Source organism: Erwinia pyrifoliae DSM 12163 (assembly GCF_000026985.1).
Taxonomy (GTDB): domain Bacteria; phylum Pseudomonadota; class Gammaproteobacteria; order Enterobacterales; family Enterobacteriaceae; genus Erwinia; species Erwinia pyrifoliae.
In genome coordinates this window covers 3,404,667-3,635,352 of sequence record NC_017390.1, presented here as the reverse complement: position 1 = coordinate 3,635,352, position 230,686 = coordinate 3,404,667, and the positions used below count along the sequence as shown (strand labels likewise).

At 54.2% G+C, this 230,686-nt stretch carries 172 protein-coding genes and 22 pseudogenes (2 of these 194 only partly in view); 104 read left to right on the top strand and 90 right to left on the bottom strand.

All coding sequences use genetic code 11. The features are described from left to right. The 3 genes from lexA to EPYR_RS16485 form a co-directional block, all read left to right on the top strand. On the top strand, positions 1-420 hold the 3' portion of the coding sequence (lexA, locus tag EPYR_RS16495; RefSeq protein WP_014539614.1) for a transcriptional repressor LexA. Its footprint begins 189 nt before the window's first position; 420 of the gene's 609 nt are visible here — the last part of the coding sequence; its start codon lies off the left edge, out of view; it ends in the stop codon at positions 418-420. Positions 421-602: 182 nt separating this feature from the next. Continuing rightward, positions 603-1,925, top strand: coding sequence for an MATE family efflux transporter DinF (gene dinF / locus EPYR_RS16490; RefSeq protein WP_015899083.1), 1,323 nt, complete (start codon positions 603-605; stop codon positions 1,923-1,925). 214 nt (positions 1,926-2,139) lie between these two features. Beyond that, positions 2,140-2,349: a CsbD family protein gene (locus EPYR_RS16485; RefSeq protein ID WP_015899082.1), complete on the top strand. Its 210-nt coding sequence runs from the start codon at positions 2,140-2,142 to the stop codon at positions 2,347-2,349. A gap of 75 nt (positions 2,350-2,424) precedes the next feature. Here EPYR_RS16485 and zur read toward each other — a convergent pair whose 3' ends face one another. Then, positions 2,425-2,934, bottom strand: a complete 510-nt coding sequence (gene zur / locus EPYR_RS16480) for a zinc uptake transcriptional repressor Zur (RefSeq protein WP_014539611.1) — start codon at positions 2,932-2,934, stop codon at positions 2,425-2,427. A gap of 474 nt (positions 2,935-3,408) precedes the next feature. Here zur and EPYR_RS16475 point away from each other — a divergent pair, with 474 nt between their 5' ends. The 3 genes from EPYR_RS16475 to pspG all read left to right on the top strand — a co-directional run bounded on the left by EPYR_RS16475 (position 3,409) and on the right by pspG (position 6,143). Continuing rightward, positions 3,409-4,641 carry a conjugal transfer protein TraF gene (locus EPYR_RS16475; RefSeq protein WP_014539609.1) on the top strand — a complete coding sequence of 411 codons (1,233 nt, stop codon included), beginning with the start codon at positions 3,409-3,411 and terminating at the stop codon, positions 4,639-4,641. 117 nt (positions 4,642-4,758) lie between these two features. Continuing rightward, a complete protein-coding gene (gene dusA, locus EPYR_RS16470; RefSeq protein ID WP_015899081.1) occupies positions 4,759-5,754 on the top strand; it encodes a tRNA dihydrouridine(20/20a) synthase DusA in 996 nt (331 codons plus the stop codon). A 155-nt stretch (positions 5,755-5,909) separates the two neighbouring features. Beyond that, on the top strand, positions 5,910-6,143 hold the full coding sequence (pspG, locus tag EPYR_RS16465; protein WP_015899080.1) for an envelope stress response protein PspG: 234 nt from the start codon (positions 5,910-5,912) through the stop codon (positions 6,141-6,143). Between the two features lie 226 nt (positions 6,144-6,369). On the opposite strand, the gene EPYR_RS16460 is transcribed toward pspG, so the two are convergent. After that, the gene (locus EPYR_RS16460; RefSeq protein ID WP_014539605.1) at positions 6,370-7,350 is read right to left on the bottom strand and encodes a quinone oxidoreductase; all 981 of its coding nucleotides are present in this window, start codon (positions 7,348-7,350) and stop codon (positions 6,370-6,372) included. A 100-nt stretch (positions 7,351-7,450) separates the two neighbouring features. Here EPYR_RS16460 and dnaB point away from each other — a divergent pair, with 100 nt between their 5' ends. The 5 genes and pseudogenes from dnaB to EPYR_RS16440 all read left to right on the top strand — a co-directional run bounded on the left by dnaB (position 7,451) and on the right by EPYR_RS16440 (position 11,525). Beyond that, positions 7,451-8,866 (top strand): replicative DNA helicase, encoded by a 1,416-nt coding sequence (dnaB, locus tag EPYR_RS16455; protein WP_014539604.1) that lies wholly within the window; start codon positions 7,451-7,453, stop codon positions 8,864-8,866. A 158-nt stretch (positions 8,867-9,024) separates the two neighbouring features. After that, positions 9,025-9,222 (top strand): annotated as a pseudogene (locus EPYR_RS21435) (Lrp/AsnC family transcriptional regulator); the annotation flags it as partial. Between the two features lie 96 nt (positions 9,223-9,318). Then, a pseudogene (locus EPYR_RS19725) lies at positions 9,319-9,719 on the top strand (YitT family protein); the annotation flags it as partial. 78 nt (positions 9,720-9,797) lie between these two features. Next, positions 9,798-10,991, top strand: a complete 1,194-nt coding sequence (locus tag EPYR_RS16445) for an amino acid aminotransferase (RefSeq protein WP_015899079.1) — start codon at positions 9,798-9,800, stop codon at positions 10,989-10,991. Positions 10,992-11,105: 114 nt separating this feature from the next. Further along, positions 11,106-11,525 carry a secondary thiamine-phosphate synthase enzyme YjbQ gene (locus tag EPYR_RS16440; RefSeq protein WP_015899078.1) on the top strand — a complete coding sequence of 140 codons (420 nt, stop codon included), beginning with the start codon at positions 11,106-11,108 and terminating at the stop codon, positions 11,523-11,525. A 437-nt stretch (positions 11,526-11,962) separates the two neighbouring features. Here EPYR_RS16440 and EPYR_RS16435 read toward each other — a convergent pair whose 3' ends face one another. Next, positions 11,963-16,066, bottom strand: coding sequence for an inverse autotransporter beta domain-containing protein (locus tag EPYR_RS16435; RefSeq protein WP_014539600.1), 4,104 nt, complete (start codon positions 16,064-16,066; stop codon positions 11,963-11,965). Positions 16,067-17,333: 1,267 nt separating this feature from the next. Here EPYR_RS16435 and EPYR_RS16430 point away from each other — a divergent pair. Together EPYR_RS16430 and EPYR_RS21235 are read left to right on the top strand one after the other, a co-directional pair. Then, a pseudogene (locus EPYR_RS16430) lies at positions 17,334-17,749 on the top strand (secondary thiamine-phosphate synthase enzyme YjbQ). A gap of 2 nt (positions 17,750-17,751) precedes the next feature. Next, positions 17,752-18,066: pseudogene (locus EPYR_RS21235) on the top strand (MmcQ/YjbR family DNA-binding protein); the annotation flags it as partial. A 197-nt stretch (positions 18,067-18,263) separates the two neighbouring features. Here EPYR_RS21235 and EPYR_RS16420 read toward each other — a convergent pair. Next, positions 18,264-22,076, bottom strand: coding sequence for an inverse autotransporter beta domain-containing protein (locus EPYR_RS16420; protein WP_014539598.1), 3,813 nt, complete (start codon positions 22,074-22,076; stop codon positions 18,264-18,266). Positions 22,077-23,457: 1,381 nt separating this feature from the next. On the opposite strand from EPYR_RS16420, the gene EPYR_RS16415 reads away from it, so the two are divergent. After that, on the top strand, positions 23,458-23,883 hold the full coding sequence (locus EPYR_RS16415) for an MmcQ/YjbR family DNA-binding protein (protein ID WP_231844236.1): 426 nt from the start codon (positions 23,458-23,460) through the stop codon (positions 23,881-23,883). Positions 23,884-23,970: 87 nt separating this feature from the next. Here the strand turns inward: EPYR_RS16415 and EPYR_RS16410 are convergent, their stop codons facing one another. Next, on the bottom strand, positions 23,971-27,765 hold the full coding sequence (locus tag EPYR_RS16410) for an inverse autotransporter beta domain-containing protein (protein ID WP_014539594.1): 3,795 nt from the start codon (positions 27,763-27,765) through the stop codon (positions 23,971-23,973). Positions 27,766-29,033: 1,268 nt separating this feature from the next. Here EPYR_RS16410 and EPYR_RS16405 point away from each other — a divergent pair. Both EPYR_RS16405 and EPYR_RS21590 read left to right on the top strand, forming a co-directional pair. Beyond that, positions 29,034-29,449: pseudogene (locus EPYR_RS16405) on the top strand (secondary thiamine-phosphate synthase enzyme YjbQ). Between the two features lie 100 nt (positions 29,450-29,549). After that, on the top strand, positions 29,550-29,897 hold the full coding sequence (locus tag EPYR_RS21590) for an MmcQ/YjbR family DNA-binding protein (RefSeq protein ID WP_014539590.1): 348 nt from the start codon (positions 29,550-29,552) through the stop codon (positions 29,895-29,897). 65 nt (positions 29,898-29,962) lie between these two features. Here EPYR_RS21590 and EPYR_RS16395 read toward each other — a convergent pair whose 3' ends face one another. The 3 genes from EPYR_RS16395 to uvrA all read right to left on the bottom strand — a co-directional run bounded on the left by EPYR_RS16395 (position 29,963) and on the right by uvrA (position 39,908). Continuing rightward, positions 29,963-34,084, bottom strand: coding sequence for an inverse autotransporter beta domain-containing protein (locus tag EPYR_RS16395; RefSeq protein WP_014539589.1), 4,122 nt, complete (start codon positions 34,082-34,084; stop codon positions 29,963-29,965). Between the two features lie 1,659 nt (positions 34,085-35,743). Continuing rightward, on the bottom strand, positions 35,744-36,796 hold the full coding sequence (locus EPYR_RS16390; RefSeq protein ID WP_014539587.1) for an NAD(P)-dependent alcohol dehydrogenase: 1,053 nt from the start codon (positions 36,794-36,796) through the stop codon (positions 35,744-35,746). 283 nt (positions 36,797-37,079) lie between these two features. Continuing rightward, positions 37,080-39,908, bottom strand: a complete 2,829-nt coding sequence (gene uvrA, locus EPYR_RS16385) for an excinuclease ABC subunit UvrA (RefSeq protein ID WP_014539585.1) — start codon at positions 39,906-39,908, stop codon at positions 37,080-37,082. A gap of 252 nt (positions 39,909-40,160) precedes the next feature. Between uvrA and ssb1 the strand changes: the two genes are divergently transcribed. From ssb1 to EPYR_RS16355, 7 genes and pseudogenes are all read left to right on the top strand, one after another. Further along, positions 40,161-40,712 carry a single-stranded DNA-binding protein SSB1 gene (ssb1, locus tag EPYR_RS16380; RefSeq protein ID WP_014539584.1) on the top strand — a complete coding sequence of 184 codons (552 nt, stop codon included), beginning with the start codon at positions 40,161-40,163 and terminating at the stop codon, positions 40,710-40,712. A 439-nt stretch (positions 40,713-41,151) separates the two neighbouring features. Next, positions 41,152-41,304: pseudogene (locus EPYR_RS20065) on the top strand (site-specific tyrosine recombinase XerC); the annotation flags it as partial. 52 nt (positions 41,305-41,356) lie between these two features. Continuing rightward, positions 41,357-41,620 (top strand): type II toxin-antitoxin system ParD family antitoxin, encoded by a 264-nt coding sequence (locus EPYR_RS16375; protein WP_014539582.1) that lies wholly within the window; start codon positions 41,357-41,359, stop codon positions 41,618-41,620. Beyond that, entirely contained in the window at positions 41,617-41,910 is a 294-nt protein-coding gene (locus EPYR_RS16370; protein ID WP_014539581.1) for a type II toxin-antitoxin system RelE/ParE family toxin, read from the top strand. The genes EPYR_RS16375 and EPYR_RS16370 overlap by 4 nt, the downstream gene beginning before the upstream one ends. A gap of 962 nt (positions 41,911-42,872) precedes the next feature. Further along, entirely contained in the window at positions 42,873-44,558 is a 1,686-nt protein-coding gene (locus tag EPYR_RS16365) for a ShlB/FhaC/HecB family hemolysin secretion/activation protein (protein WP_014539579.1), read from the top strand. A 67-nt stretch (positions 44,559-44,625) separates the two neighbouring features. Beyond that, on the top strand, positions 44,626-49,884 hold the full coding sequence (locus EPYR_RS16360; protein WP_014539578.1) for a two-partner secretion domain-containing protein: 5,259 nt from the start codon (positions 44,626-44,628) through the stop codon (positions 49,882-49,884). A 393-nt stretch (positions 49,885-50,277) separates the two neighbouring features. Continuing rightward, on the top strand, positions 50,278-50,727 hold the full coding sequence (locus EPYR_RS16355; protein ID WP_015899061.1) for a DUF3828 domain-containing protein: 450 nt from the start codon (positions 50,278-50,280) through the stop codon (positions 50,725-50,727). A gap of 798 nt (positions 50,728-51,525) precedes the next feature. On the opposite strand, the gene EPYR_RS16350 is transcribed toward EPYR_RS16355, so the two are convergent. The 3 genes from EPYR_RS16350 to soxS all read right to left on the bottom strand — a co-directional run bounded on the left by EPYR_RS16350 (position 51,526) and on the right by soxS (position 53,218). Continuing rightward, the gene (locus tag EPYR_RS16350) at positions 51,526-51,918 is read right to left on the bottom strand and encodes a transposase (protein ID WP_014542534.1); all 393 of its coding nucleotides are present in this window, start codon (positions 51,916-51,918) and stop codon (positions 51,526-51,528) included. A 628-nt stretch (positions 51,919-52,546) separates the two neighbouring features. After that, positions 52,547-52,765, bottom strand: a complete 219-nt coding sequence (locus tag EPYR_RS21585; RefSeq protein ID WP_148217844.1) for a YjcB family protein — start codon at positions 52,763-52,765, stop codon at positions 52,547-52,549. Positions 52,766-52,822: 57 nt separating this feature from the next. Next, positions 52,823-53,218: a superoxide response transcriptional regulator SoxS gene (soxS, locus tag EPYR_RS16345; protein WP_014539574.1), complete on the bottom strand. Its 396-nt coding sequence runs from the start codon at positions 53,216-53,218 to the stop codon at positions 52,823-52,825. Positions 53,219-53,320: 102 nt separating this feature from the next. On the opposite strand from soxS, the gene soxR reads away from it, so the two are divergent. The 4 genes from soxR to EPYR_RS16320 all read left to right on the top strand — a co-directional run bounded on the left by soxR (position 53,321) and on the right by EPYR_RS16320 (position 58,135). Then, on the top strand, positions 53,321-53,788 hold the full coding sequence (gene soxR, locus EPYR_RS16340) for a redox-sensitive transcriptional activator SoxR (protein WP_014539573.1): 468 nt from the start codon (positions 53,321-53,323) through the stop codon (positions 53,786-53,788). A gap of 43 nt (positions 53,789-53,831) precedes the next feature. Continuing rightward, the gene (locus EPYR_RS16335) at positions 53,832-54,494 is read left to right on the top strand and encodes a glutathione S-transferase (RefSeq protein WP_015899060.1); all 663 of its coding nucleotides are present in this window, start codon (positions 53,832-53,834) and stop codon (positions 54,492-54,494) included. Positions 54,495-54,961: 467 nt separating this feature from the next. After that, positions 54,962-56,311: an NCS2 family permease gene (locus tag EPYR_RS16330; protein WP_014539569.1), complete on the top strand. Its 1,350-nt coding sequence runs from the start codon at positions 54,962-54,964 to the stop codon at positions 56,309-56,311. A gap of 174 nt (positions 56,312-56,485) precedes the next feature. Further along, entirely contained in the window at positions 56,486-58,135 is a 1,650-nt protein-coding gene (locus EPYR_RS16320) for a Na+/H+ antiporter (protein WP_014539568.1), read from the top strand. Positions 58,136-58,184: 49 nt separating this feature from the next. Here the strand turns inward: EPYR_RS16320 and EPYR_RS16315 are convergent, their stop codons facing one another. Continuing rightward, positions 58,185-59,087 (bottom strand): LysR family transcriptional regulator, encoded by a 903-nt coding sequence (locus tag EPYR_RS16315; protein ID WP_015899059.1) that lies wholly within the window; start codon positions 59,085-59,087, stop codon positions 58,185-58,187. A 108-nt stretch (positions 59,088-59,195) separates the two neighbouring features. Here EPYR_RS16315 and EPYR_RS19685 point away from each other — a divergent pair. Next, positions 59,196-59,653 (top strand): annotated as a pseudogene (locus EPYR_RS19685) (LrgB family protein); the annotation flags it as partial. 2 nt (positions 59,654-59,655) lie between these two features. On the opposite strand, the pseudogene EPYR_RS16300 reads toward EPYR_RS19685, so the two are convergent. The 3 genes and pseudogenes from EPYR_RS16300 to acs form a co-directional block, all read right to left on the bottom strand. Next, a pseudogene (locus EPYR_RS16300) lies at positions 59,656-61,303 on the bottom strand (cation acetate symporter). Then, positions 61,300-61,611, bottom strand: a complete 312-nt coding sequence (locus tag EPYR_RS16295) for a DUF485 domain-containing protein (RefSeq protein WP_014542525.1) — start codon at positions 61,609-61,611, stop codon at positions 61,300-61,302. The pseudogene EPYR_RS16300 and the gene EPYR_RS16295 overlap by 4 nt, the downstream one beginning before the upstream one ends. Positions 61,612-61,773: 162 nt before the next feature. Then, entirely contained in the window at positions 61,774-63,729 is a 1,956-nt protein-coding gene (gene acs / locus EPYR_RS16290) for an acetate--CoA ligase (RefSeq protein WP_014539560.1), read from the bottom strand. A 506-nt stretch (positions 63,730-64,235) separates the two neighbouring features. On the opposite strand from acs, the gene gltP reads away from it, so the two are divergent. The 4 genes from gltP (at position 64,236) to EPYR_RS20835 (ending at position 73,321) form a co-directional block, all read left to right on the top strand. After that, entirely contained in the window at positions 64,236-65,537 is a 1,302-nt protein-coding gene (gene gltP / locus EPYR_RS16285) for a glutamate/aspartate:proton symporter GltP (protein ID WP_014539558.1), read from the top strand. Between the two features lie 345 nt (positions 65,538-65,882). Then, positions 65,883-67,427 (top strand): methyl-accepting chemotaxis protein, encoded by a 1,545-nt coding sequence (locus EPYR_RS16280; RefSeq protein ID WP_014539557.1) that lies wholly within the window; start codon positions 65,883-65,885, stop codon positions 67,425-67,427. Between the two features lie 728 nt (positions 67,428-68,155). Beyond that, entirely contained in the window at positions 68,156-73,030 is a 4,875-nt protein-coding gene (locus EPYR_RS16275) for a hypothetical protein (RefSeq protein ID WP_014539556.1), read from the top strand. Positions 73,031-73,171: 141 nt separating this feature from the next. Further along, complete coding sequence (locus EPYR_RS20835) at positions 73,172-73,321, top strand: hypothetical protein (protein ID WP_014539555.1); 150 nt, start codon at positions 73,172-73,174, stop codon at positions 73,319-73,321. A 187-nt stretch (positions 73,322-73,508) separates the two neighbouring features. Here the strand turns inward: EPYR_RS20835 and EPYR_RS16270 are convergent, their stop codons facing one another. The 3 genes from EPYR_RS16270 to sbmA all read right to left on the bottom strand — a co-directional run bounded on the left by EPYR_RS16270 (position 73,509) and on the right by sbmA (position 75,673). After that, positions 73,509-74,048, bottom strand: a complete 540-nt coding sequence (locus tag EPYR_RS16270) for a hypothetical protein (protein ID WP_015899057.1) — start codon at positions 74,046-74,048, stop codon at positions 73,509-73,511. 22 nt (positions 74,049-74,070) lie between these two features. Further along, positions 74,071-74,301 (bottom strand): hypothetical protein, encoded by a 231-nt coding sequence (locus EPYR_RS19680; RefSeq protein WP_015899056.1) that lies wholly within the window; start codon positions 74,299-74,301, stop codon positions 74,071-74,073. A gap of 145 nt (positions 74,302-74,446) precedes the next feature. Then, positions 74,447-75,673 carry a peptide antibiotic transporter SbmA gene (sbmA, locus tag EPYR_RS16260; protein ID WP_014539552.1) on the bottom strand — a complete coding sequence of 409 codons (1,227 nt, stop codon included), beginning with the start codon at positions 75,671-75,673 and terminating at the stop codon, positions 74,447-74,449. A gap of 443 nt (positions 75,674-76,116) precedes the next feature. On the opposite strand from sbmA, the gene EPYR_RS16255 reads away from it, so the two are divergent. The 8 genes and pseudogenes from EPYR_RS16255 to EPYR_RS16215 all read left to right on the top strand — a co-directional run bounded on the left by EPYR_RS16255 (position 76,117) and on the right by EPYR_RS16215 (position 85,482). Beyond that, a complete protein-coding gene (locus EPYR_RS16255; protein WP_014539551.1) occupies positions 76,117-78,576 on the top strand; it encodes a sensor domain-containing protein in 2,460 nt (819 codons plus the stop codon). A 255-nt stretch (positions 78,577-78,831) separates the two neighbouring features. Beyond that, positions 78,832-79,569 (top strand): gluconate 2-dehydrogenase subunit 3 family protein, encoded by a 738-nt coding sequence (locus tag EPYR_RS16250; RefSeq protein WP_014539550.1) that lies wholly within the window; start codon positions 78,832-78,834, stop codon positions 79,567-79,569. 2 nt (positions 79,570-79,571) lie between these two features. After that, positions 79,572-81,356 carry a GMC family oxidoreductase gene (locus EPYR_RS16245; RefSeq protein ID WP_014539549.1) on the top strand — a complete coding sequence of 595 codons (1,785 nt, stop codon included), beginning with the start codon at positions 79,572-79,574 and terminating at the stop codon, positions 81,354-81,356. 10 nt (positions 81,357-81,366) lie between these two features. Next, positions 81,367-82,683, top strand: coding sequence for a c-type cytochrome (locus EPYR_RS16240; protein WP_014539548.1), 1,317 nt, complete (start codon positions 81,367-81,369; stop codon positions 82,681-82,683). 250 nt (positions 82,684-82,933) lie between these two features. Further along, a pseudogene (locus EPYR_RS16230) lies at positions 82,934-83,728 on the top strand (YPO3983 family protein). A 45-nt stretch (positions 83,729-83,773) separates the two neighbouring features. After that, the gene (locus EPYR_RS21225; protein ID WP_011078074.1) at positions 83,774-84,073 is read left to right on the top strand and encodes a transposase; all 300 of its coding nucleotides are present in this window, start codon (positions 83,774-83,776) and stop codon (positions 84,071-84,073) included. 3 nt (positions 84,074-84,076) lie between these two features. Continuing rightward, positions 84,077-84,925, top strand: coding sequence for an IS3 family transposase (locus tag EPYR_RS21220; protein WP_331387094.1), 849 nt, complete (start codon positions 84,077-84,079; stop codon positions 84,923-84,925). Between the two features lie 92 nt (positions 84,926-85,017). Next, complete coding sequence (locus tag EPYR_RS16215; protein WP_014539545.1) at positions 85,018-85,482, top strand: DUF943 family protein; 465 nt, start codon at positions 85,018-85,020, stop codon at positions 85,480-85,482. A gap of 122 nt (positions 85,483-85,604) precedes the next feature. On the opposite strand, the gene EPYR_RS16210 is transcribed toward EPYR_RS16215, so the two are convergent. Next, positions 85,605-86,513, bottom strand: a complete 909-nt coding sequence (locus EPYR_RS16210) for a LysR family transcriptional regulator (protein WP_014539544.1) — start codon at positions 86,511-86,513, stop codon at positions 85,605-85,607. 96 nt (positions 86,514-86,609) lie between these two features. Between EPYR_RS16210 and EPYR_RS16205 the strand changes: the two genes are divergently transcribed. Next, on the top strand, positions 86,610-87,680 hold the full coding sequence (locus EPYR_RS16205) for an SDR family oxidoreductase (protein WP_014539543.1): 1,071 nt from the start codon (positions 86,610-86,612) through the stop codon (positions 87,678-87,680). A 133-nt stretch (positions 87,681-87,813) separates the two neighbouring features. Then, positions 87,814-88,593: an L-threonylcarbamoyladenylate synthase gene (locus tag EPYR_RS16200; protein WP_014539542.1), complete on the top strand. Its 780-nt coding sequence runs from the start codon at positions 87,814-87,816 to the stop codon at positions 88,591-88,593. Positions 88,594-88,670: 77 nt separating this feature from the next. Here the strand turns inward: EPYR_RS16200 and EPYR_RS16195 are convergent, their stop codons facing one another. Beyond that, positions 88,671-89,579: a LysR family transcriptional regulator gene (locus tag EPYR_RS16195; protein WP_014539541.1), complete on the bottom strand. Its 909-nt coding sequence runs from the start codon at positions 89,577-89,579 to the stop codon at positions 88,671-88,673. A 619-nt stretch (positions 89,580-90,198) separates the two neighbouring features. Next, positions 90,199-90,825 (bottom strand): LysE family translocator, encoded by a 627-nt coding sequence (locus tag EPYR_RS16190; RefSeq protein ID WP_014539540.1) that lies wholly within the window; start codon positions 90,823-90,825, stop codon positions 90,199-90,201. Positions 90,826-91,463: 638 nt separating this feature from the next. Between EPYR_RS16190 and EPYR_RS16185 the strand changes: the two genes are divergently transcribed. The 3 genes from EPYR_RS16185 to hchA all read left to right on the top strand — a co-directional run bounded on the left by EPYR_RS16185 (position 91,464) and on the right by hchA (position 96,120). Then, entirely contained in the window at positions 91,464-93,098 is a 1,635-nt protein-coding gene (locus EPYR_RS16185) for an alpha,alpha-trehalase (RefSeq protein ID WP_259818144.1), read from the top strand. A 533-nt stretch (positions 93,099-93,631) separates the two neighbouring features. Continuing rightward, complete coding sequence (gene hglS, locus EPYR_RS16180) at positions 93,632-94,972, top strand: 2-oxoadipate dioxygenase/decarboxylase HglS (protein ID WP_015899052.1); 1,341 nt, start codon at positions 93,632-93,634, stop codon at positions 94,970-94,972. Between the two features lie 299 nt (positions 94,973-95,271). Beyond that, positions 95,272-96,120 (top strand): glyoxalase III HchA, encoded by an 849-nt coding sequence (hchA, locus tag EPYR_RS16175; RefSeq protein ID WP_015899051.1) that lies wholly within the window; start codon positions 95,272-95,274, stop codon positions 96,118-96,120. 61 nt (positions 96,121-96,181) lie between these two features. Here the strand turns inward: hchA and EPYR_RS16170 are convergent, their stop codons facing one another. Both EPYR_RS16170 and EPYR_RS16165 read right to left on the bottom strand, forming a co-directional pair. Then, entirely contained in the window at positions 96,182-96,970 is a 789-nt protein-coding gene (locus EPYR_RS16170; protein ID WP_014539536.1) for a glucose 1-dehydrogenase, read from the bottom strand. 360 nt (positions 96,971-97,330) lie between these two features. Beyond that, complete coding sequence (locus EPYR_RS16165; protein WP_014539535.1) at positions 97,331-97,711, bottom strand: DUF4354 family protein; 381 nt, start codon at positions 97,709-97,711, stop codon at positions 97,331-97,333. Between the two features lie 371 nt (positions 97,712-98,082). Between EPYR_RS16165 and EPYR_RS16160 the strand changes: the two genes are divergently transcribed. Further along, positions 98,083-100,200 (top strand): TonB-dependent siderophore receptor, encoded by a 2,118-nt coding sequence (locus EPYR_RS16160; protein ID WP_015899049.1) that lies wholly within the window; start codon positions 98,083-98,085, stop codon positions 100,198-100,200. A gap of 74 nt (positions 100,201-100,274) precedes the next feature. Here EPYR_RS16160 and EPYR_RS16155 read toward each other — a convergent pair whose 3' ends face one another. The 3 genes from EPYR_RS16155 to EPYR_RS16145 are packed head-to-tail and all read right to left on the bottom strand — an operon-like array spanning position 100,275 to position 105,487. Beyond that, positions 100,275-102,629, bottom strand: a complete 2,355-nt coding sequence (locus EPYR_RS16155) for a GNAT family N-acetyltransferase (protein WP_012669441.1) — start codon at positions 102,627-102,629, stop codon at positions 100,275-100,277. Between the two features lies 1 nt (position 102,630). Beyond that, positions 102,631-103,923 (bottom strand): lysine N(6)-hydroxylase/L-ornithine N(5)-oxygenase family protein, encoded by a 1,293-nt coding sequence (locus tag EPYR_RS16150; protein WP_012669440.1) that lies wholly within the window; start codon positions 103,921-103,923, stop codon positions 102,631-102,633. A 10-nt stretch (positions 103,924-103,933) separates the two neighbouring features. Further along, positions 103,934-105,487: a pyridoxal phosphate-dependent decarboxylase family protein gene (locus EPYR_RS16145; protein ID WP_012669439.1), complete on the bottom strand. Its 1,554-nt coding sequence runs from the start codon at positions 105,485-105,487 to the stop codon at positions 103,934-103,936. A 1,010-nt stretch (positions 105,488-106,497) separates the two neighbouring features. Here EPYR_RS16145 and EPYR_RS16140 point away from each other — a divergent pair. From EPYR_RS16140 to EPYR_RS16120, 5 genes are all read left to right on the top strand, one after another. Next, positions 106,498-108,180 (top strand): TULIP family P47-like protein, encoded by a 1,683-nt coding sequence (locus tag EPYR_RS16140; RefSeq protein WP_226060681.1) that lies wholly within the window; start codon positions 106,498-106,500, stop codon positions 108,178-108,180. A gap of 10 nt (positions 108,181-108,190) precedes the next feature. After that, entirely contained in the window at positions 108,191-109,471 is a 1,281-nt protein-coding gene (locus EPYR_RS16135) for a TULIP family P47-like protein (protein WP_012669436.1), read from the top strand. Further along, positions 109,435-109,926: a hypothetical protein gene (locus EPYR_RS16130; protein WP_014539530.1), complete on the top strand. Its 492-nt coding sequence runs from the start codon at positions 109,435-109,437 to the stop codon at positions 109,924-109,926. Before EPYR_RS16135 ends, EPYR_RS16130 begins: the two co-directional genes overlap by 37 nt. 227 nt (positions 109,927-110,153) lie before the next feature. Next, entirely contained in the window at positions 110,154-111,254 is a 1,101-nt protein-coding gene (locus EPYR_RS16125; RefSeq protein ID WP_012669434.1) for a hypothetical protein, read from the top strand. A 71-nt stretch (positions 111,255-111,325) separates the two neighbouring features. After that, a complete protein-coding gene (locus tag EPYR_RS16120; protein ID WP_012669433.1) occupies positions 111,326-116,290 on the top strand; it encodes an RHS repeat domain-containing protein in 4,965 nt (1,654 codons plus the stop codon). On the opposite strand, the pseudogene EPYR_RS21215 reads toward EPYR_RS16120, so the two are convergent. Next, a pseudogene (locus EPYR_RS21215) lies at positions 116,281-116,427 on the bottom strand (type IV toxin-antitoxin system YeeU family antitoxin); the annotation flags it as partial. The gene EPYR_RS16120 and the pseudogene EPYR_RS21215 overlap by 10 nt on opposite strands. Positions 116,428-117,387: 960 nt before the next feature. On the opposite strand from EPYR_RS21215, the gene EPYR_RS18680 reads away from it, so the two are divergent. Genes EPYR_RS18680 through pilV form a run of 11 tightly spaced genes read left to right on the top strand, consistent with a single transcriptional unit; the run spans position 117,388 to position 127,448 of the window. Then, on the top strand, positions 117,388-117,780 hold the full coding sequence (locus EPYR_RS18680) for a TcpQ domain-containing protein (RefSeq protein WP_012669430.1): 393 nt from the start codon (positions 117,388-117,390) through the stop codon (positions 117,778-117,780). Position 117,781: 1 nt separating this feature from the next. Further along, entirely contained in the window at positions 117,782-118,210 is a 429-nt protein-coding gene (pilM, locus tag EPYR_RS16110; protein ID WP_012669429.1) for a type IV pilus biogenesis protein PilM, read from the top strand. A 6-nt stretch (positions 118,211-118,216) separates the two neighbouring features. Next, positions 118,217-119,863 carry a PilN family type IVB pilus formation outer membrane protein gene (gene pilN, locus EPYR_RS16105; protein ID WP_012669428.1) on the top strand — a complete coding sequence of 549 codons (1,647 nt, stop codon included), beginning with the start codon at positions 118,217-118,219 and terminating at the stop codon, positions 119,861-119,863. Positions 119,864-119,867: 4 nt separating this feature from the next. Beyond that, a complete protein-coding gene (pilO2, locus tag EPYR_RS16100) occupies positions 119,868-121,148 on the top strand; it encodes a type 4b pilus protein PilO2 (RefSeq protein WP_012669427.1) in 1,281 nt (426 codons plus the stop codon). Continuing rightward, positions 121,138-121,662 (top strand): type IV pilus biogenesis protein PilP, encoded by a 525-nt coding sequence (pilP, locus tag EPYR_RS16095; RefSeq protein WP_012669426.1) that lies wholly within the window; start codon positions 121,138-121,140, stop codon positions 121,660-121,662. Before pilO2 ends, pilP begins: the two co-directional genes overlap by 11 nt. A gap of 15 nt (positions 121,663-121,677) precedes the next feature. Continuing rightward, positions 121,678-123,156 (top strand): GspE/PulE family protein, encoded by a 1,479-nt coding sequence (locus tag EPYR_RS16090; protein WP_012669425.1) that lies wholly within the window; start codon positions 121,678-121,680, stop codon positions 123,154-123,156. Next, positions 123,153-124,265: a type II secretion system F family protein gene (locus tag EPYR_RS16085; protein WP_014539528.1), complete on the top strand. Its 1,113-nt coding sequence runs from the start codon at positions 123,153-123,155 to the stop codon at positions 124,263-124,265. The genes EPYR_RS16090 and EPYR_RS16085 overlap by 4 nt, the downstream gene beginning before the upstream one ends. 24 nt (positions 124,266-124,289) lie before the next feature. After that, a complete protein-coding gene (locus tag EPYR_RS16080) occupies positions 124,290-124,883 on the top strand; it encodes a type 4 pilus major pilin (RefSeq protein ID WP_012669423.1) in 594 nt (197 codons plus the stop codon). Between the two features lie 30 nt (positions 124,884-124,913). Beyond that, positions 124,914-125,387, top strand: coding sequence for a lytic transglycosylase domain-containing protein (locus EPYR_RS16075; RefSeq protein WP_226060679.1), 474 nt, complete (start codon positions 124,914-124,916; stop codon positions 125,385-125,387). Beyond that, entirely contained in the window at positions 125,384-126,046 is a 663-nt protein-coding gene (locus EPYR_RS16070; protein ID WP_012669421.1) for an A24 family peptidase, read from the top strand. Before EPYR_RS16075 ends, EPYR_RS16070 begins: the two co-directional genes overlap by 4 nt. Continuing rightward, positions 126,021-127,448 carry a shufflon system plasmid conjugative transfer pilus tip adhesin PilV gene (gene pilV, locus EPYR_RS16065; protein ID WP_014539527.1) on the top strand — a complete coding sequence of 476 codons (1,428 nt, stop codon included), beginning with the start codon at positions 126,021-126,023 and terminating at the stop codon, positions 127,446-127,448. Before EPYR_RS16070 ends, pilV begins: the two co-directional genes overlap by 26 nt. A 53-nt stretch (positions 127,449-127,501) precedes the next feature. On the opposite strand, the gene EPYR_RS16060 is transcribed toward pilV, so the two are convergent. Further along, positions 127,502-128,797 carry an alginate lyase family protein gene (locus tag EPYR_RS16060; protein ID WP_226060678.1) on the bottom strand — a complete coding sequence of 432 codons (1,296 nt, stop codon included), beginning with the start codon at positions 128,795-128,797 and terminating at the stop codon, positions 127,502-127,504. Positions 128,798-129,288: 491 nt separating this feature from the next. On the opposite strand from EPYR_RS16060, the pseudogene EPYR_RS16055 reads away from it, so the two are divergent. Beyond that, positions 129,289-129,872, top strand: a pseudogene (locus EPYR_RS16055) (transposase); the annotation flags it as partial. Positions 129,873-130,068: 196 nt separating this feature from the next. Then, positions 130,069-131,277, top strand: coding sequence for an IS256 family transposase (locus EPYR_RS16050; RefSeq protein WP_014539525.1), 1,209 nt, complete (start codon positions 130,069-130,071; stop codon positions 131,275-131,277). Between the two features lie 35 nt (positions 131,278-131,312). Here the strand turns inward: EPYR_RS16050 and EPYR_RS16045 are convergent. Further along, positions 131,313-131,645, bottom strand: a pseudogene (locus EPYR_RS16045) (hypothetical protein); the annotation flags it as partial. A 171-nt stretch (positions 131,646-131,816) separates the two neighbouring features. Between EPYR_RS16045 and EPYR_RS20050 the strand changes: the two are divergent. Next, positions 131,817-132,552: pseudogene (locus EPYR_RS20050) on the top strand (transposase); the annotation flags it as partial. 39 nt (positions 132,553-132,591) lie between these two features. Here EPYR_RS20050 and EPYR_RS21210 read toward each other — a convergent pair. Both EPYR_RS21210 and EPYR_RS21205 read right to left on the bottom strand, forming a co-directional pair. After that, on the bottom strand, positions 132,592-133,257 hold the full coding sequence (locus EPYR_RS21210) for an IS3 family transposase (protein ID WP_014538726.1): 666 nt from the start codon (positions 133,255-133,257) through the stop codon (positions 132,592-132,594). A 186-nt stretch (positions 133,258-133,443) separates the two neighbouring features. Continuing rightward, positions 133,444-133,743, bottom strand: a complete 300-nt coding sequence (locus EPYR_RS21205; RefSeq protein ID WP_011078074.1) for a transposase — start codon at positions 133,741-133,743, stop codon at positions 133,444-133,446. A gap of 57 nt (positions 133,744-133,800) precedes the next feature. Between EPYR_RS21205 and EPYR_RS16020 the strand changes: the two are divergent. The 3 genes and pseudogenes from EPYR_RS16020 to EPYR_RS16010 all read left to right on the top strand — a co-directional run. Further along, positions 133,801-134,160 (top strand): annotated as a pseudogene (locus tag EPYR_RS16020) (integrase core domain-containing protein); the annotation flags it as partial. A 324-nt stretch (positions 134,161-134,484) separates the two neighbouring features. Further along, positions 134,485-134,697 carry a hypothetical protein gene (locus EPYR_RS16015; protein ID WP_226060677.1) on the top strand — a complete coding sequence of 71 codons (213 nt, stop codon included), beginning with the start codon at positions 134,485-134,487 and terminating at the stop codon, positions 134,695-134,697. Positions 134,698-134,815: 118 nt separating this feature from the next. Further along, positions 134,816-136,025, top strand: a pseudogene (locus EPYR_RS16010) (IS256 family transposase). Positions 136,026-136,842: 817 nt separating this feature from the next. On the opposite strand, the pseudogene EPYR_RS16005 reads toward EPYR_RS16010, so the two are convergent. From EPYR_RS16005 to EPYR_RS15995, 3 genes and pseudogenes are all read right to left on the bottom strand, one after another. Beyond that, positions 136,843-138,052: pseudogene (locus tag EPYR_RS16005) on the bottom strand (IS256 family transposase). Between the two features lie 56 nt (positions 138,053-138,108). Further along, positions 138,109-139,272, bottom strand: coding sequence for an IS256 family transposase (locus EPYR_RS16000; protein ID WP_014539523.1), 1,164 nt, complete (start codon positions 139,270-139,272; stop codon positions 138,109-138,111). A gap of 56 nt (positions 139,273-139,328) precedes the next feature. After that, a complete protein-coding gene (locus EPYR_RS15995; RefSeq protein WP_012669405.1) occupies positions 139,329-139,859 on the bottom strand; it encodes a hypothetical protein in 531 nt (176 codons plus the stop codon). Positions 139,860-140,328: 469 nt separating this feature from the next. Here EPYR_RS15995 and EPYR_RS15990 point away from each other — a divergent pair, with 469 nt between their 5' ends. The 12 genes and pseudogenes from EPYR_RS15990 to EPYR_RS15935 all read left to right on the top strand — a co-directional run bounded on the left by EPYR_RS15990 (position 140,329) and on the right by EPYR_RS15935 (position 149,222). Next, positions 140,329-140,793, top strand: coding sequence for an STM2901 family protein (locus EPYR_RS15990; RefSeq protein WP_012669404.1), 465 nt, complete (start codon positions 140,329-140,331; stop codon positions 140,791-140,793). Then, positions 140,787-141,092 (top strand): DUF1493 family protein, encoded by a 306-nt coding sequence (locus tag EPYR_RS15985; protein WP_012669403.1) that lies wholly within the window; start codon positions 140,787-140,789, stop codon positions 141,090-141,092. Before EPYR_RS15990 ends, EPYR_RS15985 begins: the two co-directional genes overlap by 7 nt. Before the next feature lie 141 nt (positions 141,093-141,233). Then, positions 141,234-141,554, top strand: a complete 321-nt coding sequence (locus tag EPYR_RS15980; RefSeq protein ID WP_004168501.1) for an integrative conjugative element protein, RAQPRD family — start codon at positions 141,234-141,236, stop codon at positions 141,552-141,554. Continuing rightward, positions 141,545-141,790 (top strand): TIGR03758 family integrating conjugative element protein, encoded by a 246-nt coding sequence (locus tag EPYR_RS15975; RefSeq protein ID WP_004168502.1) that lies wholly within the window; start codon positions 141,545-141,547, stop codon positions 141,788-141,790. Before EPYR_RS15980 ends, EPYR_RS15975 begins: the two co-directional genes overlap by 10 nt. Before the next feature lie 12 nt (positions 141,791-141,802). Next, entirely contained in the window at positions 141,803-142,162 is a 360-nt protein-coding gene (locus tag EPYR_RS15970; RefSeq protein ID WP_012669266.1) for a TIGR03745 family integrating conjugative element membrane protein, read from the top strand. A 9-nt stretch (positions 142,163-142,171) separates the two neighbouring features. Next, positions 142,172-142,546: a TIGR03750 family conjugal transfer protein gene (locus EPYR_RS15965; protein ID WP_012669265.1), complete on the top strand. Its 375-nt coding sequence runs from the start codon at positions 142,172-142,174 to the stop codon at positions 142,544-142,546. Next, complete coding sequence (locus EPYR_RS15960) at positions 142,543-143,202, top strand: PFL_4703 family integrating conjugative element protein (protein WP_012669264.1); 660 nt, start codon at positions 142,543-142,545, stop codon at positions 143,200-143,202. The genes EPYR_RS15965 and EPYR_RS15960 overlap by 4 nt, the downstream gene beginning before the upstream one ends. After that, on the top strand, positions 143,199-144,062 hold the full coding sequence (locus tag EPYR_RS15955) for a TIGR03749 family integrating conjugative element protein (protein WP_012669263.1): 864 nt from the start codon (positions 143,199-143,201) through the stop codon (positions 144,060-144,062). Before EPYR_RS15960 ends, EPYR_RS15955 begins: the two co-directional genes overlap by 4 nt. Then, positions 144,062-145,579: a TIGR03752 family integrating conjugative element protein gene (locus EPYR_RS15950; RefSeq protein ID WP_014539520.1), complete on the top strand. Its 1,518-nt coding sequence runs from the start codon at positions 144,062-144,064 to the stop codon at positions 145,577-145,579. Before EPYR_RS15955 ends, EPYR_RS15950 begins: the two co-directional genes overlap by 1 nt. A 35-nt stretch (positions 145,580-145,614) precedes the next feature. Beyond that, positions 145,615-146,013 (top strand): TIGR03751 family conjugal transfer lipoprotein, encoded by a 399-nt coding sequence (locus EPYR_RS15945; protein ID WP_041474206.1) that lies wholly within the window; start codon positions 145,615-145,617, stop codon positions 146,011-146,013. Further along, complete coding sequence (locus tag EPYR_RS15940) at positions 146,013-148,814, top strand: conjugative transfer ATPase (RefSeq protein WP_014539448.1); 2,802 nt, start codon at positions 146,013-146,015, stop codon at positions 148,812-148,814. The genes EPYR_RS15945 and EPYR_RS15940 overlap by 1 nt, the downstream gene beginning before the upstream one ends. Positions 148,815-148,825: 11 nt before the next feature. Further along, positions 148,826-149,222, top strand: a pseudogene (locus tag EPYR_RS15935) (hypothetical protein). A 273-nt stretch (positions 149,223-149,495) separates the two neighbouring features. Here EPYR_RS15935 and EPYR_RS15930 read toward each other — a convergent pair. The 5 genes and pseudogenes from EPYR_RS15930 to EPYR_RS15910 all read right to left on the bottom strand — a co-directional run bounded on the left by EPYR_RS15930 (position 149,496) and on the right by EPYR_RS15910 (position 157,311). Continuing rightward, entirely contained in the window at positions 149,496-150,746 is a 1,251-nt protein-coding gene (locus tag EPYR_RS15930; RefSeq protein WP_231839702.1) for an adenylate/guanylate cyclase domain-containing protein, read from the bottom strand. A 226-nt stretch (positions 150,747-150,972) separates the two neighbouring features. Then, positions 150,973-152,013, bottom strand: coding sequence for an IS630 family transposase (locus EPYR_RS15925; RefSeq protein ID WP_012666458.1), 1,041 nt, complete (start codon positions 152,011-152,013; stop codon positions 150,973-150,975). A 99-nt stretch (positions 152,014-152,112) separates the two neighbouring features. Beyond that, positions 152,113-152,394 (bottom strand): annotated as a pseudogene (locus EPYR_RS21580) (RHS repeat-associated core domain-containing protein); the annotation flags it as partial. A gap of 783 nt (positions 152,395-153,177) precedes the next feature. Beyond that, complete coding sequence (gene xerC / locus EPYR_RS15915) at positions 153,178-154,233, bottom strand: site-specific tyrosine recombinase XerC (RefSeq protein WP_014539516.1); 1,056 nt, start codon at positions 154,231-154,233, stop codon at positions 153,178-153,180. 315 nt (positions 154,234-154,548) lie between these two features. After that, the gene (locus EPYR_RS15910) at positions 154,549-157,311 is read right to left on the bottom strand and encodes a CHC2 zinc finger domain-containing protein (protein ID WP_014539515.1); all 2,763 of its coding nucleotides are present in this window, start codon (positions 157,309-157,311) and stop codon (positions 154,549-154,551) included. Positions 157,312-157,425: 114 nt separating this feature from the next. On the opposite strand from EPYR_RS15910, the gene EPYR_RS15905 reads away from it, so the two are divergent. Beyond that, positions 157,426-157,818, top strand: coding sequence for a helix-turn-helix domain-containing protein (locus EPYR_RS15905; RefSeq protein WP_012669391.1), 393 nt, complete (start codon positions 157,426-157,428; stop codon positions 157,816-157,818). Positions 157,819-157,899: 81 nt separating this feature from the next. Further along, positions 157,900-158,229: a SymE family type I addiction module toxin gene (locus EPYR_RS15900; protein WP_012669390.1), complete on the top strand. Its 330-nt coding sequence runs from the start codon at positions 157,900-157,902 to the stop codon at positions 158,227-158,229. A gap of 88 nt (positions 158,230-158,317) precedes the next feature. On the opposite strand, the gene EPYR_RS15895 is transcribed toward EPYR_RS15900, so the two are convergent. From EPYR_RS15895 to EPYR_RS15875, 6 genes are all read right to left on the bottom strand, one after another. Next, complete coding sequence (locus EPYR_RS15895) at positions 158,318-158,809, bottom strand: SMI1/KNR4 family protein (protein ID WP_231844229.1); 492 nt, start codon at positions 158,807-158,809, stop codon at positions 158,318-158,320. A gap of 11 nt (positions 158,810-158,820) precedes the next feature. Continuing rightward, positions 158,821-159,267: a hypothetical protein gene (locus EPYR_RS20045; protein ID WP_012669388.1), complete on the bottom strand. Its 447-nt coding sequence runs from the start codon at positions 159,265-159,267 to the stop codon at positions 158,821-158,823. 874 nt (positions 159,268-160,141) lie between these two features. Next, positions 160,142-160,426: a type II toxin-antitoxin system RelE family toxin gene (locus EPYR_RS15890; RefSeq protein WP_012669379.1), complete on the bottom strand. Its 285-nt coding sequence runs from the start codon at positions 160,424-160,426 to the stop codon at positions 160,142-160,144. Then, a complete protein-coding gene (locus EPYR_RS15885; protein WP_012669378.1) occupies positions 160,416-160,658 on the bottom strand; it encodes a type II toxin-antitoxin system RelB/DinJ family antitoxin in 243 nt (80 codons plus the stop codon). The genes EPYR_RS15890 and EPYR_RS15885 overlap by 11 nt, the downstream gene beginning before the upstream one ends. A gap of 260 nt (positions 160,659-160,918) precedes the next feature. Next, positions 160,919-161,974, bottom strand: coding sequence for a site-specific tyrosine recombinase XerC (xerC, locus tag EPYR_RS15880; RefSeq protein WP_014539513.1), 1,056 nt, complete (start codon positions 161,972-161,974; stop codon positions 160,919-160,921). A gap of 315 nt (positions 161,975-162,289) precedes the next feature. Beyond that, positions 162,290-165,076 (bottom strand): CHC2 zinc finger domain-containing protein, encoded by a 2,787-nt coding sequence (locus tag EPYR_RS15875; RefSeq protein ID WP_014539512.1) that lies wholly within the window; start codon positions 165,074-165,076, stop codon positions 162,290-162,292. A 114-nt stretch (positions 165,077-165,190) separates the two neighbouring features. Between EPYR_RS15875 and EPYR_RS15870 the strand changes: the two genes are divergently transcribed. Both EPYR_RS15870 and EPYR_RS15865 read left to right on the top strand, forming a co-directional pair. Beyond that, positions 165,191-165,583 carry a helix-turn-helix domain-containing protein gene (locus EPYR_RS15870; protein WP_012669391.1) on the top strand — a complete coding sequence of 131 codons (393 nt, stop codon included), beginning with the start codon at positions 165,191-165,193 and terminating at the stop codon, positions 165,581-165,583. Between the two features lie 81 nt (positions 165,584-165,664). Beyond that, entirely contained in the window at positions 165,665-165,994 is a 330-nt protein-coding gene (locus EPYR_RS15865) for a SymE family type I addiction module toxin (protein WP_012669390.1), read from the top strand. An 88-nt stretch (positions 165,995-166,082) separates the two neighbouring features. Here the strand turns inward: EPYR_RS15865 and EPYR_RS15860 are convergent, their stop codons facing one another. Together EPYR_RS15860 and EPYR_RS19635 are read right to left on the bottom strand one after the other, a co-directional pair. After that, the gene (locus EPYR_RS15860) at positions 166,083-166,574 is read right to left on the bottom strand and encodes an SMI1/KNR4 family protein (protein WP_231844229.1); all 492 of its coding nucleotides are present in this window, start codon (positions 166,572-166,574) and stop codon (positions 166,083-166,085) included. A gap of 11 nt (positions 166,575-166,585) precedes the next feature. Continuing rightward, positions 166,586-167,032, bottom strand: a complete 447-nt coding sequence (locus EPYR_RS19635) for a hypothetical protein (protein ID WP_012669388.1) — start codon at positions 167,030-167,032, stop codon at positions 166,586-166,588. A 381-nt stretch (positions 167,033-167,413) separates the two neighbouring features. Here EPYR_RS19635 and EPYR_RS21195 point away from each other — a divergent pair, with 381 nt between their 5' ends. After that, complete coding sequence (locus tag EPYR_RS21195) at positions 167,414-167,590, top strand: hypothetical protein (RefSeq protein WP_157861020.1); 177 nt, start codon at positions 167,414-167,416, stop codon at positions 167,588-167,590. 592 nt (positions 167,591-168,182) lie between these two features. On the opposite strand, the gene xerC (EPYR_RS15850) is transcribed toward EPYR_RS21195, so the two are convergent. Together xerC (EPYR_RS15850) and EPYR_RS15845 are read right to left on the bottom strand one after the other, a co-directional pair. Further along, on the bottom strand, positions 168,183-169,238 hold the full coding sequence (xerC, locus tag EPYR_RS15850; protein WP_014539508.1) for a site-specific tyrosine recombinase XerC: 1,056 nt from the start codon (positions 169,236-169,238) through the stop codon (positions 168,183-168,185). Between the two features lie 104 nt (positions 169,239-169,342). Beyond that, positions 169,343-172,123: a CHC2 zinc finger domain-containing protein gene (locus tag EPYR_RS15845; RefSeq protein WP_041474187.1), complete on the bottom strand. Its 2,781-nt coding sequence runs from the start codon at positions 172,121-172,123 to the stop codon at positions 169,343-169,345. Between the two features lie 151 nt (positions 172,124-172,274). Here EPYR_RS15845 and EPYR_RS15840 point away from each other — a divergent pair, with 151 nt between their 5' ends. Next, positions 172,275-172,649, top strand: a complete 375-nt coding sequence (locus EPYR_RS15840; RefSeq protein ID WP_012669384.1) for a helix-turn-helix domain-containing protein — start codon at positions 172,275-172,277, stop codon at positions 172,647-172,649. A gap of 78 nt (positions 172,650-172,727) precedes the next feature. Beyond that, positions 172,728-173,030 (top strand): SymE family type I addiction module toxin, encoded by a 303-nt coding sequence (locus EPYR_RS15835; protein WP_014539505.1) that lies wholly within the window; start codon positions 172,728-172,730, stop codon positions 173,028-173,030. A gap of 47 nt (positions 173,031-173,077) precedes the next feature. Here the strand turns inward: EPYR_RS15835 and EPYR_RS15830 are convergent, their stop codons facing one another. Together EPYR_RS15830 and EPYR_RS20030 are read right to left on the bottom strand one after the other, a co-directional pair. After that, positions 173,078-173,290 carry a hypothetical protein gene (locus EPYR_RS15830; protein WP_012669382.1) on the bottom strand — a complete coding sequence of 71 codons (213 nt, stop codon included), beginning with the start codon at positions 173,288-173,290 and terminating at the stop codon, positions 173,078-173,080. Positions 173,291-173,304: 14 nt separating this feature from the next. Beyond that, positions 173,305-173,643: pseudogene (locus EPYR_RS20030) on the bottom strand (RHS repeat-associated core domain-containing protein); the annotation flags it as partial. 342 nt (positions 173,644-173,985) lie between these two features. On the opposite strand from EPYR_RS20030, the gene EPYR_RS20670 reads away from it, so the two are divergent. Beyond that, entirely contained in the window at positions 173,986-174,162 is a 177-nt protein-coding gene (locus EPYR_RS20670; RefSeq protein WP_157861020.1) for a hypothetical protein, read from the top strand. Positions 174,163-174,663: 501 nt separating this feature from the next. Here the strand turns inward: EPYR_RS20670 and EPYR_RS15820 are convergent. From EPYR_RS15820 to EPYR_RS15805, 4 genes are all read right to left on the bottom strand, one after another. Then, positions 174,664-174,948, bottom strand: a complete 285-nt coding sequence (locus EPYR_RS15820) for a type II toxin-antitoxin system RelE family toxin (protein WP_012669379.1) — start codon at positions 174,946-174,948, stop codon at positions 174,664-174,666. Beyond that, a complete protein-coding gene (locus tag EPYR_RS15815; RefSeq protein ID WP_012669378.1) occupies positions 174,938-175,180 on the bottom strand; it encodes a type II toxin-antitoxin system RelB/DinJ family antitoxin in 243 nt (80 codons plus the stop codon). Before EPYR_RS15815 ends, EPYR_RS15820 begins: the two co-directional genes overlap by 11 nt. A 260-nt stretch (positions 175,181-175,440) precedes the next feature. Next, positions 175,441-176,496 (bottom strand): site-specific tyrosine recombinase XerC, encoded by a 1,056-nt coding sequence (gene xerC, locus EPYR_RS15810; RefSeq protein WP_014539503.1) that lies wholly within the window; start codon positions 176,494-176,496, stop codon positions 175,441-175,443. A 214-nt stretch (positions 176,497-176,710) separates the two neighbouring features. Further along, the gene (locus EPYR_RS15805; RefSeq protein ID WP_041474186.1) at positions 176,711-179,404 is read right to left on the bottom strand and encodes a CHC2 zinc finger domain-containing protein; all 2,694 of its coding nucleotides are present in this window, start codon (positions 179,402-179,404) and stop codon (positions 176,711-176,713) included. Between the two features lie 112 nt (positions 179,405-179,516). Here EPYR_RS15805 and EPYR_RS15800 point away from each other — a divergent pair, with 112 nt between their 5' ends. Both EPYR_RS15800 and EPYR_RS15795 read left to right on the top strand, forming a co-directional pair. Further along, a complete protein-coding gene (locus tag EPYR_RS15800; protein WP_012669375.1) occupies positions 179,517-179,918 on the top strand; it encodes a helix-turn-helix domain-containing protein in 402 nt (133 codons plus the stop codon). A gap of 78 nt (positions 179,919-179,996) precedes the next feature. Continuing rightward, positions 179,997-180,299: a SymE family type I addiction module toxin gene (locus EPYR_RS15795; RefSeq protein WP_014539501.1), complete on the top strand. Its 303-nt coding sequence runs from the start codon at positions 179,997-179,999 to the stop codon at positions 180,297-180,299. A gap of 60 nt (positions 180,300-180,359) precedes the next feature. Here EPYR_RS15795 and EPYR_RS15790 read toward each other — a convergent pair whose 3' ends face one another. From EPYR_RS15790 to EPYR_RS15775, 5 genes and pseudogenes are all read right to left on the bottom strand, one after another. Beyond that, a complete protein-coding gene (locus tag EPYR_RS15790) occupies positions 180,360-180,812 on the bottom strand; it encodes an SMI1/KNR4 family protein (RefSeq protein WP_012669373.1) in 453 nt (150 codons plus the stop codon). A 4-nt stretch (positions 180,813-180,816) separates the two neighbouring features. Continuing rightward, positions 180,817-181,293 (bottom strand): annotated as a pseudogene (locus EPYR_RS15785) (HNH endonuclease); the annotation flags it as partial. Between the two features lie 161 nt (positions 181,294-181,454). Then, entirely contained in the window at positions 181,455-181,856 is a 402-nt protein-coding gene (locus tag EPYR_RS20895) for a hypothetical protein (protein ID WP_197525171.1), read from the bottom strand. A gap of 246 nt (positions 181,857-182,102) precedes the next feature. Then, positions 182,103-183,173: a site-specific tyrosine recombinase XerC gene (gene xerC, locus EPYR_RS15780; protein WP_012667450.1), complete on the bottom strand. Its 1,071-nt coding sequence runs from the start codon at positions 183,171-183,173 to the stop codon at positions 182,103-182,105. 171 nt (positions 183,174-183,344) lie between these two features. Next, positions 183,345-186,029 carry a CHC2 zinc finger domain-containing protein gene (locus tag EPYR_RS15775; RefSeq protein ID WP_014539498.1) on the bottom strand — a complete coding sequence of 895 codons (2,685 nt, stop codon included), beginning with the start codon at positions 186,027-186,029 and terminating at the stop codon, positions 183,345-183,347. Positions 186,030-186,127: 98 nt separating this feature from the next. On the opposite strand from EPYR_RS15775, the gene EPYR_RS15770 reads away from it, so the two are divergent. Next, a complete protein-coding gene (locus EPYR_RS15770; protein WP_012667452.1) occupies positions 186,128-186,526 on the top strand; it encodes a helix-turn-helix domain-containing protein in 399 nt (132 codons plus the stop codon). A 74-nt stretch (positions 186,527-186,600) separates the two neighbouring features. Then, entirely contained in the window at positions 186,601-186,903 is a 303-nt protein-coding gene (locus EPYR_RS15765) for a SymE family type I addiction module toxin (protein WP_012667453.1), read from the top strand. Positions 186,904-186,967: 64 nt separating this feature from the next. On the opposite strand, the gene EPYR_RS15760 is transcribed toward EPYR_RS15765, so the two are convergent. The 5 genes and pseudogenes from EPYR_RS15760 to EPYR_RS15745 form a co-directional block, all read right to left on the bottom strand. After that, entirely contained in the window at positions 186,968-187,237 is a 270-nt protein-coding gene (locus EPYR_RS15760; RefSeq protein WP_012667454.1) for a hypothetical protein, read from the bottom strand. Between the two features lie 14 nt (positions 187,238-187,251). Then, a pseudogene (locus EPYR_RS18670) lies at positions 187,252-187,755 on the bottom strand (RHS repeat-associated core domain-containing protein); the annotation flags it as partial. 161 nt (positions 187,756-187,916) lie between these two features. After that, a complete protein-coding gene (locus EPYR_RS20890; RefSeq protein WP_197525171.1) occupies positions 187,917-188,318 on the bottom strand; it encodes a hypothetical protein in 402 nt (133 codons plus the stop codon). A 246-nt stretch (positions 188,319-188,564) separates the two neighbouring features. Then, positions 188,565-189,635, bottom strand: a complete 1,071-nt coding sequence (xerC, locus tag EPYR_RS15750) for a site-specific tyrosine recombinase XerC (RefSeq protein WP_012667450.1) — start codon at positions 189,633-189,635, stop codon at positions 188,565-188,567. Positions 189,636-189,806: 171 nt separating this feature from the next. Further along, on the bottom strand, positions 189,807-192,491 hold the full coding sequence (locus tag EPYR_RS15745; RefSeq protein ID WP_014539498.1) for a CHC2 zinc finger domain-containing protein: 2,685 nt from the start codon (positions 192,489-192,491) through the stop codon (positions 189,807-189,809). A gap of 98 nt (positions 192,492-192,589) precedes the next feature. Here EPYR_RS15745 and EPYR_RS15740 point away from each other — a divergent pair, with 98 nt between their 5' ends. Further along, positions 192,590-192,988 (top strand): helix-turn-helix domain-containing protein, encoded by a 399-nt coding sequence (locus EPYR_RS15740; RefSeq protein WP_012667452.1) that lies wholly within the window; start codon positions 192,590-192,592, stop codon positions 192,986-192,988. Positions 192,989-193,062: 74 nt separating this feature from the next. Continuing rightward, positions 193,063-193,365, top strand: coding sequence for a SymE family type I addiction module toxin (locus EPYR_RS15735; protein ID WP_012667453.1), 303 nt, complete (start codon positions 193,063-193,065; stop codon positions 193,363-193,365). A gap of 64 nt (positions 193,366-193,429) precedes the next feature. Here EPYR_RS15735 and EPYR_RS15730 read toward each other — a convergent pair whose 3' ends face one another. The 5 genes and pseudogenes from EPYR_RS15730 to metC form a co-directional block, all read right to left on the bottom strand. Beyond that, positions 193,430-193,699 (bottom strand): hypothetical protein, encoded by a 270-nt coding sequence (locus EPYR_RS15730; protein WP_012667454.1) that lies wholly within the window; start codon positions 193,697-193,699, stop codon positions 193,430-193,432. Between the two features lie 412 nt (positions 193,700-194,111). Next, positions 194,112-198,000 (bottom strand): annotated as a pseudogene (locus EPYR_RS15725) (RHS repeat-associated core domain-containing protein); the annotation flags it as partial. 12 nt (positions 198,001-198,012) lie between these two features. Then, positions 198,013-198,462 (bottom strand): DcrB-related protein, encoded by a 450-nt coding sequence (locus EPYR_RS15720; protein ID WP_012669369.1) that lies wholly within the window; start codon positions 198,460-198,462, stop codon positions 198,013-198,015. Between the two features lie 136 nt (positions 198,463-198,598). Further along, on the bottom strand, positions 198,599-199,255 hold the full coding sequence (locus EPYR_RS15715) for a DedA family protein (protein WP_012669368.1): 657 nt from the start codon (positions 199,253-199,255) through the stop codon (positions 198,599-198,601). Positions 199,256-199,405: 150 nt separating this feature from the next. Next, the gene (gene metC / locus EPYR_RS15710) at positions 199,406-200,599 is read right to left on the bottom strand and encodes a cystathionine beta-lyase (protein ID WP_012669367.1); all 1,194 of its coding nucleotides are present in this window, start codon (positions 200,597-200,599) and stop codon (positions 199,406-199,408) included. 244 nt (positions 200,600-200,843) lie between these two features. Here metC and exbB point away from each other — a divergent pair, with 244 nt between their 5' ends. Together exbB and exbD are read left to right on the top strand one after the other, a co-directional pair. After that, positions 200,844-201,578 (top strand): tol-pal system-associated acyl-CoA thioesterase, encoded by a 735-nt coding sequence (gene exbB / locus EPYR_RS15705; RefSeq protein ID WP_012669366.1) that lies wholly within the window; start codon positions 200,844-200,846, stop codon positions 201,576-201,578. 5 nt (positions 201,579-201,583) lie between these two features. Further along, positions 201,584-202,006: a TonB system transport protein ExbD gene (gene exbD / locus EPYR_RS15700; protein WP_012669365.1), complete on the top strand. Its 423-nt coding sequence runs from the start codon at positions 201,584-201,586 to the stop codon at positions 202,004-202,006. A gap of 55 nt (positions 202,007-202,061) precedes the next feature. Here exbD and tcuC read toward each other — a convergent pair whose 3' ends face one another. From tcuC to EPYR_RS15665, 7 genes are all read right to left on the bottom strand, one after another. Further along, complete coding sequence (gene tcuC, locus EPYR_RS15695; protein WP_012669364.1) at positions 202,062-203,381, bottom strand: MFS transporter; 1,320 nt, start codon at positions 203,379-203,381, stop codon at positions 202,062-202,064. 450 nt (positions 203,382-203,831) lie between these two features. Continuing rightward, positions 203,832-204,725: an SDR family oxidoreductase gene (locus tag EPYR_RS15690; RefSeq protein WP_012669363.1), complete on the bottom strand. Its 894-nt coding sequence runs from the start codon at positions 204,723-204,725 to the stop codon at positions 203,832-203,834. A 247-nt stretch (positions 204,726-204,972) separates the two neighbouring features. Continuing rightward, positions 204,973-205,953: a Csu type fimbrial protein gene (locus tag EPYR_RS15685; RefSeq protein WP_012669362.1), complete on the bottom strand. Its 981-nt coding sequence runs from the start codon at positions 205,951-205,953 to the stop codon at positions 204,973-204,975. Next, the gene (locus EPYR_RS15680; RefSeq protein WP_012669361.1) at positions 205,950-208,370 is read right to left on the bottom strand and encodes a fimbria/pilus outer membrane usher protein; all 2,421 of its coding nucleotides are present in this window, start codon (positions 208,368-208,370) and stop codon (positions 205,950-205,952) included. The genes EPYR_RS15685 and EPYR_RS15680 overlap by 4 nt, the downstream gene beginning before the upstream one ends. Before the next feature lie 3 nt (positions 208,371-208,373). Continuing rightward, complete coding sequence (locus EPYR_RS15675; protein ID WP_012669360.1) at positions 208,374-209,093, bottom strand: fimbrial biogenesis chaperone; 720 nt, start codon at positions 209,091-209,093, stop codon at positions 208,374-208,376. A 25-nt stretch (positions 209,094-209,118) separates the two neighbouring features. Continuing rightward, the gene (locus EPYR_RS15670; RefSeq protein WP_012669359.1) at positions 209,119-209,646 is read right to left on the bottom strand and encodes a Csu type fimbrial protein; all 528 of its coding nucleotides are present in this window, start codon (positions 209,644-209,646) and stop codon (positions 209,119-209,121) included. A 21-nt stretch (positions 209,647-209,667) separates the two neighbouring features. Beyond that, the gene (locus tag EPYR_RS15665; RefSeq protein WP_012669358.1) at positions 209,668-210,234 is read right to left on the bottom strand and encodes a spore coat protein U domain-containing protein; all 567 of its coding nucleotides are present in this window, start codon (positions 210,232-210,234) and stop codon (positions 209,668-209,670) included. Positions 210,235-210,741: 507 nt separating this feature from the next. Between EPYR_RS15665 and EPYR_RS15660 the strand changes: the two genes are divergently transcribed. Continuing rightward, positions 210,742-212,154, top strand: a complete 1,413-nt coding sequence (locus tag EPYR_RS15660) for an aminotransferase-like domain-containing protein (protein WP_012669357.1) — start codon at positions 210,742-210,744, stop codon at positions 212,152-212,154. 30 nt (positions 212,155-212,184) lie between these two features. Here EPYR_RS15660 and EPYR_RS15655 read toward each other — a convergent pair whose 3' ends face one another. After that, positions 212,185-212,667 (bottom strand): YlaC family protein, encoded by a 483-nt coding sequence (locus tag EPYR_RS15655; protein WP_012669356.1) that lies wholly within the window; start codon positions 212,665-212,667, stop codon positions 212,185-212,187. A gap of 196 nt (positions 212,668-212,863) precedes the next feature. Between EPYR_RS15655 and EPYR_RS15650 the strand changes: the two genes are divergently transcribed. After that, entirely contained in the window at positions 212,864-213,856 is a 993-nt protein-coding gene (locus tag EPYR_RS15650; RefSeq protein ID WP_012669355.1) for a lysozyme inhibitor LprI family protein, read from the top strand. A gap of 7 nt (positions 213,857-213,863) precedes the next feature. Here the strand turns inward: EPYR_RS15650 and EPYR_RS15645 are convergent, their stop codons facing one another. Together EPYR_RS15645 and EPYR_RS15640 are read right to left on the bottom strand one after the other, a co-directional pair. Beyond that, entirely contained in the window at positions 213,864-214,322 is a 459-nt protein-coding gene (locus tag EPYR_RS15645) for a hypothetical protein (RefSeq protein ID WP_014539490.1), read from the bottom strand. After that, complete coding sequence (locus EPYR_RS15640; RefSeq protein WP_014539489.1) at positions 214,297-215,196, bottom strand: transcriptional regulator; 900 nt, start codon at positions 215,194-215,196, stop codon at positions 214,297-214,299. Before EPYR_RS15640 ends, EPYR_RS15645 begins: the two co-directional genes overlap by 26 nt. 745 nt (positions 215,197-215,941) lie before the next feature. Here EPYR_RS15640 and EPYR_RS15635 point away from each other — a divergent pair. Beyond that, entirely contained in the window at positions 215,942-217,072 is a 1,131-nt protein-coding gene (locus EPYR_RS15635) for an ABC transporter substrate-binding protein (RefSeq protein ID WP_012669352.1), read from the top strand. Between the two features lie 74 nt (positions 217,073-217,146). On the opposite strand, the gene ftnA is transcribed toward EPYR_RS15635, so the two are convergent. After that, entirely contained in the window at positions 217,147-217,662 is a 516-nt protein-coding gene (ftnA, locus tag EPYR_RS15630; protein WP_012669351.1) for a non-heme ferritin, read from the bottom strand. Positions 217,663-218,903: 1,241 nt separating this feature from the next. Between ftnA and EPYR_RS21190 the strand changes: the two genes are divergently transcribed. The 4 genes from EPYR_RS21190 (at position 218,904) to ggt (ending at position 222,328) form a co-directional block, all read left to right on the top strand. Further along, a complete protein-coding gene (locus tag EPYR_RS21190; protein ID WP_311202354.1) occupies positions 218,904-219,074 on the top strand; it encodes a DUF5993 family protein in 171 nt (56 codons plus the stop codon). An 8-nt stretch (positions 219,075-219,082) separates the two neighbouring features. Next, complete coding sequence (locus EPYR_RS15620) at positions 219,083-219,634, top strand: disulfide bond formation protein B (RefSeq protein ID WP_012669349.1); 552 nt, start codon at positions 219,083-219,085, stop codon at positions 219,632-219,634. An 83-nt stretch (positions 219,635-219,717) separates the two neighbouring features. Then, entirely contained in the window at positions 219,718-220,494 is a 777-nt protein-coding gene (locus EPYR_RS15615) for a phytochelatin synthase family protein (protein WP_041474048.1), read from the top strand. A gap of 70 nt (positions 220,495-220,564) precedes the next feature. Then, positions 220,565-222,328 carry a gamma-glutamyltransferase gene (gene ggt, locus EPYR_RS15610; protein ID WP_012669347.1) on the top strand — a complete coding sequence of 588 codons (1,764 nt, stop codon included), beginning with the start codon at positions 220,565-220,567 and terminating at the stop codon, positions 222,326-222,328. A gap of 183 nt (positions 222,329-222,511) precedes the next feature. Here the strand turns inward: ggt and EPYR_RS15605 are convergent, their stop codons facing one another. The 4 genes from EPYR_RS15605 to EPYR_RS15590 form a co-directional block, all read right to left on the bottom strand. Continuing rightward, positions 222,512-223,945, bottom strand: coding sequence for a 6-phospho-beta-glucosidase (locus EPYR_RS15605; RefSeq protein WP_012669346.1), 1,434 nt, complete (start codon positions 223,943-223,945; stop codon positions 222,512-222,514). Between the two features lie 200 nt (positions 223,946-224,145). After that, positions 224,146-224,502 (bottom strand): PTS lactose/cellobiose transporter subunit IIA, encoded by a 357-nt coding sequence (locus tag EPYR_RS15600; protein ID WP_012669345.1) that lies wholly within the window; start codon positions 224,500-224,502, stop codon positions 224,146-224,148. Positions 224,503-224,504: 2 nt separating this feature from the next. Continuing rightward, positions 224,505-225,824: a PTS cellobiose transporter subunit IIC gene (locus EPYR_RS15595; protein ID WP_012669344.1), complete on the bottom strand. Its 1,320-nt coding sequence runs from the start codon at positions 225,822-225,824 to the stop codon at positions 224,505-224,507. Next, positions 225,821-226,144, bottom strand: a complete 324-nt coding sequence (locus EPYR_RS15590; RefSeq protein WP_012669343.1) for a PTS sugar transporter subunit IIB — start codon at positions 226,142-226,144, stop codon at positions 225,821-225,823. The genes EPYR_RS15595 and EPYR_RS15590 overlap by 4 nt, the downstream gene beginning before the upstream one ends. A 343-nt stretch (positions 226,145-226,487) precedes the next feature. Here EPYR_RS15590 and EPYR_RS15585 point away from each other — a divergent pair, with 343 nt between their 5' ends. After that, entirely contained in the window at positions 226,488-227,513 is a 1,026-nt protein-coding gene (locus EPYR_RS15585) for a LacI family DNA-binding transcriptional regulator (protein WP_041474047.1), read from the top strand. Between the two features lie 326 nt (positions 227,514-227,839). On the opposite strand, the gene EPYR_RS15580 is transcribed toward EPYR_RS15585, so the two are convergent. The 5 genes from EPYR_RS15580 to mdtJ all read right to left on the bottom strand — a co-directional run. Continuing rightward, positions 227,840-228,172, bottom strand: a complete 333-nt coding sequence (locus EPYR_RS15580) for a hypothetical protein (protein ID WP_012669341.1) — start codon at positions 228,170-228,172, stop codon at positions 227,840-227,842. A gap of 109 nt (positions 228,173-228,281) precedes the next feature. After that, positions 228,282-228,752 carry an Lrp/AsnC family transcriptional regulator gene (locus EPYR_RS15575; RefSeq protein WP_012669340.1) on the bottom strand — a complete coding sequence of 157 codons (471 nt, stop codon included), beginning with the start codon at positions 228,750-228,752 and terminating at the stop codon, positions 228,282-228,284. A gap of 460 nt (positions 228,753-229,212) precedes the next feature. Then, a complete protein-coding gene (gene yddG, locus EPYR_RS15570; RefSeq protein WP_012669339.1) occupies positions 229,213-230,109 on the bottom strand; it encodes an aromatic amino acid DMT transporter YddG in 897 nt (298 codons plus the stop codon). A 104-nt stretch (positions 230,110-230,213) separates the two neighbouring features. Then, entirely contained in the window at positions 230,214-230,543 is a 330-nt protein-coding gene (gene mdtI / locus EPYR_RS15565) for a multidrug/spermidine efflux SMR transporter subunit MdtI (protein ID WP_012669338.1), read from the bottom strand. Next, positions 230,530-230,686: the end of a multidrug/spermidine efflux SMR transporter subunit MdtJ gene (mdtJ, locus tag EPYR_RS15560; protein WP_012669337.1), read on the bottom strand. 188 nt of this gene lie beyond the right edge of the window; the window shows 157 of its 345 coding nt (coding positions 189-345); the start codon falls outside the window, past its right edge — the gene reads right to left on this strand; its stop codon occupies positions 230,530-230,532. The genes mdtI and mdtJ overlap by 14 nt, the downstream gene beginning before the upstream one ends.

Here is a 230,686-nt window from a genome sequence, read left to right as displayed (position 1 = left end):
CGCGGTATCCGCCTGATGATGGAAGAAGAGGTCGGGCTTCCATTGATTGGCCGGGTAGCAGCCGGTGAGCCGCTGCTGGCAGAACAGCATATCGAAGGGCACTATCAGGTTGACCCGGGCTTGTTTAAACCAGGTGCCGATTTCCTGCTGCGTGTTAGCGGTATGTCAATGAAAAATATCGGTATTATGGATGGTGATCTGCTGGCGGTGCATAAAACGGAAGATGTGCGCAATGGTCAGGTTGTTGTGGCACGCATCGATGATGAAGTTACCGTTAAGCGGCTGAAAAAAAATGGAAATATGGTGGAGCTACTGCCAGAAAATCCGGCGTTCCAGCCGATTGTGGTCGACCTGCGTCAGCAAACGCTGACCATTGAAGGGCTGGCAGTTGGCGTCATCCGCAACGGAAACTGGCTTTAAACGTCGTCCTTTACCGAATATTGCGCGCTGTACCCACGGCGCGTAGCTCCCCGAAGCAGCCATTTTACTCAAGATAATGCGAGTTGCAGCAGGGCGATTAGCCAACGCGCCCGCCAGCATAAGCGATGCGGGGAGAAGAGGGCGGCTAACGTACCACCTGCTGCCGGCACACAAAGGTGTTAATGCGTTTATTATCTCCTGCTGACAAACATCTCTGGCGGCTGGCGCTGCCCATGATCCTCTCCAATATCACCGTCCCGCTGCTGGGGCTGGTAGATACCGCTGTCATTGGCCATCTTGACAGCGCTGCTTATCTCGGCGGCGTGGCGATTGGCACCACGGTGACCAGCTTCCTGTTTATGCTGCTGCTTTTTTTACGCATGAGTACCACCGGGCTTACGGCGCAGGCGTTTGGGGCTAACGACAAACTCGCGCTGGGCAGGGCGTTAATGCAGCCACTTCTGCTGGCTCTGCTGGCGGGAGGGCTGTTTATCGCCCTGAAAACGCCGCTTATCCATCTGGCACTGAAACTGACCGGCGGCAGCCAGCAGGTCCTGCATCAGGCGGCACTATTTATGCAGGTGCGCTGGCTCAGCGCACCTGCCACACTGGTAAACCTGGTGCTGCTTGGCTGGCTGCTGGGCGTGCAATATGCTCGTGCGCCGGTGATCCTGATGGTCGTTGGCAACCTGGTGAATATCCTGCTGGTCCTGTGGTTTGTGGTTGGCCTTAAATGTGGCGTGCAGGGAGCGGGCGCAGCTACGGCCATTGCCGAGTATATCAGTCTGATCGTCGGGCTGCTGCTGGTCAGGCGGGTAATGGTGCTGCGCGGGCTGTCGCTGCGTCTGATGCTTAAGGCATGGCGTGGGGATCTGACGCGCCTGCTGCGACTGAATCGCGATATTATGCTGCGTTCGTTATTGCTGCAAATCTGCTTTGCCACCCTGACTCTCCTTGGCGCACGCTTAGGGAATGACGTGGTGGCGGTCAATGCGGTGCTGCTGATGTTCCTTACCTTCACCGCTTATGCCCTTGATGGCTTTGCCTATGCGGTCGAGGCCTGCTCCGGGGAAGCTTTCGGGGCTGGTGATAGTAAGCAGTTACTCACCGTATGGCGCTCTGCCTGTCGGCAGGCGCTGCTGGTAGCGCTGGCTTTCTCGCTAATCTATGCCATGTGCGGATCGCAGATTGTAGTCCTGCTGACGTCACTGGAACCGCTGCGCCAGTTGGCGGATCGCTACCTGTGGTGGCAGGTACTGATACCGTTAGCAGGCGTTGGCTGTTATTTGCTGGACGGCATGTTTATCGGTGCTACACGCGCCAGAGAAATGCGTAATGGTATGGCGGTCGCCGCGCTGGGTTTTGCCCTGACGCTGCTTAGCATGCCGTGGTTGGGCAATCATGGCCTGTGGCTGGCCGTAACCGTATTTCTGCTGCTGCGTGGTATTACGCTGTGGGTGATATGGCGGAGGCACTGGCGTAACGGCAGCTGGTTTGTTCGTTGACAAAATTTATTACTCAGCCTGGGTGCCTTATATCATTCTGATTTAGAACTATTTTTTATATTATTCCGACCGATAACCAGCGGGTTGACTTCCGCAGTGCTATTTCTCTACTACCATTGTCTCTGTGTCAGGTTCTTTACCAGATATTAATCTGGTTATAAGCCGAACTATGAAGCTAAATAGCTGTTTTAACCCAAGGTAGAGGATGCATATTATGAATAAACACGAAGCCGGCGGTAACTGGAAACAGTTTAAAGGTAAAGTTAAAGAGCAGTGGGGTAAGCTGACCGATGATGATCTGACGGTTGTTGAAGGCAAACGCGATCAGCTGGTCGGTAAGATTCAGGAACGCTATGGCTATCAGAAAGAACAGGCCGAGAAAGAGTTAAGCGACTGGGAAACTCGTCACGATCATCGCTGGTAATTAGCGGGCAAAGCTTCTGGCCTGGCACAAGGACAGTGCCACCCAATTCAGGCCAACACAGCTACTAATACGCGTTTACCGCCCGCGTTTCTTACTTTGCACGCTGTGGTCGTGATGGCAGGCATCCTGATGAGTACAGGCCTCTATTTCTCCGCACTGCCGACAAAAACCATGCGCTTCAATCACGCTGTGTCCAAGGGCAAAACCTGACGTCAGAGCCAGCGATTTCAATATATCCTCCACGCCATCTGCCCGCTGCTCCGTAACCAGACCGCAACGATCGCATATCAGCATCGCCGAGGTGTGTGAAGGCTGCTCGAAATGGTGACAGACCACGTAGCTATTAGTCGATTCAACACGATGAATGAAGCCTTGCTCCAGCAGAAAGTCCAGTGCGCGATAGATGGTTGGAGGTTTTGCCTGTGGCTCAGAAGCACGCAATAAATCCAGTAAATCGTAAGCGCTAATCGCTCCGTTATGCTTACTCATCAGGCGCAAAACTTCGAGACGTTGTGGCGTCAGCCGCACGCCGCGTTGTTGACAGAAGATTTCTGCCTGCGTCAGAATTTTTTCAACACTGGTCATGTTTGTTGTTTCTCATCATGCGTGAATCAGAATGTTATTTTATCACGTCTGGTACAAAACGCCGAGTTTGCCACCGTTAAGGCCATTTTTAGTTGCCTCTTAAGTAATTATTCTGAAGATTATATTTCGACGGGTTTTTTAATTTAACATTATGAAAATATTGACTTTTAATGCTAATTCCCTACTGTTTTTAGCATTTTAAATCATCTGAAACGATAAAATATATTTACATCACTTAACTATCTTGATTATCCTTTGAGCAGAGGCTGAAAATAATCGATACTAAAACCCGTACCTGAAGCGTAACGGTAAGCTTTATAGCAGATCTATAAAGAGACAATAAACTAATCAGCCCCCTTATCTTCACTGAATTCACAGCAATGAAATGCAGACTCTACGTCCATTATAAAGGGATAAGAGCACTGCGCACTTTTTAGCATTCGCATTTTCATTTCTAGGTCGAGTTAAGGGAAAATGACAAATAAATTCAGAGTATTATCCACGTTTCAACCCTCTGTAGCATTGCCTGCACTCTTATTAGCCCCGTTGGGTGCGCTGGCTGCCGGTAATTATTTTGATGCCCGCAACGATGCAATGGGTGGAACTGGCGTAGCTTCTTCCACCTATGGATCGGCGGTTCTGGCTAACCCCGCGTTGATCGTCAAAGCTCAGCCACAGGACACAGTCAGTATTATTCTGCCGGCGGCCGGTGCGCAGCTCAGCGATAAAGACAAACTGGTTGATAAGGTCGATGACCTTTCGGATACCGTCGAACGCTACAAGGCCATGCTGGATAACATCACTTTTGAAGATATTCCCCGCCTGCGCGCAGCCAGCGGCGATTTGGCTAACCGACTGCGCGACATCCGTGGTGAAAATGCCTGGGGTCAGGCCGGTGCGGCTCTCGCCGTCACGATCCCTGACGACACGCTACCCTTTGCCTTCGTCACTAAAGCTTACGGCACCGCCTATGGCACCAGTAATGTCACCCAACATGATATCGACTTGTTACAAGGGATCGCAGACGCGACGTTATTCCCGTCTTTTGATGACCAGCTGACCTCCACCGCCCTGGGTCGTGCGGCAATTGTCTACGATGTTGGTGTTGCCGTGGCGCATGAGTTCGATATTGGCGGCCATCCGTTTTCATTAGGTGTTACGCCGAAGCTACAAAAAACCACCTTGTACAACTACAGCGCTTCGGTTTATAGCTTTAAAAAATCAGATCTCACCGACGGCAAATATAAAAACACCGATACCGGTTTTAACCTTGACGTGGGTGCAGCGACCGATTTGGGTGATAACTGGACGCTGGGCCTGAGCGGACAGAACCTGATTTCGCGCGATATCGACACTAAAGAAGTGAACGGCTATCAGGACACTTATCAGATCCGCCCGCTGGTGACTTCTGGCGTATCCTTCCACACCGAGCGTCTGACTACCGCGCTTGATGTTGATATCACTCCTACCAAGCGCTTCAAAATCCAGCAGGACAGCCAGTACGCGAGCATCGGTGCCGAATATCGTCTGCTGGACTGGCTGCAATTGCGCGGCGGCTACCGTGCCGATATGAAGTCAAATGACACTAACGTGTTTACCGGCGGTGTCGGGATATCACCTTATAATAAGGTGCATCTTGACCTCGCCGGGATGGTGGGTAAAGACAACACTTGGGGTGCAGTCGCGCAGCTGAACTTTACTTTCTAATCACTGCCGTTGCAGGGTGGAGGCGATCCCCACCCTGCGCTATATCCGCGCTTCACGCCGTGTTATCATTGAGCACAATATCGTCACACCTTTTCTGATACAGAGTTAGCGCTTTTGATGACCGAAAAATTACCTGCCCACCGCTTCTCCATCGCACCGATGCTCGACTGGACCGACCGCCACTGCCGTTACTTTCATCGTCAGTTGACGCAGCAAACGCTGTTGTATAGCGAAATGGTGACCACCGGGGCCATTATTCATGGCAAAGGCGACTATCTGGCATTCAGTAGCGAAGAGCATCCCGTCGCTCTCCAGCTGGGTGGCAGCGATCCTGCTGCGCTGGCGCATTGTGCCAAACTGGCTGAACAGCGCGGCTATCAGGAAATTAACCTCAACGTTGGCTGCCCGTCAGACCGTGTCCAGAACGGCCGGTTTGGTGCCTGCCTGATGGGGGAAGCACAGCTGGTTGCGGACGGCATTAAAGCGATGCGCGACGTGGTGTCAGTACCGGTAACGGTGAAAACCCGTATTGGCATTGATGACCAGGACAGCTACGAGTTTCTCTGCGACTTTATCCACACGGTATCAGAGCAGGGCGGCTGTGAGGTGTTTATTATCCACGCCCGCAAAGCCTGGCTTTCCGGCCTCAGCCCGAAAGAGAACCGTGAGATCCCCCCCCTTGACTACCCGCGCGTTTATCAGCTCAAGCGCGACTTCCCGCATCTGACTTTGTCGATTAATGGCGGCGTGAAGTCCCTGGCGGAGGCGAAAATCCATTTACAGTATCTGGACGGCGTGATGATGGGGCGTGAAGCTTATCAAAACCCGGGTCTGCTGGCGCAGGTCGACCGCGAACTGTTTGGCTGTACATCGCCTGCTGCCGATCCGATAGCGGTAGTGCGTTCGATGTACCCTTATATTGAACGCGAGCTGGCTAACGGCACTTATTTAGGCCACGTCACCCGGCATATGCTCGGCCTGTTCCAGGGGATCCCCGGCGCGCGTCAGTGGCGTCGATATCTGAGCGAAAATGCCCATAAGGCGGGTGCAGGTATCGAAGTTGTCGAGAAAGCGCTGTCGATGGTGGCAGAAAAGGTTCCCGCCGAAAGTTGAATCGTCAAAAATTAACCACTTAATGATGAAATTCACCAGAGTTGTTGCGTCCCTGGTGAACTCCTTCCTTGTTTTTCAATAAGTTAATTTTCCGTATTGCTGGCACGTTTCTTGTAATAATCCTTGCAGAGTCCTTTATTTTGGAGCGTAAGATCATGTTCGAGATCCTGTTTGTCGTTGGTTTCTTTACGGCGCTGTTACTGACCGGCATCTCGCTGCTGGGCATTATGGCGGCGTTGCTGGTTGCAACCCTGGTGACGTTTATCGGCGGGCTGTTTGCAATAGTTGTAAAATTGTTGCCCTGGCTGGTGCTGGCGGTGGTGGCTGTCTGGCTCTATCGCGCTTTTGTTAAACCGCGCGTTCGCGATAAAGAGGGGTTATTCCCGTAATATCAATGGGTTGTCGCTACTTTTCGTCGGCATTATGCCGGCTGGATCACATCATGGAAAATTGCCTGATGCCATTGCGCAATGAAACATACTTTTTACTTATGATTTCTGGCAGGATATTTTCGCTAAAGCAAAACGACTTTATCGCCGCTGACCCTACAACTCGTGCGAACAATAAAAAGAAAGGCAACAGGGTCTCCTTCGGGAGGCCCTGACTATTTGTGGCTTACGGGATCAGCAGGCTGGAACCCAGGGTGCCGCGACCTTCCAGAACCTGATGCGCCCGTTGCGCATCCGCCAGCGCAAATTGCTGTTCAGCAGGGACTTCTACCTTTATTGCTCCGCTGGCTATCAATGAGAACAGCTCATTGCTGGCATGCGTGAGCGCTTCGCGATGGGTGATATAGCCGTTCAACGACGGGCGGGTAACGTACAGCGACCCTTTTTGATTAAGTATGCCGAGATTGATGCCGGTCACCGGGCCGGATGAGTTGCCGAAGCTGACCATCAACCCGCGCCGTTGCAGGCAATTGAGCGAGGCTTCCCAGGTGTCTTTTCCCACCGAGTCATACACCACGCGCAGCTTTTTGCCTCGGGTCAGCGCACTGACGCGTCCGGCAATGTTTTCTTCGCGGTAGTTGATGGTAGCCCAGGCTCCGGCATTTTCAGCCAGCCGGGCTTTCTCTGCCGAGCCAACCGTGCCAATCAGATGCGCGCCGAGCGCCTTTGCCCACTGGCAGGCAATCAGGCCGACGCCACCGGCCGCCGCATGAAACAGGAACACCTCATCCGGCTTCACCACATAGGTTTGACGCAACAGATAGTGCACCGTCAGCCCCTTAAGGAATGAGGCCGCCGCCTGCTCGAATGAAATGGCATCCGGCAGCAATGCCAGCTTATCCACCGGCACGTTGTGCACCTCGCTGTAAGCCCCGAGCGGCGACTGGGCGTACACCACGCGGTCACCGGGTTTCACTGCGCTAACGCCCGCGCCGACGCGCATCACTACGCCGGCCGCCTCTGTTCCCAATCCGGCAGGCAACGTCGTCGGGTACAGCCCGCTGCGCACGTAGGTATCGATGTAGTTGATGCCAATCGCTTTATTCCCGACCTGCACTTCACCGGGGGCCGGATCGACGGGATCGAAACTCACCAGCTGCATCACTTCGGGCGCGCCGTGCTGACTGATTTGTATACGTTTTGCCACCTTCACTCCTCGGATTAGCCGTAATGAGAAGGAGGACGCCAGCCCTGCAAACAGGTATACTTGCGCGTCCCCCCCACAAGATTTTTGGTATCACATCACTATGGCAGGAAATAAACCCACCAACAAATCCTACGAAAACCGCGAGCCGCGTGACCGTCAGATGGAAGGTCTCAAGCTGCCACCGCATTCGCTGGAAGCAGAACAGTCGGTGTTGGGCGGTTTAATGCTGGATAACGAACGCTGGGATAACGTCTCGGAGCGCGTAGTGGCGAAGGACTTCTTCAGCCGCCCGCACCGGATGATCTTTGCGGAAATGCAGCGCCTGCTGGAACAGAGTAAGCCGATCGACCTGATCACCCTGTCCGAATCGATGGAAACCAAAGGCGAACTGAGCATGGTTGGCGGTTTCGCCTACCTGGCCGAGTTATCAAAAAATACGCCAAGCGCGGCTAACATCGGCGCTTATGCGGATATCGTGCGTGAACGTGCGGTCGTGCGTGAGATGATCGCCGTAGCAAACGAGATCGCCGATGCCGGCTACGATCCGCAGGGGCGCAGCAGCGAAGATCTGCTCGATCTTGCTGAATCGCGCGTATTCCAGATTGCTGAAAACCGCGCTAATAAAGATGAAGGGCCGAAAAGCGTCGATCAGATCCTCGAAGCCACTATCGCGCGTATCGAATCGCTGTATCAGACGCCGCACGACGGCGTTACCGGGGTGGATACCGGCTATGGGGATTTGAATAAGAAAACCGCTGGTCTGCAGCGTTCGGATCTGATTATCGTCGCCGCCCGCCCGTCGATGGGGAAAACCACCTTCGCCATGAACCTGTGCGAAAACGCGGCGATGTTGCAGCAAAAACCGGTGCTAATTTTCAGCCTTGAGATGCCCGGCGAGCAGCTGATGATGCGTATGCTGGCATCGCTGTCACGCGTTGACCAGACCCGCATCCGTACCGGCCAGCTTGACGATGAGGACTGGGCGCGTATCTCCAGCACCATGGGTATTCTGCTGGAGAAGAAGAACATGTTTATCGATGACTCTTCCGGCCTGACGCCGACCGATGTGCGTTCGCGCGCGCGCCGCATTTTCCGTGAACACGGTGGGCTGAGCCTGATAATGATCGACTACCTGCAGCTGATGCGCGTTCCTGCTCTGTCTGATAACCGTACGCTGGAAATCGCCGAGATCTCGCGCTCGCTGAAAGCGCTGGCCAAAGAGCTACAGGTGCCGGTGGTGGCGCTGTCGCAGCTTAACCGCTCGCTGGAACAACGTGCCGATAAGCGCCCGGTCAACTCCGACCTGCGTGAGTCCGGCTCCATCGAGCAGGATGCTGACCTAATCATGTTTATCTATCGTGATGAGGTTTACCACGAGAACAGCGATTTGAAAGGCGTGGCGGAGATCATCCTCGGTAAGCAGCGTAACGGCCCAATCGGCACCGTGCGCCTGACTTTCAACGGCCAGCATTCGCGCTTTGATAATTACGCCGGGCCACAGTACGACGACGAATAAATCCGTTTGCGCGGGTCTGCCAACTTGACAAGGCTGGCCTCAACATGATGCTTAACCCCTGTTGGCAAGCCATGCCTTGCCAAAAAATGTTGGATAACCTGAAAAAAAATGCGTTTATCTGTCTGCGTTGAATACACTCCAGCAGGCGTGGATTAACGATCACGCAGATTGATGACTTCGACCTTAAATTACTGAACTTAATGGAAGTTAACGGTCGCCTGACCAATCAGGAACTGAGCGATATCGTCGGGCTTTCGGCCTCGCAGCGTTCGCGCCGCCGTGTTCATCTGGAACAGGCTGGCCTGATCCCCGGTTATCATGCCCGACTGTCGCCGGACATCAGAGCGTTGCGTATGTAAAAACCTCGGTAGTACTTAGCCGCCTGAAAGAGAATGGGCTGGTGTCCGCCAGTGAAGCGCTTCTGTGCTAAACGGGTGCAGGACACGCGCCGCATTCCGTTTTACTGGCTGGCGCTCAGGCGTACGGGCGTGGCCTTCACGCTGAAAACCTTCTCTGCCGTAGCCCTGGTGTCGTTTTTCAGCCAACGGCACCCGTTATTTATTCATTTTTCCGAGCTGGATCCCTTTTACGCGACACTTTTTGGAAATGTGGTGATGGGCATAGGGTTTATAGTGCTATTCCGTCATAAGGCCAGTCTGGGTGGAATCAATATTCTGGCGTTATGGCTACCGGATCGTTACGGTATTGCGCCGGTAAACTACAAATGGCGGTGGACACCTGTGTGGTGCTGGCCTCGCTTTTCGTTGTTTCGCGCGAGATGCTCGCAGCGTCGATTTCCGGTGCTGTGGTGCTGAACCTGATCATCGCCATGAACCATCGACCTGGCCGCTACTTCACTGGCGGACTGATTAAATCGCGATGCCGTCCCGGCCTCGTCTGTATGACTGATTATTTAATGGAGATCTGCACCGTGTTTCAAAACGTTGATGCCTATGCTGGCGATCCTATCCTCTCCCTGATGGAGACTTTTAAGCAGGACAGCCGTGCGCATAAGGTGAACCTGAGCATTGGACTGTATTACGATCGGCATGGTGTGATCCCACAAATGCAGGCGGTGGCCGCTGCGGAAGCTCTGATCAACGCGCAGCCGCCGGGCGCCTCGCTCTACCTGCCGATGGAAGGCTTGCCGTCTTACCGCAGTGCGGTAGCCCCGCTGCTGTTTGGTGCAGAGCATCCACAGCTGAAAGCCGGGCATATCACCACCATTCAGACGCTGGGCGGCTCCGGAGCGCTGAAAGTGGGCGCGGACTTCCTTAAATGCTACTTTCCACATTCCCAGGTGTGGGTAAGCGACCCGACCTGGGAAAACCATGTTGCGATCTTTACCGGTGCCGGTTTCACCGTGAACACCTATCCGTGGTATGACGCGCAGACCCAGGGCGTAAAATGTAATGCGCTGCTGGAAAAACTGAACGGCCTGCCGCCACAAAGCATCGTGCTGCTGCATCCGTGTTGCCACAACCCGACCGGGGCCGATCTGACCAACGCGCAGTGGGATGAAGTCACGGCGGTGCTGAAAGCCCGTGAGCTGATCCCCTTTCTCGACATCGCCTACCAGGGCTTTGGTGCCGGCATGGAAGAAGATGCTTACGCCATCCGGGCGATCACCTCGGCGGGTCTGCCTGCTCTGGTCAGTAATTCATTCTCTAAAATTTTCTCTCTGTACGGTGAGCGTGTCGGCGGGCTGTCTGTGGTTTGTCACGATGGCGACGAAGCCGCACGCGTGCTCGGCCAGCTGAAAGCGACCGTGCGCCGTAACTACTCCAGCCCGCCGAACTTTGGCGCACAGGTGGTGTCCTGTGTGCTGAATAACCCCGAACTGAAAGCGAGCTGGCTGGCCGAAGTGGAGGGAATGCGTAGGCGTATTCTGGAAATGCGTCATGTGCTGGTGGATGTACTTAGCCAGGCCGTGCCCGGTACGAACTTCGATTACCTGTTGAAGCAGCGCGGTATGTTCAGCTACACCGGCCTTAGCCCGGTACAGGTGGAGCGTCTGCGCGATGAATTCGCTGTCTACCTAATCGCCAGCGGCCGTGTGTGCATGGCCGGTCTTAACCGCAGCAACGTCTTCCAGGTGGCGGAAGCTTTCGCTGCCGTTATGTAATTGTCTCTGGCCGGGTGACCCGGCCAGCAGAGCTGCTCTTTTTTNTCTTTTCAGGTTTACCTTTTCGCCACTTACTGCACACTTAATGACACGATTAAGTTCAGGAGCGGCACAATGTGGTACCAGCAAACCCTCACCCTCGTCGCAAAACCGCGAGGCTTTCATCTGGTGACCGACGAAATCGTTGGTGAATTGCGGCGCCTGGCAGACGTCCAGACAGGACTGTTACACCTGCTGCTGCAACATACTTCTGCCTCATTAACGCTGAACGAAAACTGTGACCCGACGGTGCGCAGCGATATGGAGCAACATTTCCTGCGTGCGATACCGGAAAACGCACCGTATCAGCACGATCATGAAGGTGCGGATGATATGCCCGCGCATATCAAATCTTCACTGTTGGGCACGTCGCTGATGCTACCCGTCAGCCGTGGCCGCCTGGTGCTCGGTACCTGGCAGGGCATCTGGCTGGGTGAGCATCGTATCCACGGCGGTGGCAGGCGCATTATTGCCACGTTGCAGGGGGATGATTAATCATAGAGGCATCTGAACGACTGGACTGTTGCGCAAGTCAACCGGGCGCGCAGCAGAGTGAACGCTGTGACCGCAATGCCACGCAGTTTAAGGTACATGATGTGATGTCTGCAATGCGGTATGAGGTATGAGGTAAACGGATGCGCGACCGACATAGCGGGGTGCGGTCAAGAGCACATTTAAATCCGTCGGCAGGGACACCGTGCTTCTGGATGGCTCGCTGAAGGATCCACGGAATTGACTATCTTGGCCTTTGCACCTATACAGCGCTAAACGAACACGGTCGTCGGGATTGAAGCGGGAGGACCGTTTTACCGGCCCTCCCGTGTTATGCTTCTTCGTTCATCGCTGGTGCGCTTCGCAGCGAAAGTTGCCGTTATAAAGCACTCATCCTGGAGGTGTCATGCTGTAAACATGGGCCATTATTGCACCACGGATTATGAACCCTTCCCGCCGATGACATAAGGTTTTTCCATACTGTCAACCCTGGTTACGTCTATTCCAGTTTTCTTACCATTCCAAAAATAATGTTGGTTTGCGGCGTATTCAAAGTTTCTACCGTAATAGTTAACCGTTGCTTCTATATCATAGGAACCATTGTCTGCTCTCCAGCAATCACTGACAATTTCTAAATCACCAAATTGATCGCGGGTGTCTGAATAAGCGGTAAATTTATTCGGCAATTTACCCGGTGTGCCCTTACCTGTGAGGTACACCCTCCCTGTAACCTTCATCGGTGATATTAAAGTATGACCACCAAAATTTATCTCAGCGCGATTAATATGGGCCTTAATCCAGTGTCGATTTCCTCCTATCAATGGGCACGAAGTTCCCCCTTTACTGCTAAGAACAGAAGTCACTTTGAAACTATTCCAGATTTCAATGGGTTCCAGATTTTTTACGCTTATTTCCGCTGATTTTTTTGTGGCAGTGAGAGTGCCATATCCATGTGCCTCCAGCTCTATATGCAGTTTTGTATCCCAGAAGTCAGTTTTAGGCTCGAATGTCGTATTCATCTTTTCTATAAAGGAATCAATTCTTTTCTGCGCAAGCGTGTTTCCGTTATTGTCTTTGAGATAAACCATGACGTATTCCGCTTTACTGAATTCATTTGAAACATCTATCTCCCAATTTACAAAAATCCGGTCATCGGTAAACACAGGCGTCCAAACCCCCTTATCTGCCGCAGAAGCTGCTTTGCTTATATAACTAATCTTACCAATACTAACGGAGGGTTTACTGTAAATCCGCNCCTCGTAATCGCCGGAACTGGCGTGGTAATAGTCATTGGCAGCAACGCTGAGCGTTAGCCGGGCTTTACCTTTGGCTTTGTGCTGCAGGCTTCCCGTACTGGATATGTNCAGTACTTTTNCATCGTCAGACTTCCATCTGATGGGGGCATCTGAGGGAATGGGTTTTTCGGGCAACTGCAGTGTGAAGGGGGCTTCATCCGTTGTCTTTATTACAGCCTCTTTAAAGCTGAGGTCGACTGTTCCCTTTTCCAGCCGGTAGGNCACTTCAACAGAGGCGGCTTTAAACTGGTCTGTTTCCGGTGTACTTACCGTCAGGCGGGTGCTGCCAGGTTTTACGGCCTGCAATACTCCGTTATCTGCCACCGTCACCACCCCGGTGTTTTTGCTGACATAGGTCGCNTTCAGGCTGCCATCTGCGTCGATATTNCCGAAAGTTGGCGTAATGTTCCAGTCATTACCGTCAGCCCAGCTGGCTGTAACGGCGTTACCGTCCCGAACTTCCAGCTGTGGATCTGCCCTGTCAATCTTCAGCAGATAACTGGCCTGGCCCGGAATGAAGTGCTCATTCGCAGAGGTTTTGACCGTGATGGTAGTTTGACCCGACTTCAGTAAAGTCACCTTACCCACTTTATTCACCGTTGCCACGCTCTCATCCGTACTGGACCACTTCTGTTCAACGTCACCGGGTAGGCCTTTTACAGCCTGCGAGTNGCTGAAGTTTTTAGTCCAGGTCACATTTTGCCGGGCGTGTTCAAAGCTCAGTTTCGGATCCAGGGTTCCGCCCGTTATGGTCAGCGTTTTGCTCTGGCTGAATGGNTTACCGTTGACCTTCACTGACAGCCTGGCTTCACCGCCCTGGCTGGCAGTGACCGTCATGCGATAGTGGCCTGGCTTATCCGGGATTTCCTCGCCGTTACTGATTTTGACCGTGCCGTTGTCGCTCTGTCCACGTACAGTATTATCAGACAGCAGATTGCCGTATTTATCACGCAGNACCAGCGCCAGCGTTGCCGGGTCTTTTCCGGCAGCGATAACTGACGGTGACAGGGTGAGTTCAGAAAGCCTTTCATCAGGAACACCAGCGCTAAACACGACGTCCGGCGCGNTATACTGGCCCGATGGTATGGTCAGGCTGACCTTTGCCGTACCGGNCTGCGTACGTGTCAGGGTCACAACGGCTGTGCCGGTTTCGTCGCTCCTGGTCGTCTGTTCGTTTAAGGTGCTGCCATCATTGGCGCGCCAGTGAACCGGGATACCGGCCCCCTGCGGGTTGCCCTGCTTATCCGTCAACACGGCAGCATAGGTGACTGTGTCCCCCACGACGGCAGAAGCCGGCGTAACGCGAATGGGCTCTTTAACCACGATCGAATCAGCGTTGTCCAGCACTACGCTGACTGGTGCAAAACGAACGTTTCGCGCTGAAGGGATGATAGTGAAGGATTCCGGCAGTGTGCCGGCCGTCAGGGTGGCGATATATTCCCCGGCTGCGCGGCGGCTGAATGCCGTCATCGTTGTGGCGCCAGCGGCACGAATTTTTGATTCCTGCTGTACGCTGATTTCGCTTTCCGCAATATCAACCGGTTTGCCATCGCGATCGTTGATGCTGAGGACCAGCTGCTGCTGCGTTTTCCCGTCGGCCACGAGCGTTATTTTTGCCGGAATGACCGGGCTCATGCTGGCGTCAATGGCCGACTGTGCCACCGTCACCTGCGTGTCGGCTCTGGCAGAAACGTTCCCTTTTTTGTCCACCGCCACGCCGCTGACTGTCCAGGTATTAACGGCCTGCGCGCCGGGCTGATATTCCGGCAGTATCACGCTCCAGTTGCCCGCATCTTCGCGTACCAGTTGCCCCCCGCAAGCCAGCAGTGAAGATGCCGACCAGTCGATGCGTTCCAGACCGTACTGACTGTTGACCGATACGCCCAGTGACTTCTTTTCGCCGGCATAGCCGGTCACCCGATCGACCGTATGCAGCCGTACTGTCTCTTTTTTGCGATATTGCAGCAGAATATGATTATTTCGCTCCACCAGGTCGTAACGGCTTCCTGCCAGGCTGCGCATTGTGGCGACCGCCTGCGGGTTTATCTGCTGCTGCCACGGCAGGCCCAGCCGATAGCTGAAGTCGGCGCTTATTCGCTTATCATTTTTTCCTGACGCCCCCTGACGATGCTCTGCGCCAAGCATCAGCAGCGGGAACGGGGTGAAATTCACGCCCGCCGTGATGGCGCGTGGGTTCTGCTGCAGGTTTTCCTTGCCAAACAGAGCCACCCCTTTGCCGTAATACTGCTCGTAAGTGAGCTTACCACCGAGCTGCGGCAGCGATGGCAACCAGGCCTGTGCACGAATGTCCCAGCCGTTGGCCGGGCGCTCCTGATATTCTTTCATATTCGGCGAATCCCGCCAGTCGCTGAGGCGCAGGTAACCGTTGGCAGACAGCTTCAGGAAATCACGCCAGTACTCCACGCCTATCCCGGTGCGGCTGTGCTCGTGTGACAGGTCATAGTCACCGAAGATATTACCACCCAGCATGTAAGAGGGCGCGAAGTAACGCAGCCCGAACCCGAGGTTAGCCTGGGTGCGGTCATCGGTACGGTGCAGGCTGCCCTGAGTGAAGAGAAGTTCGTCATTTTGTTCGTAAAAAGGGATAAGCAGGTCAACCTGAGAGTTTTTCAGNGAAAAGTGTTCATCCGCCTCCAGCTGAACGCGCGCCGTACCGAACTGGTTCAGCCACTGCTGCACCTGCCCGCTGGCCACGGCGCTGATTTGACCGCGAGCCATGGATAAAGCTGCGTCTCCGTCCGGACTGTTTGACAGAAGGGTTCCCGCCCGGGAGGCCATATCGGCCATTTTCATGGCGCCTTCGTCGTCCTTCAGGGGCGNCGTGGCGGCTTGTTCATCCCCGGTTTTGGCAGGAGAATCCGGTTTCCCATCCGGCATCACTGCAGGTACATCCAGTTCATCACCGGGCTGCAGGTTATCAAAACCGTGCGCGAAGGTGCGCAGCACGTTGAGCTTGCGCAGTGCTTTCNGGGTTATACGGAATTTTTTTGCTACCGACGCGGAGGTTTCACCCGGAGACAGNACGTATATTCGTGTCTTGACGGGGTGCTCCTTCGCCGTTTTGTCAATATGGCGGTCAAGGCCGGCTCCTGCCGTTGCTGGCGTAAAAGCCATCGCCAGCGGAAAAGCAGACTGCACGGCAATATTTGCCCAGGCAAACAGCTTAATGCGTAAGGGGACGGGCTGCTGGTGTTTTATTTTCACAAACGGACTCCATAAAAAGGCCACCGTCAGGTGACAAGTAAATGCTGACAGGCTCAGTTAGATATTCAGGTAACCGTTTATCACTCGGGAATGTGAGGGCGTTCAGCTGGTGTGCGCTAAAACCCCNTGGTCCTGTTTATTTTTCAGGCCGAAACGGTTGTTGTTTTTGTTGACCAAAGCGATGGGTAAGCCAGACGTTCATCTTCGAATAAAAAGCTTCAGGACGTCTTTAATAGTCTTGTCCCGGTGCAGGGTGATCTCCTGGATANGGCTGTATGCAGAAGTGATACAGGGGCTTCCCGGCCTCCCGGACAGGCGAAAAGGAATAAATTGTCGGCCGGGTAAATTCACGCCAGCGGTGTTATCCGGGCGATAAAAGGAAGTTAACATTGATATCAGTGCATGAATAAAAGCAGCGGCAGATAACGAGGCGTCTTGCCATTTTATCTGAGAGAGCACGAATGAGTGTGGCAGGGATATTATTTCCTTCCGGGGCATTTGTTGTGAAAAAGAGGTCATCCCCGACCCCGAAAAAAGCGTTTCCGTTCATCGCATAACTCCATTTCCTGGCAATGCTGTTGTTTTTATTTAATGGATTTTATGGCGAAGGGTTATGTTTTCACGGCAGCAAAAAAGTAAATTCGCCATTGGCGCTGGCTGGGGTTTACCCGCGTTAAATACATGTTTAACCCGTCAGTCAATATTGCAGGCAGGCGGCCTGAGTACTCACCAGCGCAATTGTACATAAAATATAAACCTGGTCAAAAACGATCAAAACCCCCTTATTAATAGTTTTAGCAAATCAATATAGCGTCTACTGATCGAGATAAACGTGCATGTTTTTCGTGAGTTATAAAAAAACTCCTTGTGATTCATGGTTAAGTTGCGATTCACCCGGGATGCATGCCTCTGTTAAATTTCAACACTCCCTCAAACGGAAAAACAAATTATGAAGTAATTTGTTACAATTAACAGGCGTGGTGAATTAAAGGAATCGATAAAACCACAGCCATTCTTTATCATGGGTTTAATTTTAGTTAGCGACTTTAATATATTTTTTTTAGTGAACGTAAGTCAGGAGCTTTATTATTTTTTTAATTTTGTCGACTGGTAAGGGTAAATCGGCACGTTCGAGGTATAATTCGGATATTGTTGATAATTAAGTTTTCAACGTCCTGCTATGTTGANTTACATCTCCGCTATCTGGCTTCTGCTCTTTTTATCTTTTCAGGTTTACCTTTTCGCCACTTACTGCACACTTAATGACACGATTAAGTTCAGGAGCGGCACAATGTGGTACCAGCAAACCCTCACCCCGGCGAAAAATCGCGTGGCTTGCATCTGGTGACCGACGAAATCGTTGGTGAACTGCGGCGCCTGGCCGACGTCCAGACCGGACTGTTACACCTGCTGTTGCAACATCCTTCTGCCTCACTGACGCTGAATGAAAACTGTGACGCAACGGTACGCAGCGATATGGAGCAACATTTTCTGCGTGCGGTAGCGGAAAACGCAGTGTATCAGCACGCTGATGAAGGCGCGGATGATATGCCCGCGCATATCAAGTTATCGCTGCCGGGCGCCTCGCTAATGCTGCCAGTCAGCCGTGGACGACTGGTGCCGGGTACCTGGCAGGGTATCTTGCTTGGTGAGCACCGCCCCAGGGCTGCCAGGCNCATTATTGCCACGTTGCAGGGGGATGATTAATCATGGAGGTATCTGAATGACGGACCTGTTGCGCAAGTCAACCGGGCGCGCAGCAGAGCGAACGCCGCGAATGGAACGCGATTCAGTTCAGGGTAANGGAGGTGCCGTTTGCGATGTTTTACGAGGAGGGCGGACGCCCGGNAGCAGACTTAAAAAGCAGCCCGGCGCTGGCTGACAGGATCCGTGACCAGCATAGCGACGTGCAGGCGAGCACGCTTTTGGATCCGCCGCACCGGAACACCGTGCTGCCGGATGGCTCGCTGAAGGATTCGCAAATTTACTGTCTGGTGGATGCGTCTTTGCAGCAGGTGCTGCGCGAAGCGAACGCGGCCGTCAAGACGAAAGCGGGGAGCCATTTTACCGGCCCCCCGTGTTGTGCATCTTCGTTCCTTACTGGTGCGCTTCGTGGTCANCGCCGCCGTTATAAAGCGGTGCGCCNGGCCTTATAAACGGTTTACTGCCAGCAGATGGCTTCCCATATTTGGCATCAGCAGAAANCATCCTCCTTAAGCAATTATTTCGAAGTATCAACAAAAGTATCAACAAAATTCTTCTCTGAGTATATGCCGTTCCCAAGCCAGAAATGAGAGCCAGCAGCCTGATATACAAAATCTTGACCGTGATAGCGAACGTACGCTTTCATAGAAAAGTGGCCCTTGTGAGAAACCCTGCACTTCGGGCCAATTTCTCTTTCGCCGAATTGAATAGATAAGTCTGAAACGATATCGTCGTGGGTTTCAGGAAAATAACCAAAGCGCTCCTCACTATTTTGTAATCCGTCCGTCCCCCCTCTAAAGTCCATCGGTGATATTAATACCTTACCGCCAAAATCTACCTTGCCCCCTTCAACAACGGCATAAAACCCCGTGCTCTCACTTGGCATACTGGAGCACGTATTTAGCGGGGTATGATCAGCTGAATAAATTTGAACACGAGATTTCACGTCGAATTTTTCCCAGATTTCGTGTGGCTTCAGATTTCGCACGTTTATTTCAGGTGACTTGGCGCTATAAATCAGCCCACCATATCCATGTGCCGCCAGCTCTACACGCAGTTTATTACCCCAGAACGAGGCTTTTGGCTCGAATTCGATCGTTGAACGGCCTGAAGGGGAATCCACACGTTCCTGTGCAAGCGTATTTCCCTTACTGTCTTTCAGATAANCCATGACGTATTCCGCTTTACTGAATTCATCTGAAGTGTCTGTATCCCAACTAATATGAAGCCCGTCGTCAGTAAATACTGGCGTCCAGTCACCTTTAATCGCCGGCAAACCTTTACTGAAATAACTGATCGAACCCTTATCAATGTAGGGTTGACTGTAAATCCACACCTCGTAATCGCCGGAACTGGCGTGGTAATAGTCATTGGCAGCAACGCTGAGCGTTAGCCGGGCTTTACCTTTGGCTTTGTGCTGCAGGCTTCCCGTACTGGATATGTTCAGTACTTTTACATCAGAAGAATCCCAGGTAATAGAGGCATCTGACGGAACCGTCTTTTCGGGCAACTGCAGTGTGAAGGGGGCTTCATCCGTTGTCTTNATGGCAGCCTCTTTAAAGCTGAGGTCGACCGTTCCTTTATCCAGTTGGTAGGCGATTTCAACAGAGGCGGCTTTAAACTGGTCTGTCTTCGGTGTACTTACCGTCAGGCGGGTGCTGCCNGGTTTTACGGCCTGCAATACTCCGTTATCTGCCACCGTCACCACCCCGGTGTTTTTGCTGACATAGGTCGCNTTCAGNCTGCCATCTGCGTCGATATTGCCGAAAGTTGGCGTAATNTTCCAGTCATTACCGTCGCCCCAGCTGGCTGTAACGGCGTTACCGTCCCGAACTTCCAGCTGTGGATCTGCCCTGTCAATCTTCAGCAGATAACTGGCCTGGCCCGGAATGAAGTGCTCATTCGCAGAGGTTTTGACCGTGATGGTAGTTTGACCCGACTTCAGTAAAGTCACCTTACCCACTTTATTCACCGTTGCCACGCTCTCATCCGTACTGGACCACTTCTGTTCAACGTCACCGGGTAGGCCTTTTACAGCCTGCGAGTNGCTGAAGTTTTTAGTCCAGGTCACATTTTGCTGTGCATTCGCAAAGCTCAGTTCCGGATCCCGGGTTCCGTCCGTAGCGCTAAACACGACGTCCGGCGCGGTATACTGGCCCGATGGTATGGTCAGGCTGACCTTTGCCGTACCGGNCTGCGTACGTGTCAGGGTCACAACGGCTGTGCCGGTTTCGTCGCTCCTGGTCGTCTGTTCGTTTAAGGTGCTGCCATCATTGGCGCGCCAGTGAACCGGGATACCGGCCCCCTGCGGGTTGCCCTGCTTATCCGTCAACACGGCAGCATAGGTGACTGTGTCCCCCACGACGGCAGAAGCCGGCGTAACGCGAATGGGCTCTTTAACCACGATCGAATCAGCGTTGTCCAGCACTACGCTGACTGGTGCAAAACGAACGTTTCGCGCTGAAGGGATGATAGTGAAGGATTCCGGCAGTGTGCCGGCCGTCAGGGTGGCGATATATTCCCCGGCTGCGCGGCGGCTGAATGCCGTCATCGTTGTGGCGCCAGCGGCACGAATTTTTGATTCCTGCTGTACGCTGATTTCGCTTTCCGCAATATCAACCGGTTTGCCATCGCGATCGTTGATGCTGAGGACCAGCTGCTGCTGCGTTTTCCCGTCGGCCACGAGCGTTATTTTTGCCGGAATGACCGGGCTCATGCTGGCGTCAATGGCCGACTGTGCCACCGTCACCTGCGTGTCGGCTCTGGCAGAAACGTTCCCTTTTTTGTCCACCGCCACGCCGCTGACTGTCCAGGTATTAACGGCCTGCGCGCCGGGCTGATATTCCGGCAGTATCACGCTCCAGTTGCCCGCATCTTCGCGTACCAGTTGCCCCCCGCAAGCCAGCAGTGAAGATGCCGACCAGTCGATGCGTTCCAGACCGTACTGACTGTTGACCGATACGCCCAGTGACTTCTTTTCGCCGGCATAGCCGGTCACCCGATCGACCGTATGCAGCCGTACTGTCTCTTTTTTGCGATATTGCAGCAGAATATGATTATTTCGCTCCACCAGGTCGTAACGGCTTCCTGCCAGGCTGCGCATTGTGGCGACCGCCTGCGGGTTTATCTGCTGCTGCCACGGCAGGCCCAGCCGATAGCTGAAGTCGGCGCTTATTCGCTTATCATTTTTTCCTGACGCCCCCTGACGATGCTCTGCGCCAAGCATCAGCAGCGGGAACGGGGTGAAATTCACGCCCGCCGTGATGGCGCGTGGGTTCTGCTGCAGGTTTTCCTTGCCAAACAGAGCCACCCCTTTGCCGTAATACTGCTCGTAAGTGAGCTTACCACCGAGCTGCGGCAGCGATGGCAACCAGGCCTGTGCACGAATGTCCCAGCCGTTGGCCGGGCGCTCCTGATATTCTTTCATATTCGGCGAATCCCGCCAGTCGCTGAGGCGCAGGTAACCGTTGGCAGACAGCTTCAGGAAATCACGCCAGTACTCCACGCCTATCCCGGTGCGGCTGTGCTCGTGTGACAGGTCATAGTCACCGAAGATATTACCACCCAGCATGTAAGAGGGCGCGAAGTAACGCAGCCCGAACCCGAGGTTAGCCTGGGTGCGGTCATCGGTACGGTGCAGGCTGCCCTGAGTGAAGAGAAGTTCGTCATTTTGTTCGTAAAAAGGGATAAGCAGGTCAACCTGAGAGTTTTTCAGCGAAAANTGTTCATCCGCCTCCAGCTGAACGCGCGCCGTACCGAACTGGTTCAGCCACTGCTGCACCTGCCCGCTGGCCACGGCGCTGATTTGACCGCGAGCCATGGATAAAGCTGCGTCTCCGTCCGGACTGTTTGACAGAAGGGTTCCCGCCCGGGAGGCCATATCGGCCATTTTCATGGCGCCTTCGTCGTCCTTCAGGGGCGNCGTGGCGGCTTGTTCATCCCCGGTTTTGGCAGGAGAATCCGGTTTCCCATCCGGCATCACTGCAGGTACATCCAGTTCATCACCGGGCTGCAGGTTATCAAAACCGTGCGCGAAGGTGCGCAGCACGTTGAGCTTGCGCAGTGCTTTCNGGGTTATACGGAATTTTTTTGCTACCGACGCGGAGGTTTCACCCGGAGACAGNACGTATATTCGTGTCTTGACGGGGTGCTCCTTCGCCGTTTTGTCAATATGGCGGTCAGTGTCGGCTCCTGCCGTTGCTGGCGTAAAAGCCATCGCCAGCGGAAAAGCAGACTGCACGGCAATATTTGCCCAGGCAAACAGCTTAATGCGTAAGGGGACGGGCTGCTGGTGTTTTATTTTCACAAACGGACTCCATAAAAAGGCCACCGTCAGGTGACAAGTAAATGCTGACAGGCTCAGTTAGATATTCAGGTAACCGTTTATCACTCGGGAATGTGAGGGCGTTCAGCTGGTGTGCGCTAAAACCCCCTGGTCCTGTTTATTTTTCAGGCCGAAACGGTTGTTGTTTTTGTTGACCAAAGCGATGGGTAAGCCAGACGTTCATCTTCGAATAAAAAGCTTCAGGACGTCTTTAATAGTCTTGTCCCGGTGCAGGGTGATCTCCTGGATANGGCTGTATGCAGAAGTGATACAGGGGCTTCCCGGCCTCCCGGACAGGCGAAAAGGAATAAATTGTCGGCCGGGTAAATTCACGCCAGCGGTGTTATCCGGGCGATAAAAGGAAGTTAACATTGATATCAGTGCATGAATAAANGCAGCGGCAGATAACGAGGCGTCTTGCCATTTTATCTGAGAGAGCACGAATGAGTGTGGCAGGGATATTATTNCCTTCCGGGGCATTTGTTGTGAAAAAGAGGTCATNCCCGACCCCGAAAAAAGCGTATCCGTTCATCACATAACTCCATTTGCTGGCAGTGCTGTTATTTTTATTTAATGGATGGTATGGCGAGGGGTTATATTTTCACGGCAGCAAAAAAATAAATTCGCCATTGGNGCTGGCTGGGGTTTACCCGCGTTAAATACATGTTTAACCCGTCAGTCAATATTGCAGGCAGGCGGCCTGAGTACTCACCAGCGCAATTGTACATAAAATATAAACCTGGTCAAAAACGATCAAAACCCCCTTATTAATAGTTTTAGCAAATCAATATAGCGTCTACTGATCGAGATAAACGTGCATGTTTTTCGTGAGTTATAAAAAAACTCCTTGTGATTCATAGCTAAATTGTGATCGTCCTGGGGTGCATGCCTCTGTTAAATTTCAACACTCCCTCAAACGGNAAAACAAATTATGAAGTAATTTGTTACAATTAACAGGCGTGGTGAATTAAAGGAATCGATAAAACCACAGCCATTCTTTATCATGGGTTTAATTTTAGTTAGCGACTTTAATATATTTTTTTTAGTGAACGTAAGTCAGGAGCTTTATTATTTTTTTAATTTTGTCGACTGGTAAGGGTAAATCGGCACGTTCGAGGTATAATTCGGATATTGTTGATAATTAAGTTTTCAACGTCCTGCTATGTTGANTTACATCTCCGCTATCTGGCTTCTGCTCTTTTTTCTCTTTTCAGGTTTACCTTTTCGCCACTTACTGCACACTTAATGACACGATTAAGTTCAGGAGCGGCACAATGTGGNACCGCTGCCAGTCAGCCGTGGACGACTGGTGCCGGGTACCTGGCTTGGTGAGCACCGCTCCCAGGGCTGCCAGGCGCATTACTTCCACGTTGCAGGGGGATGATTAATCACGGAGGTATCTGAACGACTGACCTGTTGCGCAAGTCAACCGGGCGCGCAGCAGAGCGAACGCCGCGAATGGAACGCGATTCAGTTCAGGGTAAAGGAGGTGCCGTTTGCGATGTTTTACGAGGAGGGCGGACGCCCGGNAGCAGACTTAAAAAGCAGCCCGGCGCTGGCTGACAGGATCCGTGACCAGCATAGCGACGTGCAGGCGAGCACGCTTTTGGATCCGCCGCACCGGAACACCGTGCTGCCGGATGGCTCGCTGAAGGATTCGCAAATTTACTGTCTGGTGGATGCGTCTTTGCAGCAGGTGCTGCGCGAAGCGAACGCGGCCGTCAAGACGAAAGCGGGGAGCCATTTTAGGCCCCCCGTGTTGTGCATCTTCGTTCCTTACTGGTGCGCTTCGTGGTCAACGCCGCCGTTATAAAGCGGTGCGCCNGGCCTTATAAACGGTTTACTGCCAGCAGATGGCTTCCCATATTTGGCATCAGCAGAAACCATCCTCCNTAAGCAATTATTTCAAAGTATCAGTATAAATATTGTTTATTGCCCCGCCGTTCCCAAACCAGGTATGAGGGCGATCAGACCAATATTCAAAAGTTTTACCGTTATAATTAACATACGCTCCTATAAAAAAGGTGCCGGCGTGATTGGTACCGCAATTCGGGCCAATTTCTCTTTTGCCGAATTGAATAGATAAGTTTGAAACGATATTGCTCTGGGTAATCGAAAATGGACCAATGAAATCCTGATTAACGGATTCTCCCTTCGACATCCCGATAAAGTCCATCGGTGATATTAATTCCTTACCGCCAAAATCTACCTCGCCCCCGTCAACAACGGAATAAACCCCCATATCTGTGAGGCCCGTGCACTTCTCATGCGGGACGCTATTAGCTGAATAGATTTTAACATGAGATTTTACATCGAATTTTTTCCAGATTTCGTGTGGCTTCAGATTTCTCACGTCTATTACAGCTGACTTTCCGCTATCAATCAGCCCACCATATCCATGTGCCTCCAGCTCTATATGCAGTTTATTACCCCAGAACGAGGTTTCTGGCTCGAATCTGGTCACTACTTTGCCTGAATGGGAATCCACACGTTTCTTTGCAAACGTTTTTCCCTTACTGTCTTTCAGATAAACCATGACGNATTCCGCTTTACTGAATTCATCTGAACTGTCTGTATTCCAATTCACAACAAGATCGTCGTCAGTAAATACCGGCGTCCAGTTACCTTTAATCGCCGGCGAACCTTTACTGAAGTAACTGATCTCACCAATACTAACGGAGGGTTTACTGTAAATCCGCACCTCGTAATCGCCGGAACTGGCGTGGTAATAGTCATTGGCAGCAACGCTGAGCGTTAGCCGGGCTTTACCTTTGGCTTTGTGCTGCAGGCTTCCCGTACTGGATATGTTCAGTACTTTTACATCAGAAGAATCCCAGGTAATAGAGGCATCTGACGGAACCGTCTTTTCGGGCAACTGCAGTGTGAAGGGGGCTTCATCCGTTGTCTTTATTACAGCCTCTTTAAAGCTGAGGTCGACTGTTCCCTTTTCCAGCCGGTAGGGCACTTCAACAGAGGCGGCTTTAAACTGGTCTGTCTTCGGTGTACTTACCGTCAGGCGGGTGCTGCCAGGTTTTACGGCCTGCAATACTCCGTTATCTGCCACCGTCACCACCCCGGTGTTTTTGCTGACATAGGTCGCTTTCAGNCTGCCATCTGCGTCGATATTGCCGAAAGTTGGCGTAATGTTCCAGTCATTACCGTCAGCCCAGCTGGCTGTAACGGCGTTACCGTCCCGAACTTCCAGCTGTGGATCTGCCCTGTCAATCTTCAGCAGATAACTGGCCTGGCCCGGAATGAAGTGCTCATTCGCAGAGGTTTTGACCGTGATGGTAGTTTGACCCGACTTCAGTAAAGTCACCTTACCCACTTTATTCACCGTTGCCACGCTCTCATCCGTACTGGACCACTTCTGTTCAACGTCACCGGGTAGGCCTTTTACAGCCTGCGAGTNGCTGAAGTTTTTAGTCCAGGTCACATTTTGCTGTGCATTCGCAAAGCTCAGTTCCGGATCCCGGGTTCCGTCCGTAGCGCTAAACACGACGTCCGGCGCGGTATACTGGCCCGATGGTATGGTCAGGCTGACCTTTGCCGTACCGGNCTGCGTACGTGTCAGGGTCACAACGGCTGTGCCGGTTTCGTCGCTCCTGGTCGTCTGTTCGTTTAAGGTGCTGCCATCATTGGCGCGCCAGTGAACCGGGATACCGGCCCCCTGCGGGTTGCCCTGCTTATCCGTCAACACGGCAGCATAGGTGACTGTGTCCCCCACGACGGCAGAAGCCGGCGTAACGCGAATGGGCTCTTTAACCACGATCGAATCAGCGTTGTCCAGCACTACGCTGACTGGTGCAAAACGAACGTTTCGCGCTGAAGGGATGATAGTGAAGGATTCCGGCAGTGTGCCGGCCGTCAGGGTGGCGATATATTCCCCGGCTGCGCGGCGGCTGAATGCCGTCATCGTTGTGGCGCCAGCGGCACGAATTTTTGATTCCTGCTGTACGCTGATTTCGCTTTCCGCAATATCAACCGGTTTGCCATCGCGATCGTTGATGCTGAGGACCAGCTGCTGCTGCGTTTTCCCGTCGGCCACGAGCGTTATTTTTGCCGGAATGACCGGGCTCATGCTGGCGTCAATGGCCGACTGTGCCACCGTCACCTGCGTGTCGGCTCTGGCAGAAACGTTCCCTTTTTTGTCCACCGCCACGCCGCTGACTGTCCAGGTATTAACGGCCTGCGCGCCGGGCTGATATTCCGGCAGTATCACGCTCCAGTTGCCCGCATCTTCGCGTACCAGTTGCCCCCCGCAAGCCAGCAGTGAAGATGCCGACCAGTCGATGCGTTCCAGACCGTACTGACTGTTGACCGATACGCCCAGTGACTTCTTTTCGCCGGCATAGCCGGTCACCCGATCGACCGTATGCAGCCGTACTGTCTCTTTTTTGCGATATTGCAGCAGAATATGATTATTTCGCTCCACCAGGTCGTAACGGCTTCCTGCCAGGCTGCGCATTGTGGCGACCGCCTGCGGGTTTATCTGCTGCTGCCACGGCAGGCCCAGCCGATAGCTGAAGTCGGCGCTTATTCGCTTATCATTTTTTCCTGACGCCCCCTGACGATGCTCTGCGCCAAGCATCAGCAGCGGGAACGGGGTGAAATTCACGCCCGCCGTGATGGCGCGTGGGTTCTGCTGCAGGTTTTCCTTGCCAAACAGAGCCACCCCTTTGCCGTAATACTGCTCGTAAGTGAGCTTACCACCGAGCTGCGGCAGCGATGGCAACCAGGCCTGTGCACGAATGTCCCAGCCGTTGGCCGGGCGCTCCTGATATTCTTTCATATTCGGCGAATCCCGCCAGTCGCTGAGGCGCAGGTAACCGTTGGCAGACAGCTTCAGGAAATCACGCCAGTACTCCACGCCTATCCCGGTGCGGCTGTGCTCGTGTGACAGGTCATAGTCACCGAAGATATTACCACCCAGCATGTAAGAGGGCGCGAAGTAACGCAGCCCGAACCCGAGGTTAGCCTGGGTGCGGTCATCGGTACGGTGCAGGCTGCCCTGAGTGAAGAGAAGTTCGTCATTTTGTTCGTAAAAAGGGATAAGCAGGTCAACCTGAGAGTTTTTCAGNGAAAAGTGTTCATCCGCCTCCAGCTGAACGCGCGCCGTACCGAACTGGTTCAGCCACTGCTGCACCTGCCCGCTGGCCACGGCGCTGATTTGACCGCGAGCCATGGATAAAGCTGCGTCTCCGTCCGGACTGTTTGACAGAAGGGTTCCCGCCCGGGAGGCCATATCGGCCATTTTCATGGCGCCTTCGTCGTCCTTCAGGGGCGNCGTGGCGGCTTGTTCATCCCCGGTTTTGGCAGGAGAATCCGGTTTCCCATCCGGCATCANTGCAGGTACATCCAGTTCATCACCGGGCTGCAGGTTATCAAAACCGTGCGCGAAGGTGCGCAGCACGTTGAGCTTGCGCAGTGCTTTCNGGGTTATACGGAATTTTTTTGCTACCGACGCGGAGGTTTCACCCGGAGACAGNACGTATATTCGTGTCTTGACGGGGTGCTCCTTCGCCGTTTTGTCAATATGGCGGTCAGTGTCGGCTCCTGCCGTTGCTGGCGTAAAAGCCATCGCCAGCGGAAAAGCAGACTGCACGGCAATATTTGCCCAGGCAAACAGCTTAATGCGTAAGGGGACGGGCTGCTGGTGTTTTATTTTCACAAACGGACTCCATAAAAAGGCCACCGTCAGGTGACAAGTAAATGCTGACAGGCTCAGTTAGATATTCAGGTAACCGTTTATCACTCGGGAATGTGAGGGCGTTCAGCTGGTGTGCGCTAAAACCCCCTGGTCCTGTTTATTTTTCAGGCCGAAACGGTTGTTGTTTTTGTTGACCAAAGCGATGGGTAAGCCAGACGTTCATCTTCGAATAAAAAGCTTCAGGACGTCTTTAATAGTCTTGTCCCGGTGCAGGGTGATCTCCTGGATATGGCTGTATGCAGAAGTGATACAGGGGCTTCCCGGCCTCCCGGACAGGCGAAAAGGAATAAATTGTCGGCCGGGTAAGTTAACGCCAGCGGTGTTATCCGGGCGATAAAAGGAAGTTAACATTGATATCAGTGCATGAATAAAAGCAGCGGCAGATAACGAGGCGTCTTGCCATTTTATCTGAGAGAGCACGAATGAGTGTGGCAGGGATATTATTTCCTTCCGGGGCATTTGTTGTGAAAAAGAGGTCATCCCCGACCCCGAAAAAAGCGTTTCCGTTCATCGCATAACTCCATTTCCTGGCAATGCTGTTGTTTTTATTTAATGGATTTTATGGCGAAGGGTTATGTTTTCACGGCAGCAAAAAAGTAAATTCGCCATTGGCGCTGGCTGGGGTTTACCCGCGTTAAATACATGTTTAACCCGTCAGTCAATATTGCAGGCAGGCGGCCTGAGTACTCACCAGCGCAATTGTACATAAAATATAAACCTGGTCAAAAACGATCAAAACCCCCTTATTAATAGTTTTAGCAAATCAATATAGCGTCTACTGATCGAGATAAACGTGCATGTTTTTCGTGAGTTATAAAAAAACTCCTTGTGATTCATAGCTAAATTGTGATCGTCCTGGGGTGCATGCCTCTGTTAAATTTCAACACTCCCTCAAACGGNAAAACAAATTATGAAGTAATTTGTTACAATTAACAGGCGTGGTGAATTAAAGGAATCGATAAAACCACAGCCATTCTTTATCATGGGTTTAATTTTAGTTAGCGACTTTAATATATTTTTTTTAGTGAACGTAAGTCAGGAGCTTTATTATTTTTTTAATTTTGTCGACTGGTAAGGGTAAATCGGCACGTTCGAGGTATAATTCGGATATTGTTGATAATTAAGTTTTCAACGTCCTGCTATGTTGANTTACATCTCCGCTATCTGGCTTCTGCTCTTTTTTCTCTTTTCAGGTTTACCTTTTCGCCACTTACTGCACACTTAATGACACGATTAAGTTCAGGAGCGGCACAATGTGGTACCAGCAAACCCTCACCCCGGCGAAAAATCGCGTGGCTTGCATCTGGTGACCGACGAAATCGTTGGTGAACTGCGGCGCCTGGCCGACGTCCAGACCGGACTGTTACACCTGCTGTTGCAACATCCTTCTGCCTCACTGACGCTGAATGAAAACTGTGACGCAACGGTACGCAGCGATATGGAGCAACATTTTCTGCGTGCGGTAGCGGAAAACGCAGTGTATCAGCACGCTGATGAAGGCGCGGATGATATGCCCGCGCATATCAAGTTATCGCTGCCGGGCGCCTCGCTAATGCTGCCAGTCAGCCGTGGACGACTGGTGCCGGGTACCTGGCAGGGTATCTTGCTTGGTGAGCACCGCCCCAGGGCTGCCAGGCNCATTATTGCCACGTTGCAGGGGGATGATTAATCATGGAGGTATCTGAACGACTGGCCTGTTGCGCAAGTCACCGGGCGCGCAGCAGAGCGAACNCCGCGAATGGAACGCGATTCAGTTCAGGGTAAAGGAGGTGCCGTTTGCGATGTTTTACGAGGAGGGCGGACGCCCGGNAGCAGACTTAAAAAGCAGCCCGGCGCTGGCTGACAGGATCCGTGACCAGCATAGCGACGTGCAGGCGAGCACGCTTTTGGATCCGCCGCACCGGAACACCGTGCTGCCGGATGGCTCGCTGAAGGATTCGCAAATTTACTGTCTGGTGGATGCGTCTTTGCAGCAGNTGCTGCGCGAAGCGAACGCGGCCGTCAAGACGAAAGCGGGGAGCCATTTTACCGGCCCCCCGTGTTGTGCATCTTCGTTCCTTACTGGTGCGCTTCGTGGTCANCGCCGCCGTTATAAAGCGGTGCGCCNGGCCTTATAAACGGTTTACTGCCAGCAGATGGCTTCCCATATTTGGCATCAGCAGAAACCATCCTCCGTAAGCAATTATTTCAAAGTATCCACAAAAGTATCAGTAAAAGTAATGTCTGGTGGTACGAACATCCCAATCCAGGTATGAGAGTCATCAGGCCGATATTCAAAATTGTGGTCGTGATAGAGAACGTGCGCTCTCAAAGAATTGAAGCCGCTGTCACTCATCTTGCAATCCGGGCCAATTTCTACTTCGCCGAATTGAGTAGACAAGTCTGAAAAGATACGGTAGTAGGTTTTCGGAAAAAAACTATAGTGCTGCTTATCATTTTGTTTTCCGGTCGTCTGCAAACTAAATCTCATCGGTGATATTAATTGCTTACCGCCAAAATCTACCTTGCCCCCTTTAACAACGGCATAAACCCCCGTCCTCGTACCCGTACCTGGCATACTGAAGCTGGAGCACATATTTTTCGGGGTGTGATCAGCTGAATAAATTTGAAAACCAGATTCCACTTCGAATTTTTTCCAGATATCGTGTGGCTTCAGATTTCTCACGTCTATTGCAGCTGACTTGTCGCTATTAATCAGCTCACCATATCCATGTGCCGCCACCTCTATATGCAGTTTATTACCCCAGAACGAGGCTTCTGGCTCGAATTCGATCGTTGAACGGTCTGAAGGGGAATCCACACGCTTCTCTTTAAACGTTTTTCCCTTACTGTCTTTCAGATAAACCATGACGTATTCCGCTTTACTGAATTCATCCGAACTGCCTGTATCCAAACTCACATAAAGCTCGTCGTCAGTAAATACCGGAGTCCAGTCACCTTTATTCGCCAACGAACTTTTACTGATATAACTGACCTTACCAATACTAACGGAGGGTTTACTGTAAATCCGCACCTCGTAATCGCCGGAACTGGCGTGGTAATAGTCATTGGCAGCAACGCTGAGCGTTAGCCGGGCTTTACCTTTGGCTTTGTGCTGCAGGCTTCCCGTACTGGATATGTCCAGTACTTTTNCATCGTCAGACTTCCATCTGATGGGGGCATCTGAGGGAATGGGTTTTTCGGGCAACTGCAGTGTGAAGGGGGCTTCATCCGTTGTCTTTATTACAGCCTCTTTAAAGCTGAGGTCGACTGTTCCCTTTTCCAGCCGGTAGGNCACTTCAACAGAGGCGGCTTTAAACTGGTCTGTTTCCGGTGTACTTACCGTCAGGCGGGTGCTGCCAGGTTTTACGGCCTGCANTACTCCGTTATCTGCCACCGTCACCACCCCGGTGTTTTTNCTGACATAGGCCGCTTTCAGCCTGCCATCTGCGTCGATATTGCCGAAAGTTGGCGTAATGTTCCAGTCATTACCGTCAGCCCAGCTGGCTGTAACGGCGTTACCGTCCCGAACTTCCAGCTGTGGATCTGCCCTGTCAATCTTCAGCAGATAACTGGCCTGGCCCGGAATGAAGTGCTCATTCACTGAGGTTTTGACCGTGATGGTAGTTTGACCCGACTTCAGTAAAGTCACCTTACCCACTTTATTCACCGTTGCCACGCTCTCATCCGTACTGGACCACTTCTGTTCAACGNCACCGGGTAGGCCTTTTACAGCCTGCGAGTNGCTGAAGTTTTTAGTCCAGGTCACATTTTGCCGGGCGTGTTCAAAGCTCAGTTTCGGATCCAGGGTTCCGCCCGTTATGGTCAGCGTTTTGCTCTGGCTGAATGGNTTACCGTTGACCTTCACTGACAGCCTGGCTTCACCGCCCTGGCTGGCAGTGACCGTCATGCGATAGTGGCCTGGCTTATCCGGGATTTCCTCGCCGTTACTGATTTTGACCGTGCCGTTGTCGCTCTGTCCATGTACCGTATGGCCGGACAGCAGATTGCCGTATTTATCACGCAGNACCAGCGCCAGCGTTGCCGGGTCTTTTCCGGCAGCGATAACTGNCGGTGACAGGGTGAGTTCAGAANGCCTTTCATCAGGAACACCAGCGCTAAACACGACGTCCGGCGCGGTATACTNGCCCGATGGTATGGTCAGGCTGACCTTTGCCGTACCGGNCTGCGTACGTGTCAGGGTCACAACGGCTGTGCCGGTTTCGTCGCTCCTGGTCGTCTGTTCGTTTAAGGTGCTGCCATCATTGGCGCGCCAGTGAACCGGGATACCGGCNCCCTGCGGGTTGCCCTGCTTATCCGTCAACACGGCAGCATAGGTGACTGTGTCCCCCACGACGGCAGAAGCCGGCGTAACGCGAATGGGCTCTTTAACCACGATCGAATCAGCGTTGTCCAGCAGCTCTACGCTGACTGGTGCAAAACGAACGTTTCGCGCTGAAGGGATGATAGTGAAGGATTCCNGCAGTGTGCCGGCCGTCAGGGTGGCGATATATTCCCCGGCTGCGCGGCGGCTGAATGCCGTCATCGTTGTGGCGCCAGCGGCACGAATTTTTGATTCCTGCTGTACGCTGATTTCGCTTTCCGCAATATCAACCGGTTTGCCATCGCGATCGTTGATGCTGAGGACCAGCTGCTGCTGCGTTTTCCCGTCGGCCCGGAGCGTTATTTTTGCCGGANTGACCGGGCTCATGCTGGCGTCAATGGCCGACTGTGCCACCGTCACCTGCGTGTCGGCTCTGGCAGAAACGTTCCCTTTTTTGTCCACCGCCACGCCGCTGACTGTCCAGGTATTAACGGCCTGCGCGCCGGGCTGATATTCCGGCAGTATCACGCTCCAGTTGCCCGCATCTTCGCGTACCAGTTGCCCCCCGCAAGCCAGCAGTGANGATGCCGACCAGTCGATGCGTTCCAGACCGTACTGACTGTTGACCGATACGCCCAGTGACTTCTTTTCGCCGGCATAGCCGGTCACCCGATCGACCGTATGCAGCCGTACTGTCTCTTTTTTGCGATATTGCAGCAGAATATGATTATTTCGCTCCACCAGGTCGTAACGGCTTCCTGCCAGGCTGCGCATTGTGGCGACCGCCTGCGGGTTTATCTGCTGCTGCCACGGCAGGCCCAGCCGATAGCTGAAGTCGGCGCTTATTCGCTTATCATTTTTTCCTGACGCCCCCTGACGATGCTCTGCGCCAAGCATCAGCAGCGGGAACGGGGTGAAATTCACGCCCGCCGTGATGGCGCGTGGGTTCTGCTGCAGGTTTTCCTTGCCAAACAGAGCCACCCCTTTGCCGTAATACTGCTCGTAAGTGAGCTTACCACCGAGCTGCGGCAGCGATGGCAACCAGGCCTGTGCACGAATGTCCCAGCCGTTGGCCGGGCGCTCCTGATATTCTTTCATATTCGGCGAATCCCGCCAGTCGCTGAGGCGCAGGTAACCGTTGGCAGACAGCTTCAGGAAATCACGCCAGTACTCCACGCCTATCCCGGTGCGGCTGTGCTCGTGTGACAGGTCATAGTCACCGAAGATATTACCACCCAGCATGTAAGAGGGCGCGAAGTAACGCAGCCCGAACCCGAGGTTAGCCTGGGTGCGGTCATCGGTACGGTGCAGGCTGCCCTGAGTGAAGAGAAGTTCGTCATTTTGTTCGTAAAAAGGGATAAGCAGGTCAACCTGAGAGTTTTTCAGNGAAAAGTGTTCATCCGCCTCCAGCTGAACGCGCGCCGTACCGAACTGGTTCAGCCACTGCTGCACCTGCCCGCTGGCCACGGCGCTGATTTGACCGCGAGCCATGGATAAAGCTGCGTCTCCGTCCGGACTGTTTGACAGAAGGGTTCCCGCCCGGGAGGCCATATCGGCCATTTTCATGGCGCCTTCGTCGTCCTTCAGGGGCGNCGTGGCGGCTTGTTCATCCCCGGTTTTGGCAGGAGAATCCGGTTTCCCATCCGGCATCACTGCAGGTACATCCAGTTCATCACCGGGCTGCAGGTTATCAAAACCGTGCGCGAAGGTGCGCAGCACGTTGAGCTTGCGCAGTGCTTTCNGGGTTATACGGAATTTTTTTGCTACCGACGCGGAGGTTTCACCCGGAGACAGNACGTATATTCGTGTCTTGACGGGGTGCTCCTTCGCCGTTTTGTCAATATGGCGGTCAGTGTCGGCTCCTGCCGTTGCTGGCGTAAAAGCCATCGCCAGCGGAAAAGCAGACTGCACGGCAATATTTGCCCAGGCAAACAGCTTAATGCGTAAGGGGACGGGCTGCTGGTGTTTTATTTTCACAAACGGACTCCATAAAAAGGCCACCGTCAGGTGACAAGTAAATGCTGACAGGCTCAGTTAGATATTCAGGTAACCGTTTATCACTCGGGAATGTGAGGGCGTTCAGCTGGTGTGCGCTAAAACCCCNTGGTCCTGTTTATTTTTCAGGCCGAAACGGTTGTTGTTTTTGTTGACCAAAGCGATGGGTAAGCCAGACGTTCATCTTCGAATAAAAAGCTTCAGGACGTCTTTAATAGTCTTGTCCCGGTGCAGGGTGATCTCCTGGATANGGCTGTATGCAGAAGTGATACAGGGGCTTCCCGGCCTCCCGGACAGGCGAAAAGGAATAAATTGTCGGCCGGGTAAGTTAACGCCAGCGGTGTTATCCGGGCGATAAAAGGAAGTTAACATTGATATCAGTGCATGAATAAAAGCAGCGGCAGATAACGAGGCGTCTTGCCATTTTATCTGAGAGAGCACGAATGAGTGTGGCAGGGATATTATTTCCTTCCGGGGCATTTGTTGTGAAAAAGAGGTCATCCCCGACCCCGAAAAAAGCGTNTCCGTTCATCACATAACTCCATTTGCTGGCAGTGCTGTTATTTTTATTTAATGGATGGTATGGCGAGGGGTTATATTTTCACGGCAGCAAAAAAATAAATTCGCCATTGGTGCTGGCTGGGGTTTNCCCGCGTTAAATACATGTTTAACCCGTCAGTCAATATTGCAGGCAGGCGGCCTGAGTACTCACCAGCGCAATTGTACATAAAATATAAACCTGGTCAAAACGATCAAACCCCCTTATTAATAGCTTTTATAAATCAATATAATGTCTACTAATCGAGATAAATGTGCCTTTTTTCGTGAGTNATAAAAAAACTCCTTGTGATTCATGGTTAAGTTGCGATTCACCCGGGATGCATGCCTCTGTTAAATTTCAACACTCCCTCAAACGGAAAAACAAATTATGAAGTAATTTGTTACAATTAACAGACTTGGTGAATTAAAGGAATCGATAAAACCACAGCCATTCTTTATCATGGGTTTAATTTTAGTTAGCGACTTTAATATATTTTTTTNAGTGAACGTAAGTCAGGAGCTTTATTNTTTTTTTTGAATTNTGTCGACTGGTAAGGGTAAATCGGCACGTTCGAGGTATAATTCGGATATTGTTGATAATTAAGTTTTCAACGTCCTGCTATGTTGANTTACATCTCTGCTATTTGGCTATAGCACGCTATTAATGACTGGGTTGATGTTGGCGGTGAGTCATGCTGATAATACCATTTTTCCCGTTAATTCAGTCTGGCTGAACCACATCTTTAGCAATGTCATATCGGAAAGGCTCGCAATAGCGATATGGTATCATTCTGGCCTGACCGGATGCAGATCGGCCGGTTATACTGCAGCTAAAGTGTGGCAAAATTAAGGCGTGGAGCCGAATGTATCTGGGAGAGGTTAATGATGAATAAAAAAACCTATAGGCCAACCGTAATGCATGGTTGGTGATGTGGTATCTGGCAGGTTTACAAGAAGAGGCGTGGTGAGTTGGAATATGTTGCCGTTCGGCAGGCAATATAATAATTCATCACGCCGGGGCACTGACTATTGTGGCAAAATTAAGCCAGAGAGATAAGCCCATACGGGATTTGATTTTTCCCGTATGGTCAGAGTGCTGCGGTTTTCTCAGCCGCCGTTAAAAAATTACGCGCGCAGTGAATTGATATCGATGACGAAGCGATACTTCACGTCGCTTTTCAGCATGCGTTCGTAAGCATCGTTAATCTGTTCAATGTTAATCATCTCGATATCGGAGGTGATGTTGTGCTTCCCGCAGAAATCTAACATCTCCTGAGTCTCTTTAATTCCGCCGATCAGTGAACCGGCAATGCTGCGGCGTTTAAAGATCAGATTAAATACCTGCGGTGACGGATGGTCGTGTTCAGGCGCTCCAACCAGCGTCATGGTGCCATCGCGACGCAGCAGGGTGATAAACGGGTTCAGGTCGTGCGGAGCGGCAACGGTATTCAGAATGAAGTCGAAACTATTGGTGTGTTGTGCCATCTGGTCGGCATCTTTAGAGATCACCACTTCGTCTGCCCCAAGGCGTTTGCCGTCCTCCACTTTTGATGCCGATGTGGTAAACAGTACGACATGAGCGCCCATCGCATGTGCGATTTTCACGCCCATATGACCGAGACCACCCAGACCGACGATACCGACTTTTTTACCCGGGCCGACGCCCCAGTGGTGCAGCGGGGAGAAGGTCGTGATGCCTGCGCACAACAGCGGGGCGGCACCAGCCGGATCGAGGTTTTCCGGTACGCGCAATACAAAGTCTTCATGCACTACCACCTGAGTGGCATAGCCACCGAAAGTGGTATCGCCACTGATACGGTCCTGGCCATTATAGGTACCGACAAAGCCCTCTTCACAATACTGTTCGAGATCTTCTTTACAGCTGTCACAGGTACGACAGGAATCAACCAGACAGCCTACACCCACCAGGTCACCTGGTTTGTACTTGTGGCCATGTGCGCCGACCGCAGTGACACGGCCCACAATCTCATGGCCCGGTACCACCGGGAAAATGGTGTTGTGCCATTCGTCACGCGCCTGATGCAGGTCTGAGTGACAGACGCCGCAGTACAGTATTTCAATGAGCACATCATGTTCGCGCAGTTCACGCGGCTGGTAATCAAATGGAGCCAGCGGAGATTTTGCATCCCGGGCAGCGTAAGCGTGCGTAATATTCATTGGTGTCTCCAGTTATTGATGATGTGGCGCAGTGGCCGTGATAGCGGGAGCCGGCAGGGAATAGCATACCTTTTCCGCAAAATGGCAAAGATTAAGCATAGTCAGGGAATGAGGAACAGAGTATGTCCAAAACTCGCTAAGTCTTGCCTGATCCTGCAAAAATACGTGGTAAAGGGAAGAAAAGAGGCATAAACAGCCGGAAAAACTCTTTGTAGAAAAAAACCGGGGATTGCCCGGCCTCTGGAAAATACACCGCTATGAGGTTAACCCCATAGCGGTCATATTACTGCGCCAGCAGTGGCTTAAGGAAGCGGGCGGTATGTGAACGCTCGCACTGCGCAACGGTTTCCGGGGTACCGGATACCAGAATCTCACCGCCGCCGCTGCCGCCCTCCGGGCCGAGGTCGACAATCCAGTCGGCGGTTTTGATCACATCAAGGTTGTGCTCAATCACCACGATGGTGTTGCCCTGGTCGCGCAGCTGATGCAGGACAGCCAGAAGCTGCTGGATGTCGGCAAAATGCAGGCCAGTGGTCGGTTCATCCAGGATGTACAGCGTCTGGCCAGTGCCGCGTTTTGACAGTTCACGCGCCAGCTTCACGCGCTGCGCTTCACCGCCGGACAGCGTGGTTGCCGATTGCCCAAGCCGGATATAAGACAGGCCGACATCCATCAGGGTTTGCAGCTTACGTGCCAGCGCCGGAACGGCATCAAAGAACTCACGCGCTTCTTCAATGGTCATCTCCAGCACTTCGTGAATGTTCTTACCCTTGTACTTCACTTCCAGCGTCTCGCGGTTGTAGCGCTTGCCCTTACACTGATCGCAGGGGACATAGATATCCGGCAGGAAATGCATCTCAACTTTAATAACGCCGTCGCCCTGGCAGGCTTCACAACGCCCGCCGCGCACGTTGAAGCTGAAACGCCCAGGCGTATAGCCACGGGTGCGTGATTCCGGCACGCCGGCAAACAGCTCACGCACCGGGGTAAATATTCCGGTATAGGTCGCCGGGTTGGAGCGCGGCGTGCGACCAATCGGGCTTTGATCGATGTCGATGACCTTATCGAAATGCTCCATACCGGAGATAGCGCGGTAAGGCGCTGCTTCAGCAATAGTCGCGCCGTTAAGCTGGCGCTGAGCAATCGGGAACAGGGTGTCATTAATCAACGTCGACTTACCGGAACCAGAAACCCCGGTAATACAGGTAAACAGCCCGACCGGCAGGATCAGGGTGGCGTCCTTCAGATTGTTACCGCTGGCACCGGTAAGCTTCAATACCTTGGCCGGATCGCCTTTCACCCGTTGTTCAGGAATGGCAATGCCGCGTTTGCCGCTGAGGAATTGTCCGGTCAGGGACTCTTCGACCGCCATAATGTCGTCAACCGTACCTTCAGCGACAACCTGTCCGCCATGCACCCCAGCACCGGGACCGATATCAATAACGTGGTCAGCGGCGCGAATGGCATCTTCATCATGCTCTACCACAATCACGGTATTACCGAGATTGCGCAGATGGACAAGGGTTTCCAGCAAACGTTCATTGTCGCGCTGATGCAAGCCGATAGAAGGTTCATCCAGCACGTACATGACGCCCACCAGGCCGGCACCAATCTGACTGGCCAGACGGATACGTTGCGCTTCCCCACCGGATAGCGTCTCCGCAGAGCGTGACATCGACAGGTAGTTGAGGCCAACGTTAACCAGGAATTTCAGGCGGTCGCCGATCTCTTTCAGCACTTTTTCGGCGATCTTAGCGCGCTGGCCGCTGAGCTTCATATTCTGGAAGAACTCCATCGCATGACCGATGCTCATATCCGAAATAGTGGGAAGTGTGGTGTTCTCAACAAAAACGTGGCGCGCTTCACGACGCAGGCGCGTGCCGTGGCAGCTGGCACAGGAGCGGTTGCTGATGTATTTCGCCAGCTCTTCACGCACCGCAGAGGACTCGGTCTCTTTGTAGCGGCGCTCCATATTATGCAGCACGCCTTCAAACGGATGGCGGCGCACGGAAGTATCGCCACGGTCGTTTACGTATTTAAATTCGATATTTTCTTTGCCGGAACCGTACAAAATCACTTTGCGCGTGCGATCGTCAAGGCTGTTGAACGGCGCTTCGATATCGAACTCCAGGTAATCCGCCAGCGAGCGTAGCATCTGAAAATAGTAGAAGTTACGGCGATCCCAGCCACGGATTGCGCCACCGGACAGCGACAGTTCGGGGTTTTGCACCACGCGGTCGGGATCAAAATATTGCTGTACGCCCAGCCCGTCACAGGTTGGGCAGGCACCGGCCGGGTTGTTGAAGGAGAACAGGCGCGGTTCCAGCTCGCTCATGCTGTAGCCGCAGATCGGGCAGGCGAAGTTGGCCGAAAACAGCAGTTCTTCGGCGCTGGCGTCGTCCATATCGGCGACCACGGCGCTGCCGCCGGAGAGTTCCAGCGCGGTTTCAAACGATTCCGCCAGACGCTGCGTCAGATCGTCGCGTACTTTAAAACGATCGACCACTACTTCAATGGTATGTTTCTTGTGCAATTCCAGCTTTGGAGGATCTGACAGATCGCACACTTCACCGTCGATGCGCGCGCGAATGTACCCCTGGCTGGCGAGGTTTTCCAACGTTTTGCTGTGCTCGCCCTTGCGGTCTTTCACAATGGGCGCCAACAGCATCAGGCGGCGTCCTTCCGGCTGTGACAGCACGTTATCCACCATCTGACTGACGGTTTGCGCCGCCAGCGTCACGTCGTGATCCGGGCAGCGCGGTTCCCCCACGCGGGCAAACAGCAAACGCAGATAATCATGAATTTCGGTAATGGTACCGACGGTAGAACGCGGGTTGTGTGAGGTGGATTTCTGCTCAATCGAAATCGCCGGTGACAGTCCTTCAATATGGTCGACGTCCGGCTTTTCCATCAGTGACAGAAACTGACGCGCATAGGCAGATAGCGACTCAACGTAGCGGCGTTGTCCTTCCGCGTACAGCGTATCAAACGCCAGCGAGGATTTACCGGAACCTGACAGCCCGGTGACAACGATCAGTTTATCGCGCGGAATGATCAGGTTAATGTTTTTCAAATTGTGGGTGCGGGCACCCCGTACTTCGATGTTATCCATTCACAATTCCCGGATTAGCACAAACCTCACCATGCCTGGCTGGCACGGCCAGAAACAAACGAGTTAGTATGGCACAAAAAAACCTGAATGGATAACCAGTGTTTTGACGAGGAATGCCTTATACTGTGATGTTATAGGGTGACGATAAGCCGCGTTTTTCGAGGCATCTCCTAAATGTAGGATCTGCGGGTATGCCATGTTAGAATTTTGCGCGTAGACTACAAGACAGAACAATTAACCGGAGACAGAGACATGGCCAGCAGAGGCGTAAACAAAGTAATTTTAGTCGGAAATCTGGGTCAGGATCCGGAAGTCCGCTACATGCCAAATGGCGGCGCCGTTGCCAACATCACTCTGGCCACCTCCGAAAGCTGGCGTGACAAGCAGACTGGCGAAACCAAAGAGAAAACCGAATGGCACCGCGTGGTACTGTTCGGCAAGCTGGCTGAAGTGGCCGGTGAGTATCTGCGCAAAGGCTCTCAGGTTTATATTGAGGGCGCTCTGCAAACGCGCAAATGGACCGATCAGGCTGGCGTTGAGAAATACACCACCGAAGTGGTAGTCAACGTTGGTGGTACCATGCAGATGCTGGGCGGTCGTGCACAGGGCGGCGGCGCACCAGCCGGTGGCCAGGGCGGTGGTAACAACAATGGCTGGGGCCAGCCGCAGCAGCCGCAGGGCGGCAACCAGTTCAGCGGCGGCGCACAGCAGTCACGTCCGCAGCAGCAGCAGCAGCCACAGCAGAACAGCGCACCGGCGAATAACGAACCGCCAATCGACTTTGACGACGATATTCCGTTTTGACGAATGCGTATCAGTTAATTGAGAACGCTTAAAACCCTGCTCCGGCAGGGTTTTTTTATCATTAAATAGCAGGAAAACACCGATCGGCTTCCGTATCCCCGGGCTTTGCGTATCATTCCGTCTTCTGAAAAGCGCTGTTCCGGGCGCCCTGTCGGCAAGGCGTGATCATCTGCGTGCGATATGCTTTTTTAATCACCTTTATATACAGATTCTCTCAGTTATCTACTCACTCATTACCCTCCGGGATGGATTAACTGGCGAGATTCAACCGTGCTTCCCTAAAAAGAAATTCGTTATGATTTATGCAGATAATTTGTGGAGAATAATGCGCTGAGTCTGCCGTCCGGCNTGCAGAGTTACGTTCAGGCGGTGGCATCGTGGGATCAGTATGCACAGGACAATAATCTGACGCCGGAGCAGAAACAGGCCGATCTGGCCCAGATGGATACAGGCGATGCTGAGCCACCGCAGCGTGGAGAGCACGCAGATNTATACGCAGGTGAGCATCCGGGCGTTGCAGGCGGTGCATGCCTCAACCCACCCGGTGGAGCAGACGGAGCCGGATAAAACGGAAGTTGATGATATGGGGTAACTCTGAAATAATAACAGTTATTAACTGATAGTAACCCAGTGGAGAAACCACCATGCCAACCAGTGTCGCCCTGAGTTCCCACTTTGAAATTTTTATCCGTGAACAGATAGACAGTGGCCGTTATAACAATGCCAGCGAGGTCGTACGGGCAGGTCTGCGGGCGCTGGAAGAACGTGAGCAACAGCTGAAACTGGATGCACTGCGCGTCGCAGTTGATGCGGGCATAAACAGTGGAAAAGGCCGGAGTGCTGAAGAGGTTTTCGGCCGCTTGTCCGGGAAATACAGGCAGATGGCAGACAACGTAAATGCAGAATGAAACTCAGCATATCGCCGCTGGCGGAGCAGGATATCGAAGCCATCGGTGACTATATCGCGCAGGATAATCCGGTGAGGGCAATGAGCTTCACTGAAGAACTGTATCGAAAATGCCTGCGTATTGGCGAAGCACCGCAGCTTTACCGGGAGCGACCCGAGCTGGGCCCGCAGATCAGAAGCTGTGCATATGGGCGGTATCTTATCCTGTTCAGCACTGGCGATACGGAAGCCCGGATAGAACGTGTGTTACATGCTGCGCGCGATATCGGGGAGATATTAGCGCCGGAGTGATGCCGCCGGACAGTGAATAAGGCAGCTCAACCCCGGTAAGTTCGCCGGGTTATGTGCATGGGCAGATCGCGCCTTCCCTGGCGCGATCTGCCCTTCATCAGGTTCAGCGTGCGCGGGGGTAAACGACCGGCCGGCGTCAGGCGGCGGCGTTCTCTGTTCTTCAGCTGCCGGCCGGACGTCCGTTCAACATAATGTGCGCGGATTATGCGCAGCCGTCCCGGCTGGCGGCGAAGCCCGGTCCGCCGCTGGTGAGCGACCCGTCTTCGCATAATACACCTTATGTCTTGCGCCCCCGCGTTCCAGGGCGGGGTGTGGCCGCCTTCCCTGGCAGCGCAGGCTACGGCGTTGCCATCAGGCAGTTGTCGCCCTTACGGCCTCCGCNTGCAGGGCTTTATGCCCGCCCGGCTGCGTCTGTCCGTAACGGCTCGCNGTCGTTCCTCCTTCCTCCTTGCTCGTTCCCGTTCCGGCCAGCTTCCGCTACCCGCCCCGGCCTGTGCCGGTCATGCAAAACCGTCTGTTCCCTTAACCTTCCGTGCCTCAGAGCGCCGCAGGGCAGTGCTTGCGGGTCTCGCCAGCCCGCGCCCGGCAGACGCTTCGTCGTCCGCAGACAGGCTGCGGACTTTTCAGCGCCGTGTGGCAAAACGGTAATGACAGGGGCGGCGGCGCTGGCTATGGTGCGTGGTTGTCTGCTCTTTAACAGTGAAAAAAGGCGCGTCGGGGCAAAAGGTTGCCGTACCGCAAGTGCAACAGGAAAAGCCGGTTGTAACTCACGGATAAAAAAGGGAAAAATGCTGTACGCCGGGTAACTTCGCAACGGAAGAAGTTGTTAAAAATAATTATTGGTTACCTTGCTTTTACTTAATGAAATGGATGATAATCTAAAATTACATTGTGTTACATTTTGAAAACGGATTTTCAATTTAATGGCTGGATTATTATCTTCTTTGCGGCGGGTAGCCCAAATGCCCGCCCTGAACGGCATGTTGCTGGTTTCATCTTCTTTCACCCTTGCCGAGCCTGTACCCGGCAGTCATATCCGGCAAGGCGAGATCCTTGATGCGCAGCAACAACAGCTGCAACAGACGCACGAGCGTGTTTTGCAACAGCAAAATTCTGCGGAAAGTGATGTGCGCCTTGCGCCATCTGAAGTCGTCTTGCCTGATTACCCCGGCAATGAACGTCCCTGTTTTACCATCAATACTCTGCGCTTCGAGGGGGATCCTGACGCACGTTTTCAGTGGGCGCTGAATGCGGCGGATGTGGCAAAAGGTCATTGCCTGGGCGGGCAGGGTATCTTGTTGCTGATTAACAAGGTACAGAACGCTATTCTGGCCGAAGGTTATGTCACCACCCGGGTAATGGCCCGGGAGCAGAACCTGACGACGGGTGTGCTGACGCTGACTATTCAGCCCGGTCGCATTGGCGACATCCGGTTCGAGCGGTTGGTCTCCTGGCGTGGCCGGTTGTGGAACGCTATTCCGACATCATCGGGCGAAATTCTCAACCTGAGGGCGATAGAACAAGGCCTGGAGAACTTTAAACGCGTACCCAGCGCCACGGCCGACATCAAAATTGTGCCCGGCCAGCAGGACGCTACCAGCGATCTGCGCGTGAGCTGGCAACAGGTCAGCCCGGCCCGCCTGAGTCTGGGGCTGGACGACAGCGGATCGAAAAGCACTGGCCGCTACCTCGGCGCTACCACGCTGGCGCTTGATGCCCCCTTTGCTCAGAACGACCTGTTCTATGCCAACATCGGTAAGGATCTGTTCGGTCACGGCCCGTTCGGTAGCCGTTCTCATACCCTGAATTACTTTTTCCCCATCGGCTACTGGGGTTTTTCCGCCAACTACAACCACTATAACTGGTTCCAGAATATCGCCGGCGCCAACCAGATGCTGACCTACCGGGGTAAGAGCGACAATCTGCAGCTGACTTTATCCCGCTTGCTGCATCGCAATCAGTGGCACAAAACCACGCTCACCCTGCGCGTCTGGCGGCGTCAATCCAGCAATACGGTCAACGATATTGACATTGAGCAGCAGCGGCGTCGTACCGCCGGCTGGGAGCTGGGTCTTAGCCAGCGCAGCTATCTCGGATCTGCCACGTTGGATGCCAATCTCAGCTGGCGGCGGGGCACCGCCGCATCAGGAGCGCTCAGATCGCCGGAAGAGAATACGCACAGCGGCAGCGCCCGTACCGGTATAGCGTTGGGTGATATCAGCCTGAATCAGCCTTTCGCCCTCCGCGAGCAGGCATGGCGTTATTTCACCAGCCTGCGCGGGCAGTGGAGCCTGAGCGCATTGACGCCGCCGGATCGAATGGCGATCGCCGGGCGTTATACGGTGCGCGGATTTGACGGTGAACACATGTTATCCGGAGAAAGAGCGGTTATCTGGCGCAATGAGCTGGCATGGAATGTGCTGTCTCGCGGACATGAGCTTTACGCCGCCGCCGATTACGGGCGCGTTGCCGATCCCGGCACCCGTTATCTGGCCGGTCAACAGTTGGTGGGCAGTGCGCTGGGGGTGCGCGGCAGGCTATGGCGCCGCCTTAGCTATGACCTGTTTGCGGGCGTACCGCTTGTCAAACCACGGTCATTTCATACCGCCGGCGCCACCGCCGGCTTTAGCCTTAATCTGGAAATCTGATGCGCCCTGTGTGTTAAGCGACGGGCGCTTTTAACGGTACGGACTGTGAGTTTCAAGGAAGAACACCATGAATAAACCCGGTTATCGCCTTATCCTCAGGCGCACTCGTGGAGAGCGGCGGGCGCTTTTTGTACCGGCGCGCAGCGGCAGTAACCCGCCAGGCCAGCGCGGTGATATTGGCGCACCGCGCCCGTGGGTGACGGTACGCCGTTGGGTGTGGCTACTGGCAGTGGCGCTTTTTGACGAGCCAGCAGTGGCCGACGGCATTGTGGCGGACGGAGCCGCCGGGCCCGGCCAGCGCCCGGAGGTGATTGCCACCCACAACGGGTTGCTGCAGGTCAATATCACCGCCCCCAATCAGGCCGGCATCTCACATAACCAGTATCAGCAGTTTGATGTTGATCTGGAAGGCACCATTCTTAATAACTCCGCGACGATGGCCTCAACCCAGATGGCCGGGGTGATACAGGGCAATCCCAACCTGAATTCCCACTCCGCACCGGCACGGGTCATTCTCAACGAGGTCAACAGCAACAACCCCAGCCAGCTGCGTGGTTTTATGGAGGTTGCCGGGGGGCGTGCGCAGGTTATCGTCGCCAATCCGGCAGGGATTATGTGCAACGGCTGCGGCACCATTAATGCCGGGCGCATGACGCTCACTACCGGTAAACCGCAGTTAAATGCCGATGGCAGCCTGGCGGGCTACCGGATCGAGCGTGGCGTGGTGCGTATCGAGGGCGGTGGGCTTAACGGCGACCCGCGCCATGACACGGAATATGTCGACGTGCTGGCGCGTGCGGTGAAAGTCAATGCCGGGGTCTGGGCCAAAAAAGAGCTTAACGTGGCGGCGGGCCGTAACGACGTCAGCGCAGACGGCAAGCAGGTCACCGCGCATGCCGCGAACGGCAAGGCTCCAGAGCTGGCAATAGATATGGGCCAGTTGGGCGGCATGTACAGCGGCCATATCCGTATGATCGGCACTGAAGCTGGCGTGGGGGTACGTAATCGGGGTGGACATTTACAGGCGGACAAAACGCTAAGCGTCAGCAGCGAAGGAAAACTTGTCTGGCAAGCGGCCGATCGGGAGGCGGTAACCCGGGCGGGCGGCAATATCGGCTTCGCTGCCCGGGACGATATCGAACATCACGGCAAGCTGCACAGCGGCGGGACGCTTTCTGTTGCCAGCCGTAGCGGCGATCTCAAACAGTCCGGTACGCTGGCGGCGGCCGGTGACGTGCTTTTGCATGCCGGACAGGGTATTCACAGCAGCGGGCATCTGTTGGCAGGCAGTAATGCCACCAGCCAGCTGATGCGCACCGCAGATTTAACCTTGACCAGTGAGGGGGACATCCGCGCCAGCGGCAGCCTGTTGAGCCACAAGGATATCAACCTGAACGGCCGGCGGGTTGATATCAGCCAGAGTCAGCTTGCGGCCAGTCGTGCCACGCTTAGCGCACAGTCTGGCGGCGTGGCGCTGCGCCAGACAAAGGTTGACAGCGGGATGCTTGCCATCAATACGGCAGGCAATGTCGATGCTCAACAGGCACACATCACCGCCGGCCAGTGGGATGTTACCGGCAATAGTCTGTTTAGCCAGAAGGCCGTCTGGTCTCAGACAGGAGGCGCAGAGAGCCGCTTCGTCCTGAATCACACACTGGATAATAGCGACGGTAGCATCACAGCGCGCCAGCTGGCGCTCCGTGCAGCGGCTGTCATCAATCAGCACGGGCAGCTGGTGGCGCTGGCCGGCACAGCGCAGCACTGGTGGGTCGGCGGCTTGCTAAACAACAACAACGGCGAGCTGGGCAGTAACGGCGATCTGTCGCTTGACGTCGGCAGTCTCAATAACCAATCCGGTAACGTAAAAAGCCAGTCGGCGCTGCATCTGACTGCCGGAGGCGCTATCGCCAACGCCCGGGGGAGCCTGCTGGCGGGGAAACAGCTGAGGATACATGCCGTCGGTGCACTTGATAACTCTTCCGGCACCATCAACGGCGGAAACCTGCAGACGACCACCCGGCATATCAATAATGAGCAGGGGCAGCTGATTGGCCATGGTGAACTAAGCCTTACGGCCCGCGAGGGTCTGGATAACCAGCATGGCCTGGTTGATGCTGGCGGGAAACTGACTGTTTATACCGACGGTGACTGGGACAACCGTGGCGGCACGGCAGAAAGTGATACGCAGCTGTTCACCACGGCGCATAACGTCGACAACGGCGACGGTAAGCTGCTGTCCGGACAGCAGCTCACGCTGAACGCATCCGGGAAGCTGGAAAACCGCTCCGGTGAAATTAGCGGTGAGCAGCTTGCGATCGCAACGCAACGCCTTGGCAATGTCCAGGGCAAGGTCATTGGCCTGCACAGCTTGAGCCTGAACGCCGTTCAGGCGCTGAATAATGCGCAAGGGCTGCTGTCCGCCGGGGAGGTCATGAATGCCGGTACCACAGGCCAGATGGATAACCGTGGCGGCACTGTGCAGGGTGGCTGTGAAATGACGCTTGCCGCGCAGGACGTTGACAACGAAGAGGGCAAGCTGTTGTCTGGCCAGCAATTAACGCTTGCAGTTGCGGGGACGCTGCGCAATCGCAACGGCGCAATCAGCGGTGAAAAGCTGAACCTGAGCGCCGGGCGTCTGGATAACCCGTTGGGCAGAGTTATTGCCCTGGAGGGGCTGAATTTGCTGGTGCAGCAGGCGCTGGATAACCGCAGAGGCCTGCTTGAGGCTGGTGGCGCGCTGGTGGTACATACGGACGGCGACTGGGATAACCGTGGCGGAGCCGCGCAGGGCGGCAGCCAGGTAAACGTGAGCGTCCGCCATCTCAACAACGCCGCTGGCAGGTTGCAGTCAGGCGGCGAACTGGTACTGAATAGCACCGGCGATATCAGCAATCAGCGCGGAATATTGACGGCGCAGCAAGGGCTGAACTGGCAGGGTGGTTCGGGCAGCGGGTTTGATAACGATGCGGGTTTGCTGCAAAGCGCCGGCAATCTCTCCCTGCTGGGCGGACGGTTCAGCAACCGGCAGCAGGGATGGGTGCTAAGCCAGCAGGCGCTTTCGCTTAACCTGGCGGGCGTATGGGATAACCAGGGCGGCACGCTCACCGGCAATGGGCGTACCCTCGTGCGCGCAGCCGGGCTGAATAATGGGCAGGGTGCGGTGAACATCCTCGACAGCCTGGATATGCAATTTACCGATACGCTGGACAACGGCAGCGGCCGCATCTACAGCAAACGGTCACAGACGCTGCGTGCGCGGCACATGGTTAATACGCGGGGATCGATGGGCAGCCAGGGGAGCTGGCGCGCCGTCAGTGACGACATCAATAACCACGAGGGCGTCATACAGAGCCAGCAGGATGCAACACTCGCGGCAACCGTACTGGATAACGGCAAAGGGGTAATGCAGTCTGCTGGCGCTCTTGACTTGCATATCCTGTGCGATATCGACAATCGCGCCGGGAAAATGCGCGCTCAGGGGCCGCTGACCCTGCAAGGCCCGGCCGACGGGACTGCCAGCAGCATTCTGCATAACGTCGGCGGCCAGCTGCTGTCCGCCGACACGCTCACCGTTGCGGCACAGGGGTTAGATAACCGGCAGGGCGGCCTGCTCGACAGCCAGAAACAGATGCGCGTGGCGTTAAAGCAGTCTCTGGATAATCGCCAGGGCAGGCTCCGGAGTGGGTCAGGGTTACAGCTTGACGCGCGTTCGCTGCTGAATACCGGTGGAAGCCTGGACAGTCAACGGCAGCTTGGGCTGCGCATCATGGCGTTACTGGATAATGCTGGTGGCTCGATACGCAGCAACGGCGGCCAGCAGGTTACCGCGCGTCAGGTGAGTAACCGCCAGGGGGTTTTTAGCAGCGGTGATGCGCTAAACGTGACGGTGGCGCAGCTGGACAACGCTGGCGGCACGCTGATAAGCCAAGGCATTGGCGTTTATCGTACGGATACGCTCCATAATCAGCAGGGAAAGGTGCACAGCGGCGATGCGCTGACGCTCAATGCGGCCCGGGTGTATAACCGGGCCGGCCAGCTGATCTCCACCCGGGCATTGACGCTGAATACGGCACAACTCGACAACAGTGGCCAGGGAACCCTCAGCAGCCAGGCCGGGCTTGAGGTTCAGGCCGACCTGCTTAACAATCGTGACGGTGGTACGCTGCATGGCACCTTGCATATCGGTGTGACCGCGCGCGCCGTGGACAATCGTGACGGCCGCCTGCAAAGCGCCGGCCTGGTGACGCTTGCGGTGCTTTCCACCCTCGATAACCGTCAGGGGCGCATTCAGGCCAATGGCGCAGTGCGCATTCATGCTGATGCCGCGCGCACCGGTTCTATCCTGGCACTGCTGAATCAGGGCGGCAGAGTGCAGAGTGGCGAGACGCTAAGCCTTTATACGCGCACGCTTGATAATCAGGGCGGCACATTGCAAAGCCGGCAGGCGCTGACGCTCACCGTGCAGCAGGATTATACCCACCGGACGGGCGACACCCTGAGCAGCAACGGCGCGCTGAATCTCACGGTGACAGGCGTTCTGACCAATCTGACCGAGTGGCTGCTGCCGGGCAGCCTGACCGTTAACAGCCACCATCTTACCAACCAGGGATCGCTGGTGGGTCAAACGCTGCAGCTGACCACCGGCAGGCTGTTCAATCAGGGCCGACTGGAAGCCGGTCGTATGGTGCTGGACATCGACACGCTGGATAACCCGGCGACCGTGATGGGCGATGATATCACCGTGCGGGCGCGCATCATTGACAATCACGGGCGCGATGCGGTGATGGCAGCTACTGCGGCGCTGCACCTGGAAACCGGCGAGCGGCTGAATAACAGCGATGGCGCGCTGCTATACAGCGGCGGTCGCCTGTACCTCGGCAGCAGCGATCTGATTGAAAACCGGGCCAGCTTTATCGAAGCGGGCGGGGATGCCACGGTGGAAGCACGCCGTCCGGCCAACCTGAACGAAGGGCGGGAGATGAAACGGGATGCCGAAAAAAGCGCTTTCAACTGGCATCGCCACAACTTCTACTGGCGATCGAACGGAACGGGAGACAGTCCGGACAAACTCAGCAGGGTAACGACAACCTGGCAGCTCCCCTATCGCGGTGACGCAGTAGCGCAATACAACCGTTACGGCACGCTGCTGGCTATCGATGCCAGCGGCAAACGGGCGCAGGTTCGGGTGAAGGACAATAAGGGGCAGCTGAAGGATCGGTGGGTTAATTACCTGACCTTAACGCCCAATGCGGATGGAGGTTACGCCATAACGTTTTATGAAACGCACGCCGGACGCCATAACGTCGAACGACAATCTGATCATTGACGGGAGTGGTAAAGTTGATAACTGCGGGTGATTTGGCTGGAAACCTGAAGCGTGAACTTCAGCAGGAAGACACTGACCATCGCGCCGGTCGGCGTGGGTCGTAAGACGGTGAGCAACAGCTGAAGCCGGACGCACTGGGTGTTGCCGTTGAGGCTGGCATAAACAGTGGAAAAGAACGGGGTGCTGAAGGGGGGCTTCGGCGCTCTGTCCGGGGATCTCTGGCCACTCGCTGCCTGGTTATCTGTGCCAGCTCCACGATAAACGGTGACTAAAAACGGCAACAAAGTGAAGGAGCAGGGTGGATTAGCCGGCTAAATTCAATACAATCACAGGCGCATGGGAAGGCATGATTGATAAGGAGATTAAAGACGTGAGTTATCCAGGGTGGTTTACATGAAAAAGTGGTTGCTGATGCTGGTGACAGCGATCGTCGCCTTCGGGACGGCGGCAGCGGAGCATAATAACGATCCACAGAGCACCAGTCTGGCCTTTTACAGCTGGTATCTGACGGCGCTAAGTCAAGAGGAAAGCCCGATTGATGAACACGATCCGCTATTAAATGAATATGTTACCCAGCGACTGCTGCAAAAAATTAACCTGCTGATTAAAAGCCCGGACGGCATGGATGACGACTATTTCCTGCAGGATCAGGACTACAGCGACGGCTGGGTCAATCACGTCAGCGTCAGCAGTTTCACCTGTGAGGGTAATCGCGCGGCGGGTGATGTCACGCTCGGGCGCGATCCCGGCGACAGTCAACATCTGTTGGTGACGCTGATTCACGAGCGTGACGGTTGGAAGATCGACGAAGTCCAACCTGAATCGGCCCCCCCTGAGCAGTAATTTCCTTTGTAGGAAACGCGTGAACTGCCGACGAAGATGCGCTGGCAGTTCACGCGGCGGCGGTACTCAGCACGTTGCTTACTGGCGATCTCTTCTATTGTCTGCGGCACAGAAGTCATCGCTTAATTGAGCCGTAAGCTGACAGGAATTCAGGTGCGGTCATACGCTTTACATTCCTGCCGCCCGTGGATTTGTGGCTCAATTAGCTGATTTGTACCGACCCACAGGTGCCTGTGCTGAACAGGATAAGCACCATATTTACGCCGTACTACCTGCCTGCAGACCCTCTCTGAATCAAGTTTCGCTGTAAAAAATCATCAGATGTAACCTGTTCCAGCAGCCCGGAATCAACTATTGATAAGTTAAAGCGCTATCGAGACGGAGCAACCCGGTGATTGCGGCATTAATTGGTGAGTATTGTTAATCTTTTTCGGTGGGTGATTAAACGTGACGCCGAAACGAATGTCATTGTAACGGACAGCATCTCTGGCAAGGTTGATAGAGGCTGGGTGAATTCATCAAGAAAACAGAAAATCATCCTGACCGGACAATTGATAGCTGGATTTGATGATTGCACGAGGCGGGTTTGCATTGATCATTGCACGTTGACCCTGGTGTTAAAGATAAACGTGCAGAGAACTCATTGTTGATATTGATTTTCTACCAGTGCGGCCAGGTGATAAACAGGCCATCAGCAAATGTCCACCCGTGGGGAGGATACGGGAATGTTCAGTTAGCCATAACGATATTTTTTTGACCCGCCTCCTGCCCGTCAACTTGCCATCATCGATGACACGATCAGTTTTCACCATTATTGGGATAGTGGTAAACACTGCGGCTGATGTCCAGCAGGCGACAACTGCGGCGTGTGCCAATTTGATAGGTATGTTGCAAAAAATTAACCGCCTGACGCTTGTCTTTGGTGGTGAAAAAGTGCTTCAGCACGCTTTGCAGCATCTCTTTGTCTGAGGACAAAACCTGTAATTCACGTTCAATATTGTGAAGTCTCTCCTCCATGTCTCTTATTTTCCTTCCATTTTCTGAAGATAAATCAGCATACTTCTTTTTCCAGCTATACAAGGTTGCTGCGGAAATTCCTAATGCGTCACAGATTTCTTTTACCCTGGTGCCGTTTTCAGAAGCTTTAATGGCGCTGTTGATTTGCTCTTCGCTATATCGTGATTTTCTCATAAATGCGATTACCTTTCTTAACAATACTTGAATAAGCATGACTATATTAATAAATGGATCTGTTTTTTTCAGATATTATCTAATCCTGAAAAATAAGGTGATTAGGCTGTCATGCCTTACGTTAGGATATTATGGAGAAAATAACATTATGGGATTCATCCTATTTTCTTAAAAAAGAGTTTTGACGGCTTTAGGTATTGTTTTTTTTACTATAGGTTCCTCTCATCACACCTCTTCTCAATTCAGGTTCGGAGCATAATTAGCAAAGAGCGTGCTGGAAGGTAAAAAAGCGGTGCACACTTCAATCAGGCTTAACGGATGATGTGAAAATCACCGGTAACTGCCATCACCAGAGATAACCCCGGAAGTAAGTATTGAATCAGGGGTGGGTAAAGAATAGTCTCTGCAAACAGTGAGAACGTATCCTATTAAAATTCGCCCATTCTTAAGATTGGAATTATTATGAAATTCAGATTTATCACTCAACCACAAAACCTACAGACAGGTTAAGCAAGGTTAAATTTCAAAGAGAGATTAGAAAGGCTTGTATTTACCCTCACGAAAACAGGCCCTGTTTTTACCAGGATAAAACTGTCTATAACAAAACGTAAAAAAATACTTTACATCCTCAAGCCAAAAGGGGTAATGAGAAAGTTCTGCATCGGTAGTCTGTCAGGAACAACCCCCCTGCGCTTTGCCAGCTTTTACAGGCTTTGCATATTGAACGACATATCCAACATCCGCTCACCAACCAGCATGACATAGCGATGCCGATACCGGCAAAAGCCACTGCCATAAGGCGGTGACGGTTTTTGCGGCACTGTTCGTTAAGAGGGCGGGCGAGCAATCAGCGCTGTGGATCCCGCGCGGGCATTGAGTTACAGGTCGGGCAGGTTTTATCATTTCACTGCGATTGAACGCTGCTGGCTGGGGAGTCGCCGCAGTCAAAATGCCAGCTGCTACGCTGCAACATCTGGCGGCGCATGGTATTACGATAAGCCGTTGGCGTCTGGGAAAACTGACGACGAAATACCCGGGAGAAAGTTTGCTGCGAGTCGTAGCCGTACTGCATGGCGATGTCAAAAACCGGGCGCTGACTCTGGCGCAGCGCTTCGGCAGCCAGCGTTAAACGGCGTTCCCGGATATACCCACCCAGCGTCTGTTTTGTCACCGTACGGAACATACGCTGTAAATGCCACTTCGAGTAGCCCGATTTTGCAGCCACTTCATCAATCGACAGGGCTTTGTCCAGATTATTATCGATCCAGTTGGTCAGGGTGTTGATGATGTCGTCATGCATACACTTTTCTTCCGGGTGTCTCGCGAAAACGGATTGATACCTGTCGCGGCCTCAATGGTGAGTGAGTATAATTCCTCAAGTTAACTTGAGGTAAAGTGCTAAATGAAAAAAAGTCCCCCTAATCCTAACAAACGGGAATTGACCCCTGGTGATGTGGCGCAGCGCTGCGGCGTGGCGGTATCGACGCTGCATTTCTATGAAAGCAAAGGGTTAATTAGCAGCCATCGCAACGGGGGTAATCAGCGGCGTTACACCCGTGACGTGCTGCGTCGCGTCGCGGTTGTCAAAATAGCCCAGCGTATCGGCATACCGCTTGCCACCATCGGCGATAGCCTGATGCAGTATTCCCCCGGTAAGCGTATGACGACCAGAGAATGGGCACTGCTGTCACAGCAGTGGCGTGATGAACTGGATCGTCGCATTGAGACGCTGACCCACCTGAGAGACGATCTCGACGGCTGCATCGGCTGCGGCTGCCTGTCGATGGAGGATTGCCCGCTACGTAATCCTGATGACCGCCTGAGCGAACAGGGCACCGGGGCAATACTGCTGGATGTAAAAAACGTCTGAACTCCTATACTGATGATTTGATTGCCGACATTAAGGAGTGATGATGATCACTGTGCACCATCTTAACAATTCACGTTCGCAGCGCGTGCTGTGGCTGCTGGAAGAGCTTGAAGTGCCGTATCAGATCAAGCGCTATCAGCGTGGAGCCAGCATGCTGGCTCCTGACGAGCTAAAAAAAGTGCACCCGCTGGGCAAATCCCCGGTGATTACCGATGGAAATCGTGTTGTGGCGGAATCCGGCGCGATCCTGGAGTACCTGGAGGCGCATTATGACGCCGAAGAGCGGCTGAAACTTTTTGACGATGAAGAGGTAATACAATCTCGTTATTGGTTGCACTATGCCGAAGGTTCATTAATGCCGTTGCTGGTGATGAAACTGATCTTTAGCCGTATGGGTAAAGCGCCGGTACCCTGGCTGTTGCGACCGATTGGCAGTGCGTTTGGTAAAGGCGTGCAGAAGGGCTATATCGACCCACAACTGGCCACTCATCGCCAGTTTATCGAGCAGCACCTGACCAGCAATGAGTGGTTTGCCGGTAGTCGATTCAGCATTGCCGATGTACAGATGAGCTTTCCGATACAGGCGATCACCGCGCGTGGTGGTGCCGCTGGCAGCCCGGCGATTCAGGCCTGGCTGGAAAAAGTGCAGTGCCGCGCGGCCTGGCAGCGCGCGCTGGATAAAGGGGGCAAAATTAACCTTGTGTGAAAAGTTTCCCTTCCCGTGAAAGAAAACGCCTTACCCCCTTCGGCACCGGATGGCGGTTATAAGAAAATCTTTGCAGTGTACCGGGGCTAATCCCGGTACTATGTCAATGTTTATGGCGGGTGTAGGTGCCCAGCCGAACGGTGGCATTTAAGCGCGAACAGGTGTTGAAAGTGCGACATAAAACACTGGATAATCCTTTGCCTGCAAATAATCGTCATCTTGCAAATCTGAGTTCTGCTGACTGTTATGAGTCACGGTCCCGGCTTAGCCTTTGCCAGCGGCACAAATGATGCAGAATATTTATTACGCGCGTTATGCGTGGAATAAAACGTTTGCCTTTATTCGGTTTATGCCCCGCTCCGATGCACTGTATACCGCGAATATTGCACCAGGGATGCAAACGTCTATCGCTGCGCGCTGCAGCGATGCCACGCAGCGACAACTCATAAAAAACTCAGAGGAATACTATGTCTACTCCTTCTCAACCGGCGAACGGCACGTTAGATGCCTGGTTTAACATTTCCGCACGCGGCAGTAGCGTGCGCCAGGAAGTGATCGCCGGACTGACTACCTTCCTGGCGATGGTCTATTCCGTGATTGTTGTCCCGTCGATGCTCGGTAAAGCGGGTTTTCCGCCGGCTGCCGTCTTCGTTGCTACCTGCCTGGTTGCCGGATTTGGTTCTCTGCTAATGGGGCTGTGGGCCAATCTGCCGATGGCGATTGGTTGTGCCCTGTCACTGACGGCGTTTACCGCGTTTAGCCTGGTACTGGGCCAGCACATTAGCCTGCCGGTAGCGCTGGGGGCGGTGTTCCTGATGGGGGTACTGTTTACCCTGATTTCCGCGACCGGCGTCCGCGCCTGGATTTTGCGTAATCTGCCAATGGGCGTGGCACACGGCACTGGCGTGGGTATCGGGCTGTTTTTGCTGCTTATCGCGGCGGACGGCGTCGGGCTGGTGATAAAAAATCCGGGGCCGGGTCTGCCGGTCGCATTAGGGCATTTCCCTTCTTTCCCGATTATGATGACTCTGATGGGCCTGGCGGTGATTTTTGGCCTGGAAAAGCTGCGCGTTCCCGGCGGTATTCTGCTGACCATTATTGCTATATCGGTCATTGGTCTGATATTCGATCCTGCCGTGCGCTATCAGGGGCTGTTTTCCATGCCAAGCCTGAGCGACGAGCAGGGTAAATCACTGGTATTCAGTCTGGATATTATTGGGGCGCTGAAACCGGCAGTGCTGCCAAGCGTGCTGGCGCTGGTGATGACAGCCGTATTTGATGCCACCGGGACCATTCGTGCCGTGGCGGGTCAGGCTAATCTGTTGGATAAAAACAATCAGATTATCAGCGGCGGTAGGGCGCTGACCAGCGACTCACTGAGCAGCATCTTCTCCGGCCTGGTCGGGGCGGCTCCTGCAGCGGTGTATATCGAGTCGGCAGCCGGTACGGCAGCGGGCGGCAAAACCGGGCTGACGGCGGTGGTGGTTGGCGTGATGTTCCTGCTCATCCTGTTCCTGTCACCGCTGGCCTACCTGGTGCCGGGTTATGCCACCGCACCAGCACTGATGTATGTCGGGCTACTGATGCTGAGCAACGTGTCAAAAATCGACTTTAACGATTTTGTCGATGCGATGTCTGGCCTGCTGGCAGCGGTATTTATCGTGCTGACCTGCAATATCGTCACCGGTATCATGCTCGGTTTCGGTTCGTTGATTGTTGGCCGCCTTTTTGCCGGCGAGTGGCGTAAGCTGAACGTTGGCACGGTGGTCATTGGTGTCATCCTGGTCGCATTCTATGCCGGTGGTTGGGCAATTTAATGCAGTCTGGAGCCGTAATTTGCGGCTTCGGCTTCAGATGCCGCCGAATTTTCCCGCTTAACGCACTTCCTGTTTTTCAACGCCTGATGAATTTGCTTTACTATCCGGTGGACATGTACATCGCCATGCCCGTATTGTCTGAATCCCACTGGAAGACGTATAAGAAAGGAAAACATGGAAATCTTCTTTACCATCCTCATTCTGACGCTGGTTGTCTCTTTGTCAGGCGTTGCTGCACGTATCATTCCATTCCAAATTCCCCTGCCGCTGGTGCAAATCGCCATGGGGGCGCTGCTTGCCTGGCCAACGTTTGGCCTGCATGTCGACTTTGATCCGGAGTTGTTTTTAGTCCTGTTTATTCCGCCATTGCTGTTTGCCGATGGCTGGAAAACCCCCACCAGCGAGTTTTTACACCACGGGCGTGAGATCCTCGGCCTGGCGCTGGTGCTGGTGCTGATTACCGTGGTCGGCATTGGCTATCTGATTTACTGGCTGGTGCCGGGGATCCCGCTGCTGTCTGCCTTTGCCCTGGCTGCCGTGCTGTCCCCTACCGATGCGGTGGCGCTCTCCGGCATCGTTGGCGAGGGGCGCATTCCGAAAAAAATCATGGCTATTCTGCAGGGCGAAGCGCTGATGAACGACGCTTCCGGTCTGGTATCCATGAAGTTTGCCGTGGCCGTGACGATGGGAACGATGGTGTTTACCGTCTCCGGCGCGACGCTGGAGTTTCTTAAAGTGGCGATGGGCGGCCTGCTGGCGGGCATCGCCATCTGCTGGCTGTACGGTAAATCACTACGCCTGTTCAGCCGCTGGAGCGGTGACGATCCGGCAACGCAGACGGTGCTACTGCTGCTGCTGCCGTTTGCTTCCTATCTGATTGCTGAACATATTGGGGTGTCCGGCATTCTGGCGGCGGTGGCGGCCGGTATGACCATCTCGCGTTCCGGCATCATTCGTCAGGCTCCGCTGGCGATGCGACTGCGTGCTAACAGCGTCTGGCAGATGCTGGAATTCGTCTTTAACGGCATGGTATTCCTGATGCTGGGCTTGCAGCTGCCGGATATTCTCGAGGTTTCATTAAATCAGGCGAATGCCGACCCTGATGTCGAGCTGTGGGCGCTATTTGCCTCAGTGGTTCTGATCTATGCAGCATTGATGATTGTGCGCTTCGGATGGCTGTGGACGATGCGCTTGATCAGCCGCAACATGTTGAAAAAACGCCCGATGGAGTTTTCTAACTACTCAACGCGCGAGCTGCTGATTGCCTCTTTCGCCGGCGTGCGTGGGGCAATCACGCTGGCCGGTGTGCTGTCTATTCCGCTGCTACTGGCCAACGGCAGCGACTTCCCGGCGCGTTATGAGTTGGTATTTCTGGCCACCGGAGTGATCCTGTTCTCGCTGCTAATCGGTGTAATGGTGCTGCCGGTGCTGCTGCGCGGCGTTGAAGGGATTGATAAATCCCTGCATCGGCGCGAAATACAAACGGCGCGCGCATTGATGGCGGCTACCGCTATTGAAAGCCTGCATCACATGGAAGAGCGGCTGGCCTCCGATCCCGATGAGAACATCGATAGCGAGCTGCTAAAAGAGGTTAGCCTGCGCGTGTCGGGTAACCTGCGCTGCCGGGTTGATGGCAAAGATGATATGGAACGTGCGCTATATGCGGAAAACCTGGAGCGTCGTTTCCGTCTTAACGCGCTGCGAGCCGAACGTGGTGAGCTGTATCATCTGCGCGCCACGCAGAAAATCAGCAACGAAACCATGCGCAAGTTACAGCACGATCTCGACCTGATGGAAACGCTGCTAACGGATAAAGAGGAATAACGCTCTGTTGCGACGGCGCAGCGGGCGATGCGGATCGCCCGTTGCCACCTTATAACGATAAGCGAGGCGTTTCACCCGGCCAAAATTCGCGGCAACAGCCTATCCAGGCCTGGGCGCTGCGCGACAAATAACTGCCCTTGCGCCAGATCAACCCCAGATCCCACACCAGATCCGATTCCAGCGGCAGCCACAGCAGCTGGCTTTTGTCCAGACGCTGGCAGATCGGCTCCGGCAGTATGGCTATTCCCATCCCTGCCTGCACCATTGCCGCCAGAAAGTCCCACTGCCCGCTGCGCACCGCAATGTGTGGCGTGAATCCGCTGGACTGAAAAGCCCGCATCAGCTGGCGATTGAGTGAAAATTCTTCGTTGTAGATCAATATAGGGTGCCCGGCCAGCTCGCCGATGGGCATATGGCTACGGCGTAACCACTCTTCGCTTCGGGGCACCAACACGCACAGCGGGTGGCTCATCAGCGCCAGCGAGTTGAGCGGCAGATCGTCCGCCACCGGCAGGGCGCTCATGGCAATATCCAGACTGCCTGACAGCACCGCCTGTTGTACCGTCAGGCCACCGAATTCGGCGATCTTTAACCCTACGCCAGGGTAGCGCTGGCGAAAAGCGGATATCGAACCGGCAATCTGCATGCCAACCATCGGCGGAATGCCCAGACGCAATTCGCCGGTTTTCAACTGGTTAATATCGCCGATTTCCGCCTCCAGCTGCTTAAACTCTTGCAGGATGGTCAGCCCGCGCTGATAGACCGCCTGGCCCGTGTCGGACAGATGCAGTTTGCGGCCCTCACGGATCAGTAAAGTACAGCCCAGTTCATCTTCCAGCTGCCGTAACATCTTGCTGATGGTGGGCTGGGTGACGTACAGCTTCTCGGCGGCACGGGTGAAGCTCTGCTGGCGAACCACTTCGACAAAATAGCGCAGTGCGCGAACGTCCATCATTATTCCTGTCTGGCATAGTTTGAATCATATTAAGTCATTTTTTTCACCCTTCGTTAGCGCTTTATACTCTCTGGCAACGTATTTCCCCCGGTGAGCCAACACAATATGGCATTGGCAACGCGTCAGCAGACGACAGGCTGGCTGCAACGGGTACAGGTTCCGCTGCAGGTGGCGCTTTATATCGCTATTTTTATCGTTTCCGAACGGCTGGTTGGCTGGCTGCATGTGCCGCTGCCAGCCAATATCGTTGGTATGCTGCTGGCGATGATCGTGCTGGTGGCGCTACTGGTATTCGCGCATATCTCCCGGCAAGACTATATCGGCGAAAGTCGCTGGCTGCTGTGGCTGCCTGGCCCGGCGACGCTGGCATTCGCCGTCACTGGTTGTCTCTCTGCGCCGGGGTTTTCACCGCAACCGTGGTGGCCGTCTGTCGTTCCGTGTGGCTACCGCGCCTGCTCACGCTGGCGGAAGCTATCCAGCGCAGTCTTGCGGTGCGTTCCATCACCACGCCCTTTGCGCTGGCGGCTGCGAAGCAGGTCGGAAGTCAGCCCGACCCGGTTGCTTATTAATGCCCTTTCCCGCCTTCAATCCCCACACCGGTTTGTGAACGTACAAACTGCGCGCGGAAGCGCAGCCGTTCCCCGGCACCTTGCGCGGAATTATCCGTTATGGAGAACAGCCAGGTGCCAATAAAGGCCACCAGCATGGAGAACAATGCCGGGTACTCATACGGGAAAATTGCCCGTGCGTGGCCCAGCACCTGAACCCAAACGGTCGGGCCGAGGATCATCAGGATAACCGCCGTCAGCAGGCCCAGCCATCCGCCCGTCAGTAGTCAGCTTTGACCAGTACATCGACAGCAGAATAATCGGGAGGTTACAGCTGGCAGCGATAGAGAATGCCAGCCCGACCATAAAGGCGATGTTTTGCTTTTCAAATAAAATGCCGAGCAGGATGGCCACCACGCCAAGCGCGACAACGGTGATTTTCGATACGCGCAGCTCGTCACGTTTGCTGGCCTGGCCTTTACGCATCACGCTGGCATACAGGTCGTGCGAAACCGCTGAGGCTCCCGCCAGCGTCAACCCGGCCACTACCGCAAGGATAGTGGCAAAGGCTACGGCAGATATAAAGCCTAAGAACAGGCTGCCGCCGACCGCATCGGCCAAATGAACCGCCGCCATATTGCTACCGCCGAGCAGCGCGCCGCTGGCATCTTTGAACGCTGGGTTGGCTCCGACCAGCAAAATGGCGCCAAAACCGATGATAAAGGTCAGGAAGTAGAAGTACCCCATCAGGCCGGTGGCATAGAACACGCTTTTACGCGCTTCACGCGCATCGCTGACGGTAAAGAAGCGCATCAGGATATGCGGCAAGCCGGCAGTACCAAACATCAGGCCAAGGCCGAGTGAAAGGGCAGAGATCGGATCGTTGACCAGCCCGCCAGGGCGCATGATGGCCATCCCCTTCGGATGGACTTTCATCGCTTCGCTGAACAGCGTATCAAAGCTGAATCCAACGCTTTTCATCACCATAATTGCCATAAAGCTGGCACCAAACAGCAGCAGCACCGCTTTGATAATCTGCACCCAGGTGGTGGCCAGCATGCCGCCAAACAGCACGTACATCACCATCAGTATGCCAACCAGTACCACGGCAACATGGTAGTCCAGGCCGAACAGGAGCTGGATCAGTTTACCGGCACCCACCATCTGCGCAATCAGGTACAAAGCCACCACCACCAGTGAACCGCAGGCCGACAGCGTGCGGATTGGCTTCTGCTGCAGCCGGTAAGAGGCCACGTCGGCAAAGGTATAGCGGCCAAGGTTACGCAATCTCTCGGCAATCAGGAACAGGATAATCGGCCAGCCGACCAGGAAGCCGAGCGAGTAGATCAGCCCGTCATAACCCGAAGTGTAAACCAGCGCGGAAATACCGAGAAACGAGGCGGCAGACATGAAATCCCCGGCCATTGCCAGCCCGTTCTGAAAACCGGTGATATTGCCGCCGGCCGTGTAGTAATCGCTGCGTGAACGAGTACGTTTGGAAGCCCACCAGGTAATTCCCAGAGTCAGGGTGACAAAGATCAGGAACATCACAATCGCTTCGACATTGACTGGCCGGCGTTCAACCGCACCGCTGATGGCGTCAGCAGCCATTACTGACCCCGGTAGCAGCACCGCCAGTACAGATAACAGATAATATGTGCTCATCCTCTTACCTCATTCAGCAGTTCGCGGGTCAAACGGTCAAACTCGCCGTTGGCGCGCCAGACATAAATACCGGTCAGCAGGAATGAGACGACGATCAGCCCAACCCCGATGGGAATGCCACGCGTGACGCTGGTGCCGTGATATAACGGCGTGCCAAGCCAGCCGGGCGCGAAGGCGATCAGCAGAATAAAGCCGACGTAGAGGACTAACATAATGAGGGATAGCAGGGCGGCAAAACGTTGGCGTTTTTTCACCAGCACGTTGAAAGCGGTGCTTTTCTCAATTCTTTCATAGAGGACATCGTTCATCACAGCATCTCCAGAGGTTATATCCCTAACGATTGAATCTGCTGCCTTAACCGTGGCAACGGCAATGATGTGGGATATATATTGTTGTTATCAATTTATCGTGCTGAAAATCAGGGGGTAATAAGACAGGCAATCAACAGGGGCCGGCAGCCCCCGTTGCGGTTATGGCATGTTAATCGACAGTTTTTCTTCGAGTAATTTGTCTACCACGCCGGGATCGGCCAGCGTGGAAGTATCACCGAGATTGCTGGTATCGCCGGTGGCGATTTTGCGCAAAATGCGGCGCATAATTTTCCCCGAGCGGGTCTTCGGTAATGATTCGGTCCAGTGCAGCACGTCCGGTGTGGCAATGGGGCCAATCTCTTTACGCACCCAGGCACGCACTTCGCTGTACAGCTGCGGCGAAGGCTCTTCACCACGGTTCAGCGTAATGTAGGCGTAGATCGCCTGGCCTTTCAAAGCGTGCGGAATACCCACTACCGCTGCTTCCGCAATTTTCGGATGCGAGACCAGCGCGGACTCAATCTCCGCCGTCCCCAAACGATGACCGGAAACATTCAGTACGTCGTCGACGCGTCCGGTTATCCAGTAATAGCCGTCTTCATCACGGCGAGCGCCGTCGCCGCTGAAATAGCGGTTTTTGAAGGTGGAGAAGTAGGTTTGCTCAAAGCGCTGATGATCGCCAAATAGCGTGCGTGCCTGGCCAGGCCAGGAATCAACGATAACCAAATTGCCTTCGCTGGCACCTTCCTGCAGATGACCTTCGTTATCGACCAGCGCGGGCTGTACGCCAAAAAAGGGATGGGTAGCCGATCCGGGTTTCAGCGCGGTGGCTCCGGGGAGCGGAGCGATCATAAATCCGCCCGTTTCCGTCTGCCACCAGGTATCTGAAATGGGGCAATGGCCATTACCGATTTTTTGATGGAACCACTCCCAGGCCTCCGGGTTAATCGGCTCGCCTACCGAGCCAAGGATGCGCAGGCTGGAACGATGGGTGCCGGCAATGGCTTTATCCCCTTCGGCCATCAACGCACGCACCGCCGTGGGTGCGGTATACAGGATGGTCACCCGGTGTTTATCAACCACTTCGGCCATACGACTGGGTTTTGGCCAGTTTGGCACCCCTTCAAACATCAGAGTGGTGGCACCACAGGCCAGCGGGCCATACAGCAGGTAACTGTGTCCGGTAATCCAACCGACATCGGCGGTACACCAGTAGATATCCTCCGGGTGATAATCGAAGACGTATTTGAAGGTGGTCGCTGCATAAACCAGATAACCGCCGGTGGTATGCAGCACCCCCTTTGGTTTGCCGGTAGAACCGGAGGTATACAGGATAAATAATGGGTCTTCCGCGTTCATCTCTTCAGGCTGATGCTGCTCGCTGGCACTGTTCACCTGCTCATGCCACCAAAGATCACGGCCGTGGTGCCAGCTAATATCTTTGCCGGTGCGCCTGAGGACAATGACGTTGTCGACGCTGGTCACGCCAGGATTATTCAGTGCATCATCGACGTTTTTCTTCAGCGGAATGGTGCGTCCGGCACGCACGCCTTCGTCGGCGGTGATCACCAGGCGGGCGTGGCTGTCGATAATTCGCCCGGCAACGGCTTCCGGTGAAAAACCGCCGAAGATAACCGAATGCACGGCACCGATGCGCGCGCAGGCCAGCATGGCCACGGCGGCTTCTGGCACCATTGGCATATAGATCGCTACCACATCGCCTTTATGGATTCCCAGCGCTTTCAGGGCGTTGGAAAAGCGACATACGTCGTGATGCAGTTCGCGGTAGGTGATGGTTTTGCTTTCGCTGGCGTCATCCCCTTCCCAGATCATCGCCGGGTGGTCGCCGCGCGCCGCCAGATGCCGGTCGAGGCAGTTAGCGGCCAGGTTTAGCGTGCCGTCCTCATACCAGCGAATTGAGATGTTGCCAGGGGCAAAGGAGGTGTTCTTTACCGTAGCGTAAGGTTTTATCCAGTCAACAATCTTGCCTTGCTCCCCCCAAAATGCCTCGGGATCCTGTACCGATTGTTGATACATTGAATGATATTGCCGGGGATTAATCAGCGTATTTTGCGCAATGTTGGCCGGGATAGGGTAAATATGTGCATGGCTCATGGCTGCCCTCCTTGAAGATTGTTGATGATATGTCAATCAAAGGTTAAAGGGAGGTATAATCATGGCTTTGTTTTCTTTTTGCGCGGCAGATCACGCAGATGGAATACACAAATGCATGACAAAAAGTCAGGGAAACCATAACAACATTCCTAAAACTGCCGCTGTGTTGCCTAAAAAATAAGCATATAGTCCATTTAGTTTCTGCGGGGAAATGGATGTGTTTTGCATAGCTATGCGTTACGGAAGAAAAATATTACTTTCCAGAACAACGAGTTATTTTTATTTTTCGCCATCCGGCTTTTATCCTGCCGGAAGCAAAGTAAGTAGCCACATACCACGTAGGGTTGCATTCACACTATCGGAAATGGTACTGATTACGCGCCTCTATTCAGGCACCACCCATCAATTACCTGTGAATTGCCGGATATCGGTCAGCCTCCTTTGAGTGTCATTCACGCCGTATGCACCACGCGGAAAGCAGGTTTTGTTAAGGAAAAAGACAAGTTATGAAAGCAGTAAAATTCAGCCTTGCCTGGCAAATACTGATTGCGTTAGTACTGGGGATCATCGTTGGTGCCGTGCTGCATAACCAGCCGGAAAATCGTGAATGGCTAGTCACTAACATTCTCAGCCCGGCAGGTGATATCTTTATTCATCTGATTAAAATGATCGTCGTACCGATCGTGATTTCTACATTGATTGTCGGTATTGCCGGCGTCGGTGATGCGAAAAAACTCGGGCGGATCGGCGTCAAAACCATCCTCTACTTCGAAGTGATCACCACCATTGCCATTGTGGCAGGAATTACTCTGGCGAACGTGTTCCAACCCGGATCAGGCATCGATATGTCTACGCTGGCAACGGTGGACATCTCTAAATATGAAGCCACAACGGCGCAGGTGCAGGGACAACCCCATAGCCTGGTTGCCACCATCCTGTCGTTGATCCCGCAGAATATTTTTGCGGCGATTGCCAAGGGTGAGATGCTGCCTGTCATCTTCTTCTCGGTGCTGTTTGGCCTCGGTCTCTCTTCACTGCCTGCTGAACATCGTGAGCCGCTGGTGAAAGTGTTCCGCTCCACGTCGGAAACGATGTTCAAAGTCACCAATATGATCATGCGTTATGCGCCGGTAGGGGTATTCGCGCTGATTTCGGTCACCGTAGCTAACTTTGGCTTTGCTTCACTGCTGCCTTTAGCGAAGCTGGTGCTGCTGGTGTACTTTGCCATCCTGTTCTTCGCTCTGATCGTTCTCGGGGCCGTTGCACGCTTGTGTAAGCTGCGAATCACCACTCTGATACGCATCCTTAAGGATGAACTGATCCTCGCGTTCTCCACCGCCAGTTCTGAGACCGTGCTGCCTCGTATCATGCAGAAGATGGAGGCCTACGGCGCGCCGAAGTCGATCACCAGCTTCGTGGTACCGACCGGCTATTCGTTTAACCTCGACGGCTCCACGCTTTACCAAAGCATCGCGGCGATCTTTATTGCCCAGCTGTACGGTATTGACATGTCGATCGGCCAGGAAGTGATACTGGTACTGACGCTTATGGTGACCTCAAAAGGGATCGCCGGTGTTCCCGGTGTTTCCTTCGTGGTGTTGCTGGCCACATTGGGCAGCGTCGGTATTCCGCTGGAAGGGCTGGCATTTATTGCCGGCGTAGACCGTATCCTCGATATGGCGCGTACCGCGCTCAACGTGGTGGGTAATGCGCTGGCGGTGTTGGTCATTGCCAAGTGGGAAAACCAGTTTGATGCCTCAAAGGCAGCTGCCTTTGAGGTAAAGCTGAAGAGCCTGCCTTCAGTCTGATAAGCTAACGAGCCGGGGATCCTCCCCGGCTCGTTTCGTCTGCCCGTGCTGGCTGGCGAATGCCCCCTTCTGGTAACACCCTTCATCTAAGCTGTAATTTTTTTGCTGATCCAAACAGCACAGACTATAAATTAGTCTTAAGAATATTTTTAATGAAGATGTCCGTCTGCGCAGTTAGCTGAACGTTTGGCTCGCTCCAGAGCGCCTGTGTCCATGTGCTTCGTTTTTCCCATTAACAAAATTCCTTCAATTCGCTAAAGAAATGTTCATGTCTGCCGAAAACATAAAATAAATTATCGTTTTTTCCTGCCAACCTTACGCTGATCCATTAAAAGGATTTGATTTATGCGCAACAACCTTCCCGTTACTCAGCAAGAATATGTTTTCGACGACGATGCGACATTGATGTCAACAACCGACGCTAACAGCGTTATCACCTACGCCAACGATGCCTTTATTGAGGTCAGCGGCTTCACGTCTGAAGAGATTAACGGCGAGCCACATAATATCGTGCGCCACCCGGATATGCCGCCGGAAGCCTTTGCCGATATGTGGTCGACGCTGAAACAAGGCGAGCCATGGACGGCCCTTGTGAAGAACCGCCGCAAGAATGGTGACCACTATTGGGTGCGAGCCAACGCCATCCCGGTGGTGCGCGATGGTCATGTAAAGGGCTTTATGTCAGTACGAACCAAACCCAACCAGCAGGAGATCCGCGCCACGGAGAGGCTATATGAGAAATTCCGTGCAGGAAGAGCCAAAGGGCTGCGATTCCATAAAGGGTTGATTGTGCGTAGCGGCCTGATGAGTTGGCGTTCCCTGTCTAAAACGCTGCCACTGCGCTGGCGGATCCGTAGCACGCTGATGCTAATGCTGCCGCTGGCAACGCTTGGCGTCTGGGGGCTGGAAGTAAGCCACAGCACACTGGCCATGTTCACAGCAGGGATGGCGCTGCTGCTGCTGCTGGCTTGCATCTGGCTGGAGATGCAGGTCTCACGACCGGTTGAGCGTGTCTGCCAGCAGGCGCTGCGCGTTGCCACCGGCGCTGACCATCGAGTAGAGCAGATGGACAGGGTTGATGAGATTGGCACCACGCTGCGAGCCATAGGCCAGCTGGGGTTGATGTTTCGCTGGCTGGTGGATGATGTCAGTGGTCAGGCAATCAACGTATTGAGTGCCAGTGACGCTATTGCGCAAAGCAACAGTGAACTGAGCCGCCGCACCGGGGAGACGGCGGCCAACGTTCAGCAGACGGCCGCCACCATGAATCAGATGACCGCAACGGTGAAGAGCAACACCGAAACCGCCGCCAAAGTAAACAGCCTGTCGAGCAATACCAGCAACGCAGCCATTCAGGGCGGAAATGCCATGACCGATATGGTCAAAATGATGGCGGAAATTACCGAGAGTTCGAAGAAAATTACCAGTATTACCAGCGTGATCGACGGTATTGCTTTCCAGACTAATATTCTGGCGCTTAATGCTGCCGTGGAAGCTGCCCGTGCCGGTGAGCAAGGGAAAGGCTTTGCGGTGGTGGCAGGAGAAGTTCGCAGCCTTGCCCAGCGTAGCGCTAAGGCAGCCAGCGAAATCAAAACGCTGGTGGAAAACAGCGCGCATAAGGTGAAATCAGGCACAATACATGTGAATGAAACCGGCAAAACCATGGAAAATATCGTTTCACAGGTGCAGAACGTGTCGTCGTTGATTGCCCAGATCAGCGAAGCCAGCGCCGAGCAAGAGATTGCTATAAGTGAGATTGATCTGGCGGTGGAAGAACTGGACAATATTACTCATCAGAATGCCGCAAGGGTGGAAGAAGGGGCGCAGGCTTCGGAGCGTATGGCGCGCCAGGCAACGCGCCTGGTCGACGCGATCGGCGTATTCCGCTGATGAATTTTTGTTGTTTAAGCGGATGATGGCATCCCGCGCGGCGTGACCCGAACGTTTATTTTATTCTACAGCTGCGCCAGAGTTTTTGCTCCGGCGCCGGCTGTTCTTTTGGCTCCCATCTTTAAACCTTTTTTCGCCGTACGGTGAATCCGTCTGCCGGCAGGAAAAATATCACCATCTCCTGCGGCGCAGAGATACCGTAAGCAAAGAAGGCGTAAATACCTTTTTGCTCTTACTGCCCCTGGTGGCGGCGTGAAATAACCCCCTTATCACCCGCTCAGAACTATAAAATAGTGATATGGCTGACCTCACGATAATGCTGTTGGATTCTTCCGGGAAGTGGAAATGCCATCGCGTATTTATTAAATGAAATTAATGTAATGTCTCATTCATAAATTTGAATTAACCGGAATTTGTGGCTGGTATGAATGGCTATCATTTAATGATTATTTGATTTTTATATAAAACGTGAGTAATGATTTTGAGATTCTTGTTTATTTCATCTAAATCATTATATTCGTTTTTTCTGATGTGATTACCGGAGAGTTATGTCATAAAAAATATGAGAATTAATATAAAAAAATAAATTTTAAAGAATAAGATCCACGGCCAGGATAGAGGAGGGTTTTCCCGACAGAAACGCGCTGTTCTGTGAGGGGAATGGATATCCCGCCCGGTTTTAACAGACGTTGCTCATTAAAAAATGATGTTAATCAGGGAGCCAGGTTATGTTGTTTTCTAACAATAAAGCAGGAAGCTGTCATCAGTCATCATTCGCCAACCTGACGCTCCAGTGCGGGGCGCCAAGTCTTGAAAAATTTGAAGCTTTTTTCAATGCCATTCCATGGTTAAATCTGAATGCGGCATGGTTTGCAGAGACAGATAAACCAAATTCAGCAGAGAAACGTGCAGACGATCTGGTTCCCCTCTCGGAAGATTTTTACCGCAGCGCTATGCAGTTATGGCGCATGCTGGCTGGCGCGATAACGTCCGAAATGATGTACTGTTTTGTGAAAAAGGTTTTCCCCTTTCTTGATGCCGGAAGATTAATAGCCCTTAAAATCCTGATTGACGCGATTTATTGTAAAAAATTGTCCATTCATGACGCGATTATCGCCTTTTTTAACGAATTCGGGGGCGTTCTTGCTGATATTGAGGCCATAAACGCGCTGGCGGTATACCTCGAGAGGACGATGAACAGCTGGACGGGGGGAATGTTTTTGAGCGCCGGTCCGGGCGAGGGGAACTGGCATCAGAATTATATCATTCTGGCCGTGGTGTTCGTTACCGCCCGCGAATATATAGGGAGTGTAGAAGCCCCGCAGCGCGCTTTATTACGGCTGCCGGCCACCATCCTCAATCTGCTTTTACGCACCCAAAAGTACTACAATGCGGTGTGCATGATAGCGCATAGCGCCCCTCCCCCGGAGGAACCCGCCTTGCTGCCGGCCTTCGAGGTGGACAGCAGCATTGCATTGTCCCTGAACGGTCCCGAAGCAACGGCTGTCAGCGTGGCCGGCGGCGCGCAGCAAGACAACATCATCTATTTTTCATCGAACTCAACGGTGAACCCTGAAGCCTGTACCCGGGCGACGGTGGAAAACCGGACGCCGGAGACGGCGGAAGTTGCCTACAGCTTGGCGCAGAAATTACACGTCTGGGCGATAGCGGAGCATATAACGCGAAGCAACCTGTCCGGCCTGCAGAATTGCAAAACCCGTCAAAGGATAACGCGGGAGCTGCGGCGCGGGGAGGTAATCATCCATACCGATTTTAATACGCAATGTGATGCCACGGCACGTCAGGGTCCTCTGCCCGCCCCCGTCCCGGTTTTGCCGTCGCGGGCTGATGAACCGCCGTTACGGGCTGTTGAACCGACACCGCCGCCGCGGGCTGTTGAACCGACACCGCCGCTGCGGGCTGATGAACCGACACCGCAGGCGAATGATGCGGCACAACGGTATGATTATAATTACGCGAACGTCGGGGGGGCAGCCGCCTTAGCCACGGGGGGAGTGCTGCCTGCCTTGACTCGGGCGCTGAAGACTCCGGCGGGGCTGATTGTCGTCACGGGCACCGTGATTGTCGGCACGGGCACCGTGATTGTCGGGGTATCCACCGGGATCTACAAGCGGTTGCAATCTTGGTTACTTCCGCGACCTGCGGGAGATGAGGCTGCGCCACCAGCGGAGGCATCATCAGCGGAGGCGCTCAGGGGCGACAGGCAGCATCAACCGACAAAAGCGGAGACAAGCAATATAGGGCTGGCCGGGATAATGCAGTCGGCCGGTATTCTTGATGAAGAGAAAAACCCCGCCTCCTTTAGAAAGGAGGAAATCATTGCCGCCGTCGGCATCACGCTTTTTGCCCCCAATCCGGATATTATGTATGACGTGACCCGGCTTGATAAAAGGCTGGAAGAGGTGGCAAAAATGATCCTGCAGGCTGAAAAGCTTTATCACGGCCGGGCAGACGAAAAAATCAGCGCCGGACGGGCCGGCATGGTGGTGCGAAACTGGCTGTTTGATAATGTGCTGGGGATGCCGGTCGAGTCCTGGCTTGCCAGTAGAGTGGCCGTTATTAAGTCCCCCGGTGATGCAAACGCCTTGCTGCTGCAACGCCTGCTGAAGTTTGACGCACTGCGCTCGGACGGGATAATTGACACGGAGGGGCTGAGCGAAGGAAAAAAATTGCAGTTTGAAAAGTTCTGGAATTATGGGGTGGACAACACGCTGTCCTTTACGAACAGGGGGGTATCGCCGCGCGTGACGGAAGACAATTTTGTCTGGCTTCATACCGGTTCGCTCCTGCTGAAAGACGCGGGGGCGACACTGAGTGACTTCAGCGTGGAAGAGTGCAAGGCGGTGGGGAAAGCGCTCTGGCAGAGGGTGGAAGCCGGAGATATGGACATAAGTTATCTGAGATACCTCGCCCTGCCGGCCCTGCTGTTTGAGGCGGTGAGCCATCCGAAACGGGTTTCTCACCGAAAGAAAGAGACTCTCGCTCACCGGCTGAAGGCGGTGAGCGAGTACGTCACATTTCGTTGTATGGTCGCCCCTGTTTATAAAACCGTGAGCGCAAGGGTTAAGACATTCGGGGAGGCTTCAGATGACTGGGAACCCCGTGGAAAAATAGCGGAAAGATATGTAGAGAAATGCCCGGAGAGCGTGCTGATTGGACTGGGAAAAACGGTCAATCTAGGATATGTGCCCGGGGGGAGGGTTCCGGCCGGGACGAAGGTTGTGGACCCTGCTGAATTAATCAGATTGGGCAAGGGCGTTGCACGGCTACGCTATCTCAATGGCGAGACGCCCCGGGGATGCCCGGATGCCAGCGTTACCACAGAGTACGAACGCAAAACCCGGGACTTGGCGAATGCATTTTCTGCCGTGGAGGAGTCTGTGCTGGCTGTGGCAATGGGCGGGCTTGACAGAAAAGAACTGGACTTTATCAATTCAGGTAGTGCTGTTATCAGGCATGTCACACCCTCTATTTACCCCACGTCTCCACTCAAATCATGGAGACCCGCACTGAAAAACAAGAACATTTTCCGCGTGGCTGTCGGTAAGGAAAAGCGAATTTATGCATTTGTCAGGAACGGGGACGGCGAATATGCTGTCAGTCGTCTCGACAGAAAAATTGATAATTATTTCGAGTATGGCATTTTTGACTCCCCGGGAGACCAGTCCCCGCAGGCGTACGAAGTGGAATTAACAGGGTTTAAATCGGTTATTGACGTCAACAAGAATGCGGCAGACGATGTCGTTGCTTATTTTGTGAAAACACACGGTGAGGAGCTTTACCGTCAGCTGCTGTTGTCAGGTTATGACATGACGGTGGAGCAAACAGGCATTGAATTCTTAAAGAGTATTATTCCTTTTTATGGCTGTTTCAACGGCAATATCGTTTCCTGTATTATCGACGTGGTTTCCGTTATCCCTGTGGTCGGCCTGTCTGTAAACCTGGCGGGGAAGTTTGGATTCAGTCTTTACAGAGCGGCGAAAGTGGGGATAAAACTTTTACCTGCAGCAGCCGTGTCGCCGAAGATCTTAAACACGGTCGGCCGGCAGGCGCTGGCACAAATCAGTTTGCCAACCATTCCTGAGCTGGCCGTATTGAGCAAAGCGACCATTCGGGCGCTGGATCCTGGTTTTGAGCTGATAACGGCCGTGGGCAAATACTCTGGAGCGGGATTAAAAACACTATTCAATAAGCTGCGGGTGGGGGTGAGTGCTGAAGATACAATAAAGCTGAATAAAGTACTGACTAAAGCCCTTAAAAAAATTGAAAAGCCCGGCGCAACAGAACAGGTCATTTCTCATGAAGCATTACTGACTGAAAAAGCCAATCTTCCGGGTACAAACATTAAAGTGCCGGTCAATATCGTGGGTGAAGCGGGCGGAAAGAACTATTATGCGATCGTTGATCCTGAAACGATGGAGTTCCTGGAAGAGATTTATTTGATAGAGAAAGGGGAGCTGAAGTTAGTACGTCAACGCCCGGATAACTGGTCACCTAAAAATGATATCAGCGATCATAAATTAGCGCTTCCCCGGAAGGGAGAAAATAAAGTCGACGCTGCGGCAGGCCCCTCTAAGGAAGAGGTTCTCACTTCGCTGTGCCCCACGGGCGGGCGCGCCAAACGCAGTCTAGAAGAACTGTGCCAGGCGAAACCTTTTGCAGATAAAGGTGAGAGGTCGGTTTTTGAAGTGAATATTAATGATGAAATTTTACCATCAGCTTATAAAGTTTCCCTTTTAAGGACAGTTAATCCTGTTCGGTATAAAATACTGCAAATGTGCTTAAGTAACTTACGTGACATATCGCTCAACGCTGAAAGAGTCATCACGGAGATGAATCCGCTGGAAATAATTAAATCTTTCAAATCTGTTACAAGAACCCCACTCAAAACCTTTAAGCAAGCCGAGATTTTAAAAGTAAATGTATTAAACACGATAAAAGCGTTTACTTTCTTTTGGGCTAATGACGCGACTCATATTGTTGTAGCCTCTTTGCAAAAAAGCTCCGCCGCTTTAAACTCAAAAAGTTTAGGAACGATCACAGCAGCTTTTCTGGAAGATAAACAAGCGATGTTTATCGGTGACTATGCTTTTGACAGTAAAGATCAAGGACTACTTGAAATAGCTCTCCTGCATGAATCTTCACACGTAGATGAATGCGTCGACAATTTCTATTATTATAAATATCCATTCCATATGCCTGGTGTATTATCAGTTATAGAGGCCAGCGAGCAAGCAGGCAGGGATGTGATGAGTTATTACATCGTATATATAAAGGACAAAATCCGTCGGCGTGGTTTTGACTCTATGTTTGTAGGGAATAGTTTAAAACAAAAACTCGGGATTGACGTAAATCTGTTCCTGAAAGCTTCGGATCATCGTGTTATTGACGGAATGCACCGTCTCGGTATTACGCACGCTGACCTGATGATTAACAATGCCGATACCATAGCTCTCTATATCCTGTGTCTCGGGCATAGACCCAATATGTTTAAATGGAAGAGTGCTGGTGAACTTTTCCAAAAAGCAGAAAGTGATATTAGTTTCTATGATTCAGTCACTGCAATCGGGTCGGAAGACTAAGCGCGCTGCAACAGTATCAGTAAATGACAGGATGCCGGATCTGGCCTTGCGTTGATGAGCGTCAGAGACTTCCCGGTCGCTAAAGACAAAATAACAGATATGGATAACGATGAGTGAAAAGAGGTTTTCGCGAAGTCCAGGATGGGCAGCACCCGTGACGCTCAGGCCGTTATGCCAGAAACCGGGCGGCGTGCATTATTGATAAAGGAGGGCGGCGATAATGCCGCCTCTTTTATTGGCTCCGGTCGCCTGTGCAAAACGGACAGCATTACGGATAAAATTTTCGGCTAGGCCACCATGTTAATTTATATCTATCGCAGCTTGAGTTCGCTACATATGCTGTACGCTACGCACAGGTCACTGTGGATCCGCCCAGTCCCTGTCTGACGGTTAGCGATGATTAATACGGTACTGTAACCAATATAAGTTCACCCTGATTTCTGTATTTGAAAAGTATTTCGATGCGAACCGCAGCCCGTTAGTCCGCATGGTCTGGAGTAAGTGCGCGGCAGAAGTGCTGAACCTGCTGGCCGTCAGCGTTGCGCAGCTGTAATGCCAGGTTGATCTCCTCCAGCGTGCGTGCATTTTCTGCCAGCGGTGCGGCAATTTTCCCGTGCCGCTGTAACCAGGCCGCCACGCATGCCCAGCTCCACAGCGGTGAGTTACCGTTAATACGCTGTACCGGCGAGGGGAAATCACCCGCGCCACGACTACCGTCTTTCAGCATGGCAATGGACTGACGGGTAAGTTTACTGAGTTGGGCAATATCGCTAAGCCCGACCAGGCTGGCATCTACTGCCGTCACCGTTGCGGCCAGTGGAGAAGATTCAATTGCGCGGACGGCGCTCATTATTGCGTTGGCAAAGCTGTCGCTTTGACGGTCAAATTCAAGGTAAACCGCCCTGCCGTAAAAGCACACCAGTGCATCGTCACAGCCACTGGCGTAAAGATGGTGTTCAAGCTCAGGAGTTTCTGAAGTGACGCCTTTCAACAGCAGAGTAAAGTGAAAAAGTGGCATAATTGTCTCCCTGACTTTTTCTTTAGTGGGTAAGAATGCTGCTCTGGCAGCTATCGACCTTACGGCGGATTTGAGCGGCATGGTGCTCAGGCACGCGCGGTGTTGACCAAACGCTCATCTGATGCTGCTGATGTTCTGCAATTCCGCACATGAGTCGCCCGAAAGCGTGTCCACTGGCTGGACGAAAACGCCAGCCCCGGTCCATTGCATATTCTATCGCTGCCTGGATATGTTTATTAGGATGTTCCTTCATCGTTACTCTCAGTTATGTTCACAGGATAAAATCATTGTTGACCAATGTCAACGTTGTATTCAGTTTTTATCCTCTGAAATTTCTGCAGCGATGACCAGGTGTTCAAATCAGTTTTTCGCGCCATCTCTCAAAGATATTGCGCGCCTTATGTAGCCGAATTTTGCTTCTCCGGCACGTTATCCAACGTCTGCTCGAAGCTGCGCAGGCGCTTATAGATCGACATCAGTTCCACCAACGTGGTCCACGAGTTGATCAGATACTGGAACGAGTTACGCACCTGGTCGAACACGTTAGATATTTGGGTCATCAGACCGAGGGTAATCGCACCGGAAACAATCGACGGAAACAGCACAAATATGCTGAAAAGTGCGTCCAGCTGCAAATAAAAAACGCGAGCCACGTTGAAGTAGAGATAGTGAAAATAGAGTCTGAAATAGTTTTTCCGCACGTTGGCGAACAGTTCCCGTACCGTCTGCGGGGCAGCACGTTGTGCATCATCTTCACCGTACACCAGCTCCTTACGGTAAGCGGCTTCCACCCGCTGATTACGGAACGACAACCCCGGCAGCTTAATGCCGACAATTGCCAGCAGCCCGGTGCCGAACAGCGACCACGCTAGCGCCGCAATAACTAATGCGTAAGGGATCTGTCCCAGGATTGGCACGGTTTTCACATGTACCGACAGCGCTACCAGCACCGGCAGAAAGGCAATCAGCGTCATAATGGCATTAATAAAACTGACGCCCATGTCTTCCAGCGTAGAAGCAAAGCGCATCGTGTCTTCCTGAACACGCTGTGCTGCCCCCTCGATGTGCCGCAGCTGCTGCCAGTGCTCCATATAATAATCGTTCATAGCGGTGCGCCAGCGAAACACATAGTGGCTGACAAAAAACAGATTCATCACATTGATCACTACGGCTATCAACACAATGCTGAGAATGTCGTTAACCAGATGATAAAACGTCTCAATCTTGATGGTATTGGGATGCGCCATCGCCTTTTGTATCAGGTCATAAAACGGTTCATACCAGCTATTAATCGCCACGCCGACCTGTACCGAAAACCAGGTCACGAAGACGATCAGCGAACTGCCCAGGATCGACCAGCGCTGCCATGGATGTGGGCAGAAAACAAACCAAAACGCCGCGAACAGCAGCGTAGCGAGCAGGTAATAGCTGTAAAAGCCCAGTGCGCCCGGGGCAATAAAACGCAGCGCGTTCTCAGGCAACGGGCCAGCAGGCAGCAGAGAAAAATGCATCAGACGGGTAAATTCGGCCTCTGCACCTGCAAACCACAGTGCAATGGCCATCAGGCTCCAGATAACCACGCTGCTGAAAAACAGCGCTGGTTTAGGAAAAAATGAGGTAAACATAAGTGCTCCCAGGTCAAGATAGGGAGTTATATCGCAATTGAATGTGATTTTTCTCACTTCTGTTGTATCGACACATTTCTGCTGATGAAACCGGCCCCTCGGGCAGATGTTTATGTCGGCAATAAAGCAAATCTCTTTTTTTTAATTCCGCTAATGGCATGTTTTCCTTTACATCCTTTGGATATTTTGGAACTGAATTTAAATTAACGCTGAATATTTAGCGATAAAAGTCGATAACAATCGATGAGCTGCGGTGAATTGACAGAGATTGAGTGAATAAGCTCAAACTTGCGGTTTATCCCCTGTGGTTAAGTCCGCAGAATGACGGCAATCCCGTTGCCAGTCGGGCGCGGGAGGTAAACTTTTCGCCAGTTATTGGCGTATTTGCGTTGAGATCATTTCTCGTATCCGGGAAGTTAATGTCAATGCCAGGCAAATGAATCATGAATGAAGACTCAGATGTTATGTACCAGATTTTGGTACGAAGCGTGGTCAACTATGCTGTTTACATGCTGACTCCAGAGGGGAACGTTGCCAGCTGGAGTCGTGGCGCTCAACACGCCAAAGGCTATCTGCCCGCTGAAATCGTTGGCAGAAATTTTAGCTGTTTCTATAGCCAGCAGGATCAGATGCAGGGGCAAACCCAGCTCGGTTTGCAGGTTGCGCGTGAGGCCGGTCGTTTTACGACGGAAGGCTGGCGTTACCGCAAAGATGGCAGCGCTTTCTGGGCGCATGTGGTGATTGATGCCATATATGGTGATGACGGCAAATTACTGGGCTACGCGAAAATGACCCGGGACTGCTCCGAGCAGCAACGGCTTCAGCGCGAGCAACAGCGTGACCAGACGTTTCGCCTGCTGGTTGAAAGTGTGAATGATTACGCTATCTATATGATTGATTTGAAAGGTTTGGTAGTGAACTGGAATGCCGGAGCCTGCCGCGCAAAAGGCTATACCGGCAATGAGATCATCGGTAAACACTTCTCTTGCTTCTACGGTGAACAGGATCGACGGCTAAATCTCCCGGAAAAGAACCTGCAGCAGGCCACCCTAACCGGGCGTTTTGAGGATAGTGGCTGGCGCTACCGTAAAGACGGCAGCGCCTTCCGGGCGCATGTGGTGATTGATGCCATCCGCAATGACGGCGGGGAGCTTATCGGTTTTGCCAAAATCACCCGCGACTGTACCGAAGTGCGCGAGTACGAACAGCAGATCCTCATTGCTAAAGATTTGGCGGAACAGAGCAGTAAAAAAATGACATCACTTTCGCAGTTTCTCGACTCCATCGTTGCCAACATCCCCTCGTGCGTCATTGTTGAAGACGCCGTCTCGGGCGAAATATTGCTGATTAACCATCGTGCGCAACGGCTGCTGGGCGGCAGCCAGCGCGATTTTATTGGCAAAAGAGCGTTGGAATGTATGACTGCGGCGATGAGCGCGTACTTTATGCAGCTTTCTAGCGCGGCACAGCGTAAAGGGGGGAGACAGCGTAACGAACGGCAATTGACAACGCCCAGCGGCGACCGAATTATCAGCGGCAGCGCTTCTATTGTGTGTGGCAAAGACGCCCGTCACAGCTACGTGCTGCTGATCGCCGATGATGTGACTGACCAGCGTGCGGCAGATGCGCGTATCCACCATATGGCGCACCACGATAATCTGACCAGCTTGCCCAATCGGGTGCTATTCAACCAGCATCTGACCACGGCGCTACGTGAAGATCGTGACGCACAGCGCCTGACGGCGGTGTTGGGGCTTGACCTGGATAACTTTAAAAACGTGAACGATGCGTTAGGTCATCAGGTTGGCGATGCTCTGCTGTGCTCAGTCGCCGTTCGTCTGCGCAGCGTGCTGCGCGATCGCGATACGCTGGCACGTAACGGGGGTGATGAGTTCTCGATTGTATTGCCCGGTTTGACCCATTCGGAAGAGGCTGAAGCGGTGGCACGTCGCTTAATTGAGACGATTAGGCCGCCGTTTACCATTGATGGTCACAATCTCTCTATCGGACTGAGTATCGGTATTACCCTCGCGCAGAACGGTATGACCTCGCCAGACTATCTGCTGCGCTGTGCGGATATGGCATTGTATGCAGCGAAGCGTAACGGACGTAATCGTTTCGAATACTTCACCAAAGCGATGGGTGATACGGCGCAGAAACGCCGCGTTATTGAGAACGATCTGCGTGAGGCGATCACCTACCGCCAGCTGAAGCTCTATTATCAGCCGATCACCAACAACCAGCATCGTGAAATCATCGGTTACGAGGCTTTGATGCGCTGGCACCACCCGGAAAAAGGCATAATTATGCCGCTGGAATTTATACCGATAGCTGAAGAGACCGGGCTGATACACAGCCTGGGGGCTTATGCGTTATATGAAGCCTGCCGCGAGGCGGCAAGCTGGCCCGGCGAGCAGACGGTCGCGGTCAACCTGTCGCCGTTGCAGTTCAAGAACAGTGCGCTGATAGCGGTAGTCGAAGGCGCTCTTAAAGAGTCCGGGCTGGCACCGCACCGTCTGGAGGTGGAAATTACCGAATCGGTACTGCTGGATAATACGCTGGCGAATATCGATATGTTGCGAGAACTGAAAGCGCTGGGCGTGCATATTGCGCTGGATGACTTTGGAACTGGCTATTCATCCCTGAGCTATCTGCGATCCTTCCCGTTTGACAAGATTAAAATTGATAAATCCTTTATCAACGATATGCACGACAGCCGCGAGGCGCTGGCAATTATCAGGGCGATCACTGGCATGAGCCGCAGCCTTGATATTCAGATTACCGCAGAAGGGGTGGAGAGCAACGAGCAGTTCCAATGTCTGAAGGCGGAAGGCTGTACTCTTTTCCAGGGCTATTTTTTTGGCCGCCCGCAGCCGTCGGAATGCCGCCTCAAAAAATTTTAGTCCTGGCTAATAAGGCGGGCGACCTGAAAAGCGGTGGGCCCGCCAGCGCCAGATGTTAAAGGATTTGTGCCATTTTGTATCTATCCCTTCACGTTTTATCCGTCTGACTGTTACAATATGTCAACTGTTACCGGTAACAGTTACTCCGGTAAATATTTCAGTCAGCGACTATATTCCCCCTATACTTTATATTACTAAAACTAATCCGACCCCATTTTAGCCGGCACGACGCTGCTGGTTTGAGAAGGCAATGTCATGTCAGAGCAAAAAACTGGAAGTACACGCAGGGACTTCCTGCTGAGAACCATCACCCTGGCGCCCGCCATGGCGATAGGTTCAGCAGGATTGGGAAGTCTGGCTGCGGTCGCACCCGCCGTGGCGAAAGAAGCTGCAGCAACAGGTCCCAAGCCAGCGCGTGAATATCAGCCGACCTGGTTTACCCCGGAAGAGTTCGCATTTATACAGGCGGCTGTGGCGCGGCTAATCCCGTCTGACGAACGTGGTCCCGGCGCACTGGAAGCGGGCGTGCCTGAATATATCGATCGCCAGATGAACACGCCGTATGCCACCGGCGCTAACTGGTATATGCAGGGACCATTCCAACCGGATGCCGATAAGGCGTTGGGCTATCAGCTACCCTTGACACCGCGTGATATTTATCGTCTGGGCCTGGCTGATGCCGACGTGCTGGCAAAAAAGCAGTATGGCAAGGTGTTCGCGCTGCTGAGCGGCGAACAACAGGACGCACTGTTGCAAGCGCTGGAAGCGGGCAGCGTTGAGCTGCGCCAGCTGCCGGCCAAAACCTTTTTCACCTTCCTGTTGCAGAATACCCGTGAAGGCTTCTTCAGCGACCCCGTGCACGGTGGCAACCAGGGGCTGGTCGGCTGGAAGCTGATTAACTTCCCCGGCGCACGCGCCGACTTTATGGACTGGGTAGAACGTGGCGAACGCTACACGCTGCCGCCGGTATCAATTCGTGGGGAAAGGGATTAAGCATGGCAAACGTACAAAAAAAAGCCGATGCGGTGATTGTTGGATTCGGCTGGGCCGGGGCGATCATGGCGAAAGAGCTGACCGAAGCAGGCCTGAACGTGGTGGCGCTGGAGCGCGGCCCGCATCGCGATACTTATCCTGACGGGGCGTATCCACAGGTCATCGATGAGCTGACCTATAACGTTCGTAAGAAGCTGTTCCAGGATTTGTCGAAAAGCACCGTCACCATCCGTCATAACGTGGCACAGACCGCACAACCGTACCGTCAGCTGGCGGCATTTTTGCCCGGCACAGGCACAGGGGGGGCCGGTTTGCACTGGTCAGGCGTTCATTTCCGTGTCGATCCGATCGAGTTGCGCATGCGCAGCCACTATGAAGAACGCTACGGCAAGAACTTTATCCCGCAGGGCATGACAATCCAGGATTTCGGCGTCAGCTATGCCGAGCTGGAGCCGTTCTTCGACCAGGCAGAGAGAGTGTTTGGCACGTCCGGATCGGCCTGGAGCATTAAAGGCAAGGTGGTCGGTCAGGGCGGTAAAGGCAACCCGTTTGCCGCAGATCGTTCCAGCGACTTCCCGCTTCCGGCGCAGAAACGCACCTACTCGGCGCAGCTGTTTGCTCAGGCAGCAGAGAGTATCGGCTATCATCCTTACGATCTGCCCTCCGCTAACACCTCCGGCCCGTATACCAACACCTACGGCGCGCAGATGGGGCCGTGCAATTTCTGCGGCTACTGCAGCGGCTATGCCTGCTACATGTATTCCAAAGCCTCGCCGAACGTAAATATTCTGCCGGCGTTACGTCAGGAGTCGAAGTTTGAATTGCGCAATAATGCGTACGTGCTGCGCGTTAATCTCACCGATGACAAGAAACGCGCTACCGGCGTGACCTACGTTGACGCGCTGGGGCGTGAAAATGAGCAGCCTGCCGATCTGGTGATCCTCTCCGCCTTCCAGTTCCACAACGTGCATCTGATGCTGCTGTCGGGCATCGGCAAGCCTTACGATCCGGTGACGAATGAAGGCACCGTAGGGCGTAACTTTGCCTACCAGAATATCTCCACCATCAAGGCCTTTTTCGGTAAGGACGTGTTCACCAATAACTTTATTGGTGCAGGCGGCGCCGGGGTGGGGGTTGACGACTTTAACGCCGATAACTTCGACCATGCCAAATATGGCTTCGTTGGCGGTTCGCCGATGTGGGTGAACCAGGCTGGCGTGAAGCCGATCTCCGGCCTGCCGACCCCGCCGGGGACGCCAAACTGGGGCAGCAAATGGAAAGCGGCGGTAGCGGATCACTACACGCATCACGTTTCGATGGATGCTCACGGCGCGCATCAGTCGTACCGCAATAACTACCTCGATCTCGATCCAAACTACAAGGACATCCACGGCCAGCCGCTGCTGCGTATGACCTTCGACTGGCAGGATAACGACATTAAAATGTCGCAGTTTATGCACGGACGGATGCACAAAATCGCCGAGGCGATGAATCCCAAACTGATCAGCGGTGCGCCAAAGATGCCGGGCATGCACTTCGACAGCACCGTGTATCAAACCACGCATATGAATGGCGGAGCGATCATGGGTGAAGATCCGAAAAGCAGCGCCATCAATCGCTACTTACAGAGCTGGGATGTGCCGAACGTGTTTGTGCCCGGCGCTTCTGCCTTCCCACAGGGGCTGGGCTACAACCCGACCGGCTTGGTAGCCGCACTGACCTGGTGGTCGGCAAAGGCGATCCGTGAGCAGTATCTGAAAAAACCCGGTCCGCTGGTGCAGGCATAAGGATAAGCAGATGAAAAAGATCACTCTCGCTGCCCTGTTGCTGGGCGCCATGGCGTTTAACGTTGCCGCAGATGATTCTGCCGTCGAACAGATCAAGCGCGGTGAATATCTGGCGCGGGCCGGGGACTGTACCGCGTGCCACACCAAAGCGGGCGGAGCCGCTTTCGCCGGTGGGCTGCCTATGGTGACGCCAATTGGCACCATTTACTCCACCAATATCACGCCGGATAAACAGCACGGCATTGGTGATTACAGCTACGACGACTTCCAGAAAGCGGTGCGCCACGGCGTAGCGAAGAATGGCGACACGCTCTATCCGGCGATGCCTTATCCCTCTTACGCGGTGGTCAGCGACGAGGATATGCAGGCGCTATACGCTTACTTTATGCATGGCGTGCAGCCCGTGGCGCAGGCCAATCAGGACAGCGATATTCCCTGGCCGTTGTCGATGCGCTGGCCGCTGGCCATCTGGCGCGGCATCTTTGCGCCGGATGTGAAAGCCTTCCAGCCGATAAAAGGCCAGGATGCGGTGCTGGCACGCGGCCAGTACCTGGTCGAAGGGCTGGGGCACTGCGGAGCCTGTCATACGCCGCGCAGCATCACCATGCAGGAAAAAGCGCTGAACGATGGCGAAGGCAGTGATTATCTGTCAGGCAGCAGCGCACCGATTGATGGCTGGACCGCCAGTAATCTGCGTGGTGACAGCGGCGATGGGCTGGATCGCTGGACTGAAGAGCAACTGGTACAGTTTCTGCGTACCGGGCGCAACGATAACACCGCTGTATTTGGCGGCATGACTGACGTGGTGCAGCATAGCCTGCAACATCTGACGGCGGAAGATGCCACCGCCATTGCCCGCTACCTGAAGTCGCTTGGGGCGAAAGATGCGAACCAGGTGGGATTCACGCCGGATGATACGGTGGCGAAAGCGCTGTGGAAAGGCGACGACAGCAAAACCGGTGCATCGGTCTATGTCGACAACTGTGCTGCCTGTCATAAAACCGACGGCAGCGGCTATCAGCGCTTCTTCCCGGCATTACGCGGCAATTCGGTGGTGCTGGCATCCGATCCGACCTTGTTGATTCACATCGTGATAAGCGGCGCTCAGCTGCCGGGCATGAAGGGCGCACCGTCGACCATCACCATGCCGGCTTTCGGCTGGCGGCTAAACGACCAGCAGGTGGCGGACGTGGTGAACTTTATCCGTACCAGCTGGGGTAATCGCGCGGCGTCAACGGTTTCTGCCCGCGACGTGGCAAAGGTACGTCAAGATGATGCGGTGGTGAATCACCAGGGCAATGTGGACGTCGAGAAGTTAACGCCGTAAAGCGAATCTGACGGCTTTAAATGTTGAGGGGCGATCGTTGGCGGTCGCCCCTTTTTTGATCGTTGGGCAGAGTGGCAAACCATGCTCAGTAGCGGCTTCAGCCGAGCCGGTAGCCTGCAGTCATATCCATTCGCTACCGCGAGTCTGAAAAAACCATCCAGGAGAATGAGGCATATACAGCTCCGCCAGTCACCGCGTACTATTTCCCCCTAAAGATGATAATAAGCGCCAATACAAGGAACGTTTCACGATGGATGCATTGCCATTTCCCTGCTCGATATTTAAAACCCAAAAAAGGATGGACGACTACAGCGCCAGGGATATGCGCTGCGGGGATCTGACAGAAGCACAATTAAAAACGCATTATCATCTGATGGATATCTCCACCAGAGCCAACCCTTACACTCTGACGAAAATCACCCCGTTCAACCAGCAGTAGTCAATGTTTTATGGTTCCCGTGGCGAAGGTGAAAAAATCACCCGGCAGCAGTGCGCCAGCATTCTGTTTGATGAGTTCCGCCATCTCGCGCAAAGTTTTGCCCTGTATGGCCCATACAAGCAACTGATTGAGAGAATGATCGGCCATATGCAGAACGGCAACGGTACGCCTTTCCGGGATATCGCGTTGGACAGGGCTTTGCAAGAGCAGATACTGCATGACAGACAGCCGGATAACAGTACGCGTCTGCGACTGGAAAACGCGTTTAACGACAACATCGACTGGGGGAATATGTCTTTTCCGCTGCAAAACAAGGACAGATTAAAAGACGCGATAACTCGTGGCAGGCTGCCAAAATTTGACAGGTTTCAGGATAGTTTTAACGGTATGGGGATCGCTGTTCATGATACCTGGGCCACGCACATCACGATTAAATCGTTGCAGATTGATAACGATCGCTACCGCGCAGTGGTTCATTCCAAGATACAGGATCACTTCGGCCTCGACAGTAACGATATTTCAACGTTTAAATTCAACCAGTTCCGTATTTTCCGCATCTGGTTTGTTCTTCAGCGATACAACCAGTTTGATCCTACCCGCCAATAGTGGACACGCGACTAAGTGAGTAAACTCTCAAGCAAGAGGTGACTCATGACAAAACCAGCATCAACCAGCAAAAAGCCACGCAAACAACATACGCCTGAATTTCGCAACGAAGCCCTGAAACTTGCTGAGCGTATCGGTGTGGCTCCAGCTGCCCGTGAACTCCGTCTGTATGAATCGCAGCTTTATGCCTGGCGCAGCAAGCTCAAAAATGCACATTCCTCTTCTGAACGTGAGCAGGAAATGTCTGTTGAAATTGCCCGCCTTAAGCGGCAACTGGCGGAGCAGGCTGAGGAGCTGGCCATTCTCCAAAAGGCCGCGACATACTTCGCGAAGCGCCTGAAATGAAGTATGTCTTTATCGAAAAAAATCGGGCTGAGTTCAGTATCAAGGCCATGTGTCGTGTGCTTAGAATTGCCCGAAGCGGCTGGTATGTCTGGTGCCTGCGTCGCCATCAAATCAGCCCGCGCCAGCAGTTCCGCCTCATCTGCGATAAGGCCGTCGGTAAGGCATTTACTGAGGCAAAACAGCGTTATGGCGCACCTCGTCTTGCTGACGAGCTGCCGGAGTACAACATCAAAAACCATTGCCGCCAGCCTGCGACGTCAGGGGCTGCGGGCGAAAGCGGCCCGCAAGTTCAGTCCGGTCAGTTATCGTGAACACGGCCTGCCCGTGTCAGAGAACCTGCTGAAACAGGATTTTTACGCCAGCGGCGCAAACCAGAAGTGGGCAGGTGACATCACCTACTTACGTACAGATGAGGGCTGGCTGTATCTGGCGGTGGTCATTGACCTGTGGTCGCGTTCCGTCATTGGCTGGTCGATGTCGCCGCGTATGACCGCACAACTGGCCTGCGACGCACTGCAGATGGCGTTGTGGCGGCGAAAACGTCCTGAAAAAGTGATTGTTCACACTGACCGTGGTGGGCAGTACTGTTCATCGGATTATCAGAGCTTGCTGAAATGTCATAATCTGCGCGGGAGCATGAGCGCAAAAGGCTGCTGTTATGACAATGCCTGCGTGGAAAGCTTCTTTCATTCGCTGAAGGTGGAATGTATCCACGGAGAACGCTTTGCCAGCCGGGAAATAATGCGGACAACGGTGTTTAATTATATCGAGTGTGATTACAATCGGTGGCGTCGTCACAGTGCCTGTGGCGGCCTTAGTCCTGAACAATTTGAAAACCAGAACCTCGCTTAGGGCTGTGTCCACATTACGTGGGTAGGATCANTTTGCATTCAAACCTTTTATGACCAATATGGAAGCAACAGTTGAAATTACCGGAGGCCGCCATGCAGGCTAAAAGCAAAAAAATCTTTGTCGCACTTTTACTGCTGGGTTGCGCCCTGGCCGGCTATTTTGTCTGGTCGTCGCTGCGTCCTGTAGAAATCATCGCGGTTCATCAGCGAAATAACTATAGTGATATTTTAGTCAAAAATTTTCCTTTTACCGCTAAAGAGAAAATAAACTGGTGGCTAAAAAATAAAGAGATTTTAAAAGATAAATACAAAACTCCTGAGCCTGCTTCAGACGAGTTCTTCACTATAACCTTTTGGCTTTTTGGTGATGGATATAAAGAGGAAGGCAAGTATGACAGGCTGTGCTTTGACGATATGAAAACAACGGTGAACTGCATTGAAAAGGAGGCGGTTTTTTCCGTCAGCAACAGCAAAAATAGCGGCACCCGTTTCACCGTTCACGATGGAATATATCGTATAACGGAGAAGGGGGAAATCATCAAAGTCGAGCGCAGATAAGCCAGCGGCTCCGTGTAATGACGGCAAGGAAAATGCCCTTGCTGGCTTGCGTCGGCCATCCAGACGGACATCGTCGGTGATTTTTACACGGGTTTGCGTGATGCGTACTGCCCGGGCTGCAATTATTCAACCCTCAGTTTAGCCAGTGTATTCAGCAGCGCACCCACCTTCGGCATCAGCTGTTTACGCCGTGGCCACACCATGTACAGCGGTAGCCCTGGCACCGCCAGCTGCGGTAAAAGCGGCACCAGCTCGCCCCGCGCCAGTTGCTCTTCCATCAGCCACGTTGCCATCTGCGCCACCCCCAGTCCGGCCACGACAGCCGAGCGTTGGGCTTCTCCATCCGCCAGCGCCATGCGGTGCGCCACGGTACGCGTGGTAATACGGCCGTCCGGTGAGGCTACATGCCACGGGCTGGTACTGCCATCAATACGCGCATAAACAATCGCCTGGCGCTGTTCCAGCTGCGCCAGCGACTGCGGCGTACCGTGCTGCGCCAGATAATCCGGCGCGGCGCAGAAGATAAGCCGCTCGCTGCCGAGGTAACGTACGCCCAGAGAGGGCGGATAGTTACCGGGGCCGCCAATGCGCACCGCCATATCCACACCTTCTTCAAACAGGTCAACAAAACGGTCGGAGAATGACAGATTTAGCTGCATCTCCGGGTGCTGTCGGCAGAAGTCGTTGAGCATCGGCATCACATGCAGGCGGCCAAAGGTATGCGGTACGGCCACGCGCAAGCGTCCGACCGGAATGCTGCGCTGTGCGGCCAGCACCGATTCCGCCTCTGCCAGTTCGCTCAGCACGCGGGCGCAGGTGTCATAAAATGCCTGTCCGGCATCGGTCAGCAGCAGGCTGCGTGTGGTACGTTCAAAAAGGCGTGAACCGAGACGTGCCTCCAGCCGGGCAATGCTTTTACTGACCGCCGAACTGGTGATATGCAGACGCCCGGCGGCGGCGGTGAAGCTGCCGCTCTCCACGCTGGCGACGAAGGGCGCGATCCCCCTGAGACGATCTTCAGACACCGACATTGATTCCTCCCATTCATTAATACTGTGAATTTATACCTGAGATAAGAATTAAATTCTCTATTAAGCTGGTGTTATCAACAGAACGGGAGAGACATTATGCAGCAACGAGCTTTGATTGTGGGCGTCAGTGGCGTTACCGGGAGTGCACTGGCCGAACGCCTGCTGGCGCAGGGCTGGCAGGTTTATGGCTTGTCGCGCGGGCGCACGGTAGTCATTGCTGGCGTCACCTCACTGACGGCGGATCTGACCGATGAAACTTCGGTAAAAACCGCCTTGCAGGGAATAAGCGTTGATAAGGTGTTTTTCAGCGCCTGGGCGCGTCAGGAAAATGAGAAAGAGAATATTCGCGTTAACGGGGCAATGGTGCGCAACGTGCTGGATGCGCTCGGCGCAGGGCTAAAAGGCGGCCATGTGGCGCTGATCACCGGACTGAAACACTACCTTGGCCCGTTTGATGCTTATGGCAAAGGTGCTGTTCCGCTCACCCCATTTCGCGAAGAACAGGGCCGCCAGCCGGTGGAAAACTTCTACTATGCGCAGGAAGATGAAGTGTTCGCCGCCGCCGATAAATATGGTTTCAGCTGGAGTGTGCATCGTCCGCATACGGTAATCGGTTTTGCCGTCGGTAACGCGATGAATATGGGCCAGACGCTGGCGGTTTATGCCAGCCTGTGCAAGCAGAGCGGGCAGCCGTTTATTTTTCCCGGCTCCAAAGCGCAGTGGGAAGGCGTGACTGATATGACCGATGCGCGTCTGCTGGCCGACCAGCTGATCTGGGCCGCTACTACGCCATTGGCGCAGGATCAGGATTATAACGTGGTTAATGGCGATGTATTCCGCTGGCAGTGGATGTGGGGCGAGATTGCCCGCTACTTCGACATTGAGGCGCAGCCTTTCCCCGGCACCATACAGCCTTTGGAAGGGCGGATGAACGAGGCACAGCAACAGTGGCAGGAGATCGCCCGGCGCTTCGACCTGCATCAGGAGGATGTCTCGAAGCTGGCCTCCTGGTGGCACACCGACGCCGATCTCGGACGGCCAATGGAGGTGTTTACCGATATCAGCAAAAGCCGCAAAGCGGGATTCACCGGCTACCAGTCCACCCGTGATGCTTTCTTTGCCCTGTTCGACCGGCTGAAAGCGGAAAAGCTGATCCCGCACGCATAACGCCACCATTGTTTCTGGATAGAAACAATGGTGGTAAAAATGCGTTTATTGTTGCGATAAAAACTGGCTGTGGCAGGATGGTTGCAACGGGTAATAACCCCCATAAATTGAACCGAATGCGAAGGATAGGGCGATGAACGATAAAGTGGTTAACTGGAATGGTGGCTTACAGCCGGAAGCCGTGAAGATCCTGTCGGCGAACGGCGGCATGATCGTCTGCCCAACGAAAGTGGGCTATATCATCATGACTTCCGATGCTAAAGGCCTGGAGCGCAAATTTGATGCCAAGCAGCGCAACCGTAACAAGCCGGGCGTGGTGCTGTGTGGTTCTCTGGAGCAGCTGAAAGAGCTGGCGCAGCTGAACCCGGAAATCGAAGCGCTGTATCAGCAGCACTGGGACAAAGACGTGCTGCTGGGCTGTATCCTGCCGTGGAAAGAAGAAGCCGTAGCGCGTATTCCTGATGACGGCTCGAAAGAGCTGATGATGGATCGCCGTCAGACCAGCTGCTTCGTTATCAAGTTCGGCGTACCGGGAGAAAATCTGGCGAAAGCGCTGTGGGAAAATCACGGCAAATTCTCCTTCGCCAGCTCGGCTAACCCGTCAGGCAAAGGCAACCGTGGCCTGGTGGAGGGCATCGGCGAGCGCATTGAGCAGCATGCAGACCTGATCATCGCAGCGAATGACTATGTGAAGTCTATCCAGCCGAACGAGTCGGAAAAAACCCGTTACGAGCAGGGCGTGATGGTGGCGATGGTGGATGAAAACGGCAAGCTGGTTCCCGAGCAGAAGGGCGAACGTAATATCTCTCCTTGCCCGGTGCTGATCCGTAAAGGACTGGACGTGGATAAAATCATGTCAATGATGGCCGATATTTTCACCACCTGGGATTACCGTCACGGTAACTACTATTAATTCCGCTAAAAATGAATCTGAAATAAAAACCCGTTCTTTATTCAAGGCGGGTTTTTATTTTCAGACAATGCAAAAAATTAACTCTTCGCCGTGCCAGGATCCAGCGAACGCTGTAATTCTTCAATAAATAAGCGCACGCGCGGTGAAATAAAGCTGTCGCTTTTCATCAGCACGTATGACTTATAAATATCCATTTCCCAATCGGGTAACAATTGCACCAGTTTCCCGTTATCCACCGCTTCCCGGGCGATATAACTGGGTAAATAGGCAATGCCGGTTTTTGCCACCGCCGAATTTAGCAGGGCGATACTGTTGTTGGCGCGAAAACGGCTGCGTACCTCGATATCCTTTTTCTGTTTCTCTTTGCGAAAGGGTAATGAAATGGTGTGGGCCGGGCCACGGAACAGAATACATTCATGGCGCGCTAAATCATCCGGGCTGGTCACCGCCGTGCGGTTAATCAGGTAGTCCGGCGCGGCATACAGCCCCCAGGTGATATCCATCAGCGGGCGGTAGTTGCGCTGCTCGGGGAGATTGCGGGTGATGGCAATGGCGAGATCGATATGGTCGTCTTCAAAGTTTACCGGGCGATCGGTGAGATCGAGATCGACGCTGACGTGGATATTACTGGCGATAAAGCGGTTGAGCACCGGGACGATGCACTGGCAGCCAAAGGTGACCGGGGCGACCACGCGCAGGCTGCCGCTCGGCTCCTCATGAAACTGGCGGATAAACAGGTCGGCGCTTTTCACCTCATGCAGAATGCGATAGCAGTAGTGATAATACGTCATGCCGACTTCGGTAACCTGAATGCGGCGGGTGGTGCGCTGTAGCAATTTTGCCCCGAGGCGCACTTCCAGCGCCGAGATCTCCTTACTGACCGACGATTTTGCCAGGCCGAGCGCTTTTGCCGCTTCGGTGTAGCTGAGCGTTTCCACCACTTTGGCAAAAATAATCATCCCGTGAAGGTTTTCAACATCGCTCATTATTATCCCGGATTGTTTTTACAGAGAAACAATGGGCGATATTAGCATATTTCCCGTTCGCTGTGCGGTGAACAGCAGTAAGTTAATTACATTGAATTAACCCTTAACGGTCGCTTTATCACGCAGAGATAATATTAATGGGTCAGACAATCCGCCAGAAAATACATGCCCGTGCCAGCGGGCGGGAATGCGTTACGCCGGGTGTTGCCAGCGTGTTTAAAAAGGAGTTCGGCGCACAGGCGAAAGTCTGGGATGCTTCACGCTTTATGATGATCCCTGACCTCTTGGTTTATTCTGCTGACCCACAGGCTAATCAGAATATTCGTGTGATGTGCGAATTCGCCCGCCAACAGCAGATTAAATATTTCTACGATGTTGGTACGCCACAAAATATACCCCAAATACTTCGAGTTGCAGGAAGGCGGCAAGCGCGTGAATCCCGGCGCACTGTGCGGAGACTGAAAATGAAAGCAATGATAAGTGGGGCGGTGTACGTCCTCGGGTATCATATTGATACCGACCAGATCCTGTCGGCGGAATACCTGAAGGTCAATCCCTCGACGCCGGCGGGCTGTTCGCCTTGGCCCGTGCCGGCGGTTGGATCAACGTTAGTGCGTCACTATTTTGCCGAAACGGCCAGTGCGCCTCCGGCAAAGACGAACAGGCTGCCGGTAGAGCGGTTAAGGATGCGCAGACGGCGAGCGTTGGAAAAGACGCCCGACAGTCGGCGACCCGCGCAGGCGTAGCCGAACATGATGCCGCCATCCAGCACCGCCCAGGTGATAGCCAGCGTGGCAAATTGCGCAGCATGCGGCTGGCTGGCATCGATAAAGTTCGGGAACAGCGCGGCAAAGAACAGCAAATCTTTTGGGTTACTGATGCCCACCGTGAAACCTTTGCGGAACAGGCGCATGGCTCCGGGCGCTTCTTCAAGTTCAGCGGTATTAACCTGAGCGGGTTCGCTGTTGTCGCGCCACGCGGCGATGCCCAGCCAAATCAGATAGGCAGCACCAACGATTTTCAGCACGGTAAAGGCGGTGGTCGAGGCGGCCAGAATGGCACCCAGACCCAGCGCTGAGGCGGTCATCAGTATCATGGCGGCCAGCACGCCACCGCCGACCGTAGCCAGCGCTTGTTTACGACCGTAGCGCAGACCGTGCGTCATATTGATCAGCGCAGAGGGGCCGGGAATGGCGATCAGTGCGGCAATCACACCGGTATAAGCCAGCCAAAGTTCAAGCGTCATTACATCATCCTTTCAGGTTAAGCCCCTCTGCCTGAGCGCAGTCGTATGATTCTGTTTTGTTCACAGAGTAACCGGGGGGCAATAGTGTATTTTCCCGGCAGTGAGAAGTAAATCACAGCAAAAAAAATATTCCCCGGAATGCGCTATCGGTAAGGCATCTGGCGGATCATCACCTGGCCGGCGAACCACCCTGATGAATGGGAAAAATGACCTTGAGAGGGCCTTTACCCGCCGTCAAATCGGGGCAATGCGCGTTATTTGTACCAGTAAAAGCAGGGGACACAAATGTGGTACCAGGGGGCTGTCAACATTTATAGCGACTTTCAGAATTGTGGAAAAAGGGTTTTGCGATTCGGGACGGTTTAATTGTTGCTAACCTGCTGTATTATCGATATTAACTGAACATAGTTAGTGAATTAAATAATTGTGTCTGCTGCTGTTTATATCAGTGAATAAATATTTCACTGCTGGATACAATAGTAAAAGTTAAGATTTAACCTATTTCTGAAAAAATATCTTCTTACCAAGAGTTATGCCGATGCCGGGTTGCGTCACGAGGTGGCAGTACTATAATAATCACCAGCCTTTTTTATTCACCAGACTAAATTTGCCGCAGGCATGGGCATCAGGAGGTTTTTATCACTTTCAATCAAAATGAAGCGATGATTAACAACAACCCTGTTGAATTCGAAGCCTGGTATGATGATTATCAAGCAGGTCCGGAAAACGCGGGCGAACCGCAGCCGGAGCTGATTCGTGGGTTACCTGCTTCAGATACCCTCACGCCCTCCGACCGCTATCAGGATCTGTTTGCGGCGGTGCAGTTGTCGCATATTTTTAGCGACAGTAAAACGTTTGCCGACTGCGCGCCAAAAACGGACCCGGAACATATTCTTTTTCGCTACTACCTGGAGCGCGAGCGGGAAGAATTTAACCTGCTCGAATTTGTGTTGGAAAATTTTGATCTGCCGAGCGTACATGAAAGCCGCTACGTGTCCGATCCTGATAACACCATGGCAGAACACATTGACGGGCTGTGGCCGGTACTCACCCGTCAGCCGGAGAAACATCGTAAGTTCTCTTCGCTGCTGCCGCTGCCCAAGCCCTATGTCGTGCCCGGCGGGCGCTTTAGTGAAGTCTATTACTGGGACTCCTATTTCAGCATGTTGGGCTTTACCGCCGCAGGTCGTTGCGATTTGATGCGCAGCATGGCGGATAACTTCGCGTGGATGATTGATAAATACGGGCATATCCCGAACGGCAACCGTACCTACTACCTCAGCCGCTCGCAGCCGCCGGTCTTTGCCATGATGGTGGAGCTGTTCGAAAAGAACAATGTGCATGAGGCACAACACTATCTGCCGCAGCTGAAAAGCGAATATGCATTCTGGATGGACGGGCAGGAAACCCTGTCACCCAATCAGGCATATCGTCATGTGGTGATGCTGAACGATGGATCGGTGCTTAACCGCTACTGGGACGACCGCGATACGCCACGCGATGAGTCATATCGGGAAGACGTGGAGACAGCGCGCCATTCCTCGCGTCCGTCCAGCGAGGTTTACCGCGATCTGCGTGCCGGTGCGGCTTCGGGTTGGGATTACACCTCGCGCTGGTTGAGCGAGCCAGGCCGTCTGGAAAGTATTCAGACCACCAGCATTGTGCCCGTTGACCTTAACGCGTTTCTCTACAAGCTGGAAACCACTATTGCCCGCCTTGCGGCCAGCAAGGGGGAGCAGGCAACGGCCGAACGTTTTCAGCAGCTGGCGCTGCGCCGCCGTGAGGCTGTCGATAACTATTTGTGGGATGCGCAGGCGGGTCTGTATCGTGACTATAACTGGCGCGAAGGCGAGCAGGCAACCTTCTCCGCCGCTGCCGTCACACCGGTGTATGTCGGCATGGCCAGCCTTGATCAGGCCAACCGAACCGCCAAAGCGGTGCGCGACCATCTGCTGGCTCCGGGCGGCATCTTGTGCAGCATGAATGTCACCGGCGAGCAATGGGACAGTCCTAACGGCTGGGCGCCGGTGCAGTGGATGGCGATAAAAGGTTTCCACAGCTACGGTGATGAGTTGCTGGCACAGGAGATTGCCTCCCGCTGGCTGCATACCGTCAGCAGCACCTGGCAGCAGCACCATAAGATGGTGGAGAAGTACAATATCAGCGGAGAGGCTGCGCTGCTGGGCGGCGGCGGCGAATATCCGTTGCAGGATGGTTTCGGCTGGACCAACGGCGTAACGCGCCGCCTGCTGGAAATGTACCCACAGCTTTAATCCCATCAGGGCGGCCCTGGACTATTTCTGCCGTATCAACAACACAACGACAAAAAAAGAATCTGGCGGCAAAGCCAGATTTTTTTTTNGTTCTCGCTGTAGCGGGTAACAACAGCAAGAATGTCATCACAAGCACCTTCCAGCAAGCGGTGCATCGTCGCAAGGGGAAATGGAAAGGCAGTTGCAGCGCCGTGCATACTCGCTCACATGGAGCGTGCCGAGTGATAATCGTAGAGGCTGTTCTGCTGGCGCTGAATATCTTTCTCGCCTGCCTGCAAATTATCGTTGCCTTACGGCAACTGACCAGTAACCGCTAAGGATGCCCGGACTCTGAACGAAGGCGAAGCAACCACTTCGCCTTTTTTCTTGCCGTCACTGCGGAATTGGTTGATCTCTTTGTCTCGCCCAACCTGGGGCTTATAATGAACTCCCGCATCATTCTCTATAATCTGTGATGAAACTAACACTTAGCCGCGAAGCGCGTGGCTATTCTGTCTGTGGCGATATTTCCAGGTACTTTCAGGAGAGCAGCAATGAGCAACGGCTTTATCAGCGCGGACCTTATTCGCGACCGCTTTTCCAAAGCGATGTCGGCGATGTATCAGGCAGAGGTTCCGCAATACGGCACCCTGTTGCAGCTGGTGCGTAAGGTCAATGAGCAGGTATTGCAGGAGCGCGCCGGGCAGCTTGCGGCAGAGCGCGGGCAGCAGGAGGCGGATCGCCTGAGCGTTGAACGCCACGGAGCCATCCGCGTGGGGACCGCGCAGGAACTGGCGACGTTACGCCAGCTGTTCGCGGTAATGGGCATGTCTCCGGTGGGCTATTACGATCTGTCGGCAGCCGGTGTGCCGGTACATGCAACCGCTTTCCGTCCGGTGACGGATCGTGCTTTACAAACCAATCCTTTCCGCGTGTTCACCTCTTTATTACGCCTGGAGTTGATTGACGATGCCGCTCTGCGCCAGCGGGCGGGTGAGATACTGGCACAACGTGATATTTTCACGCCCCGGCTGCGTGAACTCCTGGCGCTGTGGCAACAGCAGGGCGGGCTGAAAGAGGAAGAGGCCGATGATTTTGTGCGTCAGGCGTTGGAAACCTTCCGCTGGCACCAGCAGGCTTCGGTCGATCTCAATACTTATCATGCGCTGCTGGCAGAGCACCGTCTGATTGCCGACGTGGTTTGCTTCCGTGGGCCGCATATTAATCATCTGACGCCGCGAACGCTGGATATCGACCGCGTGCAGCAGCTGATGCCCGAGAATGGCATCACGCCGAAAGAGACGATTGAAGGCCCGCCCGCCCGCCGTTGCCCCATTCTGCTGCGCCAGACCAGCTTTAAGGCGCTGAACGAAGCGATAGATTTTACCGACCAGCGTCAGGGAATGCACAGCGCCCGCTTCGGCGAAATTGAACAGCGCGGCGTGGCGCTGACGCGCAAAGGGCGTGAGCTGTACGATCGCCTGCTGGCTGAAGCAGCGAAACAGAAGTTTACCGACAACGCCAGCTACCAGCAGCACCTGCGCACTGTGTTTGCCGACTTCCCCGATGATGCAGACGAGCTGCGCCGTGAGCAGCTCGCCTGGTATCGCTACCGACGCAATCCTCTCATGGCCGCAGCACCGGGGCAGGATTTGGAAAGTCTGATTGCCAGCGGCGCGGTAGTGGCAGAACCCATTACCTATGAGGATTTTCTCCCGGTCAGCGCCGCCGGGATTTTCCAGTCTAACCTCGGCGGGGATCGCCATAATGCCAGCAGCGGCCATGCCAGCCAGGCCGAGTTCGAACAGGCGCTCGGCGCCCCGGTGATGGACGCGTTCAGCCTGTATCAGCAGTGCCAGCAGGAATCGCTCGACCGCCTCCAGCTGGACGTTTAACGGGTAAAAAGCGCGCTTTTTTATGCGTTTTATGATCGGTCGAGGAGGGTTCCGTCCATATCGACAGCAATCATTTTCATCATCAATCCAGCCCTGGGTAAAAAAGTAACAACGGTTCCTGTTATCACCGGGAAAAAGCAGCGCTAAAGAGGGGGCATTCCAGGCGATAAGTTCCCCTTTTCTGCTGTGGCATTTTATGCGGCCTGAACTCACTGCCGGCGTATACATCACCTTTTTCGCTAAATCTGGAAATGTCACTTACGCTTTATGTTCTGGATATTGATACAAAGGAGCATTTCATGAGTACTGAGTTAAGTAAAAAACCGCAGCCTGATGCAGCAGAGCATAATGCTTTCTTCCCCTCGCCTTATTCACTGGACCAGTTCACCAGCCGCGTATCCGATCTGTCAGGGGCTGATTATCCGACCCCTTACCGTGGTAACAAAAAGATTCTGGTGATAGCCGCAGATGAGCGCTATCTCCCGGTCAGCGGCGGCAAGCTGTTCTCAACCGGTAATCATCCGGTTGAAACCTTGCTGCCTATGTATCATCTGCATAAAGCCGGATTTAAGTTTGATATCGCCACGCTTTCCGGCGAAATGGTTAAATTTGAACACTGGGCGATGCCGGTAGATGATAAAGCGATAACCGGATTATTTGATGACTACCTGGCGGGTTTCCGTCAGCCGCTCAAACTGTCTGACGTGGTGAAAAACCTCGACGCGGACAGTGATTATGCCGGCGTATTTATCCCGGGTGGACATGGCGCTTTAATCGGCCTGCCGGAAAGTGAAGACGTTGCCGCCGCGATCCGCTGGACCCTGGATCAGGATAAATATCTGATTTCACTCTGTCATGGGCCAGCCGCCTTTCTGTCCGTCAGCAAGGGGGATAACCCGTTAAAAGGCTATTCCGTGTGTGCCTTCCCTGACAGCGCTGATAAGCAGACGCCGGATATCGGCTATATGCCTGGTCACCTTAGCTGGTTCTTCGGTGAGCGGCTGAAAGAGATGGGCCTGACCCTGGTGAATGACGATATTTCCGGTGCTGTGCATCAGGACCGCAACGTATTAACCGGAGACAGTCCTTTCGCCGCCAATGCGCTGGGTAAACTGGCCGCCAGTGCGCTGCTGAAGGCGTTTAGCTAACCGCTAAATGCCTCCGCTGGCAGTAAAAGTGCGAATCCGGGTTGGCCACTTCATTCAGGAATTAACCCTTTCCGCCCTGGAATGAGGGGTACAGGGTCATGCCACCATCGACAAAAAGGGTTTGCCCGGTCATGTACGCGGATTGTTCGGAGGCCAGCCAGGCGGCAACATTGGCAACAATCTCTGGTTCGGCGACATATTTCATCGGGATCAGCGCCTCTAACTCCAGACGAAGCGCCTCATCGCCCATTTTTTCCTGGTTCATCGGGGTATTGATTGCGCCAGGGCCGATGGCATTAACCCGAATGCCTTTTTCCGCGTATTCCAAGGCCAGGGATTGAGTGAGCATTCTGACGCCGCCTTTGCTGGCGGCATAGCTGACAAATGTCGGCCAGGGAATAATCTCATGTACGGAAGAGATATTGATGATATTGCCCTTGATGTTGTTTTCGATAAAGTAATTCAGCGCAGCGCGGGCGGTAAGAAAATAGCTGGTGAGATTGACGTCAATCACCTTGCGCCAGTCGTCCAGGGTGATTTTGTGCGCCGGGCTTTGGATCTCAATGCCGGCATTATTAACCAGCAAATCCAGCTGGCTGAAATTTTCAATCGCAGTATGAACGAAGTGATGAGCGGTGTCTTCATCACTGATATCACCACCAAATATGATGGCTTTGCCTGAGTTCAGGGCGTTCAACTTATCGGCTAATTCCTGCGCTTCTTCCTTGTTTGAATGATAATTAATGACGACATTCATACCTTCTTCGACCAGACGAGTGACAAGTGCAGCGCCAATCCCTCTGGAGGAACCTGTTACCGCAGCCACTTTTCCCTGAAGATCTGTATACATATTTTCCCCAAGTACATTTTTTAACCAAAATGAAACATCACCAGCATAACAGCCATTTCTTTTGAAATTGCCGGATAATGCGATATCCATCATTGGCAGAAGCCGCCACGCGCTCGGTGAAGACCAGACAGACGATGGCACTCACGGCTGTTATTCCCTGTAAGACACAGAATGTCCTTAAAAAAAGCTAGCAACAGATCTTTATATACGCAAGCTAACGGCAGCGGCAGGTTGAGGTTTTTCTGAAAATGGCACGCTCAGGAGCCAGGTGTGGCGGGGGATGGATGCAGTGCCGCATGGTCAGGAAAGGGGTTCCGTTTCCTGACCAGCGGATAAATACGTTGTTAGCGAGTTTATCCGTTATTCGCAATCGTCCGACAGCCTGATCAGCGCCGCCTGATGAACCGCTGCATTATCTGAAGCAAATACCGCGACGCCTTTGACGCGCTGCCCTTTTTTCACCGTGCCCTTGGTCAGTTTTTCATCAACCGTGTCCAGTTTAAATTCCTGGTGATCCGGGGCAATCGCTCGCAGACAAAGTTTTGCTAAATCGACATATTTATCGGACAAGTTTGCGACCACCACTGCAAAGGTTTTGGTATAGGTATCTTTGCCGCCAGCCGATATGGATCCTTTAGATTGTTCTGTCGAGTACACGGCAGCGTTGTCAGGCACTGTGGCATTAGCGGAAAAGCAAAAACCGGCCATCGCAACAGATGCAGCCATAATAATCAGCTTCATTTTAACTCCCTTATTTAGGTTTGAAATTTTAATTAATCTACCTGGTCAAGGCAAAGTGGCGAAACAGTCCTGTCCTGGCAAGCTAAACCAGCGATAAGTATAGACAGTGTTTACTATTTCATTGCGCGCGTCAGCAGCCCCGCCGGATGGGTGCAGTCACTGCCGGGCTGATGAGTGGAGGGGGAAAAGACGCCGATCTCTATTCTCCTGTATTAAAAATAAATAAGGTCACGGCTTGAAATGCGACATAAAAAAAGATAATAATTCTCATTTACATATCGGAATCGATCACATTCAGGTTGCGCGTGCCTGTCTGCTCTGAATCCATCCGCGAAATAAGACGATAGCCTAATCTTTGTAAGGGAATAAAAATGAGAATGCCTTTTAGCCTCAAGCGTTCTGTACTGCTCTGTGGCATAGCACTTTCCACACCGGGTATGACCTGGGCCGCAGATACGCTGGTGGTGACCGCTAAACCGGAAGAAACCTCCAGCACGCCGACGGCAGGCTATACCGCGAAGATCAGCAGCGGGGCGACCAAGACCGATCGTCCATTGATCACTACCGGGCAGTCAGTTTCCGTGGTGACCCGTCAGCAGATGGAAGATCAGGGGGCGATGGACGTCAACCAGGCGCTGAACTATACCGCCGGTGCCTTTACTAACTTTGCTGGCGCGGCAACACGTTTTGATACGGTTTCGCTGCGTGGATTCCACGGCGGTGATGTCGACAACATATTTCTTGATGGCCTGCGCCTGATGAGCGATCCGGGCAGCCACAATGTTTTGCAGGTCGATCCGTGGTTTCTCGACAGGATCGACGTGATCAAAGGCCCTTCTTCTGCACTTTATGGCCAGACCGTACCGGGTGGTCTGGTGATGGAAAGCTCTAAACGCCCGCAGTTTACCCCGGAAGGCCATTTCCGCCTCACGGGCGGTAGCAATAGCACTAACGGTGCCGCGTTTGATTATACCAATGCGATTAACGATCAATGGGCGTTTCGCCTGACCGGTATCACCCGTAGCAGCCATACTCAGTACGATCACACCCGCGAAGAAAAATACGCCATTTCCCCGTCGCTGCTGTGGCAGCCGGATGAAGATACGTCACTGCTGCTGCGTGCCTACCTGCAAAAAGAGCCTTCAGGTGGCTACCATGGTGCGGTACCGGGCGACGGCAGCATTACCGCGCACAACGGCAGAAAGCTGAGCACCGGTTTTTATGACGGCGACAGCGCGCTGGATCAATACAAGCGCCGGCAGCAGATCTACAGCGCGCAGTTCTCCCATCGCTTTAACGATACCTGGGCGTTTCGCTCTAACGCCAGCTATTCGCACTCTAATGTCGATCTTGACCAGGTGTATCAGATCGGCTGGAACCCTGCTAACTCCGATCTATTGAATCGGTACTACTCAGGATCGCGATCTTCTCTAAATGCATTTGCTATCGATAACCAGCTGGAGGCGGATTTCGCCACCGCTGAGGTCGCTCATAAAGTGGTACTGGGAGCTGAATATCATCAGTACAAGAATGACCTGAGCGATGCAGGCGGTTCAGCCAGCCAGCTCAATGCCCTCACCGGCCAGTCGGTAGGCAGCCATGACAACTTCACCTTCTATAAGTCGCAGCGCCGTTACTATCAGACCGGGGTTTATCTGCAGGATGAAATGACGTGGAATAAATGGCATCTGGATCTCTCCGGCCGCTACGATCGCCTCGTTTCCCAGACTGATAACATTGATAAAGAGACTAAATTCCGCCGTCAGGACGACCATATCGGCGGTCGTGCGGCCCTGCTGTATGCGTTTGACAACGGTATTTCCCCCTATGTCAGCTATAGCCAGGCGATTACACCGCAGTCTCTTCCAGGTGAAGACGGCAATGTGCTGAAACCCACCACCTCTGAACAGTATGAGGCCGGGGTGAAATATCAGCCTGTGGGCACTTCCGACCTCTATTCTGTTGCCGTCTACGATTTGACACAGAAAGATGTCGGTAACCGTGTTGTTGTCGGTGCTTATTACAAGCCCGCCGGGAAAGTGCATTCACAGGGTCTGGAACTGGAAGCCCACAACCAGCTGACGCCGCGACTCAGCACCATTGCTACCTACACGTTGAACCACGTACGTTATAAGGATTCCATCGATGGCAATGATGGCCACACCCCTTTCATCACGCCAAACTCGATGGCTTCAGCCTGGGCGAAATACCAGTTTGACTACGGGGTGAGCGTGGGTGCCGGAGTGCGTTATATCGGCAAGCAGTGGGCGGATAACGAAAACACCACGCGGCTGGCATCGGTGACGCTATTGGATGCTTCAGTGCGTGCCGATCTGGGGGCGTGGAACAGCAGCCTGAAAGGGGCCTTTGTGCAGGTGAATGCCAATAACCTGACCGGTCGCGACTATGTTTCTGCCTGTTACGGCACCGGGTACTGCTACTGGGGGGCTGAACGTACGGTGATGGCCACCGTGGGTTACGATTTCTGACCCGCGATGTTTACTCGCTAAAAAGCACGGTCGCTTAAGCGGCCGTGCTTTTTTTATCCTGAAGAAGTAGGCCGTTAGCGCCAGCGGGCGATCGGGTTGACCAGGGTTCCGGCAAACTTCAGGTTTTCAGCCGGATCGGACAGGTTAATCATCTGCTGGTTGTTGGCCAATTGCAGACGGTTAAGGCAGGAGCGGGTGAACTCTGGCGCGAACATATCGTAGCGGGAAAACTTGCTGGCCAGATGCGGATGGGCCTGCTGATATTCCTTCACGCAGCGCGCGACCGCCTGCCAGAACTGTTCTTCCGGCAGCGTGCCGGACTGGTGCAGAATGGCGCTAATAAAGCGGAAAATGCAGTCGAAGACGTCGGTAAAGACTGACAACAGCTTGAGGTTTTCCGGCACGTCCACCGCCAGGCGCTGCACTTTTTCCGGCAGCACGGCATCCGGGTTCATTACCGCAATTTCCTCGCCGATGTCTTTCATATAGGCGCTTACCGGTACATTATTCTCCAGCAGCAGGATCAGGTTTTCGCCGTGCGGCATAAACACCAGATCGTGCTGGTAGAAGCAGTGCAGCAGCGGGCTGAGGTAGCAGCTCAGATAGCGGTCCACCCAGCGTTCAGCGGCCAGCCCGGAATCGGCGATCAGCGCCGGCAGCAGGGCTTTCTGGTGATGATCAACGTGCAGGAATGAGGCCATGGTCATCAGGCGCTGGCCGGGTTTCAGCGCTGCAACCGGATTGTCGCGCCACAGCGCGGCAAACATTTTCTTGTAAGCGGAATCCCCCTTGATGGCTTTTTCATAGTGCCGGTTATGGTAACCCACTGCCGCCACCTCGCGCAGAATGCGAAAATCGCAGCGCTGTAGCCACTCATCCCCGGCAACCAAATCTTGCAGCCATTCATTAATCGCCGGGGTGGTCGCCATATAGTAAGGAGAAAGGCCGCGCATAAAGCCCATATTCAGCACCGATAGTGCCGTTTTGACATAGCGCTTGCCGGGATGACTGCGGTTGAAGAAGGTACGGATAGACTGCTGTGCCTGATATTGGTCGTCACCGATAGCAAGCCAGACAATATCGTTATTGGCGATATCCGCCGCAAATACCGTCAGCAGTTTGTTCTGCCACTGCCAGGGGTGAACCGGCATAAAGAGGTAATCAGCGTGGGTAAGCCCTTTCTCTGTCAGCTGCGCATTGAACTGTTCAATCGTAGACTGGCCCAGTTCTTCACGCATCAGGCGTTCGTATTGCAGGTCACTCAGGCTGGAGAAATGCGCGTTGCGCCGGTGAACGGCAACCCAAACCAGATTAACCGGCGTGGCAGCTTCAGGCGCGTAAGCCAGATAGTCACGCGCATCGAAGCCAATGCGCCCGTTGTTCGCCACGAAGCACGGGTGCCCTTCGGTCATTGAGGATTCAACGGTTTGGAAGTCTGCGTTCACCAGTGTCTGGCTGTCCGGGTTATTTTTCTGCAACTTGAATACGCTGCTGCACAACGTGCTGCTGATCTCTTCCATATAGGTTGCCAGCAGTGTCTGCGGAATACCGACTACCTCGTTGAATTCCGATATAAATTGTAATGCGTCCAGCGGCAGGGTATGGCCGTTCTCCTGTTTAGTCAGCGAAGCTGCGTCAATATCCCAGTGATCCAACGCCAGACGGCTGGCGGTGAATTGATATTCTGTTTCGCTGCCCGGCACGGCCAGCGAGTAGCGACCGTTGCCCGATTCAGCTGGCGTGACAATCATCTCATGCGCAAACTCGGCGATAGCTTTGCGGATCAGCAGACGGTTGGCCTGATCCCAGTTATCACCGGTCAGGCTGGCACCGGTCAGCATTGGTGTCGTCTCATTCATATTCAGCGATTCCTTCAGTAATGCCTGTTGATAATTTTCGTGCTGGCAGAAGGCCAGCCAGGCGGTTTTATGGCCCATATCGATGGTGTGCTGATAGCAAAAGCCAGCGCGCTTGTTCAGCCGATGAATTTTTGTATTCCGCTCGTCCGGCTCCACCACGACCCGCTTCACCTCTGGCAGGCTGAACATAAAGTCCATCACCACCGAGAAAACCTGCCAGCTGAACTGCCTCACCGGGTGAGTGGCCGGCGCTATCAGCAGATGCATGCCGTAATCGTCCGGCTGCGCGGCATAGAACTTGCCGATGTCATTTTCACTGGCCTTGTAGAACTCCATCAGGAACGCCGGCTGACCGTTGCAGCAGCCGATCAGCGCGGCGTGCGGGTTATGAGCCGTCAGCTTCTGGTAAAAGGCCGCAACCTGTTCGATGCTGTTGTCCTGCATCCCCCAGAAGCGGGCATACTCTTGTGTGACCCAACGGTGAACCATCGCGGCGTCTTCCTGGCGCATTGGGCGGAGAGTGAACTGGCCCGCCGGACGGGCCGTACTGTAAAGAGTGGAATTTGGCATATCAGATTTCCGATTGGGCGGGGAAAGTCTGGAAAGCGATCTGGCGTTCGACGGGGTAGACTTCCCGGCCGGTGATGTCGCGCAGTAACACGGAATTACGGTAGCAGGCCATGCCTAAATCAGGCGTAACAAAGCCGTGCGTATGCAGCTCGGCATTTTGCACGAAGACCTGGTTATGGCGATCGATACTGTAATTACGCTGTACGTCGTAACGGCCTTTCTCATCCCACTGGATGCGCTGCTGGATACCTTCAATAAACGCCGGTGGCCGATACTGATAGCCCGTGGCCATCACTAATCCCTCAGTACGACGGCTAAAGGCACGATCCTGCTCCTGCTGATGCAGCTTAAGCTCGAATTCACCTTCCGCCAGCCAGCGCATGTCGGTCAGTTCCGAATGGGTAAAGAGGTTGACGTCGAGCTTTCCATCAAGCTGCTTAACGTACATCAGATCATAGATGTCATTGATCAGGCTGCTGTTAATGCCTTTATAGAGATTTTTCTGGCTGGCGTTAAGCTCGTCGCGTTTCGCCGCCGGCAGACTGTGAAAATAGTCAATCCACTCTGGCGAGGTCATTTCCAGCGTCAGTTTGGTGTACTCAAGCGGGTAGAAGCGCGGCGCACGGGTTATCCAGTTCAGCTGATAGCCGAAGCGATCGATATCCGTCAGCAGGTCGTAATAGATTTCGGCCGCGCTCTGGCCGCTGCCCAGTACGGTGATGGAGCGTTTCTTCTGCAATTTTTCTTTGTTGAGCAGGTATTCGCTGGAGTGGACGAAGCGCTCGCGATACGGTTGGCTGCAGGCGGGGCTCCAGGCGCTGGGGCCGGTGGCCAGTACCAGATGATGCGCCAGCCATTCCTGCTGTTTACCACTAACGGTATCTGTCGAACGAACACGATAGCATTGCAGACTGTCATCGTAGCTGACGTATTCCACCCGGGTGTTCCAGCGCAGATTGCCGAGCCGGGCAGCGGCCCATTGGCAATACTGGTTGTACTCTTTTCTCATCAGGAAAAAATCTTCGCGGATATAAAAAGAGTAAAGTTTTCCTTTCTGCTTCATATAATTGAGCAGGCTGTAAGGGCTGGTCGGGTCGGCCATCGTCACCAGATCGGCCATAAAAGGCGTTTGCAAATGGGCGCTTTCCAGCATCATGCCGGTATGCCAGTCGAAGCCGGGGTTCTGATCGAGAAAAATACCGTTCAGCCCTTCAACCGGTTCGCTCAGACAGGCAAGGCCGAGATTGAAGGGACCAATGCCAATACCAATAAAATCATAGATGTTGTTATTCATAACGGAGTTCTCACACATGTGCCGCAGTGATGGCGGGGCCACGAACCTGTTCACGGCCGTAATGCACAATCAGAGCAATCACGTCTTCAATATCAGCCGCTGTGGTGTTGGGGTTCAAAAGGGTAAATTTCAGATATTGACGACCCTTTACTTTGGTGCCGGCAATGACGGCGTTACCTGAGCGAAACACCGCCTTACGTATATTGGCGTTGATTTCATCTGTCTGTGCTTCATTCATGCCCGGTCGGGGAACATAACGGAAAATCTGGCTGGTCAGTTCAGGAACATGCAAAACCTCAATCGCCGGATGTGCACTCAGCAACTGGTGGGTGGTCTGCGTCAGCGCCAGAATGTCATCGAAGGCATTTCCCAAGGCCATTGGCCCTGACACGCGCAGCGTCAGCCACATTTTGAGCGCGTCAAAACGGCGCGTGGTCTGAATGCTTTTATTAACCAGATTGGGTGTGCCTTCCTGTTGCGCACTGAGCGGGTTGAGATAATCGGCGTGATGAGTGACATGACTCAGGTGGTGCTTATCACGCACGAAGAACGCCCCGCAGCTGACGGTCTGGAAGAAGGATTTGTGGTAGTCCACGGTAACCGAGTCTGCTTTTTCAATGCCGGCAAGGCGCGGACGATGATTTTCCGTTACCAGCAGCCCGCAGCCGTAGGCCGCATCCACATGCATCCACAGACCGTGGTGTTTGCACAGTTCAGAGATAGCCCCCAGCGGGTCGATACTGCCGAAATCCGTGGTGCCGCTGGTGGCAACCACCGCGATTGGAATCAGCCCCTGTTGATGGCAGCGCTGTATTTCCTGCTCCAGACAGGCAGCATCCATGCGGTAATGTTCATCGTAGTCGACCGGGATAACGGCATCGTATCCCAGACCCAGTATCGCCATGGATTTCTGGATGCTGAAGTGGCTGAGCTTTGAGGTAAAGACGCGCCATTTCGCGGCATCATGAGGTAAACCCCGATACTTGATCAGATGGCCTGGATGATGCGCTGCGCACCAGTTGTCACGAGCCAGCAGCATCGCCATCAGGTTGGACTGAGTACCACCGCTGGTGAAGATGCCGTCAGCACCTGCAGGCAAACCAATACGGCTAAGCGTCCAGTCAATCACCTTTTGTTCAATCAGCGTACCACCAGCGCTTTGGTCCCAGGTATCTACTGAGCTGTTCACTGCGGCCATAATCTGCTCTGCCAGTAGGGAAGGCAGCACAACCGGGCAGTTCAGGTGCGCGACGTATTTGGGATGGTGAAACCAGACGGCATCGCGCAGATAAAGCCTTTTTAGCTCTTCTAACGCCGCTTCGTTGCTGCCCAGCGGCTGGTCGAGGTCAACGCCACTAAATTCCCGGGCAAGCTCCTGAGGAAGGATGCCGCTGAAGGGTTTTTCTACGCCTTTCACCGTTTCGGTCATCAATGCCAGCACCTGTTCTGTCTGCCTGGACCATGCAGACAGCTGGTGTTCATTGAAAATGAAATCATGAGGATTGCCAGTGCCACAACGTGCGGGCAGCGCGGATACTGGCGAAGTTTGCGAACCTGAGACCATAACCTGTTCCTTTATTGAAGACGTAAGGAGCCTTGCTGTCAGATGAGAGCGGCAGCATCGTGCGCCAGACGGCGTAACGTCAGTTTAGGAGTTCTACTATTCCACCATTGCAAAGATCCCAGCGAGGGATGCAAGCAAGAATTTTTTATTTGACAAAACACAAAAAAAGCGACGTTACCTGTGTGTTTTTCACCGTTATGCGAACCATTAATACAAATGAGATTCTAAATGAATCTTATTATCATTCAATATTTTTTTGTGACAATTTGTCATAAGAGTTTCTACTTAATCAACCGGTGAACCAATGTCAGATCCGGGGGCCGTATGCTCAAGGCAGGGGCGGATCGAGGCCGTATGATGACCAAGGAGAGCGGGAGGTGCGTCTTTTGCGCAGATACCCTGCATGCCGCGCCGCTGGGTACGCAGCTGAACGGGTTGGCAGCTCCTGCATCGCGACATAGCGCTTTTCAACGATCCGGTCAGGCTCGTACAAGGTGGGTAGCCCGATCCGGCAAACGCTTTCTATGCGCCTGCGCAGCGGTATTGCACAGGAGGCCAGGCTACCAGATAAGCTCCTCTTTTCGGGCAGCGCAACCCGGAACCGGACAACAATTTGCCACGGCGTTTTCTGCCAGCAGGGTTCTTGCCGCCTTGGTATGACCTCATATAGCGATGTCATCTTCTGATAAAATTTATAAAAAGGCAGTTCTGTATTATTATTTTTTTGGTGTTCCTTGATGAGTGATGGGAATATGTTCCAGTATTTTTCAGTTAGCTACCGATTCAGCGATAATAAATGAATTAATATAATTAAAATTCAGTCACTCAGCAGAATTAAGTCAATAATTTAAAATGCATATTAGTGTTGCTGGGTATATGTAATCATACCTTTAGCTTTTTATTTATTGTGTCATGAAATAGCGAAAAACTGGTGCCGGGGTTGACTCAGCGTGTTGGGCGCTAAAGAATGTCACGTCCAACGCCAACTATTTATTCCCTGGTGCCGTTTCATGATCCTGGATGTAACCAAGAAATGTGCATTTATGATTGTGATTTATATAAGCCAAAATAGTGAGGTAAGACCTGTGAGCGATATATCAACCAGCGGATGGGACGTGGTCAGCATCACTAACCTTGACACCATCAATAAAATTATCAGTAGCGGAAGTCGCTATCCTTCAGAATTTTCTATCAATGACACCATTCTGGGATCTAAAATTAGCATTAACGGAAAATGGGGGAGGTGGCTGCTTACCAGCAATGCCAGTGGTGGAAAAGTTAATATTAAGTGTGAAATAGCAGCAGGAACGGTGGATTATGAAGGGAGTCGGCTGAATATTAACGACAACAGCAATGATTCATATTTGGAGATTGAATTATCGCTTAAGGGAAAACACGTTGAGCCAAATGAATGGGTGATGAATGATGATATTATTGACGATAACACCTGCTGTTATCAGTTAGTGGCAGACTCCGACAATCAGGTGGTTATTAGTAGTTCTGTCTTTAGCGGTTCGGAAATGAAAAATGATAACCTTAATCTTATTTTACCCGCGCTGTTTGGCGGATGGTTTAAAAATAACCTGAGCGCCTTTGATCAAATATTTGCGGTTATCCTGATTGGGCTGCGGGCGAAAAAAAGTGATTTCCAGTGGCTTTATCCTTCCGCATATAGCTATGCCGCGAACAGTTCACTCGATAACAATACTACCGGATTCGGTATTCTGACGCTCGTTGACGGCAGAACGGATACCGGAAATCTGCAGCAGTCCGTTGATATCTCCGCGCTCAGACTGGTGAAGAAGTTTGGCGCAAATCTGGCGCTGGTGATCAGTAAAGAGATGTTTGTAAAACACATGTTGTTGAAAGCCGCTGTTGACCTGATAAAAAATGCCACTGCAAGTGATTTTACTATAAGCAATAGCGGATTATCGCTGACCAACCGCCGCGAAATGTTATGGCAGGATTTCCATGCCGGCGATAATAAATATATTTCTCCCATCTTGCCAAAAGAAGGCTTTATTCTGACGCTGCAATCAGATTATATCCATCTCACCATTCAGGGCGCACATTATCGTCCTCATACAGGGGTCACGGTCTACATGGGGCTGGAGCAAAACTTCAGATACAAGGTGGCTAATAATGCCAGGGGAGAACCTGTTTTTGTACCGGATGAGAAGGGGCTGGGAGATGCACAGATAATCTGCTCTGTTAAATTTGATAAGTGGTTACAGGCGGTGGAAATAACGATGGGCGTCATTGCATCAATAGCGGCTATTATTTCACTGGGTACGCTCGCTTATGGTGCAATAACGGCAAGGGCGGCGGCCACGTTGGTCGCCGCTGAGAGGGAAGGGGCAGTTATATTCTCTGTCAATGTTGCGGAGGCAGAAATTGTGACTTCCGAAGCAATGGCGATAGCCAGTGATATTGTGAATGGCACGGTATCAAACCCGACAATTTTTAATATTGTAAGAATGAGTTCTGCGGTGATGGCCACTATTTCTGGAGGAGCGGCAGGAGCCATAGCGATATCTGAAGCCATTTATAAATCAAAATATGATGATATACCATCGTTTCACCATTTTGCCTCGATTATAACCGGAACCAGCGTGTGGCCTCATATGGATAATATTAAGCTAAAATCCGCATCGCTGGCCGACAGCTTTGTTATAGGGCTTGAAATAAAATAAGGTCCAAGGCATGGATATGTATAACTGGGATATGGTATGCGCTGTTTCCTGCCGGGATCTGAATAAGAAACTTAAGGAGTCGGTACGCAACAACTTTGGCGAGTTCAGCTGGTCAGATGGTGCGGGAAATCGGATTTCGGGCGTGTTTGATAGCTGGGAGATTGTGCCCGGTGGCGATGCGCAGCGGCTTAACCTCATCACACCGCTGATCGCCGGTAAACTTGAAGCATCCGTACTTGGGAAGGATATTGCCGTTACGGTTGGTAACCTCTGTCCGAAACTTCAGGTTGTGCTGGCATTCGTCAGCGGGAATAACGGCGATGATACTCATCTTACATTCAATTTCAGACGTGTTAGCGCCGGCAGTACGGAAACACTCGTTAGTGACGGCTGTGTTGTTGTGCTGGACAACGATATAAATAACCGCCTTCCCGACAGAGATAATATTGTTCCTGCGCTGTTCTGCGCACTGATGGCGAAGATGATTGTCGCCAGGCGCAATGATATAGAATTCATTTTTGCAGAAATCCTTGCTATTCCGGCGGCAAGCGAAGTTTCGTGGATGAAGCTGCACCTGCTCAGGTATGCGTACAATGAGAAAATAAGCGGCGAGCTAGGCTGTCTGGCCGTACTGGGGATAGTAGAGAGTAACGCTTTTCCACCACATCCGGATGAACTTCAGCAGGTATTCGACGCAGCACTGGTCAGAGACGATGGGAACAGCGGATTTATGCTATCCCGGCAGGTATTTATGAAAAATGTTGTGCTTCCCGCACTGCCAGCGGTATTTAAGGGTTCAGACATCAATCAGTTTTATCTCGCAGATAATGGTGTGATAAGAAACAGCAGCGCTATCTCATTAAGTCCCATTAATGGCTATACGCCCTACTTTAACCATTTTGAAATGGAGGTGGTAGACCTCAGGATTATGATCAATAACGCCCGGGGCCGCTGTGATGTGGTGTGGAACAGCAGCTATGTCAGTTTCGACTTATCAGCTGCTTATATCCCACAATTATCTGTGGTTGACGGCGTATGCAGAGTGAACCTTGTCTGCGCGACCAGGCCCGTTTTTAACAGTCAGGGGCATGATACGGCAGCTCAAATTTTCTGGATCCTTGGTGGCTGGGTAGTTGATGCTCTGATTCAGGGGATCCGCAGCCAGATGGAGCACCTTCTTTTCGAATTTGGCAACCGTGGGATAAGCTTTGATATTTATCCAATAAAATTCAGCACGGCTTCAGACTATACGGAGTGCGGTCTGGCAGGGAATTTCTTTATGCGAAATTAACAATGGATTATTACGGAGGTTACATGAGATTTATTGAAACCGTTAAACATGTGCGACAGCTAAGCGTTATTGATGAATTTGGGGGCAGAGGGAATGCCGGGAAAATCAAAGAGTTTTATATCGTTTTCAGGGCAACCGATGGCAACGGAACAGAATTAGCCGTGAGCAAGAATGACGTGGAAGAAGCCGTGCTGAATAATTGTATCTCTATCTGCAATTATATCGGCGATGCGGAATATACCCTGGGCTTACTGGAACGCAACCCGAATAACGATCATTTTATAGTGAGTAAGGTCGACTATAAGTTTAATACAAATATTATCACCTTGTCGGTACGTGATTTTAAGGGTTATGCCAGCATCAGCGTTAAATTTAAAAATGAGAACAAGATTATTGCGTCGACCTGTTATCTGTCAGGTAATCCGTCATGCTTCTTCCTGTCGAGAAAGCCTTAGTCAGTCAATACGGTATTTGAGGCTACAACCTGTCATTAAACGGGCAGGCAAAAAAATTATTCATATTTATGATGACCAGGCCCGGTGGGTGACCGGGGTATTGGCTAAGTTCATGCCGAAGAATAAATCGATGCCCGGTGATTTATCATTTTAACCGGCTTAGCCCTGGCGGGCTGATATCTATAATCAGAACCTTTTTCAGCGTTCAATGAAAACAGGAATATCAGATGAATAACAAACTGTATGATTCACCAGAAGATATCACCGGCGTTGATCTGACCATACGGGCTGTATCCGGTAATCTTTCCCCCGTTATCTATGCTAATGGGCGCAACCAGCTCCCGATAGAAATTATTGTCAAAGCCACCAAAGAAAACCCAGATCATAGCGAATCAGTTTTGCATTTTTCCAGGGAAACATGGATTCACATACTCAATCTTCGTCATGCCGAATCCGATGAAATACTCACCTGGCAAGGCAATGCCGGGTGGTGCTTCACGGCCGTTGAAAATGATTACAGCCTTGAAGTGCTCAACAAAGAGTACTCAGTCGAACCCCGCCATATGGAACCCGGAGATACACTGATCACGCTATATGTCTACTCGGGTGATATCAGTGTCAGGCGTATTGCCGTCAGCATTGACACCGATGGAGGAGGACACTTTAGCACCGCAGACAATTCTACCGTGGTTGAGAGAAGCTCCGTCGCGGTACGCGCCTTACAGCCTGTTAACTATTTAACGAGGGATTTAATTCAGGAAAGAGTCACTGAATTAGGCAAAACCCAGGCTACCATGCATTACACCGGCGACAATGTCACCTGGTCAAAAAAATTCGATGCGCATTATGATAATCTCTATTTTTCAATAAAGAACAAAATATGCAGTTACACCGTCAATAATTATGGCGCAGATGGTAAAACCGATATGAATTACCCTGCAAGGACTTCTCAGTACTGGGTTTATGAGAACAATCAGCATATGCTGATTGCTAATCCTTCAGCATATCCTGAGGGGGAGAGTAACAACGGATTTTATGGCAGAGCCAGCTGGAATGAAACGTTGTCTGCGCATGCGTCTACTGCGACCTACGATCTTTTCCTGGATTATAAATATAACGATCGGCCAAAAACAATCTGCTGGACACACTTCTCTTTTGCCGCATCAGATGAGTGGATTTTGCCAGCGGATGTTGCACTGCATGTCAATGATACTGACCTTCATCAATATAATCTTAATCCCTGGTTTGATTTTTATGATCTGTACGGAAATTACGCGAGATTCAATATTCGCTATAATTCCGTTAGCCATGAAATTGAAGTTAACTAGAAATAAGACGCCTCATTCAATGATGAGCCAGCCCGGTTGGTATTAACGCTATTTGCTAACGGAGACTATTTATGAAATCACCCTCTTTTTATTCTCATGCGGGTAACTTTATTAGCGCTACTTTGGGGGGCGTCGATCCGCGCACCGGGCTTTTTAATCTTAGTCTACCGTTGGTTAATCTCCACTCTGCCAAGCTGGCTGGCCCGGCGCTGTCGTTGTCCCTGCAATATTCTCCGCTGTCATCCGACAATGAGGGGTTTGGCAGGGGGTTCGCCCTGAATCTGACTCGCTATAATCTGGCCGCGCGAAAGTTGACGCTATCCTCAGGCGAGGAATATCGTGTCAGCAGTAGCGGGACTACCGTAAAACAGAAAAAACTCAAAAATTTTATCTTCGAAAATACGGGGAACTCCACCTGCCGGGTGATTCACAAATCCGGGCTTATCGAGAACCTGGCGCAATACGGTTCGCTGTTCCTCCCGACCCTTATCACCGCCCCCGATGGACGAAGCCTTAATTTTGTGTGGAGCTCATCGCATTCGCCATCCCGTCTGGTGCGGGTGACAGAGGATGACGGAACGGTGTTGTGCGCGATATCTCATGCCGATGAGTCGGTCGCCACCGTGGCGTTAGACGTGCTGCCGGATAGTGTGGAATCGGCGTACAGGATGGTTTTTAAATTCACCAATGCGCATCTGGTCCGCGTGACCAGCACTGCCGACGCTGTCCCGCCGACCTGGAATTTTCTTTATGAAGATGTGGGTCCCGGAAATGACTACCGGGTGATTACCAGCTTAACATCGCCAACGGGTCTGACGGAGAAGGTAGCCTACTTTGCTGACAGGGGAATGGCGTTCCCCGATATTGCAGGCCTGGCGGCACTACCGTGCGTGCATATGCACAAAATTTCCCCCGGAGGCGGGCAGCCATTGATCGTCACACAGTGGGAGTGGACGGAGAATAATTATCTCGGCAGGGATTCAGGCCAGAATCAGTGGCAGCCTGACACTGACCAGATGCTGGATATCCTGCTCAACGATTACCAGTACGGCTCCACGGCAAAAGTGCTGGATATGGATGGCAGCACCATATTGAGTGCGCTGACCCGACGCTACAACAGCTATCATTTGCAGGTAATGGAAAGCACGCTCAGGTCAGGGAAAACGTTCCTGTTTTGCACGCAATACCATGCCAGGCCTGGCGCGACCTTTGCTGAACAGCCGGCCCAATATGCCTTGCCAGTTCTGCAAACTAAATCCTGGGATGATGGCAGTGATGCCCCGCCGCGTACGCGCGTTACCCGCTGGCAGTTTGATGAGGCGGGTAACCCTCTGCGGCAGGATGGCCCGGACGGCACCGTCACAGAATATGTTTATTATCCGGCTGAAGGTGAAGGTGAAGCCTGTCCAGCCGATCCGAACGCTTTTACCCGCTATCTGAAAAGTAAAACGCTCATCCCCCGCCAGGTGAAGGGCGATGAGCCAGTTACCCTGTGGGTCAATACCTGGAAAAAGCAGGGGGTGCTAAACGGCAAAGGCTTTGCCGTCGTGCCGGATACGGTAACGCAAACCATCGGCAGCGTCCGAATTTTTATCACCCGCGAGTACTATGGCGATGTGACCGACAGGCTGACGTTCGGCCGTGAAAAAGCACGCACCACTATTCTGATGCCGGACGTGCAGGCCAGCGATTCCTGCACTCGCAGGCAGTCCTTCGGTTATAAAGCCTCCCCGCTGGGGCTAACACAGTCTGAGGCCTTTATTGCCCACGATGGCCTGTCGACCAACCGCTCGATTTTGCGGCATGTCAGTCTGGGGTATGTTCTGTCTGAAACGGATGCGCAGGGCGTGACGGTGAGCTGGACGTATGACAAGGTCGGCCGCGTATTAACCCGAAGCGTGATGCCAGGAATGCGACATGAGCGTAAAACAACCTGGTCGTATGCCATTGAGGATAAAGGCCCGGTCACCCTCGAAACCGATGCGGCAGGCAACCAGATGAAAACCTTTTATGATGGGGCCGGCCGGGAATCACGCTGCCAACGTCTTGATTGGGATGGGGGGCAGAAGTGGTTTGAGGTTTCCTCGCGCACCTGGGGGGCGTTGGGTGAAGTGGCTGCCGGCTTCTGCAGCGACTGGTTGACTGATTCATCAGAGCAGTATCGGCTGGGTACTTTCGTCTCGCATGATGGCTGGGGCTGCATCAGCGAACAAGATTTCAGTGACGGTACGAAGAGTGTGCAGACCACCGACCCGGTGCGACTGACTCAAACCGTTTCGGTGCACGGCAGCGCGGGCGGTGAAAGCCTTAACTCCGGCACGTTTACCACGCTGCTGGACGAGCAGAGCCGCTTGCCGCTGACGATAACCTGTAAGAACACCCACGGTGAGACGCAGGGTGAACGCCGCCATGAGTGGGACGGTCTTGGCCGCTTGCGGCTGGACACGGATGAACGGAATAATAAAACGGCAAGGAGTTACGACGCATTCGGGCGCGTGCTGGTGCAGATCCTGCCAGACGGTAGCAAGGTGAATAGAACGTATGCCCCTCATCTGACCGGTAATCAGGTGGCTGGCATTAGCGTCACCGGGCAGGATCTGCAGGGCAACCCGCATACCTGGCTGCTTGGGACGCAGAAATTTGATGGTCTGGGCCGGATTACTGAGCGCTCCAGCGGCGGCAGAACCACCGCGTACTTTTACGAGGGGGCCGCGCCAGTCCCTGCTTCGATTACGTTGCCATCGGGGAAAATACTGAAGTATACCTATATCCCCGAGCTGGGTAACGCGGTCAGCAGCATGACGGTGGACGGCGCATCGCAGACGTTCAGCTATTACCCCGCAACGGGCCGCCTGAAGACGGCAGAGGGAGGCCTTACCAGGATTCATCATACCCTTAACCCATCCGGTAGTATGAAGGCGGAAACCTTCACTCATGGCGGGAGCACGCGTGATACAGCCTATACCCGTACGCTGGCCGGGAAAATGGTCACGTACACGGATATTGCTGCCAGCAAAACAACCTGTGAGCGGGATGCGTCCGGGCGGATAACAGCGATAAAAGATGCGGCCCTGACGGTCGAACTGCAGTACGACGCACTGGGGCGGCTGAACAGTCAGCGGGTTAAGGACATCGTTACGCAGGCCACCTTGCTCACCCGGATGACATTTGACGATTTTGGCCGGGAAACCGTCCGCTCGATTGTTGACAGCAACGGCGTCACATTGGAGGTGGTGCAAACCTGGTTGCAGAACGGCCTGCTGGCCGGTCGGACTACGCAGCAGGATCGGACCGTGATACGACAGGAGCGGTACGAGTACGATGTCCGCAACCGTCTGACGAGCTACACGGTGAGCGGTACCAGCCTGCCGCAGGATGCTTATGGCCATCAGATAACCGCGCAGGCGTACAGATATGATGCGCTGAACAACCTGACGACGGTGACCACCCCACTGATATACGGCAGTATTGATGTGGCGACCTACCATTACGGAAACAGCGCCGATCCTACGCAGCTGACTGCCGTGTTACACACCCAGGTTGGCTACCCACCGGTCATCCGGCTTGAGTATGACGCAGAAGGGCGGATGACGCGGGACGAGGCAGGGCGCTCGTTGTCCTATGACGCCATCGGCAGACTGACCGGCATCGGCGGTGAAAGCCGCTACGAATACGACGCGCTGAACCGCCTGGTCGGTCAGAACGTCAGCGATACGGACAGCCGTCAGCTTTACTACCGTGGTGCAGAACGGGTGAATGAGGTGTTGGTACAGCAGGAGCAGGTCACCCGTCTGGTTAAGAACGGGCACACCTGCCTCGGGATGAGCGATGGCAGCAACCTGACGCTGATGGCCAGCGATCGCCACGACAGTCTGATTTGGTCATGTGACGGTAGCCAGAAAGAAGGGAAGCCGCATTTCTGGTTACCGTACGGTAAAGGAGATCACGTTGGGCTGCTGCCGGGCTTCAACGGCGAACGCTCTGACCCAATCAGCGGCAGCTACCCTCTGGGCAACGGCTATCGTGCTTACAACCCCGTACTGATGCGTTTTAACTGCCCGGATAGCCTGAGTCCGTTTGGTGCCGGGGGCATTAATCCTTACGCGTATTGTGCCGGTGACCCGATCAACCACACGGATCCGTCGGGGCACATGAGCTGGCAAGGAGTATTAGGCATCGTGACGGGGACGCTGGGGCTGTCATTCTCTGTATTTACGGCGGGAGCATCGATAGCGGCCGCCAGCGGGTGTATAGCGGCATTTGGCGCGGCATCGACCACATCGCTGGTCGTGGGGGGGTTGGGCATGATAGCAGATGCGACGGCCATTGCTGGGGGCGCAACGGAAAATAGCAATCCACGGGCTTCAACCGTGCTGGGCTGGGTGTCTATGGCGACGGGAATGGCCGGGGTGGTGACCGGGCTGGCGCAGATGGTTAAAGCCCTTACCGGAGCAAAAACAAGCGTGCATTTGTCAAGGCTCGAAGAGATGGGTATAGGATCGCCAAAGGTGATTGGAACTCATGATTTCGGCGGTTACCACCCGCATCCGGATGTCCTGTCAACACCCGTTCATTCCACTTACACTGCCATTGACTGGGATAGCGGCTTGCCCCGATTAAACATTGTGGCGCACGGTACTCCGGGGTTTTTACTCGTTGATCGTGATGTATGGGTAAATGCCGATGCGCTCTATCACCTGCTGTTTGAGCATGGCGTTATCAACTATAACTATTATGAAATCAGAATGCTGGTTTGTCACAGTGCTGAACCATCTTTTGCGGGAATCAGCGTGGCAGAGCGTTTTGCACAGATAACAGGCAGGCCGGTTGAAGGTTTTCATGGCGTTATGACGATGCATGAGACGCTGAATATGACCGGTGTCCCTATAGCAGCAGCGTACATGGTCAATGATGCTTACCGGCATGGAGGGGCGTTGGCCGCCACTGAGCTTATGCACAGGTATCGAGCCTATATCACCATCGGGCCGCATCCCAGTCCGTCAACACCCAATATTTCTCAAACATTCTATCCATGATGGAAAGGGGGAACGCGGTGCGGATAACGGGTATTCGACTCACCGGACAGCAGCATCAGATCCAGATTGTTGATGCCTTGCGGGAAGGCATTATCCAGTGACCGGGCCAGCGCTTCGCTGAAGGTGCCGCTGATGCCGGCACGGCCAGCCTGTTAAAAATGGTGAGTTAATAGGATACGGCATCTGGGAAAATAAATAATTTTAATAAATATCGCCATTGCTTTTTAGGGATGTTTTATTGTCATCCCGGTATATCAGATTGGATGCGCAGGATACCTGAGCTATTTCAATTATCCCGCATTATTCACTATTTTTTGTGTGGTTGGCTAAGATTAATGAATACTGAAACCCGATTTATGTATAAAATTCTCATCAGTCATTTCCCAGGGTATTTTCCCCTGGAAAGGGTAAACGAAGAAGAGTAAGGCATTTTATCCACACCAGATCACATTCTTCCCTTGCGGTCGGTTTGCCGGTGAACCCTGTAATGGCTAAATCCGCTTCGCGACTTCAGACGATGAGGAAGTGCCTGAAAAAGGGCTGAATTGCTTCGTTTATCCCACCATCACCAACAGTGTACATATTGTATACAAAACCTCCTGTAGAACTAAAATCCCTCATTTCAGGGAAAGTTTATTTGATAATTCAAAATTAATTGAATTGCTGGGGAGTTATCCGCTGAATTTGGCTTTGAATAGTCATCTTGACAATTTTTATATGACCGGGTTGAAATTAATTAAGTTTACAGTATCTTACTAAAAGCACACATGACGCGTTGCTGATAGGTCATAAGCAAAAGTTACAGGTGCCGATTTGTCTAATGAAAAGTTGAAATCAAGCCTGGCTATGTTGCTTTGTCTATCAAGTTGGCAGTGAGATGATTAGACATATCGTGGATCATTAATATGGGATTGCAAATAAAAGTGACAATCCTTAAGTTGTGGTACTGCGGCTGATATTGAAATACCGTTACCGATCCATGAACTCCCCTCTCCTGCATCATCACTGCGCAATTTATTGAGTCTATTGCTAATGAGTGAAATGATCCCTGGTGGATAAATCAGGTCTCATATTTGCTCAATTCTACGAAGAATGAGATGAAAATACTGACATTCCTTTTACTAACTTTTTTCTCTTTTGCCATTCAGGCTGGGATAACAACTCAGACTCTTCTGACTCCTTCCAGTGGATTAACTCGACCAGTAACGTACCGTGGCGACTGGGTGATCGAACCGCAAAACACTCTCAAGGGCGCGCTCATGACTTGGGCATCTTTGCAGGCTTGCAATATCCAGGGAATACCCGTGTGGAAGGTGAAATGGTTAACAAGTGTTAACTATCCTATCGATGCGCCTCTGCATTTTACTGGCTCGTTCAGAGAAGCACTGACAGCAGTTCTGACACTTTATCTCTCTGCGAATAAACCTCTGACGGCAAAAATTTATGCCAGCCAATGTTTGGTGACTGTTGATAGCCCAGGCAATCGATAGCATGGGTTATTGGTGCGTGGTGCTCTTCGCTGGATTTGTTCTCTACTCCGGCCTGTCAGACCTCAGTTCACACATTGATCTACGGCAAAGGCGTGCTGCTGACCAGCAAGCCCGAGAGGTCATGGACTATATCGATGAAGTCAATCAGTGGATTTACAGGCATCCAGGCCAGACAACGGAGTCAATGAGTCAATTGTACAAAAGCGGGTTGCAAAAGAAGATTTCAGTTATCAGCACTAATCGAAATATCTATGTCTGGATGCCAGACCAGGATTCGCTCTTTTCAGCGCTACTCAATGCCTCAGGCGGCAGTTTACTACTTGCCAGGCGCCAGCAAGGGCAAGCAATCAATAGTCTCGGGGATGTCATAGACAGCCAGCCGCCGCAGGTTATCCCTGATGGAAGCCTGTTATTTATTTTTAGGAACTGAATCGATATGAAGAAGACGGCAGGGCTACAGCTTTTGATGGTGACCCTTTGCTTAGCACAGGCTTCCTGTAGCAGCTGGCACCGAATTGATAATTCCGACCGGCAAATATCAGCGCTCGAGACGCGTAGCGAAGAGGCTATTCGTCAGCAAACCAGTGCCCAGGTGGTAACGGAGATGTCAACGCAATGGGTCGATCTTGAGCCGATTGCGGGAAACCCTGATGGGGATGCTGAACATCATATTCCGCCCTGTATGCTGACGCTGAATCATCCGGGAAGTATCACTTTAGATGAATTAACCGCTTTTATCAGTCAACAATGCGGAGTACCCATTTCACCTACCCGCGATGCGATTGAATTCCTGTCTGCGCGTTCGACATCTCCTGTTGCATCTTCAGCAAATAATCAGCAAGCGTCGGGCGCGCTCCCCCTTCCAGATGAAGAGCAATCAACATCCTCATCCGCCAGCCAGTTTGCAGCGCTGGAGGGCATTAACTGGCGTGGCGACAGTGCAGGGTTATTGGATGCTATTACCGGGCGTCTGGGTTTGGGATGGCGATACCAACAACAAAGGATTGAGATTTTCTATCTTGATACGCAGAATTTCCCCATTTTGTTTATGGATAGCAAAGCCAGTTTTTCATCCAAAATTCTCAGCGGGACGACGTCGTCATCGGGAGGTAGCACCAGTGAAAACAGCCCATATTCAAACGCAGGCGAAAGTAACAGCAACAGCCAAAATGATGGCAGCACAGCACAGTCGACAACCATGGAGATTAAATCAGGGCTGTACGAAGATTTACGCAACAGTATAAAAATGATGCTGACTCCGCAGGTGGGCCGCATGAGCCTTTCTGCTGGAATGCTGACGGTGATGGATACGCCCCCGGTACTTGCTAAAGTACGCAGCTTCGTTAACGAACGCAATATTGAGCTCAACCGTCAGGTTATGCTCAACGTTCAGGTTTATAGCGTAGAAAAACAACAAAGCGATCGGCTGGGTATTGACTGGAAAGCCGTCTTTAAAGACAGCCTGGGCTTGTCATTCACCAACGCCTACACGGAGGCCTCCGAGGCGATGATGAGTGGCGGAGTCTCCATTATTGACGGTAAGGGTAAGGGAAGCAGCGCCTTTATCAAAGCACTGGCACAACAGGCGAACGTGAGTATGCTCACGCAAGCTTCCAGCATGACGACGAATTTGTCGGCAGTACCGATCCAGGTTGCGCTGCAACAGGATTACGCTTCCAACGCGTCGACCGAAAACACGGCGAATGTGGGTTCGAGCAGTAGTATCAGTAAGTCGACGATCACGACGGGTTTCAATATGACGGTACTGCCATATCTGATCCCCCACACTTCCAGAATGCAGTTACAGTTTGCCATCAACATGTCAGATGAGCCGACGATCCGTAAATTCACCAGTGAGAATACCTCAGTTGAATTGATGAAAACCCGTTTAAAAACGTTCAACCAGCGCGTCATTATGTCCTCAGGGCAGACGCTGGTATTGAGCGGGTATCAGTCGATGAGTAACACCGCAAATCATCAGGGCGTAGGCTCCTCTCACTTTTTTGCGCTCGGTGGTGGGGCTGAAGGGGATGTCAATCGATCGACGCTGGTGATTTTGATCACACCTGTGATGAGTGAGTAGCGTTATGTCCGGACAATTTTACTCTGAACATGACTGTCTTATTGCGGGTAAGCGGGTTTTCATTGCCGGGCTGCAATGGCAGTTTCTTCCGGTTACGGGGCGAAGAGCTTTACGTATCAGGGCAAAAGCGCTTGATGCAACACACTGGGTCGCCGCCTCCACCATCTTGAATCAGGGTGCAGGGACTCTGTTAGGGACAGTGACAAGGGAAGGAGCCATATCTCAAAGACGGCAGCGCATCTACTCCCTGGCACTAACGCTGTTACCTGCGTTATCGCCAGACTGCTATGCGATTGTACCTTTAGGCGCGGAGCGCTACTGTTTTATTGCCGTGCAGCAGGGGAAGTTATCCGTTTATAGCGATGTCACCGGATCTTTAACGGAAATCATTGCCTATAAAAATAATTTTCTCAAACTTGTTTCTGCTGAAACTGAATGGCGGGTTTACGCGCCAGAAGGATTAATCAGCACACAAACTCATAATCTGCCTGATTTAGAAACATTGATTTGCCGTAAAGACGCAGTCAGTCGCCGAAATCACATGCGCAGTGTGAATGAAAAGGGTTTTATTCGCACGGTCGGATTAGGTTTGGTGATTTGTGCACTCTTTATCAGCCTGTATAATTTCTGGCAAAACAAACGTAACCAGGAGCGGATTGAGGCTGCTCAATCGGCATTATTGGCCAGGCAACGTCCATTAAAACCGCAACCTCCCCCCTGGGAACTCTATCAGTCCTTTAATCAGATGATAATGCGTTGTCAGACCGTCGTGCAGCAGTTGCCGGCGTTTATCGCACAGTGGCAATTCAAGGAAGCCCTTTGCCTTCCGGATGTCTCAATGAATTTGACTTATGTCCTCCGCCAGTCAGGCACGGTTGATGAATTTCTTCAGCGCATGCATGACTACTTTCCGAAGAATATTCAACCTGCATTTAATGTGCCCGGCCCGTCAGACACGGCCAGTTTTACGCTTGCCGCTGCGCCCCCCGGCACATTGAGACCAACCGCACAGTCACAAGAAAATATAACGTTAGGGCAATTAGTGAGTTTTGCACAGTCTATGAATTTATCCCTTAACCTTTCAGCCGAAGGTCATTCAGTCGCCAGGGCATCAGCCTCGCGTTGGAAATCAACACGTTTTACCATCATTACCTTTATTCCCCCGCTCGAGCTGCTAAATACGTCGCTCTTTAACAATATCCATTTAAGGGGAACGCAATTGCGGGTGCAACGTCAAGGGGTTCGGCTGGAGTACACTTTAACGGGTCTTTTCTATGAAAATTAGTTCCGTATTTTTGGCTTACCGAATATCTAAAATTGCCGCGCGGTATTGCCTTGCCGCAATGTCACTTTTACAACAGGGTTATGCCTTTGCCGATCTTAACTCTACTCCGTCCGTCACGCTTGGGCAGCTGGAAGCATTGCAGTCAGAGACCCTTCTTTATGAGGCTCAGCTGTCTCGTAATAAAGCATTAAGTGCGCTGAAAGGCTCTCAGCCCAGTCCCTCTGCGGGTATAACCGCTCACCCGCTACAAAGAGAAGAATCACCTGACGAGACATTACCCAACAATGCATTCAGTGAAAATTCCGTCACTCCCTCTATGCCACAAATCGTTCAGATTTCTGGAAAAGGCCGTAAATTGGTGGCCGAGTTGGAACTACCCGGTAATCAGCGGTTGAATGTGGTCTCAGGGACATTACTGCCGGGAATTTCATCACAGATTGTGGATGTTTCTGCCGATCGTGTAACGGTGGTTGACGGTCGTGGTCGGACGACGTTGCTGCCGTTCAAACGTTAATTAAAAAGGGTTGATATGTCTGGTTACGTTTATTTTGATGAGAGTCAGGATCGGCGTCCTGGCGTGTTTTTCTCTCAGGATCATTGTCATGATCCTGAGACGCAAAATGCACTTGCCCGATTACTCAGATCGATGCCTGAAGCCGAATTTCAATCCATTCCACTTGAAGAGCTGCGAGCTTTACAAAAAAATGGTGTGCATAGCGGAGGTAAAACCGAAGCTAATTCAGAACAGCAGGCAAGGGTGGTCGGCTTTTTCCGTAGTGCAAAACGACGAAATGCCTCCGATATCCATCTGTTAATCGGCATGAATAATGTCTGCATTGTGCAGATTCGTATACATGGAGAATTGCATACCATCGCTCAGTTAGAAAAAGACGAAGGGATGCAACTTGCATCGACAATTATTATGTCGATGTGTGATGTCACTGAAAAAAGCTTTAACCCTAACCGCGCCCAGGATGGCAGGATCCGCAAAGAATTTGTGCAGGACCTTAATTTATTTGGTGCACGCTATGCGCATACTCCAGCAGAATTTGGACTGTACGTTGTTATGCGAATTCTGCCCGATGAAGGAGGTAACCCACCTTCTTTGCAGGATCTCGGTTTTCTGCCGCCGCAGCAGCAATTGATTCATCGAATGTTATCGCGCCCGGAGGGAATACTGATTATTGCAGGCCCGACGGGATCGGGTAAAAGTACTTCATTAAGGTCTTTTAGCGAGCTTTATTTGACCCGTTACGGTCAGCATAAGCGCCTGTTGACATTAGAAGATCCCCCGGAAGGGTTGATTAGCGGCGCGGTACAAACGCCCGTCATTGCCGACAAAAGCGATCCTCTGGCGGTCGACTTTGCATGGAATCGCTCCATCTCGGCCTCTTTGCGGCTCGATCCTGATGCGATGATTATTGGCGAAATTCGTGATACGAATTCTCTGAAGTCAGCACTGATTGCTGCGAAATCTGGACATCTGGTACAGACCACTTTACATGCGAATGACGCCCCCGGCATTCTTGCCCGACTGACGGACACGCTTGATGTACCGGTGGCACATATAGCCGATCCGCAAATTATGATCGGATTGATTGCACAACGGCTGGTGCAAGTATTGTGCCCCCACTGTAAACAGCATTGGCAAGAGGTTCAGTCCAAACTGACGGCGGCACAACATCAGCTATTGACCCGCCATTGTCAGGTTGAAAAGCTCTATTTCCGTCATAAGGAAGGGTGCACGTATTGCACTGCCGGAGTCACTGGCAGACGTGTTATTGCTGAAGTCATCGGCCCCGACGTAGGTTTTATGACAAAGTATCGTCATGAAGGGAAATTGGCTGCCCGGCATTATTGGGTAACAGAATTAAATGGTATTACGCGACGTCAACATCTACAGACGTATTTAAATGAAGGCTTGGTGGATCCTCTGGATGCTGATGTTCAATGCCCGCTCGATGAGGATGTGCTGACATTATCTGTATTGAATAAAAGGCCGGTATGATGAAAGCTAAGCGATTTGTATTCATACCTGAATGCCAGCAAATTAAGCTTCGCGCAAAACGAGATTTAGCCTCACGATGGCTGGCGATGAAAACATTTTCAGTCGAGGACCGTCTGGCATTGTATGAAGACTTGGCATTTCTATTAGAGAATAACCTAAAAACTGAAGATGCTTTGCAATCAATGATTGCCAGCCAGCGAAATAAATATTCTGCCCAAGCCTTGTGCCTACAAGAAATGTTAAAAGCATTAAAACAGGGAAGCTCCCCAGACCGGGGGTTAGAGGGGTGGGTACCCCTTCAGGAGATGATTCTCATTCAGGCCGGGAACCAGGATGGGGATTTAGCTTCTGCTTTTAAACGCGCCATGAAAATTGCCAGAGCGAACGGAGAGATGCGTTCGGCCTGCTATTCTTCACTCTCCTACCCGTTTCTTCTGTTTATTTCCTCGCTGGTAATGATGTATATGGTTGAGTCCCGCTTTCTACCTCGTCTGGCAAGCCTGGTGCCTGCTGAACAGTGGACAGGTGCACTCTGGTGGCTTTCAACAATTTCCGCAATGCTAATCAATCATCTGGTCATCATTGGCGCAGTTCTGTTCTCCTTAACTATCGGAATTTACTGGTCATTGCCTAATCTTACCGGAGAAAGCCGCCGTCGAGTGTTAGATATGTTGCTGCCCTGGAGTCTTTATCGTGATATTCAGGGGATCGCGTTTTTACTCAATTTCACCGCATTAATGCGGGCGCAAATCAAAACGCAGGACGCATTGCTGCTACTTTCCCGCCAAGCCTCTCCCTGGTTATTTGAGCGCCTGACAGCTTCACTCATGCAGATACGTCAGGGGAAGCAGCTCGGACATGCTTTCAGGGATAGCGGTTATATGTTCCCTTCTCCTCAAGCTATTGATCGGTTGATATTATTGTCCAGTGGCGATCGCAGTGAAAGAATAATCGAAAACTATGGCTATTACTGGCTGGAGAAGACGGTGGTCAGAATTAAGCGAATGGCATCCCGTTTATCCTATACCGCGCTTGGGATCAATGCCTCTTATATGGCGTTGATCCTGCTTTCCACTCAAGATCTGAATGGTCTTATCGCCAATCACTGATTTTTATATACAGGAAAACAGAAGATGAAAATTAAAAATAAAAACGTAAAGAACAATATTGATAGCGGTGCGATCTCACTTTTTGAGGCAGGGATCTGGATAACCATCTCCTTAATAGTGTTGGTTATTGGTATCAGTATAGGGGGTGGGTTGTTCAGTCGTAATGATACCAATACTGAACTCAGTAATATTAGTGAGCTGATGAATAACAGCCGTACCTTGTTGAAAACTAACGGAACTTACAATTTTGAGGGCGGCGAATCCATGATTGGGGCGTTGATTCAGTTCGGTGGTGTTCCTGGTAATATGTCAATAATTGGGGATAAAAGTTCAGGTAAAGCACATCTGCAAAACGTATGGGGAGGTGCGGTCTCCGTCGAGCCAGCTGCAGACAGTGCCGGGGAATTAACAGGCTTTCACCTTATCTATCAAATGGTGCCACAAGAGGCCTGTATCGCTATTGCTCAGCGTCTCAGCACGACCAGTTTTGTTCACGCTATCCGCATCAATGACACCATCAACCGGGGTTCAATATCGGCAGGGAATCTGGGGGGGCAATGTGTAGCCGACAGTGGCGAACATAAAGGGAATATATTGAGCTTCATCAGTGATAACTAATATCGGATGAGCCAGGTGCCAATATTGATAATGGGGTTTATCTTTGCATTTTTCTTGCCCGTGGCCGCCGCAGACTCTTCATTTTGTTACGCGAGCGCCGGGCAGCGCTATCATATTGCGCCAGATCTGCTGCGCGCGATCGGCTTAGTTGAAAGCCATGAAAATTCTCTCAGTCAGGGAGTTAACCGGGACAGCCGGGGAAGAGTCGTCAGCAGAGATTTTGGGCTTATGCAGATCAACGATCGACATCTCGCCGAATTGAGACGCCTGGGAATCGTTGATTCATCAAACGAGCTTCTGTCACGCCCATGCCTGAATATACAAATTGGCGCGTGGATACTCGCCAGGCATTTACGTTTGTGCGGCAATACCTGGCAATGTCTGGGATCGTATAATGCGGGTTTTAGTCGAAAGAATAAGACCCGCAGACAGCAGTACGCGCAGCGAGTCTATAAGGTCTGGAGGGATTTACGCAGCCAGCAGTGGCGAGGTAATAAACAGTGAGTGAGACAGGGTGGCTGGCAGCAATCATGGTGATTTTTGCGGCGCGGCTAACAGAGAAGCAGGCCATCGCATTTATTGACATGCATGACGGTAACGCTCTGAGCAGGCGAAAAATTGCAGGCTGGCGACTGTTGTGGTTAATCGTGTTTGTGGTGATTTTCTGGCAACAACCAGCACAGGATGTCTGGCGTGGGGTGTTTCTGCTGATATTTCTGTGCTGGGGCTATTTGTTCACTTTACTTGACTTCAGTAACCATTGGTTACCCCGACGATTAACGGTCAGTTTCTGGGTAAGTGGGTTGATTTATCACGCGGGCGAAGGTGAATGGGCAGTCGTTTTCTGGTCTGCTATCGACAGCTTAATGGTCTTTGCAACCCTGTTGTTAGCGAGACACCTTGCCGGGCGGTTGAGTGGTGGTGAGGCGATGGGATTGGGCGATGTCTTTCTGATTTCAGGATATTTTAGCTGGCTGAACGGGGTGGTTGCAGCACAGCTCTGTGGGCTGGCGTTTCTGTTGCTGTCTGCCACAGCCTGGATTACCTGCCGCACTCGTTTGGCTTATGCTCCATTTCTATTTATCTGCACGATGTTAGCAATCATTTTCACTTTTACTCAAACAGGCCGATTATTATATGAAAGCAGGCTTTATGCGTATTGACCGGGGGGACACCCTGTTCTCGCTGAGTCTGGTGCTGGCAATCACGCTGATTGCTGCCCCTGTCGCTTATCAGCGCTATGCAGATTATATGCAACTGAAGGAGTGGGATGTGACGGCATCTCAAATGAATACCCTGTCTTTTAGTGCTAAGCGGTTTATCAAAGACCATTACAACGAGCTGCAGGATCAGTTGCTGGGACGCAGCTCCCTTGTGATCGATTGTGGTGAATTAGCGCAACAGGGTTATTTACCCAGTGGTTTTTCCTTGAAAAATAATCAAGGCCAAACGTATCAACTGGTTATGAGCACCGCCCGCAATGAGCATAGCGGGATGACCAGCATGTTGATAACCTTGGGGGGGAGCGCAATCGCCTATAAAGGTCTCCGTTACATTGCACGAAGCATGGAGGGGGCAGGCGGCTATATTTATTCACCCGGTATGGCGAAAGGGGCAGATGGCGCATGGGATATGGATTTGCAGGCACTGGGTGTTACTGCGGAAAGCGGACACCTGGTCAACTATCTCTCTGCCGTCATGCCAGGAACAGTTAAAGCCGAAAGCGACAGGCTGTATCGTTACCGGGTTGAAGGGCGAAGCGATCTGAATCAAATGCATACGTCTGTTGATATGAACGGAAATGGGATAAATAACATCAGCCAATTAAATGCCGGCACGGGTAATTTTCAGGGAAATATCGGTGGCAAGCGGATAGTCGCCCATCAGGCACTTTGGTCAGATGGAAATATTATGGCAGAGGGCGACATCCGCTCTAACGGAGGCTGGATACTCACTCGGCAAGCCAATGGCTGGATGAATGAGGATCACCAGGGGGGATTTTACATGGACGACGATCGGTGGGTGAAATCCTATAAAGGCAAGGGCATTTATACCAGCGGAGAGCTGAAAGCCGGCACGATTAATGCTGAAGGACGACTCACTGCCAATGAATATTTGAAAATTAAAGGTCACGGAATTATCGATAATTCCTGCGAGGATAACGGTTTATTAGCGAATGGTGATAACGATACGCTTCTGATTTGTCAACAAGGCCGCTGGCAAAGTACAGGGAAAAGCAGCGGTGCCTATCAGCAGACAGGTCTTTTCAATGGAAGCTATAACGGGCTGAACAGTACCAACAGAACACAGTGGATCATGGCCAGTGGTGGTAATGCCGTTTCAACGGCAAGGGCAGGGATGGGAGAATGCCGTAATAGTTCTTCGATAATCGCCAGCATCAACGGGGTGCAAATTGCCAACAACAGCAATGATAATGTTGAAACGCCCAGCAGTAGTTTTATTTCTTTTCCTGCACCTCCCAAAAGCCGTTACAGCGTGACTTCATTTCCAGCAAAAAAATACGGATGTGGAAGCGGTATTTTTAGATTGTCAATCTATGACTAATGAATAGCAGCGATAGCTTACAATCAGTTATGCCCCCAATTGGGGGCATAAAATCACTGCGCTGGGCTATTATAAAGCAGTGAACCGAATCCAAGCTGGTCGAAGCCACCACTATTACCACCGTAGTTACCGCCACCACCTTCTGCACCGACATGGTTCATCATCTGACCGGTATAAACTGCAGGCAGGTTTTTAATTCGGCTATAATGATTATAAATCAGTGTCCACGCGGGTCTGATATTTCCACGAGCCGAAGAAGAGATAGTGCTTTGAACCCACCCATCTGCTGAAGTATAGGTTGTCCAAGGAACATCATTCCCCAGATTATATTTCGCAACATATTCAGAGGCTTTCAGTAACAGGTTCTCATTATAGGAGAACAGGTCATCTCCCTGATTCCAGGCCATTTGGCAAAGGACGCCGAGCAGTACAATATCAAGCGTTGTGTGCCCCTGATCGCGACCACTTTCCTGTACCTGAGCCAACCCTTCGGGAGAAACATGCCACATAGCGTTGGTAAATGCGCCATTACCTTTACCATTATAGGCATAGTTCAAAGCTTCATGATAAATATCATCGCGGTCGGTCAAGATGCCTATGGCCATCATTGATGCCATGTTAGCCAAATCCCAGTTTGCCCAGTAGTGTTTTCCTTCAGCCCCATAAGTTATATGGTTGGTAAGGAAGTCATGGTTCATCGGATAAAACACTTTAAGCATCATGTTTTGTAAATCGGCTAAACCTTTCCACCCTGGATAAGTGCGTAAAATTTCCCCAGCATTAGCCAACTCGTAACCATAAATCCCTGAAGTCAGGAAACGATCGCTGGTACCACCTACACCACTCAGTGTTTTACTCCATCCATCTAACACGCGCGCTGCTGCATCGGCATATTGTGTATCTCCAGATATTTTCCAGCGCAGTGCTAGCTGATAAGCTGCTGCTGCATCACGGAACAGCAGAACATAATTGTCTTTTCCCCAAGACGGATTACCTCGAATCACATAGGATTGAGGTTGTGGAGCATAATTTGCATTGGCGAAATGGCTGGCGGTTAAAATATTCCAGCTATCAATAGCAGGGGAGGTTTTAGCACTCACTAATTGGGCTGCTCGCGTAAAGTCTGCTTCAGTACTTAACATTCCTGGGTGGACGAAAATTTTAACATCTGCTTGAGAAATGCAACTAAAAAGCAGAAGAGAAGATAAAACAAAATTCAAAGTTTTTTTCATACAGATCGATGCTCCTGAAAGAATTACGTCAAAGTGGGAAGTGATGGAGTGCATTATAGAAACCTTATTTGAAAATACTTTATCATAGAGCTGAAATTTATTGTTTGTTTTTACCATATAATTTTCATATTGTTAATTAACTTTTAAAACAGGCTTTTAGGGAGCGACAGGGGCATGTACGAGTATATGCCAGCCTGGCTGGCTGTACGCTAAGACAGAAAGACGCGGTATTGTTCTTTTTCCTTGCCTTTATGTTGCCGAAAGGGGGTTAGATTTGTTGTACCTGCCAGATCAGATTCAGGTGTTGATATAAAAATTCATCTGCTTATAAGAATTCTAATCAAATGATAATATCTATTAGGTTGCTATTTTATTTCGAAAGTATCGCTTATTACAGCTTTTATTACCGTCAGGCAAGCTGTTAATTGATGGTGATGGCCAGTTTTACTGTCCCCAATCCGCAATAAATACGGGGCTGGAAAAAGCGAGCTCTCAGTCTCAACAGGCTGGTGCAGATGCTGGCAAGAATACGCAGAAAATAGTAACGAGCAAAGTAGCGGGAACGAAAAGGGAGACTGTAATTAGAATTGCGTCATTGCCTGTTTTTAATCTGTTCACTCCAACAACGGAGACAGGCAAATTATGGACGAAAGAAACTCCAGGCCTTNGCGGCTGAACTGGCTAAAGGCCTTAAAACCGAAGCCGANCTCAATGCGTTTTAACGCATGCTGACGAAATTAACCGTCGAAACGGCTCTGAATGCAGAGCTGACTGACCATCCCGGACACGAGAAAAACGCCCCTTAATCAGGCTCAAACACCCGCAATGGCTATTCATCCAAAACGCTGCTGTGCGACGACGGCGAAATCGAGCTGAACACACCGCGCGACCGTGAAAACACCTTCGAGCCGCAGCTGATAAAGAATAATCAGACGCGTTTCACGCAGATGGAAAGCCAGATTTTTTTCCTGTATGCCAAAGGCATCAGCATGTGGGAAATCGTCGCCACCTTCAAAGCGATATACGATGCTGAGGTGTCGCCCACGCTGATATATCTAAAGTCACCGTCGCGGTCAAAGAGCAGGTCACTGAGTGGCAAAATAGTCCTCTGGATGCGCTGTATCCCATTGTTTATGTTGACTGCTTAGTGGTAAAAGTTCGTCACAGCGGCAGCGTNATCCGCGCAGCCATCAAAAAGCGAAAGGTGTTCCCGACAGANGACTCGGTGAGAAAGGTNATTTATCTGGCGATCAAGGATGCTTAAAAAATGGAGTATGCCGATCCATAACTGGCGGCTGGCGATGAGCAGTTTTATTAGAGCCTGTAATTTAAATTGTGTATCTGCCTGTTTTTGATATGTTCATTCCAACAACGGAGACAGGCACATTATGGACGAAAAGAAACTCAAGGCCCTTGCGGCTGAACTGGCTAAAGGCCTTAAAACCGAAGCCGANCTCAATGCGTTTTCCCGCATGCTGACGAAACTAACCGTCGAAACAGCACTGAATGCTGAACTGACAGAGCACCCCGGGCACGAGAAAAATGCTCCCAAAGCAGGCTCGAATACCCGAAACGGCTACTCATCAAAAACGNTGCTGTGCGATGACGGTGAAATTGAACTCAGCACGCCCCGTGACCGTGAAAACACCTNTCAGCCTCAGTTGATAAAGAAAAGCCAGACGCGTATCACGCAGATGGACAGCCAGATTTTATCTCTGTACGCCAAAGGAATGACCACGCGGGAAATCGTCGCCACGTTCAGGGAAATGTACGATGCTGACGTGTCGCCCACGCTGATATCCAAAGTCACCGACGCGGTCAAAGAGCAGGTCGCAGAGTGGCAAACCCGGCCTCTGGATGCGCTGTATCCCATCGTTTATCTTGACTGTATTGTGGTCAAGGTTCGTCACGGTGGCAGCGTGATTAACAAAGCCGTCTTCCTTGCTCTGGGCATTAATACCGAAGGCCAGAAAGAGCTGTTGGGCATGTGGCTGGCAGAAAACGAAGGCGCGAAGTTCTGGCTCAGCGTGCTGACAGAGCTTAAAAANCGGGGCCTTCAGGACATCCTGATTGCCTGTGTGGACGGACTGAAGGGCTTCCCGGATGCGATAAACAGCGTTTATCCTCAGACAAATATCCAGCTGTGTATTATTCATATGGTGCGCAACAGCCTGAAATACGTGTCGTGGAAGGACTACAAAGCCGTCACCGGCGGGCTGAAAANGGTGTATCAGGCTCCGACAGAAGAGGCGGCGCTGATGGCGCTGGATAAGTTTGCNGGCATCTGGGACGAGAAATACCCGCAAATCAGTAAGAGCTGGCGCACACACTGGGAAAATCTTAATACGTTCTTCGGCTATCCGNCCGATATCCGCAAAGCAATCTACACCACGAATGCCATTGAGTCGCTGAACAGCGTTATCCGTGCAGCTATTAAAAAACGAAAGGTATTCCCGACAGACGACTCGGTGCGGAAAGTGATTTATCTGGCGATCNAGGATGCGTCAAAAAAATGGAATATGCCGATCCAGAACTGGCGGCTGGCAATGAGCCGTTTTATTATCGAGTTCGGTGANCGCCTGAGCGATCACNTTTAATACGGTGGCAGTTACACAGAATTNTTTACAGGGTCCAGATTTTCAAACTTTGATGCGGTAGTCATCATCATTGCCAGCATGATGCGATTAACCTCATCATTACTTCTGCCACATTTTATATCCCAGCGAGTGAACTTACCGACACCAAATGAAGTTCCAAAGCGAGCGACCCTCATGTCCTGACGATAGATCACGGTGTAATAGTCTTTACCGCTTCGTTCACCATCCATGAACTGGCGTTTGAGGGTAGCTATGTCATCACCCCTTGCATGTCCCATATCTACCCAGCCCAGAACTTCTGTGTAGACGATACCGCCTGTAAGGCGATCAAATTGGGAACCATACTTAATCTCTTTTCTGGTACTTATAGCCATCATCCCTTTGATTTCAATTCATTAATTTTACATATGATTGGTCTAAAAGTCTATGCTGGATAACTTTGCTGCCCTTGGATTCAAGCCCAAATGTAGTCCCCCCTGAATTTAGTCTTACCGCCTGATAAAGTTATCTGGTTAAAATACAACCAATGGAGGCTCATCATGAAGAAAGCGCGTTTCACTGAATCTCAGATCCTGCGGGTTCTTAAAGAGGTTGAAGGGGGCCGGCATGTGAAAGATGTCTGCCGTGAAAATGGTGTTTCAGAAGCCAGCTATTACAACTGGAAAGCAAAATATGGCGGCATGGAATCTTCTGATATCAAACGAATGAAAGAGTCAGAAGAGGAAAATCGCCGTTTAAAACAAATGTACGCTTCACTGAGCCTGGATCACGAAATCCTTAAGGATGTTGTGGCAAAAAAACTTTAACGGTACCCGAAAAACGTGAGCTGGTGCGTTATGTTATGACGGAGCATCAGACCAGCGAACGGCGCGGGTGCCGGATCGTCGGGATCAGCCGAAGCCTTTTACATTACTGCCCTGACACGACACCGGACATGCCCGTGATCGAGGCATTACAAAAACTGGCGGAGCGGTATCCGGCGTATGGTTTTGGCCTGATGTTCAGGAAGTTACGTCAGTCAGGGATGCAGTGGAATGCGAAGCGGGTTTACCGGGTGTATCGCCTGCTAAAGCTAAACTTCCGCCGCAAGGGCAAAAACGCTTACCCAACCGACATCCACAGCCTCTTACTGTTCCGGTTAATATGAATCATTGCTGGTCAGTTGATTTTATGAGCGATGCCCTGACGGATGGGCGGAGGTTCCGTCTGTTCAACGTAGTGGAGGATTTTAACCGGGAGGCACTGGCAATTGATGTTGATTTAAACATACCTGCTGGGTTCTGNTGATCCTACCCACGTAATGTGGACACAGCCCTAAGCGAGGTTCTGGTTTTCAAATTGTTCAGGACTAAGGCCGCCACAGGCACTGTGACGACGCCACCGATTGTAATCACACTCGATATAATTAAACACCGTTGTCCGCATTATTTCCCGGCTGGCAAAGCGTTCTCCGTGGATACATTCCACCTTCAGCGAATGAAAGAAGCTTTCCACGCAGGCATTGTCATAACAGCAGCCTTTTGCGCTCATGCTCCCGCGCAGATTATGACATTTCAGCAAGCTCTGATAATCCGATGAACAGTACTGCCCACCACGGTCAGTGTGAACAATCACTTTTTCAGGACGTTTTCGCCGCCACAACGCCATCTGCAGTGCGTCGCAGGCCAGTTGTGCGGTCATACGCGGCGACATCGACCAGCCAATGACGGAACGCGACCACAGGTCAATGACCACCGCCAGATACAGCCAGCCCTCATCTGTACGTAAGTAGGTGATGTCACCTGCCCACTTCTGGTTTGCGCCGCTGGCGTAAAAATCCTGTTTCAGCAGGTTCTCTGACACGGGCAGGCCGTGTTCACGATAACTGACCGGACTGAACTTGCGGGCCGCTTTCGCCCGCAGCCCCTGACGTCGCAGGCTGGCGGCAATGGTTTTTGATGTTGTACTCCGGCAGCTCGTCAGCAAGACGAGGTGCGCCATAACGCTGTTTTGCCTCAGTAAATGCCTTACCGACGGCCTTATCGCAGATGAGGCGGAACTGCTGGCGCGGGCTGATTTGATGGCGACGCAGGCACCAGACATACCAGCCGCTTCGGGCAATTCTAAGCACACGACACATGGCCTTGATACTGAACTCAGCCCGATTTTTTTCGATAAAGACATACTTCATTTCAGGCGCTTCGCGAAGTATGTCGCGGCCTTTTGGAGAATGGCCAGCTCCTCAGCCTGCTCCGCCAGTTGCCGCTTAAGGCGGGCAATTTCAACAGACATTTCCTGCTCACGTTCAGAAGAGGAATGTGCATTTTTGAGCTTGCTGCGCCAGGCATAAAGCTGCGATTCATACAGACGGAGTTCACGGGCAGCTGGAGCCACACCGATACGCTCAGCAAGTTTCAGGGCTTCGTTGCGAAATTCAGGCGTATGTTGTTTGCGTGGCTTTTTGCTGGTTGATGCTGGTTTTGTCATGAGTCACCTCTTGCTTGAGAGTTTACTCACTTAGTCGCGTGTCCACTATTGGCGGGTAGGATCATGGAACGTCTGAGCGAAGAAAGAGGTTATCCGGTTTGTATTCGCAGCGATAACGGCCCGGAGTTCACAGCGGCAGCGTTAGCCGAATGGGCAGAACTTCACGGCATAATACTCGATTTTATTCAGCCAGGCAGGCCAATGCAGAACGGCTTTATCGAACGGTTTAATAAAACGCTGCGAACAGAAATACCGGATATGTATTTGTTCTGCTCGCTATCAGAAGTTCGGATTTTAACTGAACAGTGGCGTAGTGAATATAACGAAGAACGCCCGCACAGTTCACTGGGTGGGATGTCTCCCGTTATTTACGCGAGGCAAAAGCTGGCCGGAGATCCTAACTGGAAGTGGTACTAAAAAACGGAGGGGCTATATCATCACCCTGTAATAATTCTATTAAAAATAGTCTCACCTAAACCGACAGCTTCAGTAAACGGATTCATTTATGGGGGAAGCCCCCCTCGCAAACGGAGGTTATAAATACCAAACTTACAGCCAACCATAAGCAAAGCGGTACTCTTTTATGGTCGAAAATTATCATTTCAGTTAATTTCAATGCGGGCGCAACAGAATACCGAAACCCCTTGCAATGTTCTCTCTTTAAGCTAATTATTGCAAATGCACTAATATTGAGTGCTAACGCGTTATTAAAGATGGAATAACATTAACATGGGAATAAATATGAAAGAAATTCTTAAAATCATTTTCTTTAGTTGCTTGATCTCTGTTTCATATGGAGCCAGTGCAGATGAGTGGGACGAAATGAAAGGTCGACTGAAAGAACAAATGGATCAAGCTGACTATAATGGCATGGGGCCTAATGGAAACAGAGAAGAGTATAAATGGGAGAAATGTAAAGAAACAGAAATAGATTGCAACCATCTATTGAATTGAGCTGAGTTAATTTTTTTCAAGGGAAGCCGAAATTTAACGTAAAGCCAGAGCNTGTAATTTAAATTGTGTATCTGCCTGTTTTTGATATGTTCATTCCAACAACGGAGACAGGCACATTATGGACGAAAAGAAACTCAAGGCCCTTGCGGCTGAACTGGCTAAAGGCCTTAAAACCGAAGCCGANCTCAATGCGTTTTCCCGCATGCTGACGAAGCTTACCGTTGAAACAGCACTCAATGCTGAGCTGACTGACCACCTCGGGCACGAGAAAAACGCCCCAAAAGCAGGCTCCAATACCCGCAACGGCTATTCGTCAAAAACTCTGCTGTGCGATGACGGCGAGATTGAACTCAGCACACCGCGTGACCGTGAAAACACCTTTGAACCTCTGCTGATAAAGAAAAACCAGACGCGTATCACGCAGATGGACAGCCAGATTTTGTCCCTGTACGCCAAAGGCATGACGACCCGAGACATCGTCGCCACGTTCAGGGAAATGTACGATGCGGACGTGTCGCCCACGCTGATTTCAAAAGTCACGGATGCCGTTAAAGAGCAGGTTGCTGAATGGCAGAACCGCCCGTTGGATGCACTTTATCCCATTTGTTTATCTTGACTGTATCGTGGTGAAAGTTCGTCACGATGGCAGCGTGATTAACAAGGCCGTCTTCCTCGCTCTGGGCATTAATACCGAAGGCCAGAAAGAGCTGTTGGGCATGTGGCTGGCAGAAAACGAAGGCGCGAAGTTCTGGCTCAGCGTGCTGACAGAGCTTAAAAANCGGGGCCTTCAGGACATCCTGATTGCCTGTGTGGACGGACTGAAGGGCTTCCCGGATGCGATAAACAGCGTTTATCCTCAGACGCATATCCAGCTGTGTATTATTCATATGGTGCGCAACAGCCTGAAATACGTGTCGTGGAAGGACTACAANGCCGTCACCGGCGGGCTGAAAAAGGTGTATCAGGCTCCGACAGAAGAGGCGGCGCTGATGGCGCTGGATAAGTTTGCAGGCATCTGGGACGAGAAATACCCGCAAATCAGTAAGAGCTGGCGCACACACTGGGAAAATCTTAATACGTTCTTCGGCTATCCGCCCGATATCCGTAAGGCTATCTACACCACGAACGCCATCGAATCACTGAACAGCGTGATCCGCGCAGCCATCAAAAAGCGAAAGGTGTTCCCGACAGATGACTCGGTGAGAAAGGTCATTTATCTGGCGATCAAGGATGCGTCAAAAAAATGGAATATGCCGATCCAGAACTGGCGGCTGGCAATGAGCCGTTTTATTATCGAGTTCGGTGANCGCCTGAGCGATCACCTTTAATACGGTGGCAGTTACACAGAATTATTTACAGGGTCTAAAGCCATGTTCAGCTTTTCGTTATCAGGCACCAATGCCAGTTTGCAGCGTTCCTAATTTCGGCACCCCTTACGCTGACTCTCTAGTATCCGTATTTTGCTATTCAGTGATCCCGCATGACTGCACCGCCTGTTTCATGTGGGATCATCATCTTTCCCTGAGTTGAGTGGTCATTCTGACAGAATTGTCGATGTATCTGGCTGCCACTGATGATATGAATTCATGCCTGCCATGATATTTACCCAAAATAGTAGGGCGTGGTCAGGAACGGGTACAAGTTGGCGCTGTTCAGGCCATATCTGGCAGGTGTTCACAAATTTACCAGTATCAGTGAAATTTAGTCACCTGATGTCATGAGTATCTATTTTTACCCTACGCCCAGCTTACGGGGCATTGATAACGAGGTTTTGCAATCGATGGGTAAAAAGCTGCTACTAAGAGTGAGGATGAATTTAAAACGGATGACCTGAGCAGTACTTTTTCCCGATTCGCCAGCAAACGCCGCAACATTATCCAGGACGAATCCAAGCTGGAACATAAGATGCAGGAGCCAGTTACATTACCCAGCATAACCCACGATTGTGGTGCAGCTATTCTAACTGTCTTGGCGTCCATTCTGACCCTAACTGCTGAGCAACGTAAGCGTGACGAAGAAAATGAAGAAGGGAGAAAACGTTGGGAGACGTAAAGAGAACAATGGAAGGAGCAAGGCAGGCAATGGCAAATAATAGATGAACTGCATGAAGGACCCTGTAAATAATTCTGTGTAACTGCCACCGTATTAAAGGTGATCGCTCAGGCGNTCACCGAACTCGATAATAAAACGGCTCATTGCCAGCCGCCAGTTCTGGATCGGCATATTCCATTTTTTTGACGCATCCTTGATCGCCAGATAAATGACCTTTCTCACCGAGTCATCTGTCGGGAACACCTTTCGCTTTTTGATGGCTGCGCGGATCACGCTGTTCAGTGATTCGATGGCGTTCGTGGTGTAGATAGCCTTACGGATATCGGGCGGATAGCCGAAGAACGTATTAAGATTTTCCCAGTGTGTGCGCCAGCTCTTACTGATTTGCGGGTATTTCTCGTCCCAGATGCCTGCAAACTTATCCAGCGCCATCAGCGCCGCCTCTTCTGTCGGAGCCTGATACACCTTTTTCAGCCCGCCGGTGACGGCNTTGTAGTCCTTCCACGACACGTATTTCAGGCTGTTGCGCACCATATGAATAATACACAGCTGGATATGCGTCTGAGGATAAACGCTGTTTATCGCATCCGGGAAGCCCTTCAGTCCGTCCACACAGGCAATCAGGATGTCCTGAAGGCCCCGNTTTTTAAGCTCTGTCAGCACGCTGAGCCAGAACTTCGCGCCTTCGTTTTCTGCCAGCCACATGCCCAACAGCTCTTTCTGGCCTTCGGTATTAATGCCCAGAGCGAGGAAGACGGCCTTGTTAATCACGCTGCCATCGTGACGAACTTTCACCACGATACAGTCAAGATAAACAAATGGGATAAAGTGCATCCAACGGGCGGTTCTGCCATTCAGCAACCTGCTCTTTAACGGCATCCGTGACTTTTGAAATCAGCGTGGGCGACACGTCCGCATCGTACATTTCCCTGAACGTGGCGACGATGTCTCGGGTCGTCATGCCTTTGGCGTACAGGGACAAAATCTGGCTGTCCATCTGCGTGATACGCGTCTGGTTTTTCTTTATCAGCAGAGGTTCAAAGGTGTTTTCACGGTCACGCGGTGTGCTGAGTTCAATCTCGCCGTCATCGCACAGCAGAGTTTTTGACGAATAGCCGTTGCGGGTATTGGAGCCTGCTTTTGGGGCGTTTTTCTCGTGCCCGAGGTGGTCAGTCAGCTCAGCATTGAGTGCTGTTTCAACGGTAAGCTTCGTCAGCATGCGGGAAAACGCATTGAGNTCGGCTTCGGTTTTAAGGCCTTTAGCCAGTTCAGCCGCAAGGGCCTTGAGTTTCTTTTCGTCCATAATGTGCCTGTCTCCGTTGTTGGAATGAACATATCAAAAACAGGCAGATACACAATTTAAATTACANGCTCCCAGTTCTGGATCNGCATATTCCATTTTTTTGACGCATCCTNGATCGCCAGATAAATCACTTTCCGCACCGAGTCGTCTGTCGGGAATACCTTTCGTTTTTTAATAGCTGCACGGATAACGCTGTTCAGCGACTCAATGGCATTCGTGGTGTAGATTGCTTTGCGGATATCGGNCGGATAGCCGAAGAACGTATTAAGATTTTCCCAGTGTGTGCGCCAGCTCTTACTGATTTGCGGGTATTTCTCGTCCCAGATGCCNGCAAACTTATCCAGCGCCATCAGCGCCGCCTCTTCTGTCGGAGCCTGATACACCNTTTTCAGCCCGCCGGTGACGGCTTTGTAGTCCTTCCACGACACGTATTTCAGGCTGTTGCGCACCATATGAATAATACACAGCTGGATATTTGTCTGAGGATAAACGCTGTTTATCGCATCCGGGAAGCCCTTCAGTCCGTCCACACAGGCAATCAGGATGTCCTGAAGGCCCCGNTTTTTAAGCTCTGTCAGCACGCTGAGCCAGAACTTCGCGCCTTCGTTTTCTGCCAGCCACATGCCCAACAGCTCTTTCTGGCCTTCGGTATTAATGCCCAGAGCAAGGAAGACGGCTTTGTTAATCACGCTGCCACCGTGACGAACCTTGACCACAATACAGTCAAGATAAACGATGGGATACAGCGCATCCAGAGGCCGGGTTTGCCACTCTGCGACCTGCTCTTTGACCGCGTCGGTGACTTTGGATATCAGCGTGGGCGACACGTCAGCATCGTACATTTCCCTGAACGTGGCGACGATTTCCCGCGTGGTCATTCCTTTGGCGTACAGAGATAAAATCTGGCTGTCCATCTGCGTGATACGCGTCTGGCTTTTCTTTATCAACTGAGGCTGANAGGTGTTTTCACGGTCACGGGGCGTGCTGAGTTCAATCTCGCCGTCGTCGCACAGCACCGTTTTTGATGAGTAGCCGTTTCGGGTATTCGAGCCTGCTTTGGGAGCATTTTTCTCGTGCCCGGGGTGCTCTGTCAGTTCAGCATTCAGTGCTGTTTCGACGGTTAGTTTCGTCAGCATGCGGGAAAACGCATTGAGNTCGGCTTCGGTTTTAAGGCCTTTAGCCAGTTCAGCCGCAAGGGCCTTGAGTTTCTTTTCGTCCATAATGTGCCTGTNTCCGTTGTTGGAATGAACATATCAAAAACAGGCAGATACACAATTTAAATTACAGGCTCTTTTTCTTCCCCGTTTATAAATTCTGTGATTTTGCAGTTTCTACTTATATTGTCAATTTCGATAAAGTAGCCGAGTTTATAACCACAAACGTGTTCAAGCGAGAGTTCATCCAATGCCCAAATTTCATCAAAAGATTTTCTGGTAATTGCAATTAGTCGCTTTCTGTCACTCTCGCTTTCTTCTTCACGACGTCCTTTCTTTTTCATTTCAATAGCAATGAGGTTATCATTCTCCCCTTGCTTACCTCTTGAATGAAGAATTAGATCGCAAGTAATTTTTATTGTTTCTGGATTTCCATTAATTATGGTTTTTATATTACCACCCTGCATTCTGTTGTATTCCACATCAGCAACGTAATTTTCCGGAAAGCCAGACTTGTGTGATTCAATTTCAAGAATACAAGCCAGTCTGGCACATAGGTTCCTCTCGCTCACTCCACTGCATATATTTTCACATTCCCGTTCTAAAAAAATACGAAAGGAGTCTTCAAAAACGTTTCTAAGTTTTTCTTCCATCAGTATTTCCTCTAAAAATATGATTAAGAACCGGCTATTTCATGCTGGCAAAAAAAATTAAGTAATTCTGATGGCCGACAGCTATGATTTTGTTGCTGATGGTCATAATCATCCATTCAACTTTTCTGATATGCCGCATTTAAACTGAGTATATACATACTTGACACATTCATAGTGCCTCCGGACTAAAAAGTGAAAAAACCCAACATAATCCTACAATCACCATAAAAGTGTTGCTGAAAGCATTTTTGTTGGCGGAGGATTCTTTTTATGAGCTGGTCAGTAGTGATTGAAAGCAAAAGCTTAACGAATAAGATCATCATCCTGCACTCTCAAGCGTAGATGGAACATTAATCTGTTTAAACATCTCCTGCCCACTCATATTAGGAATGTTGTCCTTGACCAGAGAATGAAGAAATGGTTATTAGTTTGCAAGGTAATGATAAACCGGTAATTTAAGGGGTAACAGATGGATACCACAGAGCAAATTAATGGCTATTTCTATGGAGGATTCTCTAACCTTTCTCCCGGTGAACTCTTCTTCTGGATAGCCGTGGATACAACAGCGGAGCATTTCGTCGGTCCAGTCTCTTCGCCAACCAATCTTGCCGCAGCGGCATTGTTACTGGCAGGCGATAACAATATTTATGTGCCTGGCAAACTTGGCGGTGCCACATTTGGCACTTCCCGCGCCTCACTGTGGGCGAGAAAATATATTAAAGATTTTACCCTGCCTCGTCCGATCCCCACTCTGGTCGGAGGACCAAACCCCTTTAAAGTTAAAGTTCGCACTACTAACAATCTGGCAGCGGCGATAGGCAGAATGGTTCCTGTTGTTGGCTGGGCAATCGTGGCGTCAGATATTAGTCTGATTATGTGGAAAACAATGAATAAATACAACAGGATAGCCAAAAAGGAAGACAAGGTATGGTAAAAGATAACATTGAAAAAGCCGTATTTGAACTGGTTGAAACATACAATGGCCCAGGATTATTCAGCGGCAAACGGCCAGTATTGAGAAGAGAAACAGACCTCAATGATGATTTCAGGATGTTGCCCGAAGATGCCTATGAACTGTTGGTTAAATACTCAGAGCAATTCAATATCAATCCTAAAGACATTAACTTTCAGCGCTACTTTCCTGACGATCTCAGCGCCCCTCATGCTGCGATAACCATAGATCTGCTTATCTGCTCGGCTGAAGCTGGCAAATGGCTGGATGTTCAGTCCTGATCGTTATAGCCCCGGTGTATCTCCTGCCCTAATCCTGCAACTAACCGCTTTTATTTTTGCAGACCCATAAACAATTTACTGCTGTAAGCCCTGCGGCTTTACGTCACTCTCCCGACCATCAGTTACCCGGGAGAGCCGCCTGTGCGATACACCAAACCCCTTCTTTTGCTGCTGATGATGTCAGCAATGTCTGTGATGCCGTGCCAGGCCTCTGAGAAAGACGAGCTGGCGCTGGTCATGCGTCAGCTGGACCAGGTGCAGGCCAGCCTTGACCGCGCCCGCGTGGTGGCCAACCAGAATCAGGACGCCCGCTTTTATTTCGACTATCAGCAGGCGACACGCGATATCACCACCATCAGGCAGGGGATTTCCACTTACCTCGAACCGTCACGCGCCCAGCCCTCATCTCGTTCTGCTGCGGTTAGCGGCCAGTACCGTGGCGAGGAGCCGTCATGGCGATGAACGCAGCCCAGCTCTCCGGCTGGAGTGCCGGCACCGGCAGCAGCCTGACGCCCGCGCAGCTCAATACGCTGATTCTTGGCTCCCTGGCCATTGTCCTGTTGCTGTTTGCCGCCTGGGCGATGGTGCAGGCCTATCGTGGGCTGGCCAGCAAAGCCGTGACGTTCCGCCAGTTCAACGAGCTGCTGATACGTCTGGTGGTGCTTATCCTCCTGACCTTGTTTCTCTTCTTCCACTGAAAGGACACCGTTATGAAATTCGTTACGCTATACCGTGCGGCGCTGCTACGTGCCAGGCTTCTGCTGCTGCCGGGGCTGCTCTGGGGCGGGCAGGTCATGGCAGATCTGCCCTCTGTTGAACAGCCGACCACCGGCGGCGGTGGCGGCACCTATAACACCGTGATGGGCTACATCAAAATGGGCGGTCTGGCGCTCGGCCTGCTGGTCTGCGTGGCTGCTTTTCTCGCCGTGGCTCACGCGGTGATCACTTCCTTCCATGATATCCGTCGCGGCAAGGGCTCCTGGACCGAGTTTCTGCTCTATCTGGTGGTCGGTATCGGCCTCATCCTGCTGGTTATCTATCTGGCCACCAAAGCTGCCGACATCATTTAAGGAGTTTTCATGGCCGTCATCGACTTTCTTCCTGACAGACTGAACAACCCCCCTGTGGTGTGGAAAGGGTTCACCTCCGGTGAGTTTTTGCTGGCGGCCGTTACCGGCATTCTGGCCGGCCTTCCGCTGGCCGTGCCGCTGTCGCTGGTGCCGTTTATCGGCTGGCTGGCATTCCCCACCTGCATGCTGCTGACGCCGCTGGTTGTGGTGTTTCTCGGCGGCGGCTGGATTGCCGGCTACAAGCGCGGCAAGCCGGAGAACTATATCTGGCAGCGCATGGAGGAGCTGCGCTGCCGCGCCCGGCTGTCGCGCTCGATGATCCTCGACAGCCGCGTGTGGGAGATGAAACGCGGCGCGCCGGTGAAGCGCGGAGGTCAGGTATGAGCCGTTTTCGCAACGGGATGACCGCGCGCGACAACCCTATTTTCTCGCTGCGCATCGCCTGCGTGCTGCTGTTTAGCGGCCTGTTATTCACCAGTCTTGGCTGGATGCGCGCGCCGTCTGAGCTGACCATCCATAACCCGCCCGATCTGCGCTCCGGCAGTACCCGTAAATGGTGGGAGGTGCCGCCGTCAACGGTGTACAGCTTTGCCTTTTATATCTTCCAGCAGCTCAACGCGTGGCCGAAAAATGGCGAGATGGACTACCCGGCGAAGATTGCGCAGATGAGCGCCTACCTGACGCCGTCCTGCCAGGACTTTCTCAACAAAGACGCGGAGATGCGTAAGAACAGCGACGAGCTGCGCGACCGCGTGCGCGTGGTGTATGAAATCCCACGGCGCGGCTACAGCAGCCGCAGCGTCACCATTATCGGCCAGGACAACTGGATCGTCCGGCTGGATCTGGCGGCCGACGAGTATTACCACACCGAACCGGTGAAACGGGCGCTGGTGCGCTATCCGCTGAAGGTGGTGCGCTGGGAGGGCGATGCGGAGCGTAATCCTTTCGGCCTGGCGCTGGACTGCTATGCCGCCACGCCGCAACGGCTGGAGGCCATGCCGCTGCCGGAAGCGGAGAAAAAGTCGGGAGCATTCAATTGAAAAAAATCACACTGATACTGCTGGCCCTGCTGCTGACGTCAGGCGCAGCACGGGCGGTAGAGCTGATGAAGTGGGAACGTATTCCACTACAGATCCCGTTAACGGTCGGTCAGGAGCGCATCGTCTTTGTGAACAAAAATGTGCGCGTGGGCTTCCCGTCCGTCCTGAATAATAAGCTGCGTATTCAAAGCAGCGGTGGCGTGGTCTATCTCGCCGCCAGCGAGGCGTTTGCGGTGACGCGCCTTGAGCTACAGAACAAGGAAAACGGTGAAATCATTCTGCTCGACGTCAGCGCTGAACCCGGCAAAGCCACGCGCGAGCCGGTAAAGATCGTCTGTGACGGTGAGGTGGCTAACGCCAGCGCCAGTGATAAACAGACGGTCAGCGGCGACGGCAGCGCACGCCAGCCACCTTCGGATGATGCGCAGGCCAGCCGTAAGCCGGCAAAGCTTAACGCCCCGCTGCCCGTGGTGCTGACCCGTTATGCGGCGCAGAACATGTACGGCCCGCTGCGCACGGTGGAAGCGGTGCCGGGTATCAGCCCCGTCTCCCTGAAGCTGCCGTCTGCCATCACCACGCTGATGCCGTCCGAAGCGGTGAGCGTGACGCCGATGGCGGCCTGGAGCCTGCAGGGCAGTAGCGTTATTGCGCTGCAGGTGCGTAACCGCGCCGCTGACAAGGTTATTCTCGACCCGCGCGTGCTGGAAGGGCAGTTTGTCACCGCCACCTTTCAGCACCGCTGGCTGGGCAGCTCTGGCACGCCGGAGGACACCACGGTGCTGTATCTGGTGACGGCGGGCCGTGCGGAAAGCGCGTTTATTGCCGAACCGGCGGTTAAAAGCAGCAGGAGAGCGAAATAATGAAAGCGCCATCTTCGAATCTGTTGGTGAAAGTAGCCGTTCCGCTGGTGCTGACCGGCGCTATCGTGCTCGGCGTCAAATCCTGTGCTGAAAGCAGCAGCCAGACAGCCGGCGGGCAGAAAACCAGCAACGTGGCGCTAAAGGATCTGACGCCGGAAGACCTGAAAGCGCTGGGCATTGAGGGAGATACGCCTCAGGACACGCTGCGCACCATCGTGGGTAATTTTCGCAAGGTACAGGAGCGTCTCGACGGGATTGCGGATGANAATAAAAAGCTCAGCGATGAGAACAAGGCGCTGAAAAAAACCAACGGCAACGTGGATCGGCAGATAAGCCAGGTGGTGGACAATGCCCGCGCCGAAGAGGCGCAAAAGCGCTCACAGCTCAGCGCCCAGGTTAACGATCTGAGCACCCAGGTCGACAGGCTGATGGAACAGCTTCAAAACGGCGCTTCCGGTGCAGCAATGGTCGCTAAAAACAGCATTTCCGGCAGTGATATCCCGGTCGGTATGGGTTATGACAACGGCTCTGGCGTGAGCGCCAGTACGCCACCGGCAGACGGCATGCAGTGGGTCGAGCCGAAAGACGGTATCCCGACCGACGCCAGCGGCCGTCCGGTGTCGGGCAGCAACGGCAATAACGCCACCGGCTTTGCTTTTGCCAGCACCTTTGANGATGTCAGTGATGCCGGCAAGACGGTTAATGCGGCGACCTCCGCCGTGCAGAAAACGTTGTCTGAAGCCGAAAAGGCGACTGATCCCGTCTATACCCTGCCGGAGAACGCCACGCTGGTTGGCAGTCAGGCCATGACGGCGCTGCTGGGGCGCGTGCCGGTTGACGGCAAGGTGACCGATCCTTATCCCTTCAAGGTGATGGTCGGCAAAGACAACCTGACGGCCAACGGCATCGAGCTGCCCGACGTGCAGGGAGCCATCGTNTCGGGGACGGCGACCGGCGACTGGACGCTGTCCTGCGTACGCGGTGCGATCACCAGCATCACCTTTGTCTTTACTGACGGCACCGTGCGTACCGTGCCGTCACCGAACGGGCAGAACGGCAGCGGCGCTAATCAGAACGGCCAGGGCGGCAACGGCAATAACAGCAGCATCGGCTGGCTGTCGGANGACAACGGTATCCCCTGCATTTCCGGTACGCGTAAAAGCAACGCCTCCACCTATCTGCCGACCATCGCGGCGCTTGCCGCCGCCGGCGCGGCCGGNGACGCGCTGGCGCAGAACCAGAATACCACCCAGACCAACGGCTACGGCGGCGTCACCTCCAGCCTGACCGGCGATGCAGGCCAGGCCGTANTGGGTAAGGCGTTTTCCGGCGGCATGCGTGAAACCGTTGACTGGGTTAAGGCGCGCTACGGCCAGACTTTCGACGCCATCTACGTACCNCCCGGCCAGAAGGTGGCGCTGCATATCACGCGCCAGCTGGCGATCGATTATGAAGAGAAGGGCCGCAAGGTGAAATATGACTTCAGCCTGGCCGGTAGCGGCACGGGCATGGACTGATGGGGATAATGATGTACGACAACGATAATCTCAGGATGCGCAGGCATAACCTTCTGGTCGTCATGGTGCTGTTGCTGGCGGGTTGCAGTACCTCTAAAGATGAGATGCTGCCCGCCGGCGACAGCTCGATGCTGGAGCTGTGGAATAACGGCGCATCGTCCAGCCACGCCACGACGGAAAGCCGCACCACGCTGCGCAGGCCGGTTGCGGACAGCGAGCGCACGCTGGCACAGCAGACGCGCGACAGNTACAGCCGCAGCCAGCAAAATGAAATCCAGCAGACGTTTCCGCGCCTGCCTAACCCTGACATGGTGATGTACGTATTCCCGCACCTGGCGGGCGGTAACACGCCGGTGCCGGGCTACAGCACCGTGTTTCCCTTCTACGGGCAGGTGCAATATGCGCTGCCCGGCGAGCGCACCGAGGATCTCTGATGACATTCCCTCTTTTCCGCCGCAGGCCGAAGCGGCAGGACGCACACCAGTACGGTGACGGGCCGTTTGCCGTAAACGGTCATCAACCCCTGACCCGCGACGGACGCCTGACGCGCACCGACGAAGCGCGACTGTACGCCACCGCACCGTCGGTTATCGATCATGTGCCGTGGGGCGAGTACCTCCCGGAACACCAGTGCCTGCTGCTTGATGACGGCGTGTCGGTTGGCGCGGTGTATGAAATTATCCCGACGGGCACCGAGGGGCGTCCTGCATCGCGACTGGACGAGATCCGCGACGTGGTGGAAAACGCGCTGCAGGACAGCCTGCCGGAGCTNGACTCCCATCAGTGGGTGGTGCAGTTTTACTGTCAGGACGAATCCGATCTCTCCTCTTATATGGATAAGGTCAGGGGCTACGTCAGGCCGTGGGCGCAGGGAACCGCTTTTACCGAAGCCTGGCTCAGCGAACAGGCGCGTCACCTGCAAAACGTTGCCGTTGAACAGGGGCTGTTTATGGATGACGCGGTGACCGGAGCCCCCTGGCGCGGGCAGATGCGCCGCACCCGCATGGTGGTCTATCGCTGGGTGGAAACGCCGTACCGTGACCCGATGGCTCCGGAAGTGCTGTTGAATCAGGTATGCGACCGGCTGACCGCCGCCATAAGCGGTGCCGGCATCCAGAGCCAGCGCCAGAACGGCGAGCAGATCCACAGCTGGCTGCTGCGCTGGTTCAATCCCGAACCGCAGTGGGTGGACAAGGCGACGCTGTATCGCTGCGCCCGCTACCGCGATGATGCGCCGGGCGATCTGCCGCTGCTCAATGATTTCAGCGAAAGCCTGTGGTTCACCCGTCCGCGCAGCNATGCGGAGAAGGGCGTCTGGTGGTTTGATGACGTGGCGCATAAGGCGGTGCCGGTTGCCCGTCTGCGTACTGCACCCTCGACCGGGCATTTAACCGGCGAGGTCAGGCGCGGCGACAACATCAACGCCATCATGGATCTGCTGCCGCAGGGCACCGTTCTGACGCTGACGCTGGTTATCCAGCCGCAGGACAAACTGGAGGAGAATTTTGCCCGTCTGAGCCGCGACTCGATGGGGGAGAACGTCGACTCGCTGCGCGCCCGCGAGGATGCCGCCCGCGCACGAACCTTCCTCGGGAACAAGCATAAGCTCTATCGTGCGGCCATCTCGCTGCTCATCAAGGCGCGGGATCTGGAAACCCTCGACAAACGCTATCTCGACCTGAGCAGCAAGCTGCTGAACTGCGGCCTGGAGCCGGTCAATCCGGAGCATGATATCGGCCCACTCAGCGGCTACCTGCGCGCGCTGCCCATGTGCTTTAACCCACAGCAGGATCGCCATCACTGGTATACGCGCCTGATGTTCGTTCAGCACTTTGCCTGCCTGGCACCGGTGTATGGCCGTGATACCGGCACCGGCAACCCGGGCTTTACCTTTTTCAACCGTGGCGGCGGTCCGCTTTCCGTCGACCCGCTGAATAAAAATGACCGTACCCAGAATGCACATAAGCTGCTGTTCGGCCCGACCGGTGCCGGTAAGTCGGCTACCGCACTCTGCGAACTGGCGCAGATGATGGCCATCTACCGGCCGCGCATCTTCCTGCTGGAGGCGGGCAACAGCTTCGGCCTGTTCGGGGATTACTGCGCTTCGCTGGGGCTGACGGTGCACCGTGTCAGCATCAAGCCCGGCAAGGTGATCTCTCTGGCTCCGTTCGGTGATTCGCACCTGCTGATGCAGGCCAGGCCGGATGCCCTGCTGGTCAGCGAGGAGGCGTTGCCGGATATCGATGAAGACGATGAGGACAAGGATGAAGAGCGTGACGTGCTGGGTGAGATGGAGATTGCGGCACGCCTGATGATCACCGGCGGTGAGGCGGCGGAGGAAGCGCGGATGACGCGCGCCGATCGCGGCATGATCCGCGAGGCGATACTGATTGCGGCNAGAACCGCTTTTGGCGCAGACCGGCAGATGCTGCCGGAAGACCTGATGTATGCGCTACAGAATATCGCGCGTGATGTCAGCACCGGCGACGACGGCCGCGAGAAGCGCACGCCCGCACGCCGCGCCCGTGCCGAAGAGATGTCGGAAGCGCTGCGCATGTTTACCGAAGGCTTTGAAGGTGAGCTGTTTAACCGTCCCGGCACGCCGTGGCCGGAGGCCGACGTCACCATCGTCGACCTGGGGACGCTGGCGCGTGAAGGGTATGAGGCCCAGATGGCGGTGGCCGTCATCTCTCTGCTCAACACCATTAACAATATCGCCGAGCGCGAGCAGTACAGCGACAGAGAAACCCTTGTCCCGATCGATGAAGCGCATATCGTCACCGCCAACCCGCTGCTGGGGCCTTACGCCACCAAGATCGTCAAGATGTGGCGTAAGCTCGGTGCCTGGCTGTGGCTGTTTACCCAGAACCTGGCGGACTTTCCCGATACGGCGAAAAAGATGCTCAATATGGCGGAGTGGTGGATTTGTCTCGTTATGCCGCCTGACGAGGTGGAGCAGATAGCGCGCTTTAAGACGCTGACGGACGAGCAAAAGACCATGCTGCTGTCTGCCACCAAACTGCCGAGAAAATACACCGAGGGCGTGATCCTGTCGCGCAAGGTGCAGGCGCTGTTTCGTGCCGTACCACCGAGCCTCTATCTGGCGCTGGGGGTGACGGAGAAAGAGGAGAAAGCCGAAAGGCGGTCGATTATGAATGAACACCATTGCTCCGAGCTGGAGGCCGCTTTTCACGTTGCGCGGCGTCTTGATGAGAGTCGCGGTATGGTTATCTGACAGGGGACACGATGAAAAAGCTGACCATGACACCGCCGATGGTCGTGCCTGACAAGGCGCTGATCGCTTCCGTTATTTACCGTGCCGCCGCAGGGTACGGCATCCGTTGGCCAGTCTGACCGCCGGTCGCTTGACCAGCTGCAGAGTGAAATCCTCAACCGGCTGGAGAANCCGGTGCTGCTGTCGGTCTATCCACACCGCGTTGGCCGGCGCAGCTGCGTGGCGGTGCATCTCTCTGACGTGCAGGATAAGACGCTGGATATTCTGGTCACCGTCACCGGNAATACGCTGTGGCCGGGTGAATCCGAATACAGAACGGGTATCCGCTGGAACATCTGTGTGCCAGACGCAACGGATATGCTCTGGGTGCTGAAGGAGATTGACCGGGTAACCGGCGAGCGGGGATAAGCAGAAGAACCCCGGTATTTGTCAGGCAGCGGTGTGTGTAGCTGCCAGGCTAATACCGGGGCTGCGGGTGCGGGCGGCATAGAGCCCGCGGTGATGGTTGTTATTTCGCATGTGATTAAGTTTGATAAAAATTTGTTACCTGCGGTACTACCTCTACGGGGTTTTAATTTCAACACGAAAAACTGCCGCCGATAAATAGCAACGGCAATGTTCTTTTGAGCTAACAGATCAATATAATAAGATGACGTGTAAGCTTGTTATATTGATGGCAACTTATTCACCAATAAAAACTGAGAAGCACTTTTCATTATGAATCAGACGTCCACCATCCCAAAATGAAACATACATATGATGAAGGCCTTTATAGGCAGTATCTTCCCAGTGTTTAGCAAAATATCTATTGTCGGAATACTTCGCAATTTCATCATATTCATGATTGCCGTTGTTCTCTTCTTTCAGTGCTTCTTCACCCGTATTGACAACTCGGAACTTGAATACAGGGTGTTCATAGTGGTCCAAAGAATAAAATAAACCTTTAAATGATATCCCCATGCCTTTTTTTATCACTCTGGAACATGGGAGATATTCATCTTCTGAGGGAGCGTCTTCATTTATCTTCAAAGTTGCTTTGATAACTAAATTATCTTCATTATCTGAAGTAGGTAAAAGTTTGTAGTAATTTTCATTTTTTAGTACAAATTGCTTGTAATTAACTAGATCACCATTGGCGTCTTTGTAGTTTGGTGAAAGGTATTTAATTTGGGTAATGACGCCATCTTTTATTTTAGTTTTAACCGATAATTGATTTTCGTCAAAGCCAATTAGTTTAACAAAGCTGTCACCTATCATTATAGAGTTCTTAGGTGCTTTTTGCTGTAATTTTGCCGCAACGTCAACAAAAAATGAAGTTGCAGTAACTTCTTGACTTTCCATATGACCATATTTCCCCCAAACAACTTGGTCGTCGGAACCATAGTCAATTCCAATTCTAATTCCTAAGCTTTCATCAACACCAAATTCATTAAGCTTTGGTATAACAACATCCTTAAACATTTCAATTAAATACGTTGCGCAATTTATGGTGTCAATGGCACTGTCAGCAATACGCCCTTGTTCTATATGGCTTTCTTTCCTGAAGAATGCCATTACTGCATCGCCCATAATCCTATGAACATGCCCATCAAATGAATTAACAGTTTCTATTGCGCATCTAATAATATCATTTTTTATTTTAAATACAGTTTCCGGTGGAAAAATGACTCCTAGCTTTGTCGAGCCGATTATATCCATAAACAATGTGACTGAATAACCTTTTCTCAATTCACCTTCTTCCATATCCTCAAAATCAGGATGACATCCAAAAGTTGGCATCAAACGACCTTGCTTGCCAAACTTATGCCTAACAAGCTCTTTGACTCCATAGTGTTGATTGACCATATTGGGAGAGAAGTTTTCAAGCCCAGCTGTGCTTTTAACAAAATTGTAAGATCGCTTTGAACTCTCGGATCCTATCTTTGAATCCATTGCAGACTCCATCATGGAATCATTAACCCTCCTTGACTTTGAATCAGAGATTGTTCTTTCCAAACTCTTTTCTAGGTTAGAGTAAATACTTTTTATTGACATAAAATCCCTTTAGCAGTTAGATAATATTATTATGCAGATTGAAAATCCGAGTGCATATGCGGCATTCTTCAACAAAGTTATAGCGGTAATTTGCTTCTCATATTTGGCCACTAAATAGCTGCGTCTAATAGCGCTCCACTTTTGCCAGTCCGTGTTTACCGCCCGGGAACGGGCTGACCGTTTTCATAAAGTGGCGTACTTTTTTCAACAGTTGCCACATTGACCGGCACTGATGATTGCGTGTAATGGTATCGTGCAGCGCCTGCCACAGGCGCTCAACATGATTGACCCACGGCGAGTAAACCGGCTGGTAAATCACCCTGAACTTTGGATTCTGTTTCAGCCAGCTCAGCGTTTCACGGCTTTTGTGGATGATATAGTTATCGACAATCAGCGTGATCGTTTTTGCCCGGCGGTAACTCGCTTTCAGGTGCTTAAGCAGGCTGATAAACAGCACCGAACTTTTGCTGTTACCGCCAACGTAACTGACTTTGCCCGTTCCGCTGTGCAGCGCACCCGCCAGGTAATATTTTTCATTTTGACCCGGTGTTACCACGCGTCTTTGCTGCCCGCGCAGTTGCCAGTCAGCACCGATTTTTGGATTGAGGTGGATATCCACTTCATCTTCATAAAATACCGGATGCTCTGCGCTGCATTTGTCCAACGCCTGGCGGATCACCGCCATCTTTTCATCTTTGTGCGGGTCACGGATCCGCAGGGTTGGCGCAGCTCTGCGCCACACCAGCCCGGCAGCGGGCAACCAGCGACGGACGGTTCCTGCATGCAACCGGCAGCCGGTTATGTCTTTAATTTTTATAGCCAACAATTCCGTACTCCAGCGTGAACGCTGATAACCAAAATCGCCGGGAGAGTGCTTTATCAGTTCACGTAACAGAGTGCAGATATGCTCAAATGGCCATCGGCGGGAGCGCCCTGCGGGCAACGATTTCAGACCTTCAACACCGGACAACGTAAACCAGTTAATCCAGCGCCCGACGGATGAACGGGCGCAACAGAGCGTTCTGGCGACGTGGCTGACACGGTTTCCCCGGTGCAACATCAGTATGGCCGTCAGCCTGCGGGCATGATTTTTATCGCGCGTTTTATGGATAGCTTTTCGCATCAGGCGTCGTTCTTCACGGGAAATGGGTGCTATGATCGGCATTGCTCAGTCCGGTTGGTGATTTGTTTTGATTTGGCGATTGATCAGATCGCACAATCCGGGCTGAGTTCCCTCAAAGTGATCTACTATTCCGCGCAGCTATTTAGTCCTGATTGGTTGATTATTTTTGCCAATCATTATGTTGCCGTTACCATCTCTTAGCTCTGGTCTGATAATCTTTGAAGGATGCTGGTTATTAGGTATGCCAGCATCACGTTTAGCCTGCCTGAATGCATCTCTGCGGCTGACACCTTCATAAGTCGTTTTCTTGTTCGGCGAACATTTCGTTAAACCAAGCGGATCNACCCACCCATACGGATTCGGCGCATAAGCATACAGGTTCATCCCACCACGGATAGAAATTGGGTCTTGGGCGCTATCCCGACGCCATCGTACTTTTCAGGCGTCCTCAACCCGCGTGGTGACTGGCTCCGCCAGACGGGCAGTGCGCTTTTTCAGCTGCCGCGTAACCCCGGTGCCCCGACGCGCCGTGAACGCCCGTCTGCCGGGCGCGGGCTGGCGAGGCCCGCAAGCGCCGTGAGCGGCGCTGTGAGACGCGGAAGGTTGAGGGAACGGCGGGTTTTGCATGGCAACACGAACCAGGGCGGGCAGCGGAAGCTGGCGAACGGGGAAGGAGCAGCGCAGCGCGACCCCGTGCAGCCAGACGCAGCCNGGCGGGCATAAGCTGTTTTGAGCGGAGGCCGTAAGGCCGACAACTGNCAGGGGTTTGCCGAAGACGGGGAAGAAGCCAGCGCCGCCAGGGATGGCGGCCACGCCACGCCTTACAACGCGGGGGCGCAAGACATAACGTGGATTGTGCGAACCNGAGCCGCCGCGCCCGTGCTGCCCCGCCGCCCGCCGCCCGCCGCGANGGTGCGCATAATCCCCCACGTTATGTTGAANGGACGGNAGCCGGGAACCGGCTTATGGAGAGAGGTGCGGCGGAAGCCCGGCGCACGGCCATTTACCCCCGCGCANGCTGAACGTGATGAAGGCAGATCGCACCAGGGAGGGTGCGCTCTGCCGGACTCCACAACCTGCGGCCTGACAGGATTTGAGCTACCTCTGCTGACCGTCCGGCGACTCCGGCATCACGTCCGGCGCGGTGTTCTCCGGCTGCGCGTTATATCATGCAGCCCCTTTCACTCCGGCCTTGCAGGGTCTGAGCTACTTTTTCGACCTGTCCGGCGGCTCCGGTTTAACCTCCGGCTCCGCGTTCTCCGGCTGCTCCGCTAACTTCTCCGTGCGCCGCTTCTCTGCCGGATGCGTGTGNGCATGAACCTTCTGCAAGTGACCGATGGCCACCCGNGTATAGATCTGCGTGGTCTCCAGCTTCTCATGCCCGAGGATCGCCTGGATATGCCGCGTGTCNGCGCCGTTCTCCAGCATCTGTGTCGCCATCGNGTGGCGGAAGATATGACAGGCTCCGGCNTTCTTCAGGTGCGCACCCTCACGGATGGCACGACCCGCCATCGCGGTTAAGGTGCCGTGCGCCAGCCCCGTCCCCTTATGGCTGATAAACAGNTGTCCGCTGTCGAACCGCTGCGCCAGCCGTGGCCGCACGTCCTTCAGATAGCGCCCCAGCCACATCAGCGCCGTGTGACCGACCGGGACAACCCGGTCCTTACCGCCCTTGCCGCGCCGCACGTTGACCACGCCACGCGTGAAGTCCACGTCTGACAGCAGCAGCCCGGCCAGCTCCGAGCGCCTGATCCCGCTACTCCACAACAGTTCGAGGATGGCACGATTACGCANCCCCGGCGGCGTGCCCGCGTCCAGGCTCTGCAACACCCGCCGCGTTTCGGCCTCGCTGAACACCTGCGCCGGNAGCCGCCGCTCCTCCTTCGGCAGCGCCAGCAGTTCGGCGGGGTTGTACAGGATCACATGCCGTTGCAGCAGCCAGCGGAACAGCATTCTTATCGCCGTTAACACGCCAAGCTGGCTGTTCACGACCAGCTGTTTTCCATCCGCCCGGCGGTAGCCTTGCAGCCAGCGCTGGTACGCCTCCAGCACCGCCAGGCTCACCTGTGGCGCNTACGTTATCCCGCGTGGTTCGCACCAGGCCAGGAACGCCCGCACCCGTTCGCGGTAGCCCTGCACCGTGCGCGGGCTGCGTCCGGCGACGACAAGATGCGCCAGCCAGCTTTCCGCCAGCTGCCGCAGCGTCTGTCCGTGCCGGCTGATATGGATTTCCGTTGCGGTGGGGGGGTTGGGTCTGGTCATGGCGGCACGTCCTGTGAGGTGACTGGGTTGAAGTGGACTGACGATACGATTTTGCACTGACTGGCGGAACAGGGCTTTTTGNACTGCCCCGACCGGTCTGGCGTTCAGCCCTGTTGTGCTGCGGCCTGAGGCGGTTTTTCCTCACCCGACCGGCCGCCGACCGCTGCCCGANCGGAGGCCGACTGCTGTGCTTCTGACCCCGACCGGAGGTGATCGTACTTCCTGTGAGGTGACTGGGTTGAAGTGGACTGACGATACGATTTTACGCTGACTGGCGGAACAGGGCTTTTTGNACTGCCCCGACCGGTCTGGCGTTCAGCCCGGTAACGGCGTGGCCTGAGGCGGTTTTTCCTCACCCGACCGGCCGCCGNCCGCTGCCCGACCGGAGGCCGACTGCTGTGCTTCTGACCCCGACCGGAGGTGATCGTACTGNGGGTCGATCAGCCCGCACAGGTGCGCNCCGTCCCCGTCTTCCCCGTCGAACAGCAGTTCGTACAGGAACGTCAGGCCGCGCCGGTGCAGCAGCAGGTACTCCATTTCAACCAGCCGCGNCAGGTGGATTTTCAGCTGCGTATCGCCCCAGCGCAGCGCATCACGCAGCATCTTGCGCGTGAACAGCCATTCGTGACGCGGCTGGCCGCAGTCCTTTATCCACTCCTGGATNAGCATCAGCAGCCTGCGCGTCTGCGGCGGCATCTCGTCCAGCGTGCGCCCGAGGATCTCATGCGCCAGACGGTTCGCCAGCGCGATGTCTTCCCGCGTCACCTCGATATAGGCCAGCGCTTCGCCGCGATGCGTGACCGTCTTGACCTCNCGCTGGTACTGGTGCAGCAGCGCCACGCTTTGGATCAGCGTCAGATACTTCATATGGTCGCGCCGCGTGCGGGTTTTGTCNGACATAAACGTCAGCCGGGAAGCATACGGATTAACCACCTTCAGCGGCCTGATCAGCCGCTGCGCGTTCTGGTGCAGCCGCGTGACGTGCGCTTTTTCACTCGTCATCAGCAGCCCTTCCAGCGTCTGCCCTTGGCGCTGCATGGCGTGGATCGCCTCGGTCTGTTCGCGNGACTCGTTGACCGTCAGCACCAGGCAGCGGTTCAGCAGCTCCTCGTCCACGTCGATCGCNGTGGTGGTGAGCATCAGCATCACCGGGCCTTTGACCCTGTACTGCTTTGTTACCAGGTTACCGGTGGCATCATCCTTGCCGGTGCTGGCNATGGTCAGTTCNCCGTCCGACTGCAACAGCTTCAGCGCATANGCCGCCTGGCGTACCCCTTCNTCTTCCGCTATCGCCAGGATCTTGTGNTGCAGGTTGCTTTCCCCGAGGTAGAACAGGCTCTGTCCGGTCATCGCGCTGTACTGCATGCGCTCCTCTTCCGGCATCAGATTCAGCACCGCNTCCATCAGCGACGACTTGCCCGCCGCCGACGACGACTGGATCAGCACCGCCAGCGGTCGTTCCAGCCTGCGCGAGGTCGCCGCCAGNTAGGCGGCCAGCAGGTTGCCGGATTCGCCGACCACGCCACAGGCGGCCAGATCGCCGGTTATTCTGCTGCTAAGGTCGGGATCGTTAAGCAGCGCCAGCGCCTCCGTCAGTTCCGGGCCGCTCTCTTGCGCTTCCGGCTGCGCCGCGAGGTTCTCCAGCGCCAGCAGCACTTTNCCCAGCGAACGCCGCAGCCCGTCCTCCGCCAGCCCCAGTTCCGCCGCCGCCTGGCGCACGTAACCCGAGCGTGAGCGGGCGCTGATCAGATCCAGCGAGTCGGCGAACGCCGCGCCGCTTTCCCGATCCAGCACCTGAAGNCTGAGCTTCATCACCGCCGCGCCCGGCTTCACCTGAGCCAGCCCGCGCACCCGCCAGCGCTGCGCCCCGAGGCCGATAAGCACCTCGCCCGCTTCGCCGCGTTCAACCACAACGCCCGGATCTGAAGGGCCGACGGCTAAGGAAGGGAGGGTTTCCGGCACGACCGTTTCAGCAACCGGCACCGTGACCGCATCGCGCATCGGCTGCGCCGACCCGGCCAGCAGCCCGAACTCCNGTTCCGGCTCCGCCACCCGGCACAGATAACCGTTGGCGTCCATCCCCTGTGGGAACACGATACGGAACGCGTCGATCTGCATGGCCGCCAGCTCCGNCGCCAGTCTGACCGCCGCCGCGTTGCCCGCCGCATCGTTATCAAAGGCGATCAGCACCTGTTTTATTTCATGCCGGGCGAAGGCGTGACGGTGATCGCCGGTAAAGCCGTTCACCCCNTACGCCGCCGTCACGTTGCGCTGCCCGGCCACCCAGAACGACATGGCGTCGATCAGCGATTCGCACAGGATCACCGACTTTGANCCGATCAGCGCCTGCTCGTTCCACACCCCGCCGTGCTGCCCCGGCAGATAGAGATGGGCGGGCATGCCGCGCTGCGGCTTGTCGATTTTGCGCCCGTAGACCTCGCGGATCNGGCCGTGCAGATCGGCCACCGGCACCACCAGNCAGCCGGTAAAGTGCTCGTGACCGCTTTCACGCATGATNCCCAGCGCCTGAAGCCGNGCGCGGATCGCCGCGCCGTCCTTCAGCTTCTTTGGCGGCAGACGGTAGGCCAGCGTGCGGTTAGCGAAGCCCGGACGGAACTGCGCCACTAAATCAGGATGGTTAAGGCGGCGCTTCTCAAGGTAAGCGANGGCCTCCGGCGCGTTCAGCAGCGTCTGGTGATAAAACGCGGTTACCCGCTCCAGCAGCGCCTGCCGCCCGGCTTCGTCGTCGGCGAACACGTCCGGCTGTGCGACCAGCGGCACCAGCGCCGGGTTCTCTCCCAGCTCCGCCCGCAGCCGCTCCACCGCCTTACGCAGACTGAGNTTTTCACTGTGCATCAGCCAGTCCAGCACCGAACCGCCCGCGTCACAGCCGAAGCAGTGATACAGGTTTTTCGCCGGGGAGATGACACAGGAGGGCGTTTTTTCATCGTGGAACGGGCACAGCGNCACCAGATCCTTACCGCGCTTAAACAGCTGCCGCCCCTGCGCCTGCACCACGGCGGCTAAAGAGACGGCGGCTTTCAGGTGCTGTAACTCTGCTTCCGGGATGCGGGCCATAACGGGAACTCCTGTAAAAACCTGTCAATAGGGTTAGGGTAAAAATAACTCCGTTGCAGAGTACCCTGTATTAGAGTATTGTCAACCGGGTTATTTAAAACAGGGAGTACTATCATGGCAATGTTAACGACAAGACAGCTACAGCAGGCCATGAACACTAAAGACGAAGCGTTTTTTAAGCAGCTTGGCGCAAGGATTGCGCAGTCACGCAAAGAACAGCAGCTGACACAGACGCAGCTGGCCGAACAGCTGGGGATTGCACAGCAGACGATGGCGCATTACGAGGGCGGGAAGCTGAAGGTTTCGGCGGCGCTGTTGCCACAACTGGCGCAGATCCTGAACCTGTCGCTGGATGAACTGCTGGGATTATCGGCACAGGGAAGAAGCGGCAAGCGTGGCCCGGCTTCGCGTCTGGAACAGCAGATCGAGATCATCAGTCAACTACCGCGAACCAAGCAGAAGCTGGTCTCTGAGATCCTCGATAACGTCATTGGAAAAACACAGTAATAACATTGAGATAGCGCAGTAATTAAGGGCGGCAACCCTTAATTACTGCTCACCATAATCAACTAAACGAGGTAGTTAATCATGGCTGAACACAATATTACGCCAGAAGTCACCATTTCAAAAACCCAGCGCCAGTATCAGGTGGGCTATGTCAGCGCCCGCCACCAGAACAGTAAAACAGGCATGACCACGTATTATTCGCGGCATCCCAGCCTGCACCTTAAGGGCGACTGGCTGAAAGAGGCGGGATTTGATACCGGAACGGGCGTCACGGTGAAGATCTCGGAGGGGTGCCTGATCCTGATCGCTGAGGGCAACGAGGTGCAGGAGTTACGGAAAGAACTTTATCAGGTTAAACAAGTGGTTAAGGGGATGAAAGCCGGGATATCCGGCGTACTGCGCGAGGTATAAAAATAAAAGCCGGGAATATCACTCATGATATTCCCGGCATGTAAATTATATATTATTCCAAAATAATTTATCAGTTGAACCAGTTGATTTAATAATTTCTGATGCTGTGCATTTTTTTTAAAAAATGAGAACCAACACCTCTAATAAACAATTCAAAATTATTGGCTACTGATGCCCAACCATCCATACCTTGCTCACTTGTAATAGCATGTACGTTTCCATTACAAGTATTAAGCAAAATAGTATAAGGGTCTGATATTGCTATACATATAATTCCATCAGGTCTATGCTGACCAATCCACCAATGGTTGAACTCATCATTATTTATTCTGGCTATCTTGTCTAAATAGTCACTACCATTGCCAAAAGATATATTACCCAATGAAAAATTATCTATATCATAACGCATTAAAAAGCCAACAAAATCATTTGGTAGATTAACGTTAAGATTACTTTCTGCAATCTTAAGGGTGCTCACCGGGGTTGTTCTTCTTTTTAAAATTAAATCATCCATTTCCCCATTAAATTTGGAAAACTTCTCATTTAGTTTGAGTTCAATTTCATCTATCGTTAATAGCATAGCTTTTGCCCTTATTTAGTATGCCAAACACCACCACTTCCGACATGAGTACTTCCAGGAACAGGTATAGCATACGCTCCAAAATCAACATGATGATGTATTATTGTATCCCCTTTATAATTAACATGCTCAGGAAATGCTTTTATCCATGCATCATCTATTTTTGGTGATAGTCCTAGCTCTTGTATTCTATATAAATTGCTATTGCTTAAGGAATCAGGCTGCAAATTAGTCCATTGCTTCCAAAATTCTTGGTTATTTCTTATACCACCATTTGAAGTAGGTATCCCTGATTCAAATGTTCGAGAATCTATTGAAAATGCGGGATCAGGTCTTCCAGGGAAACGAGGATCTACTCGTGTCTGATATGGATTGTCACCTCTAGCTATCCCTCCCTTACATAATCCCAGCGGATCGACCCACGTTAAAGGATTCGGCGCATAAGCATACAGGTTCATCCCACCCGACAGCCCCACCGGGTCTCAGGCGCTATCCCGACGNCATCGTACTTTTAAGGCGTCCTCAACCCGCGTGATGACTGGCTCCGGCAGACGGGCAATGCACTTTTTCAGCCGCCGNGTAACCCGGAAGACCCCGACGCGCCTTTTTGCCCGCGNACGCTACCGCCCGGCCGTGGCNTCTGCGCCTGCACCGCAGCATCATACCAGCGCTTTCCGCTGCTGCAACGCCAGGTAAGGACGNTCATTATCAGGGCGGGNGGACGCGGTGCAGCTCGCTGCGCCGTGGACGGCCGTCTGCCGGGNGCGGGCTGGCGAAGCCCGCAAGCGCCGTGCGCGGCGCGGTGAGACGCGGAAGGTTGAGGGAACGGACGGTTTTGCATGACCGCCACAGGCCGGGGCGGGNAGCGGAAGCTGGCCGGAACGGGAACGAGCAAGGAGGAACGACTGCGAGCCGTTACGGACAGACGCAGCCGGGCGGGCATAAGCTGTTTTGAGCGGAGGCCGCAAGGCCGACAACCGCTGCGGGGTTTGCTGAAGACGATAAGGAAGTTCGCGCCGCCAGGGATGGCGGCCACGCCCCGGCCAGGAACGCGGGGGCGCAAGACATAACGTGGATTATGCGNACCTGAGCCGCCGCGCCCGTGCTGCCCCGCCGCCCGCCGCGANGGTGCGCATAATCCCCCACGTTATGTTGAATGGACGGGAGCCGGGAACCGGCTTATGGAGAGAGGTGCGGCGGAAGCCCGGCGCACGGCCATTTACCCCCGCGCANGCTGAACGTGATGAAGGCAGATCGCACCAGGGAGGGTGCGCTCTGCCGGACTCCACAACCTGCGGCCTGACAGGATTTGAGCGACTTTTGATAACGCACTTACAGGCGCTTTCCTGCGTCACGATACACCTGTAACCTTTCTCTTTTTCCTGTCGCCACAACGAAGACAACCAGCTGTTCATCCTGAACCTGATATACCAGACGATAACCCGATGATTTCAGCTTTATTTTGTAGCAGTCCGGGTACTCTCTCAACCTGGCAGATTCCACCCTCGGGTTTACCAGCACTTCCGCCAGTTTCTTTTTGAACTGCTCCCGAACCGTTGCGCCCAGTTTTTTCCACTCTTTTAAGGCTCTGGGATCGAAGACCAGTTCATAGCTCATCCAGCGTGACCCTTATTCCCTTCTGTGGCGATGCCAGCCTTTCGCGCACCGTTTTGAGCAGCGCGTCCTCTTCATCGCTGACCGTCAGCGTTTTCAGCGGCAGACGTTCATTTTCCGCTATATACTGGAACAGCAGCCGGACCGCCTCTGTTGGTGATACATCCAGTTCATCCAGGACTGCGTAAGCTTTGCTTTTCAGCTTGTCATCCAGCCGCACGTTTAATGTTGCCATGATGTCTCTCCCGTAATGAGTTAACTGTAATGCATTATAGCATTACACGCATTCCATCACTCCTTTTTTTACGTGCTGTGACGGAGAAGATTAGCCTTTCTTCGCCGTACTGCCTGCCGGACTCCACANCCTGCGGCCTGACAGGATTTGAGCTACCTCTGCTGACCGTCCGGCGACTCCGGCATCACGTCCGGCGCGGTGTTCTCCGGCTGCGCGTTATATCATGCAGCCCCTTTCACTCCGGCCTTGCAGGGTCTGAGCTACTTTTTCGACCTGTCCGGCGGCTCCGGTTTAACCTCCGGCTCCGCGTTCTCCGGCTGCTCCGCTAACTTCTCCGTGCGCCGCTTCTCTGCCGGATGCGTGTGNGCATGAACCTTCTGCAAGTGACCGATGGCCACCCGNGTATAGATCTGCGTGGTCTCCAGCTTCTCATGCCCGAGGATCGCCTGGATATGCCGCGTGTCNGCGCCGTTCTCCAGCATCTGTGTCGCCATCGNGTGGCGGAAGATATGACAGGCTCCGGCCTTCTTCAGGTGCGCCCCGCTGCGGATGGCGCGACCCGCCATCGCGGTTAAGGTGCCGTGCGCCAGCCCCGTCCCCTTATGGCTGATAAACAGGTGTCCGCTGTCGAACCGCTGCGCCAGACGCGGCCGCACGTCCTTCAGATAGCGCNCCAGCCACATCAGCGCCGTGTGACCGACCGGGACAACCCGGTCCTTACCGCCCTTGCCGCGCCGCACGTTGACCACGCCACGCGTGAAGTCCACGTCTGACAGCAGCAGCCCGGCCAGCTCCGAGCGCCTGATCCCGCTACTCCACAACAGTTCGAGGATGGCACGNTTACGCAGCCCCGGNGGCGTGCCCGCGTCCAGGCTCTGCAACACCCGCCGCGTTTCGGCCTCGCTGAACACCTGCGCCGGNAGCCGCCGCTCCTCCTTCGGCAGTTCCAGCTGCTCCGCCGGGCTGTACAGGATATGGTGGCGCTTCAGCAGCCAGCGGAACAGCATCCTGACGGCCGACAGCCGGTGCAGTTGGCTGTTCACGACCAGCTGTTTTCCATCCGCCCGGCGGTAGCCTTGCAGCCAGCGCTGGTACGCCTCCAGCACCGCCAGGCTCACCTGTGGCGCATACGTTATCCCGCGCGGTTCGCACCAGGCCAGGAACGCCNGCACCCGTTCGCCGTAGCCCTGCGCCGTACGGGCGCTGCGTCCGGCGACGACAAGATGCGCCAGCCAGCTTTCCGCCAGCTGCCGCAGCGTCTGTCCGTGCCGGCTGATATGGCTTTCTGTTGCGGTGGGGGGATTCGGTCTGGTCATGGCGGCACGTCCTGTGAGGTGACTGGGTTGAAGTGGACTGACGATACGATTTTACGCTGACTGGCGGAACAGGGCTTTTTGNACTGCCCCGACCGGTCTGGCGTTCAGCCCGGTAACGGCGTGGCCTGAGGCGGTTTTTCCTCACCCGACCGGCCGCCGNCCGCTGCCCGACCGGAGGCCGACTGCTGTGCTTCTGACCCCGACCGGAGGTGATCGTACTTCCTGTGAGGTGACTGGGTTGAAGTGGACTGACGATACGATTTTACGCTGACTGGCGGAACAGGGCTTTTTGNACTGCCCCGACCGGTCTGGCGTTCAGCCCGGTAACGGCGTGGCCTGAGGCGGTTTTTCCTCACCCGACCGGCCGCCGNCCGCTGCCCGACCGGAGGCCGACTGCTGTGCTTCTGACCCCGACCGGAGGTGATCGTACTGNGGGTCGATCAGCCCGCACAGGTGCGCNCCGTCCCCGTCTTCCCCGTCGAACAGCAGTTCGTACAGGAACGTCAGGCCGCGCCGGTGCAGCAGCAGGTACTCCATTTCAACCAGCCGCGCCAGGTGGATTTTCAGCTGCGTATCGCCCCAGCGCAGCGCATCACGCAGCATCNTGCGCGTGAACAGCCATTCGTGACGCGGCTGGCCGCAGTCCTTTATCCACTCCTGGATTAGCATCAGCAGCCTGCGCGTCTGCGGCGGCATCTCGTCCAGCGTGCGCCCGAGGATCTCATGTGCCAGCCGGTTCGCCAGCGCGATGTCTTCCCGCTCCACCTCGATATACTCGATAACCTCGCCGCGATGCGTGACCGTCTTGACCTCGCGCTGGTACTGGTGCAGCAGCGCCACGCTTTGGATCAGCGTCAGNTACTTCATATGGTCGCGCCGCGTGCGGGTTTTGTCNGACATAAACGTCAGCCGGGAAGCATACGGATTAACCACCTTCAGCGGCCTGATCAGCCGCTGCGCGTTCTGGTGCAGCCGCGTGACGTGCGCTTTTTCGCTGGTCATCAGCAGCCCTTCCAGCGTCTGGCCGTGGCGCTGCATGGCGTGGATCGCCTCGGTCTGTTCGCGCGACTCGTTGACCGTCAGCACCAGGCAGCGGTTCAGCAGCTCCTCGTCCACGTCGATNGCGGTGGTGGTGAGCATCAGCATCACCGGGCCTTTGACCCTGTACTGCTTTGTTACCAGGTTACCGGTGGCATCATCCTTGCCGGTGCTGGCGATGGTCAGTTCACCGTCNGACTGCAACAGCTTCAGCGCGTACGCCGCCTGGCGTACCCCTTCTTCTTCCGCTATCGCCAGGATCTTGTGCTGCAGNTTGCTTTCCCCGAGGTAGAACAGGCTCTGTCCGGTCATCGCGCTGTACTGCATCCGTTCCTCTTCCGGCATCAGCCCCAGCACCGCNTCCATCAGCGACGACTTGCCAGCCGCCGATGACGACTGGATCAGCACCGCCAGCGGNCGTTCCAGCCTGCGCGAGGTCGCCGCCAGGTAGGCGGCCAGCAGGTTGCCGGATTCGCCGACCACGCCACAGGCGGCCAGATCGTCGGTTATTCTGCCGCTAAGACGGGGATCGTTCAGCAGCGCCAGCGCCTCCGCCCGTTCGGCCTCCGTCAGTTCCGGGCCGCTCTCTTGCGCTTCCGGCTGCGCCGCGAGGTTCTCCAGCGCCAGCAGCACTTTGCCCAGCGAACGCCGCAGATCGTCTTCTGCCAGCCCCAGTTCCGCCGCCGCCTGGCGCACGTAGCCCGAGCGCGAACGGGCGCTGATCAGATCCAGCGAGTCGGCGAACGCCGCGCCGCTTTCCCGNTCCAGCACCTGAACGTTAAGCTTCATCACCGCCGCGCCCGGCTTCACCTGNGCCAGCCCGCGCACCCGCCAGCGCTGCGCCCCGAGGCCGATCGTTACTTCGCCTGCCTCACCGCGCTCGACGATAACGCCGGGATCTGAAGGGCTGGCGGCTAAAGCAGGGAGGGTTTCAGGCTCCGGCTCCGCTACCGGGGTTTCAACCCGCACCGCATCGCGCATCGGCTGCGCCGACTCAACCAGCAGCCCGAACTCCCGTTCCGGCTCCGCCACCCGGCACAGCCAGCCGTTGGCGTCCATCCCCTGTGGGAACACGATACGGAACGCGTCGATCTGCATGGCCGCCAGCTCCGCCGCCAGTCTGACCGCCGCCGCGTTGCCCGCCGCATCGTTATCAAAGGCGATCAGCACCTGCTTTGTACCGTGCTGCGCAAAGGCGTGACGGTGATCGCCGGTAAAGCCNTTCACCCCGTACGCCGCCGTCACGTTGCGCTGCCCGGCCACCCAGAACGACATGGCGTCGATCAGCGATTCGCACAGGATCACCGACTTTGANCCGATCAGCGCCTGCTCGTTCCANACCCCGCCGTGCTGCCCCGGCAGATAGAGATGGGCGGGCATGCCGCGCTGCGGCTTGTCGATTTTGCGCCCGTAGACCTCNCGGATCCGGCCGTGCAGATCGGCCACCGGCACCACCAGNCAGCCGGTAAAGTGCTCGTGACCGCTTTCACGCATGATGCCCAGTGCCTGAAGCCGCGCGCGGATCGCCGCGCCGTCCTTCAGCTTCTTTGGCGGCAGACGGTAGGCCAGCGTGCGGTTAGCGAAGCCCGGNCGGAACTGCGCCACTAANTCAGGATNGTTAAGGCGGCGCTTCTCAAGGTANGCGAGGGCCTCCGGCGCGTTCAGCAGCGTCTGGTGATAAAACGCGGTTACCCGCTCCAGCAGCGCCTGCCGCCCGGCTTCGTCGTCGGCGAACACGTCCGGCTCCGCCGCCGCAACCAGCGGCACCAGCGCCGGGTTTTCNCCCAGCTCCGCCCGCAGCCGCTCCACCGCCTTACGCAGACTGAGNTTTTCACTGTGCATCAGCCAGTCCAGCACCGAACCGCCCGCGTCACAGCCGAAGCAGTGATACAGGTTTTTCGCCGGGGAGATGACACAGGAGGGCGTTTTTTCATCGTGGAACGGGCACAGCGNCACCAGATCCTTACCGCGCTTAAACAGCTGCCGCCCCTGCGCCTGCACCACGGCGGCTAAAGAGACGGCGGCTTTCAGGTGCTGTAACTCTGCTTCCGGGATGCGGGCCATAACGGGAACTCCTGTAAAAACCTGTCAATAGGGTTAGGGTAAAAATAACTCCGTTGCAGAGTACCCTGTATTAGAGTATTGTCAACCGGGTTATTTAAAACAGGGAGTACTATCATGGCAATGTTAACGACAAGACAGCTACAGCAGGCCATGAACACTAAAGACGAAGCGTTTTTTAAGCAGCTTGGCGCAAGGATTGCGCAGTCACGCAAAGAACAGCAGCTGACACAGACGCAGCTGGCCGAACAGCTGGGGATTGCACAGCAGACGATGGCGCATTACGAGGGCGGGAAGCTGAAGGTTTCGGCGGCGCTGTTGCCACAACTGGCGCAGATCCTGAACCTGTCGCTGGATGAACTGCTGGGATTATCGGCACAGGGAAGAAGCGGCAAGCGTGGCCCGGCTTCGCGTCTGGAACAGCAGATCGAGATCATCAGTCAACTACCGCGAACCAAGCAGAAGCTGGTCTCTGAGATCCTCGATAACGTCATTGGAAAAACACAGTAATAACATTGAGATAGCGCAGTAATTAAGGGCGGCAACCCTTAATTACTGCTCACCATAATCAACTAAACGAGGTAGTTAATCATGGCTGAACACAATATTACGCCAGAAGTCACCATTTCAAAAACCCAGCGCCAGTATCAGGTGGGCTATGTCAGCGCCCGCCACCAGAACAGTAAAACAGGCATGACCACGTATTATTCGCGGCATCCCAGCCTGCACCTTAAGGGCGACTGGCTGAAAGAGGCGGGATTTGATACCGGAACGGGCGTCACGGTGAAGATCTCGGAGGGGTGCCTGATCCTGATCGCTGAGGGCAACGAGGTGCAGGAGTTACGGAAAGAACTTTATCAGGTTAAACAAGTGGTTAAGGGGATGAAAGCCGGGATATCCGGCGTACTGCGCGAGGTATAAAAATAAAAGCCGGGAATATCACTCATGATATTCCCGGCATGTAAATTATATATTATTCCAAAATAATTTATCAGTTGAACCAGTTGATTTAATAATTTCTGATGCTGTGCATTTTTTTTAAAAAATGAGAACCAACACCTCTAATAAACAATTCAAAATTATTGGCTACTGATGCCCAACCATCCATACCTTGCTCACTTGTAATAGCATGTACGTTTCCATTACAAGTATTAAGCAAAATAGTATAAGGGTCTGATATTGCTATACATATAATTCCATCAGGTCTATGCTGACCAATCCACCAATGGTTGAACTCATCATTATTTATTCTGGCTATCTTGTCTAAATAGTCACTACCATTGCCAAAAGATATATTACCCAATGAAAAATTATCTATATCATAACGCATTAAAAAGCCAACAAAATCATTTGGTAGATTAACGTTAAGATTACTTTCTGCAATCTTAAGGGTGCTCACCGGGGTTGTTCTTCTTTTTAAAATTAAATCATCCATTTCCCCATTAAATTTGGAAAACTTCTCATTTAGTTTGAGTTCAATTTCATCTATCGTTAATAGCATAGCTTTTGCCCTTATTTAGTATGCCAAACACCACCACTTCCGACATGAGTACTTCCAGGAACAGGTATAGCATACGCTCCAAAATCAACATGATGATGTATTATTGTATCCCCTTTATAATTAACATGCTCAGGAAATGCTTTTATCCATGCATCATCTATTTTTGGTGATAGTCCTAGCTCTTGTATTCTATATAAATTGCTATTGCTTAAGGAATCAGGCTGCAAATTAGTCCATTGCTTCCAAAATTCTTGGTTATTTCTTATACCACCATTTGAAGTAGGTATCCCTGATTCAAATGTTCGAGAATCTATTGAAAATGCGGGATCAGGTCTTCCAGGGAAACGAGGATCTACTCGTGTCTGATATGGATTGTCACCTCTAGCTATCCCTCCCTTACATAATCCCAGCGGATCGACCCACGTTAAAGGATTCGGCGCATAAGCATACAGGTTCATCCCACCCGACAGCCCCACCGGGTCTTNGGCGCTATCCCGACGGCATCGTACTTTTAAGGCGTCCTCAACCCGCGTGATGACTGGCTCCGGCAGACGGGCAATGCACTTTTTCAGCCGCCGNGTAACCCGGAAGCCCCGACGCGCCTTTTTGCCCGCGTACGCTACCGCCCGGCCGTGGCATCTGCGCCTGCACCGCAGCATCATACCAGCGCTTTCCGCTGCTGCAACGCCAGGTAAGGACGGTCATTATCAGGGCGGGNGGACGCGGTGCAGCTCGCTGCGCCGTGGACGGCCGTCTGCCGGGAGCGGGCTGGCGAAGCCCGCAAGCGCCGCATGGCGGCGCTCTGAGGCGCGGAAGGTTGAGGGAACGGCGGGTTTTGCATGGCAACACGGACAGGGGCGGGCAGCGGAAGCTGGCGAACGGGGAAGGAGCAACGCAGTGCGACCCCGTGCAGCCAGACGCAGCCGGGCGGGCATAAAGCCCTGCAAGCGGAGGCCGACAGGCCGACAACTGCCAGGGGGTTGACTGATGGCAACGCCACAGCCAGCGGCGATTAAGGGAACGGCGGATTTTGCATGCCAGCACGAACCAGGGCGGGCAGCGGAAGCTGGCGAACGGGGAAGGAGCAGCGCAGCGCGACCCCGTGCAGCCAGACGCAGCCGGGCGGGCATAAACTGTTTTGAGCGGAGGCCGTAAGGCCGACAACTGCCAGGGGTTTGCCGAAGACGGGGAAGAAGCCAGCGCCGCCAGGGATGGCGGCCACGCCCCGGCCAGGAACGCGGGGGCGCAAGACATAACGTGGATTATGCGAACCTGAGCCGCCGCGCCCGTGCTGCCCCGCCGCCCGCCGCGANGGTGCGCATAATCCCCCACGTTATGTTGAANGGACGGGAGCCGGGAACCGGCTTATGGAGAGAGGTGCGGCGGAAGCCCGGCGCACGGCCATTTACCCCCGCGCANGCTGAACGTGATGAAGGCAGATCGCACCAGGGAGGGTGCGCTCTGCCGGACTCCACAACCTGCGGCCTGACAGGATTTGAGCTACCTCTGCTGACCGTCCGGCGACTCCGGCATCACGTCCGGCGCGGTGTTCTCCGGCTGCGCGTTATATCATGCAGCCCCTTTCACTCCGGCCTTGCAGGGTCTGAGCTACTTTTTCGACCTGTCCGGCGGCTCCGGTTTAACCTCCGGCTCCGCGTTCTCCGGCTGCTCCGCTAACTTCTCCGTGCGCCGCTTCTCTGCCGGATGCGTGTGNGCATGAACCTTCTGCAAGTGACCGATGGCCACCCGNGTATAGATCTGCGTGGTCTCCAGCTTCTCATGCCCGAGGATCGCCTGGATATGCCGCGTGTCNGCGCCGTTCTCCAGCATCTGTGTCGCCATCGNGTGGCGGAAGATATGACAGGCTCCGGCCTTCTTCAGGTGCGCCCCGCTGCGGATGGCGCGACCCGCCATCGCGGTTAAGGTGCCGTGCGCCAGCCCCGTCCCCTTATGGCTGATAAACAGGTGTCCGCTGTCGAACCGCTGCGCCAGACGCGGCCGCACGTCCTTCAGATAGCGCGCCAGCCACATCAGCGCCGCGTTGCCCACCGGAACAACCCGATCCCTGCCGCCCTTGCCGCGCCGCACGTTNACCACGCCGCGCACCGCGTCCACATCCGACAGCAGCAGGTTCGCCAGCTCCGTNCGCCTGATCCCGGTGCTCCACAACAGTTCGAGGATGGCACGGTTACGCAGCCCCGGTGGCGTGCCCGCGTCCAGGCTCTGCAACACCCGCCGCGTTTCGGCCTCGCTGAACACCTGCGCCGGNAGCCGCCGCTCCTCCTTCGGCAGCGCCAGCAGTTCGGCGGGGTTGTACAGGATCACATGCCGTTGCAGCAGCCAGCGGAACAGCATTCTTATCGCCGTTAACACGCCAAGCTGGCTGTTCACGACCAGCTGTTTTCCATCCGCCCGGCGGTAGCCTTGCAGCCAGCGCTGGTACGCCTCCAGCACCGCCAGGCTCACCTGTGGCGCATACGTTATCCCGCGCGGTTCGCACCAGGCCAGGAACGCCCGCACCCGTTCGCGGTAGCCCTGCACCGTGCGCGGGCTGCGTCCGGCGACGACAAGATGCGCCAGCCAGCTTTCCGCCAGCTGCCGCAGCGTCTGTCCGTGCCGGCTGATATGGATTTCCGTTGCGGTGGGGGGGTTGGGTCTGGTCATGGCGGCACGTCCTGTGAGGTGACTGGGTTGAAGTGGACTGACGATACGATTTTACGCTGACTGGCGGAACAGGGCTTTTTGNACTGCCCCGACCGGTCTGGCGTTCAGCCCTGTTGTGCTGCGGCCTGAGGCGGTTTTTCCTCACCCGACCGGCCGCCGACCGCTGCCCGACCGGAGGCCGACTGCTGTGCTTCTGACCCCGACCGGAGGTGATCGTACTGNGGGTCGATCAGCCCGCACAGGTGCGCNCCGTCCCCGTCTTCCCCGTCGAACAGCAGTTCGTACAGGAACGTCAGGCCGCGCCGGTGCAGCAGCAGGTACTCCATTTCAACCAGCCGCGCCAGGTGGATTTTCAGCTGCGTATCGCCCCAGCGCAGCGCATCACGCAGCATCNTGCGCGTGAACAGCCATTCGTGACGCGGCTGGCCGCAGTCCTTTATCCACTCCTGGATTAACATCAGCAGTTTGCGCGTCTGCGGCGGCATCTCGTCCAGCGTGCGCCCGAGGATCTCATGTGCCAGCCGGTTCGCCAGCGCGATGTCTTCCCGCTCCACCTCGATATACTCGATAACCTCGCCGCGATGCGTGACCGTCTTCACTTCCCGCTGGTACTGGTGCAGCAGCGCCACCGACTGGATCAGCGTCAGATACTTCATATGGTCGCGCCGCGTGCGGGTTTTGTCTGACATAAACGTCAGTCGGGAAGCATACGGATTAACCACCTTCAGCGGTTTTAGCAGCCGCTGCGCGTTCTGGTGCAGCCGCGTGACGTGCGCTTTTTCGCTGGTCATCAGCAGCCCTTCCAGCGTCTGGCCGTGGCGCTGCATGGCGTGGATCGCCTCGGTCTGTTCGCGCGACTCGTTGACCGTCAGCACCAGGCAGCGGTTCAGCAGCTCCTCGTCCACGTCGATNGCGGTGGTGGTGAGCATCAGCATCACCGGGCCTTTNACCCTGTACTGCTTCGTTACCAGGTTACCGGTGGCNTCATCCTTGCCGGTGCTGGCGATGGTCAGTTCACCGTCNGACTGCAACAGCTTCAGCGCNTACGCCGCCTGGCGTACCCCTTCTTCTTCCGCTATCGCCAGGATTTTGTGCTGNAGGTTGCTTTCCCCGAGGTAGAACAGGCTCTGNCCGGTCATCGCGCTGTACTGCATGCGCTCCTCTTCCGGCATCAGATTCAGCACCGCNTCCATCAGCGACGACTTGCCCGCCGCCGACGACGACTGGATCAGCACCGCCAGCGGNCGTTCCAGCCTGCGCGAGGTCGCCGCCAGNTAGGCGGCCAGCAGGTTGCCGGATTCNCCGACCACGCCACAGGCGGCCAGATCGCCGGTTATTCTGCTGCTAAGGTCGGGATCGTTAAGCAGCGCCAGCGCCNCCGCCCGTTCGGCCTCCGTCAGTTGCGGCGCGTTCTCTTCCGGCTGCGGCTGCGCCGCGAGGTTCTCCAGCGCCAGCAGCACTTTGCCCAGCGAACGCCGCAGATCGTCTTCNGCCAGCCCCAGTTCCGTCGCCGCCTGGCGCACGTAACCGCCCCGGCTGCGGGCGCTGATCAGATCCAGCGAGTCGGCGAACGCCGCGCCGCTTTCCCGATCCAGCACCTGAAGGCTGAGCTTCATCACCGCCGCGCCCGGCTTCACCTGAGCCAGCCCGCGCACCCGCCAGCGCTGNGCCCCGAGGCTGATAAGCACCTCGCCCGCNTCGCCGCGTTCAACCACAACGCCCGGATCTGAAGGGCTGGCGGCTAAAGCAGGGAGGGTTTCAGGCTCCGGCTCCGCTACCGGGGTTTCAACCCGCACCGCATCGCGCATCGGCTGCGCCGACTCNACCAGCAGCCCGAACTCCCGTTCCGGCTCCGCCACCCGGCACAGCCAGCCGTTAGCATCCATCCCCTGTGGGAACACGATACGGAACGCGTCGATCTGCATGGCCGCCAGCTCCGCCGCCAGTCTGACCGCCGCCGCGTTGCCCGCCNCATCGTTATCAAAGGCGATCAGCACCTGNTTTATTTCATGCTGCGCAAAGGCCCGGCGGTGATCGTCGGTAAAGCCNTTCACCCCGTACGCCGCCGTCACGTTGCGCCAGCCCGCCACCCAGAATGACATGGCNTCGATCAGCGATTCGCACAGGATCACCGACTTTGANCCGATCAGCGCCTGCTCGTTCCACACCCCGCCGTGCTGCCCCGGCAGATAGAGATGNGCGGGCATGCCGCGCTGCGGCTTGTCGATTTTGCGCCCGTAGACCTCGCGGATCNGGCCGTGCAGNTCGGCCACCGGCACCACCAGNCAGCCGGTAAAGTGCTCGTGACCGCTTTCACGCATGATGCCCAGNGCCTGAAGCCGTGAGCGGATCGCCGCGCCGTCCTTCAGCTTCTTTGGCGGCAGACGGTAGGCCAGCGTGCGGTTAGCNAAGCCCGGACGGAACTGCGCCACTAAATCAGGATGGTTAAGGCGGCGCTTCTCAAGGTAGGCGAGGGCCTCCGGCGCATTAAGCAGGGTGTGATGATAGAACGCGGTTACCCGCTCCAGCAGCGCCTGCCGCCCGGCTTCGTCGTCGGCGAACNCGTCCGGCTGTGCGACCAGCGGCACCAGCGCCGGGTTTTCNCCCAGCTCCGCCCGCAGCCGCTCCACCGCCTTACGCAGACTGAGNTTTTCACTGTGCATCAGCCAGTCCAGCACCGAACCGCCCGCGTCACAGCCGAAGCAGTGATACAGGTTTTTCGCCGGGGAGATGACCATTGACGGCGTTTTCTCCTCGTGGAACGGGCACAGCGNCACCAGATCCTTACCGCGCTTAAACAGCTGCCGCCCCTGCGCCTGCACCACGGCGGCTAAAGAGACGGCGGCTTTCAGGTGCTGTAATTCCGTTTCTGCGATGCGTGCCATAAATAGGTTCCTTCAAAAACCTGTCAATAGGGTTTGGGTAAAAATAACTCGACAAGTATATACATCAGCTAGTAGTATTTACAACAGTTAAATGTAAAACATGGAGTAGATTATGGTCATCAGGTCTCAAAGGATTTCAGGTAAAACGACTATGGCCGCACCAATAAGCAACGAAGAACAGGTATTCATCACCGGACTGGGCAGAAGGATAACGGCGCTACGGAAGGATGCCGGGATGACACAGACGCAGGTTGCACAGGCGCTGAACGTCTCCCAGCAGGCCGTACAGGCATGGGAAGCCGGAAGACGGCGGATTCAGATATCCATACTCCCAGCTGTGGCAAGGCTGCTTTCTGTTTCTCTGGAAGATTTACTTGGCGAAGCGCCGGAGGAGAAGATCGCCCGTAAACGCGGTCCGGCTCCAAAGTGGCTACAGCTTATTGAAGAGATCGACAGTTTGCCGAAGGCAAAGCAGAAGATGATTTCGGAGATGTTAAGCGCTCTGCTTGTACAGGCGCGTAACTGACTGATTAATAACGCGGTAGCCAGAGGCTGTCACCTCTGACCACCGCTCACCACAAGCAACTANACGAGGTAGTTAATCATGGCTGAGCATGATTCTAAGTCAGAACGGGGAATTTCCAAAATGCAGCGGCGNGTTACCGTTGGCTACCGCCCGAAGGGCGGCGAACGCGANACGCCACAGGTCAGTATTGCGGGCAAGTGGCTGGCGGAAGCGGGATTTTCCGTGGGAACCGGCGTAAGCCTGGCGGTGCTGGACGGCTGTCTGCTGCTGATCCCCGACAGCCGCGAGGAGAGGCGGCTGCGGGCAATGGANCAGCAGCTGAAGGCACAGCAGCAGGAGCTGGAGCAGGCTAAAAAGCGGATGATCGAGATGCTGGCGTGAAGGGCGGCTGAAGGTAAGAGGCCGGAAGGATTGCCTCCGGCTTAAATTTATTTAGTGATGATAATATCTGGATACTTTTTTGATTTTATAAAATCTGAAAAATGTTCATGCCCAAATTTATCTCCATATTTTTCCATCATATTAATCGTATTATCGATAAAACTTGATAATTCCTTTAACTCATCGATAGTCACTTGTAACGATATTTCCTGAAGAGATATTAACTCACTGTCTTCATTCTCATATCCGTAGATTTTCATAATACCTCTCATGTTTAGTCTGGCGGTGTCCAACCGTGATTAATCAGCCATTTACGAGCTTTCTTGGTAGGGTTTGGCATACCACGATGCGCATCGTGGACACCGCCACTCACATTAGAAGAAGTCCCGTCAGAATAATGGACGTGAGCTTCCTGACCAGGAATATGACCTCTGTCAACACGCTCTATTTCCCTTGGGGCTTGCCCGCGTTCAACTTCTTTTTGCATTGAACCTGGTGATGATGGTTTACATTTAGTAAGGCCTAACGGATCGATCCAAGTTAACGGATTCGGCGCATAAGCATACAGGTTCATCCCTCCCGCCAGCCCCACCGGGTCTTGGGCGCTATCCCGACGGCATCGTACTTTTAAGGCGTCCTCAACCCGCGTGATGACTGGCTCCGGCAGACGGGCAATGCACTTTTTCAGCCGCCGNGTAACCCGGAAGCCCCGACGCGCCTTTTTGCCCGCGTACGCTACCGCCCGGCCGTGGCATCTGCGCCTGCACCGCAGCATCATACCAGCGCTTTCCGCTGCTGCAACGCCAGGTAAGGACGGTCATTATCAGGGCGGGNGGACGCGGTGCAGCTCGCTGCGCCGTGGACGGCCGTCTGCCGGGAGCGGGCTGGCGAAGCCCGCAAGCGCCGCATGGCGGCGCTCTGAGGCGCGGAAGGTTGAGGGAACGGCGGGTTTTGCATGGCAACACGGACAGGGGCGGGCAGCGGAAGCTGGCGAACGGGGAAGGAGCAACGCAGTGCGACCCCGTGCAGCCAGACGCAGCCGGGCGGGCATAAAGCCCTGCAAGCGGAGGCCGACAGGCCGACAACTGCCAGGGGGTTGACTGATGGCAACGCCACAGCCAGCGGCGATTAAGGGAACGGCGGATTTTGCATGCCAGCACGAACCAGGGCGGGCAGCGGAAGCTGGCGAACGGGGAAGGAGCAGCGCAGCGCGACCCCGTGCAGCCAGACGCAGCCGGGCGGGCATAAACTGTTTTGAGCGGAGGCCGTAAGGCCGACAACTGCCAGGGGTTTGCCGAAGACGGGGAAGAAGCCAGCGCCGCCAGGGATGGCGGCCCCACCTGATGTACAACGCGGGGGCGCAAGACATAACGTGGATTGTGCGAACCCGAGCCGCCGCGCCCGTGCTGCCCCGCCGCCCGCCGCGANGGTGCGCATAATCCCCCACGTTATGTTGAANGGACGGGAGCCGGGAACCGGCTTATGGAGAGAGGTGCGGCGGAAGCCCGGCGCACGGCCATTTACCCCCGCGCANGCTGAACGTGATGAAGGCAGATCGCACCAGGGAGGGTGCGCTCTGCCGGACTCCACAACCTGCGGCCTGACAGGATTTGAGCGACTTTTGATAACGCACTTACAGGCGCTTTCCTGCGTCACGATACACCTGTAACCTTTCTCTTTTTCCTGTCGCCACAACGAAGACAACCAGCTGTTCATCCTGAACCTGATATACCAGACGATAACCCGATGATTTCAGCTTTATTTTGTAGCAGTCCGGGTACTCTCTCAACCTGGCAGATTCCACCCTCGGGTTTACCAGCACTTCCGCCAGTTTCTTTTTGAACTGCTCCCGAACCGTTGCGCCCAGTTTTTTCCACTCTTTTAAGGCTCTGGGATCGAAGACCAGTTCATAGCTCATCCAGCGTGACCCTTATTCCCTTCTGTGGCGATGCCAGCCTTTCGCGCACCGTTTTGAGCAGCGCGTCCTCTTCATCGCTGACCGTCAGCGTTTTCAGCGGCAGACGTTCATTTTCCGCTATATACTGGAACAGCAGCCGGACCGCCTCTGTTGGTGATACATCCAGTTCATCCAGGACTGCGTAAGCTTTGCTTTTCAGCTTGTCATCCAGCCGCACGTTTAATGTTGCCATGATGTCTCTCCCGTAATGAGTTAACTGTAATGCATTATAGCATTACACGCATTCCATCACTCCTTTTTTTACGTGCTGTGACGGAGAAGATTAGCCTTTCTTCGCCGTACTGCCTGCCGGACTCCACANCCTGCGGCCTGACAGGATTTGAGCTACCTCTGCTGACCGTCCGGCGACTCCGGCATCACGTCCGGCGCGGTGTTCTCCGGCTGCGCGTTATATCATGCAGCCCCTTTCACTCCGGCCTTGCAGGGTCTGAGCTACTTTTTCGACCTGTCCGGCGGCTCCGGTTTAACCTCCGGCTCNGCGTTCTCCGGCTGCTCCGCTAACTTCTCCGTGCGCCGCTTCTCTGCCGGATGCGTGTGNGCATGAACCTTCTGCAAGTGACCGATGGCCACCCGNGTATAGATCTGCGTGGTCTCCAGCTTCTCATGCCCCAGTATTGCCTGGATATGCCGCGTGTCNGCGCCGTTCTCCAGCATCTGTGTCGCCATCGNGTGGCGGAAGATATGACAGGCTCCGGCCTTCTTCAGGTGCGCACCCTCACGGATGGCACGGCCCGCCATCGCGGTCAGGGTGCCGTGCGCCAGCCCAGTCCCCTTATGGCTGATAAACAGGTGNCCGCTGTCGAACCGCTGCGCCAGCCGTGGCCGCACGTCCTTCAGATAGCGCCCCAGCCACATCAGCGCCGCGTGACCGACCGGGACAACCCNGTCCTTACCGCCCTTGCCGCGCCGCACGTTGACCACGCCACGCGTGAAGTCCACGTCTGACAGCAGCAGCCCGGCCAGCTCCGAGCGCCTGATCCCGCTACTCCACAACAGTTCGAGGATGGCACGGTTACGCAGCCCCGGTGGCGTGCCCGCGTCCAGGCTCTGCAACACCCGCCGCGTTTCGGCCTCGCTGAACACCTGCGCCGGNAGCCGCCGCTCCTCCTTCGGCAGCGCCAGCAGTTCGGCGGGGTTGTACAGGATCACATGCCGTTGCAGCAGCCAGCGGAACAGCATTCTTATCGCCGTTAACACGCCAAGCTGGCTGTTCACGACCAGCTGTTTTCCATCCGCCCGGCGGTAGCCTTGCAGCCAGCGCTGGTACGCCTCCAGCACCGCCAGGCTCACCTGTGGCGCATACGTTATCCCGCGTGGTTCGCACCAGGNCAGGAACGCCCGCACCCGTTCGCGGTAGCCCTGCACCGTGCGCGGGCTGCGTCCGGCGACGACAAGATGCGCCAGCCAGCTTTCCGCCAGCTGCCGCAGCGTCTGTCCGTGCCGGCTGATATGGNTTTCCGTTGCGGTGGGGGGATTCGNTCTGGTCATGGCGGCACGTCCTGTGAGGTGACTGGGTTGAAGTGGACTGACGGTATGATTTTGCCCGTGCTGGCGGAACAGGGCTTTTTGCACTGCCCCAACTTGCCAGGTATTCAGGCCAGTAGTGGCAAGGCCTGCGGGAGATTTTCATTACCCCAACTTAGCGCCAACTTAGCCCCAACCTGAGGCCAACTTGCTGCCGCTCTTCTACAACTTGCGCATATCATACGCACGCCTCGTCCGGCTCTATCAGGCCGCACAGGTGCGCACCGTCACCGCTGCCGTCCCATAACAGTTCGTATTGCAGCAGGTGCCCACGGCTGCCGCCGTGAACCAGCAGGTATTCCATTTCAGCCAGCCGCAGACAGTGAACCTTGAGCTGGTTATCACTCCAGCGCGTTACCTCGCGGATCTCACGCCGGGTAAAGCGCACTTCACCCGGTTTACAGCGCCGTGCCGCCGCCCGTTCACTGACCATCGTTTGTATCAGTAACAACAACTTGCGCGTCTGCGGCGGCATCTCGTCCAGCGTGCGCCCGAGGATNTCATGTGCCAGACGGTTCGCCAGCGCGATGTCTTCCCGCGTCACCTCGATATANGCCAGCGCTTCGCCGCGATGCGTGACCGTCTTCACTTCCCGCTGGTACTGGTGCAGCAGCGCCACCGACTGGATCAGCGTCAGATACTTCATATGGTCGCGCCGCGTGCGGGTTTTGTCTGACATAAACGTCAGTCGGGAAGCATACGGATTAACCACCTTCAGCGGTTTTAGCAGCCGCTGCGCGTTCTGGTGCAGCCGCGTGACGTGCGCTTTTTCGCTGGTCATCAGCAGCCCTTCCAGCGTCTGGCCGTGGCGCTGCATGGCGTGGATCGCCTCGGTCTGTTCGCGCGACTCGTTGACCGTCAGCACCAGGCAGCGGTTCAGCAGCTCCTCGTCCACGTCGATGGCGGTGGTGGTGAGCATCAGCATNACCGGGCCTTTCACCGTATATTGCTTCGTCACCAGGTTACCGGTGGCCTCATCCTTGCCGGTGCTGGCNATGGTCAGTTCACCGTCCGACTGCAACAGCTTCAGCGCNTACGCCGCCTGGCGTACCCCTTCNTCTTCCGCTATCGCCAGGATTTTGTGCTGCAGGTTGCTTTCCCCGAGGTAGAACAGGCTCTGTCCGGTCATCGCGCTGTACTGCATGCGCTCCTCTTCCGGCATCAGCCCCAGCACCGCNTCCATCAGCGACGACTTGCCCGCCGCAGACGATGACTGGATCAGCACCGCCAGCGGNCGTTCCAGCCTGCGCGAGGTCGCCGCCAGGTAGGCGGCCAGCAGGTTGCCGGATTCGCCGACCACGCCACAGGCGGCCAGATCGTCGGTTATTCTGCCGCTAAGATCGGGACAACGCAGCAGCGCCAGCGCCGCCGCCCGTTCCTGCTCCGTCAGTTGCGGCGCGCTCTCTTCCGGCTGCGGCTGCGCCGTCAGGTTCTCCAGCGCCAGCAGCACTTTGCCCAGCGAACGCCGCAGATCGTCTTCTGCCAGCCCCAGNTCCGCCGCCGCCTGGCGCACNTAACCGCCCCGGCTGCGGGCGCTGATCAGATCCAGCGAGTCGGCGAACGCCGCGCCGCTTTCCCGNTCCAGCACCTGAACGTTAAGCTTCATCACCGCCGCGCCCGGCTTNACCTGCGCCAGCCCGCGCACCCGCCAGCGCTGCGCCCCGAGGCCGATAAGCACCTCGCCCGCTTCGCCGCGCTCCACGACAACGCCGGGATCTGAAGGGCTGGCGGCTAAAGCAGGGAGGGTTTCAGGCACAACCATTTCAGGNACCGTCACCGCATCGCGCATCGGCTGCGCCGACTCAACCAGCAGCCCGAACTCCCGTTCCGGCTCCGCCACCCGGCACAGATAACCGTTAGCATCCATTCCGGCGGGGAACACGATACGGAACGTGTCGATCTGCATCTGAACCAGCTCCGCCGCCAGTCTGACCGCCGCCNCGTTGCCCGCCGCATCGTTATCAAAGGCGATCAGCACCTGCTTNATTTCATGCTGCGCAAAGGCCCGGCGGTGATCGTCAGTAAAGCCGTTCACCCCATACGCCGCCGTCACGTTGCGCCAGCCCGCCACCCAGAANGACATGGCGTCGATCAGCGATTCGCACAGGATCACCGACTTTGANCCGATCAGCGCCTGCTCGTTCCACACCCCGCCGTGCTGCCCCGGCAGATAGAGATGGGCGGGCATGCCGCGCTGCGGCTTGTCGATTTTGCGCCCGTAGACCTCGCGGATCCGGCCGTGCAGATCGGCCACCGGCACCACCAGNCAGCCGGTAAAGTGCTCGTGACCGCTTTCACGCATGATGCCCAGNGCCTGAAGCCGCGCGCGGATCGCCGCGCCGTCCTTCAGCTTCTTNGGCGGCAGACGGTAGGCCAGCGTGCGGTTAGCGAAGCCCGGCTTAAAGGCAGCAACTAATTCAGGATGATGCAGGCGGCGCTTCTCAAGGTAAGCGANGGCCTCCGGCGCGTTCAGCAGCGTCTGGTGATAAAACGCCGTCACCCGCTCCAGCAGCGCCTGCCGCCCGGCTTCGTCGTCGGCGAACACGTCCGGCTCCGCCGCCGCAACCAGCGGCACCAGCGCCGGGTTTTCCCCCAGCTCCGCCCGCAGCCGCTCNACCGCCTTACGCAGACTGAGNTTTTCACTGTGCATCAGCCAGTCCAGCACCGAACCGCCCGCGTCACAGCCGAAGCAGTGATACAGGTTTTTCGCCGGGGAGATGACCATTGACGGCGTTTTCTCCTCGTGGAACGGGCACAGCGNCACCAGATCCTTACCGCGCTTAAACAGCTGCCGCCCCTGCGCCTGCACCACGGCGGCTAAAGAGACGGCGGCTTTCAGGTGCTGTAATTCCGTTTCTGCGATGCGTGCCATAAATAGGTTCCTTCAAAAACCTGTCAATAGGGTTTGGGTAAAAATAACTCGACGCCAATATACCACATAATGTAGTATGTACAACATATCGTAGTAAACTATAAGGTAAGTTATGGCTGTCTTATTACATTCAGGAACAACGACAGCTATGGCTATCAGCGACGAAGAGCGCGATTTTTTCATTGCGTTGGGCGAACGGATGACCCGGTTACGCAAGGAGCAAGGGATTACGCAGTCTGAACTGGCGGATAAACTGAACGTTTCTCAACAGACAGTTCAGGCATGGGAGGCGGGGCGCAGGAGGATCAAGGTTTCATCACTCCCTTTTGTGGCGCAGATTTTTTCAGTTCCCCTGGAAGAGTTGTTCGGGGGATCACCGGAGAAGGTACTGCGCAAGCGCGGCCCAACGGCCAAATGGCAGCAGCTAATCGAAGAGGTCGACGACCTGCCCAAAGCAAAGCAGAAGATGATTGCAGAGATGTTGACCGCACTGATCGCTCAAGCGCGTAACTGAAAGATATTTAACGCGGCGCTACCGTGCTCGAACACGATAACGCCGCTNACCATAAGCAACTAAACGAGGTAGTTAATCATGGCTGAGCATGATTCTAAGTCAGAACGGGGAATTTCCAAAANGCAGCGGCGCGTTATCGTCGGCTACCGCCCGAAGGGGGGAGAACGCGATACGCCACAGGTCAGTATTGCGGGCAAGTGGCTGGCGGAGGCGGGATTTGCGGTGGGAACCGGCGTCAGCCTGACGGTGCTGGACGGCTGTCTGCTGCTGATCCCCGACAGCCGCGANGAGAGGCGGCTGCGGGCGATGGAACAGCAGCTGAAAGCGCAGCAGCAGGAGCTGGAGCAGGCTAAGCAGCGGATGATCGCCATGCTGGCGTGACGGGCGGCTGAAGGTAAAAAAGCCGGAAGGATCTGTGGGGATCGCTTCCGGCTTTAACATTTATATTTCTATTTCGTAAAGATTATCTATAAATTCGTTAAAGCTTGGTGATATTAAGTGGACATTATCCATTCTCGGTATATCTCCATCCTCTGATTCAAATTCATGATCCCAAAAATAAACACTTGATTCATCGCGATCAACCTCGACTAAAATTAAGTTTCCGCCGGGATCTTTGGCTACAGGGAGATAACTTTTAGGGATGCGATTCTTATAGGTTGAATAATATTCAATAATACCTTCATTCTTTGAATCACTAATTCCAAAAAACTTATCTACACTTGACCCATCGCCACCATCAGCAAAATCAAAACCGTCTGGTTCAGGATAACCACCATTGTGTTTTTTGAGGAACTCTCTGTAATCTTTAGGTAAATTAACACCTAGCTGATTTTCCAAGCTAACAAGTTCCTGCTCGCTTAAAACACCTTTTGAATCATGTATTAGTGCCATAGAATTATCGTCCTGTCGCTATGCCGCCAGTATGTTTGATAGCAGCGTGTATATCAGTTGGTATTAACTGCATATAACCCGAGTCTTGGTGATGATGCCAGGTATAATCATCCGGCCTTGGATTCCCCCTGCCATAACCAACAGCTTTATCTGCACGAGCAAAATCAATACCACGAGTTCTACCTAGCTCAATACGCACATTATTTATCGAGTATCTTGTAAAGTCAGGGAAACCAGCATGGTTAAAAGGAACACTGTGTGGATATTTATTCCGTATTTCGACAGGTAAGTTTTCCAGAGGATACATTTTACCTGCAAATTTACTGTTAATTGGCATCCTTCCATTAACTGCTTTGACCATCTTGGATGATAAACCGCACTTCGCCAGCCCCAGCGGATCCACCCACCCATANGGATTCGGCGCATAAGCATACAGGTTCATCCCTCCCGCCAGCCCCACCGGGTCTTGGGCGCTATCCCGACGGCATCGTACTTTTAAGGCGTCCTCAACCCGCGTGATGACTGGCTCCGGCAGACGGGCAATGCACTTTTTCAGCCGCCGCGTAACCCCGAGACCCCGACGCGCCTTTTTGCCCGCGCACGCTACCGCCAGGCCGTGGCGTCTGCGCCTGCACCGCTGCATCATACCAGCGCTTTACGCTGCTGCAACGCCAGGTAAGGACGGTCATTATCAGGGCGGGTGGACGCGGTGCAGCTCGCTGCGCCGTGGACGGCCGTCTGCCGGGCGCGGGCTGGCGAAGCCCGCAGGCGCTGCGGCGCTCCGGGGCGCGGAAGGTTGAGGGGGCGGTGGTTTTGCATGGCAACACGGACAGGGGCGGGTAGCGGAAGCTGGCCGGAACGGGAACGAGCAAGGAGGAACGACTGCGAGCCGTTACGGACAGACGCAGCCGGGCGGGCATAAAGCCCTGCAAGCGGAGGCCGACAGGCCGACAACTGCCAGGGGGTTGACTGATGGCAACGCCACAGCCAGCGCCGCCAGGGATGGCGGCCCCACCTGATGTACAACGCGGGGGCGCAAGACATAACGTGGATTGTGCGAACCCGAGCCGCCGCGCCCGTGCTGCCCCGCCGCCCGCCGCGAGGGTGCGCATAATCCCCCACGTTATGTTGAACGGACGGAAGCCGGGAACCGGCTCACGGAGAGATGCGCCGCTGAAGCCCGGCGCACGGCCGTTTACCCCCGCGCACGCTGAACGTGATGAAGGCAGATCGCACCAGGGAGGGTGCGCTCTGCCGGACTCCACAACCTGCGGCCTGACAGGATTTGAGCTACCTCTGCTGACCGTCCGGCGACTCCGCTGTAACCTCCGGCGCGGTGTTCTCCGGCTCCGCGCTGTCCGGCTGCTCCGCTAACTTCTCCGTACGCCGCTTCTCCGCCGGATGCGTGTGAGCATGAACCTTCTGCAAGTGACCGATGGCCACCCGNGTATAGATCTGCGTGGTCTCCAGCTTCTCATGCCCCAGTATTGCCTGGATATGCCGCGTATCTGCCCCGTTCTCCAGCATCTGTGTCGCCATCGAGTGGCGGAAGATATGACAGGCTCCCGCCTTTTTCAGGTGCGCACCCTCACGGATGGCACGGCCCGCCATCGCCGTTAAGGTGCTGCGCCCCAGCCCCGTTCCCTTATGGCTGATAAACAGATGTCCGCTGTCGAACCGCTGCGCCAGCCGTGGCCGCACGTCCTTCAGATAGCGCCCCAGCCATATCAGCGCCGTGTGACCGACCGGAACAACCCGATCCCTGCCGCCCTTGCCGCGCCGCACGTTCACCACGCCGCGCACCGCGTCCACATCCGACAGCAGCAGGTTCGCCAGCTCCGTACGCCTGATCCCCGTACTCCACAACAGTTCGAGGATGGCACGATTACGCAACCCCGGCGGCGTGCCCGCGTCCAGGCTCTGCAACACCCGCCGTGTTTCCGCCTCGCTGAACACCTGCGCCGGAAGCCGCCGCTCCTCCTTTGGCAGCGCCAGCAGTTCAGCCGGGTTATACAGGATATGGTGCCGTTGCAGCAGCCAGCGCAGCAGCATCCTTATCGCCGATAACAGGTGCCGCTGCCCGTTTACCGCCAGCAGTGTTCCATCCGCCTTACGGTAGCCGCGAAGATAACGCTGATAGCTTTCCAGCACCGCCAGGCTTACCTGGGGCGCGTACCTTATCCCGCGCGGTTCGCACCAGGCCAGGAACGCCAGCACCCGTTCGCGGTATCCCTGCACCGTGCGCGGGCTGCGTCCGGCGGCGGCAAGGTGCGCCAGCCAGCTTTCTGCCAGCCGGCGCAGCGTCTGACCCTGCCGGCTGATATGGCTTTCTGTTGCGGTGGGGGGATTCGGTCTGGTCATGGCGGCACGTCCTGCGAAGTGGATTGACGATACGATTTTGGCTTGATGGCCGGAACAGTGCTTTTTGCCCCTCCCCGACCGGTTTGGCGTTCAGCCCATGCGTGGTGCGGCCTGAAGCCGTTTTTCCCCACCCGACCGACCGCCGACCGCTGCCCGACCGGAGGCCGACCGTCAGGCTTCTGACCCCGACCGGAGGTGATCGTACTGTGGGTCGATCAGCCCGCACAGGTGCGCCCCGTCCCCGTCTTCCCCGTCGAACAGCAGTTCGTACAGGAACGTCAGACCACGCCGGTGCAGCAGCAGATACTCCATTTCAACCAGCCGCGCCAGGTGGATTTTCAGCTGCGTATCCCCCCAGCGCAGTGCGTCACGCAGCATCCTGCGCGTGAACAACCATTCGTTACGCGGCTGGCCGCACTCCCTTATCCACTCCTGGATCAGCATCAGCAGCCTGCGCGTCTGCGGCGGCATCTCGTCCAGCGTGCGCCCGAGGATCTCATGCGCCAGACGGTTCGCCAGCGCGATGTCTTCCCGCGTCACCTCGATATAGGCCAGCGCTTCGCCGCGATGCGTGACCGTCTTGACCTCGCGCTGGTACTGGTGCAGCAGCGCCACGCTTTGGATCAGCGTCAGATACTTCATATGGTCGCGCCGCGTGCGGGTTTTGTCTGACATAAACGTCAGTCGCGAGGCGTACGGATTAACCACCTTCAGCGGCCTGATCAGCCGCTGCGCGTTCTGGTGCAGCCGCGTGACGTGCGCCTTTTCACTGGTCATCAGCAGTCCTTCCAGCGTCTGCCCGTGGCGCTGCATCGCGTGGATCGCCTCCGTCTGCTCCCGACTTTCGTTCACCGTCAGCACCAGGCAGCGGTTCAGCAGCTCCTCGTCCACGTCGATNGCGGTGGTGGTGAGCATCAGCATCACCGGGCCTTTGACCCTGTACTGCTTCGTCACCAGGTTCCCGGTGGCATCATCCTTGCCGGTGCTGGCGATGGTCAGTTCACCGTCTGACTGCAACAGCTTCAGCGCGTACGCCGCCTGGCGTACCCCTTCTTCTTCCGCTATCGCCAGGATCTTGTGTTGCAGGTTGCTTTCCCCGAGGTAGAACAGGCTCTGTCCGGTCATCGCCGAGTACTGCATCCGCTCCTCTTCCGGCATCAGCCCCAGCACCGCATCCATCAGCGACGACTTGCCAGCCGCCGATGACGACTGGATCAGCACCGCCAGCGGTCGTTCCAGCCTGCGCGAGGTCGCCGCCAGGTAGGCGGCCAGCAGATTGGTGGATTCGCCGACCACGCCACAGGCGGCCAGATCGTCGGTGATTCTGCCACTAAGGTCGGGATCGTTAAGCAGCGCCAGCGCCGCCGCCCGTTCGGCCTCCGTCAGTTCCGGCGCTGTCTCTTCCGGCTGCGGGGCCAGGTTCTCCAGCGCCAGCAGCACTTTTCCCAGCGAACGCCGCACGTCGTCTTCTGCCAGCCCCAGTTCCGTCGCCGCCTGGCGCACGTAACCGCCCCGGCTGCGGGCGCTGATCAGATCCAGCGAGTCGGCGAACGCCGCGCCGCTTTCCCGATCCAGCACCTGAAGGCTGAGCTTCATCACCGCCGCGCCCGGCTTCACCTGAGCCAGCCCGCGCACCCGCCAGCGCTGCGCCCCGAGGCCGATCGTTACTTCGCCTGCCTCACCGCGCTCGACGATAACGCCGGGATCTGAAGGGCTGGCGGCTAAAGCAGGGAGGGTTTCAGGCACAACCATTTCAGGCACCGTCACCGCATCGCGCATCGGCTGCGCCGACCCGGCCAGCAGCCCGAACTCCTGTTCCGGCTCCGCCACCCGGCACAGATAACCGTTGGCGTCCATTCCGGCGGGGAACACGATGCGGAACGTGTCGATCTGCATGGCCGCCAGCTCCGCCGCCAGTCTGACCGCCGCCGCGTTGCCCGCCGCATCGTTATCAAAGGCGATCAGCACCTGTTTTATTTCATGCTGCGCAAAGGCCCGGCGGTGATCGTCGGTAAAGCCATTCACCCCGTACGCCGCCGTCACGTTGCGCTGCCCGGCCACCCAGAACGACATGGCGTCGATCAGCGATTCGCACAGGATCACCGACTTTGANCCGATCAGCGCCTGCTCGTTCCACACCCCGCCGTGCTGCCCCGGCAGATAGAGATGGGCGGGCATGCCGCGCTGCGGCTTGTCGATTTTGCGCCCGTAGACCTCGCGGATCCGGCCGTGCAGATCGGCCACCGGCACCACCAGACAGCCGGTAAAGTGCTCGTGACCGCTTTCACGCATGATGCCCAGTGCCTGAAGCCGCGCGCGGATCGCCGCGCCGTCCTTCAGCTTCTTTGGCGGCAGACGGTAGGCCAGCGTGCGGTTAGCGAAGCCCGGGCGGAACTGCGCCACTAATTCAGGATAGTTAAGGCGGCGCTTCTCAAGGTAAGCGAGGGCCTCCGGCGCGTTCAGCAGCGTCTGGTGATAAAACGCGGTTACCCGCTCCAGCAGCGCCTGCCGCCCGGCTTCGTCGTCGGCGAACACGTCCGGCTGTGCGACCAGCGGCACCAGCGCCGGGTTTTCCCCCAGCTCCGCCCGCAGCCGCTCCACCGCCTTACGCAGACTGAGNTTTTCACTGTGCATCAGCCAGTCCAGCACCGAACCGCCCGCGTCACAGCCGAAGCAGTGATACAGGTTTTTCGCCGGGGAGATGACACAGGAGGGCGTTTTTTCATCGTGGAACGGGCACAGCGNCACCAGATCCTTACCGCGCTTAAACAGCTGCCGCCCCTGCGCCTGCACCACGGCGGCTAAAGAGACGGCGGCTTTCAGGTGCTGTAATTCCGTTTCTGCGATGCGTGCCATGCCACATTCCTCTAAAAAATACGTCAAGGTCATTATTGACCTATAATATACGAGTCAATATAATTCCTTCAAGGGCTAATTTTAAAAGGGCGTTTATCATGTGGGGCAAAGAACTTAACTGGTTTTGTGTATCCATGACTGATTTCGGTAAGCGTCTCGCTGCCCTGCGCAAAGAACGGCAGCTAACACAGATAGAACTGGCTAATTTGCTGGATATCCAGCCCCGTATGCTGGGGCGCTGGGAGCAAGGACAGGTTAAGCCACAGTTTGATTACATCATTAAGTTGGCTCAATTTCTTGAGGTCAGCACTGACTATATGCTTTTAGGAGAAGAAGATACGGCAGCACCCGTTTTTGATATTAAAAACAAGCGGTTAAAAGAGTTGTGTAAACAGGTTGATGGGTTAAAAACGGAAGATCAGGACATGATTTGTCATTTTCTGGATATGGCAATCACACAAGAGAAAGTCAGACAAGCGATCAAGCTAACACGCTGATATTTAACGCGACTGCTACAGGAGGCAACCTGTAACAGCCGCTAACCATAAGCAACTAAACGAGGTAGTTAATCATGGCTGAGCATGATTCTAAGTCAGAACGGGGAATTTCCAAAATGCAGCGGCGCGTTACCGTCGGCTACCGCCCGAAGGGCGGCGAACGCGATACGCCACAGGTCAGCATCACGGGCAAGTGGCTGGCGGAGGCGGGATTTGCGGTGGGAACCGGCGTCAGCCTGACGGTGCTGGACGGCTGTCTGCTGCTGATCCCCGACAGCCGCGAGGAGAGGCGGCTGCGGGCAATGGAGCAGCAGCTGAAGGCACAGCAGCAGGAGCTGGAACAGACTAAGCAGCGAATGATCGCCATGCTGGCGTGAAGGGTGGCTGAAGGTAAAAAGCCGGAAGGATCTGTGGGGATCGCTTCCGGCTTTAATTTAATCCTTAGTTGGTATCCAAATAATTATCTACAGATTTTTCTATTTTGTCTAAAACATCTGTTATTGGATTAAGATAATCGCTATACATTTCCGCATAGCGACGAGCAAAGCCTCTTAATGGATTATTGACCAGATCATTACCCAACACTTTTCCCTTCAATTTTTTTAAATCATCAATAAATACTTTTAAACCGCTTTTACCTTCACTATTCATTGAAGCCTCTACATAATTAGAGGCTTTATCAATTTCAGACAAAAGTTCATTTTTATCCACAATTTAAATTCCTGTTATAAAAATCTGACATCACTTATCCAACTTGTAGGATAGCCATGTGGTAACAATATTTGGTCAGCCCCTCCCTGGAGTTTTGCACCAGAGAGCATAACTTGCTGTTCAACCTTGCCGACCTGAAGGATTGTTCCTTTAGGTACAGTAATAGTAGCTTCAAACTGTCGCGTATTTTTCCATTCTGGTAAAAGTGCCGAATCAATTTTGGCTTGTATTTTATTCAACGCTGGTGATGTACTAACAAATGATCCGTCTATTTTCGCATTACCACCGAACACACGATATAAATTCACTTCATCAGTTGTTCTTACCGTTTTATATTCGCCATTCTTGAAAGAATCTTTAATCCAATCAGGTAAATTAGCCTTATCGACTTCTTTATATTTTCCTTCCAGTGCACACTTACTTAACCCCAGCGGATCAACCCACCCATACGGATTCGGCGCATAAGCATACAGGTTCATCCCTCCCGCCAGCCCCACCGGGTCTTGGGCGCTATCCCGACGGCATCGTACTTTTAAGGCGTCCTCAACCCGCGTGATGACTGGCTCCGGCAGACGGGCAATGCACTTTTTCAGCCGCCGCGTAACCCCGAGACCCCGACGCGCCTTTTTGCCCGCGCACGCTACCGCCAGGCCGTGGCGTCTGCGCCTGCACCGCTGCATCATACCAGCGCTTTACGCTGCTGCAACGCCAGGTAAGGACGGTCATTATCAGGGCGGGTGGACGCGGTGCAGCTCGCTGCGCCGTGGACGGCCGTCTGCCGGGCGCGGGCTGGCGAAGCCCGCAGGCGCTGCGGCGCTCCGGGGCGCGGAAGGTTGAGGGGGCGGTGGTTTTGCATGGCAACACGGACAGGGGCGGGTAGCGGAAGCTGGCCGGAACGGGAACGAGCAAGGAGGAACGACTGCGAGCCGTTACGGACAGACGCAGCCGGGCGGGCATAAAGCCCTGCAAGCGGAGGCCGACAGGCCGACAACTGCCAGGGGGTTGACTGATGGCAACGCCACAGCCAGCGCCGCCAGGGATGGCGGCCCCACCTGATGTACAACGCGGGGGCGCAAGACATAACGTGGATTGTGCGAACCCGAGCCGCCGCGCCCGTGCTGCCCCGCCGCCCGCCGCGAGGGTGCGCATAATCCCCCACGTTATGTTGAACGGACGGAAGCCGGGAACCGGCTCACGGAGAGATGCGCCGCTGAAGCCCGGCGCACGGCCGTTTACCCCCGCGCACGCTGAACGTGATGAAGGCAGATCGCACCAGGGAGGGTGCGCTCTGCCGGACTCCACAACCTGCGGCCTGACAGGATTTGAGCTACCTCTGCTGACCGTCCGGCGACTCCGCTGTAACCTCCGGCGCGGTGTTCTCCGGCTCCGCGCTGTCCGGCTGCTCCGCTAACTTCTCCGTACGCCGCTTCTCCGCCGGATGCGTGTGAGCATGAACCTTCTGCAAGTGACCGATGGCCACCCGNGTATAGATCTGCGTGGTCTCCAGCTTCTCATGCCCCAGTATTGCCTGGATATGCCGCGTATCTGCCCCGTTCTCCAGCATCTGTGTCGCCATCGAGTGGCGGAAGATATGACAGGCTCCCGCCTTTTTCAGGTGCGCACCCTCACGGATGGCACGGCCCGCCATCGCCGTTAAGGTGCTGCGCCCCAGCCCCGTTCCCTTATGGCTGATAAACAGATGTCCGCTGTCGAACCGCTGCGCCAGCCGTGGCCGCACGTCCTTCAGATAGCGCCCCAGCCATATCAGCGCCGTGTGACCGACCGGAACAACCCGATCCCTGCCGCCCTTGCCGCGCCGCACGTTCACCACGCCGCGCACCGCGTCCACATCCGACAGCAGCAGGTTCGCCAGCTCCGTACGCCTGATCCCCGTACTCCACAACAGTTCGAGGATGGCACGATTACGCAACCCCGGCGGCGTGCCCGCGTCCAGGCTCTGCAACACCCGCCGTGTTTCCGCCTCGCTGAACACCTGCGCCGGAAGCCGCCGCTCCTCCTTTGGCAGCGCCAGCAGTTCAGCCGGGTTATACAGGATATGGTGCCGTTGCAGCAGCCAGCGCAGCAGCATCCTTATCGCCGATAACAGGTGCCGCTGCCCGTTTACCGCCAGCAGTGTTCCATCCGCCTTACGGTAGCCGCGAAGATAACGCTGATAGCTTTCCAGCACCGCCAGGCTTACCTGGGGCGCGTACCTTATCCCGCGCGGTTCGCACCAGGCCAGGAACGCCAGCACCCGTTCGCGGTATCCCTGCACCGTGCGCGGGCTGCGTCCGGCGGCGGCAAGGTGCGCCAGCCAGCTTTCTGCCAGCCGGCGCAGCGTCTGACCCTGCCGGCTGATATGGCTTTCTGTTGCGGTGGGGGGATTCGGTCTGGTCATGGCGGCACGTCCTGCGAAGTGGATTGACGATACGATTTTGGCTTGATGGCCGGAACAGTGCTTTTTGCCCCTCCCCGACCGGTTTGGCGTTCAGCCCATGCGTGGTGCGGCCTGAAGCCGTTTTTCCCCACCCGACCGACCGCCGACCGCTGCCCGACCGGAGGCCGACCGTCAGGCTTCTGACCCCGACCGGAGGTGATCGTACTGTGGGTCGATCAGCCCGCACAGGTGCGCCCCGTCCCCGTCTTCCCCGTCGAACAGCAGTTCGTACAGGAACGTCAGACCACGCCGGTGCAGCAGCAGATACTCCATTTCAACCAGCCGCGCCAGGTGGATTTTCAGCTGCGTATCCCCCCAGCGCAGTGCGTCACGCAGCATCCTGCGCGTGAACAACCATTCGTTACGCGGCTGGCCGCACTCCCTTATCCACTCCTGGATCAGCATCAGCAGCCTGCGCGTCTGCGGCGGCATCTCGTCCAGCGTGCGCCCGAGGATCTCATGCGCCAGACGGTTCGCCAGCGCGATGTCTTCCCGCGTCACCTCGATATAGGCCAGCGCTTCGCCGCGATGCGTGACCGTCTTGACCTCGCGCTGGTACTGGTGCAGCAGCGCCACGCTTTGGATCAGCGTCAGATACTTCATATGGTCGCGCCGCGTGCGGGTTTTGTCTGACATAAACGTCAGTCGCGAGGCGTACGGATTAACCACCTTCAGCGGCCTGATCAGCCGCTGCGCGTTCTGGTGCAGCCGCGTGACGTGCGCCTTTTCACTGGTCATCAGCAGTCCTTCCAGCGTCTGCCCGTGGCGCTGCATCGCGTGGATCGCCTCCGTCTGCTCCCGACTTTCGTTCACCGTCAGCACCAGGCAGCGGTTCAGCAGCTCCTCGTCCACGTCGATNGCGGTGGTGGTGAGCATCAGCATCACCGGGCCTTTGACCCTGTACTGCTTCGTCACCAGGTTCCCGGTGGCATCATCCTTGCCGGTGCTGGCGATGGTCAGTTCACCGTCTGACTGCAACAGCTTCAGCGCGTACGCCGCCTGGCGTACCCCTTCTTCTTCCGCTATCGCCAGGATCTTGTGTTGCAGGTTGCTTTCCCCGAGGTAGAACAGGCTCTGTCCGGTCATCGCCGAGTACTGCATCCGCTCCTCTTCCGGCATCAGCCCCAGCACCGCATCCATCAGCGACGACTTGCCAGCCGCCGATGACGACTGGATCAGCACCGCCAGCGGTCGTTCCAGCCTGCGCGAGGTCGCCGCCAGGTAGGCGGCCAGCAGATTGGTGGATTCGCCGACCACGCCACAGGCGGCCAGATCGTCGGTGATTCTGCCACTAAGGTCGGGATCGTTAAGCAGCGCCAGCGCCGCCGCCCGTTCGGCCTCCGTCAGTTCCGGCGCTGTCTCTTCCGGCTGCGGGGCCAGGTTCTCCAGCGCCAGCAGCACTTTTCCCAGCGAACGCCGCACGTCGTCTTCTGCCAGCCCCAGTTCCGTCGCCGCCTGGCGCACGTAACCGCCCCGGCTGCGGGCGCTGATCAGATCCAGCGAGTCGGCGAACGCCGCGCCGCTTTCCCGATCCAGCACCTGAAGGCTGAGCTTCATCACCGCCGCGCCCGGCTTCACCTGAGCCAGCCCGCGCACCCGCCAGCGCTGCGCCCCGAGGCCGATCGTTACTTCGCCTGCCTCACCGCGCTCGACGATAACGCCGGGATCTGAAGGGCTGGCGGCTAAAGCAGGGAGGGTTTCAGGCACAACCATTTCAGGCACCGTCACCGCATCGCGCATCGGCTGCGCCGACCCGGCCAGCAGCCCGAACTCCTGTTCCGGCTCCGCCACCCGGCACAGATAACCGTTGGCGTCCATTCCGGCGGGGAACACGATGCGGAACGTGTCGATCTGCATGGCCGCCAGCTCCGCCGCCAGTCTGACCGCCGCCGCGTTGCCCGCCGCATCGTTATCAAAGGCGATCAGCACCTGTTTTATTTCATGCTGCGCAAAGGCCCGGCGGTGATCGTCGGTAAAGCCATTCACCCCGTACGCCGCCGTCACGTTGCGCTGCCCGGCCACCCAGAACGACATGGCGTCGATCAGCGATTCGCACAGGATCACCGACTTTGANCCGATCAGCGCCTGCTCGTTCCACACCCCGCCGTGCTGCCCCGGCAGATAGAGATGGGCGGGCATGCCGCGCTGCGGCTTGTCGATTTTGCGCCCGTAGACCTCGCGGATCCGGCCGTGCAGATCGGCCACCGGCACCACCAGACAGCCGGTAAAGTGCTCGTGACCGCTTTCACGCATGATGCCCAGTGCCTGAAGCCGCGCGCGGATCGCCGCGCCGTCCTTCAGCTTCTTTGGCGGCAGACGGTAGGCCAGCGTGCGGTTAGCGAAGCCCGGGCGGAACTGCGCCACTAATTCAGGATAGTTAAGGCGGCGCTTCTCAAGGTAAGCGAGGGCCTCCGGCGCGTTCAGCAGCGTCTGGTGATAAAACGCGGTTACCCGCTCCAGCAGCGCCTGCCGCCCGGCTTCGTCGTCGGCGAACACGTCCGGCTGTGCGACCAGCGGCACCAGCGCCGGGTTTTCCCCCAGCTCCGCCCGCAGCCGCTCCACCGCCTTACGCAGACTGAGNTTTTCACTGTGCATCAGCCAGTCCAGCACCGAACCGCCCGCGTCACAGCCGAAGCAGTGATACAGGTTTTTCGCCGGGGAGATGACACAGGAGGGCGTTTTTTCATCGTGGAACGGGCACAGCGNCACCAGATCCTTACCGCGCTTAAACAGCTGCCGCCCCTGCGCCTGCACCACGGCGGCTAAAGAGACGGCGGCTTTCAGGTGCTGTAATTCCGTTTCTGCGATGCGTGCCATGCCACATTCCTCTAAAAAATACGTCAAGGTCATTATTGACCTATAATATACGAGTCAATATAATTCCTTCAAGGGCTAATTTTAAAAGGGCGTTTATCATGTGGGGCAAAGAACTTAACTGGTTTTGTGTATCCATGACTGATTTCGGTAAGCGTCTCGCTGCCCTGCGCAAAGAACGGCAGCTAACACAGATAGAACTGGCTAATTTGCTGGATATCCAGCCCCGTATGCTGGGGCGCTGGGAGCAAGGACAGGTTAAGCCACAGTTTGATTACATCATTAAGTTGGCTCAATTTCTTGAGGTCAGCACTGACTATATGCTTTTAGGAGAAGAAGATACGGCAGCACCCGTTTTTGATATTAAAAACAAGCGGTTAAAAGAGTTGTGTAAACAGGTTGATGGGTTAAAAACGGAAGATCAGGACATGATTTGTCATTTTCTGGATATGGCAATCACACAAGAGAAAGTCAGACAAGCGATCAAGCTAACACGCTGATATTTAACGCGACTGCTACAGGAGGCAACCTGTAACAGCCGCTAACCATAAGCAACTAAACGAGGTAGTTAATCATGGCTGAGCATGATTCTAAGTCAGAACGGGGAATTTCCAAAATGCAGCGGCGCGTTACCGTCGGCTACCGCCCGAAGGGCGGCGAACGCGATACGCCACAGGTCAGCATCACGGGCAAGTGGCTGGCGGAGGCGGGATTTGCGGTGGGAACCGGCGTCAGCCTGACGGTGCTGGACGGCTGTCTGCTGCTGATCCCCGACAGCCGCGAGGAGAGGCGGCTGCGGGCAATGGAGCAGCAGCTGAAGGCACAGCAGCAGGAGCTGGAACAGACTAAGCAGCGAATGATCGCCATGCTGGCGTGAAGGGTGGCTGAAGGTAAAAAGCCGGAAGGATCTGTGGGGATCGCTTCCGGCTTTAATTTAATCCTTAGTTGGTATCCAAATAATTATCTACAGATTTTTCTATTTTGTCTAAAACATCTGTTATTGGATTAAGATAATCGCTATACATTTCCGCATAGCGACGAGCAAAGCCTCTTAATGGATTATTGACCAGATCATTACCCAACACTTTTCCCTTCAATTTTTTTAAATCATCAATAAATACTTTTAAACCGCTTTTACCTTCACTATTCATTGAAGCCTCTACATAATTAGAGGCTTTATCAATTTCAGACAAAAGTTCATTTTTATCCACAATTTAAATTCCTGTTATAAAAATCTGACATCACTTATCCAACTTGTAGGATAGCCATGTGGTAACAATATTTGGTCAGCCCCTCCCTGGAGTTTTGCACCAGAGAGCATAACTTGCTGTTCAACCTTGCCGACCTGAAGGATTGTTCCTTTAGGTACAGTAATAGTAGCTTCAAACTGTCGCGTATTTTTCCATTCTGGTAAAAGTGCCGAATCAATTTTGGCTTGTATTTTATTCAACGCTGGTGATGTACTAACAAATGATCCGTCTATTTTCGCATTACCACCGAACACACGATATAAATTCACTTCATCAGTTGTTCTTACCGTTTTATATTCGCCATTCTTGAAAGAATCTTTAATCCAATCAGGTAAATTAGCCTTATCGACTTCTTTATATTTTCCTTCCAGTGCACACTTACTTAACCCCAGCGGATCAACCCACCCATACGGATTCGGCGCATAAGCATACAGGTTCATCCCTCCCGCCAGCCCCACCGGGTCCTGGGTCGTGAATCTTCCTACATCAGGCTCGTAGTAACGGAACAGATTATAGTGCAGTCCGCTCTCGTTGTCCTGGTACTGCCCGGCGTAGCGCAGCGGCTGGTCATAGACCGGCCCGGTGCGCTGTGCTGCCCCGGCGACCGTCTGGCCCAGCAGTTTGCCGAAGGTGTCGTAGTGTCCCGACCAGCGCAGATTGCCCTCTGCGTCGGTGACCTCCAGCGGCGCGCTGTTGAGGTCGGCGTTCAGCCAGTAAATATCGGCCTGCTCAGCGTCACCCGCCTGTTCGATGGCCGCCAGCGGCGTCCACGGGCTGGCCGGGTCGTAGCTCCAGGTGCGGCGCGTGCCGTTGCCGCGCTGCTCCTGCAGCAGCCGGTAGCCCTGCCACAGGAAGCGCGTGGTCTGCGGCGCTTTAGCCGCGAAGGTGACCTCCTTGCGGCTGCGCCTGCCCAGCGCGTCATAGTGATACCGCGCGCTGAATTCGCCCTGCGGACCGAAGCCGCGCGCGCGTATCAGGCGGTTGTCGGCGTCGTAGGTGTAATGCTGTTCGTTGACGCCGTGGCGGCGGCTGACCAGATTGCCCCAGACGTCGTAGCGGTAGAACAGCCGCTGCCAGTGCGGCAGGCGGTTGCTGCTCAGCGGCGGCGGCGGCGGCTGTTCCGGGTCGTCGTGCGGGCTTTGCCCGCCCAGCAGGTTATCGGCGGCGTCATACAGCAGCCGGTTGCCAACCCTGCCGGACTTCAGCTCGCGGTGCTGCAACAGCCGGCCTTCGGCGTCGTAGCCGTAGTGCACCTCGCCGCGCAGCGCATCGCTGACGCCCGCCAGCTCGCCGCGCCCGGTATAGCGGAACGCCCGCCACAGAATACCGTCCTCCGGCCGGGTTATCTTCCCGTCACTGAAGGCGCTGCTCTGCCAGCTGCGCCTGCCCAGCGCATCGTAGCGCCGCTGCTGGTGCAGCGCGCCCTGGCTGCGCCCGGTTTCGCGGTGCAGGCGGTCACGGGTAAATTCACTGACCCGCTGCCGGTTGAACTTCAGCGCGCTGACGTGGCCGGAGCCGTAGTGCAGCCACTGCAGGCTGTCGCCCTGCGGCAGCGTCAGCGCCTGCAGGTTAGNCAGCGCGTCCCACTGGTAGTGCAGCCCGCCGTTCACGCCGCGCTCGCACAGCAGGTTGCCCGCCCGGTCGTACTGCAGCTCAATGCGGTCCGCTTCAATCCCCGCCTCCGCCCCGGCGGCGGTGGGGGTACGCGTGAGCCGGCTCAGCCTGCCGGCGGCATCGTAGTGATACTGCCATTCGGCGCTGTCGTTGCCGCGCCATGCCGGGCGACCCGCCCCGTCAAAGCGGAAGCGGTGCAGGCGGTGCGCGGGCGGCGCAAGGCTGTTCTGCGGGCCGGTTTCCCGGTGTTCGGCCAGCTGGCCGTCCGGGCCGTAGCGGTACAGGTGGTCGGTGTTGTCCGGACGCCGTTCGGCGGTGATGCGCCCGGCGGCATCGTGGCTGAAGTGATACTCGCCGCCGTTGCCGTTCTCCAGCCGCGTCAGCCAGCCGCGCGGGTTGTAGTGCCAGTTTCGCGTGCGGTTGATGCGGTCGGTGATGCTGACCGGCTGGCCCAGCAGGTTGTAGCGCCAGTGCGTCTCGCTGCCGGGCGGATCCTGATGCCGCACCAGCTGCCCGCGTTCGTTCCAGGTGAAATGCTCTTCGCTGCCGTCCGCGTGGTGCAGGGTGTGCAGGCGACCGGCGGCATCCCGGCGGTAGCGGGTCACGTTGCCTTCCGCATCGGTACGGTCGGTGAGCTGGCCGAAAACGTCATAGCCATAGGCGGTGACGCTGCCGGAACAGTCGGTATGGCGCGTCAGCAGCCCCCGGCCGTTCCACTCAAGCTGCACCACGCCGCCGGAGGCNTCGGTGATGCGCGCCGGCAGGCTCTCTTCTTCGTCCGGGTAGTGGTAAAGCGTGGTGTTTTCTGCCGCGTCAGTCTGTTTAATCAGGCGCCCCTGGCGGTCCCATGACCGGCTCTCGCGGCTGCCGTCGGGGTGGGTGACACAGACCAGCCGGTCGCTGTTACGCTGGTACTGGTAAAGGGTTTTGCGCCCGGTCGGGTCGGTTTCGCTCAGCAGTCGCCCGTAGCGGTCCCACTCGCTCTGACGCTGGCCGCCGTCCGGCAGCAGCACGCTGCACAGCTCGCCGCGGGCGTAGACAAACGCCAGCCGGCGGCCGTCAAAGTCGGTGAACTGCGCCACGCTGTCGTCGTCGTCCAGCTGCCACCACGCCTGCATGCCGTCGTCGCGCACCGCCCGGCGCGTGCCGCCGCTAAAGTCGTAGTGCAGCGCCAGCTCTTCCCCGGCGCTGTGCCGCCAGCCGGTGACGCGCGGCAGGCCGTCAATCTCCTGCCACAGATATTCGTTCAGCAGCCCGTTGGCATCCTCGTGGCTGGCCATCAGCCCGTCGCGCCAGCTGAAGCGGCGCGTCACCTCGCCGGCGCGGTTGCGCACGGTGACAAGCTGCCCCTCGTCGTCATAATCGTAGCTGACCAGCGTGCACTCCCCGTCCGGGGTGTGCAGCAGCACCGCGCTCAGGCGGTCATGCCCGGCGGCGCGGGTCAGATAGCGGCAGCTCAGGCGCTGACCGGCGCTGTCCACCAGTTCGCTCAGCCGTCCCTGCTCATCGTAAAACAGCGAGGTGGCGTTNCCGCCGGCGTCCGTCAGCATGTGCAGCCGGGCGGGATGCTTACCCTCGGGCGGCGGATAGTGCCAGACCTGTTCACTGACGTCGGACACCTGCCAGCTGCCGTCGGCATTGTGCATCAGCCAGCATTTTTCCGCTTCGCACCAGCTTTTGCGGCCGCGTGGCACCATCGGGAACGGGACAAAGTCACCGGACGGCGCGCGCCACACCAGGCCGTCATCATAATGCTGCAGGCGGCTTTCCCAGAACAGGCTCCAGCCGCGCCCCAGCACGCTTTCCGCCGGGTTGCCGCTGCGCCAGTAGCGCTGCCATTCGACCGGCAGACGTGAGGGCAGCACGAAGTCCAGCTCGTCGTCGCCGGAGAGAAANTTCTGCCCGCTGATGATATCCACCGGGCGGGCGATGATGCCCGCTGCGGCGCTGGCGGTCATCAGGGTGCCGAAGCGGCAGGCCACCTGCGCAAGCTTACTGATGCCGGGCAGCCTGCTCAGCAGTTTACCCAGCCTGCCAGCCTTACCGGCCGCGCCGCCGGCACCGCCGAGCAGCCCGGTAAACAGCAGCGTCAGGTCAGAGGCCTTGNAGGCCCACTCCGGCACTTCGGGTTTTATCGCCAGCGTGGTGGCGGTGCCGCCGCCGATGTGCACGTTGGGCGAGCCGGCCATCACCGTGGCACCGCAGTTGGTTTTGTCGCCGACGCGGGAAGCGGGCTGGCCGTTGATAAACACCCGGTCGGAGCCTTGCGCCATCTGCATCGACGGCCCGTCCTTATCGCAGCCCGCCTGGCTGACCGTGGCGATGGCCGCCGGTTTGCCGTTGATAAACACGTCCGGCGAGCCGGTCAGTATCTGCCCCGAAGCGGACAGGCTGGCTGCCCCGGCGGCGGCCATGCCGTCGCGCGCCGCCGTGGCCGCCTCCCCGGTGAGATAACCCACCGCCAGGCTGGCACCCATCAGCAGCACGCCAACGCCGAGACAGGCCGAGGCCAGCCCGGCGACAAACAGCGCACCGGCGGCCACGGCACCGGCGGCGGCAATCAGCCCGCCGACAATCGTACCGCCGATCATCCCGGCCAGCGCGGAGGAATGGCCGGTGGCATCGCCAACGCGTGCGGCTTCACTCATGATAAATTCCTTTTATTCCTGGCGGATATCCACAGGCTGACGGTAGCTTGCCAGCACCTGTTGCAACAGGGCTTCATCCTGCGGCGACGGCTTACGCGGCTGCGCCAGGGTAAACACCAGTACGCGCCCTTCCGCCAGCGCAAANACCGCCTGGCGCTGCCAGATTCGCTGGCCGTCGCGCAGATAGCTGGCCGACACGCTTTCGCCGGGCAGCTGTTCCCCGCCCAGCGTCGCCGGTTCGCGCCCCTTCAGCACCCAGCCTTTCAGGCTGGCGGACAGGGTGGCAAGCTGGCGGGTGATGTAGTCCGCCACGGCTTCACCGGGATGTAGCGTGTCGCGCGAGATATTGAGGGAGGGGGACGCATCGTCGCCGGCCAGCAGCACGTTAACGGTGCGGTCGCTGTAGCCTTCCGGCAGCGTCACGCTGCCTTCCGTGAAGGTACAACGGGAAAAATCGGGCATGGCCTGCATCCTTTTGATTAACCGGGTTTAAGCATCGCATAAGACAGGCGCAAATAAAATCCATCGTTCGGTTTTGAGCAAAAAAACGGCTGACAAAACAGATGAGAAAGCCGGTTTCCCGGCTTCAGATTGCTGTTCACCTGGCCTTTTTACTGCGAACCACCACCGCAATACTGCCGATCAGTCCGATGGACAGCATCACCAGCGGCAGCGCCATTAAACAGGCCATCATCTGATCTTCATGGCGTTTGATAAACGGCACCTGGCTAATGGCATAGCCCAGGCTCACCAGAATCGCCACCCACAGCAATCCGCTTAGCCAGTTGAACAGCTGAAAACGACCATTTCTCAGGCCGGAAATCCCGGCAAGCGTAGGCAGAATGGTACGCACAAAGGCCAGAAAGCGCCCAAGCAGCAGAGCCACCAAACCGTGACGAGTAAAAAGATGCCATGCGCGCTGGTGGTACTGTTCGGGCAGATGGAACAGCCAGCTTTTAACCAGCCGGGTGTTACCCAACCAGCGCCCCTGTAAATAGCCCAGCCAACAGCCCAGACTGGCCGCCACGGTCAGGATAATCATGGTGGGGATAAAGTTCATTACCCCTTTGGCGACCATTGCCCCGGCTAGCAGCAGCAGGCTATCGCCCGGTAAAAAGGCCGCCGGAAGCAGACCATTTTCCAACAGCAACGTCAGAAACATCACCCCGTAAACCAGCCAAATCACCTTCGGGTTGGCCAGTGCGGCAAAGTCCTGATGCCATAGCGCCTTGACGATTTCGTAAAGTACATCCATTAGTTATCCCGTTTATCCAGTCGCTTCGATCCCGGTTTTTGCGGCAGTATCGCCCCTAAGCTTGCCTATTCTAACGTCATTGCGCGCAAAAGCTTTGATCAAAGGCCCGGTGACGGTAAGGTTGTCGCGTTCTGATGAGATGTTAATGCATTATTGACGCAGACGTTCGAAACCCGCGCGTAAATCGTCAATCAAATCCTCCACGTTTTCCAGTCCGATATGTAAACGCACCAGCGTTCCGCTAAAATCAATCACGCTGCCGGGGCGAATTGCCGCCAGTTCTTCTGGCTGACTGGCAAGGATCAGCGACTCATAGCCTCCCCAGGAGTAAGCCATGCTAAAATGGCTAAAATGATCGAGATAGTGCGCCAGCTGCATATCGCTGAGTTTTTCCGTTAAGACAAACGAGAACAGGCCGCTGCTGCCGGTAAAGTCACGCAGCCAGAACGCGTGGCCTTTGCACTGCGGTAAGGCCGGATGGTTGACCACGGCCACTTCGGGGCGGGCTGCCAGCCACTGCGCCACGCGAAGGGCACTCTGCTCGTGCTGGCGCAGACGTACCGCCAGGGTGCGCAGGCCACGGCTGGTCATATAAGCGGTATCGGCATCGACCATTTGGCCCATCAGATAGGAATTTTCCCGCAGCTGTGGCCAACAGCGCGCGTTGGCTACTGCGGTGCCGATCATCGCATCGGAGTGGCCGATCAGATACTTTGTCCCGGCCTGAATCGAAATATCGATACCGAAATCCAGTGCACGGAACAGAATTCCTGCCCCCCAGGTGTTATCCATCATAATGATCGCTTCGGGCGCTTTGCTGCGCACGGCCGCGACGATGGCAGGCACATCCTGCACTTCCATGGTGATCGAAGACGGAGACTCAAGGAAAATCACCCGCGTGTTCGGCTGCACTTTTTCGGCAATATCGCACCCTGAGCCGCTATCAAACCAGGTGGTGGTCACATTCATCTTGCTGAGAATTTTCGTGCAGAAGTCCTGGGTGGGTTCATACACGCCGCCGCTCATCAGCACGTTATCTCCGGCTGACACAAAGGCGAGAATGGCATTGGCAACCGCCGCTGCCCCACAGGGATAAAGCGCGCAGCCCGCCCCGCCTTCCAGTTCAGTCATCGCTTCCTGCAACGAAAAGTGGGTCAGGGTACCACGGCGGCCGTAGAACAGTTCGCCGTCTGCCCGCCCGGCAGCCGCACGTTTCTTGTCGGCTACGCTGTCAAATACCAGTGAGGAAGCCCGTTGGATAACCGGGTTAACCGATCCTTGTGTATAACGTTTACCGCGTCCGGCACCGATGAGCGCCGTTTCAATTTTCTTTTTGCTGGTCATGGAAGTCCTGTGTGGTTTGCTGCCCTGGTTCAACGTTAACACGCCAGCCGTCACGACGAAATTAAGCCGGGGGATAAGTGATAAAAATTCACTCTGCTTGCCGGCGCGATCGCGAGGGGCAAAAAGTGTAAAAAACGTCCTGTTTAAGGTAAATAGTAATGAGACACACTATCAATTCCCGGCTGTTTTGATATCATTCGCACTGGATTTTTTTGGGTCAGCAATAGGACCTTGGAGACGCAGCGTGACAAATGATTTGATGCAGATGGATCTCTCCGTCTGGGGCATGTACCAGCATGCAGACATCGTGGTAAAAGCGGTGATGATTGGGCTTCTGTTGGCATCGGTTGCCACCTGGGCGATTTTTTTCAGCAAAAGTATCGAATTACGCAGCGCGCGCAAGCGTCTTAAGCGCGAGCAGCTCTTGCTGGCTGATGCGCGTTCGCTGGATGAAGCATCGCAGATCGGCGGTGATTTTCAGAGCCAGAGCCTGAGCATCCTGCTGATTAAAGAAGCGGAAAACGAGCTGGAGCTTTCCGCCGGTTCTGATGACAACAACGGCATTAAAGAGCGCACCGCTTTCCGCCTTGAGCGCCGGGTGGCGGCCATTGGCCGTCACCCGGGGCGCGGTAACGGTTTCCTCGCCACCATCGGTTCGATAGCGCCCTTCGTTGGCCTGTTCGGCACCGTATGGGGCATTATGAATAGCTTTATCGGTATTGCCCAAACCCAGACGACGAATCTGGCCGTTGTCGCTCCCGGTATTGCCGAAGCGCTGCTGGCCACCGCTATTGGTCTGGTTGCGGCCATTCCTGCGGTGGTTATCTACAACGTATTTGCCCGCGCGATCGGTAGCTACAAAGCCTCACTGGGCGATGTTGCCGCTCAGGTTCTGCTGCTACAGAGCCGCGATCTGGATCTGGCTTCCAGCGAAGGTGCTCATCGCGTTCAGCCAGCTCAGAAGCTGCGAGTAGGTTAATCATTATGGCAATGCGTTTAGACGAAGAGCTTGATAGCAACGGTGAAATGCACGAAATCAACGTGACGCCGTTTATCGACGTGATGCTGGTGCTACTGATTATCTTTATGGTCGCCGCGCCGCTGGCTACCGTTGATGTGCGTGTCGATCTGCCTGCTTCTACCAGTGCGCCGCAGCCGCGCCCGGAAAAACCGGTTTACCTGTCGATTAAAGCCGACAAGCAGCTGTTTATTGGCAATGATGCGGTAAGCGAAGAGACGCTGATCGATACCCTGATACAGCAAACCGAAGGCAAGAAAGACACCACCATTTTCTTCCAGGCTGATAAGTCGGTGGAGTATGAAACGCTAATGAACGTAATGGATAAACTGCGCCAGGCCGGATATTTGAAGATTGGTTTGATGGGCATGGAAGCCGCCGGGAAATAAGCTGGCGGCGGGTGCTTCAGCGATCAAGGGCGGACCACGGGTCCGCCCTTGATCGTTATAGCTGAATCGCCGGCTCAATCAGACGACGCGCCTGATACTGCTTCACCAGCCGCTTAATAATCAGCGTACCCATCAGGCCGCATACGGCGGCGAAAGAGAGCCACACGCCCGGCATCGCGTTATCCCCCGTAATATGGATCAGATAGCTGCATACTGCCGGGGTGAAGCCGCCAAACAGTGCCGTCGCCAGACTGTAAGCCAGCGAGAATCCGGTAGCGCGCACTTCTGCCGGCATCACCTCTGCCAGGTAGACCACCATCGCCCCGTTGTAACTGCCGTACAGGAAAGAGAGCCACAGTTCGGCCTCCAGCAGGTGCGCCAGGCTCGGCGAGCCGACCAGCCAGTGCAGTACCGGCCATGCTGTAGCGATCATCAGCACGGTAAACAGCAACAGCAGCGGACGGCGGCCAAAACGATCGGACAGTGAACCCATTACCGGCAACCAGAACAGGTTAGAGACGCCTACGCACAAGGTCACCAGGAAGCTCTGTTTATCGCCGATCATCAGCACGGTTTTTCCAAAGGTCGGCGTGTAGGCGGTGATCATATAGAACATCACGGTGGTGGTGACCACCATCAGCATGCCGGCCAGAACCAGCGCCCAGTTGCGAGCGACCGAGTGAACAATCTGGCGCATGGACGGATGGTGCTTGCGCTGGCTGAACGCTTCCGTCTCTTCCAGCATGCGGCGGATCCAGAACAGAAATGGCACAATCATACAGCCAACGACGAACGGGATGCGCCAGCCCCAGTCGGTCACTTCACCTTTATCCAGCAGGTGGTTCAGCATCAGACCGAGCAGTGCGGCAAAGATAACCGCAATCTGCTGGCTGGCGGACTGCCAGCTAACGTAGAAACCTTTCTTCCCCTTCGGCGCAATCTCTGACAGATATACTGACACGCCGCCCAACTCGACCCCGGCCGAGAAACCCTGTAACAGGCGACCCAACAAGATCATAATCGGTGCCGCCATACCGAGCGTGTTGTAACCGGGCGTGAGCGCGATGGACAATGTGCCAAGCGCCATCAATCCGAGGGTCAGTAACAGGCCTTTGCGCCGTCCGTGCCTGTCGATGTAAGAGCCAAGGATAATGGCCCCCAGCGGACGCATCAGAAAGCCGGCACCAAAGGTCATTAGCGTCAGCATCAATGAGGCGAAGGGGTCATCACCGGGAAAAAAGGTTTTGGCAATGGCAGTGGCGTAATAGCCAAATACCATAAAATCATACATTTCGAGGAAGTTACCGCTGGTAACGTTGAAGATACGTCTGGCTCCGCTTTGAGTTGAGGCGGGGTGGCTTGTATGAGAGGACATTAATTTTTCCTTGTGTTTTTCACCGTTTTAGCCTGCCAGAGGAGGTTTTAATGTGATGATGGTCACTTTTTGATACGCTAAAAAACACATATTTGTAACAATAAAATAACAAAATCATGCAGGCGGCCATTTGACGATGCACTATGTTTGCCAGAGCCTGCGGGCCGTTGGCCTGTGAGGATGATACTGATAATGGCCGTACCCCAAGCCAGGCGTCGGCGATCGCTGCCGCAGCTAGGGATGGGTTGCGCGTGTTGGATGACCGGAGGATATGACCAGCGGCGTTAAGCAGCTGGCCGGAAATGAGTCATAGCGGGGAGCGAGCGCTACCCGCTGTGGTACGTTGGCACCCTCTGTTTTCATCCCCATAGAACCGGTGCTGAACATAGGGTCAGCACCGGTTCTATGGGGATGCGGGTGGTTTTCTGCCCGCCTTAAAGTCAGCGCTGCTTAGCCCAGGTGATTACCGCCCGTCACGCCGTGAACCTCGGCGGTGACATAGCTGGACTCCTGAGAAGCCAGATAAACATACACGCCAGCCAGCTCTGCCGGTTGACCTGCACGTTTCAGCGGCGTCTGCTGACCGAATGTCGGAATAGCGTCCTCAGGCTGTCCACCGCATATCTGCAACGGCGTCCAGATGGGACCCGGTGCTACGCAGTTTGCACGGATGCCTTTTTCCGCAACCTGTTTTGCCAACGCCCGGGTGTAGGTAAGAATAGCCGCCTTGGTGGAGGCATAATCCAGCAGGTTAGGGCTGGGTTGGTAAGCCTGAATCGATGATGTGGTAATGATGTTGGCACCGGCAGGCAAAAGGGGGATCGCCGCCTGGGTCATCCAGTGCAGGGCAAATACGTTGGTTTCATAGGTTTTGCGGAACTGCTCGCTGCTCAGGTCGGCAATATCTTCTACCGCAACCTGTTTCCCGGCGACCAGGGCCAGAATATCCAACCCGCCCAGCGCTTTGTGGGCATCTGCCACCAGCTTTTTACTGAAGGCTTCGTTACTGATATCACCCGGCAACAGCACGGCTTTACGCCCGGCCTGCTCGACCAGTTTTGCTACTTCTTCCGCATCCTGCTGCTCGTCTGGCAGATAGGAGAGGGCGACATCTGCGCCTTCTCGTGCATAGGCAATCGCCGCCGCCCGGCCGATACCTGAGTCAGCCCCGGTTACCAGCGCTTTACGATCCTGCAAGCGTCCGCTACCGCGATAAGTCTTTTCACCGCAGTCCGGTACCGGACGCATTTCAGCCTGAACGCCGGGTGCAGGCTGGTGCTGTTTGGGGAAGTCAGTTGCTGGATACTGAGTAAGGGGATTCTGCATTTTATATTGGTCCGTCATGGTTCCTCCAGCTGTTTATGAACAATTTCTTTTACCTTTCTAAGCCTGGCAGACTGAGGTGATGCGTCCAGTAATAGCGCCATTTTTATTCTATTCCATTGAAAATAATATGAAAATGTGATGTTGCCAAATGCGATAAGATATAAAGAAATATGAATGTTTGCGTGGAGGGCTTTTAAACTGCTGCGTCAGAGATAAACCCAGCCTGGGCGGCGATATAAAGTGATAGCTTTGCCCAGGCATTGAGTTAAAAGGACAAATCAACCGTCACCGTATCGCTGTAGGAACCCGCTACCGGCGTATTCTGGCTGGTCAGGATCAGCGCGTTATAGTTAAAGGTGCGCGTTAGCTGATCGCTGCTAATTGAGTTGGATGCCGAACTGGACACGCGAGCGGTGCCGATACTGCCCCAGTAGGTGCTGCCGCTGCCCTGATAGATTTGGTAGGCCAGCAGGTTACTGCCGCTTGCCATATAACGCTGGTTACCTGTGGCGTGTAACCCATTGTTTAACCCCACGGTATAGGTGCTGCCTACGGTACAGACCACGCTGATTGACTGATTTACCGGCAGGAAGCTGCCGACCAGAGGCGCACTGCCAAAGTTAATCGCCGGGGCGGTAATGGTGGTGCAGTCGTTGGTAATGGTGATGGTGACGGTAATGGGTACGGTGAAAGTGCCGGTTTGTTGTTGGCCCAGTAAGCAGATACCGAACAGGCCGATGCCGGTACAAATACGGTAAGTAAACAGTACCGACAGCTGGCCGGTATAGGTACCCGCCGGCACTACCGCGTTAGGCAGGGTTCGAATATAAAACGGGATCGGGAAGACGAATCCCCCCAGCAAATTGGCGAGGTTTATCAACTGGGTCTGGCTGTAGGTGGTAGCTGCGCCGCCTATTGTTAATTCGGTGCTGCAGTTAGAGGTTGAACAGAGTTGGATCGGGATGTTGTTCGAGCTAAGCGCCAGCTCACCACGCCCCCCGGCGTTAGGGGTGGCACTCGCCAGCTGGACGGATATAAAGTCACTGCTTAGCAACACCACCACACCACTGCCGCAGTTGACGGTAATAGTGGTACTGGCCGTTTGCGGCGTGGTGTTAAGGACAAATGACGTTACTGTACCGAGACTCACATTGACGCTGGTAGGGCTGATGCTGCATGCCGCCCGTCCTGCCAGGGAGTATCCCATCAGCAGCAAAAAGGTACACAGCAATAGCCGTTTTTTCATTTGTTTGCTCCAAGTGGTGACGATGACAGGGCGCAGATCACCGGGCCCCAGGTCATCAGTGATTTCGGTTTAGTCTCTGCGACCGTCAGCTCAGCGTTGCAGAGGCGTCCGTCCGGGGTCTCGGCACGAATAACATTGCGGCCAGTAAGATTTTCCATCCATACAATGCCGTCGTAGCCGACATATTCATCCTGTTGTCCGTCTCGGGTGATGATAGTGGAGACCGGTAGCGGAGCGCCGTGCTGGTCGTGCAGGATGACGTTGGCAGCGCGCAGCTGTTTTATCGGGAAGTGCAGCAGATAACCACTTTGCCGCTTGACCGCAAAGCGTTGTTCCACGCTGCTGCTGGTCATATCAGCAGGCAGGTCGAGCGTATTAATCTCGTATTTTGCCGGATACCAGGCGCTGACGCGCGGAACCAGCAAATAGCCGTTGCTGTCGGTTTTACCCATTAGCTGATTTTCATAACTGACTTTAATATCCGGGTAATCGGTTTTTACCAGCACAAAGGCGTCATTCACCTGATTAGCGGCAAACAGGCTGTTATCCATCAGGATCAGCGAGCCGCTCAGCTCCGCCCAGCGCGTGTTGTAGCTGTCATCGCCATAGAAACCGGCCGATGCGTCCAGCTGGTTATTACGCCATTGCACCGTGGCCTGACGGTAATCACCATTGATGCTCTGGTTGGCCCATGCGGCATCATAGGCCAGGCCACCATCAGATGGCATCGCCCGGGAAACCTCGACGCGCTGTGAATTATTGCCCTGCGCATCGCGCTGCATCGTCATGCTGACGTTGCTCAGATCGCTGAACGGTATAACCAGCGAAAGCGCGCCTGACCAGCTTCCTTCCTGTTGGTCGCGGGTGGCGGACAAGTACAGGCTGCTGTTTCCCCATAAAGTTTTACTCCACGACAGGTTTAACAGTCGGGTGCTATCGCCGGTAGCGGGGGTGATATCAATCAGCGCAGCGCCGAGATTACCGTACCTGTCCAGCGCGAGGCTGGCACTGTATTGCGCGCTGCGGCGGCTAAGAGAGGCAAAATTAAGGGTATTTGAAGCCTGCTGTTCGCCATACAGGGCAAGGTTAGCGAACTCCGCGGAACGGACGGTTTGTTGAAAACCGAAGCTGTAACGGCTGGCGCTGTACTGATAGCCCCAGTTGTACTGGTTGCCACCCTGGCCCTGCATCTGGCTTTGGCTGACGGCACCGTTTATGACCCCGTAAGGTCCGACCCCCATCTGCAACCCGCCGCCGCCCAGCGCCAGCGATTTCGCGGCTTCTGCATGGCTTTCCAGCGTCAACCAGTCGGTCACGCCATAGCGGTATGACCCGCTACTGGCCGCCTGGCCATAATCAAAGCTGTTTAAGCCGTAGTTTTCACGCAGTGCACCGCCTGCTATCGAATAGTCAGAGAGGCTTTTTTTCAGCAGCGCGCTGGCAACATAAAACGGCAGAGTGGTGCTGACGCGCCGCCCCAGCGCGTCGGTGGTGACCACCACCGCCTCACCTGCGCCGTTAACGAACGGCATATTGGTCAGGGAAAACGGTCCCGGCTGAACGCTGTTGCTGCTGTTTCTATAGCCATTGACAAACAGATCGACGGTCGAAGGTACCGCAGCCTGACCGGCGAACGAAGGCAGGGGATAAGTGATTAAGTCCGGTCGCACCGAGAAATCACGGCCAAACTGAACCCCGCCGAGACGGACGCTGCTGCTCCACGCCAGTGAGTCAGTGATCAGATCTCCGACGCGTAGCGTCTGGGCATTTTCTTCATTTTCGGCTGCCCACCAGGTATCATAGCGCGTATAGCCATTCTGCTGATAGCCGGATGAACCGGAGAGCTGTTGCTGCCAGATACCGTTGCTGGCAAACTGCCCGTTGCTGCCAAACAGGCGTAGCTCATTCCAGGCGGACAGGCGTGATCCGCTGCCCCGGTTCTGGCTGGTATAGAAATCGTAATTGAGCAACGCTCCGTTACTGCTGCGCCCGGCGTAGCGTTCGCCGTTGCGCGCCGCGCCGCTGAAGCTCTGTTGTGGTAACCAATCAGCGGGTACCGTCAGCACCATACGCTGCCCCTGACTGTCATAGTCCGCTTTCACCTGCTCCATGGCGGAAACATCCATAATGGTGGAAGTGATACGTGAACTGGGGATACCGACACGCAGCAAATCACTGGCGCGGATCAGATAATGGTTGTTGTGGAACTGTACCGGAATCAGTTCGCCCGTATCGCGGCCGTTTATTGTCAGTGCCAGCGTCCAGGTTTGCTTCTCCCTTGTCGACGCTGCAGCGGGGGGCGGGGGCGGCAGCCCGTTGAATGTTTCAGCACTGACACCTGACGAGGCCAGGCAACTTAATAGCCCGGTAATAGCCAGAGTGCGGCGATGTAATAGTGCAGTGCGGCTTCTTTGCATGGATTACCGCACCGCGCTGCTGCGCCAGGAGATTTTAGCGCCCAGCTTTGCGCTCAGTTCTGCGCCGGTCGGCGCCTTAAACGGCAATGGGAAGGTATGGCTGGCGTTGGCCAGCACGTAGCCCATCAGACTGTCGGTGATGCTGCGACCGCCCAAAGCCACATTGCTCAGCCGTACATGAGCATTGCCACGATTGGTAATTTCGATAGCCTGCTGGTTGCCCTGATTCACCAGCCGCCAGCTCAGATTGGGTTGGATATTATTTGCGTCCAGCCCGGAACCATAGACAAACAGCGGCACCGAGTAACGCATCTGTAAATTCAGCCCGACATTATTCTCTGCTTGCGGGTGCGGTGTGGGGATTTCATCCAGTAGCACCCGATAGGCCGCCTCTTGCCCGGCAGCGGGAGGGATCTGCTTGATTAAGCGTATTAGCTGTCTCTTTCCAGGCTCAATGCGTACCATCGGCGGGCTGGCCATCACCTGTTGCTGGGTCTGGAACTGTTCCTGGCCCTGGTTCTGTTGCCACTGAAATATCCGAACCTGCATCAACGTGGTGCTGGTACCGCGGTTTTCCAGCCACAGCTCGGCGGCTTTGTCATCGCTATTGATTTTGGGGTCAATAGGCCAAATCATCACGGAGTTCGCTGCGCGGCTACCCTGTGAAAGCAGCATGCTCAGCGCAACCAATAACAACCCGGAAATACGCGGTAATGCCCTCATCCTTTATTGCTCCTTGTAGCAAAAATCACCAGCTCAGCGTCACCGTTAAGGTGTCGGTATAGCTACCGGCAGTGTTAACCCCGGTCACCTGAAGATGACCATAAACAGGTAAAATAATATTGTTCGCATTACTGTAGCTAAGCGTCACGTTCTGGTTAACCGGAATGGCGGTAGTCAGACCGGCGTTGCTGTACAGGCTGTAAGCCACCAGATTAGTTCCGCCAGTGCGCTGCAAATTACGGCTGCTGCTGGCGAAGTGACTGCCACCGTTAATACTCATATTCAACGTGGTGCCGGGGGTGCAGGCCAGCGTTATGGTGGCATTCTGAACCAAACTGGCATTGGCGCTGTAGGTGCCAATGGCAGGCAGAGAGCCAAAATTCAGTGCGCCATATACCCCGGTATTGGTACCGGATATCACGCAGCCGTTAACGATAGCGGCGTTAACGGCAAAGGGTTGAGTTGGTAACGACCACCCACTACTGCTGAACAGCAGCAGTAGCGAAATAAGCGGGCGTATCACGCCCGCAAACAGATTAGCCCGATGTGACACAATAAGCCCCCGGGATAAAAATCAGTAGGTTACAGCAACGTTAATCACATCATTGAAAGTGCCCTCGGGAATGGCAGCATTGTTACCGCCTCCGGTAATTCGACCGAAAACCTGATAGTTCGATCCCAATACCGGGTCAGGCGTACCGTTAGCCGTCAAATTGGTATTGTTGGCGATCGGCGTGCTTGAGGATGATGTCGGATAGAGCGTATAGGCAATAGCCGTTGTGGCATCCGTGGTGCTGACCAGGTAACGCGGAGCGGAAGTGACGGTGCCAAACACGTTAGCAGGCGCGGAATTACTTCCGGTGATCGCCACGGTATAGGTGTCTCCTGCGCTGCAGTTAACGTAGATACCACTGCCCGCCGATCCCGATACGGAGGCGGTCAACGTGGTGAACGTTGACGGGCTGGTACCGAAGTTCAAGCTACCGAAGTTAATTCCGGTCGTTCCCGTTTGTCCGTTGACCAGACAGCTATTGGTCAAATTGAGGGTTGCATTGATGGTGCCCGTGGCGGTGGCAGCATAACCTGACGAAATAACGCCGAGTCCAAGACCACAGCCCAGCAAGAAAAGCTTCATTTTCATAACTGTTCCTTACTTATCAAAGTGAAAGGGGGGCTTTTTTCCTGATGAAAACCTCGCTCTGCCACGCGAAGCAGAGCCGGTAATAAGGGCGAAAATGTGGCTGGCCAAAACGGATGGCCAGGAAATTCCTGTAACTCCTGTTAACTAATTTGGAGTTATTAGCAGCAACTATAGGGCTAATAAATTAATTATGTGAAGTGGAATTTAGGAAGATTTCAAGCTATAGGATTATCGCTACGGATAAAATATGTAACCTGTTGTTTTAGAAGTTTTCCTAAATTTGTATCATTTCTAATACGCCATAAGAAAAGTATTTGGAATTTGCCGATGCTGTCAGGACATACTAATTTAGTTAACTGACTTTATTAATTATATGGCTTTGACTTATTACCGGTTGGCAGTTTTTACTCTGCATACTTTGATTTCAGGACCACCTGTAATTTGAAGAGCAAGAGTATATACTCTCAACCCCTCTTTAATGGCAGCATGGCAGCGAGTTGTACAGTAGTGGCAAAATATGATCAGCTGGTCGAGCAAATTCGTCAGCAAATTGAAAGCGAGATATGGTTACCGGGGGAAAAACTGCCCTCGCTGCGTGAGCAGGTCAGGTTGAGCGGTATGAGCCTGATGACGGTGATGCATGCTTATCAGGTGCTGGAAAGCCAGGGATTGATCCAGTCGCGCCCGCAGTCGGGCTATTTTGTTGCGCCTCATGCCGAATTTCTCAGCCAGCCACTCAGCCATCAGAAAGTGCAACTGGCAGAAGCCGTGGATATCAACGCTTTTATTTTCGACGTGTTGCAGGCCTGCCGCGATCCGCGCATCGTGCCATTTGGCTCTGCCTTTCCCGACCCGGAACTGTTTCCCCAGCGTCAGATGATGCGTGCACTGACCCACGTTTCACACAGTATGAAAGCCGCCGATGCGCTGCATAATTTGCCCCCTGGCAATGAAGCTCTACGTAAAACGCTGGCACAGCGGTATGCCGTTCAGGGCGTTCAGGTGTCGCCGGATGATATTGTTATCACCAACGGCGCTCTGGAGGCGCTTAACCTCTGTCTGCAGGCGTTAACCGAACCAGGAGACTGGGTGGCGATTGAAAACCCCTCGTTTTACGGCGCGTTGCAGGCGATTGAACGGCTCAAGCTAAAGTCCGTGGCGATTGCCACCGATCCGCAAACCGGTATCGATCTGGAGGAGCTGAAGCGCGCGCTGGAGCGCTGGCCGATTAAAGCGCTCTGGATGATGACTAATCAGCAGAACCCGGTGGGCTGCACGCTAAGCAGAGAGAAGAAGCAGCAGCTGGTCGCGCTATTGACGCAACATGGCGTCACGCTGATTGAAGATGATGTTTACAGTGAACTCTATTTCGGCAGCAAGAAGCCGCTACCGGCGAAGGCGTTTGACCCTGATGATACCGTTCTGCACTGCTCTTCGTTTTCAAAAAATCTGGTGGCGGGATTCCGGGTCGGATGGGTAGCGGCGGGTAAACATGCCCAGCGTATTCAGCGCTTGCAGCTGATGAGTACGCTATCGACCAGTGCGCCAATGCAGCAGGCGCTGGCAACCTATCTGGGCACCGGGAGCTACGACCGTCATCTGCGACGTTTACGCCAGGTGCTGGAACAGCGTAAGAATCTGGCGCGTCAGGCGCTAAAAAAATACCTGCCAGCCGGGGCGCGAATTAATGATTCGCGCGGGGGCTACTTTTTGTGGATTGAACTGCCTAAACAGATTGATACGACGGCGCTTTGCTATAGCGCGCTGCGCCATGATATCAGCATTGCACCAGGGAAAATGTTCTCCTCCAGCGAGCAATACGCCAACTATTTCCGTTTTAACACCGCATGGTGGAGTGAGTCGCAGGAAGCCGCGGTTGCCACGCTGGGCAGGTTGATCGCCGAGTGGCACCAGGGTTAACGGGGCCGTCCGGCATCATAAAGCAACGCCTCAGACCGTGGCTGCGCGTTTCTGGCCCCAGGTCAGATGAAACACGTCATAGAAATCCACCTCGCCCTTTAGCGACAACAGTTTATTAATGCCCTGCTTGACGTTATCCGGCACGTTGTCACCGGCAAGAATATCGGATACGGCCTGTTGAGACAGGGTACGTACGTAATACCATTCGCCGTTGTAGCAAACGCGCAGGTCAAGGGTATCAATATCCTCAAAGCGATATTTGGGGTTGATATCCATCAGCATCAGTCCACTCATCAGCAGCACGAATACGGTCGCGCCCCAGAATGCAGGCCAGCCGAGAAAGTCGGTGGTGAAAATCAGCGCTACGGTCAACGCATAGCAGCCATACATTGAGGCCCAAAGACCGGGGTGGGTCTTCAGGAATTGAAAGCTGAAACGGGGTTTATTGTCGCGCTGCTCCTCGCGATTTAATGTGTCGATCTCGCGCAGCAGTATCTGTTTCACTTCTTCCATTTTAGTTCTCCGATAGACATGTCGGGCAGAGTGATATTAGACCCTGGTTGCAGCCACAACAGCAGACACAGTTTAAGAGTATTAGGCTATAACAGTGACAAAATGCGCCGGGGCGGCAGTAGCCAGGTTACCTCGCAGTGTGTAGACTCTTCATTTTATGCCGGGGCTGTGCGCATGACCAACAGTTGGTGATTGAATGACGCTGAACAAAATCTTGCCATTATTACTCCTCTCCTGGCTGATAGCTGCGGTTAATCCGGCTCTGGCTCTCGACTGTGGCCGAAACTTAAGCGTGGCGGAATATACCGTTTGTAACAACCCGCAGTTGCTCTGGCTCGACAGACTTTATAATGAAGCTTTCCATCAACGGGTTACCGATGATCCACAACATGCTGCCCGTTTCATTGCACCCCGTCAGGGATCGTCCTGGTGTACCAATACCCGCTGTCTGCGCGGCGCTTATCTGAAGCAGATCGGTCAGTTGTACGGTGCCGATCGTCCCTTTGACTGGGAAGGAACATGGTGGAATACCACCGTTCCCTCCGGTAACAGCGGTAACATCCTGATTCACGGCTATAATGGGCAGCTACTTCATATGGATGCCAGCGTAAGGGGCGGTGTCAACCGCGCGGTATTCGCTGGTGAAGTACGGCGTTATTCCGGCGTCGGTTTTACCGATAAAATCATCTGGGGCGGAGACTGCGCCATCGTCATGGTGCCATTGGCGGATGGCAGGCTGAAAGTAAGCAGTGATAGCGCCGGCAGCTGCAGCCTGCTATTACCGGGGGAGATGGCGATTGATGGTATTTATGTGAAGAGTCAGACCGACCCGCGACCGCCTGCAACATTGTTAAGTATTGGCATTTTTCCCGATCGGGCAACTGACGATAAATTCCGCCAGCTGGTGGGTACGGACTATCAGCAGTATGTCGATACCGCCACGGATTACGCCAGAGGAAAGGACCTCGACAATCTCGGAGCAACCGTGATGGTCATGTGGGTTAAGGGGTTGGCGAATCGTAAAGCCGCGATGATCATGACCACACCAGAGGGAAAATTCTGGGCGCTACGCCTGGAGCCAGCGGAGAAAGGCAAGGGGATAAAGCTGCACTACGTTACCACCGAAAGCGACAAAAAAACGCTGCCTAAAACCCTCGCTAACTGGCAGGCGAGGTTTACCGATCGGTAATTGCACCTTAATCGTAGCGATAGATTTGCCCTGAGGGCGTAACAATCAGCCGTTTGTCTTTAAAACGCAAAGTGACAAAAGCGATGCCGTTACGCCCCGAATCACCGAGAATGCTTTTGATCATACGCGCCTGATGACTCTCTGCAAAATAAACCAGTTGGTAGTCAAAAGTAACACCTCTGAAAGCCGAATTATGCTGCTGCAAATAAATTTTGAGCACAAAGCGGCTATCATTCGGGCTGGTCAGCGTCATGATCGAGGTTTTACCGTTTGAGGCAATATTCGTGTCATACACTTCTCGCTGGCGTGACAGCAGGTCGTAATAACCCAATTGCAGATCCTCTCCGGCAAATTGCGGGGTGAACAGAGCTTCCTGCTGACCAGGTAGCTGTTTCATCAGGGCTGCCCCCAGCAATGTCGCCAGGGTTGCCAGCAGTAAACTAATTGACACAGTTCGCCATTTCATTCAGCTTTCTCTCACTTTCCCGGTAGATCAGCGCACTTAACAGAGTACCGTTCATACGCCAGTTAACGATGTTCATGGCCAGCTGCTTACTGTCGCATTGGCTTTTCAGCGTCAGAGTATAATTAAGCGAAACCCCGGAGGAAAAAAAGAACACCTCCATCTGTACCTGCTGCTTTTTTAGCTTCTGGTTGAGAGAATAAAAAGCGGGTTCCAGCTGTTTACTCAGTTCACTGGCGGCGGACGTTTTCTCGTTACGCCGGTGTAATTCAAGCAGGTGAATGTTGCTGTAGACCCCGGCATCCTGCTCGTGTATTTGCGTGCGGAAGAAGAGATCGCCGGGTAGCAGGATCCAGACGAGCAGGGTAATTAACACCACGACCTGTAGCGGAACCAGCCAGTACCACAATGGGTGAACGGATGGCCGCTGGCGATGTTCAGGTTGAGGTGCGGCAGCAGGGGTGTGTGGCGCCAGCACCACAGGCTTTGCATCACCGAACGGCTCCCTCGGTGAATGGGCTTCTGCTAAGTCTGTTTCTGGCCGCAGGGGGGTGATAAACTCGCAAAATTCAGCTTCAAGAATATAGCCCTTTTTAGGCATGGTACGGATAATTCTTTGCTGCTTACCATCATCCTCAAGCGCAATACGCAGCGCATGGATCGCGTTGGGCAGGCTGTTATTACCAATAACACGCCGCTCCCAGACAAGATTATTTAACTCTTCGCGCGAGACTGCTTTCCCGGCATTCTCTGCCAGCACCCGTAGCAACTTGAGCTGGTACTCACCCAAACGGCGTTGTTCACCGCTGCTTTGATGGAGCAAAGTACCGGAAGCGAAATCAACGCTCCAGTGATTAATAATACAATCCACAGTCATAGTCGCCGCATATCGTCTGATTCAGTGAGTTTATCAAGGGGGTATCCTGATGCGTATAGTGGCAACACGGTATCTCATCAGAGTAAACATCTGTTTTAACTTAATAAAAGATTTGCCGGCAAAAAATGGCATTATCTTTGCTGCGCGCACGCTGATTATAAACCGTTATCATTAAAAAATCTGGTAATCAATAAGTGCCATCAAATATTCTGTTTAAGCTAACCGCCTTAAAGCTAATGATTTATGTGATTTACGCCAAATAAAACGCATGACGGGTTAGCCAATAATGCCACACCGCAAGTAGCAAACTGCTGTCTCCTCTCATGTACATCGCGGCACCCGACGCTTCCTGACTGATGATGTTGTCGCGATTTATCGGGCAGGTATGTGAAACCCTCACCATTGGTAACTGGGTGAATTTCGATCCAGACTGATAATTTCTTTCCGCTGAATTATTTTCTGCTATCGAACCCTCATTTTGACCGATTAGCCTACCAGTCATCTCCCCGGGGGAGCCCGTGTTTAACGTTGAAAGCATAACAAATGGATCTGTTAGCGGATATGAATTGCCATCGCTTTACCCGGACCTGTAATCTGCCGGGCGAGCGGCTGCCCGCTGCGTCACGCCGGTGGATACCTTAAGAAATTTTCTGACACATATTGTCATTACTTTTTATTCGTCGTAGCATCGCCTGTTCAGGCTCGAAACTGATAATAATAATCATTTTCTTTTGCGGGGTTAGCTATGACACTCTGGGGTAAGGTATTGATTCTGGCTGGCGGTTTACTGACGTCAGCCACTTTGCTGGCAGCACCGTTTATGGTGGAAGATGTCAGCGGACGTAAAGTCGAGATTAAATCCGAAGTACAGCGGGTGATCCTCGGTGAAGGGCGGCAGATCTATCTGCTGGCTGCTTTTGATACCGATGCGCCGTTCAAGCGCGTGGTCGGCTGGCGTGACGATTTGCCGAAGGCCGATTTCGACAGCTATCAGATTTATGCCAAGAAATATCCGTCTATTACCGCCTTGCCGACCTTTGGCGGAGCGAAGGATGGCACCTTTAACATCGAACAGGCGCTGACGCTGAAGCCCGACCTGGTGCTGATGAATCTTGAATCTAAAGCCGCCACCGATGAGTCCAGACTGACCGAGAAACTCAGTAAATTGGGCATTCCGGTGGTCTTTATCGACTTCCGTGAAAAACCCTTTGAAAATGCGGAAAAAAGTATCCGGATCATGGGGCAACTGGTGGGTAAATCAGCGCGTGCTGAAGAGATCATCGCTTTCCGCCAACGTCAGATCGACATCGTCACCGACCGGCTGAAAAACTTCCAGGGCCAGCGCCCGAAAGTGATGCTGGATCGTGCGGGAGGCTATACGGAAGAGTGCTGCATGTCATTTGGTGATGAGAACTTTGGCCGTATGGTGGCCGTAGCCGGCGGTATTAATATCGCCAAAGGGCTGATCCCCGGCACTTTCGGCATGCTTAACCCGGAACAGATTATTGCCGCGCGCCCGGATGTGGTGGTGGTCACCGGCGCTAACTGGAAAAACTACAATACCGCAGGCGGCTGGGTTGGCGTCGGGCCGGGTGCGGATTTAACCGTTGCCCGCCAACGTTTAACCGCACTTATGGCGCGCCCGGCGTTCCGCACTTTACCGGTTGCGACCAATGGCAATGCGCATGCCATCTGGCATCAGTTCTACGACAGCCCGTATCAGTTCGTCGCTATTCAGGCGTTGGCGAAATGGCTGCATCCGGAGCTATTTAAGGATATTGACCCGGATGCGACCTTCCGCGAATTTTACCAGCGTTTCTTGCCGATTGACTATCAGCCAGGCTACTGGGTGACGCTGCCGGCGACGGCGGGATAAACCTGGCTGCATCATAAAAGAGCGGTCGCCCTTTTTACTGGTTTACGGTGACAGGCAGGCATAACCCTGAAGGGTTATGCCTGGTGAGGATGCGCGCCGGGTTCGCTCATTTTCTTCAAATCTTTATCAACGAAGAATAGCGCCTGACCGCTGTTACCCACCAGCGCCAGTTTATCCAGCACGGATTTAAACAGCTTCTCTTCTTCATGCTGCTCGGCGACATACCACTGCAGGAAGTTAAAGGTTGAGTAATCCTGAGTGGTCATAGCGGAGTGCGCCAGCTCATTAATTTTAAGGGTAATCAGCTGCTCATGCTGATAAGCCTGCTCCAGTACTTCGTTCAAAGAATTAAAGGTAACCGGGGGGGCATCAATGGTGCCCAGCACCGGCATCGCGCCGGTATCGCTCAGGTAGTTAAACAGACGCTGCATATGCTGCATCTCTTCTGCCGAGTGTTCGCGCAGGAAAGCGGCAGCGCCCTCGAAACCTTTGTCATTGCACCACGCGCTCATCTGCAGGTACAGGTTGGCAGAATAGAACTCCAGATTAAGCTGATCATTCAACTGAGCGGTCATTTCATTAGTCAGCATGGTGACTCCTTTACCCATATTGGGCGATATTAAACAGGCGATTTCGGTGCATTATGCACATGTTCAGCGCAAATAAAAACGCTTAATTATAGCTTTGGCTAATTTAATATCCACGTCATGGTTATTTGTGGTAATTGATAATCATTCCATCATTAAAACCATCTGGTTCACGTTTTTGAATAAGTTTGATAACCATTCTTATTAAAGAACAGGCGACTCATAACGAAATGAGAATCAATGCTCTTTAATGGTATTGTGAGCAAGAAATAGTATTCATCAGGGCGAATTCAACTCACCTTGTTCTGGGGCTACATAAGTCGCAGCGCTCTTTTTCCCCTGTCCCGTCGAACGTTGTTGCCGTACGCGCCGCTGGCGCGCAGCAAAGGGGGGCGGCCCGACATAAATAATTGTAGTCATTTAAACGCCAAAACGCATGATTAAATGCTTTCTATTATTTCCAATGGCATGCAGGCATCGCACTTGAAAATATCAAATACATCCCGGGTTATTTGATATTCAAATCATGTCGTTACCACTGAATGTTAAATGATCCCATTGCAAGCGCTAAACGCAGATTATTTGGCTGTTTACGGTCTGCCTGCAAGTTTAATCTGCATCGGCTCGGGTTTAAGGAAATGAGGATGTGGTTTGCCATGGATAAATATCAGCGGGATATCGCCTTTGCCGTGCTGTTTTCACGCATCATTTCAGATAAGCCAGCATCGACCTCTGGTTTCGGTCGGCCCATGGCCACGTTTGGCGCCGCTTTATAGACCAGACCCAATTTCGGCATCCAGCCGCGCCGCAAAAAAACATGAAGTCGATGAAGCGGATTCAGGATCTGCATCGCGGAACAGGTAAGCCGGGGGGAAGTAAGGCGTGATTTGCTGAGCCAACGCCATCGCCAGATCTGTTGATGCTACTAGCTCCGCATTCGGGGCGGGCATCCTCCCATAGCCAATGATTTTTCCCGCCTGTGCTTGTCGTTTCAGCCATTATTCCGCATCGTTCCTTGTGACATAACGTCGGCATAATCACCTCGCTTATCATGGCTGCATAATCAGGTAATTCTGAATTCTTCATTATGCCCAATTTATTATCCCCTCTCAAGGAACCACATGATACTTTCAGCCACTCACCGCCATTCCTCTGGTTCAGCGTTTCAATTGATAGGCTATGGGGTATTACCCGACACGCTGTCAGGGGAAGATGAAACTGGATCTGGATGATTATTCTCACTAATGGAGTCGTACATGTATATGTATTTACCCTTTTTAATAGGCGCAGGCATTGTTTTTAGTACGCTCGCGGGAAAAAGAAAGCTGGCTTATCTGTTTTGGTTCGCAGACCTGATTATTATCCTCGCGTGGTTGAAATTTCATGCCACCGATGCGCTTCTTCTTTCGTTCTAGAGGTCACTATGCAATCATCTGTTAAAAAAGATTTTTCCCGCCCGCTGAATATGATTATGCTTATTCCGGTTATTGTTGCTTTACTCTGCGCATTTTATTTTCAGCTAAGGTTTTACGATCTGCCATGCCCACTTTGCCTGCTGCAACGCGCGGCTTTACTGCTGACGGGGACGGGGCTGCTTTTTAATCTCTATTTTGGCAACAGAAAGTTGCATTATGGCATGGTGATTATCGGTGCCTTAGCGCTGGCCGCAGTCGCCACCCGACATGTTTTCCTGCATATCACGCCTGGTGATACCGGCTATGGGCTGCCGTTCCTCGGCATACATTTGTATACATGGAGTTTAATTCTGGCCGTGGCGATCATTATTGGCGTGGCCGTGACGTTAATGATCACGCCAGATGCTGCTACAGCACCCGTTGTTATTAAATCTTTCACACAGAGATTCCTTATGATTATTTATGCCCTGATTTTGGTGGCCAATCTTTCTTCCACGGTACTGCAATGTGGCGGCGGTCAGTGCGATGATAACCCGACTTATTATCAATTACTGAAATAGTTTTTGCCGGGTGTAACCTGCTGAAAATATCTGTCAGGCCGGGAATGACGGCCTGCTTAATAAATAATTTGAGAAAATTAATAATGAAAAAAGTTTTTGTTACCGCTCTTCTGGCATGTTTTCTGATGCCCGCCAGTGGTTTTAGTCAGATTGTTGACTGGGAAAGTTCCGAGGGGATTAAGCGGTTATCGCAGGCCGACGTTAAGCAGGATTTCTTTGCGCTGGCTCCGCAATTTGAAGGTCAAAGTAATAAAGTCTATTGCGGCGTTGCATCGGCAACTATCGTACTCAATGCGTTACGTCTGCATGAAAATAAGCCAATACAACCTGATACCAGCTCAATAGCCACCGGGGACCGTGCCTGGTTCCCGAAAAAGAACGGCTGGCTTCCGTTCTGGAATCGTTATACCCAGAACAGCGTTGTTGCCTACAGCAGCAAACCGCGAATTGAAATTTTCGGCAAGCCAGAAGCTGCTGGCGCGCAGTCTGATTACGGCCTGCATCTTGAAGATGAGCGCCGGCTGTTGACTAATGCCGGATTAAGGGTGAATGCGGTTGCTGTCGATGACATCGGGCAGCAGGATAAGATGAAGAATGAGATTATTGCCGCGCTGAAGCAGCCCGATTCCTTTGTCATCGTAAACTTTTTGCGTAGCGCCATCGGGCAGAAAGGCGACGGGCACTTTTCGCCTTTAGGGGCTTATGATGCTAAATCAGATTCATTCCTGATGATGGACGTATCCAATACGCAACATCCCTGGGTGTGGGTCGACAGCCAAACGCTATTTGAGGGAATGCATACGCTTGACGGCTCACAGTATCGTGGGTATCTGACGGTTGCAGAGTCTGAGAAGCTGTAAAAATATTATTTATTATATGCTTAGCGCATTAGCGCTCTGCATATTGTGCAAAATAAAGAGATTTCATTTCATGTCACGCAAGTTCCTTTTACGTTTTTTACTGGCGTACGGTGCTATTTACACCCTTCACGCTCAGGCGGCTTCCGCTCCTGCCGTTGAGGCCCGCCACGGGATGGTCGTTAGCTCGCAGGCGATTGCCTCTCAGGTTGGGGTAGACATCCTGAAACAAGGCGGCAATGCCATCGATGCCGCCGTTGCCGTGGGTTATGCTCAGGCGGTGGTGAACCCCTGCTGCGGCAATATTGGCGGCGGCGGATTTATGCTTATCCACCTTGCCGGTGGTAAAGAGACTTTTATCAATTTCCGTGAAACAGCCCCGGCCGCTGCCCGTGCTGATATGTATCTTGATGACAAGGGTCAAGTCCGTTCTGACGCCAGCCTGCATGGTTACTCCTCGGTTGCCGTTCCCGGCACGGTCATGGGGCTGGATTATGCACAGGCGCATTACGGCAAGCTGAGCCGCCAACAGGTGATGGCCCCGGCAATAAAACTGGCGCAGGAGGGGTTTGTATTAACGCGGGCGGATACCGATATTCTGGATACCACCGTCAATCGCTTCCGTCAGGATGCACAGGCGGCGCGCTGGTTTTTGCGCGCCGACGGCACCCCGCTCCAGCCCGGCGATCGCCTGAAACAACCCGAACTGGCCTTGACCTTAAGCCATATTTCTCAGTCAGGTACGGATTATTTCTATCACTCACCCATTCCTCAGCGTGTAGAGGCTGCCGCAGCAAAAGGTGGCGGCATCATCACCGCGAAGGACTTTGCTGATTACCGCGTCAGCGAAAGCGCGCCGTTGCGCTGTCAGTACCGGGGCTACGAATTTATCTCCTCCCCGCCCCCCAGTTCAGGCGGCGTAGCGCTGTGCGAAATGGTCAATATCATGGCCGGCTATGATATGCGCGCCCTCGGGTTTAATTCTGCCGACTCGGTACACGTCATGACGGAAGCGATGCGTATTGCCTACTTTGACCGCAATAATTCACTGGGCGATCCGGCCTTTATCAATAATCCGCTGGATAAACTGTTGAGCACGGCATATGCGGATCGGATGCGGCGTAGTATTCATCAAACGGATGCCACCCCGTCTAAGCTGCCTGAAAATAAACAGGTCACCGGCGAACGCCCGGAGACGACCCACTATTCGGTGGTTGACGGGCAAGGTAATGCGGTTTCGACCACCTACACGGTCAACGGACGGTTCGGTGCCGTGGTCATGGCGCCCGGCACCGGCTTTTTCCTCAATGATGAAATGGACGACTTCACCACCAAAATCGGTGAAAAAAACATGTTTGGCCTGGTGCAGGGAGCCAGCAACGCCATCGCACCGGGAAAACGTCCACTTTCCTCCATGTCGCCGACCATTGTTACGCGTGGTAACAAGGTGTTTTTAGTTCTCGGATCCCCCGGCGGCTCGCGCATCATCACGGCTTCACTACAGGCCGCGCTGAATATCATTGATTACGGCATGTTGCCGCAGGAAGCGGTCGATGCGCCACGGATCCATCATCAGTGGTTACCGGATGAAGTCTATTATGAACAGCGTGGACTGTCGTTTGATACCCTGAAACTGCTGCGCCAGCGCGGCTATAAAATGACCGAGCAGACGCCGTGGGGAGCCACTGAACTGATTATGGTGGCCCCTGTGCTGAATGAGAATGAAAAAGCGGCCGATTCAGGCAATGATTCGGCCGTCTCTGGTCAGTTAAGGCCCGGTTATCTGTATGGAGCAAATGACATACGTCGACCTGCCGGTGCGGCGATTGGGTTTTAACACGCTTCCGTCTTGCAGGGCGGGCAGTAAGGCTGCCCGTTATTGAACGGATCATTAAGAAGCATGAAGTGGTGATCTGCCACTTCATGCTTCCTGCACAATCAATGACCGCAGCGACTGGCGCATAAATGCGACCCAATCTGGCGGGGACTATTTAGTCGATAGCAATGTCATAACAACGAATCACAAATCCTCGCCGTTGCTGGCAATCACCTGCTTGTACCAGTTAAAGCTCTTTTTCTTTGAGCGCGCCAGGTCGCCGCTGCCGTCGTCGTTTTTATTGACGTGGATAAATCCGTAGCGCTTGTCGTACTGGCCGGTGGTAAAGGAAACGCAGTCAATGCAGCCCCACGGGGTGTAGCCCATCAGCTCCACGCCGTCTTCCAGCACGGCGATTTTCATCTGCTCGATATGCGCCTGCAAATAGGCGATGCGGTAATCGTCGTTGATCTGGCCATCGGCTTCTGCCTTGTCATAAGCGCCAAAGCCGTTTTCCACGATAAACATCGGCTTCTGATAGCGTTCCCAGAAGGCATTCAGCGTGTAGCGCAGGCCGACCGGATCGATCTGCCAGCCCCAGTCGGATGCCTTCACATGCGGATTCGGGCGGCTGCCGGGGAAGCCTTCAATATGGCGGCCATCGTCGCTGTCCTTGGCCGAGAACTGCACCGCGTTACTCATATAATAGCTAAAGCCCAGATAGTCGGCGCAGCCCTCGCGCAGCGCCTGCTCGTCACCGGGCTGCATCTCGATCTGATAACCTTTGCGCTGCCACTCTTTGACAATATAAGACGGGTAGTAGCCGCGCAGATGCACATCGCCGAACAGATGGCGTTCGCGCATCGCTTGCTGGGCGAACATCACATCGTCCGGGTGGCATGACCAGGGATAGAGCGGCACAATCGCCAACATACAGCCGATTTTCAGATCGGGGTTAATCTGGTGGCCCAGCTTGACCACCCGGGCGCTGGCGACAAACTGATGATGCAGCACCTGGTACATCGCCTGCTCTGGCTTCTCATGATCGGTGAAAATCACCCCGGAGTTGCAGTAGCCGAACAACGGATAACGCCAGTTGCGCTGGTTATTGATCTCGTTAAAGGTCATCCAGTATTTCACTTTGTGCTGATAGCGTTTCAGCACCACTTCGCTGTAGCGCACAAAGAAATCAACCACCTTGCGATTCAGCCAGCCGCCGTACTCTTTCACCAAATGCTGTGGCATCTCGAAGTGCGAAAGAGTGATTACCGGTTCAATATTGTATTTCAGCAGCTCGTCAAACAGATCGTCGTAGAACTGGAGGCCGGCTTCGTTCGGCTCCAGCTCGTCTCCCTGTGGGAAGATGCGCGTCCAGGCAATCGAGGTGCGGAAACACTTAAAGCCCATTTCGGCAAACAGCGCGATATCTTCTTTGTAACGGTGATAGAAATCCACCGCCAGATGGTTAGGATATTGATGCGCTGCATCAATACCGTCGGTAATGACGCGGTCCACGCCGTGTGCGCCGCCGGACAGCACGTCGACAATGCTCGGGCCTTTACCGCCCTGGTCCCAGCCGCCTTCAACCTGGTGCGCCGCCACCGCGCCGCCCCATAAAAAATCGTTTGGTAATGACATAACCTTTCCTTTCTGGTGAGATTAACCACGTTTAAAAAAAGCCGCACCTGTTGAGGCGCGAAGAGAAGTTTAATGAAACGTCTGCCCAGACCGATCTGTGGCAGGTTAAAGCTGGCAGTTCGAAGGGCATGCTTCTCATCGAAAGCCCCAGGGAAGGGCGCAGAATAACGAAATCACATGCTGAATGATGAAGGCAGCTCTCACGATCGGATGGCCTCAGGTGCTGGTTGGTTACCCTTTACCTGTTTCAACGCCTGCATCTCGCGGTGAAGAATGACGATCTCTTCCGCCAGTTCGCGGCACAGCATGGCGTTCATCAGGTGATCCTGAGCATGCACCAGAATCAGGTTCACCGGCACCTTGCCAACCCCTTCATCTGCCCCGATAAGCGCGGTCTGGATCTTGTGCGCAGCCCTGGCGGCGGTGGTTGCGGCCGCCAGCTGCCGAGCCGCCTCCGGCCAGTCATAACTGCGCGCAGCGCGCAGCGCCTGCATCGCACAGGAACGTGCTTCACCAGCCTGAATAATCAGCTCCATCACCGTTGTTTCCATATCCATCATCAGCTCTCCACCGCGTTCAGTTTGTTTTCAGCCGCAGCGGGCTGTTCCTGTTGTAACAACTGGCGTTCATACATTTTGAAAAACGGATAATAAATCAGCGTTGAAATGACTATCAGTACGCCGACCAGAATCACCGCGCGATAGTCCCAGCCGGTGGACCACGCGGCACCGATCGGGCCGGGCGTAGTCCAGGGCGCAAGTGACACGACATGGTTCACCATATCGGTGCGGGTGGCGATCCAGGCGATAACCGCATTCACCAGAGGAGCGGTGATAAAGGGAATAAACAGCAGTGGGTTCATCACTAGCGGAGAGCCGAAGATAATCGGCTCATTGATATTAAACATGCCCGGAACCAGGCCCAGTTTGGCAATGGAGCGTAAATGCGCCGAACGGCTACGCAGGTAGAGGAACACCAGGCCCATGGTCGAACCGGAACCGCCGACGACGATAAAAAATTGCCAGAACGGCCCGATAAAGATCTGGCTAACAGGTTCTGCGCTGTTTAATGCCTGCTGATTAATGCCGAGGTTGGTGAGCCAGAATGCTTGCAAAATACCGCCGACGATCGCCGCCCCGTGGATGCCGGCGAACCACAGCAGGTGGCACAGTAATACGGCAATCAGTACCGCAGGCAGGGAATCAGACGCAGAAATGAGCGGTTTAAATACGGCCATAATCGCCTGTGGCAGCAGCATGCCGAACTGATCCTGAATCAGCAGGCTCAGCGGGAACAGCGTCAGGAAAATGGCGAGGATAGGGATGAGCAGGTCAAATGACTGACGTATTTTGGGCGGAACCTGCGCCGGTAGCTTAATGCCAATATGATGCTTTTGCAGCAAGTGCATCAGTTCGGTGGAATAAAGGCTGACCAGAATCGCGGTAAAAATACCTTCCCCACCCAGAGAGCCGACCGGGATAGCGCTGTTGCTCTGCGGTGCGGCCACCACCAGGAATGACATCAGCGCCAGGCATGCGGCCATAAAGCCGTTCATCTTATAGCTGATGGCGAGGTTGTAGGCGATAGCGGCAGCGATATACACCGCCATAATGCCCATCGTCATGTTATAGGGCATCATGATTTTCGCCATGTGACGATCGACCATTTCCAGCCACCATTGGGCAAACGCCCACTGACTATCAGCAGCAAACGGCGGATGAGCAAACAGCAGCATAAACGAGCCGACAATCAGAAACGGCATCGAAGAGACAAAGCCGTCTTTGATGGCCACAACGTGGCGCTGGCTGGATAAACGTGCAGCAACAGGGCCGATGCGGTTTTCAATAACGGCAAACAGGCTCTCGCTCAGGCTGCTCATTGGACGACCCTGGCATTCTCAATCATCGACAGGGCTTCAGCCAGTATCTTCTCGCCGTTCATCATGCCGTAATCCATGGTATTGATCACCGCGATGGGTTTATTCAGCTCCCCCGCCAGCGGGGTAAAGTCTGCCAGTTTATATTTGATCTGTGGGCCAAGCAAACAGCAGTCGCACGCGCCGATCTGTTCGTTAAATTCGTCAAGACCCACCGCGTTAATCTCAACCGCGATGTTTTTTTCCTTTGCCGCTTTTTCCATGCGTTGTACTACCATGCTGGTGGACATGCCTGCGGCGCAACAGAGTAAGATTTTATTCATGGTGGGTCTCCGGTCTGTTTTGTATATCAATAGCTGAAAAAGCCCTGCCTCTGCAACCGGTTTCATATTATTTGATTTGTTCTGTGAGCACGATCTCAAACGGTGGGAAGCCTTTATAAAAGAGGGCTAAAACCCACGCTCCATCGCTATAAAAAATTGATGTTAATTATAAAATTCCGATATGAATTGAACCGACTAATTGGCGATAAATTGTCTGTTTTTTGCGCTATTTCATATGGTTAGATGAAAATAATGCTATTAATTTCAAAGTGTTAATATATTAGGTTGGGCAATAAAGCGAAACAGGCTATTATGGCGGCCATGATTTATCCTTCAGGATGCTATGATGATTACCATGCTGGACGTTGCAAAAAAAGCAGGCGTTTCTAAAGCGACCGTTTCCAGGGTATTAGCGGGAAATAATTATGTCAGTAAAACCACTCACGATCGGGTATTTAAAGCGATTGAAGAGACCGGCTATCGGCCTAATTTATTGGCGCGCAATTTGGCAACCAGCAAATCACAACATATTGGGCTGGTGGTGACCAACACCCTGTATAACGGCCCCTACTTTAGTGAATTATTATTCCAGGCCGCGACCGTGACCGAACAGCACGGTCGCCAGTTACTTCTTGCCGATGGTAAGCATGATGCACGTCAGGAGCGGCAGGCTATCGAGTTTCTTCTCGATTTACGCTGCGATGCGATTATTATTTACCCACGCTTCCTGAATACGGCCGAGCTGGATGACATTATTGCGCAAACCCGCAAGCCGATCATTGTGGTTAATCGGCAGCTGGAAAAACATCCCGCGCACTGCGTGATTGCCGCCCATGAGAAAAACAGTTTTGAGGCTGTTAATTATCTGGTGGCTCGGGGGCACCGTGACATCGCTTTTATCAGCGGTGCATCAGGCTCGCCAACCGGGCTTAGCCGCTTTAACGGTTATCTTCAGGCATTACGGGCGCATCATATTGTGCCGGATGAGCAGCTGGTGGTGCAGGGTGAATGGACACTGCAAAGCGGCTATGCGGCGGCGAAGGAACTGCTGGCGTACGGCGCACAGTTTACCGCCCTGGTCGCGAGCAACGACGATATGGCGATGGGTGCCGTGCGTGCGCTGCGCCGTGCCGGAAAGCGCATCCCACAGGATGTTTCGCTGCTCAGCTTTGATGATATCCCGATGGCGTCTTTCTTTGAGCCGCCGCTCACCACGGTGCATGTGCCGGTCGGTGAGATGATCAAGCATACCCTGGAGAAACTGGTTCTGATGCTGGACGGGCAGTCCAGCGAACCGCTGTCAGCGATCGACGGCCACCTGATGGTTCGCGATTCGGTGGCTCCTGGCCCCTGGCGGGTCGGCAAATAGCTTTCTTCTCGCAGGGGATGGGGGGGCAGAATTTCTTGCCGGCTTTTGCCCGCAGCGCACGGCCGGTAATCAAACGCGGAGGCGATGACCCGATCACTCAACGCCAGCATCAGCAGATAATAGATGATGCAAGAGACCGGCAGCGAGTTTAGCCTCGGAACACCCCATCGATGATCGGTCGTACCGCACTACTGATGAGGACTCGCCCGGGGCTAATGGCAATGTGCTGCGTGGCCGCCTGATGGTGGGTTGGTTACTGCTGGTATGGGAAATGGCGGAGACGCATAACCGGCAGCTTAGCGTTGTTCCGCCTCGCCGGAGCAACGTTAAGCTGCCTGCATCGCGGTGATATAGCTGTCGATGTTTTTAGCCGACTTCTCTTTCTGCCCGTCACTGAGTGGTTTATATCGTGCTATCGATAGCTGGCCCAGGCGATCGTCACAGGCCACCTGTTTTAGCGACCAGGCGTTGTTTTCGCTGACCATCACCGCACGCAGTTTCTCGGTAAAATCCTGCGCGTTGTTCGGGGGGCCAGGAACCACTACTGCCGCACAGGTTGCATCGTCGTGATGTGCATCATGCGCTGGCGTACGCAACGGGAACCACCCCAGTAACAGGGCGATAACGGTGAGAATTAACCGTGGGAAGCGCCTTTTCATGCCAGTTTATCCGTGGGCGAAAACAGGGGGCATTATGCGAATAAACCTGCACGGTAAAATGTCCAGTATGCGCTTTATGGCCCAAACCCTCGCGCTGTGAGAGGGCATGTCAAAGAGTGGCTTTGATCGGGTAGCTGGCAAGCGGCTTAATTTCCTTCATAACAAACATGCTTTGCATCGCTTTGATCCCCGTCAGGCGGCGTAATACCGTCATGGAAAAATCGGCATAGGCATCGAGATCCCCGGCTACCACCTGTAACAAAAAGTCGGCATCACCGCCGATGCTGTAACAGGCTATCACCGCCTCCAGCGCCATCACCTCCTGTTCGAATCTGCGCGCCTGCGTTTCGCTATGGCTGTCGATTGACACGCGCACAAACACCATGACACCGAGGCCAATTTTCTTGCGATTCAATACGGCGCGATACCCCTGAATGACCTTATCGTCTTCCAGTTTGCGCACTTTTCGCCAGCAGGGTGATGCCGACATACCAATCTCGTCGGCCAGCGTCTGATTAGTAATACGTGCATCTTTTTGCAACAGAGCAAGAATCTTCATTTCTGGCAGGCTTAAGGTCATAATGAAAGGTATCTTCTTTGAATTGGTGATTTTTCGGTTAATTCTGCCTTTTTCTGCATATTTATCAAGCCATCCGGTTAACCTTCTCCCGTCAGGTATGCGGGTAATTATCGCCTGATTTTCAGCCCACAAGCGTGATTCTGATGAATGTTGAAGCCGTTCAGCCGCATTGTGCCGCCAGGTTGTGAATCGGTTGGATCACAGATTGGCCCGCCAGGCTGCCACTGTGATTAGGGATTCCCATGTCGGGGATCTGGCGACTGGTAAGCAAAATCGGCGAGCAGTAATGAAAATGGCCCACAGTGACATAAGAGATGTGGCCAGCGGTATCGATTGAAAACCATCAGGATGGAATTGATGAACCTTCGGCTAACGGATTATTGCTCTTCTTTTGACGCAAAAGAAAAGGGGGCTGTCACCCGCAGATCCTGCTGCCGGAGTTCTTCCCGTGCACAGGCGTTTAATCCGCTGCCTGCGTTTTACCGCGAGCCGACCACCAGCACAGTAGCGATCCCATACTGATCATACCAGCACCCTGCCAGAAGCTAACCGACAGGCTGGCGTTGAGCAAAAAAGCCGCCAGCAGCGCTGAAATCACCGGAATAAAGTAGGACGCCGTCGCCAGCACGGTAACATTGCCGTGCAGGATACCGGTATTCCACGCGGCGTAGCCGAAGCCCATCGCCATTGCCGCCAGCCCGAGATTGACCATTACCGGCAGGCTGAAGGTCATTTCCGGCTGCGGTGCGCAGCCGTATTTCACCCACAGCACCAGCGCGGTCAACATAAAAAACAACGTGATTCCGTTACTGCCCCGGGCTATTTTTTGCGTCAGTACGCAATACACCGCCCAGATAAGCGCCCCGGCCAACGCCAGCCCGTAACTGAGCGGCTCAGAAGCGACGTTATGAGCTATTTCAGTCAGCGACAGGGCGCGATCGCCTGCCAGCACCAGGCAGATGCCGGTCAGTGAGGCGAGTATTCCTGGAATAATCAGCAGGCTGCATGTTTGCCGGGTGACGAGCACGCTAAACAGTACGGTCAGGCTGGGCCAGAGATAATTTACCATGCCAACCTCGATGGCCTGATTGTCGCTGCGGGCATAGCCGAGCGAAAGCGACAGGCAGAGTTCGTAGCTGACGAACAGCAGACTGCCGACCAACAGATAGCAGCGTGGAAAGGTTTTTATCCTGGGAAAGCCGACCGTTAGCATCAACAACAGGGCGCTAAGCGTATAAATCATCGCGGCCCCGCCTACGGCTCCTAATCCTTCGCTAACGCTGCGTATCAGCCCAACAATAGCGCTCCATAACAGGATGGCGATTAACCCGATTAGCGTGGCTTTTTTTTGTCTCATGGCTGACGTCCCGGCAGTGGTGATTTATCCCTGCCACGACTTTACAGCTTAGCCAAAGTCAGTGCACCTGAATAAATGGGCGGTGCCAGAGCAATTACGCGACTTCAGGCGAGTTTAACGATCGCCATGCCGATCAGCAGCAGCAGTACGCCAGCCCAGCCTTTACCATTCAGGCGCTGGCCGAACAGTATCCAGCCCGCGCCGATGGTGGCAACAATGCCGAAACCGCCCCACAGCGCGTAGGCAACGGAAAGATCAATGCCTTCCACCGCCTGCGACAGCGCGCTAAAGGCGGCAAGTACCGCCAGCAATGACAGCATGCCGTAAACCTTGCGCTGAAAGCCGTTGGAGAATTTAAGAAAGATATTGGCGACAATTTCCAGCGCCACCGCTGCCGCCAGCCAGGCTCCGTGTATCCACTCAAACGCTGACATGCTGCCTCCTGCTGTGCGTGCCGGATTTGATCAGGGCGATGCCCGCCACCAGGGTGACCAGGCCGGCCATTTTGACCAGCGAAAATGACTCTTCAAACAGCAGCACGCTGAACAGCGTAATAAACAGCAGCCCCACCCCTTCC

Coding starts and splice junctions, on each gene's coding strand:
- dinF (WP_015899083.1), top strand. CDS start 603: ATGCGTTTATTATCTCCTGCTGACAAACATCTCTGGCGGCTGGCGCTG.
- EPYR_RS16485 (WP_015899082.1), top strand. CDS start 2,140: ATGAATAAACACGAAGCCGGCGGTAACTGGAAACAGTTTAAAGGTAAA.
- zur (WP_014539611.1), bottom strand. CDS start 2,934: ATGACCAGTGTTGAAAAAATTCTGACGCAGGCAGAAATCTTCTGTCAA.
- EPYR_RS16475 (WP_014539609.1), top strand. CDS start 3,409: ATGACAAATAAATTCAGAGTATTATCCACGTTTCAACCCTCTGTAGCA.
- dusA (WP_015899081.1), top strand. CDS start 4,759: ATGACCGAAAAATTACCTGCCCACCGCTTCTCCATCGCACCGATGCTC.
- pspG (WP_015899080.1), top strand. CDS start 5,910: ATGTTCGAGATCCTGTTTGTCGTTGGTTTCTTTACGGCGCTGTTACTG.
- dnaB (WP_014539604.1), top strand. CDS start 7,451: ATGGCAGGAAATAAACCCACCAACAAATCCTACGAAAACCGCGAGCCG.
- EPYR_RS16440 (WP_015899078.1), top strand. CDS start 11,106: ATGTGGTACCAGCAAACCCTCACCCTCGTCGCAAAACCGCGAGGCTTT.
- EPYR_RS16390 (WP_014539587.1), bottom strand. CDS start 36,796: ATGAATATTACGCACGCTTACGCTGCCCGGGATGCAAAATCTCCGCTG.
- uvrA (WP_014539585.1), bottom strand. CDS start 39,908: ATGGATAACATCGAAGTACGGGGTGCCCGCACCCACAATTTGAAAAAC.
- ssb1 (WP_014539584.1), top strand. CDS start 40,161: ATGGCCAGCAGAGGCGTAAACAAAGTAATTTTAGTCGGAAATCTGGGT.
- EPYR_RS16375 (WP_014539582.1), top strand. CDS start 41,357: ATGCCAACCAGTGTCGCCCTGAGTTCCCACTTTGAAATTTTTATCCGT.
- EPYR_RS16370 (WP_014539581.1), top strand. CDS start 41,617: ATGAAACTCAGCATATCGCCGCTGGCGGAGCAGGATATCGAAGCCATC.
- EPYR_RS16365 (WP_014539579.1), top strand. CDS start 42,873: ATGCCCGCCCTGAACGGCATGTTGCTGGTTTCATCTTCTTTCACCCTT.
- EPYR_RS16360 (WP_014539578.1), top strand. CDS start 44,626: ATGAATAAACCCGGTTATCGCCTTATCCTCAGGCGCACTCGTGGAGAG.
- EPYR_RS16355 (WP_015899061.1), top strand. CDS start 50,278: ATGAAAAAGTGGTTGCTGATGCTGGTGACAGCGATCGTCGCCTTCGGG.
- EPYR_RS16350 (WP_014542534.1), bottom strand. CDS start 51,918: ATGAGAAAATCACGATATAGCGAAGAGCAAATCAACAGCGCCATTAAA.
- soxS (WP_014539574.1), bottom strand. CDS start 53,218: ATGCATGACGACATCATCAACACCCTGACCAACTGGATCGATAATAAT.
- soxR (WP_014539573.1), top strand. CDS start 53,321: ATGAAAAAAAGTCCCCCTAATCCTAACAAACGGGAATTGACCCCTGGT.
- EPYR_RS16335 (WP_015899060.1), top strand. CDS start 53,832: ATGATCACTGTGCACCATCTTAACAATTCACGTTCGCAGCGCGTGCTG.
- EPYR_RS16330 (WP_014539569.1), top strand. CDS start 54,962: ATGTCTACTCCTTCTCAACCGGCGAACGGCACGTTAGATGCCTGGTTT.
- EPYR_RS16320 (WP_014539568.1), top strand. CDS start 56,486: ATGGAAATCTTCTTTACCATCCTCATTCTGACGCTGGTTGTCTCTTTG.
- EPYR_RS16315 (WP_015899059.1), bottom strand. CDS start 59,087: ATGGACGTTCGCGCACTGCGCTATTTTGTCGAAGTGGTTCGCCAGCAG.
- EPYR_RS16295 (WP_014542525.1), bottom strand. CDS start 61,611: ATGAACGATGTCCTCTATGAAAGAATTGAGAAAAGCACCGCTTTCAAC.
- acs (WP_014539560.1), bottom strand. CDS start 63,729: ATGAGCCATGCACATATTTACCCTATCCCGGCCAACATTGCGCAAAAT.
- gltP (WP_014539558.1), top strand. CDS start 64,236: ATGAAAGCAGTAAAATTCAGCCTTGCCTGGCAAATACTGATTGCGTTA.
- EPYR_RS16280 (WP_014539557.1), top strand. CDS start 65,883: ATGCGCAACAACCTTCCCGTTACTCAGCAAGAATATGTTTTCGACGAC.
- EPYR_RS16275 (WP_014539556.1), top strand. CDS start 68,156: ATGTTGTTTTCTAACAATAAAGCAGGAAGCTGTCATCAGTCATCATTC.
- EPYR_RS20835 (WP_014539555.1), top strand. CDS start 73,172: ATGGGCAGCACCCGTGACGCTCAGGCCGTTATGCCAGAAACCGGGCGG.
- EPYR_RS16270 (WP_015899057.1), bottom strand. CDS start 74,048: ATGCCACTTTTTCACTTTACTCTGCTGTTGAAAGGCGTCACTTCAGAA.
- EPYR_RS19680 (WP_015899056.1), bottom strand. CDS start 74,301: ATGAAGGAACATCCTAATAAACATATCCAGGCAGCGATAGAATATGCA.
- sbmA (WP_014539552.1), bottom strand. CDS start 75,673: ATGTTTACCTCATTTTTTCCTAAACCAGCGCTGTTTTTCAGCAGCGTG.
- EPYR_RS16255 (WP_014539551.1), top strand. CDS start 76,117: ATGAATGAAGACTCAGATGTTATGTACCAGATTTTGGTACGAAGCGTG.
- EPYR_RS16250 (WP_014539550.1), top strand. CDS start 78,832: ATGTCAGAGCAAAAAACTGGAAGTACACGCAGGGACTTCCTGCTGAGA.
- EPYR_RS16245 (WP_014539549.1), top strand. CDS start 79,572: ATGGCAAACGTACAAAAAAAAGCCGATGCGGTGATTGTTGGATTCGGC.
- EPYR_RS16240 (WP_014539548.1), top strand. CDS start 81,367: ATGAAAAAGATCACTCTCGCTGCCCTGTTGCTGGGCGCCATGGCGTTT.
- EPYR_RS21225 (WP_011078074.1), top strand. CDS start 83,774: ATGACAAAACCAGCATCAACCAGCAAAAAGCCACGCAAACAACATACG.
- EPYR_RS21220 (WP_331387094.1), top strand. CDS start 84,077: ATGTCTTTATCGAAAAAAATCGGGCTGAGTTCAGTATCAAGGCCATGT.
- EPYR_RS16215 (WP_014539545.1), top strand. CDS start 85,018: ATGCAGGCTAAAAGCAAAAAAATCTTTGTCGCACTTTTACTGCTGGGT.
- EPYR_RS16210 (WP_014539544.1), bottom strand. CDS start 86,513: ATGTCGGTGTCTGAAGATCGTCTCAGGGGGATCGCGCCCTTCGTCGCC.
- EPYR_RS16205 (WP_014539543.1), top strand. CDS start 86,610: ATGCAGCAACGAGCTTTGATTGTGGGCGTCAGTGGCGTTACCGGGAGT.
- EPYR_RS16200 (WP_014539542.1), top strand. CDS start 87,814: ATGAACGATAAAGTGGTTAACTGGAATGGTGGCTTACAGCCGGAAGCC.
- EPYR_RS16195 (WP_014539541.1), bottom strand. CDS start 89,579: ATGAGCGATGTTGAAAACCTTCACGGGATGATTATTTTTGCCAAAGTG.
- EPYR_RS16190 (WP_014539540.1), bottom strand. CDS start 90,825: ATGACGCTTGAACTTTGGCTGGCTTATACCGGTGTGATTGCCGCACTG.
- hglS (WP_015899052.1), top strand. CDS start 93,632: ATGAGCAACGGCTTTATCAGCGCGGACCTTATTCGCGACCGCTTTTCC.
- hchA (WP_015899051.1), top strand. CDS start 95,272: ATGAGTACTGAGTTAAGTAAAAAACCGCAGCCTGATGCAGCAGAGCAT.
- EPYR_RS16170 (WP_014539536.1), bottom strand. CDS start 96,970: ATGTATACAGATCTTCAGGGAAAAGTGGCTGCGGTAACAGGTTCCTCC.
- EPYR_RS16165 (WP_014539535.1), bottom strand. CDS start 97,711: ATGAAGCTGATTATTATGGCTGCATCTGTTGCGATGGCCGGTTTTTGC.
- EPYR_RS16160 (WP_015899049.1), top strand. CDS start 98,083: ATGAGAATGCCTTTTAGCCTCAAGCGTTCTGTACTGCTCTGTGGCATA.
- EPYR_RS16155 (WP_012669441.1), bottom strand. CDS start 102,629: ATGCCAAATTCCACTCTTTACAGTACGGCCCGTCCGGCGGGCCAGTTC.
- EPYR_RS16150 (WP_012669440.1), bottom strand. CDS start 103,923: ATGAATAACAACATCTATGATTTTATTGGTATTGGCATTGGTCCCTTC.
- EPYR_RS16145 (WP_012669439.1), bottom strand. CDS start 105,487: ATGGTCTCAGGTTCGCAAACTTCGCCAGTATCCGCGCTGCCCGCACGT.
- EPYR_RS16140 (WP_226060681.1), top strand. CDS start 106,498: ATGATCCTGGATGTAACCAAGAAATGTGCATTTATGATTGTGATTTAT.
- EPYR_RS16135 (WP_012669436.1), top strand. CDS start 108,191: ATGGATATGTATAACTGGGATATGGTATGCGCTGTTTCCTGCCGGGAT.
- EPYR_RS16125 (WP_012669434.1), top strand. CDS start 110,154: ATGAATAACAAACTGTATGATTCACCAGAAGATATCACCGGCGTTGAT.
- EPYR_RS16120 (WP_012669433.1), top strand. CDS start 111,326: ATGAAATCACCCTCTTTTTATTCTCATGCGGGTAACTTTATTAGCGCT.
- EPYR_RS18680 (WP_012669430.1), top strand. CDS start 117,388: ATGAAAATACTGACATTCCTTTTACTAACTTTTTTCTCTTTTGCCATT.
- pilM (WP_012669429.1), top strand. CDS start 117,782: ATGGGTTATTGGTGCGTGGTGCTCTTCGCTGGATTTGTTCTCTACTCC.
- pilN (WP_012669428.1), top strand. CDS start 118,217: ATGAAGAAGACGGCAGGGCTACAGCTTTTGATGGTGACCCTTTGCTTA.
- pilO2 (WP_012669427.1), top strand. CDS start 119,868: ATGTCCGGACAATTTTACTCTGAACATGACTGTCTTATTGCGGGTAAG.
- pilP (WP_012669426.1), top strand. CDS start 121,138: ATGAAAATTAGTTCCGTATTTTTGGCTTACCGAATATCTAAAATTGCC.
- EPYR_RS16090 (WP_012669425.1), top strand. CDS start 121,678: ATGTCTGGTTACGTTTATTTTGATGAGAGTCAGGATCGGCGTCCTGGC.
- EPYR_RS16085 (WP_014539528.1), top strand. CDS start 123,153: ATGATGAAAGCTAAGCGATTTGTATTCATACCTGAATGCCAGCAAATT.
- EPYR_RS16080 (WP_012669423.1), top strand. CDS start 124,290: ATGAAAATTAAAAATAAAAACGTAAAGAACAATATTGATAGCGGTGCG.
- EPYR_RS16075 (WP_226060679.1), top strand. CDS start 124,914: ATGGGGTTTATCTTTGCATTTTTCTTGCCCGTGGCCGCCGCAGACTCT.
- pilV (WP_014539527.1), top strand. CDS start 126,021: ATGAAAGCAGGCTTTATGCGTATTGACCGGGGGGACACCCTGTTCTCG.
- EPYR_RS16060 (WP_226060678.1), bottom strand. CDS start 128,797: ATGGTAAAAACAAACAATAAATTTCAGCTCTATGATAAAGTATTTTCA.
- EPYR_RS21210 (WP_014538726.1), bottom strand. CDS start 133,257: ATGGCGCACCTCGTCTTGCTGACGAGCTGCCGGAGTACAACATCAAAA.
- EPYR_RS21205 (WP_011078074.1), bottom strand. CDS start 133,743: ATGACAAAACCAGCATCAACCAGCAAAAAGCCACGCAAACAACATACG.
- EPYR_RS16015 (WP_226060677.1), top strand. CDS start 134,485: ATGAAAGAAATTCTTAAAATCATTTTCTTTAGTTGCTTGATCTCTGTT.
- EPYR_RS15995 (WP_012669405.1), bottom strand. CDS start 139,859: ATGGAAGAAAAACTTAGAAACGTTTTTGAAGACTCCTTTCGTATTTTT.
- EPYR_RS15990 (WP_012669404.1), top strand. CDS start 140,329: ATGGATACCACAGAGCAAATTAATGGCTATTTCTATGGAGGATTCTCT.
- EPYR_RS15985 (WP_012669403.1), top strand. CDS start 140,787: ATGGTAAAAGATAACATTGAAAAAGCCGTATTTGAACTGGTTGAAACA.
- EPYR_RS15975 (WP_004168502.1), top strand. CDS start 141,545: ATGGCGATGAACGCAGCCCAGCTCTCCGGCTGGAGTGCCGGCACCGGC.
- EPYR_RS15970 (WP_012669266.1), top strand. CDS start 141,803: ATGAAATTCGTTACGCTATACCGTGCGGCGCTGCTACGTGCCAGGCTT.
- EPYR_RS15965 (WP_012669265.1), top strand. CDS start 142,172: ATGGCCGTCATCGACTTTCTTCCTGACAGACTGAACAACCCCCCTGTG.
- EPYR_RS15960 (WP_012669264.1), top strand. CDS start 142,543: ATGAGCCGTTTTCGCAACGGGATGACCGCGCGCGACAACCCTATTTTC.
- EPYR_RS15930 (WP_231839702.1), bottom strand. CDS start 150,746: ATGGATTCAAAGATAGGATCCGAGAGTTCAAAGCGATCTTACAATTTT.
- EPYR_RS15925 (WP_012666458.1), bottom strand. CDS start 152,013: ATGCCGATCATAGCACCCATTTCCCGTGAAGAACGACGCCTGATGCGA.
- EPYR_RS15905 (WP_012669391.1), top strand. CDS start 157,426: ATGGCAATGTTAACGACAAGACAGCTACAGCAGGCCATGAACACTAAA.
- EPYR_RS15900 (WP_012669390.1), top strand. CDS start 157,900: ATGGCTGAACACAATATTACGCCAGAAGTCACCATTTCAAAAACCCAG.
- EPYR_RS15895 (WP_231844229.1), bottom strand. CDS start 158,809: ATGCTATTAACGATAGATGAAATTGAACTCAAACTAAATGAGAAGTTT.
- EPYR_RS20045 (WP_012669388.1), bottom strand. CDS start 159,267: ATGAACCTGTATGCTTATGCGCCGAATCCTTTAACGTGGGTCGATCCG.
- EPYR_RS15890 (WP_012669379.1), bottom strand. CDS start 160,426: ATGAGCTATGAACTGGTCTTCGATCCCAGAGCCTTAAAAGAGTGGAAA.
- EPYR_RS15885 (WP_012669378.1), bottom strand. CDS start 160,658: ATGGCAACATTAAACGTGCGGCTGGATGACAAGCTGAAAAGCAAAGCT.
- EPYR_RS15870 (WP_012669391.1), top strand. CDS start 165,191: ATGGCAATGTTAACGACAAGACAGCTACAGCAGGCCATGAACACTAAA.
- EPYR_RS15865 (WP_012669390.1), top strand. CDS start 165,665: ATGGCTGAACACAATATTACGCCAGAAGTCACCATTTCAAAAACCCAG.
- EPYR_RS15860 (WP_231844229.1), bottom strand. CDS start 166,574: ATGCTATTAACGATAGATGAAATTGAACTCAAACTAAATGAGAAGTTT.
- EPYR_RS19635 (WP_012669388.1), bottom strand. CDS start 167,032: ATGAACCTGTATGCTTATGCGCCGAATCCTTTAACGTGGGTCGATCCG.
- EPYR_RS21195 (WP_157861020.1), top strand. CDS start 167,414: ATGGCAACACGGACAGGGGCGGGCAGCGGAAGCTGGCGAACGGGGAAG.
- EPYR_RS15840 (WP_012669384.1), top strand. CDS start 172,275: ATGGCCGCACCAATAAGCAACGAAGAACAGGTATTCATCACCGGACTG.
- EPYR_RS15830 (WP_012669382.1), bottom strand. CDS start 173,290: ATGAAAATCTACGGATATGAGAATGAAGACAGTGAGTTAATATCTCTT.
- EPYR_RS20670 (WP_157861020.1), top strand. CDS start 173,986: ATGGCAACACGGACAGGGGCGGGCAGCGGAAGCTGGCGAACGGGGAAG.
- EPYR_RS15820 (WP_012669379.1), bottom strand. CDS start 174,948: ATGAGCTATGAACTGGTCTTCGATCCCAGAGCCTTAAAAGAGTGGAAA.
- EPYR_RS15815 (WP_012669378.1), bottom strand. CDS start 175,180: ATGGCAACATTAAACGTGCGGCTGGATGACAAGCTGAAAAGCAAAGCT.
- EPYR_RS15800 (WP_012669375.1), top strand. CDS start 179,517: ATGGCTGTCTTATTACATTCAGGAACAACGACAGCTATGGCTATCAGC.
- EPYR_RS15790 (WP_012669373.1), bottom strand. CDS start 180,812: ATGGCACTAATACATGATTCAAAAGGTGTTTTAAGCGAGCAGGAACTT.
- EPYR_RS20895 (WP_197525171.1), bottom strand. CDS start 181,856: ATGTCTTGCGCCCCCGCGTTGTACATCAGGTGGGGCCGCCATCCCTGG.
- EPYR_RS15770 (WP_012667452.1), top strand. CDS start 186,128: ATGTGGGGCAAAGAACTTAACTGGTTTTGTGTATCCATGACTGATTTC.
- EPYR_RS15765 (WP_012667453.1), top strand. CDS start 186,601: ATGGCTGAGCATGATTCTAAGTCAGAACGGGGAATTTCCAAAATGCAG.
- EPYR_RS20890 (WP_197525171.1), bottom strand. CDS start 188,318: ATGTCTTGCGCCCCCGCGTTGTACATCAGGTGGGGCCGCCATCCCTGG.
- EPYR_RS15740 (WP_012667452.1), top strand. CDS start 192,590: ATGTGGGGCAAAGAACTTAACTGGTTTTGTGTATCCATGACTGATTTC.
- EPYR_RS15735 (WP_012667453.1), top strand. CDS start 193,063: ATGGCTGAGCATGATTCTAAGTCAGAACGGGGAATTTCCAAAATGCAG.
- EPYR_RS15715 (WP_012669368.1), bottom strand. CDS start 199,255: ATGGATGTACTTTACGAAATCGTCAAGGCGCTATGGCATCAGGACTTT.
- metC (WP_012669367.1), bottom strand. CDS start 200,599: ATGACCAGCAAAAAGAAAATTGAAACGGCGCTCATCGGTGCCGGACGC.
- exbD (WP_012669365.1), top strand. CDS start 201,584: ATGGCAATGCGTTTAGACGAAGAGCTTGATAGCAACGGTGAAATGCAC.
- tcuC (WP_012669364.1), bottom strand. CDS start 203,381: ATGTCCTCTCATACAAGCCACCCCGCCTCAACTCAAAGCGGAGCCAGA.
- EPYR_RS15690 (WP_012669363.1), bottom strand. CDS start 204,725: ATGACGGACCAATATAAAATGCAGAATCCCCTTACTCAGTATCCAGCA.
- EPYR_RS15685 (WP_012669362.1), bottom strand. CDS start 205,953: ATGAAAAAACGGCTATTGCTGTGTACCTTTTTGCTGCTGATGGGATAC.
- EPYR_RS15680 (WP_012669361.1), bottom strand. CDS start 208,370: ATGCAAAGAAGCCGCACTGCACTATTACATCGCCGCACTCTGGCTATT.
- EPYR_RS15675 (WP_012669360.1), bottom strand. CDS start 209,093: ATGAGGGCATTACCGCGTATTTCCGGGTTGTTATTGGTTGCGCTGAGC.
- EPYR_RS15665 (WP_012669358.1), bottom strand. CDS start 210,234: ATGAAAATGAAGCTTTTCTTGCTGGGCTGTGGTCTTGGACTCGGCGTT.
- EPYR_RS15655 (WP_012669356.1), bottom strand. CDS start 212,667: ATGGAAGAAGTGAAACAGATACTGCTGCGCGAGATCGACACATTAAAT.
- EPYR_RS15650 (WP_012669355.1), top strand. CDS start 212,864: ATGACGCTGAACAAAATCTTGCCATTATTACTCCTCTCCTGGCTGATA.
- EPYR_RS15645 (WP_014539490.1), bottom strand. CDS start 214,322: ATGAAATGGCGAACTGTGTCAATTAGTTTACTGCTGGCAACCCTGGCG.
- EPYR_RS15640 (WP_014539489.1), bottom strand. CDS start 215,196: ATGACTGTGGATTGTATTATTAATCACTGGAGCGTTGATTTCGCTTCC.
- EPYR_RS15635 (WP_012669352.1), top strand. CDS start 215,942: ATGACACTCTGGGGTAAGGTATTGATTCTGGCTGGCGGTTTACTGACG.
- ftnA (WP_012669351.1), bottom strand. CDS start 217,662: ATGCTGACTAATGAAATGACCGCTCAGTTGAATGATCAGCTTAATCTG.
- EPYR_RS21190 (WP_311202354.1), top strand. CDS start 218,904: ATGGAGTCGTACATGTATATGTATTTACCCTTTTTAATAGGCGCAGGC.
- EPYR_RS15620 (WP_012669349.1), top strand. CDS start 219,083: ATGCAATCATCTGTTAAAAAAGATTTTTCCCGCCCGCTGAATATGATT.
- EPYR_RS15615 (WP_041474048.1), top strand. CDS start 219,718: ATGAAAAAAGTTTTTGTTACCGCTCTTCTGGCATGTTTTCTGATGCCC.
- ggt (WP_012669347.1), top strand. CDS start 220,565: ATGTCACGCAAGTTCCTTTTACGTTTTTTACTGGCGTACGGTGCTATT.
- EPYR_RS15605 (WP_012669346.1), bottom strand. CDS start 223,945: ATGTCATTACCAAACGATTTTTTATGGGGCGGCGCGGTGGCGGCGCAC.
- EPYR_RS15600 (WP_012669345.1), bottom strand. CDS start 224,502: ATGGATATGGAAACAACGGTGATGGAGCTGATTATTCAGGCTGGTGAA.
- EPYR_RS15595 (WP_012669344.1), bottom strand. CDS start 225,824: ATGAGCAGCCTGAGCGAGAGCCTGTTTGCCGTTATTGAAAACCGCATC.
- EPYR_RS15590 (WP_012669343.1), bottom strand. CDS start 226,144: ATGAATAAAATCTTACTCTGTTGCGCCGCAGGCATGTCCACCAGCATG.
- EPYR_RS15585 (WP_041474047.1), top strand. CDS start 226,488: ATGATGATTACCATGCTGGACGTTGCAAAAAAAGCAGGCGTTTCTAAA.
- EPYR_RS15580 (WP_012669341.1), bottom strand. CDS start 228,172: ATGAAAAGGCGCTTCCCACGGTTAATTCTCACCGTTATCGCCCTGTTA.
- EPYR_RS15575 (WP_012669340.1), bottom strand. CDS start 228,752: ATGACCTTAAGCCTGCCAGAAATGAAGATTCTTGCTCTGTTGCAAAAA.
- yddG (WP_012669339.1), bottom strand. CDS start 230,109: ATGAGACAAAAAAAAGCCACGCTAATCGGGTTAATCGCCATCCTGTTA.
- mdtI (WP_012669338.1), bottom strand. CDS start 230,543: ATGTCAGCGTTTGAGTGGATACACGGAGCCTGGCTGGCGGCAGCGGTG.